The following is a 225,667-nucleotide window of genomic DNA, read 5'->3' on the forward strand; positions in this document are numbered from 1 at the left end:
CGAGGGAGGGCAGCGAGAGAGGCGGGTCGGCCGACTCGGCGGCGGACGGCTCCTGCTCGCTCGACACCACCTCGGTCAGTACGGTGTCCCGGCGCGCCCCGCGGTACTTGCCACCGAACCGCTCGGGCTTACCCGGACCGTTGGTGAGATTGTCTGACCCGATCGTCGTCATCCGTCTCGCCTACCTCGCTCGGTTGCGGGATCGGTGCGGCGGATCATCGACCAGCGCCGCTCCGACCGGTTCAACGAGACGGACCCGCTGTGGCGACGGGAATCCCGGCGGAACCTCGCGGCCGGCGCCCTTCACGGCACCCGCCCCGGGCACGGGAAGGCCCCCGCCCGGTCGGAACCGGACGGGGACCCACGTGATACTCGGTCAGTCCGAGCCGAACACACCACCTCTGGTGCCGGCGACGAAGGCGTGCCAGTCACCCGGGGCGAAGACCAGGGCCGGGCCGGCCTTGTCCTTCGAGTCCCGCACTCCGACCGCTCCGGTCACGTACGCCACCTCCACGCAGTTGTCACAGTTCGGCCCGCTCTTCGAGCTCTTGAACCACGTTGCCTGCGTCAGGTCCACGGGGAACCCCTTGGTCGCCATTTCCACAACGGCTCCTCTGCCAGTTTTGCGATGTGTGCGACGGACTCCTCCGGACGAATGGCCGCGGCGCGGATGTGATCGAAGATGAAGCTGTACTTCTGCAGTTCGTCGCTCTTCTCGAGGAAAAGCCCACCCGTGGCGTTCTCCGCGTACACAACATCCGGATCACCGGGCTCAGGGAAGCTGAGGATCGTGAAGGTCCCGTCCATGCCGGCGTGCGCCCCCACCTCGAAGGGGAGGATCTGGAGCGTCACGTTCGGCAACTCGGCCACCTCGACCAGCCTTTTCAGCTGGCCGCGCATCACCTCGTCCCCACCCACCGGCCGACTTACCACCGCCTCATCGAGCACCACCCACAGATCGACCGGATCGTCCTGGGTCAACAACGACTGACGGCCCAGACGGACACGCACCCTCTGGTGCACCTGATCGGCGGTGAAGTCCGGCCGGGCGGCGCGGATCATCGCCCCGGCGTACTCCTCGGTCTCCAGAAGACCCGGCACCACCTGCTGTTCGTACGCCCGGATCGAACTGGCCGCGGCCTCCAGCCCGACGTACGCGCCGACGAGCACCGTGCTGTACGGGTGCCACCAGCCCTTCTGCCGGGCCTCCCGGGCGATCTGCACGAGCTCGTCGCTCTCGGCGCCCACCACGCCGTAGATCCGGAGCATGTCCCGCACGTCGCGGGGCGTGGCCGTGGTGTGGCCGGTCTCGATCCGGGAGACCTTCGACGCGGAGCACTCCAACTGCTCGGCGACCACCTCGATGGTGATCCCGGCGGACTCCCTCTGGCGGCGCAGCTCGGCACCGAGCCGCCGCCGTCTGATGGTCGGACTGCGCCGCTCACTCATGGCGCGATCCAAGAAGTCAGTGGTCCCCGCCGCTGGCTGCTCGACCCCACTCGGGCTACCTCCGGTAACGCGCCACTGGGTGACACCCGCCGGGGGCGCGACCGTCGACCGGCGAACGCTCGCGGCGAGGGGGGTGGTGCCGGTCATCGGCCGGCCGCGACGGGCGAAACCGGCCCTCAGTGTGCCGTCCGGACACGGATGGCTTCAAGCGCCGCTTTGCGCGACACGCTCACGTATCGGCAAAAGTCGACGTGCAACTTGCATGAAGCACGTCCCTGATGCAGTCTGTCCGTATGGCACGGATCACTCAGCGTCTCCGTCCGCTCCCCCGGAGTGGTGACCCCACCGATCCGGGGCCGGACACGACGCGGATCCGGCCGGCGACACCGAGACCTGCCCCCGGGTGAAGACCCCGCCGCTGCAAGCCGGCAAGCTGCGGCGGCGGGCGCGGTTCCCGGAGAGCAGCCGGGTGATGGTCGGGTGGCGGCACGCCACCAGCGGGGTACGGCCCGACCACCACCATCGCACCACCGGTCCACGAGGCACGACCCCGTCACCGGCCGAGACTCTTCCCCCCGATCAGTCACCGCCGGCCCCACCGCCGGCCAACCCTCCCCAGGAGCCCATGTGCTTCCCCGCTCCGGTGACGTTCTGCACGTGACTCGCGCGGCGAGTGTCCAGTTCCTCAGGCCGATCATGTTCCGGGTCATCCGTGTGCTCGACTGGCCGACGTACGACGGTTGGCTCTGGCTCGACGGCTACGAGCTCAACGCCGCGGGCGACGCGGTCAACAGACGATCGATCTTCGTCCAGCGGGAAGGGTTGCAACAGGTGCAGGCCGCACCGGAACCCCGCCCGCACACCGTACGGACGCGGCGGCCCGTCTCCCGTACCCCGGTCCGGGTGGGCTGACCACCGCGATCCGCCGCGGTGGGCGTGCCGTCGCCATAGAATTGGTACGCCCACCCCGGCACGTTCCACCGCACGTTCCAGGGCCCTGAGCCTGGGATGGTTCATGGTCAATCAGCCCGCCCCGCGGCGGCACCACCGCTCCCGTATCGCCTACGCCCTCGGACTGCTCGCCCTGCTCGGGGCCGTGGCCACACTCGTGGTCCTGGCCCGCGACCCGGCGTCGTCCGCGACCCGGCTGACCACCCCGGTACCCGCACCGGAGATCACAGTGGTGGACGCCGACCCACACGTGCAGGACGACCCCGGCTGGATCGGTGCCGTCGCACCCACCCGGCACACCGAAGCGACAGACCCGACCGGGTCGGTCGCTGGTGGCGGCGCCGGGGGTCAGTCCGACGGACGGCAGGACCTCGCCGGGTCGGGCCCGGCCGGGCACACCGCCACGGACGTCCGCAGGTCCCTGTTCTGGTCGGGGATCTTCGGTCTCACCATCTCGCTCGCCGGCCTCGGCCTGGTCGGCACCCGCCGTCGGATGTGGTGAGCAGCGGTCACGGCGTGCTGGTCGCCGTCCTACCCGGTGTGGTCGGACCGCTCCCGGTCGAGGGGCGGGCCTGCGAGACGATCAGCAGGACGTCCTCGCCGTCCGACACCGTCGCCCCGGCCTCCGGCTCGGTGCCCACCACGGTCCCCGGCGGCAGCTCCGACGGGCGGTACACCACCCGGTAGGACAGGCCGAGCCGTTCCAGCAGCCCCTCGGCGGTGGCCTGCGGCAGGCCGGCGACCGGCGGCACGGGCACCTCGGCGGGCTCGCTCGACGGCGGCGGGCTGCTCGGCGACGCACTGCTCGGCGACGCGGACGTCGGAGCGGCGCTTGTCGGCACGGCGCTGGTGGCACTGCCCGGCGGCGGCGACGGGGTGGACCCCGGGTCGTCCCGGTCGTTGTCCCGGGCGTTGAGCACCACCCAGAGCGCGGCCCCGAGCAGACCTACCAGCACCAGCGCCAGTACACCCCAGAGGATCGGCAGCCACCACCGTCGCCCACTCTGCTCCTCGGCGTACCAGTCGCCGGCCGGCTCGGCCGGTCGCGGCGGTCGCACCTCCGCGCGCCCCGACCACGGCGCGGGGTTGGACCGCTCGACGGGCATCCGCGCCGTGCGGTCCGCCGGCTGCGACGGCCCGGACCTGTCGATGGGCATGGTCTGGTCGGAGGGCCCCGTCGCATCGGGCCCGCCCGGCGGCGCGGCCCGGTTCATCGGCGCGGTCTCATCCGGCGACGCGGCCCGGTTCATCGGCGCGGTCTCATCCGGCGACGCGGCCCGGTTCATCGGCGCGGTCTCATCGGGTGTGGCGGGCGGCGGCTCCGGCCGGTCGGCGGGAGGGAGCGGGCGGGTCCGGTCCTCGTCGGGCTCCCCGGCGGGCGGCTCCTGGCGGTCGTCGCTCATCGCACGTCCTTTCCCGAACCGGGGGCGGGCGGCACGGCCCTCGACCGTCAACCTAGCGGCCCGCACCGCCATCGGCGCGGATCAGCGGCCCCGGCGAGCCGGAAACGACGCCGGACCCCAGGGTCAGGAGGTGGGTTTCACGCTCGGCTGGTCGGCCGGGTTCGCACCGCACCAGATGCTCACCTGGTCGTTCCAGCGGGCCGAACCGTCCTCGGTCGGTTCCTGTCGGGTGACCTTTCCACTGCGCCCGCTGCGGTAGCTCGGGTAGAGCCCCTCCTCGACCAACTCGTCGGCGGCCCTGGCGCAGTCGTCACCGACCACATCCGGCACCTCCGCGGGCGGCGGCGGGCCGGCCACCTGGAGTTGCACAGTGGTGCCCCTGGTGACCTCGGTGCCCACGGAAGGCGAGGCGCTCTGCACCGTACGACCGGTGCCACCGCCGAAGACCAGTCGCCAGCCCAGCCGCTGCTTGCGCAGCATGTCCCGGGCCTCCTCGAAATCGGCGCCGACGACCGGCGGGACGGTCAGCCCGGCCCCCTTCGTCGCGCTGGCGGAGGTCCGGGGAGCCGAGGGCGTGGTCCGACCCGTGCTCGGTCGGGGTGTGACAGTCCGGGCGGTAGGCGTGCCGGTCACGCTCGCCACGGCGAGCGGCTCGTCAGGGGCGTCGTCCTCGCCGGCCAGCAGCCAGCCACCTGTCGCGCCCACCGCGGCGAGGAGCACCGCCACCAGCCCACCGCCGAGCAGGACGGTGGCCCGGCTCGCGCCGCCCCCGTCCCGACCGTCGGCCGGATCCTGCCGACCCGTGTTCGCGTCCGTCATACCGCACACCGCCTCATCACCGGCGACCGTACCGGTCACCGCCAAGCCCGTTCGCGCCTGCCGGCGCGTCATCGCGACTCGCCGCGTCGCCGACGGGACGTTACGCTGCCCGGCATGGCCAGACGGGGCTGGGGAGTATCGATCGCGACGGCGATCGGGGTCGCTGCCGGCGCGGGCGCCGCACAACTGGGCTTCGGCTACGGGCTCGGCGTCATCACCTGGACGCCCACCGACGCCGGCGCCGTCGACACGGCCTGGGCGGACGGCCTCGCCTGGGCGACCTGGTTGGCCGCCAGCTCAACGGTGCTGGGCGCGGTATGCGCGCAGCGGCTGCACCAGCGGCCGGCCGCAGTCGACGAGTCCCAGGTGTCCACCGATCACGGGCCGCCGGCGACCGACAGGCCCGGGACTCCGGCCGTGGCGGACGACCCACCCACAGCGGACCGGCGACGCACCGACGCCCCACCCGCTGAAGGCGGCAGCCTGCTGGGACGGGTGGCCATCGCCCTGGGCGCCGGGCTCGGCGGGCTGGTCACCGTACTCCTCGTCGCCGTACCCGCGCGGGTGGCGGAGGGCGCCGATACCGCGGCGCCGCAGCGCGTCGCCGCCGTCCACACGGCGCTGGGAATCGTCATCGGCGTCCTCGTCGCGCTCTGGGCACTGCGCTCCCGCGCCGCTGCCGTGAACGTGACGGCGACGGCCGCCTGGCTGTGGCTGCTCGCCGTGGTCTCGGTGATCGACGGGGTACGCGTCGGACGCGGTCTGGTCGGTGCCCAGCTCGGCACCTGGCAGCTCGACCCGGACCACAGCAGGTACTGGATCGGAGACCAGCTCTACTGGCCCGGTGCGCTGCTGGCGCTCCTCCCCGCACTCGTGATCGGGGCGCTGGCCGCCCGGAGGGCCACCCGATCGCCGGGGCACCGGGTGGGCGCGACGGCGTCGGGGGCGGCCGGCCCGCTGCTCGTCGCGCTCGCGTACCTGAGCACCGTGCCGCGCTGGTCGGCGCTGGGCCCGGAACAGCTGTCCACCCAGCTTGTCGCCCCGTACGCAGTGATCGCCGGAGTCGGTGGCTCGGTGCTCGTCGCCGTCCTCGCCGAACGCGCCGAGCGACACCGGGCCGCCAGTCCGGGTACGCCCGACACGAGCACACCGCCCGACCCGGCTGCTCAGCCCGACCCGGCTGCCCAGGCCGACCCGGAGGTTCAGGCCGACCCGGAGGTTCAGGCCGACCCGGAGGTTCAGGCCGACCCGGAGGTTCAGCCCGAGAAGACCGACGCAGCGGAGCCCGGCGCGTCGGCTGGTACCTCGACCGCCGCCTCCCCACGGCGGGGCCGAACCGACAGCGCAGCGGCGGGATCCCGGTCCGGCGACGCGAGCGCCGCACCCCGGATACCGGCACCACGTACCGAGCCGGACCTCCCCACCCCGGCCGACACGGCAACGCCGGGGCCGACCCCGGCCGGCCGCCGCGCCCGCAGACCCTCCCGCCCCTCCACCGACTGACCCGCCGGCCGCATCAGGGGATTACGGGAGCGGCCAGGTGTGGACCGGTTCGTTCGTGCGCTGGAGTTCCGCGTAGCGCTGGACCATGTGGTGCAGCGCCGCCGCCCGGTCCATGCCCTGGTGCCGCTCCGCTGCCCAGACCGTCTCCGTCTGCCAGACCGCGCCGTTGCGGCCGGTACGGCAGCGCTGCTCGATGATGCCGAGCAGCCGGTCCCGCTGTGCCGCGGTGACGCCGAAGCCGTCCAGTCCCGCGGCGGCGGTGGGCAGCAGCTCGTCCAGCACGAGCTTGGTGACCGGCACGTCGCCGAGCTGGGGCCAGTGCAGTACGGCCTCCAGACCGCGCCGGGCGGCGGCGTGGAAGTTCTCCTCGGCGGAGCTGAAGGTGAGCTGGCTCCAGATCGGCCGGTCCGACTCGGCGAGCCCACGGGCCAGGCCGAAGTAGAAGGCCGCGTTCGCCAGCATGTCCACCACCGTCGGGCCGGCCGGCAGCACGCGGTTCTCCACCCGCAGGTGCGGGCGGCCGTTCATGATGTCGTACACCGGGCGGTTCCACCGGTAGACAGTGCCGTTGTGCAGCCGCAGCTCACCGAGCTGGGGCACACCGCCGGTGTGCAGCACCTCCACCGGGTCCTCGTCCTCGCAGATCGGCAGGAGCGGCGGGAAGTAGCGGACGTTCTCCTCGAACAGGTCGAAGATCGAGGTGATCCACCGTTCACCGAACCACACCCGGGGTCGTACCCCCTGGGCCTTCAGCTCGTCCGGGCGGGTGTCGGTGGCCTGCTCGAACAGGGCGATCCGGGTTTCGGCCCAGAGTTGACGGCCGTACAGGAAGGGAGAGTTGGCCCCGACGGCCACCTGAACCCCGGCGATGGCCTGGGAGGCGTTCCAGTAGTCGGCGAAGCTGTCCGGCGCGACCTGGAGGTGGAACTGGAGGCTGGTGCAGGCGGCCTCGGGCGCGATTGAGTCGGTGTGCGTACGCAGCTGTTCGACGCCGCGGATGTCCAGCTCGATGTCCTCGCCGCGGGCACCGACGATCTGGTCGTTGAGCACCCGGTAGCGCTCGTTGGTGGACAGGTTGTCCTCGACCAGGTGCCCCTCGGTGAGGGTGGGGAGGATGCCGACCAGGACGATCTTCGCGTCGGACCTGGCCGCGCGCTCGTCGGCCCGGGCGAGACTGCCGCGCAGGTCGTCCTCGTAGTCGGCGAAGCCGGTGCCCTCGATCAGACGGGGTTCGGCGTTGAGTTCCAGGTTGAACTGCCCCAGCTCGGTCTGGAAGAGCGGGTCGGCGATGTCGGCGAGGATCTCCTCGTTGCGCATCGCGGGCTCGGCGGCCGAGTCGACGAGGTTGAGTTCGATCTCCAGGCCGGTCATCGGCCGGTCGGCGTCGAAGCCGAAGTCGTCGAGCATCAGGGCGAAGACGTCCAGGCATCGCCGGACCTTGTGCCGGTAGCGGACGCGGTCCTCCCGGGTGAAGGCGCCCTGCGAGACGTCCCTGCCCATGTGTCCTCCCGACGGACGGCGCGGTCGGGATTCTGCCGTCCCGGAAAGCGCATTGTGAACCATCCACGTTAAGAGCGCTCGCCTGGCCAGGGCCAGCGGCCGTTGCCGTGATCCGACGGCGTCCGCAGCGAGCGCGTTCGTGCTGCCACCTGTACCCCGTTCCGGAGGTGACCCATCCGGTGGCGGCGCTAACAACTCGTGACAATTCACACCGACGTCGGGAGACGGAGGCGGGCCCGCGTCGACGTACGACGCGGGCCCGGAGCGTGCCGGTGATCCGAGGATCAGGCCTGGCGGACGGCCTCGCCCTCGATCTCAATCTTGATCTTCTTGCCGACCAGCACGCCACCGGTCTCCAGGGTGACGTTCCAGGTCAGGCCGAACTCCTCGCGGTCGATCTCGGTGGTCGCGGAGAAGCCGAAGATGTCCTGGCCGAACGGGCTGCGGCCGACGCCCTCGAACTCGACCTGGAGCTCCACCGGACGGGTGACGTCCTTGATGGTCAGGTCGCCGGTGAGAACGAACTCGTTGCCGCTGCGGGACTTGACCCCGGTGCTGCGGAACTCGAGCGTCGGGTACTTCTCGACGTCGAGGAACTCGGCGCTGCGCAGGTGCGCGTCCCGGTCGCCCTGGGTGGTGTCGATGCTGGCGCCCTGGATGGTCGCGACGACCGACGACTGCAGCGGGTCCTCGGCGATGGTGATGGTGGCGGTCGCCTCGTTGAACTCGCCGCGGACCTTGCTCACCATCATGTGGCGGGCGACGAAGCCGACCCGCTTGTGGGCGGCGTCGAGCACGTAGGTGCCGGCCGCCGGGATGGTGAGGCCGTCCCAGTCGCGGGTAACCGCATCGGTGCTGCTGGTCATGCTGCTGTCCTCCAGGAGATTGTTTAGTAGCCCAACGACTGCCTTAGCAACTATAACCGCAACAACATTCCCCGTGTCAAGTACTGGTAGGATGAACGAGTGACCAACGTCTTCGACGATCCCCGGATCACCGCTGTCGGCCTTCTCTTCGAGGTGCACGCCGGGCTGTCGACCCGGTTCACCACTCAACTGGAGGAGCACGGCTTCTCCGCTGTCGAGTTCGAGGTCATCACTCGACTGGCCCGCTCGCCGGGCAACCAGCTCAGGATGACCGATCTCGCCGCGCAGACGTCGCTGTCCACAAGCGGGGTGACCAGGGTGGTCGACCGCATGGAACGCGACGGTCTGCTCACCCGCAGGGCATGCCCTAACGACCGCCGCAGCTCGTACGCGGTGGTCACCCCGAAGGGCATGCAGCAACTGGACGAGACGCTACCGGGGCACCTGCAGATGATCGAGCAGTGGTTCACCGGTCAGCTCGACCCGCAGGCCCTCGACGCGCTCCTCGACGGTCTGCGTCGGATCCGTGACGCCGTGCATCCCTGCGCCACCGCCGGCAGCACCGACGTGGCCCCGGAGCAGGAGACCGCCGCCGGAGGCACGCCCCGACACTGATCGGCGACGACGCCGACCATCCGGGAGATTGGTCCGGAAACGCCGACACCCACCGGCAGAAAGACCGGCAGAACTGACCTTGCTGCCCGGGCAAACAGGCATGAAATACGCCTTCCACCCGGGACGCGGTGGCAGGCTTCGACCACCGGGGATCCACCGGGGGGTGACGGCGCGGGCGAACAGCGAGGGGTAGCACAAAGGGGGCTTTTCGCCCGCGCCACTCCACCCCCGCCACCCCTGGCGGGGCCGGCCGCGCTACCGGGTCGCCGACCCACCACGAGTGGCAGTCAACGCGTAGAGCAGCCCCGACTCCTGCGGCAACAGGCGGATTCCGGTCTCCCGGCAGGCCCGGTCGAGCCGATCCAGGACCGCCGGGTCCCCGGTGCTCGCCGCCAACCCCACAAGCGCCTCCACCACGTCCCGCCGATCGTGACCGGCATCGGCGGCGGCGGCGAACCACTCGGCGGCCAGTTCGCGCTCGCCCCGGTGCAGCGCCAGGTTCCCCTCGATCAACGCGCAGATCCCCACCTCCGGGCCACCCCAGGAGAGAACGGTGTCGTCCGAACGCCGCCGTGGCGGGCCGGGTACCCGCGGCGCCGGTACGCCCACCGCCTCGGCGGCCCCCGCCCGCAACTCGGCGAGCACGTCGGTCGCCTCCCCGGCACGACCGTCGTGGGCGAGCGCCAGACCGACGGTGCCCAGCACCCGGCGGCGATGCCCCGGATCGCCCAGCTCGGACAACGCGGTCGCCGCGCGCCGCCCCTGGTCCACGGCATCGGCGTACCGGCCCTCCAGGCGGGCGACCTCGGCCCGGTTCGCCCAGGCCAGCACCCGCAACCGCTGCTCGCCACCCTCGGCGGCGAGCCGGTCCACGGCGGCCAGCCGGCGGCGCGCTGCCGCCAGGTCACCCACCCGGATCTCGTGCCAGGCGAGACTGTTCTGGGCCACCGCCAGATCCCGCGTCCGCCCGTGGCGGGCCGCCAGCCGCAGCGCCGCCTCGGCCTGCTCACGGGCTTCGTCATGCCCTCCGACAGTGATCAGCAGCGCGCCGAGCACCGTACGCGCCTCCAACTCCCCGGTCACGTCACCCGCCTGCCGGAACATCTCCAACGCGGTCCGCGCGGTCGCCAGCTCGTCGGCGCCGGCGCCGTGCTCGGCGGCGAGCCGGGCCACCCCCAGTGTCGCCCAGGCGCGCAGGACCGGATCGGCGTCGGCGGTCCTCGGGTCCGCCAGCAGCCGCCGCAACCACTGTCGACCGGCGACGTCCCGCCCACGGAACCGCCACCACCTGGTGAGGCTGGCCGCCAGGCCGAGCGCGGTCAGCGGATCGTCCGCCGCCGCATGGGACAGCGCCGAGCTGATGTCACTGCTCACCTCGTCCAGCCGGTGTATCGCGTCGGACAGCCGAGGGCCGGCCAGGTCGGTGGCCGTACGCGCCACCAGGCGGGCGACCACCTCGGCGTGCCGGCGGCGCAGGCAGCTCAACTCGCCGGCCCCGGCCGCCTGCTCGACGGCGAAGTCACGGACGGCGTCCAGCAGACGGAACCGGAACGAACCGGTACCCCGCACGCTGAGCAGGCCCAACTCGACGAGCCGGTGCAGCACCGGGAGGGGATCGATCGCCACGGTGCCGTCCCGGTCAGCCTCGTCGGCGAGCATCTCCTCGGCCTGCTCGACCGACCACCGGTTGCCGAACATGGCGAGGCGCCGCAGCGCCGCCCGTTCGTCAGGCGCGAGCAGCCGGTAGCTGGTCGCCACCGCGTCCCGCAGGGTGCCCACCGCAGCCGTGCGGGTGACGTCGACGCCGCCCGGCCGACCGCTCGCCGCCTCGGGTCCGTCCCAGCCCGGATGGGCCGGCGGGTCCGCGGGGGTGGCCAGGTCGAGCACCCGGTCGCCGTACCTGTCGAGCAGTTCGGTGAGGTTGAGGAGCCGACCCCGGGCAGCCATCAACTCGATGGCCAGCGGCAGTCCGCCCAGCCGGCGGACCAGCGCGGCCAGCGCCGGCAACTCGTCCGAGGTGGGCGGCTCCCGCCGGACCTGGGCGAGCCGTGCGGTGAACAGCGCCACCGCCGGCCACGACCCGAGCGCGGAGGGCCCGGCCTCGTCGGCGTCCGGCGGCGGTACGTCGAGAGGTGAGACCGGCCAGACCCGCTCGCCGGGCAGCCCGACGGGGTGCCGGCCGGTGACCAGCACCCGCAGGGAGGGCAGCACGCCGACCAGCCGGTGCAGCGTCTCGGCCACCGGGCCGGGCGCGCGCTCGACCGCGTCCATCACCAGCAGCGTCGGACGCCCGGAGAGGTGCGCGGCGAGTTCCGGCAGCCGGGCCGCACCGAGAACCCCCGTCGAGGCGGCGAGCACGTCCGGGCCGTCCGAGCCCTCACCGATCAGCACCCCGGCCACGCCACCCGGGTACGCCCCGGCGGCCGCGTGCGCCACGGACAGCGCCAACGCCGTCTTGCCGACACCTGTCAGCCCGACCAGGCTCACCAGGCGGGGACCCGGCTCGGTGGTCAACATTCCTGCCAACTCGGTGACGTCCCGGTCCCGGCCGATCAGCGCCACCGGCGGCGGGAGGGCGACAAGCGGATCCGGCCCGGCGGGGCGGGCGGGCGACGGGGTTTCCGACGGCGACGCCGGGGGCTCGTCCGGCGGGGCGGGCTCGCCCCTGGCGGGGCCTCGGGCGGCGGCCATGAACGCCGCCCGGGTCGCGCCTGTCAACTGCAACGCCTCGGCGAGCAGGCCGACCGTGGTGCGCTGCGGCCGGACGGACCGAGCACGCTCCAGGTCACGCACCGTCCGTACGCCCACGCCGGCCCGGGCCGCGAGTTCGGCCTGGGTCAGGCCGGCGGCCCGACGGTGGGCCCGGAGCAGTTCCGACAACCCGGTACGACCGGACGGGCCCCGTGACCCGTCATGATCCGGAGTCATGGGCAGGAAGAGTACGGATCGACTCCGACCATCGGCAGTCGAACGTCGGGCTGCCGACGGCCATTCGCCGAAACCCGACACCCGAACGGACAGTCCCGCCCGGGTCGGCCGGTTGAGCCGTCCCGGCTGACGCCCTTCGGGGGCAGGCGTCCCGACCGGTCGGTCCGCTCAGAGGCCCAGGTCGCGCGCGATGATCATGCGCTGCACCTCGCTGGTGCCCTCACCGATCTCCAGGATCTTGGAGTCCCGCCAGAAGCGGGCGACCGGGTACTCGTTCATGAAGCCGTAGCCGCCGTGGATCTGGGTGGCCTCCCGGGCGTTGTCCACGGCGATGGTGCTGGCGTGGAGTTTGGCGATGGCGGCCTGCCGCTTGAACGGCTCGCCGGCCAGCATCCGGGCGGCGGCGTCGTAGTAGGCCAGCCGTGCGGTGTGCGCCTTCAGCTCCATGTCGGCGATCTTGAACTGGATCGCCTGGTTGGCACCGATCGGCCGGCCGAAGGCCTGCCGCTCCTTCGCGTACTTGATCGACTCGTCGACGCAGCCCTGGGCGAGACCGACGGCAAGCGCGGCGATCGCGATCCGGCCCTCGTCGAGGATCCGCAGGAACTGGGCGAACCCACGACCCCGCTTGCCGAGCAGGTTGGCCGCCGGCACCCGGCAGTCGTCGAAGGTCAGCTCGTGGGTGTCCGAGGCCGTCCAACCCACCTTCGAGTAGCCGGGCGCCACGGTGAAGCCGGGCGTTCCGGTGGACACGATGATCGTCGACAGCTCCTTCGAGCCGTCCGGGTTCGTACCGGTGACCGCGGTGACGGTGACCATGGCCGTGATGTCGGTCCCCGAGTTCGTGATGAACGCCTTCGACCCGTTGATCACCCACTCGTCGCCGTCCAGCACCGCCCGCGTCTGGGTGCCTGCCGCGTCCGAACCGGTTCCCGGCTCGGTGAGCCCGAAACCGGCAAGCGCCTCCCCGCTGAGCAGCTTCGGCAGCCAGGTGGCCTTCTGCTCCTCGGTGCCGAACCGGTAGATCGGCATCGCGCCGAGCGAGACCGCCGCCTCGAGGGTGATCGCCACGCTGGAGTCGACCCGGGCCAACTCCTCCAGGGCCAGGCAGAGCGCGAAGTAGTCGCCACCCATGCCGCCGTGCTCCTCGCCGAAGGGCAGGCCGAACAGGCCCATCTTGCCCATCTGCCGGATCACCTCGTACGGGAAGGTGTGCTGCTCGTAGTGCTCGGCGATGACCGGCGCGACCACCTCGCGCGCGAAGTCCCGCACGCTGTCCCGCAGCGCCGTTTGGTCGTCGGTGAGCCGGAAGTCCATCTCATCCTCCTGTTAGGGACGGTGCCGCCTGGCGCTTGTGGCGCCGGGACGGTGGCGGTGCGGGACTGGTGGTCGGGTCAGACCGGGGTGACGCCGTGCCGGCGCCGAGAGAAGTGCCGATCCTTGGTACGCGCGGCGGCGAACCGGCGGACCAGCTCGCCGCGCAGGTCGTGGGGCTCGACGATGGCGTCCACCACCAGTTCGCTGGCGAGCCGGACGACGTCGATGTCCTGCTCGTACTCGGCCCGCTTGGCGGCCACGAACGCGGCCCGCTCGGACTCGTCCTCGATCGCCGCGATCTTGTTGGCGTAGACCGCGTTCACGGCGGCCTCGGCCCCCATCACCGCGATCTTTGCGGTGGGCAGCGCGATCGTGGCGTCCGGCTCGAACCCGGGGCCGGCCATCGCGTAGAGGCCCGCCCCGTACGCCTTGCGGACCACCACGCAGATCTTCGGGACCGTCGCCTCGGAGATCGCGGTGATCATCTTGGCGCCGTGCCGGATGATGCCCTGCTTCTCCACCGCGCTGCCGACCATGAAGCCGGGTACGTCGCTGAGGAAGAGCAGTGGCACGTTGAACGCGTCGCAGAGCTGCACGAACCGGGTCGCCTTGTCGGCCGAGTCGACGAAGAGCACGCCGCCCTTGAACATCGAGTTGTTGCCGAGCACACCGACGACCTGGCCGTCGAGGCGGCCGAAGCCGATCGTCAGCTCCTTGGCCCACAGCGCCTGGATCTCAAAGAACGAACCCTCGTCGAGCAGGCCCTTGACGTACCGCCGCATGTCGAACGCCTGCCGCTCGCTGGCCGGCACGAGCGCGGCCAGGTCGGCCTTCGCGGGCGCGGCGACGGCCGGTGCGGCAGGCGGCGCCTGCGTCCAGTTCGCCGGCAGGTACGACAGGTAGGTCCTCACCACGTCGAGCGCGTCGGCCTCGGTCTTGCACAGGAAGTGCCCGACCCCGGACTCGGCGGTGTGCACCTTCGCGCCGCCCATCGCCTCCAGGGTGGTCTTCTCCCCGGTGACCATCTCGACCATCCGGTCGGAGCCGAGGTACATGCTGGCGTTGCCGTCGACCATGGCCACCACGTCGCAGAACGCCGGAATGTACGCCCCACCGGCGGCACTCGGGCCGAACAGCGCGCACACCTGCGGGATGGAGCCGGAGGCGCGGACCTGGTTCCAGAAGATCTTGCCGGCGCCGCGTCGCCCGGGGAAGAGGTCGACCTGGTCGGTGATCCGTGCGCCGGCCGAGTCGACCAGGTAGACCATCGGCACGCCTCTGTCGTACGCCCGCTCGATGATTCGGATGATCTTCTCGACGGTGCGGGCACCCCAGCTGCCGGCCTTCACCGTGGAGTCATTGGCCATCAGGCAGACCTGCCGACCGTCGATGGTGGCGGTGCCGGTGACCACGCCGTCGGCGGGCAGCCCGTCGGCGAGCGCGTTGGCGTAGAGGCCGTCCTCGACGAACGAACCCTCGTCGACCAGGAGCGCGACCCGTTCGCGGGCGAACAGCTTGCCCTTGGCCGCGTTGGCCGCGTGGTACTTGTCCGCGCCGCCGGACCGGGCCCGCTTGCGCAGCTGCTCCAGCGCCTCACCGTCGAGCGTCACGCCGACCCCCTCGCCGCACCAACCTAAACGATCGTTAGGTTAGCGCATCCACGCGGCACTCGGCGACCCGATCGCTTCCCACTCAAACATTGAAATGTATTGATGCTCACCGTTAGGCTCCTGACACCCCTCCCAGATTGGAGTCAGCGATGACCTCACGACTCAATCGGCTCGCGGTCGCGATGCTCGCGACGGCACTCGCCACCCTCGGCGTCACGGTCGCCAACCCGTCGCCCGCGTCCGCCGCCATGACCATCTGCTACAACACCAGCCAGGCAGGGGCCTACGCCGGCACCGCCAACCAGGCCGCCTCGATCTGGAACAACGCCACAGTCAACTTGACGCTCTCCGCGAACTGCGGTTCCAACCTGCGGATCTACCAGATCACCGGCGGCGGCTCGTACGCCGTGCGGACCAGCCTCGGCAACGGCCGGGTCTACATCGACACCCAGCAGGCGGCGCAGTACAGCCCGCTGCGGATCATGACCCACGAGATCGGGCACATCCTCGGCCTGCCGGACAACTACAACGGCAACTGCTCGCTGCTGATGTCCGGCGGCAGCGCCGGCACGAGCTGCACCAACCCGTACCCGAGCAGCGCCGAGGCGAACCGGGTGAGCAACCTCTTCGCCGGTACCTTCAGCGCCACCGAGCGCAGCACCGACCGCAGCGCGGACATCTTCCGGGACAGCTGGCCGGCCGCGCTCGCTCCGGTGAGCTGACCGACCTGGTACGCGGGAGGGGCCGGCAGCGCCGGCCCCTCCGTCGCGTCACCGAACGGATCGCGCAGCTAACGGTCAGCTCGGCATCGGCGTCAGCCGGGTACGCGGCCCGGCCCGCAGCACGCCCGACGGGAGCTTCTTGCCGAGCAACTCCTCGGCCAGCTCCGCCGCCTCGATGAGGGCCGCCAGGTCGATCCCGGTGTCGATGCCCATGTCGTGCAGCATGTGCACGGCCTCCTCGGTGGCCAGGTTGCCGCTCGCGCCAGGCGCGTACGGACAGCCACCCAGGCCACCGACGCTGGCATCGAACTCGGTCACCCCCAGCTCCAGCGCGGTCAGCAGGTTGGCGAGCGCCGTACCCCGGGTGTTGTGGAAGTGCAGCAGCACCGGCACGTGCGCGTTGCGGTCGCGTACCGCGGTCACCAGCTCGCGGACCCGGCGCGGCGTCGCCATGCCCGTGGTGTCGCCGAACGCCACCCGGTCCGCGCCGTCGCGGACCACCCGGTCCACGATGCCCGCCACCCGCGCGGGGTCGACGTCCCCCTCGTAGGGGCATCCGAAGCTGGTGGCGACGATCACCTCGACCCGCGCGGACGCGCCGTGCAGCAGGTCGATCAGCTCGGCGATGTCGTCGAGCGACTCTTCGGTCGAGCGGTTGACGTTGCGCCGGTTGTGCGTGTCGCTGGCCGAGACCACCACCTCGATCTCGGTGAAGCCGGCGGCGAGGGCCCGCTGGGCGCCCCTGGTGTTCGGCACCAACGCCGAGTACCGCACCCCGTCGGCCTTCCGGGCCCGTTGCCACACCTCGTCGGCGTCGGCCATCTGCGGAATCGCCTTCGGATGCACGAACGACACGGCCTCGATCCGGCGTACGCCGGTGCCGGAGAGCGCGTCGAGCAGCCGCACCTTGGCGTCGGTCGGAATCGGGTCCTCGTTCTGCAACCCGTCGCGCGGCCCGACCTCACGAATCGAGACGGAATCTGGCAGATGGCTCATCGGTCACCTCGCTGTGACGTCGGATCGGGACCTGTGGCGTCGGGTCGGGTCGGGTTGTTCGGCCGCTTTGCTCTGCTTACCTGTACGCAACGGCCACCATCCCGTATCCGCACCACCGCTGTCGCCTCCAGGTAAGCAGAGCAAAGGGCGCGGGTACCAGTCCCGGACCGTCGGGGCTCGGCGGCGCGGCCGTCTGGGAGACCGGCCGACGACCTGGTCGGTCAGCGCATGCGGGAGACGATGCCTGTGTCGTAGGCGCCGGAACGGAACTCCTCGTTGTCAAGCAACTCGGTGAAGAAGGGGACGTTGTTCTTCGGGCCCTCGATCTGGAAGGCGGCGACCGCGGCCTTCGCCCGTTCCAGTACCTCGTCGCGGGTCGCGCCACTGATGATCAGCTTGGCCAGCAGGCTGTCGTAGAACGGGGTGACCGTGTTGCCCTCGGTGTAGCCGGAGTCCACCCGGACACCCTCGCCCGTGGGCTCCACCCAGGTCTTCACCACGCCGGGGCCGGGCAGGAAACGCTTCGGGTCCTCGGCGTTGATCCGCATCTCGACGGCGTGCCCACGCGGGGTCAACGCGTCCGGGTCGAAGGTCGGCGCCAGCCCGGACGCCACCCGCAACTGCTCCTCGACCAGGTCGATGCCGTAGACGTACTCGGTCACCGGGTGCTCCACCTGCAACCGCGTGTTCATCTCCAGGAAGAAGAACTCGTTCGTGGAAGGGTCGAGCAGGCACTCCACGGTCCCCGCGTTGCGGTAGGCGACCGCCTCACCGGCGCGCACCGCCGCCGCCAGGAAACGCTCCCGCAGCTCCGGCGAGACCGCCGGGGACGGGGACTCCTCGACCAGCTTCTGGTTGCGCCGCTGCACCGAGCACTCCCGCTCGCCGAGCGCCACCACCCGGCCGTCGGCCAGGCCGAGGATCTGCACCTCGACGTGGCGCACCCGGGGGAAGTACCGCTCGATCAGCACCGACCCGTCGCCGAACATCCGTTCCGCGAACGCCCGCACCTTGTCGTACTCGGTGCGCAAGGCGGCCTCGTCGACTGCGACGCCCATGCCCATACCGCCGCCCCCGGCGGCGGCCTTGACCATCACCGGGTAGCCGATCTCGGCGGCGGCCGCCACCGCCGCGTCCAGGTCGGCGGCCGGGTCGGTGGTCCCTGGCGCGACCGGAACGCCCGCCGCCGCCATCAGGTTCCGGGCGTTGATCTTGTCGCCCATCGCGGTGATCGCGTCCGCGCCGGGCCCGACCCAGATCAGGCCGCTCGACTCGACGGTACGGGCGAACTCGGCGTTCTCCGACAGGAAGCCGTACCCGGGGTGGATGGCCTGCGCGCCCGTCGACTTCGCGGCGGCGAGGATCGCCTCGGTGTTGCGGTAGCTCAGCGCCGGGTTGGGAGGGCCGATGAGGACCGCCTCGTCCGCCTCGGCGACGAACGGCAGGTCGGCGTCCGCCTCCGAGTACACAGCGATCGCGCGGATGCCGAGTCGCCTGGCGGTACGGATGATCCGGCGGGCGATCTCGCCCCGATTGGCGACCAGCAGTGACTCGATCATGTTTTCCTCCCGGCGTCCGGATGTTGGGACGGAGTCAGGAAACCATGACCGGTACGCCGGTGACGAGTCGACTCAGGCGAGCAGCGCGGCCAGGGCGGCGCCGCGCAGCAACTCGGCCCGGCGTCGCCGGTCCACCTCGCCACCGAGGAACGGCGTCGAGTTCATCAGGCCGAACGCGGCGTGGGCGAGCACGCGCGCCTCACCGTCGGGCATACCCGGGTGCAGCGCGGTGAGCACCGTCACCCACTCCTCGACGTACATCCGTTGCAGACGGCGGATCCGCCGCCGTGGCTCGTCGGGCAGGCGGTCCAACTCGTGCAGGTGCAGGGCGATGACCGCCGGGTTGGCAAGCGCGAACTCGACGTGGAAGTCGATAAGCGACTCCAGCACCTGGCGCGGGTCGTCCGGATGCCCGGCGGAGCGTTCGCGCCCGCCGGCCAGCAGCCCCTCGCTGACCGGGATCAGCGCGGCGGCAAGCATCGCCTCCTTGCCTGCGAAGTGGTGGTAGAGCGCCGGACCGGTGACTCCGGCGGCCGCGCCGATGTCGTCCATCGACACGCCGTGGTAGCCCCGGGCGGCGAACAGACCGACCGCGATCTCCAGGATCTCGTCCTTGCGGGACCGGCGCCGGCCCGCGCCCGCCGCCCCCCGTGCCTGCTGCTCCACCGTCACCGGGCAAGCGTAGACCGCGCACCGACCACGGTGGGTCGCCGGTCAGCGAGGGGTCGCGCACACCCCTGCCCGCTCAGTCGTCCGCGTCCAGGTCGTGCTCCGTCCGCAGGGCGGCCGCCTCGTCGGGCCGGTCCAGCAGGTCCAGGGCGCGGGCCAGCAGCCAGGCCGTCTGGCGGACCGGCCGCGAGTCGGCCGGGAGCCCACCGAGGACACGCCGCAGGAGCTGTTCCGCCTCGGCCGGCCGGTCCAGTCGCAGCAGCAGCTCACCGGTGAGAGTCTCCACCTGCGCCGCCTCGCCGAACGCCTCGATCGACCGCAACCGGTCCGGCACCCCGTCGAGCCGGGCCAGCGCCTCGTCCGGTCGGCCCTCGGCCGTCAGCACCCGCGCGCCCGCCTCGGCGGCCATCGCCAACTCGTACGTCACAGGTGGATCCGGCTGCCCGGCCAGCGTCGCCGCCAACCCGTCCACCTGCTCGACGGCACGGATCGCCGCCGACCGGTCGTCGGCCCAGAACCACGCGTACGCCTCCCGCCGGCGCGCCCGCAACTCGTCGAGCGGCAGGCCGCCGAGCCGGTACGCCGTGGCCGCCGCCGCGAACCGTTCGGCACCGGCGGCGTCCCGGTCCGCGTCGTACAGGATGCCGCCGGCCTCCTCCAGCACCTGCGCCCGGTGCGGGAGGTTGTCCGGGCCGTCCAGGTTGCCGGCCAACTGCTCCAGCAGGGCCAGCGCCGGGTCGATCTCGCCGAGCCCCGCGTACACGCCGGCCAGCAGGTGCCGGCACCGGTCCGCCTCGGCCTGGGCGCCCATCCGGTCGAGACCGAGCACGGCCTCCTCGGCGACCTCGGCGGCCTCGGCGAGCCGACCCACCATCCGGTACGCGTTCGCCAACTCCCAGCGCAGGAAGGAGTCCCCCTCGGCGCCCCGCTCCACGCAGAGCGTCACCGCCTCGACGAACTCGTCCACCGCCTCGGGGGCGCGGCCGGCGGAGAGCAGCGCGCGGGCGCGGGCGACGCGTACCGGCAACTCCGCGTCCGCAGGTGCCACCCGCAGGGCCTCGTCGCAGGCGTCCACCGCGTCCGCGGGATCGTCCACGGTACGGGCGTACGTCAGGCAGGAAGCCGTGACCAGTTCGCCGACGCCCAGCTCACGGCCGATCCGGCGGGCCTCGGCGGCGGCAGCGCGCGCCTCCTCGACCCGCTCGGACTGCTCCAGCAGGTGCGCGCGGTGCAGCGCGATCCGGGCCGCCAGGTGTGGATCGCCACCGGCGTCGGCGGGCACCAGGTCGAGGGCCGCGAGCGCCTCCGCCCAGCGTTCCCGGTGCAGCAGCGCCAACGCCACCCGGTCGTGGGCGGCGGACCGCTGCCGGGCGTCGCCGTCCCGGTCCAGTGCCTCGGCGGCCTCCCGGACCAACGTCAACCCCTCGTCGGCGTCGTCGTCGGAGCGGGTCAGCAGCACTCCGAGCCGTCCGGCGACCACGTGGGCGGTCACCGCCTCACCTGCCTCGCGGTACAGCTCAAGTGCAGCCCGGTTCATCTCGATCGCAGCCGGGATGTCGTCCTCGTCGCCGAGTTCGGCCGCCCGCATCGCCAGCCGGTGCGCTGCCGTACGCGGGGGGACTTCCTCGGAGCCGAACCGCTCGTCGTAGGCGGCCAGCGCCGCCCGGAACCTCGCCGGGTCGTGTCGACCCCAACTCTGCTCGGCGAGAGCCAGCAGCTCGTCCGGGCCGGCGTCGGCGGGCACGACAACCACCGGCGCCTCGGCCTGCCGCTCCGCGCCGGCACGCACCGGGGCCGGCTCCTGCCCGATCGGGCGCGGTGCGCGTCGGCGGACGCTCGCGGACAGCGGCAGATGCTGGCCGTCCGGCCGCACGGCGAGCCGGCGGGCGATCCACTCCGACTGGTGGGTGGTGCCGTTGCGGGAGTCGAAGCGTGCGGCCAACCCGGTCGCGGTCCGCGTCAACTCGTCGGCCAGCGCCAGTGCCGCCACCTCGCCGGCGGGCCGGCCCTCGGCGGCCCGCCGGTACACGGTCACCGCGCCGCTCTGGCCGGCCTGGCGCAACGCGGCAGCTGCCGTCGCCGCGAAGTGCATGGCGGCGGCAGGTGACGGTGCCCGGTCCAGCCAGTCCAGGTGCCGTTCGACGAGTTCCACCGCACGCGCCTCGTTGCCCGTCATCGTGCAGAACTCGATGTGGTCGCCGATGTCCCACAGGTTGGCGAGGTTGCCGCGCAGCCGGCGGTACGCCTCCCGGTGCGCGTCCCGCGCCGACTCACCGCGCCCGGTGCGCAGGTACGGCAGGAGCAGGGCCGTGAGGATCGACTGGGGCTGCTCGTTGCAGCTGAGCCGGCCGGCGAGCACCGGCTCGGCCAGTGCCACCGCCTCCGCATCCCGTCCGCTGTCAGCGAGGTAGCCCACCTGGCTCGTCGGATCACAGCCGGCGCAGTCGGAGAGGTCGTCGCGCGGTGTGGTCTGCCAGAGCCGGTACCAGTGCGCTGCCGCGTCGGCGTCCCCCACGTGGTCGGCGACCCGGAACCGGTGCTTGTGGACGGTCTGCAGGCTGTGCCCGCCGGCCCGGTAACGGCGCTCCATGTCGTCGAGCACGGCGTACGTGCGGTCCAGCGGCACCTCGGGGAAGTTCAGCAGACCGGAGATCATGTACTTGAAGTGCCAGAGCAGGTTGTGCAGGTGACGCTGGTGGTAGGGCTGCGGGTCGCGGTCGAACTCGGCCAGGCACCAGGAGAAGGTCACGAAGGACTTCGCCGGCTCCCCGCCGTAGATGTAGCCCACGGTGGACTGCATCCGGGTGACGAAGGCCAGGTGCCTGTCGTCGGCGGCGTCCACCCGGCGCAGCAACTGTTCCAGGGCGGCGATCTGCCCCGCCCCGTACGGCATGTCGGTGATGCCGCGCAACGCCCGCCACAGATCCTCGTCGCTCATGCTCACTCCCGTCCCGGCACGGCCCGGCCGAGCAGGCCGAGGAAGGAATCGTTGAGCAGCGCCGCGTCGGCCGCGCGGATCGGATGGTGACCGAGCAGCAACGCCTGCCCGTACAGCGCCTCGATGGCGAGCCCCACCAACTCCGGGTCGGCCAGCATGGTGACCCGGCGGACCAGCGGATTGCGGTGGTTGAGCACCAACTGTGGACGGTCCGGTGGGGCGGTGGCGGCGAGCGCGTCGAGGACGCCGCCCCACAGCTCGTCGGCCCGGTCCCGGCTGGCCGCGAGCTGTTCGTTGAACGCCGCCGACCGGCTCACCAGGTAGAGGGCGGGCAGCGACACCGGGTCGTACGCGCGGATCACCACCTCGCAGCCGGACCGTTCGACGGCCCGTTGCGCGGCGCTGAGGAACGGCCGCAGCGCCAGCTCCACCTGCGGGTCGAGGCCCTCGAAGCGGGTCGTGAGGTCGCTCGGTTCCAGCCGCTCGATCAGCACCGAGCGGTCCACCGCCGGCAGCCGCTCGATCAGCTCGGTGTCGTACGTGTAGCCGGCGTTGACCACCGCCAGGTCCTGCGCGGCGGCCACGGCGGCGAGCTGGCGGAACTCGTCCAGGCTCGCCGCGTAGCGCACGACGCCGTGGCGTTCCCGGAACTCGGCGAGGGTGAGCGTGCCGACGTTGGTGTCCATCGGCCACCACCTGTCGACCAGCCGCAGCATCTCGTCGTCGTGCAGCGCCAACGCCTTAACGCCGAGGTGGTGCACCTGGAGGAACTCGGCCAGCCGGTGCGGGTCGTGCCGGGCCAGCCGGACCAGCCAGCCGCGTACCTGGTCGCCGAGCGCCTCCCGGGTCGCGGCCAGCAGGGTGTCCTCGTAGAGGGCCTCGCGGCTCGCGGTGGGGCGCAGCTCGGTGGCGTCCACCACGCAGTGGGCGAAGAACGCCCAGTCCGGCAGCAGCCCGTCGGCGTGCTCGGTGAGCAGCATCCGCTTGAGGTAGACCCGGTGTCCCGCGCGGGCGGCCGGGTTCACCGGGGTGGGCAGGACGACTGCGACACCGGTCAGCCCGGCCTCCGCGACTGTCAACGGCAGCACGTCGAACGGGTCGACGCCGAGCGTCTCCCTCGCGTACGCGACGAGGGCCGCCCGGTCGACAGGTGCCCCCGGCGTGGTGGGCCACGGCGGCTCGCCAGTGGTGGTGACGACGTCACCGACCCGCACGGTGACCGGCAGCAGCGAACCGAAGAGGCGAGCCAGGTCGGTGACCGTCGGCGTGGTGAACCACTCGTCGGCGTCGGGGCGGGGCACCAGCGTGACTGTGGTGCCCGGTTCGGCGCGGGCGGCCTCCGGCGGTGCGACGCTCACCGCGTACCTGCCGTCGGCGTACCCGGTCCAGCGGACCGTGGGGTGTTCGCCGTTGCGGGTGAGCACCTGGATCTCGTCGGCGACCAGGAAGCAGGAGAGCAGGCCGATGCCGAACTGGCCGAGGAACTCGTGGCGGGAGAAGCCCAGCTCGTCCCGCTTGGAGCTGCGGCCGATGGTGGCCAGCAGCTCGTGCACCTGCGCCTCGGTGAGGCCGATGCCCGTGTCGTGTACCCGCAACGTGCCGTCGCCGGTCAGCTCGGGGGCTTCGATGCGGATCAGGGCGGGCGCGTCCGGTTCGGTCGAGCGCCGTGCGGTGATCGCGTCCACGGCGTTCTGCAACAGCTCGCGGACGTAGACCCGCGGGCTGCCGTAGAGGTGGTGACTGAGCAGGTCGACCACGCCACGGAGGTCGACCTGGAAGGTGTGGTCCACGCCTGTTTTCTCCCCCGGTCCCGAATACCGGCGCCCACCGTACCGATGATCACCGACGGGCGCGTCCCCCGTTCGCGGCGGCTTGACCCTCGACCCGGTCGAACCCGCACGGTCTCCGGCATGAGAGCTTCCGTTCTCGGTCGGGACTTCCGGCTGCTGTGGTGCGCCACCGTCTCGTCGCGGTTCGGGGACGCGCTTCGTACGCCGGCTCTGGCCCTGCTGGCGGCGGCGCTGACCCGCGACCCCCGGGTCATCGCCGCGGTCACACTGGTCGCGCAGGTGCCGCCACTGCTCTTCGGCCTGCTCGGCGGCGTGTACGCCGACCGTTGGGACCGCCGTCGGACGATGGCCCTGGTAGACGGGATACGCGCCGGGGTGGTGGCGGCGTTGGCGGTGGCTGTCGCCGTCGACCGGGCCGGCATCGCGGCCCTGCTGGTGGCGGCGTTCCTCCTTGCCGCGCTGGGCACGCTCTTCGACTCGGCCTCGTTCGCACTGCTTCCCGCGCTGGTGGCGCCGGCCGCGCTGCCCCGGGCCAACGGCCGCCTCCAGGCGGGTACGGCGGTGGCCGGCGGTTTCCTCGGTGCGCCCGCCGCCGGTGTCCTCTTCGCCGTCGCACCGGCCCTGCCGTTCGCTCTGGACGCCGTCACCTTCGCGGTGGCCGCCGTGCTGGCACTGGCCTTGGCCCCGGCGCCCGTGGCCGACCCGACCGCCGGATCCGCCGCGCCCCGCGGGTCGGTGTGGGGCGAGATCGTCGAGGGAGTGCGGTGGCTGCGTGGCCACCGGACACTGTGGCACGTCACAGTGCTCGCCGCCGGGTGCAACCTGGCGATCAGCGGCCTCATGGCGGTGCTGGTGCTGTACGCCTTGGACGTGCTGCGCGTGCCGCCGGCCGGGTACGGGCTGTTCGCCGCGTCGGCGATCGTCGGCGGCCTGGCCGGGGCACTGGGCGCGGGTCGGCTCGCCGCCCGGCTCGGCACGGTGCGGGCGCTGTGCGCGGTGCTCGCCGCGCAGACCGTGGCGTTGGGCGGGTTCGCGCTGGCCCGGCATCCGGTGCCGGGCGGGTTCGCGCTTGCCGTCTTCGCCGCCGGGACTGTGGTGTGGAACAGCCTGTGGGCGTCGTACGGGCAGCGGCACGTGCCGGCGGGGCTGCTGGGTCGGGTGGGTGCGGCCCAGCGGATGGTGGGTCTGCTCACCGCTCCGGTCGGCGCGGCACTCGCCGGACTGGTCGCCGCCGCATCGGGGACGGTGCCGGTGATGTGCGCCGCCGCGGCCACGTTCGCGCTGGTGAGCGTGGCGGCGTGGCGGACCCTTCGACGGGGTGCCGTCTAGTGCGTGGCCCGTTCCCGGTGGGACAACCCGGACAGGCGCAGCGCGATCCGCCGCCGGACCGGTGGCACGCCGCCGAGCAGCCGGAGCAGCACGTCGCGGGCCGGCCGGCGGGCCGGGGAGGTGGTGGCCAGCCGGGTCAGCCCGGAGGCGAAGCTCAGCACGTCCTCGGCCATCGGGCGCTGCCGGGCGTCGTACCCGTCCAGGACCGTCTCGGATCCGCCGTCCAGCACGTCGGCCAGCGCGGTACCGAGGGCCACCGCGTCGCAGATCCCCAGGTTCATACCCTGACCGCCGGCAGGGCTGTGCACGTGCGCGGCGTCCCCGGCGAGCAGCACCGGACCGGCGCGGAAGGTGTCGGCGATGCGGTGCCGCACCCGGAACCGGGAACCCCACAGCACAGCGGTCACCCGGTCCGGCCGCCGTCTCGGGCCGCGTTCGTCGAGCAGCGCCTGGAGGTACGCCGCGTCCGGTTCGGCGGGTGCCGTCGGTACCGCGGCGACGATCCGGACCACACCGTCCGGCAGCGGCGCCCAGACCAGCGGCCCGGGGCGGGCGAGGAACAGCGCCGCCTCGTCGCGGGGCAGCACGCTGTGCACGCGTACGTCGGCGAGCACGAAGGACTCCTCGTCGCTCGGGCCGGTGAAGCCGATGCCTGCCGCCTGCCGGACGGTGCTGTGCAGGCCGTCCGCACCGACCACGTACCTGGCGCGCAGCTCGGCGCCGTCGACCTGCGCGCGTACGCCGTCGGCGGTGTGGCTCAGGCCGGTCAGCCGGCACGGCCGCCGCACCCGCACGCCCAGGTCGGCCAACTGGTCGGTGAGCACCTTCTCGGTGACGGCCTGGGAGACCAGCAGCGCGTAGGGAAAGCGGGACGGCAACCCGTGGAACGGGACCGCCAGCAGCACCCGGTCGCGGTCGCGGACCGTGAAGCGCGGCGCTCGCACGCCCTGGGCGACGAGCGGAGCCGCGGCGCCGATCCGGTCCAGCACCTCCAGGGTGTACGCGTGCACGACCGCCGCCCGGGAGGTCACCGGCGCGGCGGCGACCTGGTCGAGGACTGTCACGTCGGCTCCGCGTCGGGCGAGTGTCAGCGCGGTGGCGAGGCCGGTGGGGCCCGCCCCCACCACCAGGACGTCGGTACTCGTGGGCAGCATTGCCACCTCCGGAACGACAGTTGCCAACACGCGTTGGCAAACATTTGTTGGCAACGGTAGAAGCCCGTCGATTGCGTGTCAACAGGTGTTGGCATACGGTCGTTGACATGACAGCTCCCGCCCGTCCCCGCCGCTCGGACGCCACCCGGGCGGCGATCCTGCGAGCCGCCCGGGAACGGTTCGCCGCAGACGGGTACGAACGCGCCACCATCCGGGCCATCGCCGCCGACGCCCGGATCGACCCGTCGATGGTCATGCGCTACTACGGCAGCAAGGAGGGGCTCTTCGCGGCGGCGGCCGAGTTCGACCTGCGCCTGCCCGACCTGACCGCCGTCCCTCCCGCGCAACTCGGCGAGGCGCTGATCCGGCACTTCCTCGCCCGCTGGGAGGGAGACGAGACGCTCGTCGCGCTGCTACGCGCCGCCAGCACCAACCCGGGCGCGGCCGAACGGATGCGCGGCATCTTCGCCGACCAGCTCGCCGCGGCCGTCGCCACGTTCGACACCGAGGCGCGGACGACCGGCCGACGCGCCGGCCTGGTGGCAAGTCAGATCCTCGGCCTCGCCTTCACCCGTTACATCGTCCGTCTTCCGCCCATGGTGGACGCCGCACCCGAGGACCTGGTCTCCTGGATCGGGCCGACTCTCCAGCGCTACCTGACCGGGCGGCCGGAGGACTGACCCAACCTTTTCCCTCTCCCCGTGCGTCTGCCAGGTGACGCGCGACGCGACGGCCGGAAGGGGGGGCGGATGGGATCGACGGCGAACGACGACGGCCGCGACGGCTACCTCGCCTTCGTGGAGACCCACCAGCACCGGCTGCTGCGCGCGGCCTATTTGATCTGCGGCAACCGGCACCAGGCCGAGGACCTCCTCCAGGACGCCCTGTTGAAGCTGGCGCTGCGCTGGTCGTCGGTACGCGACGGCGACCCCGCCGCGTACGTGCGGACGATCCTCTACCGCGACGCGGTGTCCTGGTGGCGTCGCCGTCGCCGCGAACGGCTCAGCGCCGCGCCGCCGGAACAGGTGGCCCCAGACCGGGACGGCGCGTTGCGGCTGACGCTGCACGACGCGCTGGGGCAACTGCCGCCGCGGCAGCGGGCCGTCCTGGTGCTGCGCTACTACGAGGACCTGACCGAGGTCGCCACCGCGGAGGCGCTGGGGGTGACCGTCGGCACCGTGAAGAGCCAGTGCCACGCCGCCCTGCGCCGGCTCCGCGAGGTGGCTCCGGACCTCACAGTGGACACCCGGCCGGCCCCGGGCGCGGCAGCCACAGGCCTGGAGGTGAACCCGTGAACGAGCAGGATCTCCGTCGACTTCTGACAGTCAGCGTCGAGGACGTGCTGCCCAGCCAACCCGCGACGGCAGGCTGGGACCGGGCGCGGCGCACCAGGCGTACCCGGCGGGCGGTCGGTGCGGTCGCCCTGGCCGTGGCACTGATCGGCGGCGGCACGGTGGCCGTGCTCCGACCACCTGCCGATCCTCCACCGGACCACCCGGTGGCCCCGACCCCGACCGTCGAACCCACCCACGCCGGTCCCGTGCAGCGGCCCCCCGCCGAGCTGACCTACCCACCCGACCCGCTGGCCCGGCTCGCCGACCCGCCGACCGTGCCGCTGTCCGAGCGGCCGGTCCGGCAGGCGCTGGCGCTGTACCAGCCCCTGGACGAGGAGGGACGTGCCGTCGGACCGGTCCGGGTCCTCGGCGACGACGGTGTCGTACGCGGTCTGGACGTGGTGACGCTGGCGCCCACCCGGGACGCGGGCGGCAACGAGGCCGCCGCCGTGAAACCGGGGGTACTGTCGCCGGACGGCCGATGGGCCGCGTTCGCGCAGACCAACGAGCTGATCATGGTCGACCTCACCAGAGCCGGTGTACGCCGGATCCCGCTCGACGGCTACCTGGAGCTGGTGGTCTGGGCGAGCGACCGGGTGCTTGTCGGCGGCGACAACCGGACGTACACGGTGGAGCGGGACACCGACGCGGCGAGCACCATCGACGTGTCCGCCTGGGACGTGGTGGCACCCGACCCGTCGGCCGGCCGCGAGGCCGCGCTGATCGAGATGATCGGCGAGCGGGGTGGCCTGACGCTGCGCAGCCGGACCGCCCGCGACGCCACGCTCCGCTCGGAACAGCGGATCACCGATGACGCGCTGCCCGCGCCGTACCAGGTGAACGAGTTCTACGGGCGGGGCTGGCTGCACGGTGGACGGATCGCCACCGGGGCGTGGATCGTCAGCGGCGAGATCGACGGCGCGGAGGGGGCGGCCGTGCTGGACGCGCGCACCGGTGCCGTGACCCACCTGCTCGACCTGGGCCGGGACCGCGCCAAGGGCTGCTGCCCCGTGCTGGGCTGGGACAACAGGGGCGCTGTGCTGCTCCGCCTGGACCCGGCCGGGTTGGCACGCTGGAACCCGGAGACCGGCGAGATCACCGGCATCGTCCGCGACCTGCGCGGCGTGGTCGCCCTCGCGGGCTGACCACCGGTCCCCGCGCGGCCGTCACGGTCACGCGGGGACGGTGGGGTCGCTCAGTTGGCGAGGCCGCCGGGCTGGTCACCCTTGACCACTGGTGCCCGGACCAGGTTGCCCCACTCGGTCCACGAACCGTCGTAGTTGCGCACCTGCGGGTAGCCCAGCAGGTGCCGCAGCACGAACCAGGTGTGGCTGGACCGTTCACCGATCCGGCAGTATGCGATCACGTCGTCGTCCGGACTCAATCCGAGCTGGTCGGCGTAGATCGCCTTCAGTTCGTCGGCGGACTTGAACGTGCCGTCCTCGTTGGCGGCGGACTTCCACGGCTTGCTCACCGCACCCGGGATGTGCCCGCCGCGCAGCGCGCCCTCCTGCGGATAGTGCGGCATGTGCAGCATCTCGCCCGTGTACTCACCCGGCGACCGGACGTCGACGAGCGGCCGACCGGCGGCGACGTGGGCCATGACCTGCTCGCGGTACGCCCGCAGCGGCGCGTCGTCGCGCAGCGGCACCGGATAGTCGGCGCGGGGACGGGCCGGCTTGTCGCGGGTCACCTCGCGACCCTCGGCGATCCACTTCTGCCGACCGCCGTCGAGCAGCCGTACGTCGGCGTGGCCGAAGAGCGAGAACACCCAGAGGGCGTACGCGGCCCACCAGTTGAAGTTGTCGCCGTAGAAGACGACCGTGTCGCCCCGGCCGATGCCCTTCGCGGCACACAGCTCGGCGAAGCTCTTCGCGTCCAGGTAGTCCCGGGTCACCTGGTCGTTCAGCTCCAGGTGCCAGTCGACCTTCACGGCGCCCGGGATGTGACCGGATTCGTAGAGCAGCACGTCCTCGTCGGACTCGACCACCACGAGGCCCTCGTCGCCCAGGTGCTCGGCCAGCCACTCGGTGGTGACCAGCCGCTGCGGGTCCGCGTACGACTGGAGGCGGGGATCAGGATCGTTGGGCACAGACATGATCCCCAAACTACGCCGCAACTCCGCCCGCCGACCGACCATCGGGTGCGACGCGGCCCACGTGGTGTCGGGTCAGGCCCGGCGGTGGGCGATCCGGCCGGCGACAACTGTCACCAGGCAGGCGTCGTCGGCGTCGTACACCGCGAGGTCGGCCCGCCCGCCCGGACGCAGGGTCACCGCCACGGGCGCGGGCAGCACGAGCAGGTCGTTCCGGTCGACGGCGGCCCGCAGCGCCGGATCGGCGAGTTGTTCCGCCAGCACCGCTGTGACTCCGTTCCGCAGCAGCGCGTGCACCCGCTCCCGCGGAGTGGGTGCCGCCGGCAGCGGACCGTCGTGCAGCCGCCCCGGCCCCAGCGTGCCCGGCCAACGGCGGAGCCGCACACCCTCGTACGCCTCGGTCAGCTCGGCCAACGGGCCGACGGCCCGGACGCGGTCGCCGTCGACGAGGACTGCGTGCTCCGGCACCGGTTCGCCGTCGGGCGTGTGCCGCAGCAGTGGCGCGGTGTGCAGGGTGCGCACCGTCAGTCGACGATCGGCCCGAGCAGCGGACGCTTGGCGGTCACCGTGTCGCCGGACGACCGGCCGGTGAGCCGCCGCTTGATCCACGGGGCGAGGTGCTGCCCGGCCCAGCGCAGGTCGGCGGCGCGGGCGGCCAGCCACGGCGACGGCGCCGGATGCGGCGGGACCATCAGCCACTCCTCGTCGCAGCCCACCCCGAGCGCGTTGAGCACCTGCGCGGCGACCCGTCGGTGCCCGGCCGCGGAGAGGTGCAGCCGGTCCGTGCTCCAGAGCATCGGGTTGAGGAAGGTGTCGTCGGCGTACAGGTCGACCATGATCGCGCCGTGCCGCTCGGCGGTCTCGCCGACCGCCTGGTTGAGCAACTGCACGCGGGGAGCGACGAGGCGCTGACCGGGCAGCCGGGCCATCACGTCGGCGAAACGGAAGAGCAGCACGTCAGCGCCGCCCGAGCGCAACTGCCGGACCACCTCGTCGAAGCGGGCGACAAGCGTGTCCGGGTCGAAGGTGCGACGCAGCACGTCGTTCCCGCCGGCCGCGAAACTGATCAGATCCGGCTTCATCGCCACGGCGGAGGGCACCTGCTCGGCCACCACGCTGGGGAAGAGCCGGCCCCGGATGGCGAGGTTCGCGTACCGGAAGTCGGGGCCCGCCTCGGCGGCGAGCCGGGTCGCGACCAGATCCGCCCAGCCCCGGTACGAGCCGTCCGGGTACGCGTCGTCCATGCCCTCGGTGAAGCTGTCCCCGACCGCGACAAAACTGCGCCAGCGCACCCGCGCCCCCCTCACGACACCCGTTGCCTGCGGCGACCAGTCTGTCACCGGGGACGCGGTGCGCGGTGCCCCGACCGGTCGACGTGGCGGAGGTCATCCGCGGGTGTCCTCCCGGTCGAGCCGCGTGCGCGCTCCGGACCCATGTCGATCATGGGCCCGGACGGAGTGCGCGCGGCGGGTCGCCACGGCTCGCTCGCAGACCCCACAATGGAGGGCCGGTCAGCGGGGCCAGGCAGCGGGGAGGCCGAGTTGAGTCAGGCAAGCGAGCCGAGCCCCGCCGGGCCGGCCACACCTACACGCAGCGCCCGCACCCGCCAGATCCGAGTCGTGGGACTTGTCGTCGCATTGGCCGTCCTGGCGGCGGCCCTGGTCCCGATCGTGCTCGCCGTGGGCCCCCCGACCCGCGATGAGCTGCTGGAGCAGGCCGGCATGAAGGGCAAGCAGCAACTGGTCATCGGGGTGAAGGACGACCAGCCGGGCATCTCCCAGCGGTTCTCGAACAACGTCTGGAAGGGCTTCGACGTCGACATCGCCTATATGATCGCCAGCTTCCTCGGGTTCGACCGCTCCCAGGTGCGGTTCCTGCCCATCGAGAGCGAGGACCGGGCCCGGCGGCAGGCCAGCGACGGGGACGGGTTCGTCACCGTCGACCTCGTCATCGCGTCGTACAGCATCAACAAGAAGCGTGAGGAGGAGGGCGCGGTCTTCTCCTCCGCCTACCTGCACACCGAGCAGTCGGTGGTCACCCTGCAGAGCTTCAAGGGGCCGGTGAGCAGTCTCCAGGATCTCGCCGGGCGGTCGGTCTGCTCGCTCACCACCTCGACCTCGATCGACCGTCTGACCGAGGCCGGCGCGAAGCCCAGGGGCCGGAACCGGATCAGCGAGTGCATCCAGGAGTTGTACGACGGCGAGGTGGAGGCCGTGACAACCGACGCCGCGATCCTCGCCGGCTTCGTCACCGCCGACCGGCCGGGCGACGACGGTCAACGCTTCCCGGTCACCCTCCGGAACACCAAGCCTCTGCGGCACTGGGACATCGGCTCCTCCCCCCAGGAGAGGTGGGGTGTCAACACCGGCCCCAACCAGGCGCTCCGCGACCTGGTCAACCTCGCGCTGTACACGTCGGCAAACGACGAGGAGAACGCGACCTGGGAGAACGCGTACAACGCCAACCTCCGCTGGCAGCAGCAGTACAACCCCGGCCAGCCGGTCGCGGAGCAGGAGCAACCCGAGGCTCGGAAGGTGGAGGTGCGGCAGTGGCCGTGGGAGAGGATCGCGCTGCCGGCGCCGGCGCACCCCGGATCGCCACCGACCTCGGTGACGGCAAACCGCGCCGGATGGCGGGGGCGCGGCAGGCGCAGCAGTGGCTGCTGACCCTCCTGCCCGCGTTCCCCGTCCTGCTCCTGGTTCTACGGCTGTGGCAGCTCAGTCGACAGGACATGTCGACGATGCTGCTTCTGGTGCAGTACGTCAGCCCTCTCGGCCTGCTGAGCGCCCTGCTGATCGCCCTGGTGTGGGCGTTCCCCGTGGTGGTGCTCGCGTTCGGCGTGCTCGGTCGGCTGCTCCGTCTCAGCGCCCCTGACCGCTTCGACCCGGAACGGTCGCTGCTGGCCTCGGGGACCGCGCGTACCCCCGGTTGGGTGATCAGCGCGGCCGTCGCGCTGGGGGCACTGACCTGGCAGCTCCGCTTCCTGCCGTCGCTGCTGATGCTCGGTCTCTGGCTGCTCGCCCTGCGGACCCGCTACCTGCACCCGGACCAGCCGACCCGGATCCTGGTGGTGACAGTGGCGCTGCCGGTGGCGGCGGCGGTGCTCGCGTACAGCGTCCTGGCTCCGGCGATCTGGACGGCGGTCCAGGAGGGCGAGTTGTCCACGGCGGCGCTGCTCGCGGTGCCGCCCGCCGCCACCCTGCTGCTCACCGGTCCGATCCCCGGCTGGATCGCCCCGGCGCTGACCCACGGGCTGGCGTTCACGGTCGCCGCCGTGCTCCCGGTGGTGATGGGAGCCGTCTTCCTCCGGGTGCCGCTGCTGCCCATCGCCGCGATCGAGGTCGATCCGAAGAAGGCCGCCGAGGCTCCCGTGAGCGACGCGGTTCCGTCGCCGCCCGACCGGGCCGGTCTGGAGGTGGTGCTCGGCTCGCTCATCACGGTCACCGACACGTCGACGATCGTGCTGGACCAGAGCGGCCGTGTGCGGTTCCTGCCGAACGGCCAGGTCGAGTCGCAGGTCCTCTGCCCGCAGGCGGCGCAGGTGCCGTACAGCCTGGTGTCGGTACGCGGCTGGCCGGTGGAGGAGACCGCCCTGGACTGGATGATGCCCCGGCGGCAGATGGTCGACCCGGACGTGCGCTGCGAGGGCCGGCTTCCCGGCGCGGGATGACAGTGCGGAGAGGACCGCGGCCAACACCCGGCCGGGTCGGACGCCGATGGTTGCCGTCGTGGGCGGGCTGGGACCGAAATGGATCGCTCACGCTGCCGCACCGGTCGTAGGCTGCGCGGATGCTGCTACGCATGTCGACCCTGTTGCTGCGGACCCTTCGCGAGGATCCGGCCGACGCGGAGGTGCCGAGTCACCGGCTGCTGCTGCGCGCCGGTTACATCCGCCGCGCCGCGCCGGGCGGCTACACGTGGCTGCCGCTGGGCAAGCTGGTGCTGGACCGGATCACCGAGATCGTCCGCACCGAACTGACCGCGATCGGCGACCAGGAGGTGCACTTCCCGGCGCTGCTGCCCGCCGAGCCGTACCGGACCAGCGGCCGGTGGACGGAGTACGGCGACGACATCTTCACCCTCGCCGACCGGCGCGGCGCCGAACACCTGTTGGCGCCCACCCACGAGGAGATGGCGGCGCTGCTGGTCAAGGACGTGTTCACCTCGTACCGGGATTTCCCTGTGACGCTGTTCCAGGTGCAGACGAAGTTCCGCGACGAGGCGCGACCCCGGGCCGGTGTGCTGCGCGGCCGGGAGTTCCTGATGAAGGACGCGTACTCGTTCGACCTGGACGATGCGGGGTTGCGGGACGCGTACGCGCGGCACCGGGTGGCGTACCAGCGGATCTTCGAGCGGCTGGGCCTTGAGCACACGGTCGTGCACGCGATGTCCGGTGCGATGGGCGGTTCGGCGTCGGAGGAGTTCCTGGCCGCGACGCCTGTCGGTGAGGACACTTTCGTCGGCTGCACCGCCTGCGACTACGCGGCGAACACCGAGGCGGTGGTCACCCGGGCGCCCGCTGGCGCAGACCCGGCCGCTCAGCCGGCCGTCGAGGTGCACGACACCCCGGAGACCGCGACCATCGCCAGCCTTGTCGAGCTGGCCAACGTCCGCCGGCTCGGTGGTCGGGACGGCTGGACCGCCGCCGAAACGTTGAAGAACGTCGTGTTGACCGTCCGCCAACCGGGGGCCGAGCGGGCCGAGCTGCTGGTGGTCGGGCTGCCCGGTGACCGGGAGGTCGACCTGAAGCGCCTGGGTGCCGCGCTGGAGCCGGCCCAGGTGGCCGTCTTCGACGACTGGGCCGCGCATCCGGAACTGGTACGCGGGTACATCGGCCCGCAGGTGCTGGACAAGCTGGGCATCCGCTACCTCGTCGATCCCCGGGTGGTGCCCGGCTCCTCGTGGCTGACCGGCGCGAACGAGCCCGGCCGGCACGCGACAGGGGTGGTCTGCGGGCGGGACTTCACGCCCGACGGGACGGTCGAGGCGGCCGAGGTGCGCGCCGGGGATCCCTGCCCCGCGTGCGGCGACGGCGAGCTGACCATCAGGCGGGGCATCGAGATCGGGCACATCTTCCAACTCGGACGCCGGTACACCGACGCGTTCGCTGTCGACGTGCTCGGTCCGGCCGGCAAACCGGTCCGGCCCACCATGGGTTGCTACGGCATCGGGATCTCCCGGGCGGTCGCGGCCATCGCCGAGCAGCACCACGACGACCGGGGGCTGATCTGGCCGGCAGCGGTCGCGCCGTGCGACGTACACCTGGTGGTGGCGGGCAAGGGGCGGCAGCTCGACGCGGCGCTGGAGTTCGGCGGGCGCCTCGCCGCCGCCGGCCTGCGCGTGCTCGTCGACGACCGGACGCACGTCTCGGCCGGGGTCAAGTTCACCGACGCCGAGCTGATCGGCATCCCGCGCGCCGTCGTGGTCGGCCGCCGTCTGGCCGAGGGGTACGTGGAGTTGCGCGAGCGGGCCGGTGACGGGCGCGTGGAGTTGCCGGTGGACGGTCTGGTCGAGCGGATCGTCGACGAGGTGCGTCGGGAGCGTGCAAACCTGGTGTAGCGGCAGCGTCACGGGGTAGTGCAGTTCGATCGGGTGCAAACGCTTCGGAGGCTTTCATGACCGGTTACCGGGTCAGCGACGTCATGACCAAGCAGGTCGTCTACCTGCCGGTGGAGACGACCCTGGACGAGGCGGCCAGGGTGATGAAGGAGGCGGACATCGGCGATGTGGTGGTCACCGACGGCGCCAGTCTCGCCGGCATGCTCACCGACCGGGACATCGTGGTGCGGGCCGTTGCGGAGAACAGCTCGCCGGCGGCCACCACGATCGGCTCGATCGTCACCCGTGAGGTAGTGATGATCGAGCAGCACTGCACGGCGGGCGAGGCGGCGGCGTTGATGCGCGACCGGGGGATCCGACGGGTGCTCGTCTGCGACAGCGACCGCAAGCTCGTCGGGATCGTCTCGCTCGGCGACCTGGCCATGCAGCTCGACCCGACGAGCGCGCTCAGCGAGATCAGCGAGCAGTCCCCGACGGTCTAGGAACGGCCGGCGGTAGCCTCGACGCATGGCTGACATGCCGGCCCGACTGGCCGAGATCGTCGACGAGTTCGCCGCCGCGCCGCGGGACCTGGTGCTGGAGATGCTGCTGGAATACTCCGACGCCATCCCCCCGCTGCCCGACGGCGCCGCCGACCGCGAGGGCATGGAGCAGGTGCCGGAGTGCCAGACGGCGTTCTTCCTGCGCGCCCGGGTGACGGCGCAGGGCACCGTCGAGACTCTCTTCGACTGCCCGCCCGAGGCGCCCACCACCCGGGCGTTCGCCGGCATTCTCGCCGAAGGGCTGGCCGGGGCGAGCGCCGAGGAGGTGCTTGCCGTGCCGGACGACCTCTACCAGCGGATGGGTCTGGCCCAGGCGATCAGTCCACTGCGGGTACGCGGCGGCACGGCGATCCTGGGCCGGCTCAAGCGGCAGGTCCGGGAACAACTCGGCTGACCTGGCAGTTGCCAGCGGTCATGGAGATCGAGATCTACGCGGACCTCGTCTGCCCCTGGTGCTACATCGGCAAGCACCGGCTGGAGCAGGCCCTCGCCAGCTACGGCGGCGAGGTGACGGTCCGCTACCGGCCGTTCCAGCTCGACCCGTCGCCGGTCGCGGAGCCCCTGCCGCTGGTGCGGGCGATGGCCGCCAAGTTCGGCGGGCCGGAGCGCGCCCGGCAGATGTTCGACCACGTGACAGCGGTCGCGGCGGGTGACGGACTGCGGCTGGACTTCGACCGCGCGGTGATCGCCAACACCTTCGACGCGCACCGGCTGGTCGCGTACGCCACCGACCACGGTCGGGCCGGCGAGATGGTGGAGGCGCTCTACCGGGCGCACTTCACCCAGGGCGTCGACCTCGGCTCGCGGGAGGCGCTGGCCGCCGTCGCCGGCGGGATCGGCCTGGACGCCGCCGACGCACGCCGGTTCCTCGACTCCGACGAGCGGACCGCCGACGTCACCGCCGGCCTGGCCACGGCACGGGAGCTGGGCATCACGGGCGTCCCGATGTTCGTACTGGCCGGGAAGTACGCGGTGTCCGGCGCGCAGGAGGCGCAGACGCTGCTCGCCGCACTCGCCGAGGTCGAGCAGCGCGAGGCCGCCGCCAACTGACCCATCGACCGTTGTGATGTTTCACGTGCAACGGTATCGACGCCGATGCCTGGTCAGGCCGGTCGGGCCAGCCCTTCCACCACCTGCGCACCGGGCAGTGCGCCAAGCGCCGGCCCCGGCAGGGCGATCTTGCTGTGGCGTACGCCGGATCCGATGATCACGTGCGGTGTGGCGATCACCCGCGAGTCCACAAGGATCGGCCACTGCGCCGGCAGCCCGATCGGGGTGATGCCGCCGTACTCCATGCCGGTCAGCGCCACCGCGTCGTCCATCGGGGCGAAGCTGGCCTTGCGGACGTCAAGCGCGCGGCGGGCCACCCCGTTCACGTCGGCCCGGGTGGTGGCCAGGACGACGCAGGCCGCGTAGCGGACCACGCCCTCACGCTTGCCCGCCACCACGACGCAGTTGGCCGACACGTCAAGCCCCACCTCGTACGCGGCACAGAACGCGGCGGTGTCGGCGAGCTCGGCGTCGATCGGCGCGACAAGCACGTCGTCGACGTCCACCGGCGCCTCGGCGGGCCACTGCGCGATGGCCTCCGCGACCGGAGGGGCGAGCAGGTCGAGGCGGGCGCGGGCGGGTTCGGTCTTCAGCGTTCCCATCACGGGTGCGATCCTCGCATCTGCCGCGACGGACCGCCCGGCGACTCCCGGGCCGCCCTCGGACGTCACCCCCGTACCGGGACTCAACTGCCCGCCAGGAACGCGTTGTCGCGCATGAAGGAACGGTCGCGGGCAGCCGCCAGCTCCTCTTCGCGCCGGGCCTTGGCCCGCTGTAGCTCCAGATCCTCGAGAGCGTGCCGGACACCCAACCGGATCACGCCGTAGAGGAAGACGAAGCCGAAGACGTAGAGGATCACCGTGGTGACGACAGCGAACATGCCGTCACGGTAAGACGAACGTGAACGGTCGCAGCTCTCATCTCCGCCCGGTTCCCCCGTACGTGTCGGCGGCCTCACCCCGAGCGCACCAGGTCCACGACTGTCAGCAGCGCGAAGAAACCGATGAGCACCTCGTCGACCACCCAGGAGTGCCCCTCGGCCCATTCCCGCATCCGGGCCAGCGACCGCACGGCGCGCGGCCCGAGGAGCAGCAGCGCCAGCAGCGGCAGGGCGAGGAGTGCGACCGTGACCAGCACGAACGGCAGCAGGTTCCACCAGGGCAGGTCGTGCCGGGCGACGCTCGCGCCCACCGCGGCCATGGTCAGGTCGTCGCTTGGCGTCACCACGAAGAGCAGCACGCAGAGTCGCGCCGCCCGGGCCGGCCCGGCGTGCCCGAGGTCCCCCAGCCACCGCGGCGGCCCGGCCCGGCGCCGCCGCAGCCACACCACAGCGGCGAGGGCGACCAGCAGGACGAGCACCACCACGTCGATGGCGGGACCCCTGTCGACCCGGCCGGCGAAGGCACCGGCGTCGCTGGCCACACCGCCCACCAGTCGGGTGAGCAACCAACTCGCGGTCACCCCGATGGTCACCACCAACCCGCCGCCGAGTAGGAAGCCCAGCGACGCGGCCCGCGGCCGATCCGACGAGGCGAGAAAGACGGCCACGACCACCTTGGTCCCGGCGACCATCACCACGGCCAGCGGCAGCACGGTCAGGAAACTCATCGCCCGCCATCCTCCCGGCCGCCAGACGTCGGACGGTGCCGAATCTGCGGATCACCAACTCCGCTACGCGCTCGCGCGCACCACGACCCGTCCCGCCAGCAGCGTGCCGAACAGCGCCAGGCCGGCGGCGACCGCCAACGTCGATGCGTAGCTGGCCGGGCCCGGCGCGCTGCCGGCGGCCAGCACCGCACCGGTGAGCGCCAGCACTGTCGCCGCGAAGAGCGAGTCGCCCAGTTGCAACGACGAGCTGTTGCGGCCCTGCTCGCCGGGAGCGGACAGCTCGAGGGTGAGCACCGACAACGACGGGTAGAGCAGCCCCATGCCGAGACCGGCGACCGCCCAGCCCAGCACGGCGACGGCCACCGGCAGCTCGGGCCGTACGGCGAGCGCCACCGTGGCGGTGCCGACGGTGATGCAGCTCAACCCGGCGCGGGGCAGGCTGGCACGGGAGGCCGGCACCGGAATCCTGCCCTGGATCCACGAACCCACCGACCAGGCCAGCGCGCCTACCGTGAGGACCAGCCCGGCGCCGGTCGGCGACAGGCCCCGCTCCCGGGAGAGCATCAACGGGATGACCACCTCGGCGCCGACGAACGCCGCCGAGGCCAACCCTCGCAGCCCGATCACCGTGGGCAGGCCGCGGGCCGCCCGGAGGAAGCCGGCCGGCAGCAGACGTGGGGCGCAGACCAGCAGGCCGGCCACCGCCACCGCGACAAGCACCAGGGCGGTGACGCCGCGCTGCTGTCCCCCGATGTGCAGCAGTGCGGCGCTCACCGCCGCCCCGCACGCCCAACCGATCCGCGCCGCCGCGCCCGCCGGCACCCCGGTCCGCACCGACTGACCGAGCGACCGCAGGCCGGGGTGGATCAGCAGGACCGCCGGCACGGCCACCGCCGGCACCGCCAGGAAGACCCACCGCCAGTTCAGGTGCTCGACGATCAGGCCGGCCACCGCCGGCCCGACAAGCGACGGTACGACCCACGCCGCCGCGAACGCGGCGAAGATCCGCCGGTGCAGGTCCTGCGGGTACGCGTGTCCGACGATCACGTAGAGCGCCACCGCGAGGAGCCCCGAGCCGAAGCCCTGCACCACCCGGCCGACGACAAGCGCGCCCATCACCGGCGCGGTACCGGCGATCAGAAGTCCGACAACGAACCAGGCGACGCCGTGCCACATCGGTCCCCGGGGTCCTCGGGCGTCGCACCAGATGCCGGACACCACCATGGCCAGCACGTTCGTGGCGAACGGTCCACCGAACGCGATCCCGTACAGAGCCAGCCCGTCCAGGCTGCGGGCGACAGTAGGCATCGCCGTGCCGACCGCCAGCGCCTCGAACGCGAGCAGCGAGATCAACGCGACGCTGCCCACTGTCATCGCCCGCAGCCGGGGTGCGAACAGACCGGGCGCGGCCGGTACGGCGACGGCTGTGGGACTCGGCATGCACCGAGCCTGCGACCTCAACCCGGATTCATGTCAACCCGGCGGTGACCCAGCTCTCGTCAGGCCTCCTTGAACGCCTCGCCGATGCCGCCGACGAGGCCGGAGAAGTGCTGGTCGGTGAGGAGATGCCCGGCGGTGATCGCCAGGGCGAGCGGCCACTCGATGACCTGGAGCGCGACGAGCACCCCGATTCCGGCGTAGTAGGCGATCCGGTCTGGCGGTGGCACCGCCATCTCGCCGAGCATCGGCAGGTCCATCCGTCGGCTGTACATTCTGACGTTCTCGCGCGGCCCGTTCAGGTGTCGGCTGAGTGCGCTCATTCCGGCCTCCCCATGTCCGGTGACAGTCGCCGAATTCCACAGCCCATCTCGTCCATGCACTGACTACGGCGGGAACTTCCACTGCTGCGAGGGCATAACGGACGGCAGGTCGGGAAGCCAGGCCGCCGGACGTGAGGGCGGTGGGAGGGCGAGATGGCCGAGGTCAGCACCAGCAGCACCAGGGAGCCGGGCCGGCGTCCGTCCAGCCGTACGCCTCGATGACGGCGGCGGGTCGCGCAGCGGGACGCATCCTGCCGTCCATCGGTGTGCCGCACCTGGTCGGCGAGGCGTCCCGGACCGTCGGGGCGGCGGCGACCCGGGTCGCCCGGCAGGTCGGGCTGACCCGGCGTCGGGTCTGGTCACGGCCGGGCCGCCACCACATCGAGGTGCACGGCGTCTGCCAGGACGGCGGCGACCAGCTCGCCCGTCAGGTGGAGGGCGCGCTGGAGCGGATGCCCGGGGTCGCCTGGGCGCGGGTGAACGCCCCGTCCGGCCGGGTGGTGGTCGCCGTGCAGTCTCCGCAGCCCAAGTTGCGGGACCTGATCGCCACGATCAGCCGTGTCGAACGCACCTGCGACCACGAGCCGGACCCGGAGATCCCGCCGCCGCACCCGCCGGAGGAGGGGCCGCACACCCCCCGCACCCTCGGTGCGCTCGCCTCGGACGCGCTGGGCCTGGGCCTCTGGGCGACCACCCGGATCCTGCCGTTCGCACCACTGCCCGGCGAGGTGGCCGGCCTGCTGGCGGCGGTCGACCTGCAACCCAAGCTCCACGCGTTGCTCGGCAAACCGCTGCGTTCGGATCCCCGCGCGGATGTCCTCTTCCCCTTGGCCGAGGCGGTGGTGCAGGGCCTGTCCGGCCGCTGGCCCGGTCTCATCCTCGACAGCGCCCAACGGCTTGTGCAGTGGGGCGAGGACCGGGCCCAACTCAGCGCCTGGGAGAAGGCCGAGCCACGGTTGACAGGCGACCCGGAGCGGGCCGTCGCCAGGTGGCCGGTGGCCGACCGTCCCCGCCCAAAGCCGCAGGGACTGGTCGAGCGGTACATCGACCGGGCGCTCGCCGCGGGTGCGGCGGCCGGAGCTGCGGCGATACCGTTCGCGGGTCCCAAGAGGGCGGCGGCGCTGGGCCTGTCCACACTGCCCAAGGCCCCGGGCAGCGGGCGAGAGGGGTACGCGGCGCAGCTCGGTCGGATCCTCGCCCGACGCGGGGTCATCGCCATGGACCGGGAGGTGCTGCGGGAGCTGGACCGGATCGACACCCTCGTGCTGGACGCCGCGGTGCTCGGCTCGGACCGGGGCGTACTGGCCGACCTGGCCCCGGCGAGGGGGGCGGACATCGACGAGGTGGCGACGTGGGCCTTCAAGCTGTTCGACCCGGACGAGCCAGCCGGCTCACGGTCGGCAGACGGCTGGCGACTCGAACCGCTGGACGACCCGCCGGCAGGTGACGTCCCCGACGGGGAACGGCTCCTCGCCGCAGGTGGTCAACTGCTCGGCCTGTCCCACGACGACCGGCTCTCCGCGCTGCTGCGGGTCGAGCCGGAGCCCGCCCCGGGCGTTGACGGCCTACCGGCTGCCGCCCGCCAGGCCGGCCTGCGGCTTGTGGTGGCCGGGGGCGACGAGCAGCGGCACGGCTTCGCCGACGCGATCCTGCCCGGCGGTGACCGGCTGTGCGGGTCGGTTCGCGCGTTGCAGCGCGACGGCGCGGTGGTCATGCTGGTGTCCGCGGACCGCAGGGCGCTCGGCGCGTCCGACTGCGGCCTGGGGTTCGCCCCGCCGGAGGCGTTGCCGCCGTGGGGCGCGCACCTGCTTGTCGGCGCCGACCTGCGGCTGGTCGCCCTGGTGATCGAGGCGACCGGGGTGGCCCGGCGGACCGCCCAGCAGAACATCAGGCTCGCCATGGCTGGCGCCGGTCTGGGGGCGCTCGGCGCGCTCACCGCACCGCCGGCCCAACTGCCCCAACGGTCGCTCGTGGCGAGCAGCGGAGCGGCCGGGTTGGCCTTCGCGAACGGCGTCTGGCAGGCCCGCCGACTGCACGACCGGTCGGAGGCCCCCGCGCCGGTGGCGACCGCTTGGCACCTGATGCCCGTCACCACGGTGCTCGACCACCTGCGGACCAGCCACGACGGTCTGTCCAGTGCCGAGGCGCAGAGCCGGTGCCACAGGTCGGGCGGGAACGGCGATTCCACGCCCGGACATGGTGGCCTGCTGCGCGCCTTCGTGGACGAGCTGTCCAACCCGCTTACCCCGGTGCTGGCCGCCGGGGCGGTGCTCTCCGCCTCGTTCGGCTCGCTTGTCGACGCCGCGCTCGTGGGTGGTGTGGTCGGCGGATCGGCTCTGATCGGGGCGGTGCACGAACGCAACACGGAACGGTCCCTGGCGGAACTGCTGTCCCGTTCGGCGGTGACCGCCCGGGTCCGCCGGGACGGTGGCGAGCGGATGGTCGCCGCCGAGGATCTGGTCCCGGGGGACATCATCGTGCTGGAGTCGGGCGACTCGGTGCCCGCCGACTGCCGGGTGCTCGAATCGGTGGGGTTGGAGGCGGACGAGTCGTCGCTGACCGGGGAGTCGCTTCCGGTAGCCAAGACCGACCGACCGGTGGTCGCCGCCGCCGTCGCCGACCGGCACTCGATGCTGTACGAGGGCACCACAGTCGCCGCCGGTCACGGCAGTGCCGTGGTCGTGGCGACCGGCGCGGACACCGAGGCCGGGCGCAGTCTGGCGCTGGTCCGGCAGGCACCCCCAACAAGTGGCGTGGAAGCCCGGCTCGGCTCTCTGACAAGCGCAGCCATCCCGCTGGCCGCCGGTTCGGCAGTGGCGGTGGCCGGCGCGGGCCTGCTTCGGGGCGTACCCCTTGCCGAAACGGCGGCGACCGCCGCGAACCTCGCCGTGGCGTCGGTGCCGGAGGGGCTGCCGTTCCTGGTGAGCGCTGCGCAACTGGCGGCGGCCCGGCGGCTCGCCGAGCACGGCGCGTTGGTCCGCAATCCGCGCACGATCGAGGCGCTGGGCCGGGTGGACGTGCTCTGCTTCGACAAGACCGGCACCCTCACCGAGGGCACGTTGCTGCTCGCCGGGGTCGGCGACAGCGTCGGCGACCGGTACGCCCCGGTGGACCGCCTCGACGACCGGCTGCGGTTGACGCTGGCGGCCGCGCTGCGGGCCACTCCCGCGGCGGCCGACCCGGAGCAGTTGGCGTTGCAGACGGACCGTGCCGTTCGCCGGGGCGCGGCCACCGCCGGGGTGGTGGAGCAGACCGGCGCGGCCGGTTGGCGGGCCGCCGGAGGACTGCCGTTCGAGCCGTCCCGTGGCTATCACGCGAGCATCGGGGAGACCGACGGTCGCCTGCTGTTGAGCGTCAAGGGTGCCCCGGAGACGGTGTTGCCGCGGTGCACGGCCCGGCGCACCGACGGCCGCCAGGAGCCGCTGGACGACGCGGGCCGCGCGGAACTGCAACGGACACTCGCCGAGCGGGCCGGGGCGGGGCACCGGATCCTGGCCGTCGCCGAGTGCCCGGTGAACGACCCGAAGGTGACCGACGGGGACGTGCGGGGTCTGACCTTCGTGGGTTTCCTGGCGCTCGCGGACGGGGTGCGGGAGAGCGCCGCGCCCGCGGTACGGCGGATCCGGCGGGCCGGCGTGCACACCATCATGATCACCGGGGACCATCCGGCGACGGCCGAGGCGATAGCGGCCACCATCAGCGAACACGACGAGCAGCGGGTGGTGACCGCCGGCGAGTTGGACCAACTGGACGACGAGACGCTCGCCGAGCGGCTGGCGGACACCGACGTGGTGGCCCGCTGCACACCGGCCCACAAGGTACGGATCATCCAGGCGTTGCAGAAGTGCGGGCGGACCGTGGCGATGACAGGTGACGGCGCCAACGACGCACCGGCGATCCGGCTGGCCGACGTCGGCATCGCCCTCGGCCAACGGGGCACCCCTGCGGCGCGCGCCGCCGCCGACCTGGTGGTCACCGACGACCGGTTGGAGACCATCATCGCCACGCTCGTCGAGGGGCGGGCGATGTGGTCGTCGGTGCGGCACGCGCTCAGCATCCTGGTCGGCGGCAACCTCGGCGAGATCGCGTTCAGTGTGCTCACTGCCGCGACGACCGGCCGTTCCGCGCTCACCGGTCGGCAGTTGCTCCTGGTCAACCTGCTCACCGACCTGGCGCCGGCACTCGCAATCGCCGTCCGGCCACCGGCGTCGGACCGCACCGATCGCCTGCTACTGGAGGGCCCGGACGTGTCCCTGGGCGAAACCCTCACCCGGGAGATCAGCCTGCGGGCGGCAGCGACCACGCTCGGGGCGACCACGGGCTGGACGCTGGCCCGCTACACCGGCCGGCGGCGGCGGGCCGGCACCGTCGCGCTGGTCTCCCTGGTCGGCACCCAGCTCGGCCAGACCATCCTGGCCGGCGGTACCAGCCCGGCCGTACTGGCATCCACGGCGGCGTCACTCGGCGTGCTGGTCGTCGTGGTGCAGACCCCGGGGGTCAGCCAGTTCTTCGGCTGCACACCGCTCGGGCCGGTCGGTTGGACCATCGGGGCGGGATCGGCGCTCGGTGCCACCTTTGCCAACGGCGCGCTCACGAGGCTGGTGGAGCACCTCCCGCAGGCACGGCCCGCCGCCGGCCGACCCGGGAACTGACGATCGTTCCTCCGCTTGGCCGGCGGCAGCCGGGGTACCGCTGCCAGAGGAGGTGACCACGATGGTTGAGCAACCACAGGTGACGTTCATCGGCACCGCGACGACAGTGCTGCGGATCGGCGGCTTCACCCTGCTGACCGACCCGAACTTCCTGCATCGCGGCCAACGGGCGTACCTCGGAAAGGGTCTGTGGTCGCGCCGACGCACGGACCCGGCGTTGTCGATCGCCCAACTCCCCGAACTGGACGCGGTGGTCCTCTCTCACCTGCACGGCGACCACTTCGACCGGGTCGCCCGCCGGGAACTGGACCGCGACCTGCCCATCGTCACCACGCCCGCCGCCGAACGCAAGCTGCGCCGCTGGGGCTTCCGGGCCGCCGAGGGGCTGCCGACCTGGTCGTCACGGGAGCTCCACCGCGACGGTACGACGGTACGGCTGACGTCGATGCCCGGCAAACACGGCCCCGGCGTGGTGGACCGGCTCCTGCCCGACGTCATGGGCACGATGATCGACGTCGAACGCGGCGGACAACGGGAGTTCCGGCTCTACGTCACAGGCGACACGCTGAACCTGCCGCTGCTCACCGCCATCCCCGAACGCTACCCGGACATCGACGCGATGCTGATCCACCTCGGCGGCACGAAGGTCGCCGGGATCCTGGTCACCATGGACGCCCGGCAGGGCGCCGACCTGGTGGAGCTGATCCGACCGAAGCTCACCGTGCCGATCCACTACGACGACTACCGCGTGTTCCGCTCCCCGCTGGCGCACTTCGTCGACGAGGCCCGCCGGCGTGGCTGGGTGAAGCAGGTACGCACCATCGCCCGCGGCGAAACACTCCCCCTCACGCCTCCCGAATGACCGATCGCCGCCGGCCGGCGAACCGGCGGCGGCGATCGACGAGGGGAACGTCGGTCAGTGGCGCTCGGAGATGGCCTCGATGAGGTCCCCGACCGGGCGGTCGGGCAGCGAACGGGCCACATCGGCCACCGCCACGATGCCCACCAGCTCGTGACCGTCGATCACCGGCAGCCGGCGGACCTTGTACTTGCCCATCGTGCGCAGGACCTCGGCGGCGTCGTCGTCCGCGCCGATGGTGACGGCCTCGCCCTGAGCCAGCTCGCCCGCCGTCACCTTTGCCGGGTCACGCCCCTCGGCCAGCACCTTCACCACGATGTCGCGGTCGGTGAGCATCCCCTTGAGCCGGTTGTCGTCACCGCAGATCGGCAGCGAACCAACCCCCAGCTCGGCCATCTGCCGGGCAGCTGACCTCAGGTCATCCTGCTCGCGGACACAGCTCACGTCATTCGTCATGATCTCGCGTGCGGTCGGCACTGGTCTGCACCTCACTTCCGGGGGGGGCGTCTTGCCCTGTCTCCTACCCCGGTGCCCGACGACCATGCTCAGAAGTCGTCGCGCGGTGGACCGGACTCCGCCCAGCATCGGCCGCCGCGGAACTCCACACCCGGTACGCCGTCGGCGACCCGGCTGATGTCCAGCACGCTCGCCAGCGACCCGACCAGGTCACTCCGTAACCCGGTGGTCGCCGTGTCGACGTCCTCCTCCTCAGTGGACCAGTCGATGTCCCCTGACTTCAGCGCCGCGACGGCATGCGCGATGACGGCCTCCGGATCGGTGACCAGGACGTCGATCCGGCAGTAGACGTGCAGCGTGACAGGTGTCCGGCTCTCATCCACCGGAGAAGCATGGCGAACACACGGAAGCCCAGAGGCAGCGGCCCCCGCCGCCGCTGACAGCGACAGCAGCCAGGTTGTCCTGCTCCAGCACGTCACTCAGCTTCCGAAGATGTGGCGATGCCCCTCTCGACTTGTCACCTTGAGCGTGGCAGGCGACCCGGCCGGGGCCGGCCAGATCTGCAACAGGTACTCGTCGACAACCTCGTGATAGTCCCTACTGCTCCTGGCGTCGTCCATGCCCCGGCAGTGGTAACGCATCCGGTATGAGCCGGCCCCTGCCGAAAGACGCGGCAGAGCGTCAGTCTTCTCTCCGGCCCATTGAATGAGCATCAACTCCGGCCGGGACGCCTCGAACGGCACCTCCACCACGTCTTCGAACCCCTCCAGGTCAGGCCCTGGGTCGCCGTCGTCGACGCTGACCGTGAACCCAACGGTGCCGGTATGGCGACCCGTGACGAGGAAAACCTCCCCTGGAGAGGTGGCGATGAGGCCGGTCGGGCGCCTGCCGAAGAAGACGTTAGCCCAGTCCGTCCGACCCCAGGATTGATCGTCGGCGACATCGAGGAAGCCGTAGTGCACTCCAATACGCGCGCGAAACTCGGCCACGCCGCGACGGTAATGCACGCCCTCAACGCGCTAGGGCTCCTTCGGCAGCCTCTCGCGCAGCGATCGGCTTTTGCTCGGCAGGGCGATCTCTCGGTAGAACTGGAGGTCTTCAAGGCCGTAGGTGGCTACGTCATGGCTGCTGTGCAGGCGCAGCCAGGCCGGACCGGCCTCCTGCCGACGCGGCCTCGTCAGGCTGTCTCGAATTGACCGGATTCTCGGCCAGAAGGGGACGGCACGCCCGACTTGGCTGTACTCGGGACCAAGATCAACCGGGGAAAGTGCTGGTGGAGCCCAGGGGACTCGAACCCCTAACCCCTGCCTTGCAAAGGCAGTGCTCTGCCAGTTGAGCTAGGGCCCCGTGGGGCGGCTGCGCGGCGCCGCCAACCGGTCGCGCTGAACCTCAGCGCAGGTCGGGCGCGGTGGTCGCCTCGTGCCACAGGGCGCGCTCGTCGTTCGAGGCCTTGACCTTGTTGTAGACGACGGCGGCCACGCCGACGACGCCGGCCAGAATCAGCAGCTTCTTGAACATGGGGCGACCCCTCGCGCTCGACTACCGTCGGACGACATGCGGTGGGGCTAGATGGAATCGAACCATCGACCTCAGAGTTATCAGCTCTGCGCTCTAACCGACTGAGCTATAGCCCCGCGTTGCGACGAGCAAGATTAACCCATCCGCTCGGCTGGCCCCAAATCGGGGTCCACGCCTGCGAGCCGGGCTCGTCGCCGCCTGCAAAACCTACCCGAGTACGGGACGCCGGGGCGACCGCTTTCCGCGGTGCCCCGGCGTCCCGGTCACTCAGTCCCGCTCGGCGAGGGTCAGCTCGATCCCGCCGACCAGGTCGGCGCAGACGTTGTAGACGAACGCTCCCAGCGTGGCCAGAGCGGTGAACAGCACCACGTTGACCAGGCCGATGAGGGCCGAGCTGAGGATGACGCCCTTGGCGGTGATCTGGAAGCCGCTGGTGCTCTGCCCACCGCCGGCGTTGACCAGGTCGCTCAGGCTGTCGTTGACGCTCTGGAACACGCCCATCGCGTCAAGCGCCAGGTAGAGCACCGACGTGGCTACCACCACGACGATGAACAGGACCACCGATACGGCGAACGCGAACTTCATCACGGACCAGGGGTCGATCCGCTTGAGGTTCAGCCGGGCCCGGCGCGGTCCACGGGACGCGGCGGAGCTGACCGAGGTACGCGCGGCGCGTACCGCGTCGCCGACCCTGGCCGCCCCGACGGCCGACGGGTTACCGATGCCCGGAGGCAGCCCACCGCCGCTGGCCGGCCGGCCGGCGGCGCCTGCACGACCCGAGTCGGGCTGGGTCATGCCGGGCGTGATCCGCGGCTGCGTGCCTGTGGTCCCCGGGGATGTGGCCTGACCCGGCCGGGTGGTGATCGGCTGTGTCGTTGTCGGTCGGGCCGGCGGCGCAGCCGCTGCCGGGGGCGCGGAGGCGGACGTCGGGGCCTCGGCACCGGCCGTCTCACCCTTGTCGCCCGACCCGCCGTCCTCGCCGGACTCCGGCGGAGGTGTCATGCCGGGAGCCCGGGTGAATTTCGGGGCAGGCGCGTCGGCGGGGACCGTTGCCCGGCCCACGGCCGCGCGGCCGGTCGCTGGTGTGCCGCCCTTGGCGGCCTCCTCGTCGACCGGGTTGGCCGAGGTCCCCGTGTTCCCCGACTTCGCCTGTGTCTCCGTCATTCAACTAGTCCTGTTCGTCAGGCTCGTCGGCATTGCGAGCAATCGCCACGATAGTCACGCCGTCCGGGAGGTCCATCAGCTTGACCCCCATTGTGTTCCGGTCACGCGTACGGCGTACAGGCTTCACCGGAGTCCGGATGACACCACCGTTGCTGGTGATCGCGAACAGCTCGTCGTCCGGGTCGATCACCACGGCGCCGACCAGACCACCGCGCCGTTCGGTGATCTTCGCAGTCAACACGCCCTTACCTCCCCGGCCCTGCACCGGGTATTCCTCGATCGGGGTACGTTTCGCGTATCCCCCGTTCGTCGCCACCAGAACGTCCAGGCCCTCCCGGACGACCTCCATGGCGAGCAGGACGTCGTCGTCCGTGAACCGCATACCGATCACGCCCGAGGTGGCCCGGCCCATCGGCCGCAACGCCTCGTCGGAGGCGTTGAACCGGATCGCCTGCGCCTTCTTGGAGACCAGCAGCAGGTCGTTCTCCGGTGCCACCAGGGCAGCACCGACCAGCTCGTCCTCATCGCGCAGGTTGATCGCGATGATGCCGCCGGAACGGTTGGAGTCGAACTCCTCGAGCCGCGTCTTCTTCACCAGGCCGTTCTTCGTGGCCAGTACCAGATAGTGGGCTACCTGGTAGTTCGGGATTTCGATGATCTGCGCGATCTGCTCGTCGGGTAGGAAGGCGAGCAGATTGGCCACGTGTTGGCCCTTGGCTACCCTACTGGCCTCCGGCAGCTCGTACGCCTTGGCCCGGTACACACGACCCTTGTTGGTGAAGAACAGGATCCAGTCGTGGGTCGAGCACACGAAGAAGTGGCTCACGATGTCGTCCTGCCGCAGCGTGGCGCCACTGACGCCCTTGCCGCCGCGCCGCTGCGACCGGTACAGATCGACCTTGGTCCGCTTGGCGTACCCGGTCCGGGTGATCGTGACGACCACGTCCTCGCGGGCGATGAGGTCCTCCATCGAGACCTCGCCGTCGAACGGGATGATCTGCGTACGCCGCTCGTCGCCCCACTTGGCGACGATCTCGCCCAGCTCCTCGGAGACGATCCGGCGCTGCCGCTCCGGCTTGGCGAGGATGTCCTTGAGGTCGGCGATCTCGATTTCCAGCTTGGCCAGGTCGTCGACGATCCGCTGCCGCTCCAGGGCGGCCAGGCGGCGCAGCTGCATGTCCAGGATCGCGGTCGCCTGGATCTCGTCGATCTCCAGCAGCCGGATCAGGCCCTGCCGGGCGTCGTCCACTGTCGGCGACCGCCGGATCAGGGCGATCACCTCGTCCAGCGCGTCCAGCGCCTTGGCCAGACCGCGCAGGATGTGCGCCCGCTCCTCGGCCTTGCGCAGCCGGAACGCCGTCCGCCGGCGGATCACGTCGATCTGGTGCTCGACGTAGTAGCGGATGAACTGGGCCAGGTTGAGCGTGCGCGGCACACCGTCGACCAGCGCCAGCATGTTGGCGCCGAAGGTCTCCTGGAGCTGCGTGTGCTTGTAGAGGTTGTTCAGCACCACCTTGGCGACCGCGTCGCGCTTGAGCACAAGCACGATCCGCATGCCGGTACGTCCGGAGGACTCGTCACGGATGTCGGCGATCCCGGCGAGCTTGCCCTCCTTGATCAGCTCGGCGATCCGCTCGGCGAGGTTGTCCGGGTTGACCTGGTAGGGCAGCTCGCTGACGACCAGGCAGGGCCGGCCCCGCTTGTCCTCCTCGACCTCCACCACTGCGCGCATCCGGATCGAGCCGCGACCCGTGCGGTACGCGTCCTGGATCGCGGTAGTGCCGACGATCAGGCCGTGGGTCGGGAAGTCCGGGCCCTTGACGATGCCGAGCAGGGCTTCGAGGGTGGTCGCCTCGTCCTCCTCCGGGTGCTCCAGGCACCACTGCACGGCCGCGCCGATCTCCCGCAGGTTGTGCGGCGGGATCTTGGTGGCCATGCCGACCGCGATGCCCTCGGAGCCGTTGACCAGCAGGTTGGGAATCCGCGACGGCAGGATCGTGGGCTCCTTGGCCCGGCCGTCGTAGTTGTCCTGCATATCGACGGTGTCCTCGTCGATATCCCGCATCATCTCCATGGCCAGCGGGTCGAGCTTGCACTCGGTGTAGCGCATGGCGGCAGCCGGGTCGTTACCCGGCGAGCCGAAGTTGCCGTTGCCGTCGACCAGCGGGTAGCGCAGCGACCAGGGCTGCGCCATCCGCACCAGCGCGTCGTAGATCGGCGAGTCGCCGTGCGGGTGGAACTGACCCATCACGTCGCCGACGACCCGCGAGCACTTCACGTAGCCGCGGTCCGGCCGGTAGCCGGAGTCGAACATGGCGTAGAGGATCTTGCGGTGGACCGGCTTGAGCCCGTCCCGGACGTCCGGCAGCGCGCGACCGACGATGACGCTCATCGCGTAGTCGAGGTAGGAGCGCTGCATCTCCACCTCGAGCCCGACCGGTTCGATCCGGTCGTGCGCGACCACCGCGGCGATGGCCTCGGCGGGTACCTCGGGCTCGTTCGGTGTGGATTCGGGGGAATCGGTCACTGTATACCCTTATCAGACTCAGAGTCGTTTTCGTGCTGTGGATAACGGCTGTGGATAGCCGCCAAGCTGTGGATAACTCTGTGGACCGGCGGGCCAGCCGGGGGAACCCGGGCCGGCCCGCTGACGTCCGTCAGATGTCCAGGAACCGCACGTCCTTGGCGTTGCGCTGGATGAACGACCGGCGGGCTTCGACGTCCTCACCCATCAGGACGCTGAACAACTCGTCTGCGGTTGCAGCGTCGTCGAGCGTGACCTGACGCAGGGTACGGGTGGCCGGGTTCATCGTGGTTTCCCACAGCTCGGGATAGTTCATCTCACCGAGACCCTTGAACCGCTGGATGTCGTCCGGCTTGGCGTTCGGCTTCTTCTGCTGGCGCAGCGCCACCAGCCCGTCGCGTTCCCGGTCCGAGTACGCGTACTGGGCGTCGTCGCCCTTCTTGTTCCACTTGATCTTGTAGAGCGGCGGGGCGGCCAGGTAGACGTGCCCCAGCTCGACCAGCGGACGCATGAAGCGGAACAGCAGGGTGAGCAGCAGCGTCTGGATGTGCTGGCCGTCGACGTCGGCGTCGGCCATCAACACGATCTTGTGGTACCGCAGCTTCTCGATGTCGAAGTCGTCGTGGATGCCGGTGCCGAGCGCGGTGATCAGCGCCTGCACCTCGTTGTTCTTGAGAACCCGGTCGATCCGGGCCTTCTCCACGTTGAGGATCTTGCCGCGGATGGGCAGGATCGCCTGGACGCGCGGGTCGCGACCCTGCTTCGCCGAGCCGCCGGCCGAGTCACCCTCGACGATGAAGACCTCGGACTCGCGCGGGTCGGTCGACTGGCAGTCGGCCAGCTTGCCGGGCATCGAGCCGGACTCCAGCAGCGACTTGCGCCGGGCCAGCTTGCGCGCCTGCTGTGCGGCGATCCGGGCACGGGCCGCCTGGGACGCCTTCGTGATGATCATCTTGGCTTCGGCCGGGTTGCGGTCGAACCAGTCGACCAACCACTCGTTGCAGACCCGCTGCACGAAGCTCTTCACCGGGGTGTTGCCGAGCTTGGTCTTGGTCTGGCCCTCGAACTGCGGGTTGGCCAGCTTGACCGAGATGATCGCCGCGAGCCCTTCCCGGATGTCCTCGCCGGAGAGCTTCTCGTCGCCCTTGAGCAGCTTCTTGTCGGTGCCGTACCGGTTGACCACGCTTGTCAGCGCGGACCGGAAGCCCTCCTCGTGCGTGCCGCCCTCGTGTGTGTTGATCGTGTTGGCGAAGGTGTAGACCGACTCGCCGTACGACTCGTTCCACTGCATGGCGATCTCGACCGACATGCCCTCCTCCTCGGCCCCGAACTCGACCACCGTCTTGTGGATCGGGTTCTTCGAGGCGTTGAGGTGTCGGACGAAGTCGGCGATGCCACCCTCGTAGTAGAAGGTGACCTCGCGCTGCCGGCCGTCCTCCTCCTCGGCCACCCGCTCGTCGAGCAGGTGGATGCGCAGCGCGCGGTTGAGGAAGGCCATCTCCTGGAGACGGCGGTAGATGGTCTGGAAGTCGAAGTCGACGGTCTCGAAGACGTCGGGATCGGGCCAGAAGGACACCGCCGAGCCGCTGCGGTCGGTGGTCTCACCCTTCTCCAGCGGGCTGGGCTTGGAGTTGGCGTACTGCTGCCGCCACACGAAGCCCGACTTGTGGATCTCCACGGCCATCCGGGTGGAGAGCGCGTTGACGACGGAGACGCCGACACCGTGCAGACCGCCGGAGACCGCGTACGCCTTGCCGTCGAACTTGCCGCCCGCGTGCAGCACCGTCAACGCGACCTCGACACCCGGCTTCTTGAGCTTCGGGTGCAGGTCGACGGGGAAACCACGGCCGTTGTCGGTGACCCGGACGCCGCCGTCGGCGAGCAGCACCACGTCGATGGTGTCGCAGTATCCGGCCAGCGCCTCGTCCACCGCGTTGTCGACGACCTCCCAGACGAGGTGGTGCAGACCACGCTCGCCGGTGGACCCGATGTACATACCGGGCCGCTTGCGGACCGCCTCCAGCCCTTCCAGAACGGTGATCGACTCCGCGCCGTACTCCTGCTTGTCCTGCGCTGCCACCCTCGGCCACTTTCTCGCGTCGTCCGCGCCGGATAGGGCGCGTCGGGCGCGGGTTCGGCGGACAGGACGCGACGTCGGCGCGCGGACCGGTGCCGGAGACCTCCGGACAGCGGGTCGAACGCGCCGGTCGCCGCGGTTGCCCGCGGATCGCGATCGGCTCGACCCGACGTGGAGAATTGATCCTGGGGCCACCGGCCCCGTCGCACGCTCCGCACCGGGTCTTCGTCTCACCGTCAATCCTACTGTGCGCGAAGGACAGAACCACCACTCGGCACCCTCAAAGAGGCGGCTGAGATGTCCATAGCCGGCAGAACCCCGCTGCCCACGACTCCCCCCACACGCCACGCTCCGATCGCACGCGCCGCCCCCGGACGGGTTGACCCGCGCCCGGGCGGGTCGGGGGTCGCGGCCGACCCGCCCGTGCCGTACGTTTGCGGCGCCCCGGAACCGCCCTTGATCTTTACCGGCCGGAACCGGGACGATCGACCCGATCGACCCGACACGTGCTCTCTAAGAGGTGACAGATGGGGCTGGACAACGTCGCGGTGCACTGGCCGCGGACCGGCCGCTTCTACGATCCGGTCGCGCCGGCCGAGTTCGTCGACTTCGGCGAGATCGTCGACGTACCCCGAATCTCCGCGCCGACGGCGGCGCTGGCCGAGCTGATCGCGAAGACCGGCACCGTCCGGGCGACCGCCTACACCGAGCTGGTTGATCTCCTGCTCGGGCTCGAAGGTGTGTTGTACGCCACAGATGCCGCAGCCGAGGACGAGGACCCGGTCATCGACCCGGACGGCTGCGCGTGGATCGCCGGCGGGATCGAGCGTTTCGTGGCCAGCCACCGGGAGTACGGCGACGCCGTCACCTTCGAGTCGGTGAGCGTCGTGCTGCGGGCGTTGCTCGGTGACGGCCGGTTGGCCGAACAGCAGCTGCGGTGGCTGGAGAGCCGACTGGACGCCCTGCGCGACGAGAGCGGCGATCCGCCGCAGTGGAACTTCACCTGTGCCGAGTTGGGCGTTCTGGCCGCCTTCTACCGGCGCTGCGCCGAGCGGGGCTTCGCGGTCTACGCGGACGCCTGACCGGCCCGCGGGGTGGGGTGGTCGTCGCCGGGGCGGTTGGCCGCGGCGATCACCTGGGTGAGAACGGCGTGCAGCTGTTGCAGGTCCTCGATCGGCAGCCCGAGCCGTTGGACGATCGCGGCCGGGATGCGTTCCGCCTGGGCACGGAGTGCCGCCCCGCTGGGGGTGAGGGTGACCGCGAGACTGCGTTCGTCCGCGGCGTCGCGCTCACGCCGCAGGTAGCCGGCCGCTTCGAGGCGCTTGAGCAGCGGTGACAGGGTGCCCGGGTCGAGTTGCAGGAGGCGGCTGAGGTCGCGGCCGGACAGCGGCGCGTGCTGCCACAGCGCCAGCATGACCAGGTACTGCGGATGGGTCAGCCCCATCGGCTCCAACAGCGGCCGGTAGACGGCCACGACGCTGCGCGCGGCCACCGACAGGGCGAAGCACACCTGCTGTTCCAGTGCCAGCGGGTCGGCGCCGACAGGTGGTTCGCTCATCTGTTGCCCTCCTGAAGCACGATGACTATCGTACCGATCATTGGTACACCAACTGTTGGCGTACCAATCGAGCGGCGGCAAGGGTGGAGGCCCAGATGAGCGAGGACGGCGCGGCCAAGAGTTCCCCGGGCGAGGGCGGCCGGTTCCTGCGGTGGGCGTACCGGTACCTCGCCGGGCCTGCCGAAGGCGTGCAGGGCGCGATCCAGGGCGGCTCCGCCGAGGCCCGCGAGGCCTGGAAACGCGACCTGGCCGAGCGCAAGCGCTACACCAGGGAACAGCGCGAACGCCGGCGCGCCGCCCGGCAGAACTGACCCGCCCGCTCAGCCGTAGGTGTCGCGCGGCCCACGGCCCCGAACCCGACGCGGCCCCTTCTGCCACGACGGCGCGGCCGGGCCGTGGATGTGCAGCTTGCGCACCACGTTGTGGCCGACCTCGCTGGCGATCTGCTTGAGCAGCGAACCGGCCAGCAGCCGCAGCTGCGTCGCCCAGGCGGTCGAGCGGGCCTCCACGGTCAGCTCGCCGTTCTCCAGCTTCACCGGCCGGCTGTGCTGGGCCACCTCCGCGCCCACCACCCGCTCCCACGCGCCGAACACCGTGGCCTCGGCCGCGGGCTGCTGCCAGCCGCGCGCCTTCACCAGCCGGTTCAGCACCGCGCCGAGCGGCTGCGGGTCGCGCGGGTCGGGGCCCGGGCCGGAATAGCCGCGCAGCCGCCGTCCCGAGCCGCCGGCACCGTCCCCACCGGAGCCACCGCCGGGGGTACGCCGCGCGCGGGCCGCCGCCTGCCGGCGGGACAACGCCGCGTCGAGCACCGCCCTGGCCAGCTCCGGACCGGTCGCGGCATCCGGCTGCACACCGCCGTCGGCACCCGCCGCTCCAGGCGTACCCGCCCCGGTGGTGTCGCCGGGCCGCCCGGCGTCGCCCCGGTTGGCGCGTGGTTCACTCGACACGGCGGACCGTCCCCTCGCCGACCTGGTAGCGGGTGCCGCGCAGGGCCGCCGGCACGTCGTCGTCGACCGCACACGTCACAAGCAGTTGACTCGCCCCGCCGACCAGCTCCGCCAGCCGCTCCCGACGGCCGGTGTCCAGTTCGGCGAAGACGTCGTCGAGCACCAGCACCGGCTCGATCCCGTCGGCGCGCAGCAGGTCGTAACCGGCCAGCCGCAGCGCTAGCGCGAACGACCAGGACTCGCCGTGGCTGGCGTACCCCTTGGCGGGCAGCGGACCGAGGGTAAGCGCCAACTCGTCGCGGTGCGGACCGACCAGGGTGGTGCCCCGCTCGATCTCGGCCGAACGGGACGCGGCCAGGGCCGCCGTCAGCGCCTCGGCCAACGTGGCCCGGTCGGTGGTGGGCTCGGCCAGCTCGATCGAGGGACGGTAGGCGATGCTCGCCGCGCCCCGCCCGGCGGCCACCGCGTCGTACGCCTTGGCGACGTGCGGGGTGAGCGCGGCGACCAGCTCCAACCGGCCGGCGAGCAACTCGGCGCCGTGCTGGGCCAGGTGGGTGTCCCAGACGGCGAGGGTGCCGAGGTCACCGCCGCGCGACCCGCCCGTCTTGCGGGCCAGGTACGCGGTACGCAGCAGGGCGTTGCGCTGCTTGACCACCCGCTCGTAGTCGGCCCGCACGCCCGCGTACCGGGGCTGGCGGTTGACCAGCAGGTCGTCGAGGTAGCGGCGACGCTCGGCCGGGTCCCCCCGGACCAGCTCCAGGTCCTCCGGGGCGAAGAGCACCAGCCGCAGCGCGCCGAGCACGTCCCTGGCCCGTCGCGCCGGGGAACGGCCCAGCCGGGCGCGGTTGGCCCGGCCCGGCACGATCTCCAGCTCGACCAGCAGCTCCCGGCCGTCGTGCACCACCGCGCAACGGATCACCGCCGAGGCGGCGCCCATCCGGACCAGTGGCGCGTCCGTGGCGACCCGGTGCGAGTCCAGGGTCGCCACGTAACCCAGCGCCTCGACGAGGTTCGTCTTGCCGACGCCGTTGGCGCCGATCAGGACGTTCGCACCCGGCTGGAGGTCGACGGCGACCCGCTCGTACGAGCGGAAGTCGACAAGTTCCAGCCGGTGGACGTACACAGGGTGTGGATACCGCTCAGCGCTTGTGCACGGCGTGGCCACCGAACTGCTGACGCAGCGCGGCGACGGCCTTCATGGCGGGTGAGTCGTCCTGCCGGGAAGCGAACCGGGCGAACAGCGAGGCAGTGATGACGTTCAGCGGCACGGCCAACCGGACCGCCTCGTCGACCGTCCACCGGCCCTCGCCGGTGTCCTCGGTGTAGCCGCTCAGCTCGGCCAGCTCCGGGTCCTCGTCGAGAGCCCGGTCCAGCAGGTCGAGCAGCCAGGAACGCACGACCGTGCCCTCGCGCCAGGACTTGAAGACGCCCGGCACGTTCGTCACCAGCTCGGAGGCGGTGAGCAGCTCGTAGCCCTCGGCGTAGGCGTGCATCAGGCCGTACTCGATGCCGTTGTGCACCATCTTCGAGTAGTGCCCGGCACCGACCGGCCCGGCGTGCACGAAACCGAACTCGCCCTCCGGCTTGAGCGCGTCGAAGATCGACATGAGCCTGTCGACGTGCTGCTGGGCGCCGCCGACCATCAGGCCGTAGCCGTTCTGCCGGCCCCAGACACCGCCGGAGACACCCACGTCGAGGTAGCCGATGCCGCGCTCGTTGAGCCGCTCGGCGCGAGGCGCGTCGTCGCTGAACCGCGAGTTGCCGCCGTCGATGATGATGTCGCCCTCGCCGAGCACCGCGGCGAGTTCGTCGATGGTGGCGTCGGTGACGCCGGCCGGCACCATGACCCACACCGCGCGCGGGGACTCGAGCTTGTCCGCCAGTTCCGCGAGGCTTGCCGCGTCGCTCAGCTGCGCGTTGTGGTCGAAACCGACCACCTCGTGACCGGCCGCCCGCAACCGCTCGCGCATGTTGCCGCCCATCCGGCCGAGTCCTACCAGGCCGAGCTGCATGTGTGTCTACCTCCGTGGATCTGGGTGTTGCTGGACGCGATCAGCGGGACACGCGGATCGGCATGATGAGGTACCGGTACCCCGGAATGACCTCGCCATCCTCGCCGGCAGGTGAGATCACCGCGGGCTTGAAAGCGTCGACGAACGAGAGCATCGCGGTCTGCGAGCCGAGGTTGGCCAGGCCGTCGATGAGGTACTGCGGGTTGAAGCCGATGGTCAGCGGATCCCCGGTGAAGGTCGCCTCCATCGCCTCGCTGGCCCGCGCCTCCTCGGAGCCACCGGCCTCGACGACCAGGCCGTCTGCGCTGAAGCTCAGCAGCACCGGAGTGGCCCGCTCGGCGACAAGCGCGACCCGCTTGACCACCTCGATCAGGGTGCTGACCGGCACCCGGGCCTCGGCGTTGTGGGTGGCCGGGAAGAGTGAGCGCACCGGCGGGTAGTTGGCGCCGTCCAGCAGCCGGCTGGTGGTACGCCGGGTGCCGCCGGCCAGGCCGACCATGCCCTCGCCCGCGGCGCCCTGAGCGAGCGCGAGGGTGACCTCGCCGCCCAGCGGGCCGAGCGCCTTGGCGGTGTCGTTCAGGGTGCGGGCCGGCACCAGGGCGTTGATGCTCACCTCGGGGTCGTCCGGCCGCCACTGGATCTCGCGCAGCGCCAGCCGGTAGCGGTCGGTCGCGAGCATCGACAGCGTGTCGCCGGCCAGCTCGACGCGGACCCCCGTCATCATCGGCAGCGTCTCGTCGCGGCCGGCGGCGACCGCCACCTGGGCCACGGCCGTGGCGAACGCGGCGGCGTCGACAGTGCCGGCGCTCTGCGGCATCTCGGGCAGTGCCGGGTAGTCCTCCACAGGCATCGTGGGCAGGGTGAACCGGGCGCTGCCGCAGACCAGCTCCAGGTGCGCGCCGACCGCGGCGATGTCCACCGGCTTGGCCGGCAGCGCCTTGGTGATCTCGGCGAGCAGGCGACCGGAGACCAGCGCGGCGCCGTCGGCGTCACCCTGCACCTCGACGGTGACCTGGCTGGAAACCTCGTAGTCGAACCCGGAGACCCGCAGGTTGCCGTCGGTGACCCGCAGCATCACCCCGGCGAGCACCGGTACGGATGGCCGGTTCGGCAGGCTCTTCGCGGTCCACGCCACGGCCTCGGCGAGCGCGTCTCGCTCCACTCGGAACTTCATCAATGCCTCCGCGTCGACGTCAGCGACAACTCTCTCATGCCGACCGCTGCCTACCGTCCCGCCCGACCGTGCGGGTACCCATCGCACCTTAGGGCGCGGGGGCATCGGCTGTGCGCCCGACCCCGTGGATCGTGTCGATGCCGACGTCTGCTTCCAGCAGCGTTCGGCACGATCCACAGAAAGCCCAACGGTGATGATTGGTTTTTGTTCTCTTAGAAGAGATAACCCATCGTCTTCATCGCACCTGTGCAAACTGTGGAGAACCCGCGTTCGCGCAGCTCAGACAGGTTATCTACAGGTGATTTAGCTGTGGAGAACCGGGGGTACAACCGGCTTGTGTGTCCACAGCCCGGGGTGGACGGCTGGTTGTCCACCGTTGTCCACCGGTTGTCCACCGGTAATCCACCGACTTTCTCCCCAAGCCTGTGGATCGCCGAGAAGATCACCATGACCGTCATCCCCAGAACCTTCAACAGCTCGTACACAGGGCCATGATCATCGGTGGACAACGCGACGGTTGTCCCCAGACGTCCACAGCGTCGTGCACAGGGTTTCTCCACAGCCTGTGGGTAACCGGCCACGAGCGGATCGTAGTTATCCACCGCCGGTGGACAACGAGCTGTGGACAACGAGTGGCAACCGAAGCGGACACGGCCCCGATGCTGTGGTCTGCACCATGTCGAGGGTCAAGCGGACGACCACCGGAACGGCGAAAAAGAACGCCCGGCCGGATCTCCGGCCGGGCGTGTCCCGGGACGATGGCGCCGCAGTCGCGACGAGCGCACTCCTCAGGTGTTCTGTTTGATCCGGTTGGTCAGCTCGGCGATCTGGTTGTACAGCGAGCGCCGCTCCGCCATCTGCTGCCGGATCTTGCGGTCCGCGTGCATGACAGTGGTGTGGTCCCGGCCGCCGAACGCCTGCCCGATCCGCGGCAGGGACAGCTCGGTCAGCTCCCGACACAGGTACATGGCCACCTGGCGGGCGTTGACAAGCACCCGGGAACGGGACTGGCCCCGCAGGTCCTCCAGGCTCACCCCGAAGTAGTCAGCCGTGGAGACCATGATCTGGTCCGCCGTGATCTCCGGGCCGGCGCCGTCCGGGATGAAGTCCCGTAGGACCTCCTCGGCCAGCGACAGCTCGACAGTCGACCGGGTCAGACTGGCGAACGCGGTCACCCGGATCAGCGCGCCCTCCAGCTCCCGGATCGAGTTCGACACCCGCGACGCGATGAACTCCAGCACGTCCGGCGGGGCGTAGAGCCGCTCCTGCGCCGCTTTCTTCTGCAGGATCGCGATCCGCGTCTCCAGGTCCGGCGGCTGGATGTCGGCGAGCAGCCCCCACTCGAAGCGGGTCCGCAGCCGGTCCTCCAGCGTCGCCAGTTGCTTCGGCGACCGGTCGGAGGTGATCACGATCTGCTTGTTGGCGTTGTGCAGCGTGTTGAAGGTGTGGAAGAACTCCTCCTGGGTGCGCTCGCGGTTCTCCAGGAACTGGATGTCGTCGATCAGGAGGATGTCGACGTCCCGGTAGCGCCGCTGGAACGCGCTGGTCTTGTCGTCCCGGAGCGAGTTGATGAAGTCGTTGGTGAACTCCTCGGTCGAGACGTACCGCACCGACCGGGCGTTGCCGAGCGTCGTGGCGTAGTGCCCGATCGCGTGCAGCAGGTGCGTCTTGCCCAGCCCCGAGCTGCCGTAGATGAACAGCGGGTTGTACGCCTTCGCCGGTGACTCCGCCACCGCGACGCTCGCCGCGTGCGCGAACCGGTTGGACGAGCCGATGACGAACGTCTCGAACATGTACTTCGGGTTGAGGCGGTTGCCGCCGGTGTCGGCGCCCGGCAGCCGGCGGTCGTCCCGCCCACCCGCCCGATGGTCGACGCCGCTGCGCCCCGGGCCGCTGTCCGTACCGCTGTCGCGGGGCAGTGCGCGGATCACGTGCTGATCCCGTGGCGACGCCGCCTCCTCGCGGTAGCGGGGCTCGTACGGCCGGGTGTCCGGGCCGGGCGGGTCCAGTCGGGCGGCCTGCTCGTCGTAGCCGCGCCGCTCCGGCCCGGCCCGTGGCGACCGCATCGGCTCCACGAACGACGCGCTGAACAGAGCCTCCTGACCGTCCCGGCTGGCCGGGATCAGCCCCGACCGGTGTCCCTCGGTCGTCGGCGCGGGAGGCGGACCGGCGGGCGCCGGCGGCGGGCCCGAGTCCGGGGCGTACGCGGCGCGCTGCTGGTCGGGGATTACCGCGTCCGCCGGCCGACCCGAATGCTCGTCGAGCGGGCCGGCGGGCGGACCGTCGACGTCACCCGGCTCGGGGGTGCTGCGGTAGACGGTGCCGGCCGGCCGGCCGGAGGCGTCCTCGGCCACCCGCACGGTGACCGCCACCTGGATCGGTCGGCCGAGCCGCCGGGTGAGCGCCTCGGTGATGGCCGGACGCAGTCGCGACTCGATCACGTCCCGCGTGAACGCGTCCGGAACGGAGAGCAGCGCGGTGTCCTCGACGATCGCCCGTAGTCGGGTCAGCCGGAGGTACGCACGCTGCTGGGCTGAGATGATCTCGTCGGCGAGCTCGTCGGTCGCCGCCAACCACACCGCGGCAAGGTCGGTCGTACCGGCCACCGTCGTGCCACCCCCTCGCCTCTGCTCCCGGCCGCCGCTGTCTGCAGCCGGCCATTCCGGGCCCGCCGCGTTCGCGGGTGGAACATCACCCACCCGGACGGTCGACCGGTGGTCGTCCACAGGTTATCCACAACCTGTGCGCAGACCGATGGCGGCCGTCCGTCGGACGCCTGTGGGACCTGCCCCCTGCCTGAACGGGCGCTGAAGCGGGTTCACCGTGCCGAACGATTCACTACCTTGTCCGGTCTTGCCTGCGACCGAAGCTTGAAGACGCTCACCGCAATCGGGCACGGTAACAGCGTTGTCCCTGCGCCATCAACCGGCGGCGCGGAGGCGGCCTTGTCGGCATCAGCGAAAACCGCCCCTTCGACCCCGGGCGAGTCCCGTCGTCCCGCCCGCGCTGAGGTGTTTGACGGTCATTGCCGCCCTGCGTAGGCTGGAGCGGCTGCTCTCTCGCCCTCTGCTAGGGTGATGGGTGCTTGCTGCCCGCGGTCGCATCCCCGCATCGCCGAGGTCCCGCTCCGCCGGGCAGCACCGATCGGTGGCCACCGTCGAGGTGGCCTGGACCACCCCACGACCCCGGCGATCCCGTCGCGCGGGGCGCGTACGAAAACGGAGAGCCTGACGTGAGCAAGCGCACCTACCAGCCGAACAACCGCCGGCGCGCGAAGACCCACGGCTTCCGGCTGCGCATGCGCACCCGTGCCGGCCGTGCCATCCTCTCGAGCCGCCGCGCCAAGGGTCGCACCACCCTGTCGGCCTGAGCCGACCGGGCCGGTCCGGGAAACGTGGGCAGTCGTGCTGGCCGCCGCACAGCGACTGCGGCGCAGCACTGACTTCGCCGCAGCGGTTCGCGGTGGCCGACGCGCCGGACGAGGCGCCGTCGTGGTCCATCTGACCGTGCCGGCGACCACCCACCCCAGCGCAGTGACCTCGCCGGAGCCGGCGCGGGACGCTGGCGCGGAGCAGCCCTCCGCGTCGACCCGCGCCGGCTTCGTCGTGTCCAAGGCGGTCGGCAACGCGGTGGTCCGCAACCGGGTGCGACGCCGGCTACGGGCGTTGACCCGGGAGCGGCTGGCCGCACTTCCGGCCGGCAGCACCCTCGTCGTACGGGCGCTTCCCGCAGCGGCCGAGGCGTCGTACCCCCGGCTGGCCGCCGACCTGGACGCCGCCCTCACGGTCGCGCGGTCACCCCGAGAGCGACGGTCCCGATGAGCGGCGATCCGGGCGCGCAGCCAACAGGTGCGGCCAGGGTGCTGATCGCGCCCATCATCGCGTACCGTCGGTGGATAAGTCCGGCACTGCCGGCCCGCTGTCGGTTCTACCCGTCGTGCAGTGCGTACGCGCAGGAGGCCGTCGCCCGCCACGGCGCGCTCCGGGGAGCCGCTCTGGCGGTCCGGCGACTGCTGCGCTGCCACCCCTTTCACCCTGGCGGACATGACCCGGTGCCGGAGCCGGGCGGCCGTCGTCGTGCTGATGTGACTGGAGCCCCGAATTGAGTCTGAGTCTCGACTGGATCTACTACGCGATTTCGTGGATCCTGCTGACCTGGCACTCGGCGTGGGACGCCATCGGGGTGCCCGTCGGGGCGGTGATCGGCACCAACTTCGCCTGGATCCTGTCCATCGTGTTCCTGGTGGTCACCGTCCGGGTGATCCTGTTCCCCGTCTTCGTCAAGCAGATCAAGTCGCAGCGGGCGATGCAGGCGCTCCAGCCCAAGGTCAAGGAGCTCCAGGAGAAGCACAAGGGTGACCGGGAGACGCTCCAGAAGGAGATGATGGAGCTCTATCGGAAGGAAAAGGCCAACCCGTTGATGGGCTGCCTTCCGATGTTCCTCCAGATCCCGGTCTTCCTCGGTCTCTTCCACGTGCTGCGCCGGCTCGACCCGGACAAGCAGAACAAGACCCTGTACGGCTGGACTGTCGACCAGTTCCAGAGCGCCTCGCAGGCGAAGCTCTTCACGGCCCCGATCGCCGGCAAGTTCGGCTCCACGGCCGACGAGCTCGCCAGCCTCGGCGCCAACGGCACCACCGTCAAGATCATTGCTGGTGTCCTGGTCCTCATCATGATCGGCACCACCTACCTGACCAGCCGTCAGATGATCCTCAAGACCGGCTGGGCGGAGGACCCGCAGCAGCGGATGATCCAGCGACTGATGCTCTACGGCATCCCCGCGTCGCTGCTGATCTCCGGCGCGATCTTCCCGATCGGTGTGATCATCTACTGGGTCACGAACAACCTCTTCACCCTCGGCCAGCAGCAGTGGGTGCTGCGGAAGTTCCCGCCGCCGGTCACCGCCAAGAAGGCCGCCGCCCCGGCCTCCAGCCGCAACCCGGTGCAGCCCGCCAAGTCCGCCGGTCTGTTCGGTCGCGGCAAGGCCGCCCCGCCGGCTCCGGTCAAGGCGACCGCGCCCAAGGTGGCAGGCCCGAAGCCGGGTGCCAAGCCCACCAACCCGAAGAAGAGCCGCCCCGCCAAGCGGCAGGGCTGACTCGTCCGGGCCGTCGTCGGGCAACCGGCGGCGGCCCGTTCCGCACCGCGCAGCCGCCGTACGGCCGGCGCCGGACGGAACCGACCGCGCACCGCGCGGCCACGGGCGACACTGCCCGTACAGACGTGCCCGTGGGCACCGGCGACCTCCAGCCGGCCCCGGGAAACCAGTCGGACCCGACGGTCCGGCCGAACGAGTACGGAGATGAGACCGTGACCGAGACCAGCATCCCCCGCGCCGAGCAGTCCCTGGACGAGGAGGAGACCGCACCGCTCGCGGTGGACGACGACACGGACGTCGAGTCCGACGACGACACCGAGTCGGACGACACCGGTGCCAGCGCCGGCGGCCGGGCGAAGAAGGCCACCGGCGAGGGCGACCTGTTCCGGCAGAGCGAGATCGCGGCCGACTATGTCGAAGGGCTTCTCGACATCCTCGACTACGACGGCGACATCGACGAGTTGGTGGCCGGCGGTCGCCCGGTGGTCGAGGTCGTCGGCGCGCGCCTGCAGAACCTGGTGGGCCAGCGCGGCGCCACCCTGGAGGCGCTCCAGGAGTTGACCCGGCTCGCCGTCTTCCGGCAGACCGGCACCCCGAGCCGCCTGCTGCTCGACGTCGGCGGCTACCGGGCGAACCGTCGCAAGGAACTCGCCGCGGTCGCCAAGAACGCCGTCGAGAAGGTCAAGGAGTACGGCGAGGCGGTGCGGCTGGAGCCGATGTCCGCGTTCGAGCGCAAGTGCGTGCACGACGTTGTCAACGCCATGTCCGGCGTGGAGAGCGAGTCCGAGGGTGTCGAGCCGAACCGGCGCATCGTCGTACGGCCGGCGGACTGACCGCGTTGACACACGACGACGCCACGGCCGACGCCGTGACCGGCCCGGGCGGCACGCCGCCCGGGCCGTCCGCTGTCCGGCCCGACACGACCGACACCGCTCCCTCGCCTGCCGACGCCGCGCTGCCGACCGCACTCGCCCCCGCGGCGCTGACCCTCTTCGGTGATCGGCTCGACCTGGCCGCCGCGTACGCCGAACTGCTGGCCACCGACGGCGTGGTACGCGGTCTGATCGGCCCCCGCGAGGCGCCCCGGATCTGGGACCGGCACCTGCTCAACTGCGCGGCGGTCACCGAGCGGATTCCGACCGCCGCGACCGTGCTCGACGTCGGCTCGGGCGCCGGCCTGCCGGGCCTGGTTCTCGCCATCGCGCGTCCCGACCTGACGGTCACCCTCATCGAGCCGCTCGCCCGGCGGACGTCGTTCCTCATCGAGGTCGTCGAGCGGCTGGGACTGGCCAGATCGGTACGGGTCTTCCGTGGTCGCGCCGACGAGGCGGCGAGCGGTTCCAGCGGTCGTGAGCCGATCAGCGGGGACGTGGTGACCTCCCGCGCGGTCGCACCCCTGGACCGCCTGGCGACCTGGAGCCTGCCGCTGACGGTCCGTGGCGGCCGCCTCCTGGCCCTCAAGGGGTCATCGGCTGCCGCGGAGATCGAGGAGCACGCCGACGTGGTCGCACGAGTCGGCGGCGGGGAGCCCACCGTTCACCTTTGCGGTGTCGGGGTCATCGACCCGCCCACCACCGTCGTGGAGATCGTGCGCGAGCGGATGGTCGGCCCGGCCCGCCCGGCGGCCAGCAAGCGGTCCCGGGGCGGTCGCGCCCGCCGTCGCTGACGCTTCGCGCCATCGGGCGTCCGGCCGGTCGGTTGCCTCGTTGTACCGGTACGGATGGAACGAGGGTATGAGAACCCGACGTGGACCGGCCACGCCCGTCCGCCGTAGGCTGACCGCGCGTCGATAGTGTGGAGCGGGCGGCGGACGTCGCGGGTCTCCCGACCGCTCCCGAGGAGCCGTACGCTCCGGGGTGCGGGCGTGGGTGCGGCCAAGTTGACCGGGGCGCGGACCGACCATCCGAAGCGGGCAGGGATGACAGGTGCATGACGACGGCAGGTACGACGATCCACGCGTGACCGGGTCAACCAACGACCCTGTTTCACGTGAAACCGACTACCAGGGCTGGACGCCCGGCGATTCTGGACCGTCGCCCCGACCAGCGGACAACGATCCGCCGGTGCCACGCGACGATTCACCGAGGCCGGTCCGTCCGGACGCCCCGGAACCGACGACCGCCCGGAGGCCCTCGGAGGGGCTCAGCCGGCCAGCCAACACCGTCGAGGTGCGACAGACGGTCGGTCGGCGGAACACCGCCGCGGCCGTCCGCTTCGAGCAGGCGGTGCCACACCAACCCACTGCGGCGGGCGCTCAGGACGCCGCACCGGTGACTCCCGACATACCTGTGGCATCGGCCGAGTCGCTGGCGGCAGTGGCGGCAGATCCCACGTACGTTTCACGTGAAACCCCGACGCGCGAAGAGGATGACCCACCGTTGGCTATGGAGGCGATGCGCGCCGTGCAGATCCTGAATCCCAGTGGCGAGGTGACCATGCCTCGACCGGACCGGACCCGGGTCATGTGCGTCGCCAACCAGAAGGGCGGCGTGGGCAAGACCACGACCACCGTCAACCTTGCGGTGGCACTCGCCCTGCACGGCAACCGGGTGCTCGTGGTCGACCTCGACCCTCAGGGCAACGCCTCCACCGGGCTCAACGTGCCGCACCACACCGGTATCCCGGACGTCTACGACTGCCTGATCAACAGCGTCCCGCTGTCCGAGGTCGCGCAGGCGGTCGAGGGCATCCCCAACCTCTGGTGCGTACCGGCGACCATCGACCTCGCCGGCGCGGAGATCGAGCTGGTGTCGGTGGTGGCACGGGAGTCCCGCCTCGACCGGGCCATCACCGCCTACCCCGGGCAGTTCGACTACGTCTTCATCGACTGCCCGCCCTCGCTCGGCCTGCTCACGGTCAACGCCCTGGTCGCCGCGCAGGAGGTGCTGATCCCGATCCAGTGCGAGTACTACGCACTGGAGGGGCTCAACCAGCTGATCAACAACATCAACCTGGTACGACAGCACCTCAACCCGAACCTCGACGTCTCCACGATCCTGCTGACCATGTACGACCGTCGTACCCGGCTGGCCGACGCGGTCGAGCAGGACGTCCGGAACCACTTCGGCGACAAGGTCCTCCAGGCGGTCATCCCCCGCAACGTGCGGGTCTCCGAGGCACCCAGCTACGGCCAGTCGGTGATGACCTACGATCCCGGTTCGCGGGGAGCCACGAGTTACTTCGAGGCCGCCCAGGAAATCGCCGAGCGGGGCGTCAAGGAGCCGGTGGGCCGGAATGCGTAGTGAGGAAGAGACGCTGGGAGGCGTGGCATGAAGAACCGTCCTCGGGGCGGTCTGGGTCGGGGCCTGGGGGCGCTCATCCCGACCGGGCCGGTCAACGGTGTGGGCACCGCGACGGCCGAGCCGGAGAACGAGTCCGTCGACGACGAGGGAACCCCGGCGTCAACGCCTGCGGCGGTCTTGGCACCTGCACGGCCGGAGCCGGAGGTGGCGCTCAGCCCGGTGCCCGGTGCCCGGTTCGCCGAGATCCCGGTCGACGCGATCGTGCCGAACCCCAAGCAGCCCCGCCAGGTCTTCGACGAGGATGCGCTGGAGGAGCTGAAGATCTCGATCCAGGAGGTCGGCTTCCTCCAGCCGATCGTCGTCCGGCAGCTCGACGACGAGAAGTACGAACTCGTCATGGGCGAGCGCCGCTGGCGGGCCGCTCAGGCGGTGGGGCGGGAGAACATCCCCGCGATCGTCCGGGACACCCGTGACGACGCCATGCTCCGCGACGCGCTGTTGGAGAACATCCACCGGGCCAACCTGAACCCGTTGGAAGAGGCAGCCGCCTACCAGCAACTGCTGGAGGAGTTCGGCGCCACCCACGAGGAACTCGCCCGCCGGATCGGGCGGAGCCGCCCGCAGATCTCCAACACGATTCGACTGCTCAACCTTCCGGCGCAGGTGCAGCGCCGGGTCGCCGCCGGGGTCCTCTCTGCGGGGCACGCCCGGGCCCTGCTGAGCCTCGACGAGTCCGCCGCCCAGGAACACCTGGCGATGCGGATCGTGGCCGAGGGACTCTCGGTCCGTGCGACCGAGGAGATCGTGGCCCTCACGCTCAACGACGGTCCGGCGAAGGGGGCCGCGAAGCGCCGGCCCAAGCCTCACGCGCCAGCCCTCTCCGACCTCGCCGATCGGCTGTCCGACCGGTTCGACACCCGGGTGAAGGTCGACATCGGGCGGAGCAAGGGCAAGATCACGATTGAGTTCGCCACTGTCGACGACCTGGAGCGGATCGTCGGCATCATCGGAGTTCAACAGCAGGAGCAGAGCGAGGACTGAGCCATCTCGCCAGCAGCGGCCGCGCTCCCCACGGGGGCGCGGCCGTTCTGTCTCTGACTCTCGGGGTTCCGTTTCACGTGAAACGGCGAGGCCGGCCAGGTTCCCTGGTTCGTCCGTTCGTTCGTTCGCTCCCGCTGTGGATGCCGATGAAGCGAGGCGCGGTCCCGCCATTGCCGTTTCACGTGAAACGGAGACGCGACGAGCGGTTGACCTCCAGCGACATCCGGAGAAGGGCCGCGCGCCCGCTGAGCGGCCTCCTCTGGGATTGTTGGCCACAGGAGAAGACAGCACCAGAGTGAGCCGAGTCGCGGCCTCTACGTCGCATCGTGGCCCCACGCGGGTGCTTGGGAAGCGGCGTGTGGTCCGGCGGTGCGGCGCCTGCGCGCGGCGAGCGCGGCCTTGGCCCAGATGCGGCTGAAGCTGCGGGACGCGCCGGTGACGACGGGCCGCCCTGGCCGCGATCATCGGGCTGGAGCCGTGGGCTGGGATCGCCGGGGCCGGGTACGCCGGATCGCGAGCGCCGGGTTGGGACCGGGTTCGCGAGCCCCGCACCGGGACCGCCGGGCGGATCGTTGGGGTCGCGAGGCCCGCACCGGGACCGCCGGGCGGACCGTTGGGGTCGCGAGCCCCGCACCGGGACCGGGCACGCCGGATCGCAGAACGCTGGATCGGGGCCGCCGGGCCGCAAAGCTACGAGCGCTGGGGGCGGGACTGGCGGGCGCGACTGGCGGCGGGACTGCCGGCCCGGGACTGGCGGGCCGGGACCATCGCGCAGGGAGCCGTCGGGCTGACGGTAGGGCCGCGAGCGCCGAGAGCGGGAGCGCCAGACCGACTGCAAGGGCTCTGCCGGCCTCAGACCTAACAACTCCCCCGCCTAGCGGCTTCACCGATAGGGCGAGGCGTTCTGGGTGAGACGGCCCGCAGCCGCTCCGGGACACCCCCGTACTGCTTGGCGCGGACGGGGAAACAGACGACGCCCGGCTGACCCGGCCCTCGGCTTGTGCTGCCGGGCGCCCGGCAGCGGTACCGCAGATCGCGCCAGAGCGGGTCGGTGGGGCTGGTGAGCGCACGGCCCGAGTTGCGCCTCGGCGCGACCCGGGTTGGGAGGACGCGCCGCGCTGCTGCCCCCGCGAGGCGCCTGTCCCGGGGGAGGCCCGTCGGCTGGCTGTCAGGCACCGGGAGGCAGTTCTGGCGACCCGAGCGGTGCAGGGGGCCGGCGCCCCAGCGGACACGGTCGGCTGCGGACTCTTCAGCCCCGGTTTCACCCACGACGCAGGGGGTCGAAGATCTCACCCCGACGATCGGCGCACAACGAACGAGAGCTCCAAAAGTTATCCACACCGGTTGTCCACAGGTACCCCCCGTTTCACGTGAAACCCCGCGTGAAAGCGGGTGCCAGCCTGTGGATGACGGCCCGTGTTCGGGGTCTCGGCAGCCTGTGGACATCACCGGACCGATCGACGACGAACGCTGACCTGACCGGTCGTCACCTGCCGATCGGGTAGGGACAGCCGCGCCGGACTCCGTTAGGGTCAGCGTCGTGCACCACACCCCTCCCTCAGTCCCGGACTTCACCCAGTGGCCCTCGTTTCCCTTCGAGGGGGACCTGCGCGTGAAGCAGCTCGACGACCCGGTCCCGGTCGAACCGCCACGCAAGGGCGAGGGCCTCCGGGAATGCACCGCCTGCAACGCCCCGGACGACGCCTACATCTGGGTGGGCGAGCGGTGGCGGGTCCGTGCCATGGACCGGCCCACGGGCCTGCCCATGGTGCTCATCCTCGAATCGCGCACTCATCTCGACCTGGGCGACCTGCCGAACCTGCTCGCCGCCGAGTTGGGTGTGATGACCGTACGTCTGGAACGGGCCATCCGGTCACTGGACGGCGTCGCCCGGGTGCACGTCAACCGATGGGGCGACGGCTCGGCGCACCTGCACATGTGGTTCCTGGCTCGACCGTACGGCCGGCTCCAACTGCGGGGCACGTTCCTGTCTCTGTGGGACTCGATCCTGCCGCCGATCTCCGAAGCGCAGTGGCGGGAAAATCTGGCGCTCGTCGCAGCTTGGCTGGCGGAGTTCGGCGGCCGGCCGCTGGCCGAGCCTCCCCGCATCCAGTGGCAGGCGCCGTCCAGTCTGCTGGCCCAGTCCGCCGCCGCGCACGCCGCCGCGGAGGCGGAGGCTGTCTCGGTGATCGAGGCGGCGGAGGAGATCCCGAAGCCGGAATCGGACCCGACGAGCGGCGCCGACGGCGACGGCGGCAGCAACGACGACGGTCAGGGCGCAACGACCACCGAGCCCTCAACGGCGGACGCCATCGTCCCGCCCTCCAACAAAGTCCCGCCCACCGACAAGGACGCGCTCCGCTCGCCCACCGACGGAGACGCCGCCAACTCGCCTATCGACGAAGTAACCCCCGGCAGCGCGGCGCAGGCCGGCGTCGCCGAACAGAACACGGGCCGGAACGGGAACGCCGAGGGCGTCGACGGCGGGCACGACAGCGCCGCACCGGGGGACGAGGGCACCACCCCGGCGGCCCCTACGGCGACGCCGGCATGACGGCGATCGCGGCCAAGCGGCTCGGTCGAGGCGTACCTCAGGACTGTCGCTGACGAACGAGGTTGGCGGTGGCACCTGACGGGCTGCCGCCAACCTCGACTCGCGGCGGGATGGTCAGGAAGCTGTGACGCGGGCGGCGGCGCGGGTGACGAGCGAGCCGATGAGCCGCCCGAAGTCCAGACCGGCGGCCTGCACGGCGAGGGGCAGCAGCGACGTCTCCGTCATACCCGGTGAGACGTTGACCTCCAGGACGTGCGGCTGGCCCGCGGCGTCCACGATCACGTCGACGCGGGACAGGTCGCGCAGGCCGAGCGCGGTGTGCGCGGCGAGCGCCACGTCCGCCACCGTGGCGGCGACCTCCGGGTCCAGTCGGGCCGGCGCGTGCCAGGTGGTCCGCCCGGCGGTGTAGCGGGCCGCGTAGTCGTACACGCCGTTGCGGGGAACGATCTCCACCGGCGGCAGTGCCTGCGGGCCGTCGCCGAGATCGACCACTGAGACCGCCACGTCCATTCCCTGCACGTACCGCTCGACCAGAGCTGTGGAGTCGTACGCAAAGCAGCCCACCATCGCGGCCGGCAGCGCTGCGGCGTCCCGCACCACCGCGCCACCCAGCCCCGAACCGCCCTGCGCCGGCTTGACCATCAGGGGAAGGCCGAGACGGTCGGCGATCCGATCCAGGACGGCGACCGCGCCGAGCTCGGAGAAGCGGTCGTGCGGCAGGGCCACCCAGTCGGGGGTGGGGATGCCTGCCTCGCGGAGCACCGCCTTGGCTGACGGCTTGTCCCAGGCGAGCCGCGAGGCGCGGGCGTCACAGCCGACGTACGGGATGTCGCACAGGTCCAGCACCCCGCGCAGCGAGCCGTCCTCGCCGGTGGCGCCGTGCAGGGCGATCACCACGGCGTCCGGCGGGTCCGCTGCGAGTGCCGGTAGCAACGCCACGTCGGCGTCGCGCAGTTCCGCCTCGACGCCTACGGCACGCAGCGCGTCGAGGACCCGCCGGCCGGAGCGCAGCGAGACATCCCGCTCGTAGGAGAGCCCGCCGGCGAGCACAAGCACCCGCAGGTCGGCCGAGACGGCGGGATCGGTCACGAGGAGGCGCTCGGCTGTCGTACCCATGCCGGCATCATGCCAAGTCGGGACCTGGCACGTCGGAGCCGGCCTGCCCGCGCCGACCCGCGGTGCCGCCGCCCACGGCGCCGAAGACCCGGCGCATCGCGATCTCCTGCTCCATCACGCCGGCAAGCCGGCGGACGCCCTCGCGGATCCGCTCCGGCGGCGGGAAGCTGAAGTTCAACCGCATGGTGCCGGTGCCGGTGCCGTCGGCGTAGAAGCCGGTGCCGGGCACGTACGCGACCCGGGCGGCGACCGCGCGCGGCATCATCGCCTTCGAGTCGAGCCCTTCGGGCAGGGTGGCCCAGACGAACAGGCCGCCGGCCGGTGTGGTCCAGCTGGTGCCCTCGGGCATGAGGTCGGCCATCGCGTCGAGCAGGGCGTCGCGACGTTCCCGGTAGACCTCGCGGTAGACCTTGAGCTGCTGCCGCCACGGCATCGTGCCGAGGTAGGTGGCCACCGCCGCCTGGGCGTAGCCGCTGGGGCAGAGGATCTGCGCCTCGCTGGCGATGACCAGCTTGTCGCGGACCGCGTGCGGCGCCAGGATCCAGCCGACCCGCAGACCCGGCGCGAAGGTCTTGGAGAAGGTGCTGAGGTAGAACACCCCGTCGCGGCGGCGGGCCCGCAGCGGCGCCGGCGCGTCACCCTCGAACCCCAACTGGCCGTACGGGTCGTCCTCGACGACGAGCAGGCCGGCGCGCTCGCAGATGTCGAGCACCCGTTCCCGGCGCTCCTCGCTGAGCGTCACGCCCGTCGGGTTCTGGTAGGTGGGGATCGTGTAGAGGAACTTCACCCGCCGCCCCGCGCGGGCCAGGTCGGCGATCGCCGCCTCCAGTGCCTCCGGGATCAGCCCGTCGGCGTCCATGGGTACGTGTGCGACCTGAGCCTGGGCAGCCTGGAACACCCCGAGCGCGCCGACATAGGTCGGCCCCTCGGCGAGCACCACGTCGCCCGGGTCGAGGAAGAGTCGGGCCACCAGGTCCAGAGCCTGCTGCCCACCGACGGTGACGACCACGTCCTCGGGGGAGGCGCCGCACCCGGCGTCGATCCCGGAGAGCGCCATCACCTCGCAGATCCGCTCGCGCAGCTCCAGGGTGCCCTGGCCGATGCCGTACTGGAGGGTGGTGACGCCGTGCTCGGAGCCGAGCCGGCCGAGCATCTCACCGACCGCGTCGAGCGGCAGGGCGGCGATGTACGGTGCTCCACCGGCGAGCGAGACGACCTCCGGCCTGCTGGCCACGGCGAAGAGTGCTCGGATCTCGGAGGCGGTCATCCCTCGTACCCGCCGGGCGTACCGGTCGGTGTAGTCGTCGAGTGTCGTGCCGGTCATGACCTCACCTCGATCGCTGCTCGGGTGGCTCCCGCCCCGGGTACCCCGCACGCACGTGACCATGGCGGCCGGGACACCGATTGTCGATCCTAGCCGCCTCTGGCCAGCGTGCCGGCCTGCCGAGACGGATCGTCCACATCCCGGACCCGTCCCCCGGTGCGGTGACGATGTGCGCGTCCCCTCCCGTACCGCCGATCTGCGGCGTACGATCGCTCGTCGGGGACAGGAAGGCGGCGCTGTCGTTGCGTGCCGGTCTCACCGCCGAGCCTATTGTGGGGATGCGCCATATGTCGCGACGTCTGGTCAGCCTGACCCTCGACACGCTGGAGGATCTTCCTCGCCCCTGCCGGCAGTGCGTCTACTGGGAGCTGGATCCGGTGTCCGCCGACCGGGCGTGCGCCGCTGGCGACCCGGGCCTGGAGAAGGAGGCGTGGGTTTCCCAGACCCTGCTGGAGTGGGGTTCGTGCGGCAAGCTCGCGTACGTCGACGGCATGCCGGCCGGCTTCGTGATGTACGCCCCGCCGGCCTACGTTCCCCGCTCGATGGCCTTCCCGACGTCGCCGGTCTCCGCCGACGCGGCGCTGTTGATGACCGCGAACGTGGTGGCCGCGTTCGCCGGTGGCGGGCTGGGTCGGATGCTCGTGCAGGGCGTCGCCCGGGACCTGACCAAGCGGGGGATCAAGGCGATCGAGGCGTTCGGCGACGCGAAGTTCGGGGACGCCGACGACCCGGCGGGCGGGTGCGTCGCGCCTGCCGACTTCTTCCTCTCCGTCGGCTTCAAGACCGTCCGGCCCCATCCCCGGTTCCCCCGACTGCGCCTTGAGCTGCGGACCGCCCTGAGCTGGAAGTCCGACGTCGAGTACGCGCTGGAGAAGCTCCTCGGCTCGATGAGCCCGGAGACCCTGCTCCGCCCTGTGCGGCCCGCCCCGGCGACCCGCTCCACCGGCGGCTGAGCATCCGTCGCGGCACCGCCGCTCAGCTGACCACCGTGGCGGCGTGCACCACCGCCCGCAGTTCGCTGACGTCGAGCGAGCCGGTCGGGACGTCCCGCTCGATCGGGTAGTACATGCGCTGCACCGCTGCCACGATCGCCTCCACCACCCGGTCGCGGAACCGGGGGTCGACCAGCCGGGTGCGGTCCGTCGGCGAGGTGAGGTAGCCGACCTCGACCCGGACGGCAGGCATCCGCGTCAACCGCAGCAGGTCCCAGGCCTTGGCATGGGTGCGGCAGTCCCGTAGCCCGGTCCGCGCGACGATCTCCCGCTGGACCAGCCCGGCCAGCCGTTCGCCGGTCGCCGAGGTCACGCCGTTGTCGGTGCCGTAGTGGTAGGTCGCCACGCCTTCGGCGTCCGGGTTGGCGTGCCCGTCGAGGTGCAGCGAGATGAACACGTCGGCGCCGAGCGAGTTGGCCAGCAGCGCCCGGTCGGTGTCCGGCAGGCAGCTGTCGGGCGCCGGACCCCTGGTCAGCTGCACCCGTACCCCGGACGCGGCGAGCCGCCCCTCCAGCCGGCTGGCCAGGTCGTGCACCAGGTCCGCCTCCGTCCAGCGCAGCGGCCCGTCGGGCACCACCATGCCCGGGTCGGTGCCGCCGTGCCCGGGGTCGATGACGACTGTCTTGCCGACGAGCGCCGGCCCGGACTGCCGGATGGCGTCGGACTCGCGCAGCCACTGGGGGCGGCCACCGACGACCTTGCGGCCGATGCGGCGCAGCGCGTTCATGGTGTGCGGGCCGCAGGAGCCGTCGGGGGTGAGCCCGACCTCGCGCTGGAACTGGGCCACCGCGCGGGAGGTGCGGATGCCGTAGATGGCGTCCGCGCGACCCACGTCGTACCCCATCTCCAGCAGCCGCTCCTGGAGCGACCGGACGTCCTCGCCGGTGAGCGGGTCGGGGACCGCGTGGTAGAGGGTGCGGGCGCCGAGCCTCCAGCGTGCGGCGTCCAGCGCCCCCCAGGTCTCCGACCCGACCCGGCCGTCGACGCTGAGCCCCCGGGACTGCTGAAACGCGCGGACCGCCCGTTCGGTGTCGAGGTCGAACTCGTCGGCGTTCGCACCGGCAGTGGACGCGAGCAGGTCGAGGCCGGTGAGGATGGTTCGGATCTCCGTGACCGCTGGTCCCCGGTCACCGGGTCGGATCGGACGCACGCTCGACCCCCTCTGCACAACGCTGGCTGGCCGGGCGCGGCCTCGGCTTGAGGCTATGCGTTCCGGGGCGGTGTGGGGGCTCGGGCCGAGAAAAACGGCCCCGGAAACAGCGAACCCCGCACCCCCTTGAGGGGTACGGGGTTCGGTGATGTTTCTGCTGGTCAGAGAGCCGATTCGATGAGCCGGACCAGCTCGCCCTTCGGCTTGGCACCCGCGATCGACTGCACCGGCTGGCCGTTCTTGAACACGGTGAGCGTCGGTACGGACATCACCCGGTAGGCGCGGGCGGTCTCCGGGTTCTCGTCGATGTTGAGCTTGACGATGCTGACCCGGTCGCCCATCTCGCCGGCGATCTCCTCGAGCAGCGGCGACACCTTGCGGCAGGGGCCGCACCACTCGGCCCAGAAGTCCACCAGAACCGGCTTGTCCGCCTGCAGCACGTCAGCGACGAAGCTCTTGTCCGTGACCGCCTTGGTATTTCCCACTGTGCCCCTCCTCCGGGATCTGTTCCTTGTTTCAGCTGAGCGTCGCGATGAACCGCTCGGCGTCGAGCGCGGCGGCACAGCCGGTGCCTGCCGCGGTGATCGCCTGACGGTAGGTGTGGTCGACCACGTCGCCGGCGGCGAAGACACCTGGCACGTTGGTGCGGGTGCTCGGGGCCTGGACCTTCACGTAGCCCTCGTCGTCCAGCTCGACCTGGCCCCGGAACAGCTCACTGCGCGGGTCGTGACCGATGGCCACGAAGACGCCCGTCACGTCGAAGACCTTGGTCTCGCCGGTGTGCACGTTGCGGAGCCGTACGCCGGTGACCTTGCCGTCGTCGCCCAGGATCTCCTCGACGGTGCTGTTCCACTCGACCTTGATCTTCTCGTTGCTCAGCGCCCGGTCGGCCATGATCTTGCTCGCCCGGAACGAGTCCCGCCTGTGGACGATGGTGACCGAGTCGGCGAAGCGGGTGAGGAAGCTGGCCTCCTCCATCGCCGAGTCGCCACCGCCGACGACCACGATGTGCTGGTTGCGGAAGAAGAAGCCGTCACAGGTCGCGCACGAGGAGACGCCGTGGCCCAGGTACTCCTGCTCGCCGGGCACGCCCAGCGGACGCCAGGCCGAGCCGGTGGAGAGGATGATCGAGCGGGCCCGGTACGCGGTCTCACCGACCCAGACGGTGCTGACCGCGCCGGAACCGGCGTCGCCGGTGTCCACGAGCTCGACCCGGGTCACGTCGTCGGTGAGGAACTCGGCGCCGAACCGCTCGGCCTGCTTGCGCATGTTGTCCATCAGCTCGGGGCCGAGGATGCCGTCGGCGAAGCCGGGGAAGTTTTCCACCTCGGTGGTGGTCATCAGCGCGCCACCGGACTGGACGCCCTCGATGATCAGCGGCTTCAGGTTGGCGCGTGCGGCGTAGACCGCCGCCGTGTAACCGGCCGGCCCGGAGCCGATGATGATCAGGTTGCGGACCTCGTCCACTGCCGTCTCCCGCGTTGTGTGTGTTCGGCGTCGGTGCGCACCGACGCCGATCCGAGTGCCGACGCCTGGGGGGTGCCGGCAGCTGACTTCCAGAACGTCATCGTACGAACCGGGGATTCCCGAGCCGGGCATCCGGTGGGTCAGGTCACGTAGAAGGTCATCGCACCGGTGACCGCTGATTCACCCTACCCGCGTCGAATACCGCGTGTCCGAGCCGGACCCTGGGACACCGCACTCCGGACCGCTCACCCAGGCCCAGCGGGCCCCGGTGGAGTCGGTGAACCTGATGACCAGCGCCTGCTCACCCTGGAACTCGGCGAAGTCGATCACCTCGACCACCAGCGGGGCGGAACCGTGCTCCGTCGCCACGTCGGCCAGGCAGGCGGTCAGCGCACTCTGGTCGGTGAGGCGCGCCAGCTGGTCCAGACCGTCCGGCGCGGGCCGTCGGCCTCCCTCGGCGTCCACCCCGGGCTGGTTGGCGGGGGCGTCGCCGGGAGCGCCGGACGGGGTGCGGGTGGGGATGTCGGTTGCCTGGTAGGGCGCCGGCCGGTCCGCGTCCCCGAGGGTCTGCGGGTCGTAGTCCGTACCGCTGCGCAGTGCCGGCCCGGTGGTGCGGACCGCTCCGGCCGTCGCGGCGCCCTCGGGCGCGCTGGCCGGCCGGTCCAGGGCGCTGGTGCCGGCGATGTCGGAGGCGTCCATCCACAGCTGGTTGAGGCCCAACGCGACCCCGACGACGGCGACCGCCGCGACGGCCACCGGTGCCCCACGCCGCACCCAGCGGCGCCGACGGCGGCCAGGGCCGGTGGCGGCCGTGCGATCGGGTTCGGCGGGCCGCCGACCCGCTCCACCCTGGGCCGGTACGACACCCGGGGAGACGGTGGTGTCGTCAGCGGCGGCGAGCGCCGCGAGGAGCCGGTCGGCGACCGCCGGCGGCATCTCCGGAGACGGGCCGGCCCACTCGGCCAGGTCGGCCTGCACCTGCGTCAGCGCGGAGTCCAGCCGGGCGTGCGCCTCGGCCCACGCCGGGTCCGAATCCACCAGACGGGCGACCTCCGCCTGCTGCGGCGTGCTGTCCAGCGCCCCGCCGAGGTAGTCAGCGAGCAGGTCGTCGTCGACCTCCCTGAACCCCTCGGTCGTCACGTGTCCTCCTGATTGGCGTCCCGCCGGTAACGGCCCGGCCCCGATCCGACGCCCTCCACCGGGCGGAGGTTCCCCGGGGTGACGCCCGGCACGTCCCCGGTTGCGTCCGACGGCTGCGGACGGGCCGGACGGAGGTGCCCGAGCGCCACCGCGAGCCGGGCTCTGCCCCGTGCGCAGCGGCTCTTCACCGTGCCCTCGGCGACACCGAGGATGCGAGCCACCTCGGCGACGGGGTAGCCCTGCACGTCCACCAGCACCAGGGCGGCGCGCTGTTCGACGGGCAGGGTGGCGAGTGCCTGGCGGACCACGAGCGCGGTGTCGTGGTCCTGTATCGGCGCGGCCGGCTCCACACCCCGGGTGCCGGAGCCGTCCCCGGCCGGGTCGCCGTCGGGCAGCGGCACCGTGGGATGCGCCTGGCGGCGTCGGATCCGGTCCAGGCAGGCGTTGACCACGATCCGGTGCAGCCAGGTGGTGACCGCGGAGTCACCGCGGAAACGGCCGGCCGCCCGGTGCGCGGACAGCAGCGCGTCCTGGAGGGCGTCCGCCGCCTCCTCGCGGTCGCCGAGCGTCCGCAGAGCCACCGCCCACAACCGGTCGCGGTGTCGGCGGAACAGCTCGGCGAACGCGTCCCGATCGCCTGCGACGTGGGCGCGCAGCAGCTCCAGGTCCGTCGCCGCGTCGCGCCCGTCCATCACCGCGTCCAGCGGATGCGGTGCCCGGACCGTGGTGCCCGGCTCACGACCCCTGGACCGTAATCTCCTGCACCCCCAGCTTGAACCCGCCCTCGGACGGCGGCAGCTGGGTGATCCAGAACAGCAGGTACCGGTACTTCGTGTCGGCGTCGAAGCCGTTGAACGTCATGGTTGTGCCGTCGTGATCCTCGAACGGCTGACCGATGAGGGTCTTGTAGCTCGCGACCAACTGCTTGTCACCGCTGGAGCTTGACGGCGGGCTGGTCGTACCGGCGAGGAGCTGGGCGGACGCGCCGGTGGCCGACAGCACCGCCTGGACCGACTTGACTGTGTGCGGCTCGCCGAGGTCGATCCAGACGCCCATACCCTTCTTCAGGTTGCCGAAGTTGGGTCGGTCGCGGTACGTCTCGGTCTCCCAGCCCTTGTCCTCGTCACCGTCGATGACCTTGTCGGCGCCGTCGACCTCGCTGCGGTCCTTGCTCTCCGGATCGATGATCCGGACGTTCTTCACGGTCAGCTTGCGGGCCGTGGCGGCGGCCGGGGTGGCCTCGCCGGCCGGGGCGCTGGAGGTGGGTGGGGCGACGGGGTTGGCCTGCTTGTCCTTGTCGCCGTCGCCACCGAGCGCGCTGATCCCGATCAGCAGGCCGACCAGGGCGACCGCCAGCAGGCCGGCGATGCCGATCGCGACCTTGCGGCCACCGGCAGCCGCCAGCGGGGACGGCTCCTCCTCGGTGTCGGCCGCGAACCGCAGCGGGCCACTGTTGTCGAGGTAGTGCTCATCCTCGGCCGGCACGTCCAGTCGCGCCAACTCGGCGGCGAGCACGTCCGACGAGGGCGGCGCGATCTCGGCGTCGAGCAGGTCCATCGTCAGGTCGTCCAGGTACGCGGGCACACCGGCCCGGACCTGCCGGGGTGCCGCGATGGCGCCTGTGGCGTCCCGGACACCGTCCGGAATGGCGGCGCGACCGTGGCCGGCGGTGGCGCCGTGCAGTGGCGCCTCGGCGTGCGGCCAGTGGCCGGTCAGGGCGAAGTAGAGGATGCCGCCGACAGCCCGGATGTCGTTCTCCTGGCTGTCGGCGCCGTCGGTGCGCGCGTCGGCAAGCACCACGCGGCCCTCGTCGCTGATCATGACGGTGCCGGGGTGGACGTTTCCGTGCACCATGCCTGTGGCGTGCACCGCGGCCAGCGCACTCGCGACGGCGTTGCCGATCGCGGTGGCCCGGGCCGGGTCCAGTGGGCCCTCGGTCGCCAGGTCGCGCAGGGACTGCCCGTCGACCCACTCACGGACCACGTACGCCCGCTCGGCCTCGTCGATCGCGTCGTAGACGCCGACCAGGTTGGGGTGGATGACCCGGCTGGCCGCGACAGCGGCCTGGAGCATCTCGGTGGCGGAGTCGCCACCCGGATAGCGCAGCACCACCGCGACGGGACGGCGCAGGATGACGTCGACCCCGCGCCAGACCAGCCGACCCGCGCTGTCGTTGTTGATGTGCTCGACCAGCTCGTAACGTTCGGCGAGGATTTCACCGGCCGTGGGAGCACCGAAGGTCATGACCGGCGGAGCGCTCTCGTCCGCCTCCTGACCCTCGCCGACCTGGGTCACCCGTCCTCCCTCGGTGATCGTGTCGATCGATGGACCCGAACTGCTGGGCATGTGGCTTCCCGCTCTGCCGTCGAAGGAACCGGCCGACCGGTGTCGACGCCCAGCGTCGGCGCCTGCCGTACCCGTCGAGAAGGACCTTACCCGGGTTGCCCGTCTCCCCGACATGTCATCTTCCCGCCGTACCCGGCGGGGTGCCGGGAGTCAGGGCAGTCGTCCGGTTACGACCGTTCTCAGCCACGTTGCTGGCACATGTACTAGCCAATCTACGGCTTCACCGCAAGTGACCGACGTTGGGGCTGACCCTGTCGTGGCGCCCTCGCCGACTGGCATGTTCCCACCGATCGGGCCGCCACGCTCATCCGTACGGTTGGTTGTCCACAGGCCGATCCGGTGGCTGACCGGCGAATCGCGGAGTTATCCACAGGTGCATCCCCAGCCTGGTGATCCGCGGTCACTTTCCGTACGGCCGCAACTTTTTGTGCCCGGAACCCTGCGGTCAGCGACCGAGTCGGCGTCGGACCATGCCGACCACCTCGGTGATCTCCCCGATCCGCAGCACAGTGGCCAGCCCGAGGTAGGTCCCGCCGATCACCGCCCCGCCGATCACGAGCTGGACGACCGCCTGCATCCAACTCGGCGTGTCGCCGCCGGGCAGCAGGCTCACCACGAGCAGGCCGACCAGCGCCGAACCCAACGCGGCGACCGCCACCCGGCCGAGGGTGCGCAGGATGGCGCCCATCCCGATCCGGCCGACCCGGGGTCGCAGCAGCCAGGCGGAGGCGAACGCCGCGGCCAGGTAGGACACGGCGTTGCCGATCATCATCCCGGCCGCCGCGAAGTGCGCGGCGAAGGCGACGTAGAGGACCACCTGGACGCCGATCCGCAGCGCCACCACCGGAATGTTGATGAGCGCCGGGGTGCGTGTGTCCGGCAGAGCGTAGAAGGCGAAGGTGAAGAGCTGGCTGATGGCGAACGGCACAAGCGCCAGCGCCGCCAGCAGCAGCACCAGTGACGTGTCGGCGGCGTTCTCGTCGGTGAACGCGCCGTAGCGGAACAGCGTCACCGCCAGCGGGGTCGCCAGCACCGCGTAGCAGACCGCGATCGGGGCGAGCACCGCCGAGACGGTCCGGGTGCCCCGGGACAGGTCGGCGGCGACATCGGCGTACCGCCCGTCGGCCGCCGCGGCGCTCATCCGGGGCATCAGCGCCGTGATGATCGAGACGGCGATGATGCCGTGCGCCATCATCAGCAGCAGGAACACGTTGTTGTAGATCAGTGGACCGGCGGCGTTCTCCTTACCGGCCCTGTTCAGCAGGTTGAACAGCACGATCAGCCCGACCTGGCTCACCGCGACGTAGCAGAACATCCAGCCGCCCAGGCGGCCCAGCTCGCGCAGACCCAGCGTGCGGAAGTCGAACCGCAGCTTCCAGCGGAAGCCGACCTTGCGCAACGCCGGCAGTAGTCCGGCGGCCTGGATGGCGACACCGAGCAGCGTGCCGCCACCGATCAGCAGGATCCGGCCGGTGGTCATGTCCTCCGGCTTGACGATCTTCGCGCCGAAGATCGCGATGTACAGACCCGCGGTCGCGATCACCACGATGTTGTTGAGGATCGGCGCCCACATCGGGGCGGCGAAGTGCCCCCGCGTGTTGAGCACGGCGCTGATCAGCGCGCTGAGGCCGGTGAAGAAGATCATCGGCAGCATCAGGTAGGACAGTGCCTTGACCAGGCTCCGGAAGTCGTCCCCGGTGTTGTCGCCGGCGTAGAGCTGGGTCAGCAGGCCCGCCGACAGGACGGCGAGCAGGGCCGCCCCCGCCAGCGTGAGCACCGCGAGGGTCAGGAGCCGCTGGGCGTACGCCTGACCGCCGTCGGAGTCGACCTTGCGGCGGCGGACCAGCACCGGGATCAGGACGCTGGTCAGGATGCCGCCGAGCAGGAACTCGTACACCATCCCTGGCAGGATCTGCGCGGTCGTGTACGCGTCACCGACAAGCGCGCCACCGAGCGCGGCGGTCAACGCCAACGTACGCAGGAAGCCAGTACCCCGGCTGACCAGGCTGCCGATGGCCATCACGGCGCTGTTCGTCGCCGCGCTCGCCTCACCGATCTGCTCCTGCGGCGGCGCGGTCGACTCCATGGCCGGCTGGTTCAGCGGCTCGGCGGAGATGAACGTGGCGCCGTCCCCGGGTCGCACGCCGGCTCCCGCACCGCCGTCCTGCGCGGCGTTCGCGCTGCGGTAGAGCCCGCCGCTCATCTCCAGCCTCCCAGGGGTACGTCGAGCCGGGCACCGACCCGCACGTCACAGACCATAGTCAACCCGTACCCGTTACCCGCGCCCGGCGGATCCGATCACACCCCGGCCCGATAGGCTGGCGATCCCATGTCCGAAGTCTCCGCTCCCCACGCCGCCGACCGCCGCGAACTCACCGCCGCGCAGCGCAACGCCGTCGCCGAACTGCTCAGGGTCTCCCCGGTCGCCGACGAGTTGGGCCGCCGGTTCGTGCGCGCCGGTCACGAGTTGCACCTGGTGGGTGGTTCGGTCCGGGACGCCCTGCTCGGCCGGCTCGGTGACGACCTGGACTTCTGCACCGACGCGCACCCCGACGAGACGCTGCGGATCCTCAAGGGCTGGGCCGAGTCGATCTGGGAGACCGGCCGGGAGTTCGGCACCATCGGGGCTCAGCGCGCCGGCCTCCGGCTGGAGATCACCACCTTCCGCGCCGAGTCGTACGACCAGGTGAGCCGCAACCCGGTGGTCGTGTACGGCACCAGCCTCGACGAGGACCTGAAGCGGCGCGACTTCACGATCAACGCGATGGCGGTAAGCCTGCCGGAGCACCGGTTCACCGATCCGCACGGCGGGTTGGACGACCTCTCGGCAAAGGTGATCCGTACCCCCAGCACCCCCCGCGAGTCGTTCGGCGACGACCCGCTGCGGATGCTGCGGGCGGCCCGGTTCGCCGCCCAGCTGGGCTTCACCGTCCACCCCGACGCGCACCGGGCGATGAGCGACATGTCGGCCGACCTGGACCGGATCACCGCCGAACGGATCCGCGACGAGTTCACCAAGCTGCTCTGCGGCGCGGACCCGATCACCGGGCTGCGGCTGCTCGTCGACACGGGGCTGGCCGAGCGGTTCCTGCCCGAGCTGACCGGTCTGAAGCTGGAGATCGACGAGCACGCCCAGCACAAGGACGTCTACGAGCACACGCTGACGGTCGTCGAGAACGCGGTCTCCTTCGAGGAGGAGGGCTGCGACTTCATCCTGCGGATGGCCGCCCTCATGCACGACGTGGGCAAGCCGGCGACGAAGGCGGTCGGGTCCGACGGCCGGGTCAGCTTCCACCACCACGAGGTGGTGGGCGCCAGGCTGACCAAGGCCCGGATGAAGGCGATGCGCTACCCCAAGGAGATCACCGCGAAGGTGACCGCGCTCGTCGCGCTGCACCTTCGCTTCTACGGGTACGGGCGGGGCGAGTGGACCGACTCGGCGGTGCGCCGCTACGTCGCCGACGCCGGTGACCTGCTGCCCCGGCTGCACAAGCTGACCCGCTCGGACTGCACGACCCGCAACCGTCGCAAGGCGGCGCAGCTTGCTGCGGACTACGACGCGTTGGAGGACCGGATCGCCCGGATCGCGGCCGAGGAGGACCTGGCACGGGTCCGCCCCGACCTCGACGGCAACGCGATCATGGAGTTGCTCGGCGTACCGCCGGGGCCTGTCGTCGGGCGGGCCTGGAAGCACCTCAAGGAGCAGCGCCTGGAGCAGGGGCCGCTGGACCGCGACGCCGCCGAGGCGGAACTCCTGCGCTGGGCCCGCGCCGAGGGCCTGATCAGCTAGCCCCGCCCGCCCGCCCGCCCCTCGCCCCCTCCCCGCGCCCCCGCCCCCTCCCCGCGATCTTGCAGTTGCTGCTGCGGCATAGAGGGCACTTCACCGATATCGACGACCGAAACTGCAAGATCGGCGCGAGGCGCGGGCGCGGGCGCGGGGCGCGGGCGCGGGGCGCGGGCGCGGGGCGCGGGGCAGCGTTAGCGCGCTTCTACTGCCTTTCCATCTGCGGCGCCGTTGCCGGTCGGAGCGGAGGCCGAGCCGAGCCGCGCCAGCAGACCGGGCAGGTCGATCCCGGTCAGGTCGCTGCCGAGCTGGAGGCCCTGGGCCACGTTGCCGGCCACCGACTTCGTCAGCGACGAGGCGCCGTCGGTGGAGATGACGGTCATCTTGTCGATCGCGCCGATCGGGGCGCTTGCCGCCTCGACGACCTGCGGCAGCACCTTGACCAGCAGGTCGAGGACGGCTGCCTCCCCGTACGCGGCGAACGCCTCGGCCTTGCGCGCCATCGCGTCCGCCTCGGCCTCACCCTTGGCCAGGATGGCCGCCGCCTCGGCCTGACCTTCGCGCTCCACGGCCTCGGCGATGGCGGAGCGCCGCCGCTGCTCGGCCTCACCCTCCTTGGCGCCCTCGATGGCGTTCGCCTCCGCGAGCGCGGCCCGTCGGGCGCGCTCACCCTCACCGGTGAGGCGGGCCTGTTCGGCGGAGGCCTGCGCGGCGGCGATGACCGACTGCCGCTGCGCGTCGGCGTGCAGCACCGCCGCGTTGCGGGACGCCTCGGCCTCCTGCTCCACCTTGTACCGGGCCGCGTCGGCCGGCTTGCGGACCTCGGTGTCGAGCTGGCGCTGCTTGAGTTCGGCGTTGCGTTCGGCGACCTTCTGCTGCTCGGAGAGGATCGCCTGGTCCCGTTCGGCCTGGGCGAGCGGTCCGGCCGCGGCGGACTTGGCCTTCGCCGCGTCGATCTCGGCCTGGATGCCGGCCTGCTTGAGGGCCAGGTTCCGGTTCGCCTCGGCGATGGCCTCCTCGGCGAGCAGCCGCTCCTGTTCGGCCTGCTGCCGGGCCCGCGCCTCGGCGATCGCCGCGTCCTTGAGCACCCGGGCGGCCTCGGGCCGGCCCAGGTCCTGCAGGTACGAGCCCTCGGCCAGGATGTCCTGGAGTTGGAACGTGTCAAGCACCAGGCCCTGGTTGGTCATCGAGTGCTCGGCCTCCTCGGCGACCGCGCTGGCGAACGCGGCCCGGTCCCGGATGACCTCCTCGACGGTGAGCCGGCCGACGATCGACCGCAGCGCACCGGCCAGCACCTCGCGGGTGAAGTTGTCGATCTCGTCCTGCTGGTGCAGGAACCGTTGGGCGGCGGCCCGGATCGCGTCCTCGGTGCCGCCTACCTTGACGATCGCCACGCCGTGCAGGTCGGCGCGGATGCCCTGCTTGCTCACCGCTCCCCGGATGCCGACGTCGATCCGGCGGCTGGACAGGTCGAGCGACTGGAGTTTCTGCACCACCGGCAGCACGAACACCGAGGCGCCCAGCACGACCTTCTGCCCGGAGTTGTCGGTCGACCTGGCGCCGTCGGCGGTCTGGGTGGTGCGGCCCTTGCGACCGGTGACGATGAACGCCTCGTTCGGCCCGGCCACCTTGATCCGGGAGAGCACGAACAACACCAGGATGAGTACGAGGAGGACCGCGCCGCCAGCGGCGATCAGCAGGGGCATGGATGAAGTCCCGTCTGTAGAGGAGGAGTCAGTAGGTCTCGACGTGCACGCTTGTCTCGCTGAGCGCCTGCACGACGAAGACCTGGGCGCCGATCGGGATCGGCTGGTCCGCGCGGGCGTTGAGCTTGACCGGTTGGCCGGCCACGCGTACCCGGATCTCGCCGTAGCCGTTGACCGGCACCGGCGTGACGACCAGGCCGAGCGCCCCCACCATGTCGTCGCGGGTGGGCGTGGGGTCGGTGCGCATGTTCCGGGCCGCCCGGCCGAACCGTGAGGCCAGCCAGCCGGTGGGCACGGCCGCGAGCAGGCCGCCGGCCGCCGCGCCAGCGATCATTCCCGGTGTACGCGCGCCGAGCAGTTCGTTGACGATGGCGCCGCCGAACCCGAACGCCCCGGCGAAGCCGGCGACCGTCTCGAGAGAGATCGGCCCGTCCACGTCAATGTGTCCGAAGTGGAGCAGCTCGGTGCCGAGCAACGCGAGAGCCAGCACAGCGACGCCCGCACCGCCGATGATCAGAAAGATGAGTGTCCCCGTGGCCACGACCTGCAAGGTATCGACACTCCGCAAGGTTCCGGGCCGGCCGTCGGGATGACAGAAGCACGACGACACGGGTGCGTACCGACCGAAAGGCCGAGGCGCTGGCCGATGGGATCGTCCATCATGACGGGACGCCCGGCGGCTGCGGCGTACATCGATGCGCCAGTGGGAGCGGCCGGGGCGGTTGGTCGCCCGCAGGGGGCGGTCAACGAAGACACGGGGAGATCTGTCTGTGAAACGTCGTGGCGTCATTCGCCGCTCGGCGGTGGCGGGCATCGCCATCGCCTCCGCAACCCTCATCGTCAGCGCCGGCACCGGTGGCGCCGCGCTGGCCAAACCAACTACTCCTTCGTCGGCCGAGCCCGCTCACAAGGTCGCGGGCGCGCACGGCGACTCCAAGCCCTCCAAGGGCAAGACCAGCGCCGTCGTGCCGGACAGCTACATCGTCGTCCTGAAGGGCAAGATGGCCACTCCGGGGCAGCGCAAGGCCGCCGCCACGGCGTTGACCAAGGGGAACGGCGGCACGGTCCGCCGAGTCTTCGAGAAGGCGCTCAACGGCTACTCCGCCACCATGACCCGCCAGCAGGCGGACCGGCTGGCCGCCAACTCGGACGTCGCCTACGTGGAGCCGGTCCGGACGATGTCGACGAGCGGGACGCAGACCTCGCCCCCTTCGTGGGGTCTTGATCGCGTCGACCAGGCCTCGCCCAAGTTGGACGGCTCGTACTCCTACCCGAACACCGGCGCCGGCGTCACCGCGTTCGTGATCGACACCGGCATCGACGTGGCCCACGAGGACTTCGGTGGCCGGGCCGTATCCGGGTACGACTTCGTCGACCAGGACGACGTCGCCGAGGACTGTGACGGCCACGGCACGCACGTCGCGGGCACCATCGGCGGCACCCGGTTCGGCGTGGCCAAGGACGTCAAGCTCGTGGGCCTTCGAGTCTTTCCGTGCGTGGGCGGGGCCCGCACCGACCACATCGTCGCCGCGATCGACTGGGCGACCACGCACAAGACCGGGCCCTCCGTGGTCAACATGAGCCTCGGGGGCTACGACGAGGGCAGCTACCAGGCCGTGACCAACGCGATCAACAACTCGATCGCCAACGGTCTGACCTACGCCGTCGCCGCCGGCAACGACTATGACGACGCCTGCTACTACTCGCCGGCGAACGTGTCGGCCGCGATCACCGTGGGCGCGACCGACATGGTCGACTACCGCTCCTGGTGGACCAACTACGGCAGCTGCATCGACATCTACGCGCCGGGCATGAGTATCGTCTCCGCCGCGGCCGGGACCGGCAACGGCTCGGTGTCCTTCAACGGCACGTCGATGGCCAGCCCGCACGTCGCGGGTGCCGCCGCGCTGCTGCTCGAGGCCAACCCGACCTGGAGCCCGGCGCAGGTCCGGGACACCATCGTCAGCACGGGCATCGCCGGTGCGGTGCACAACCCGTGGGGCGGCGTGGACCGGCTGCTGAACGTGGCGGCCGCGGTGTCTCCGGCACGCGACGCACACGGGTTGCGGGCTCGTTCCAACGGGAAGTTCGTCTCGGCCGACGGGGCGGGCAGCAAGCCGCTCGTCAACAACGGCCCGGCGTTCGGCGCCTGGGAAAGGTTTGACATCGTCGACGCCGGCAGCGGTCTTGTCGCGTTGCGGGCGAAGGTCAACGGGAAGTTCGTCTCGGCCGACGGGGCGGGCAGCAAGCCGCTGATCGCCAACGGGCCGGCGATCAGCACCTGGGAGAAGTTCCAGCTGATCAACAATGCGGACGGAACGGTGAGTCTCCGTGCGATTGTCAACAACAAGTTCGTGAGCGCACCGAACACCGGTGGCACGTTGATCGCCAACGCGCCGAGCGCGAGCACCTGGGAGAAGTTCTTCGTCGAGGCACCGAACCCGATCGTCACCATCAAGTCGGCCGCCAGCGGGTTGTACGTCTCCGCCGACGGTGCGGGTTCGAAGCCGCTGATCCCGCTGGCCTCCACGGCCAGCACGTGGGAGAAGTTCGAGATGGTCGACATCGGTTACGGCTACTTCGCGCTCCGCTCGCTGGCGAACGGCAAGTACGTCAGCGCCGAGGGTGCGGGCAGCAAGCCGCTCATCGCATCCGGACCGGCCGTCAGCGACTGGGAGATCTTCGACCTTCCCTGGTACCGGGGCGACGGGTCGATCTGGTTGCGGGCGGACATCGACCAGCAGGCGGTCAGCGCGGGCAGCGCCGGCACCAGTCAGCTCATTCCGAACAAGAACTTCAACGACGAGCTTGACGACTTCGGTCTGTCGGCCGGCGAGCGGTACTTCATCAACCCGGCCTGACCGGGTCTCCGCACCACCAGTTCATCCATCGGTGCCCGTCGGCGTCGCCCCTCAACGGGCGGGGTCGGCGGGCACCGCCCGTGTGGGCGGCGGCACATCGAGGGTGCCGAGCGGATCTGCCGGGCGACGGGCCGCCCGGTCCGACGACCGCGTCGGGGACAATGGCTTGATGCGCTGGACTGTGCTCGACTCGCCGATCGGCGAGTTCTCCGTGGCCAGCGACGGCGAGACCGTCTGCGGCGCGCACTTCGGTCGGGTGGAGCCGGCCGCCGACGAGCCCGCCGACACGGTGTCCCGGCAGGCCGTCGACGAACTGCGGGCGTACTTCGCCGGCGAGCTGACGGCGTTCACGGTTCCGGTGTCGGTTCCGCGCGGCTCGGATTTCGAGCGGGCCGTCTGGCGGGAGATGACTCTCATCCCGTACGGCGAGACGTTGACCTACGGCGAGGTCGCGCGCCGGGTCGGTGATCCCGGGGCGGCGCGGGCGGTCGGTGTGGCCTGCAACCGCAACCCGGTCCCGGTGCTCGTCCCGTGCCACCGGATCGTCGGTGCGGGAGGCAAGCTGGTCGGGTTCGGCGGCGGTTTGCCCCGCAAGGTGCACCTGCTGGAGCTGGAAACGCGGGTGGCCCTGCGGGACGCCTGGTACGGAGCCTGACACGGCGAGGGCCGGGTCCCAACGGACCCGGCCCTCGCCGGTGTTCGCGTGCTCAGCGGGTCAGCGCTCGACCTCACCGGCGATGAACTCCTCGACGGCCTGGTGGGCGTCGTGGTCGGCGTACTGCACCGGCGGGGACTTCATGAAGTACGACGAGGCCGACAGGATCGGGCCGCCGATCTTCCGGTCAAGCGCGATCTTCGCGGCGCGGACGGCGTCGATGATGACGCCTGCCGAGTTCGGCGAGTCCCACACCTCGAGCTTGAGCTCGGCGTTGAGCGGGGTGTCACCGAACGAGCGACCCTCCAGGCGGATGTACGCCCACTTGCGGTCGTCCAGCCACGGCACGTGGTCCGACGGGCCGATGTGCACATCGCTCTTGCTCATCTCGTGCGGGATCTGCGAGGTGACCGACTGGGTCTTCGAGATCTTCTTCGAGACGAGCCGCTTGCGCTCCAGCATGTTCATGAAGTCCATGTTGCCGCCGAAGTTGAGCTGGTACGTGCGCAGCAGTTCGACGCCGCGGTCCTCGAAGAGCTTCGCGAGGGCGCGGTGCACGATGGTGGCGCCGACCTGGCTCTTGATGTCGTCACCGACGATCGGCAGGCCAGCGTCGGTGAACTTCTGGGCCCACTCCGGGTCGGAGGCGATGAAGACCGGCAGGGCGTTGACGAACGCGCAGCCGGCGTCGATAGCGGCCTGGGCGTAGAACTTGGCGGCCTGCTCGGAGCCGACCGGGAGGTAGCAGACGACGACGTCGACCTGCGCGTCACGCAGCGCCTGCGCCACGTCGACGGGGGTGGCGTCGGACTCCTCGACGATCTCGCGGTAGTACTGGCCCAGACCGTCGAAGGTCGGACCGCGCTGCACGGACACGCCGGTCGGCGGCACGTCGCAGAGCTTGATGGTGTTGTTCTCGCTGGCGACGATCGCCTCCGCGAGGTCCATGCCCACCTTCTTGGCGTCCACGTCGAACGCCGCGACGAACTCCACGGAGTTGACGTGGTAGTCGCCGAAGGCGACGTGCATGAGACCCGGGACGCGGTCGTTCGGGTCGGCATTCCGGTAGTACTCGACGCCCTGAACCAGGGACGAGGCGCAGTTACCCACACCGACGATGGCGACGCGGACGGAGCCCATAGCGTCTGCCTCCTTCTTTTCTGTCACGGCCGCTCTTTCCTGGTCTCTCCAGGCGGAGGCGGGCTGTTGTCTTCTCGTCGGCCACCGGCCGTCCCCACCTGGGGGACCGTCGGGGCTCGGCCGGAGCGCTCGTTGGCGATGAGCTCCTCCAGCCAGCGGACCTCACGCTCACAGGCGTCAAGGCCGTGGCGCTGCAGTTCCAAGGTGTAAGCGTCGAGGCGCTCGGCTGCCCGGCCCAGCACGTCGCGAAGCCCTTCGCGACGCTCCTCGATCTTGCGGCGGCGACCCTCCAGGATGCGCAGGCGGGTCGCCTGGTCGGTCCGGGCGAAGAACGCGAAGTGCACCCCGAAGCCCGTGTCGTCGTACGTCTCGGGCCCCGCCTGTGCGATCAGCTGGGCGAAGCGTTCCTTGCCTTCCGCGGTGATTTTGTAGACCACCCGACCTCGTCGGCTGGTCAGCGCGGGAACCTCCTCGGCGGTGGCGGGCGTCTCGGCAGCTTCGGTGATCCATCCCGCCGCCTGCAACCTGCGTAGCGTCGGGTAGAGCGAGCCGTAGCTGATCGCCGCCCGGATCGCGCCGAGTTTGGCGGTCAGTTCCTTGCGCAGCTCGTAGCCGTGCATCGGAGACTCCTGGAGGAGGCCGAGGATGGCGAATTCGAGCACTGGCCACCCTCTCTTGTACCCTCCGGCGGGAGCGGTAACCGCCGCGATGTATCGGACCGATACATCGCACGTTAGCGGGTCGCGGGTGCCAGGGCAAACCCCCGTTCCGAGATGTTCCCGTCACGGATCGTGACCGTGGTCGCCTGGTCGGGCCGGACCGCGTACCCTTCTCCGCATGCGTACGCAGCGCCAGGTCGTCGACTACTCGCTTCAGAAGCGAGCAGTGCTGCGTGAGCTCCTGGCCGGCCGGGTCGGCACGTACGACGTGTGCGACGCGTCCCCGTACCTGAAGAACGCGGCTCGGTTCCACGGCGAGCCGACGGACCGGCGCTGCCCCATCTGTCGCAGCGAGAATCTGACGCTCGTCCACTACATTTACGGTGACGAACTCAAGCAGTCCGCCGGCCAGGCCCGGACACTTGCCGAGCTGCCCGTGCTGGCGATGACGCTGCGTGAGTTTCAGGTCTTCGTGGTGGAGGTGTGCCTCGGCTGTGACTGGAACCATCTCGTCGAGCAGTACCTGCTCGGCCGTGATGGTCTCACTGCCGAGGGCGACGGTGTCGCCGAGCAGGACATGGCGGGCGCCGAGGGCACGGGTCGGCGGAGGCGAGAGGCTCAACGGTGATCACAGCTGGTTCGACCGGCCCCGGGGCCGCAGACACGACCCGGGACGGCCGACCGCTCGTTGGTCTGAATAGCCCGATTGATACAGCAATGACTCTGGTGGACCGGCACCCCCGTGCCGGCGATCCGGGTGAAGCAACTCACGGCAACCCGGTGGCGGCGCAGTCGCGCCCCACCGCGACCGGCAGGGTGTGAGGAATGAACTCGTACGGCGATCCCAGTTCTGCGCGCGGACGGGCCCAGTATTCGGGCCCCGACGGTGACTCCGGGCCGGGCGCGAACGACGCGTACCGCCGACCGGGCGGTGACTCCGGCGGAGGTGGCTGGTCGGCATCGGAGGGCGCGGCGCCTCCGGGCCGTGCCTCGGTGACACCGCGGGCCGCTGGCGGCCGCGCGTCGGTCGGTGGCTCCGCCTCGGTGCCCCCGCGCGGCGGTGCGGCCGGGTCGGCCTCCGTGGGGTCGGCGTCGGTCGGGTCGGCGTCGGTCGGGTCGGCCACTCCGGGCCGCAGCGGCCGTGCCTCGGTGCCGGTGTCGGCGGCACCGGGTGTGGCCGCCGGTCGTGCCGGAGCGGGCCGTGCCTCGGTGCCCGTGTCCCCGGCACCCGGTGCGCCGGCGGGTCGAGCCACGGTCGGCACCGCCGCCGTCGGCGCCGCCTCGGCCGGTCGGGCCAGTGTGGGCTCCGCGTCGGTGGGTGGTCGTGCCGCGGTCGCCAGGGCGAGCGTCTCCCCGGTCTCCGGCGGCCCGGGTGGACCCGGCGGACCGAACGGTCCGGGGCGCGGCGGTCGTGGTGGTCGCGGCGCTGGTGACCCGGCCGGGGCGGCACGGGCCAAGAAGCGCAAGCGGATGAACCTGCTGATCGCCGGTTTCGCCGTCTTCATCATGCTCGCCGGCATCGGCGTGGTCGGGTTCACCTACTACTCGACGAACGTCGTCATGCCCAACGAGCTGCCGCTGCCGCTGTCCACAACCGTGTACGCGAAGGACGGCAAGACCCCGCTGGCGCGCCTCGGCAGCGAGAACCGCACCTTCGTCACCATCAACCAGATCCCGCAGCACGTGCAGGACGCGGTGGCGGCGGCCGAGGACCGGAACTTCTACAGGCACTCCGGCGTCGACTACAAGGGCATCGTGCGGGCCGCGTGGAACAACGTCTCCAACGGTGACAAGCAGGGCGCCTCCACGATCACCCAGCAGTACGCCCGAAACGCGTTCGAGAACCTCAAGGACGACACGTACGGCCGGAAGGTCAAGGAGGCAATCCTCGCCTCCAAGCTGAACGACACGTACAGCAAGCCGGAGATCATGCAGCACTACCTCAACGTGATCTACTTCGGGCGAGGCGCGTACGGCATCGAGGCGGCGGCGCAGACCTACTTCGCCAAGCCGGCGCTCAAGCTCACCCCCGCCGAGGGGGCCGTCCTGGCCGCGTTGATCAAGCAGCCGGTGGCGACCGGCAGCCACAAGGGATACGACCCGGCGGTCAACCCGACCGACGCGAAGACCCGGTGGGACTATGTGATCGACGGCATGAAGAAGGAGGGCTGGTTGGATTCTCCCAACCACCCGCCGGCGCCCACCGAGTACCCCAAGGTCCAGCCGCCGAAGAAGGACGGCAACGGCTTCGGTGTCGACAGCCCTCGAGGCAACGTCATCAACTACGTCCGCCAGGAGATGGACCAGATGGGTCTCTGCTCCGACAGTGGCGCGGACGGCAAGGTCAGTTGCGTCGACGCCCTGCGGGACGGCGGCTACCGGATCACCACCACCATCGACCCGAAGCTCCAGTCGGCCGCCGAGAACACGGCGATGCAGTCGAAGAAGGGCTCCGAGCTCAACGACCAGCCGAAGAACCTGATGGCGGCAGTCGTCTCGATCGACCCGAAGAAGGGTCGCGTGCTCGCCTACTACGGCGGTGACAGCGGCGCCGACTTCGACTACGCGGGCAAGAACACCGACAAGAACGGCGACCTCACCGGCGGCCACCAGCCCGGCTCGTCGATGAAGGTGTACACCCTGGCCGCCGCCATCGAGGCGGGCATCTCGGTGAAGTCGCACTGGGATCCGACACCGTACAAGCCCGAGGGCTCCAAGGTCCCGATCGGTAACGCCGGCCGCACCAACCTCAAGTGCGGCAAGTACTGCACCCTCGAAGAGTCGACGGTCCAGTCGTACAACGTGCCCTTCTACTGGGTCACCAAGGAGATCGGCGCCGAGAAGGTGGTCGACATGGCCCGCAAGGCCGGCGTGACCACCATGTGGGGCGTCGACCCGCCGCAGGCCTTCGACCTGTCGAAGAAGGGCCCGAACCCGTTCGACAACTACACCGGTTTCGGCAAGTACCCGCTCACGGTGTTCGACCACGCCAACGCCATGGCCACGTTCGCCAACGACGGCAAGTACATCAAGGCGCACTTCGTCATCAAGGTCGAGCAGCAGGACAAGGACACCGGCAAGTGGAAGGTCGTCGGCAGCGAGCGCATCAAGCCGGAGCAGCGGATCGACAAGAAGATCACCGATGAGGTCACAGGTGTCCTGAAGCAGATCCCGAAGCCCAACAACCTGACGCTCGAGGGCGGCCGCCAGGCCGCCGCCAAGACCGGCACCTGGGAGTACGACAGCAAGGACAACGCCCACGCGTGGACGGTCGGCTACACCCCGCAGATCGCCACAGCCGTCTGGGTGGGCAGCCGGGATCCGAAGAAGCCCCAGATCCGCCTCGCCAGCGGTAAGGCCATCGGCGGTTCGACGCTGCCCGGCCCGATCTGGGAGAAGTACATGAACACCGCCCTCAAGGGCCAGGACGAGATCTCCCTGCCCAGCGTCACCGGCGAGGGCGATACCACGAAGGGCAACGGCAAGGAGCCGGTCGTGCCGCCGACCGTCCCCGGTGGGCCCGGTGGGCCCGGTGGTCCGGGTGGTCCGGGCGGCGGGCAGCCCTGTGACCCGCTAACCAACCCGTTCTGCCCGCGTACCGACGGCAACAACGGCGGCAACGGTCCCGGCGGGCCAGGTGGTCCCGGCAACGGTGGAAACGGCGGGGCCGGTGGCGGACTGTTACCCGGTCTGACACCCAACACCCGGGACTGACCACCCGCACAGCCGCAACGCCGCAGCCGGCCGGACGACAGGTCCGACCGGCTGCGGCGTTTCCGTACCCCGGATCTGCGCGCCGGGACGGGACGCGCACCCCCGCCGTACGGCAGGATGCCTTTCCATGAGCACCCAGTCGACGCCCGGCATCGACGACGCCGGAACCACCGACCACCCGTCCCGCTCCGACGGGTTCGTCCGCGGCATCTCCGGGTTGATCGGCGGGCCGCTGGGCGACCACGCGACAGCCCTGGACCGGCCGGCCGGCGGGGAACGCCGCTTCTGGACGGCCGTACGGATCGTGCTGGCGCTTGCCTGCCTCACGCTCGCCCTGCACTGGGTGCAGAAGTCTCCCTGCCAGGACGGCGCCTGGCAGAACAACGTCCAGTACACGCGGTTCTGCTACACCGACGTGCTCGCCCTGTACTACGCCGAGGGGCTCAACGAGGGCAAGGTGCCCTACCGCGACCACCCGGTGGAGTACCCGGTGCTCACCGGCTACTTCATGGGGGCGCTGGGTCTGCCCGTGCACGCCCTGGGCGACGGCGACCCGAGCATCAACCAGGGGCAGTGGTTCTACAACCTCAACGCGCTGGTGCTTGGCGCCCTCGCGGTGGCCACGGTGGCGGTGATCCTGGCCCTGCGCCGCCGACGACCCTGGGACGCGGCGCTGTTCGCGCTCGCCCCTGCGCTGCTGCTCACCGCCACAGTCAACTGGGACCTGCTCGCCATCGGGTTGGCCGCGTTCGGCCTGCTGGCCTGGGCGCGCCGACGACCGGCGGTGGCCGGTGTCCTGCTCGGCCTCGCGGGCGCGGCGAAGCTGTGGCCGCTGTTCCTGCTCGGCCCGATCCTCGTCCTGGCGCTGCGCGCCGAGCGGGTCCGCGCCGCTCTCATCGCCATCGGTACGGCCATCGCGGCGGTGGTGCTCGTCAACCTGCCGGCGGCACGGGCGTACCCGGAGAACTGGGACCGGTTCTTCGAGTTGAACACCACGCGACCCATCGACTGGGGAACGCTCTGGTACATCGGGCGCTACCTGGACGGCAAGGTGGGTGATCCCTCCCGGCTCGGCCCGTTCGAGTGGCTGAACGTCAACATCAGCACGCTCAACACCATCTCGTACGCCCTGTTCGCGCTCGCCTGCCTCGGCGTGGCAGTGCTGGCGCTGCGGGCGCCGCGCCGGCCGCGGCTGGCGCAGCTCGCGTTCCTGGTGGTCGCCGCGTTCCTCATCTTCAGCAAGGTGTGGTCCCAGCAGTTCGTGCTGTGGCTGCTGCCGCTGGTGGTGCTGGCCCGGCCGAAGTGGGGTGCCTTTCTGGCGTGGCAGATCGCCGAGGTCTGCTACTTCGTCGCCTTCTACGGCGAGCTGCTCGGCGCGGCCACCAGCCGTCCGGTCTTCCCGGAGGGCGTGTTCGTGCTGGCCTCGACGTTGCGGCTGACCACTGTGGTGGTGCTCTGCGTGCTTGTCGTCCGGGAGATCCTGGACCCCGAGCGGGACGCGGTGCGGGCCAACTACCCGGACGACCCGGACGGCGGCGTCCTCGACGGCGCCCCGGACGCCCCCTGGCTCGACCGCTGGCGCCGACCGGCGACAACAAGCGAACCCCAGCCCGAGCCCGCCACCACCTGATCCCTGCAGACGGACGCGACCGGAGCACGTCAGGTTTCGGGGGAGCCCGCCCGGCGCAGGGATCAAGCCTGACCGCCCGGAGCCGGGTGGGCTCCCCCGAAACGGCCCCGGCGAGGGCAGGAGCGTCAGAGCCGATACACCACCGCGTCGCCCACGTCCTGGCGCGTGATGCCGAGCGACTCGACAGGCGCGTCGATGGTGATCTCCCATGGTGTGCCGGGCACCTGCCCACGCAGCAGCACCACCGTGCGGACACCTAGCGTCCGCAGGTAGTCCACGCTGGTCTGGTCGGGGAACGACTGGCTCACCCGGCGGACGTCGTCGAGCTGACGCGGCGTGAAACCGCTGCCGCCGTTCACCACGTCAGGGAAGCCGCTTGTCGACCAGAGCATCACGTGCTGGTCGAGGCTCTGGTTGCTGGGCAGCACCAGCAGCGGCCCCTGCGCCGAACGCAGCGCCGCCGGTTGGGTCGGCACCACCGGGTGGGGCGTGGTGTTCAGGCCCTCGACCGTAACCAGCAGCAACGGCAGCAGGGTGGCCAGCCGCAGCCACGGGCCCGGCCAGGACGGGATCCGCTGCGCGGCCAGCTCACGGACCCGGTCGGTGAGCGCGGTGACCGCACCGGCCGCGAGCAGCGCCAGCAACAGCGTGGTCCACAACATCAACCGCCCCGGGGTACGCATCGCGTTCCAACCCGGCGCGTGCTCGAACAGCGGCAGGTAGGTGAAGGTGCCGTCGAAGAAGCGGGTGCCCATCGCGAGGACCATGGTGACCAGCACGCCGGCGAGCAGCAGCAGCCGGTGCCGCAGCCGCCACACCGAGAAGAACAGCCCGCCGGCGGCCAACGCGTAGAGCACGAAGCCCGGCAGCAGCGTCATCTCCGGGTGCCAGGGCAGCGCCGCGCGGGCGCCCTCGTGCAGGTCACCCCAGATCCGTGACTCGGCGGGTGCCGTCACGAAACCGGAGGCCGGCGGCGAGAAGATGCTGATGTCGCCGATCGTCCGCTCGGCGTACGGGTGCAGCTCGGTCACCTTGAAATAGGGGTACGCCAGGAGCAGGCCCACCCCTGCGAAGAACACCCCGCCGAGCACGTCGGCGACGAGCAGCCGGCGACCGAACGGCAGCGCCTGACCTGTCCGGAGTCGGCGAACGAGGAACAGGACAGCGGCCACGAGCACCGCACCGGCGAGGAAGTACGCGAACGGCAGGCCGATGCCGAAACCGAGGCTGAGCTGCCAGGCGGCGACCAGCCAGCCGGCGTACACCCAGCCGTCGTGCCGGCGTTCGGGCCGGTAGCCGTACCGCAGCGACCAGCCGTGCCCGCGCGCCAGCATCGCCAGCGCCAGCGGGATCCCGCCGTTCGAGAGCACGTGCAGGTGACCGGCCTGGGCCAGCAGCCATGGCGCGTACGCGTACGCGACACCGGCCACGGCACCACCGATCCGGCCGGAGCCGAGCTGCCGCGCCAGCGCGTACGCCCCGAGCGTCGCGAGCGCGTGCGCCAGCACGAACATGATGTTGTAGCGCAGCACCGCGTCCTCGGGGCCGCTGCCGAGCATCCCCGCCGGGGCGTAGCCGAGCAGCGTGTCCGAGAACGCGAAGCTCCACAGCTCGGGGAAGAACGTGTTGGACTGCCACAGGCGGGCGGGATCGGACAGCAGGATGTGCCCGGACCAGGCCATCTGCCAGCTCTGCAGGCTTGGGTCCCAGTAGTCCTGCGGAAGCGTGTAGCGCGGGTAGCGCAGCGTCGGCCAGGTCATCAGCACGGCCAGCGCCAGCGCGCCGAGGCTCGCCAGCGTCCACTCGTGGATCAGGGACCGGCCGACGGCGCGTGCCCCCCGGGTGAGCCGGGAGGGCACCGGCTCGGGGGTGGAGGCCCACTTGTCCCAGCGATCGCCTCCCTCCGCCTTCGCCTGGTCGCCATCCTTTGTCGCATCGCTCCCAGGGGCGGCGTCCTTGGCCGTGGCGTCCTTGGCCGTGGCGGCGGCACCCTTGGGCGCGGCGTCCTTGGCGGCGGCGTCGTCGGCCGCGCTGTCCCCGGTGGCGGCATCCGTGGCGGCGTCGTGCTGGGCCGGGTCGCCCTTGGCGGCGTCCGTGGTGTCGTAGGCCTCGTCGTCCTTGGCCGCATCACCCATGGCGGTGCCACCACTGGTCGGCTCGTCCTTCAGGACGGCGGTCGTCGCGGACGTCGTCGTGGACGTCGGCTCGGGGCCGTCGCCCGAGGTGGCCTCCGTCGCGGGGCCGGTCGTCGTGCCGGCCGGGCGCGCGCCCGGGTCGTCGGGGGTGGGTCGGGCGTTCCCGGTCCCGGGTTGGCCGGTCGTCATGCCGCAGTGCTCCCGGTGCCGAGCTGCTGGCGCAGGAAGTCGATGTCGGCGGCCTGGCCGGAGACGCCGCCTGGGGTCTCGACGACCACAGGTGCTCCGGCTGCCCGGATCACCGCGACCACCAGCTCCGGGTCGATCGTCCCGCCGCCCAGGTTGTCGTGCCGGTCCTGGCCCGAGTTGAACGCGCCCTTGGAGTTGTTGGCGTGCACCAGGTCGATCCGTCCGGTGATCGCCTTGACCCGGTCGACCAGGCCGAGCAGCTCTTCACCGCCCGCGTACGCGTGGCAGGTGTCCAGGCAGAAGCCCACCTCGTGGTCGCCGACCGCGTCCCACAGTCGGGCGAGCGCGTCCAGGCGGCGGGCGCACGCGTTGTCGCCGCCGGCCGTGTTCTCGATGAGCACGGGGACGCCGAAGCCGCCGGAGTCCGCCGCGTACGCGAAGGTCTTGCGCCAGTTGTCGAAGCCGACGGCCAGGTCGTCCCCGGCGTTGACGTGCCCACCGTGGACGATCAGGCCCTTGGCGCCGATCGCGGCGGCGGCGGTGGCGTGCCCGAGCAGCAGTTTGCGGCTGGGGATCCGGATCCGGTTGTTGAGTGTCGCCACATTGATCACGTAGGGCGCGTGCACATACAGATCCACCTCGGCCGCGCGCAGCCGCTCGGCGTCCTCCCGAGGTTTGGGTGCCTTCCATCCCTGCGGGTCAGAGAGGAAGAACTGCACGGTGTCGGCGGACCGGGCGGCCGCCTCCGCCAGCGGGTCGGTCGAATCGACGTGAGCTCCGATACGCATGCGAGCGAGCCTACGTCGCGAGCCCGACAGGTGGGGTGACGGCCGGCGTGGCGTCGGCAGGGGGTCCGCGTCACCGGACGGACCGACGATCGTTGATGGATTTGGAGCCGGCGGCCAACGCCCGGTACCGCCGGACGGCGCGAGCGCCGGCACGGCAGCCGGCGGCCGACGGACCGACAACGAGGTCACCCCCGCCGCGCGGCCCGGCGAGGCGGGGGCGACCGACCTGGCAGACCCCAATTCCACCGAGGAACAATCTCGGAAGTTTGTGCCATTTCCCCCGAGAAGGCACAAGAGCCGTTGTATCGTCAGGTAACAACACGATAAAGCTCCGCGGGGCGTCTCCAGTCCAACCTCATCGGTGTGGTCGTTCCTCCCCAGGTCCCACCCAAGGAATGCGGACGGGACGCCCCGCGGCCTCGTTGACGGGGGTCCACCACTGACCAATGGCGGTCAGGCGGTGGACCCCCGTCGGCACGCCCCCGGGGCCCGACCCGACCACCCCGGGCATGATCGTCCGGACCGGGTATCCTGGTCAGGTTGTCCGCGTCCGGCCGGGTTCCCCCGGCACGTGCGGGCAGCGACGCACGACCTCCTGCCACGGAAGGACCGTGGCCGCTTAGCCCACAGGAGGTGAGCACGTCTTGCGTCATTACGAAGTCATGGTGATCCTCGACCCCAGCCTCGAGGAGCGCACCGTCGCCCCGTCTCTCGACACGTACCTGAACGTGATCCGGACCGCGGGTGGCTCGGTTGAGAAGACGGACGTGTGGGGCCGCAGGCGCCTCGCGTACGAGATCAACAAAAAGGCAGAGGGCATCTACGCCGTCGTCGACCTGCAGGCCACGCCTGCCGCTGTCGCCGAGCTGGACCGTCAGCTGCGACTCAACGAGTCCGTGCTGCGCACCAAGGTCATCCGACCGGAAATGCGCTAAGCCTTCAAACCCCCGGTTCGTCCGGATCAGCCTCCGCGACTCTGTCGGAGGGCTCTGCGAGCCTGTACGACGAGACGCTGAGTGCGCGAGGAGATGGTCATGGCAGGAGACACCACCATCACGGTCATCGGCAATCTGACCGATGACCCCGAGTTGCGGTTCACCCCCTCCGGGGCTGCGGTCGCCAAGTTCCGAGTCGCCTCGACGCCCCGCTTCATGGACAAGGCGTCGGGCGAGTGGAAGGACGGCGAGCCGCTGTTCCTCGCTTGCACCGTCTGGCGGCAGGCCGCCGAGCACGTCGCCGAGTCGCTGCAGCGTGGCGCCCGGGTGATCGTGTCGGGTCGGCTGCGCCAGCGGTCCTACGAGACCCGCGAGGGTGAGAAGCGCACAGTCATCGAGCTCGAGGTCGACGAGATCGGCCCGTCGCTGCGCTACGCCACGGCGAAGGTGCAGAAGATGTCCCGCTCCGGCGGCGGTGGCGGCGGCTTCGGTGGCGGCGGTGGTGGTGGCAACCAGGGTGGCGGCGGAGGCAACTTCGACGACCCCTGGGCTTCGGCCGCACCCTCTCCCGCGCGTGCCGGTTCGGGCGCCAATTTTGACGAGGAGCCACCGTTCTAATGGCGCCGAGCGCCCGCGATCGCAAACCAGGAGCACGTGCAATGGCCAAGGCTGCGGCACTTCGCAAGCCGAAGAAGAAGGTGAACCCGCTCGACAAGGACGGGATCACCTACATCGATTACAAGGACACCGCGCTGCTGCGGAAGTTCATCTCCGACCGCGGCAAGATCCGCGCTCGACGGGTGACCGGCGTGACCTCGCAGCAGCAGCGGCAGATCGCCCGCGCGGTCAAGAACGCCCGCGAGATGGCGCTCCTGCCGTACACGGCCACCACCCGCTGAGAGGAGGCACCGATATGAAGATCATCCTGACTCAGGAAGTGTCCGGCCTCGGTGCCCCGGGCGACATCGTCGAGGTCAAGGACGGCTACGGCCGTAACTACCTGCTGCCGCAGGGCTTCGCGATCGCCTGGACCAAGGGCGCGGAAAAGCAGGTCACGGTCATCAAGCGGGCCCGTTCGGCCCGTGAGATCCGCGACCTCGACCACGCGAACGAGGTCAAGGGTCAGCTCGAGGGGCTCAAGGTCAGCCTGAAGGCCCGCGCCGGTGACGGCGGTCGGCTCTTCGGCTCGGTCACCCCGGCCGAGATCGTCGACGCCGTCAAGGGCGCCGGCGGCCCGGTCCTGGACCGCCGCCGGCTGGAGGTGCCCGGTCACATCAAGTCGACAGGCAGCTACCCGGTGAAGATCAAGCTGCACCCCGAGGTGACCGCGTCGTTCAACCTGAACGTCGTTCAGGGCTGACGCCGGTAACAGCACCACGAGGGCCCGTACCGATCGCTCGGTACGGGCCCTCGTGCATGTCCGTGGGGAGCGGGCTCCGACCGGTCAACCGATCGGCTGCCCCGTCACCGCGCTGATCAGCACCGTGGAGAGGCCACCGCCCACCACAGCGGCGGCGAGAGCGATGGTCGCCGAACGCCACGTCGTACCGACCCGGCGCAGCAACGCCGCCACCACCAGACTGCTCACCAACGCCAGCCCGAATCGCGGCGAGCCGGCCAGCATCGACTCCAACGCCCGCGACCGGGGCGAGTCACACCCGCCCCCGCTGATGTCGGTGACACACCCGGCCGGCGGCAGACCGTCCAGAGTCAACAGCCAGACGAAGATCAGCACCGCCGGCACCAGATAACAGGCAGCGGTGTACAGCATCGGCCGGAAGGACCCACCCGGATCCGGGTCGAGCAGGTCGTCCTCCAGCCGCCGAGCCCAGCCGCCCGCCGCCACCGACTCCACCCGCTGGCGGACCGACGCCGTACCCACCGGAGGCTGGACCACCCGACCCCGGGTGCTCCCCTCCCGCCGCACTGGTGCGCTACGCGGACGCGGCGCGGTGTAGCCCACCACCGGCGACCTCGGCGCCGACGTCGACGGATCCATCCAGCGCGGGTCGTCACCGGCCAGCCGCGTACCCGACCAGAACCCGTCGTCGCGACTCGGCCACCCTTCCGCTGACGCCGGCCGGTCCGAGCGGGGCGGCAGCGTCCGGTCCCAACTGTCGTCCTCGACCGCCGACCGCTCCCACTGGCCGGTGCGGTCGGACCGCTCCCAACCCCCGACACCCTCCGCCTGCGCCCACTGCCCGCTCAGGTCCGTGCCGTCCGCGTCCCCGATCGGGGGCCACGCGTGCACACCCGAGGCGTCCCACGGGTCCACAGCCGGCGCGTACGACGGCTCGGGCTCGGCGGCCCGCTCCGACCCGCGCTCCCAGGGATCCACCGCCGGACGTGTCCACGACTCCTCCGCCGCGCGACGGCTGCGCCGGGTGGGCCGGCTCGCATCCCGGCGGGGTGCCGGTTCGGCAGGCGCGGCATCCAGATCACCACCGGACCAGATCACGTGAGGGCGACCCGCGGGCGCCCGACGGGGACGACGGTCCGCGACCGCGCCCGACACGGGCTCCTCCTCCGCCGCGTTGGCGCGCCGGCGGCCGGCGTACCCCTGCTCCTGCGGACGGTCGAGCGTCCACTCACGGGTGTGGTCCGACTCGGGCGCGGCACCGATCGCCGGACGCTCCCGCCAACTCGTCTCGCTGACCTGCCGCCTGGTGCTCGTCGTCTCGGTACGCCGCCAACCGGCACCGGAACTCGGGCGCTCGAACTGCGGATCGTCGTCGTCATCGGGCGCGGCGTGCCGGCCACCGCCGTCGGCGTGCCGAACACCCGACTCGAGCGCCCACCGGGGCAGGTACGCGTCGACCGGCTCGTCCTGCCCGCGATCCAACGCGCGCCGACGGCTGGAGGTGCGGTAACGCCCGTCCTCGTCGTACGGGTCGACCGGAGGGGACGGCGTGCGCTCACCCCACGAGGCTGTCGGCTGGCCCTCTCGCGGGCTGCCCTCCCCGCGTCCCCAGTCCCGGTAACTCACGGCCGGATTGTGACCCTTCTGAACCGAAAGCGTGATCCGCTGTCCAGGTGTAGCCGTTCGCTGGAGATAGTACGGGACGATCGTGTCCCAGTCCCGACCGAAATATTCCCCTCCACAGGCTGGGGACCACGAAACCGCAGGTCAGAAGCTTGTAGCCGAGAATTCCCCAACGGTTATCCACACCCTGTGCACACGCTGCGCACATGCTCGTCCACCGGCGTCCACAGGTTGTCCCGAGGCTCGTCCACCGGCCTTGTTGAGTCGCTGACCTCGGGGTCCGTATGGTTGGCCCTCGACCGCCGGCGCGATGGCCCCCGATCGACCGGCCCGGTCGGACGGAAGTGTCGTACCCCGGCGTGAAGCTGGGACTGATCCGGCGCAGTGGAGGGGGGACCCGTGTCGGTCACCGACGACATGCGGGCGGAGTCACGAGCCGGCGGAGGTCAACCACCCGCGCAGCGGGACGGCCAGTTCGACAAGACCCCACCTCAGGACGTCGCCGCCGAGCAGTGCGTCCTGGGCGGCATGCTGCTCTCCAAGGACGCCATCGCCGACGTCGTCGAGATCCTCAAGACCAACGACTTCTACCGGCCGGTGCACGCCACCATCTTCGACACCATCCTGGACATCTACGGAAGGGGCGAGCCGGCCGACCCGATCACCGTTGCCGCCGCCCTGACCGACTCGGGTGACCTGGCCCGCATCGGCGGCGCGCCCTACCTGCACACCCTCATCGCCAGCGTGCCCACGGCGGCGAACGCCGCCTACTACGCGCGGATCGTCAGCGAGCGGGCCGTGCTGCGCCGCCTCGTGGAGGCAGGCACCAAGATCGTGCAGCTGGGCTACGGCACCGCCAACGGCGGCAGCCGCGACGTCGACGACATCGTCGACCTAGCCCAGCAGGCCGTCTACGACGTCACCGAACGGCGGGTCAGCGAGGACTTCGCGGTCCTGGCCGACATGTTGCAGCCGACGCTCGACGAGATCGAGGCGGTGGGCGCGCAGGGCGGCGTCATGACAGGCGTACCCACCGGCTTCAGTGACCTGGACCGGCTGCTCAACGGCCTGCACGCCGGGCAGCTGATCATCGTGGCCGGCAGGCCTGGTCTGGGCAAGGCGCTGTCGCTCGACACCCCACTGCCGACGCCGGATGGCTGGACGACCATGGGCGCGATCCGGGTGGGCGATCAACTGTTGGCCGCGGACGGCAGGCCCACCACGGTCACGCACGCCTTCGACGTGATGCACGACCGTCCCTGTTACGAGGTCGAGTTCTCCGACGGCACCGTGATCGTGGCGGACGCGGAGCACCTGTGGAAGACGACGAGCCGGGCGAGTCGACGGCAGGGGCCGGCGCGGCAAAGGCGTCGCTGGTCCGAGTCGTCGCTGGCAAACGTACGTGCGGCACAGAAGCAGCTAGGTGCCGCACGAAACCGGCCGATCACTCTCTTCGACACGATCGAGCAGGTCGGGCCGGAGTTCCGGCATGTCCTGCACACCCTTGCCCGTGAGGTCGGGTCGATTGGCCGGATCGGCCGTCCCATTGTCCGCAACGGCAGGCCGCGGAACTGGACTGCGCCCGGGTATCCCGCCGGTCCCCTGCTGACCGCGCTCCTCGAACGGGCCGAGCGGGAGATCAACGCCAACAGCCGGGTCAACCACGACGGTGTCGTCACCACTGCTGAGATCGCAGCCAGCCTGCGTACGGACACCGCCGAGCGGCGGCTCAACCACGCCGTACGCAACAGTGCCCCCTTGCAGCTTCCGGATCGGGAGCTGGTGGTCCCGCCCTACACGCTGGGGGCGTGGCTCGGTGACGGTCACTCCGGCGCCAGCCGCTTCACCACCGCTGACCCGGAGATGGTCACGCAGGTCGAGGCGGACGGCTTCCTCGTTCGGCCGAGCGGACCGATGGTTTACACAATTCTGTTGCCGGCCACGCCCGTCGCCAGCGGGAACGGCGTCTGCGTGGGCTGCGGCGTATCCACCCGCGCGTTGCGCGAGAACCCGGCAACGAGGAAGTGCTCCGCCTGCCACAACCAGAACGGTTCCTTCCTCGGGCTGCTGCGTCAGATCGGGGTAGCGGGTAACAAGCACATCCCGGGTGTCTACCTGCGCGCCTCCGAGGCCCAACGCCGGGCTCTGCTGGCCGGGCTGATGGACACCGACGGCACCGTTGCCCCCGCGGGCAACCTGCAGTACACGTCGACGTCGAAGCGGTTGACGGAGGACGTGCGCGAACTCGTCGTCAGCCTGGGTTACCGCTGCACCGTCAACGCGAAGCCGGTGGGCGGTCGCACCGCTGATTCGTCCATCGCGTACACGGTGAACTTCTCCACGCCGGATGTCATTTTCCGACTCAAGCGCAAGCGGGATGCGCACGCCGAACGCCGCCGGACCGCCTCCGACGTCCGGACGACCTCGCGGTACATCGTCGACGTCCGCCCGGTGCCGAGCGTGCCGGTTCGATGCGTCACGGTGGACAATCCCGAGCATCTCTATCTGGCCAGCCGGGCGATGATTCCTACCCACAACAGCACGGCTAGCATGGACTTTGCCCGAAACGCGGCGATTCGTGCCAACCAGGCGGCGGCCATCTTCTCGCTCGAAATGAGCAAGGTCGAGATCGTCATGCGACTGCTCTCGGCCGAGGCGCGGGTGCCGCTGCACGTGCTGCGCAGCGGGCAACTCTCCGACGACGACTGGACCAAGCTGGCCCGGTGCATGGGCGAGATCAGCGAGGCGCCGCTGTTCGTCGACGACACGCCGAGCATGAACCTCATGGAGATCCGGGCCAAGGCCCGCCGGCTCAAGCAGCGACACGATCTCAAGATGATCGTCGTCGACTATCTCCAGCTGATGACGTCGCCGAAGCGCACCGAGAGCCGGCAGCAGGAGGTCGCGGACCTCTCCCGTGGCCTGAAGCTGCTGGCCAAGGAGGTCGAGTGCCCGGTGATCGCAGTCAGTCAGCTAAACCGTGGCCCCGAGCAGCGCACCGACAAGCGCCCCCAGCTGTCCGACTTGCGTGAATCAGGCTCAATTGAGCAGGATGCTGACGTCGTAATCCTTTTGCACCGCGACGACTACTACGACAAGGAGTCGCCGCGGGCGGGGGAGGCGGATTTCATAATTGCTAAGCATCGGAATGGCCCAACCGATACGGTAACGGTCGCGGCGCAATTGCATCTGTCGCGATTCGTGGACATGGCGATCGGGTGACAAGCACCGCTGCTCGGTTATCTCCGTCGCAAATAGAAGACGTTGTTCGACGCGCGGGAACGGGCGAGAGTCTTACTCGCATCGCTAGCTCGTACGGTGTCAGCAGGCAGGCAGTGCGTGGCCTGTTGCGACGGCGAGGAGTCCCGGCTCGTTCTGTTGCCAAGTTGACTGACCTAGAACGTGCGGAGGCTGTAAAGCAATATTCCGAAGGACTGTCCGTGACCGAGGTGGCGAAGAAATTCGGGCTGACCGAACCAGGCATGCGTGGCTTGCTGAGCCGCCGTGGCGTCGTTCTTCGAAGGACTATCCACACCCTTCGGCACGATGCGTTCGACCAAATGTCGCCGGAAACCTGCTACTGGATAGGGTTTCTCTTCGCTGACGGGTGTGTGACGTATCGGCCAAACCACCTGCCGCAGATCTCCGTGGGCCTCGCCCAACGGGACCGCGACCATCTCGCATCGCTACGCACGTTCCTCGGTTCGACTAGCAGCATCTCAGCACCTAGCCCCACGCACGGATCGTGCCAGTTCTCGGTACGCTCGGCACGTCTGGCAGAGCGGCTGGTCACTCTGGGGAGATACGACGGTCCGATCGGCGAAGGGCTGGACGAATCACGTGACTTTTGGCGCGGCGTCGTTGACGGAGACGGCTCAATCGGCACCTACCGCCGACCGAGTCCCAGTCAATCCACGTTCTCGCAATTCAGGTTGGTAGGCAGCAAGCGTCTACTTGAGTCGTTTGCGGCCTTCCTCCGAAGTCATAGTATCGATGGCCTCTCCGTGCGGCCGCATAAAACGATCTACACGATCGGAACGACATGCGGGCCTGCCGAGAAGATAGTGACTCTTCTGTACTCGGAAGCGACCGTCGCCTTGGCCCGCAAAGCCGAAGTTGCGAAGAAGATAATGGCGGTTGATCTTCTGAGGCAGGAGAAGGCGGCCAGCGAAGCTGACGCCAGAAATTACTCGATGTCAGCCGAGCAGCGGAAACCAGCCCGCTGACTCGCCCAGTTCCAGCCGGTCCCGGTCGGTGAGTGGCATCCGCCCGGTGGCCTTCAGCAGGAATTCGTGGTCGTCCCAGGCGGCCGGTCGGACGGTGTCGTCGCTCAACAGGCCGTCCATCGTGGCCACCGCGACGCGTACCGCGAGTGGGCCGGGTGCCGGCGCGTCGGGCAGTTCCGGCGTGAGGTCCAGGTGGTGCACGACGGCCTCGGTGGTCAGAGTGGCGAGGAAGTCGGGTACCCGCAGCACGTGCCCCTGCGTGGTCACGTACCCGGTCGGGTCGGCTGACGTGGCAGCGCGGACCGCGGCCGGCGCGGTCTCCGCCCACAGCCGGACGATCCCGGTGGGACTGTCGAACGCGGCGGCCGACCGGCGGACCCACCAGGCGTGCCGGGCCGCCTCGTCGTCGTTGCCGGGGAAGTCACGCCAGTAGCTCACGTCGTCGGTGTCGGCGGGGCCGTCGACGGGACTGGCCAGTGCCACCAGGGCGCGCTGGGCGTCACCGAGGACGTGCAGGAGCAGGTCCGCGACGAGCCACCCGTGACACCGGGTGGCGCGTTGCAGGGCGGCGTCGTCCAGGCCGTCGACAGTTGCGGTGATTCCGTCGTACGCCTGAGCCAGCGCCTGCTCCGCCCGGATCGGGGTCATGCGGTGCAGCCTCGCACGGGCGGCGGCACCCGCCAACAGTTCCCGGCCAACGAAGCGCCCGGGCCGACGCGCGGTTCGGCCCGGGCGGGGGTGGTGCCGGTCCGCTCAGCCGAACATCTCGTCGAGGAAGCCCTTGCGCTTCTTCTGCCGGTAGTGCCCGTGGTAGCCGTGGTGCTGCTGCTGGTGGCCGTACGCGGGCGCCGGCGGGTAGCCGTGGGCGGGCGGCGGGGGCGGCGGCGGGGGGACAGCACCGTAGCCGGGCTGGTGCTGGCCGGGCGGGTAACCACCGGGCTGCTGCATCGGCGCCGGTGGCGGGCCGCCGGCCTGCTGACGGCTCCAGTTGGCCTCCGCCTCGAACAGCTTCTCCAGCTCGCCGCGGTCCAGGAAGATGCCCCGGCACTCCCCGCACTGGTCGATGACGACTCCGCTGCGCTCGTACTGACGCATTTCTCCGTGGCACTTGGGACAGGTGAGACTCATCACCCGACGGTACCTGGTCCACCTATGCAGTTGCTGTGAGCGCCTCGGTGACCTCTTCGTCGGACACCTCGTGGAAGTCGTCGTAGTAGACGCTCACCGCGCCGAAGTCGGCGGGGCGTTGGGCGCAGACGACCTGGTCGGCCTCGGCGGCGAGCAGCTCGTACGCCTCCTGGGCGCCGACCGGGACGGCGACCACCACGCGGCGGGCGCCAAGCTGGCGGACGACCTCGACGGCGGCGCGTGCGGTCGCCCCGGTGGCCAGGCCGTCGTCGACGATGACCGCGATCCGTCCGGCGAGGGCCAGCGGGGGCCGCCCGGCGCGGTAGAGGCGTTCCCGGCGCTCCAACTCGGTCTGTTCGCGGTGTCTGACCTCGGCGATGTCGTCGCCGCTGAGTCGGCTGGCCACCGCGTCGTTGAGGACCTGCACGCCGCCCGGACCGAGTGCGCCGAAGGCGACCTCGCGGGCCCACGGCATGCCGAGCTTGCGGACCACGAGCACGTCGAGCGGTGCGCCGAGTCGTTCGGCGACGACACGCGCGACAGGTACGCCGCCGCGGACGAGGCCGAGGACGACGACGTCGGGGTCGCCGATGAGTGCGGTGAGTCGCTCGGCGAGCACCTGGCCCGCGTCGGCGCGGTCGCGGTACGTGGTCATGCCTTCAGGTCTACGCCCTGAGGTGGGATCGCGCCCGGCAGTTACGCCGAAGTGGCCCGACCGGACAGCTCACCGGGCGCGGGGACACCCGACGTGTCGGTGCGGCGGTGCAGGGCGGGTGCCCAGGCGAGTAGGGCGAGCGGGTACAGCAGGTAGCCGAACCGGGTCGAGGGCATCAGGGCGATGGCGGCGAGTAGTCCGTACCCGCAGATCAGCGCCGTGGCGACGGCCGTGCGGGGCGGTCGGCGGGCGAGCCGGACGGCGATGGCCAGGCCGACCGCGATCAGTAGGGCGGCGGCGATGATACGACCGGCGGGCAGCGCCGAGGCGATCAGGTGGCCGGGGAACGGGGACTGCGCCGGACTGGTCACCAGGCCGTGGCCGAGGGGGAAGCGCAGGACGTTCTCGACAAGTGCGTCGCGGTCGACAAGCAGGGCCGGGACCAGCGCGGCGACCGGCAGTCCGATCGCGCCGGCGGCGACCCGCGTGCCGGCCCGCCGGGTGAGGCCCCAGACGATCAGGACGAGGGCGACCGGCCAGGCGAACAGCTTGAGAGCGCCGGCCAGGCCGACCGCGATGCCGGCCGCGCCGGGCCGTTCGGCGGCGGCGAGCGCGAGGGCCAGCAGGCAGAGCGCGAGTACGGGGAGGTCGTCCCCGCCGGTGGCGAGGGTGAGGGCGCAGATCGGCAGGACGGTGGCGGCCTGCACGCCGCGCAGAAGCGCGGAGTCCCGGCGGTTTCCCGTGCCGGTCTTCCGGTTGGCTGCCGGTTTTCCGCGCAGGGCGAGCACCGCCAGGGCGAGCGCCAGCGCGGTACCCACCGCGAACCAGACGCGGGAGTCGGTCCACCACGTGTCGATCAGTGCTCTGGGCAGGCCGAACAGGGCCATGCCCGGTTGGTACGGGGTGTAGCCGAGCAGTTGTTCGCCGGGCGGGAGGGCGGCGATGGCGTCGGGCCCGAGGTAGGGGGTGCCGTGCTCCAGCAGGCGGGTGCCCGCGTGCTCCACGACCAGGACCTCCTCCTGGGCCCGGTCGGTGCGGCCGGCGGTGCGCTCGACGCTCTGCCAGATGACCGGCAGCAGTGCGGTGCTCACCCAGGTGAGGGCGGTGACCGTCCACCGGGCGGGGAGGCCGGCGAGCCGGGAGGTGGGGGTGCGCCGGCGTAGCAGGAGCTGGACGACCACCGCCAGTGCCGCGACCAGGTAGCCGACGGCTGCGACGGCCCCCCACGCGCGGTGCGGCAGCAGCGTCGAGGTGACGGCGGTGATCGCTGCGAAGAGGGCGGAGACGGCGTAGAGGCCGAGGTCGAGGGCGAGCCCGTCGGCGGCGGTGTCGAGTGCCCGCCAGTGCCAGCGGCGGGCGGTCGGGGCGTCGGCGGTCACGGGCGACAGTTTGGCAGACCAGGCTGCGCCCACCTCACTCCCGGAGGCCGGTGCCCGGTCAGGCGGGGAGGTGCGGGAGCCTGTTGCGCCCGGCCTGGCGGCGGGTCTGGTTCAGCCGGATCACCGCCCCGGCGTCGTGCAGCGGGGTGGCCAGGGCACCCGGTCGGCCGCCCGAGCCGCGTTGCAGGGCCGCCAGGAGAGTGCCGGCCGGCATCGGCCGCGCGAACAGGTGCCCCTGGCCGGCGACGCAGCCCAACTCCCAGAGGGCGCGGCGCTGCGGCTCGCTCTCCACCCCCTCGGCGACCACGTCCAGGTCGAGGCTGCGGCCCAGGTCGAGGGTGGAACGGATGACGGCGGCGGCCTCGGCCGAACTCTCCATGGTCGTGACGAAGCTGCGGTCGATCTTGAGCTCGTGCACGGGGATCCGGGAGAGCAGGGAGAGAGACGAGTAACCGGTGCCGAAGTCGTCCAACGCCAGCCGTACGCCCTCCTCGCGGAGCCGGCTCAGCACCCGGTCGACCACGTCGAGCTGGCTGAGCGTCAGCGTCTCGGTCAACTCCAGCACCAGCCGGTCCGGTGGAAGGTCGTGGGCGCGCAGGCGGGCCAGCACCGAACCTGGGAAACGCGCGTCGAGGAGGCTGCGCGGCGACACGTTTACCGCGACCGGTACGTCGAAGCCCGCGTCGCGCCAACTGCCCGCAGCTGTCAACGCCTGGTCGAGGATCGCCTCGGCGAACGCCGGCAGCAGCCCGGAGCGTTCCACCGCCTCCAGGAACCGCAGCGGGTCGATCATGCCGTGGGTGGGGTGGTGCCAGCGGGCCAGGGCCTCGGCGCTTGTCACCTCGCCGGTGCCCAGGTCGACGATCGGCTGGAAGTTGACGACGAACTCGTGGTCCTCGACCGCCCGCGGCAGGTCACCGCCGAGAGTGAGGCGGCCCAGGTCGGCGGTGTCCCGCGCCGGGGCGTACGTGGAGATCCGCAGCCCGGCGCGCTTCGCCTGGTACATCGCGACGTCGGCGCGGCGCAGCAGCTCGGGCATGCCGCCGCTGGTCGGCGCGACGGAGATTCCGCCGCTGGCCTCGACGCTGATCCGCATGCCGTCCAGCTCGAACGGCTCGTGCAGCGCGGCGAGCAGCGTCTCCGCGCGGTGTGCGGCCACCGCCGGGGCAGGCAGCCCGCGCAGGAGTACGGCGAACTCGTCGCCGCCGAGGCGCGCCACGAGATCGCTGGACTGGGCGGCTCCGCTCAACCGGTCGGCGACCTGCACCAGCACCTGGTCACCGGCGGCGTGCCCGAGAGTGTCGTTGACCTCCTTGAAGTGGTTGAGGTCGATCAACACCAGCGCGGTGACGCCGTCGGCGTGCCGCGCGCTCAACTGCTCGGTGCCCTGGTCGAGCAGATGCCTACGGTTCGCCAGGTCGGTGAGTGCGTCATGAGTGGCGGCGTACGCGTGCTCGTCGGCAACCCGGGCCAGTTCGGCGTACGCCTGGGCGTTGCGGACGGCGGTGCAGAGCGCGGACGCGAAGGTGCGCAGCGTGTACTGCTCCCGCTCGGAGAGCTGCACCGGTCCCCGGAAACGCAGCCGCAGCACGCCGACGTCGACGGAGCGGTCGTGGCCCTCCAGAGGGGTCGGGATGACTGTGGCGTTCACCTCGGCGGTTGCGCCGGTCGGGCCGTCGAAGGAGAGTCCGCCCGTGCCACCGCGTACGGTGCGGCCGCCGTCGTGCAGCTCGATCTCGACCTCGTCGGCGGAGAACAATTCGGCGGCCTGGGTGACGGCGGTGGTCAGGACGTCGTCCAGGTCGACCACGTTGAGCGCGTCGGTGGTGCGAGCGAGCCGTTGCCACGCCTGCTGTTCGGTGCGGCCCCGGATGCGCGCGGAGTAGGCGAGGTGCAGGCTCAGGACCAGGGGCGGGACGGCGAGGAGGAGGCGGGGCTCCGCCTGAAGGATGAGCAGGGTGATCGCGGCCACCACGAACCGGACCCCGTACCCGGCAAGCCGGAGGTCCAGGTTGCTCTTGAACTGCGATGAAATCTTGCTTCCGGACGCCAGGGCGATGACCGGGATTGCCAATGTCTCGTCCAGCAGAGCAGCCGAAAGGTACGCGAAAGCCAGGATTCCCACCAGCTGCGGGGCGTCCATCGTGGGCCAGGTCCAGTCGAGCACCGTGAACGTCAGGCCTGCACCAGCCGCGACAAGGATGTTCTTGCTGACGCCGAAGGTCAGCTTGATAGTCGGCAGGCGGACGGAGGCGAGCGTGATGCCCACGCAGGTACAGACGATCAACCAGGACATCGGCGCGATGGCAGCCGCTATGACGATTGCCGCTTCGCTCCAACTGATCAGATGCACGGTGGAGCGCACGCGGACACGTGCCTTGACGAACGCCCCGACGGTGATCATGAAAGTGAGGGTCACGAGAGTCGCGACGTCAGGTACCGCTTCCGGCCCGGAGGTCAAGATCACTCGCAGGGCGGCGAGCGTAACGACCGTGGCGGCAACGACGAGGAGACCGACGAGCGGCCGTAGCCGTCGCTCGGTCTCGCTCTCGCGCCGTCGTGAAGAGGTCACTCAACTCCCGGATGACCACGCCTATCGTGCTCGAACCATACCTCTGTGTGACGCGGAAGTCCCGCGTCGATGTCAGCCCCACTCGTTACCGCGCATTTCACCTACTCCTTTCTCTCGTTCGGCTACCCAACTTGTTGGGGAACCGGATCCATGAAGGGAGCTTAAGTGGAGTAGGCCCCGGTTAGGGCCGATAAATGTCGCTATCACCATTATTAGTCAATTCGGTGCCGATTAGTGACATTCTGTTCGCACTTCGGTGCGGAGAGCGTCCAACTGCTTTCGTAGGGCAGCTTCGCCGTCGCAGAATGTCGCTGGGTGATCGGTTGCCTGAGCCGCAACCACCAGTGTCGGTACTGGATCGTCGCACCTCATCCGCCGATTCGGTTAACCAGGCGCCGACTTCGGTCAGAGGCGCACCTCACCTCGGAGTGGGTTGGCGGTCCGCTCGCGGAAGTTCGTGGTGGTTATGGTGGGCCCGATGAGATCGCCCTCAAGGCTGGGGGGTCGATGGATGGTGGAGATTCGAGTACTTGGTGGCCTTTCGCTGCTCATCTCGGGCGAGCGGCAGGGGTTGGGGACCCCGAAGCAACGCAGTGTGCTTGCCATGTTCGCGCTGCATCCGGGTCGGCTCGTCACTCCCGACGAGCTGGTCGACGAGTTGTGGGGGACGAACCCGCCTCGATCGGCGCTCCCCAATATCCGCACCTACGCCGCCAGCCTGCGCCGTACGTTCGACGCGACTGACGAAGGGCGCGGCGCTCTGGTGAGAGAGGGCAGCGGTTATCGATTGGAGCTGCCGACCGAGACGATCGACTCTTTCCGTTTCATGGCAGATCATCACCATTCCCGGAAGCTCGTCGCGGAAGGTGAACTCGACCGGGCCGAGGCCGTTCTGGAACGTGCCATGTCGGAGTGGAGGGGATCGGTACTCGCAGGAATGACGCTCGGCCCCGTACTGGCGACTCAGCGTGTCGCGATAGAGGAGGAGCGGGCTCTCGCGGTTGAACTCCTCGCCGATCTTCAGTCGCAGCGCGGTCACGCAGGGCGGGCGGTGCCGTTACTGCGGCGGGTGATCGCCGAGCATCCGTTACGGGAATCCGCTCGGTTGCTCCTGATGCGAGTTCTTCAGCGGAACGGTGACACGGCCGGACTGGTCGAGGCGTACCACGAGGCGCGCCACGTGCTGCAAGATCAGCTCGGAGTTGAGCCTGGGGCGGAGATGCAGGCACTGTACGAGGCTGAACTGGGTCGGGTACGAAGGCCGAACCGGACTGGCGTGTCCAGCCACGACGAAGACCGTCTGCCGTCCGCGAGTGGCCCGGGGATCACTGGTGAGCGGGTCGCTGCTGACTGGCTTCCCAGAACGGTGATCGAGTTCGTCGGCCGGAAGGAGTGCGTCAGCCGTCTGCTCAGTCACGTCAGCCGGGTGGAGGGCCGTGCGTCCGCGGTACTTGTGGTTGACGGGATGGCGGGAAGCGGAAAAACGACAGTTGCTCTCCATGTGGCGCGCAAGCTCGCCCCGAAGTACCGCGACGCGCAACTCTTCATCGACCTACAGGGGCACGGGGACGAAGAGGCCATCGAGCCGTTCACGGCGCTCTTCACCCTGCTCCGACAGTTGGGTGTGCCAGGTGGCCGCATTCCTGCCGACTTGGATCATCGCGTCGAGTTGTGGCGTCGAGAACTGGCAGCCAGAAGAGTCGTCGTCGTCCTCGACAACGTTGCTGACAGCAGCCAGATACTCCCCCTGCTACCAACCGCACCGGGCGCCGCGGTCCTCGTGACGTCCCGTCGACGACTGGCTGACCTGGACGTCGGCCCGCCGGAGTCGCTGCCACTGATGACCCTCGCGGAAGGGATGGCGCTGCTGTCGCAGAGTGGCGGGATCGAGAGGGTGGCGTCGGAGCCGGATGCGGCCGCCGAGGTCGTCCGCCGTTGTGGGTATCTCCCGCTGGCGATTCGACTCGCCGGGTCCCGACTTGCGCATCGCCCCGCAAGGCGGGTCGCGGACCTCGCCGCGCTGCTGGCCGCGGAGCCACCGTCGGTCGACCAGTTCCACGTGGGCGACCGGACTCTCGCGCGAGCCTTCGCCGCGTCGTACGAGCCGATTCCGGAGCCGGCGAAGCGTGCCTTTCGTCTGTTGAGCATCCACGCGGGCCAGTACAGCGCGGAGATGGTCGCGGCTCTGCTCGATCTGCCTCGCGCCGCTGCCGTCGAACTGCTCGACGATCTGGTCGATCGGCACCTGGTCGAGGAGATCGAAGGGGGCCGGTACCGGCTGCACAACCTCCTACGTCAGTATTCGCGCGCGCAGCTGCTGGCGGCGGACGGACCAGAGGCCACCAGGACGGCTGTGCGGCGCTTACTGGACTTCGCCCTTCATGCCTCCCTCGAAGCCGCAAAGGAGCTACATCGCGCCGTCGATGTCCGTGGAGAGGTCGATCCCGGGCTGTTCTCGCGTCCGGATCTCACCAGCCCCGACATCATCGCTGGTGTCGAATGGCTCGAACGGGAGCGCCTGAACCTGGCGATGCTTGTGGGCCTCGGCGCGGCGTACGAGCTTCACCACCACGTATGGAAGCTGTCCCGGGTGCTCTGGCGCTTTTTGTACGTGCGCGGCTACTTCGACGACATCCTGTACACCCAGGAGCTGGGGCTTGCCTCGGCGAAGATCATCGGCCACCAACGGGCGATGGGCACAATGCACAACTACCTCGCATCGGCCTTGGCGAAGACCGGCTCCCACCGGTCAGCGTCCGACCACCTCCACGCGGCGATCGCGCTGTTCCAGGCGATAGACGACGTGCGGGAGTTGGCCAAGCTTCGCGCGAATCTGTGTGTCGTCAACTGGCTGAGCGGCAATCTCGAGGAGGCTGTGGCCCTGGGGCGGCAGAGCCTCGCCGGCGGACTCTACGACAACCGCGTACCACTGGCCCTGCCGAACCTGGGCCTCGCGTTGGCCTCGCTCGGTCGCTGGGACGAGGCCATGAGGGTCCACCGGCACCACCTGTTCCAGGCTCGGCTGAAACAGGACTACTACCACCTGGCGAACGCCCTGAGCCATCTCGCGGCGGTACGCGTACGGCTCGGACAGTTCAGGCGAGCTGTGATCTTGTTGAGTTCCTCGCTGGCGCTGTTTCGCCGTACCGGGCACCGGTACGGCGAAGCCGAGGCGCGGAACACACTTGGTACTGCCTATCGAGGGCTGGGACAGCTGGATCTGGCCAGGCGGCAGCACGAGGCCGCCTTCGAGTTGGCAAACGACTCCGGCGAGCGGCATGCACAGTGCGCCGCACTGAACGATCTGGGCATGACGCTGCTGGCGACGGGGGAGCTGGCCGCCGGATCGGATGCTCTCCGTGAAGGGCTTCGGCTTGCGGGGCGGATCTCCAACCCGTACGAGCAGGGCCGTGCGCTTGCCTGCCTGGCCGAGCACTTCGCCCGTACCGACCGGGCGGAGGCTCGCCGGCACTGGGAGCGGGCGCTGGCGATCTTCCGGCGGATGGGCGTGCCGGAGCGCTTCGAGGTCGAGCGTCGCCTCGCGGAGCTGGGCACGACCGCCGTGAACGCCCACTGACCTGCCCGTACGGTGCTTATCGATTTCTTATCGCCGCCCCCGGTAGCTTCTTCGGCCGTAGCGGCGAACGGGGGAGGTTCTGCCCGTGGGCAGAACCGGGTCGCCGACACGCGCCCGCAGCCGGGTCCCCCCAGCGACTTCGGCTGCGGGTGGTGAGGGAGGAGCGGTGCCTGCGTCCCTGCGCCGCAGCACCCGGCGTGGTTGGCGGTCGGGCGCCGCTCCTTTCCGAACAGGTGGACGTCGTACCGTCCCGATAGGCTCACGACCGTGACCGAACCCGCCCAGCTCAGCCACGTCGACCGCGCCGGCGCGGCCCGCATGGTCGACGTCTCCGCCAAGCCGGTGAGTGGCCGGATGGCCGTCGCGGGTGGCCGCCTGCGCACCACGCCCGAGGTCATCGACCTGCTGCACCGCGACGGGTTGCCCAAGGGTGACGCGCTGGCGGTGGGGCGGTTGGCCGGGATCATGGGCGCCAAGCGCACCCCCGATCTGATTCCGCTCTGCCATCCGATAGCCCTGCACGGCGTCACCGTCGACCTGCTGTTGACCGCCGACACCGTCGAGATCACGGCCACCGCGCGCACGGCCGACCGGACGGGCGTCGAGATGGAGGCGCTCACCGCCGTCGCCGTCGCCGGTCTCGCCCTGATCGACATGGTCAAGGCGGTCGATCCCGCGGCCTCCGTGGAGGCGGTCCGGGTGCTGCGCAAGGAGGGCGGCAAGACCGGCGAGTGGGTTCGACCGGAGGACCGGTCATGATCCGGGCCCGGGTCATCGTCGCGTCCAACCGGGCTTCGGCCGGTGTCTACGCCGACACCAGCGGGCCGCTGCTCATGGCCGGCCTGCGTGAGCTGGGGTGCGAGGTCGACGAGCCGGTGGTGGTGCCCGACGGCGAACCGGTCGGCGTGGCCCTGCGGGCGGCGGTCGCCGACGGCGTCGACGTGGTGCTGACAAGCGGCGGCACCGGCGTCACCCCGTCGGACCGGACGCCCGACGTGACCCGGGGTCTGCTCGACTACGAGATCCCCGGCATCGCCGAGGCCATCCGCGCCCACAGCCGGGACCGGGTGCCCACCTCGGTGCTGTCCCGAGGGCTGGCCGGGGTGGCCGGCCGGATGCTCGTGGTCAACCTGCCGGGCTCCACAGGTGGCGCGCGCGACGGGCTGGCCGTGCTCGGTCCGATCCTCGGGCACACGGTCGACCAGCTTCGCGGCGGCGACCACTGACGGGTCCGTGCCAGGCGCCGACGGGTGTCGGCGCGTCCCGATAGGCTCGGCCGGTGAGTACGGAAACGGCACCAACCACGGACCGGGTCGCAGCTCCCCCGCCGGCCGGCTGGGAGGAGGCGCGATCCCGGGTGTACGCCGTCGGCCTGGCCGCCGCGCTCCCCGTGGTCGCCCGACCGCTGGCCGACACCGACGGGTCGACCCTGGCAGAGCCGTTGACCACCCGCACCGACCTGCCCGCCTTCCCCACCTCGAGCGTTGACGGCTGGGCGGTGCGTGGCGCCGGCCCGTGGCGCGTCGTCGGTCGGGTGCTGGCCGGTCAGACCCCAGCGCCGCTCACCGAGGACGACACGACAGTCGAGATCGCCACCGGCGCCATGGTGCCCGAGGGCGCCACTGCGGTGCTGCGCGTGGAGGAGTCGACGGTCGTCGAGGGCCTCGTTCGCGGCACTCCCCGGTCGACGCCGGAGTGGCGGCAGCCGGGCGAGGAGGCGTACGCCGATGAGGAGCTGTTGCCGGTCGGCACGCCGATCGACCCGGCGGTGATCGGCCTGGCGGCTTCCTGCGGGCATGACGCGCTGCGGGTCCGGCGTGCGCCGCGCGCCGCGCTGCTGGTGTTCGGCGACGAGCTGCTCACGGCGGGGCCGCCCGCGGCCGGTCGGGTCCGGGACGCGCTTGGGCCGGCGGTGCCGGGGTGGCTGCGCCGGTACGGCTGCCAGGTGCGGGCGGCGGACGTGGTGGGCCCGGTGGCCGACACGCTGCCCGCGCACGTGGCGGCCCTGCGCGCCGCTCTGGCCAGCGCCGATCTGGTCTGCACCACGGGCGGCACGATGAACGGGCCGGTCGACCACCTGCACCCGACGTTGCAGGCGCTCGGCGCCGACTACGTGGTCAACACGGTGGCCGTGCGGCCGGGCTTCCCGATGCTGCTGGCCCGCCTCGTCGGTGACGACGGGCGGGTCCGGTTCGTGGCCGGGCTGCCGGGTAACCCGCAGTCCGCGATCGTCGCGTTGGTGTCGCTTGTCGCCCCGCTGCTCGCCGGCCTCCAGGGCCGCCCGATGCCGGTGCTGCCGCAGGTCACACTGGCCGAGGCGGTGCCCGGCCGCGGTGACCACACCCACCTGGCGTTGGTCCGTGTGGACCGGCTGGCCGGCACCGCGTTCCCGGTGCGGCACGTCGGCTCGGCGATGCTGCGGGGGCTGGCCGGCGCGGACGGGTTCGCCGTCATCAGACCGGGCACCAGTGCCGCCGCGGGCGACCGGGTGCCGATCGTGCCGTTGCCGCTGCTACCCGGGGAGCGTGCGTCGTGACCGCGCCGGCCATCACCTTCGGCGAGGTCACCGACCAGCCGCTCGACCTCGCCGCGCACGAGGCGGCCGTCGCCGACCGCCGGGCCGGCGCGGTCGTCTCCTTCCAGGGCGTGGTCCGCGACCACGACCACGGCCGACCCGTGGTGAGCCTGGAGTACGAGGGACATCCGAGCGCCGTGCAGGTGCTACGCGAGGTGGCCGCCGAGATCGCGGCCGACCCCGACGTCTACGCGGTGGCGGTGTCGCACCGCGTCGGGCCGCTGGCCATCGGTGACGTGGCGCTTGTCGCCGCGGTGAGCACCGCGCACCGCGCGGCGGCCTTCGCCGCGTGCGCCCGACTCGTCGACGAGGCCAAGGCCCGGCTGCCGATCTGGAAGCGGCAGGTCTTCGCCGACGGCACCGAGGAATGGGTCAACTGCCCCTGATCGTTCAGCGGCGGCCGTTGACAGTCACGGCCCGGGCCAGCCGGTCGCCGTAGAACGCCGGCTCGGCGCCCGGCCGCCACGGCAGCGCGGCGACAAGCACGATCAGCGCCAGCGCCAGCGAGTTCTCCATCAGCGCGCCGAACAGGCCGTCCTGGTAGTGCGACATCTCGGGCAGTTGGTGCTCGTACGGCCAGATCGGCGAGATCAGGAAGAGCAGGTAGAGCCCGATCGCGGCGACGCCGTGCCGCAGCCCGGTCAGTGTGGGATACCAGATCGGCGGGCGGAGCCCGTTGAGACCGGGGAACCCGCCGAACGCCGGGCCCTGACCGGAGCGCTGCGTCACCCCCCGGCTCGCCTCGCGGCGGCGTACGGCGGCGTCGGCCAGGACGATGATCGCGGGGATGACCCAGACCAGGTGGTGCGTCCAGGAGATCGGGCTGATCACGTTTGCGGTCAGGCCGACAAGCGTGAACGCGGTCAGCTCGTCACCGTCGGCGCGGGAACTGGCCGCCCGGGACAGGCCGAGCGCCAGGATCAGCACCGAGAAGGAGAACCACAGCAGCCCCGGGGTCTCGATCGAGTCGTACAGCCGGGCCAGCAGGCCGGCGAGTGACTGGTTCGGCGTCATGTCCGCCGCGCCGACCCGCTCGGTCTGCCAGAGCACGCTGCCGAAGTACGTCCGCGACTCGTCGCCGACGATCGCGACCGTGCCCAGGGTCACGCCGATCGTGGTGCCGATGGCGGTGGCCGCGACCCGCCACTGGCGGGTGATCAGCAGGTACGCGATGAACAGCGCCGGGGTGAGCTTGACGGCTGTGGCGAGACCGATGCCGGCGCCCGCCCAGGCGCCGCCGTAGACGAAGCGCAGCAGGGGGCCGTCCGTCGCGGCGTAGTGGGTGCCCCGGCGGGAACGCCAGCGGAGCCCGATCAGATCAGCCATGATCAACGCGAAGAGCAGGATGTTGACCTGGCCGTAGCCGAGGGTCTCCCGGCCCGGTTCGATGGCGACCGCGAGCGGCACCGCCAGGGCCACGGTGAACCACAGTGGCCAGGCCAGCCGGTCCACGATGGGCCGGAGAAGCCCGGCCAGCACCAGGGCCAGCGCGGCGATGCTCGCGAGGGCGTTCACCATGCCGGCGGCCTCGATCGGCAGTTGCGCCATCGGCAGCATCACCAGCCCGGCGAACGGGGGGTAGGTGAAACCGAGCGTTGTGCCGGGCGCGATGAACTCGTAGAGCTCGTGACCGCTCGCCCACCACACCACCGCGCCGTGGTAGATCTTCATATCGAAGAAGTTGTACGGACGCCCGAAGGTGCCGATGGCGAGCCATGCGGCATAGGCGACGGCAGCCACGATGGCGCCACGTACGACTTTCCTGCGATCGATCCTGCGCGTCACGCGTTGGATTGGGGCGAGGCGGTCCGCCCGTCTACCGACAGCCGTCGGCATGGCGTGGCCACCCCCGTACCAAGGTCGTCCTACCCGTCCAGGTCCTGCACGGAGCCTAGAACGGCGCCTCACGTCAGTGCCTCCCGCGTTATGCGACCGTGTCCGATCCCACACATGTTTTTGACATTTCCACCGCGTTAACGCCTACCGGGTGGTTCAGGTAATTCGCGGCCTTAGCGGGGGGTGGCGGCGGTGAGGGGGAGGATCGACGCAGGTCAGCCCGGGATGCGGCGGGCGGTGGCGGCGGATCGGACGGCGATCCGTGCCTCCCGCCTGGCCGTCCGGACGGCACGCTCCACGGAACGTCGAGAGTGGCCGATGCGGTGGCCGGTACGCCAACGCAGACCCGGCCTGCCCTCCGTGTCGGCGGCGGCGAGCAGCAGCCCACCGAGAAGCCCTATGTTCTTCAGGAAGTGGATCTTGTTTGTGTCGCGGGTCGCCTGGTCGTCTTCCTTGTTCCAGAAGGGATGCCCGGCGACGGTCGTCGGCACGATCGTGCCGGCGAGGACCAGGGCGGCCGGCCGGGTGAGCTTTCCGGTGGCGAGCATCAGCCCGGCACCGAGCTGCACCGCCGAGTTGAGTCGGATCAGCTGCTCGGTCTCGGTGGGGAAGCTGGGGTGCACCCTCCGCAGCAGCGGCGCCGCCCGGTCGGTCACCGGCGCGGCCTTCTGGGCCAGCCGCTGCGGCGCGCGCAGGTTGCGGTATCCGCTGACCACGAAGATGCCGCTCAGCATGGCGCGAGCGAGGGAGCGTACAGGCGTCATGGATCAGTCATACCCCGTCGCGGCGTTTCCTACCCCGGCAACCGCCGGATCCGAATCGGCGAGCGTGCACGCCGCCACGCCGATTCGAGCGACCATCGCTGATGGACGAGCCGTGGCGGGTAACGTCGCGCGGGTGACCACGCTGCGGCTACGCCCCGAGGACCCGGCCGACTCCGGGCCGGTACGTCGGGTGCTGGCCGCCGCCTTCGCCCGCCCCGACGTGCCGACGCCGCCCGAGGTGGTTCTCGTCGACGAGCTGCGCGGCACCGACGCCTGGGTACCGGAGCTGGCCATGGTCGCCGAGTACGGCGGCGAGGTGGTCGGGTACGCGCTGCTGAGCCGCGTCCGGGTCCGACCGGACCCGGGAGGCGCAGCGCCGGCGTTGGCGCTCGGCCCGGTGGCGGTGGCCCCGCACCGGCAGCGCGTCGGGCACGGGACGGCAGTCGTACAGGCCGCCCTGGACGCCGCCACCGAGCTGGGTGAGCGTCTCGTGGTGGTCCTCGGCGATCCGGCCTTCTACCGCCGGTTCGGCTTCGGACCGGCCGGCGACCTGGGGTTGACCAGCCCGTGGGCCGGCCTCGGTGAGCCCTGGCAGGCGTTGGTGCTGCCGCCGTCCACCAGTGAGGAGGGGGCGCCGCCCCGCGGCGAGGTGCTCTTTCCGGCCCCCTGGTCCCGGGTCTGACCGGGCCGGTCAGGCCGGCTGGGTGCGCAGGTACCGGCCGAAGTGGGGCACGGTGAACGCCACGGTGCCGCGTTCGCCGGAGTAGATCAGCCCCTTCTTGATCAGGGCGTCCCGGGCCGGTGACAGGCTCGCCGGCTTGCGGCCGAGGGCCCGTGCGATCTCCGCGGTCGGCACCGCGGCGTCCATGTCGTCGCGGACCACGCCGCCGGACTCGCCCTCCACCAGGGACAACGTCGCCATCGCCCGCATGTATTCGCGTTCGGCGGGGGTGGCCCGTTCGAACCGGGAGCCGAAGAAGCCGACAGCCAGCTCGGCCTCCGCCTCCGGCGCGGCGACCCGTACGTCGGCGGCGGTGATCGGTGAGCGGGGCGCGTGATCCCAGGTCGCCTTCCCGTACGCCTGGACGAAGTACGGGTAGCCGCCGGACTTCTCGTAGAGCAGGTCGAGAGCCTTCTGCTCGTACTCGACGTCCTCCCGATCGGCCGGCGCGCAGAGCGCCTGGTCGGCGGCGATCCGGTCGAGCCGGTCGATGCGCTGGTAGCGGAACAGCCGTTCGGAGTACGACTTGGCGGCGCTGAGCACTGCCGGCAGGTGCGGCAGGCCGGCGCCGACGACGATGAGTGGCGCGCCGAGCTGGGACAGCTCGTGGCAGGCGGCGCAGAGTGCCGACACGTCCTCCGGACCGAGGTCCTGCATCTCGTCGATGAAGATGGCGATGCCGGTGCCCACGTCGCTGGCCACGGCGGCGGCGTCGCTGAGCAGCTCGACCAGGTCGATCTCGATGTCACCGGAGTCGGCCCGGCCGCTGGCGGCGGGCACGTCGATGCCGGGCTGCCACCGGTCGCGGAGTTTGGTGGACGCGCCGGCCCGACCGGTCGGGGTGGACCGCTGGGCGAATGCCTTGAGGACGCCGAGGAAGGCGTCGATGCGGTCCGGTGCCCGGTGGCGGGGAGCCAGCTCCCGGACGGCCATGTGCAGCGCGGCGGCGACCGGCCGGCGCAGCGACTGGTCCGGTCGGGCCTCGATCTTGCCGCTGCCCCAGAGCCTGTTGATCGCCTGCGACCGGAGGGTGTTCAGCAGGACGGTCTTGCCGACGCCGCGCAGCCCGGTGAGCATCAGGCTGCGCTCGGGGCGGCCCCGGGCGATGCGCTCCAGCACGATGTCGAAGACGTCCAGCTCCCGCCCCCGCCCGGCGAGTTCGGGCGGGCGCTGACCGGCGCCAGGTGCGTACGGGTTGCGGACCGGATCCACGCATCGCAGAGTATCGGGCCATCTAGCTGGGGGGCTAGACATGGATAGATGCGGCTACCGCGTGTCGGGGATCGTCGACAACAAACTAGGGATTTCTAGCGTCCACGCTAGACAGCCCTAGTTTTGTCTACCGGTCACTGCTTCCACCCGGTCACCGCTTCTTCAGGCAGAGCACGTAGTCGAACAGGTCGATCGAGTTGTCGTGCACGTAGTTCGCTGTGGCCTGCGGCGCGAGCGTCTCGCAGCGGTCCCCGTCGGTGGTCGCCGGAATCCGCAGCAGAACCTGGTACGTGCCCGGAGCGCAGGACACCTTGCGCAGCTCCGCGTCGTCCTCGGTCCCGTCGTTCACCACGCAGTCACCCTTGGCGAACTCGTCCTCGTCCTCGCTCGGGCTCGGCGCGGCGCTGGGCAGCGCGGGCGGGACGATCGGGGCGCTCGTCCTCGTCGGCGGGGCGGACGACGTGTCGTCGCCCGCGTCGGCGGCCCTCCAGATCGCCCAGCCCGCCAGACCCAGACACGGGCACAGCAGGAGCACCACCACGAGGCCGATGATCAGGGCGATCTTCCCTCCCGACCTCTTCGCCGGTGGGCCGGGCGGCATCGGGTACCCGCCGGAAACCGGCGGACCCCACGCTCCGGGCACCGCTCCCGGCGTCGGGCCGGCCGGCGGAAACGGGCCGGGCGGCGGCGGGTAGCCCGCCCCCGACGTGGGCGGCGGGTAGCCAGGCCCCGATGTGGGCGGCGGGTAGCCAGGCCCCGACGTCGGCGGCGGGCCCCACAGGGGCGCGGTCGGCGGCTCCTCGCCGCTCGGCGGGGGACCCCACTGCTGCCGGGTCGGATCGTCGCCGGACGGTGGCGGACCCCACTGCGGCAGGGTCGGGTCGACCGGCGGCGGGCCGTCGGAGCCGGTCTGCGGGCGCTGGTACGGGTCGTCCGGCTGCCCGGAGCCCGGTGGGCCGTAGGTCGTCATGTCATCCCCAGGGTGGGTGGGCTCAGCGCTGCTTGAGGCAGAGGACGAAGTCGAGGGTGTCCAGTTCGCTGTCGAAGAAGTACCAGTTGGTGTAGCCCTCGACCTTGGCGCACTTGGCTTCGGCGTCACGCTCGCCGCTGGTCGCGCCGTCGATCCGGCTCAACACCTGGTACGACTTCGGTGCGCATTCGCTGATCAGCAGCTTGGGCTTGCCGCCTGCCGCGCCGTCGTTGCGGACACACTGGCCCACCTTGGCGAATCGCGGGTCGGCCGACGACTCCGGTGCCGCCGCGCTCGGTGCCGGCTCGGCGGCGTCCACACTCGGTGCGGTGTCCACTGCCGGAGCCGAGGCGGTCGGCGCGGCAACAGGTGCCGGGTCGTCCCGACCGCTGAAGAACCAGTACGCGCCGCCGCCGGCCACGAGTAGCAGCAGGACGACGAGCACCGCGAGCAACGGCCCGCGGCCCGAGCGATCCGGTGGCGGTTCGGGATCCCCGCCGTACTGACGGTCGTCGGGCCGGTACTGCTGCCCGCCGTACGGCGTCACGGGCTCGGCCGGCCGGTAGGACTCGCCGCCGTAGGGGGGCGCCCCACCGTAGGAGCCGTCACCGTAGGGACCGGGGCGGCCCGGTTGCGCAGGCGGGTACGGCTGGGGCACCGACGGGTACGGCTGCTGCGCCGGGCGACCGGGCGTCTCGTCGGGCCGCTGCCCACGCCATGCCCCTGGCACGCCGCCACCCGGTGGTCCGTAGCTCGTCATGCCGCCCTCCTGCACGAGTGGTGAGAGGCCGGCCACCAAAGCGGGACGCGGGCTCCGACGTCACCGTAGCGTGGTCCACCGATGAGCTCATCTCCGACGAGTGCCGCAGGCCGCCCCGGCCCCGCACCGACTCTGATCTGGACCGCGTTGATCGTGGTCTACGTCCTCTGGGGCTCCACCTATCTGGCCATCCGGATCGCCGTGGAGACGCTTCCCGCGTTGACGTCGGCGGCGATGCGGTTCGCCGCCGCCGGTCTGGTGCTCGCCGTGGTGCTACGGCTGCGTCGCGGGCCGGGCGCGCTGCGGGTGGACCGCCGGCAGCTCGCCTCCGCCGCGTTCGTCGGGGTGCTCCTGCTCGCCGGCGGCAATGGCCTGGTGGTGCTCGCCGAGTCCGGGCCGCCCGGGGTGGCGGTGCCCTCCGGCATCGCCGCGCTGCTGGTGGCGACCGTGCCGCTGCTCGTGGTGCTGCTGCGCTCCGGCACCGGGGACCGGCCACCGGCGTGGACGTTCGTCGGGGTCACCGTGGGCTTCGTCGGCCTGGTGCTGCTCGTGCTGCCGGCGGGAAGCACGAGCGTGGTGCCGCTGGTCGGGGCGTTGACAGTGGTCGCGGCGGCCGTCTCCTGGTCGGTCGGATCATTCCTGTCCGGACGTCTGCGGATGCCCGCCGACCCGTTCGTCGCAACGGTGTACGAGATGCTTGCCGGCGCGCTGGTGCTCGCCGTCATCGCCGCCGGCCGGGGCGAACTGCGCGACTTCCACCCCGCGTCGGTCAGTACCAGGTCCTGGGTCGCGCTGGTGTACCTCATGGTGGCCGGCTCGCTCGTGGCCTTCACCGCGTACGTGTGGCTGCTGCACAACGCACCCATCTCGCTGGTCTCGACGTACGCCTACGTCAATCCGGCGGTCGCGGTGGCGCTCGGCGCGCTGCTGGTGGCCGAGCCGGTCACCGCGCAGACCCTGCTCGGCGGCGCGGTGATTGTGGCCGGGGTGGCGGTGGTGGTGAGCACCGAACGGCCGCGCCGGGTCAGCGCGGAAACGCGTTCGGGGGCCGCGCCGGTGGGGGACCGCCGGTAACGTCCGGCCCATGTCGGCGGCCGCGCTGCTCGGGGTGGTGGTGCTCGGCGGGCTGGTCGGTCTTGTCGTACCCCCGTTGGCCTGGCACTTCACGGGGCCGCCCGTCCGGCGCGGCAGGTGGTTCCGGCTCGGGCCGGTGGTGGCGGCTGTGGTCTTCGGAGGGCTCGCCGTTTCCCGGGGTGACGATCCGGCGCTGCCGGTGTTCCTGGCGGTGGCGGCGGTCGGGCTGGTGCTGGCCCGGGTCGACCTGGTCTGCCTGCGGCTGCCCGACCCGCTCGTCCTCGCCGCGGGAGTGCTCGCCCTCGCCGGCCTGACCGGCGCTGCGGTGCTGGCCGACGACCCGGCGCGGCTGCTCGGCGCGCTGGCCGGCGCGACCGTCGCCGGGGCGGCCCACGTGCTGCTGGCTCTGCTCCCCGGGTCACGGCTGGGCTTCGGGGACGTGAAACTCGCAGCCGTCCTGGGCCTGCCGCTCGGTTGGCTGGGCCGCGACGCCCTGCTCACCGGCCTGCTCCTGCCGCATCTGCTGCACGGCGCCCTGGTGCTCACCCTGCTGGCCACCCGGAGAGCGAACCGGAAAACGCTGCTCCCCCTGGGCCCGGCCCTGCTAACCGGCACCTGGCTCGCGGTGCTCGTGACGTAACCCCCACCCTCCCCGGCGATCTTGCACTTTCTGTTGGGGCGAAAGGAGCGGATCAGAGCATCACGGCAACCGAGAGTGCAAGATCGCCGGGCTGGTCACGGTCAGATCAGGCGGAGCTGGCGGTCTTTGGGGCGGCGGGGCTCGGTTTCGCCGAACCGTTCGAACAGGCCAGGGTCGATCGTGTTCAGGAACGGCGACGGACTCCACTCGCGCTCCACACCGTGCCGGGTACGTCGGGCGGCGTGACTGACGTACAGGCGGTCCTGGGCCCGGGTCAGACCGACGAAGAAGAGACGGCGCTCCTCGGCGACCGCGTCCTCGTCCGGCGTCGAGCCCGGCCAGCGCAGCGGCAGCAGCCCGTCCTCGGCCCCGACCAGGAAGACCACCGGGAACTCCAGGCCCTTCGCGGCGTGCAGGGTGAGCAGGGTGACCGCCTCCGCGCGCGGGTCGAGCGCGTCCACCTCCGCGCCGGTGGCCAACTGCGACAGGAAGGCCTCCAGGTCGTCGCCGCAGCGACGGGCCAACGGGGTCAGCAGGTCCACCGCCGAGCGGACGTCCTCGGGGCGGACAGCCCCGCCGGCGCCGTCCAGGGTGGGCACCGCAAACCGCTCGGCGACCACCTGGCCGGCCAGGCGCACCCGGGCGGCCAGCGAGCCGGCCAACCCGTCGGCGTGCCGCAGCTCCCGTGCGATGGCCGCCACGCCCGGCCGGTCCCGCAGCCGGTCGTGTGAGCGCTTCTGCACCGGGATGTTGGCCCGGGCCAGGGCGTCCACGATCGGCGCGGCCTGCGCGTCGGTGCGGTACAGCACCGCGATGTCGGAGAACGACAAGGAGGTGGCCCGGCCGTCGATCCGGCCCGAGTCCAGTGAACGGTGGGACAGCCCGCCGACCAGTTCGTCGACCGTACGCACCACGAAGTCGGCCTCCTCGGCGACCGACGCCGCCGGATACCGGCCGACCAGCGGCGCCTCCGGGTCGAGGCGGGCCGGGTCCAGCCGCCGGCCCCGGACCAGCGAGGACGGGGCGATGGCCTGCACGGCGGCGGCCAGGATCGGGGCCGAGGAGCGGTAGTTGCGGTTGAGCCGGACCAGTCGGGCGTCGGTGAAGTCCTCCGAGAAGCGCAGGAAGTAGCCGACGTCGGCACCCCGGAACGAGTAGATCGCCTGGTCCGGGTCACCGATCGCGCACAGGTTGCCGTCGGCGGGGCTGAGGAGCCGCAGCAGCTCGTACTGCACCGCGTCGACGTCCTGGTACTCGTCGACGAAGATCCACCGCCAGCGGTCCCGGTACCGCTGGACCAGTTTCCGGTCGGCCCGCAGCAGCTCCACCGGCAGGCTCACCAGCTCGTCCAGGTCGACGAGGTCCTGCTTGCGCAGCAGCGCCGTGTAGGTGGCGGGGTCGTCGCCGGCCTCCGACCGGGCCGCCGCCCGCTCGGCGTCGTCGGCGATCCGGAATCCGACAGGCAGGCCCACCGCGTCGGCGTTCTCCCGCAGGATGGTCAACCCCAGCGCGTGGAACGTGCCCACTGTGACGTCCTCGGCGACCGGGCCGAGCAGACTGTCGAGGCGGTGCCGCAGCTCCTCCGCCGCGCGGCGGGTGAACGTGATGGCCAGGCAGTGCTCCGGGAAGACGTTCAGCTCGGCGCAGAGGTACGCGATCCGGTGGGTGAGCGTCCGCGTCTTGCCGGTGCCCGGACCGGCCACGATGAGCAGCGGCCCGCCGGGCGCGGACGCGGCCACCCGCTGCATCGCGTCCAGCCGGTCCAGCAGACCCGTGCCGACCTCCTCCATGCCGGAGAGCATCGGCTCGAAGGGTTCGTGTGGCGACGGTGGCGACGCGATCGGCGGGGCGGGCGGCGGCGCCGGGGCCTTGCGCTTCGGCTCCGCCCTGGGCGCCGCCTGGCGCTTGGCCGCGGCCCGGGGCGCCGGCTCCGCGGGGCGCCGCTGCGCGGGCACGGGTACGGGTACGTCGAACAGCGTCTCCTGCGTACCCAGCTCGGACGGGTCGAACAGGGTGATCACTCCGTACTCGCCGTCGTAGCCGGGCACCCGGCGGACGTCACCGCGCCGCAGCCGGCCGATGCCCTCCGCGAGTAGCTCGCCGCCGACCTGCGCGATGTCCGGCAACGGCGTCCCGGTCAGGATCTCCAGTTCGGGGCCCAGCGCGGCCAGCAGCTCGTTGAACCGCCCCTCGACCTTCTTCGAGCGGGCGCCCACCTTGTTGATCTCGCCGAGGATCTCGGCCAGCGGCACCAGGTGGGTGACCTCGCGGGCATGCGCCGGGCGGTGCCCCTCCGGACGGTCGGCCAGCTCCTCGATCCGGCTGAGCACGCCCACGGTGAGCGGCTTGCCGCACTCGGGGCAGCGTCCGCCCGCGGCCCGGGTGCGTTCCGGGGACCAGTTGACCCCGCACAGCCGGTGCCCGTCCGCGTGGTACTTGCCCTCCTCCGGGAAGAACTCGATGGTGCCGGCCAGCCCGTTGCCGGTGCGCAACGCCTCCCGGACGGCGAAGTAGTCCCGTTGGGCGGTCAGCACTGTCGCCTCCCGGCCAAGCGCGGGCGGAGAGTGCGCGTCCGAGTTGGACACCAGCTGGTAGCCGTCCAGGCTGCCGACCCGCCAGTTCATCGCCGGGTCGGAGGAGAGACCCGTCTCCACGGCGAAGATGTGCCCGGCCAGGTCGGCGTAGCAGTCCGCGATCGCGTCGAAGCCGGACTTCGAGCCCAGCGCGGAGAACCACGGCGTCCAGATGTGCGCCGGCACCAGGTACCCGTCCGGGCTCGCCTCCAGGGTGATCTCCAGCAGATCCCGCGAGTCGAGGCCGAGGATCGGCCGGCCGTCGGAGCCGAGATTGCCGATCCGCCCCAGCGCGGTGTTGAACCGGGCCACCGCCTCCAGATCGGGCAGGTAGATCAGGTGGTGCACCTTGCGGGTCCGGTCGTCCCGCTTGTAGATGGTGGAGATCTCCACGCTCAGCATGAACCGGACGGCGTCCGCGTCGGTCGTACGGGCGAGCCGGGGCGGCAGCCGGCGGGTGACGTCCCGCTCCGCCTCAGGGTCGAGCCGGTACAGTCCCGGCTCCGCCGGGCGCAGCGTCTCCACCAGGTGGTCGTACCAGGCGGGGTGGGTGAAGTCCCCCGTGCCGAGCACTGCGATTCCCTTGCGCCGCGCCCACCAGGCGAGGTTCGGCAGGGTGAGGTCCCGGCTGCACGCGCGCGAGTACTTCGAGTGGATGTGCAGGTCCGCGACGAATGGCGGAAGGCCACCGGAGGGTACGGCGCTGAACGGGGGCACGCCGCATCCTGTCACGCCCGCCGCGCGGGCCGCCCGCCGCCACGCGCGGACGTGACGTCCGCTATGCCGAGCGCAACTCGACCACACTGATCTGCGGCTCCGCGCCGACCCGCACCGGAGGGCCCCAGAAACCGGCGCCGTTGGTCACGTAGACCTTCGTGCCGTCGACCTCGCCGAGCCCGCTGACCACCGGCTGCTCCAGCCGCACGGCCAGGTTGAACGGCACCATCTGCCCGCCGTGGGTGTGCCCGGACAGTTGCAGGTCGACACCGAACTTCGCGGCGTCGACCGCGGCGATCGGTTGGTGCGCCAGCAGGATCACCGGCCGGCTCGGGTCGCGGTCGCCAAGAGCGGCGGCGAAGTCGGGCGGGGCGGCCAGCCCGGTGCCGGCGGCGGACACGTCGTTGACCCCGGCCAGGTCGAGCACGCCGCCCGGTGTCCGGATCTCCTGCCGCCGGTTCTGCAGGACCCGCAGGCCGAGCCGGTCGACCTCCTGGACCCACTCCTCGACGCCTGAGTAGTACTCGTGGTTGCCTGTGACGAAGAAGCTGCCGTACCGGGAGCGCAGGTCACGAAGCGGCGCGGCGGCCGAACCCAACTCGGCCACCGAGCCGTCGACCAGGTCACCGACGACAGCCACCAGGTCGGCGTCGAGCCGGTTGATGACGGCGACGATCCGCTCGGTGTGCGCGCGGCCGCGCAGCGGGCCGAGGTGGATGTCGGAGACGGTGGCGATGCGCAGGCCGTCCATGGATCGCGGGAGCTTGGCGAGCGGGATCTGCACCCGGTCCAGTCGCGGCGGGCCGAGAGCGGTGCGTACGCCGTACCCCGTGATGCCGGCGGCGGTGAGGCCGGCGAAGATGGCCGCCCCACGGGCGAGCAGCAGCCGACGGGCCGGGTCGTGGTCTGGCGTCGCGGTGGCGGCGGCGGCCGGCGGCTCGGCCGGCCCGGCGGCGCCGACGAGCACCGGCTCGGGCGCGGCGGTGGTGGGCTCGGCGGCCACCACCCGGCGACGCAGCACCAGCCGGGTGACGAGCATCGGCACTTCCAGCACGATGAGCACGACGAGCAGGTAGAGCATCAGCGCGAGCCACAGGTAACCGGGCCAGGCGAGCCAGTAGAGGCCGGCCTGCGTGCTGGTCAGGGTGACCGGCACGAGGAACGCCAGCACCAGCGCCGCGATCCCGCCGGCCCGCCGCCAGCGACCCGGTGTGGTGGTGTCCCGGACGAGCCGCTTCCACAGGTAGAGGTGGATGAGGCCGGTGACCAGCGCCAGGACAGTCACGAACCCCACAACCGCCAACATCTGTGCGCCTCCCTCAGCCGCCCGCGAACGGCGGCAGGACGTCGATCGTGGCCCCGCCCGGCAGGGGTGTCGCACGATCATGACAGGTGACGCCGTCCACGAGGAAACTCGCGACGCGCAGCACGGCGGCGAGACGGTCACCGTGCCGCTGGGCCAGATCGACGGTGAGGTCGTCGAGGGAACGGCCGGCCGGTACGACCTCCTCGGAGCGCCCCACTGCGGCGCGGGCACCCGCGAAGTAGCGGACGGTCATCGGTGCCTGGTCCACGGATCAGCCTCCGATCGCGGACATCGGGCGGGTCGGCTGGAGGAAGGTGGGGTCGTCGATGCCGTGCCCGGCACGTTTGCCCCACATGGCGGTGCGCCAGCGTCGGGCGAGCTCCTCGTCGTCCGCGCCGCCGCGAAGCGCGGCACGCAGGTCGGACTCCTCGGTGGCGAAGAGGCACGCGCGGACCTGGCCGTCGGCCGTCAGCCGGGTGCGGTCGCAGTCACCGCAGAAGGGACGGGTGACGCTGGCGATCACCCCCACCCGGGCCGGGCCGCCGTCGACCAGCCAGGTCTCCGCCGGGGCCGCGCCGCGTTCGGTCGGGTCGGGGCTGAGGTCGAATCGGGTACGCAACGACGCGAGGATCTCCTCGGCCGTGACCATCGTGTCGCGGTCCCAACCGTGCTGGGCGTCCAGCGGCATCTGCTCGATGATCCGCAGCTGGTAGCCGTGGTCGAGGGCGAAGCGGAGCAGCGCCGGCGCCTCGTCCTCGTTGACGCCGCGCATCAGCACCGAGTTGATCTTTACGGGGTCGAGACCGGCGGCGGCGGCCCCGGCGAGCCCGGCGAGCACCGCGTCCAGCCGGGGACGACGGGTGAGCTGGGTGAACCGGGCCGGATCGAGCGTGTCGAGGGAGACGTTCACCCGGTCCAGACCGGCCGTACGCAGCGCCGGGGCCAGCTTGTCCAGGCCGATGCCGTTGGTGGTGAGGGAGATCCGGGGGCGGGGCTCGACGGCGGCCACCGAGGCCACGATGTCCACCAGGCCGGCGCGGATCAGCGGCTCGCCACCGGTGAACCGCACCTCGGTCACGCCGAGCCGCTCGACGGCCAACCGGACCAGCCGGACGATCTCCGTGTCGGTGAGCAGCTCGGGGCCGGCCAGCCAGGGCAACCCCTCGGCAGGCATGCAGTAGGTGCAGCGCAGATTGCACTTGTCGGTCAGGGACACGCGCAGGTCCCGGGCGACGCGGCCGTACCGGTCGACGAGGACGCCGTCGGACCGCGGGGCGACGCTCACCTGTCGACCGTAGCGCGCCTGGCCCGGCCGAGGGCGGCACGGGCGTTCTCGACCACCGCATCGCGCCAGCCGCCGCCGAACAGCGCGGTGTGCACGAGCAGCAGGTGGAGCTGGTGCAGCGGAACCCGTTCGCGCCAGCCGGCCGACAGCGGCCAGCTCTCCCGATAGGCGGCCAGAACCGTGTCCAGGTGGGGGAGGCCGCCGAAGAGCGCCAGCTGGGCGAGATCGGTCTCCCGGTGCCCGCCGTGCGCCGCCGGGTCGACGAGCCAGACCCTGTCGTCCGCGCCCCACAGCACGTTGCCCGGCCACAGGTCGCCGTGGATGCGCGCCGGCGGCTCGTCGCCGCCGAACTCGCCCAATCGGCCCACCACCTGCTCGACAAGCGCGGCGTGCTCGAGCGTCAGAGAGCCCCGGTCGACCGAGCGGCGCAGGTGGGGGGCGAGTCGCCGTTCGGCGAACCACGTCGACCAGGGGCCGTCGTCGGCGGTGTTGTCCTGCTCGAGCGCCCCGATGAAGCCGGTCCAGGGAGCGCCGAAGGTGGGGGCGCCGGCCCGGTGCAGGTCGGCCAGCTCGCGGCCGAACCGCTCCGCCGCCTCCCGCGTCGGCTCGCCGGGCTCCACCCAGTCGAGCGCCAGCAGGTCGGGCAGCGCCACGAGCACCTCGGGTACGGCGACCGCGCCCGCCTCCCGCAGCCAGCGCAAGCCGGCCGCCTCGGTCTCGAAGAAACCCTCAGGCACCTGACGGTCGGCCTGTTCGGGCCAGGACTTGGCGAAGACGGAGTGCCCGTCGTCGAGGGTGAGCCGGGCCGCCGCGCAGATGTCCCCTCCGGCGACGGGTGTCTCCCGGATCCGTTGGTGGGTACGGAACGTCGGCAGGTGTGCCGGATGCGCGCGCAGGTACGCCAGGTCCATCAGCGCACGGTAACCGCTCCCCGTGACACATCTGTGTCGTGTGAGCACATCGGAACGCGTCCACCTGGACAAATACGCTCGGTAACTGTGGATAAGCCGCGTGTCGTCCACAGGGGCGGCGGGGACGGCTGGGCGGGTCGCAGGCTCCCGACATGACCTCGACCGACCGTACCCAGCTCGCCGTCCGCTCACCCGCCGACCTGATCGCCGCCGTGCCGTACCTGCTCGGCTTCCATCCCGCCGACAGCGTCGTCGCGGTGGCGCTGCGCGGCCGGCAGATCATCTTCGCCGCCCGCGCCGACCTGCCGGCCCCGTCCACCGACCCGGCCGAGCCGGCCCGGCACCTGGCCGGGGTGATCCTGCGCCAGGGCGCGGAGTCCGCCACCGTGGTCGGCTACGGGCCTCCCGAACGGGTGACACCGAGTGTGGACGCGGTGCGTCTCGCCCTCGCCGGTGTCGGGCTGGAGGTGCTCGACGCGCTGCGGGTCACCGGCGACCGCTGGTGGTCCTACCTCTGCGCCGAGGCCGACTGCTGCCCTCCCGAAGGCCGGCGCCACGACGCCTCGGCCAACCAGGTGACCGCCTCGGCGGTGTTCGCCGGCCAGGTCGCCCTGCCGGACCGGGCCGCCCTCGTGGCGCAGGTGGCACCGGTGTCCGACGACGCCTCGGCCGCGGCCCGCGCCGCCACCGCCCGCGCCCGGCTGAGGCTGACCGAGCTGGTCGGGCAGGCGCCCGCGAGCGATCTGCTCGGCGGTCGGGCCCTGCGTTCCGCAGGGGTGGCGGCGGTCCGCGAGGCGCAGCGCGCGCAGGGGCGGGGCGTACGACTCGACGACGACGAGGTGGCCTGGTTGAGCGTGCTGCTGACCCATCTGCCGATCCGTGACCACGCGTGGGAGCGCACCGATGGTCGGGATCGGGACATCGCTCTCTGGACCGACGTGCTGCGTCGGGCCGACCCGGAGTTGACCGCGGCGCCGGGCTCGTTGCTGGCGTTCGCCGCGTGGCGAGCCGGGCAGGGTGCGCTGGCGGCGGTGGCGCTGGAACGCACGCTGAGTCTGACTCCTGACTACTCGCTCGCCCTGCTCCTGGACGACCTGCTGCGGCGCGGTGTGCCCCCGTCGGAGCTGGACGGTTGGCCGTCGGTCGGCATGCCCGGGGTGGTCCGCCCGCGCAGGAGGCGTCGACGTGGCCGGGGCTGACCGGTGTCGCGCGGCCCTCGTGTGTCTGTCGCGTCACTCCGTCCGGCCTCCCGACCTACCGGTAGGTAGGGTGGCCGTCATGGCCACCGACCCCGCAATCGTCGTCAACGACCTGACGAAGTCCTACGGAGCCCGGAACGCACTGGATCAGCTCTCGCTGACGGTCGAACGTGGCAGCCGCACGGTGGTCCTCGGGCACAACGGGGCGGGAAAGTCCACCCTCCTGGAGATCATCGCGACGCTGCGCACCCCCACGTCCGGCACCGTGACCGTCGACGGACACGACACGGTCACCCAGGCTCGCGAAGCCCGACGGCTGATCGGCCTGACGCCGCAGGCCAACGCACTGGACCCGCTCGCCACCCCGACCGAGGTGCTCGACTTCCAGGGCGTCGCGCTCGGGCTCGGCCGACCGGCCGCCGCACGCCGTACCCGGGAACTTCTCGAACTCTTCGGCCTGGGGGAGCAGCGCAGGACACGGATCTCGAAGCTGTCCGGCGGAACGCGTCGGAAGGTCGACCTCGCCGTGGCCCTGGTCTCCGAACCCCCGGTCGTGATCCTCGACGAGCCGACCACCGGCCTCGATCCGCTCAGCCGCCTCGAGTTCTGGACCGAGCTGAGACGACTCAACCAGAACGACCGGACCTTCCTGATCTCCACCCAGGACCTCCACGAGGCCGATGTCCTCGCCACCGACATCGTGGTGCTGCGCGACGGCGCGGTCGCCGCGCAGGGTTCCCCCGAGTCGCTGAAACGGTGGGTCGGCGAGCGCACCCTGACCCTCGGGCTGACCGACGAGCCCACCGCACAGGAGTTCCTGTCCCGCGCGCGTGCCCTGTTCCGCGCCGAGCCCGGGGAGCCACGGACGGTGCGCCTCGCACTCTCCGGCGACCCGGACGCGCTGAGGACCGCGCTCGACGACATCGGTCGGTCCGCCGGCGGCATCGAGGAGATCCGCCTGACCGAACCCTCGCTCGACGACGTCTTCGTCGCTCTCGCCGCCCGCTGACGCGGGCCCGACCGGTAAGGACGCCACAACGTGACACTTCTCGCCGTCTCTCCCGCCCCCGCGCGCGGGGCCGCGGTCACCGTCGCCGCGACCAGGCGTTCCACCCGGGCGGTCCTGCGCTCCCCGGCCCTCCTGGTCGCCCCGGTCGCGCAGTCGCTCTTCTTCCTGCTCATCTACTCGGGGCAGCTCAGCACCGTCGGCAGCGGCTATCTCGCGGGCGGCAGCTTCATCTCGTTCCTGCTGCCGCTGATCCTGCTCACCGGTGTGGCCACCGGCGCCGGCACGGCGGGAACGCTCGTCCTGCGGGACGTCAGCAGCGGTTACCTCGACCGGCTCCGGCTGGCACACGGCACAGCCACCCCGTTCCTGGTCGGGGCCGTCGTCGCGGCGCTCGTCGCCGTCACCGTCGGGATGCTCACCACGATCGCCGGGGCGGTGCTCATCGGTTACCGGCCGCAGAGCTGGGCGGGGGTGACCGCCATGATCGTCCTGCTGCTCGCGCTCGGCCTGGGCATCGCGCTGCTCAGCGTCGCCGTCGCGATCCGGTCCGCCTCGGCGACGAGCACCAACCTCGTGACCCTCGCCGTGTTCGGGCTGTCGTTCTTCACGGGCGTGTTCGCTCCGGTGGACGAACTCGCCGGCTGGATGCGCACGGTCGCGGCCGTCAACCCGCTCAGCCACGTCGTGGACACGGCTCGCCAGCTCGAAGGGGGTGCCGTGCTCTCCGCGGCACCGGTGGCTCTCGTCGCCCTGGTTACGCTTGTGCTCGTCGGAGTCGCCGCCTGCGTTGTGGCCCTGAACCACGCTCGGAGGAGTCGATGACCGCAGTGGCGGACACCCGTTCACAGATCGTGGCCGCCTTCAGTGAGCAGTTGGCCGTCGTGGGCTACCAGGGGGTTTCGCTCGTCGGCGTCGCACGGACGGTCGGCATCCAGAAGCCGTCCATCTACCACCACTTCCCCGGTGGCAAGGAGGCGCTCTACTCGGCCGTGGCGCTGAGGTTCGTCGAGCAACTCCGTACCCGCATCGCGGCGGCGCTGGCGACCGAGGGGCCGTTGGAAGAGCGGCTGCGGGCTCTCGCAGTCGTCTCGGCGGAGCACCCCACCCGGGCCATCTCCTTCGAGCAACGTGTCTACGACGCGCTCGACCTCGTCTCCGAGGAGACGAGGACCGACGTGTCCGAGCGGTACGTGAGCGGCGTCCTCGATCCGGTCGTCGGGCTCTTCCGCGAAGCGGTCGAGGCAGGAGACGTCAGGGGCGATCCCTGGCTCCTCACGAACGCGTTCCTCCATCTCGCCCGCGCGCTCGACCTCATGAACGAACCCGAGGGCAGCGCCCAACTCGTCGCGCTCTTCCTCGACGGCGCTCGACCACGCTAGGCGGCTGCCCGGCACGCGCCGACGGCCCGTACGCCCCGGTGTGGTCCGTCGAAGGATGTAGTGGACGTTCGTCCCACGGGGCGAGTCATCAGGCGTGACGTCGCCGCAGAATCAGCAGATGCCCCCACCACGTGAACACCGCACATGAGTGTCGGACTGCTGCTGTCGCTCACCGGCCTGGCACTTGTCGACAGCACCAGCATCGGCACCCTCTTCATCCCGGTCTGGTTGCTGCTCGCGCCCGGGAGGATCAACGCCCGGCGGATCCTCGTCTACCTCGGCACGATCGTCGTCTTCTACTTCGGGCTCGGGCTGCTGCTTGTGGTGGGCGGCAGCCGGCTGGCCGACGTGCTCGGCGGGGCGCTGGACAACCGGCCGGTGCTCTGGGCGCAGCTCGCTCTCGGGGTCGGGCTGTTCGCGTTGAGCTTCCGCTACGACGGCAAACGACGTCCGCGCGGCGGCGGCGTGCTGCGGTGGCGGGACCGGGCGACCTCCGGAGACTCCTCGACGCGCTGGCTGGTGGGGCTGGCGCTGCTCGCCGCGCTCGCGGAGGTGGCGACGATGCTGCCGTACCTCGGCGCGGTCGGCCTGCTGACCACCTCCGGGCTCGGCGCGGCGCAGATCGTCGGGTTGCTCGCCGGCTACTGCCTGGTCATGGTGGTGCCGGCGGTGCTGCTGCTGGGGGCGCGGCTGGCGTGGCCGAGGCTTGTCGAGCCGGTGCTGGGCCGGCTCAACGCCTGGATCGTGCGGCACTCCGGCGGCATGCTCGGCTGGATCCTCGGCATCGCCGGGTTCCTGCTGGCCCGCGACGCCGTGCTCCGGCTGGGGCTGATGGACGAGCTGGTGATCAGACTGTGACCCGCTCGGGTCGGGCGTAGACGTTCATCGTGTTGCCACGCAGGAAGCCGACAAGCGTCATCCCGGCCTCCTCGGCCAGCTCGGCGGCGAGGGTGCTCGGCGCCGACACGGCGGCCAGCAGCGGCAGGCCTGCCATCCACGCCTTCTGGGTCAGCTCGAAGCTGGCCCGGCCGGAGACCAGCAGCAGGTGCCCGGCCAGGGGCAGCAGGCGTTCCCGCACCGCCCAGCCGATCACCTTGTCCACCGCGTTGTGCCGGCCCACGTCCTCGCGGAGCACCACGAGGTCGCCGGAGGGCGTGAACAGGCCCGCCGCGTGGAGCCCGCCGGTGCGGTCGAAGCCGCGTTGGGCGGCGCGCAGCCGGTCGGGCAGTTCGGCGAGGAGGGTGGCCGGCACGGTGAGCGGGTCCGCCGAGACCGGGAACAGCGACCGGGTACGGACCGCGTCGATGCTGGCCTTGCCGCAGACGCCGCAGGAGCTGGTCGTGTAGAAGTTCCGGGACGGGTCGGTGGTCGGTTCCGGTACGCCGGGGGCGAGCACCACGTCCACCACGTTGTACGTGTTGGGCGTCTCCGCGCCGGCACAGAGCTGGGCGGTCAGCACGTCGTCGGTCGACCGGATGAGCCCTTCGGTCAGCAGGAACCCGATGGCCAGGTCCAGGTCGTCGCCGGGCGTACGCATGGTGACGGCGAGGGGGCGGCGTCGGCCGGGGCCGGCGGCACCGACCCGGATTTCCAGCGGCTCCTCCACCGCGAGGGTGTCCGGCCGTCGGACGGCTCCGCGTCCGTCGGCCGCCGCGTCGAGGTCGATCCGGAGTACGCCCCGTCGGTCAGTCGCCCGTCCCATCCCGCCATCCTGCACCCGCAGCGGTACGTCCGCACACGCACAGGCATCGGTCACCGACCGGGGGCGGCACGGCTACCGTGACCGGATGGGGTCGTATGCCGCAGTGGTGCTCGCGGGTGGGGCCGCCCGCCGGATGGGTGGGGTGGACAAGCCCGCGCTTCCGGTCGGCGGCCGGTCGATGCGTGACCGGGTGCTGGCTGCCGTCGCCGATGCCGCGCCGCGCGTGCTGGTCGGCCCGGCCGAGGTCGTCCCGCCCGGCGTGCGGGTCACCCGGGAGGCCCCTGCCGGTGGGGGGCCGGTCGCTGCGGCGGCGGCGGGTCTGGCGCTGCTCGATCCCGACACGACGGTGGTCGCGTTGCTCGCCGCCGACCTGCCGCTGCTCACCCGGGCGGCGATCGGTGACCTGCTGACCCACCTCGACGAAGGGCGGCAGCTCGACGGGGTGTGCTTCGTGGACGCCGACGGTAGGCGGCAGTCGCTGTGCGGGGTGTGGCGGGTCGCCGCGCTGTGCGCGGGGCTGGACCGGCTGGCGGTGGAACGTCGCGGCGACCTGGCCGGGGCGTCCGTACGGGCGCTGCTGGGCGGCCTCCTCGTCGGGGAGGTGCCCTGGGCCGGTGCCGGCCCGCCGCCCTGGTTCGACTGCGACACTGACGAGGACGTACGCCGGGCGGAGGAGTGGGTGCGATGACGGTCATGGACGACTGGGTCACGGCGGCCTGCGCCGAGTTGGACCTGGACGCGACCCAGGTGCCCGTGCCGGCGGTGCTTGACGTCGCCCGCGACGTCGCCCACCAGGTGTTGCGGCCGGGTGCGCCGGTCAGCGCGTACCTGCTCGGTCTGGCGGTGGGTCGGGGCGCCGACCCGGCGGACGCCGCGGCCCGCCTCAGCGCCCTCGCGGCCACCTGGCCGGTGGAGCTGGGTGCCGACCGCCCCTCGATGTCCGATCCCGGTCCGGCCTGATTCGCCAGCCGCACGGCGTGGGTAGGGTGGCCGTGACGGACGGAGGCGATCATGACGGCTGACCACCCCTCGGCGCCGGACGGTGAGCTGCCTGGCGGAGCGGCGGATTCGATTCTGCTCGACGAACCCAGCAGCACCGACCTGCGGGCCAAGGTGACCGAGGCGTGGCAGGAGTTCGCCCGCGCCCTGGCCGTACGTCTGCCGGAGCTGCCCGCGGGCGCGCACCTTGAGCTGACCCTGGATCCGACCGCCTCCGGTACGGGGGACGCCGTCTACTCGATAAGCGTGGACGTGGACGAGGCCGGCGGCCTCTCCGCGCGGGCGGTCGGAAATGCCGCACTGCCTGCGGGCTACCGGCTGGACCGCGCCGCGGTGGCCGACATGATCGCGCTCGGCTGGTCGCCGCCGGGTGTGGTGACCGGTTCGGGCAACGCCTTCGGGCTGGACGGTACGACGGCGGAGGCACCCCGGATCGCCGCGCTGCTCGCCCGGACGTTGCGGGACGTCTACGGCGCACCGCACCCGGCGTTCCTCGTCTATCTGGTGCACGACGCCGAGGGCGAGCCGCTGGCGGTGGAGGCGTTGGGCACCGCGCGCAGCGAGTTCGGCCCGGACGCCGACGTCGAGGCCGACCTGGAGGAGGCGCTGGCCGAGGCCGCCGCCCAGGTGGAGCAGGACGACGTGCTCGACCTGGCCGAGCGGGTGCGTACGGTCGTGTCCACCATGCTCAAGTCGGACACCGACCGGTTGCAGATCGACTCGGACGGCGACATCACCATCCGCGCCGGCTCGGCGATGGTCTTCGTCCGGGTGCGCGACAACCCGCCGCTCGTGGATGTCTTCTCCCCGGTCCTGACCGAGGTGGAGCCGACCGAGCGGCTCTACGTCAAGCTCTCCGAGCTGACCAACCGGATGCCGATCGGGCGGCTGTACTGCGCCGACGACACGGTGTGGGCGTCGATCCCGGTGTTCGGCCGCAACTTCCAGGCGACGCATCTGATGCTGGCCGTGCAGGTGATGACGGGCCTCGCCGACGAGCTGGACGACCGCCTGCACGGAGAGTTCGGCGGCAAGCGGTTCTTCGGCGAGGGCGACAAGCCGGTCCGCCGCGACGAGTCGGACCACCGCACCGGCATGTACCTCTAGGAGACGTCCAACAGCGTCTTGCCGACCGTCGCGCGCGCCTCGATTGCGGCGTGCGCGTCGGCGGCGCGCTCCAGCGGGAAGCGTTGCCCGATCAGCGGTCGTAGCCGGCCGGCCGCCGCGTCGGCGAGGGCCTGCCAGGTGTACGCCCGCAGGCGCTCGGGCGGCACGTCCGGCCGGACCAGCGTGACCTGTCGTGCCGTGGCGGCCTCGGGCGGGATGGGGGACCAGGCTCCGCTGGCCAGCCCGAAGCTGACCATGCGGCCACCGGGTGCCAGCAGGTCGAACGCCGTCGCGGCGATGTCTCCACCGACGCCGTCGAACACCACGTCGACACCGCCCATCTCGTTCCGGACCCGCTCGGCCCAGCCCGGCCGGCGGTAGTCGACGGCCAGGTCGGCACCGAACGCGGGCAGCAGGTCCACCTTGCGGGGCCCGCCTGCGACGCCGATCACCCGGGCACCGGCCCGGGCGGCCAACTGCACCAGGAGACTGCCCACGCCGCCTGCCGCGGCCTCCACCAGCACCCGGTCGCCGGGGCGTACGCCGACGGCGTCGACGAGCATGGTGGCGGTACGCCCGTCGGCCAGCAGCGCCACCGCCTCGTCGAGCGGCAGGCCGGTGGGCACCTCGATCGGCGCTGCCGCGTCCACGACGGCGCGTTCGGCGTACCCGCCGGAGCCGCCGGTGGAGCTGACCACCCGCTTTCCGACAAGCGCCGGGTCGACGTCCGGCCCGACGGAGGTGATCACGCCGCCGACGCCGTTGCCGGGGATCAGCGGGGGTGTGACCCGGAACGGGCCGGGCCGGCCGGAGCGCTGCTGGGTCTCGACGAATGTGATGTTCGCGTGGGCGACGTTGATCGACACCTGGCCGGGGCCGGGCGTCGGGTCGGGTGCCGTGCTGGGCACCAGCACCTCCGGCCCACCGAACTCACGTAACCAGATCGCCCGCATGAAGTCCCCTCGCGTCGTGCCAGGCCGCCACGAGTCCAACACCTCAACGCGGCTTGAGGTCAAGCCCCGGTGGACGGGCCGACGCCCGGGGACTCGACAAGCCGGGACAGGACGATGGTGCTGCGGGTGGACGTCACGAAGGACTCCGCGCGCAGCCGCTCCAGGGCCGCCTCCAGGTGGGCGATGTCGGCGGCGCGCAGGTGCACCAGCGCGTCCGCCTCGCCGGAGACGGTGTACGCGCCCACCACCTCCGGGTGCCGACGGGCGGCCACGCCGATCTGCGCCGGGGTGGTCCGACCCGCGCAGAACAGCTCGACGAACGCCTCGGTCGTCCAGCCGACGGCGGCCGGGTCGACCACCGCCGTGAATCCCCTGATCACGCCCGTGGCCCGCAGCCGGTCGACGCGGCGCTTGACCGCTGGGGCGGAGAGTGACACCCGCGTGCCGATGTCGGCGTACGACGCACGGGCGTCGGCGACGAGCAACGCAATGATCCGCTGGTCTACCGCGTCTATCTGCAACGTTCCGCCTCTGGGAAGCAACGGTTGTGGCTGTTACCAAAGTTCCACGGTACCTACTCTTGGTGACCGTGAACCAGCAGCGAGTCTCGCGAAAGCGGACATATCTCATGTGCTCGCCCGAGCACTTCGCGGTCGATTACGCGATCAATCCGTGGATGGACGTGACCACCCCGGTGGACCGGGATCTGGCCGTCAAGCAGTGGGACCGGCTGCGCGAGACGCTTGTCGGCCTCGGCCACGACGTGCACCTGCTCACCCCCGAGCAGGGCCTGCCGGACATGGTCTACGCCGCCAACGGCGCGTTCATGGTGGACGGCAGCGTCTACGGCGCCCGCTTCAAGCACGAGCAGCGGGCCGCCGAGGCCGCCGCCCACCACGCCTTCTACGAGGCGCAGGGCCTGCGGTTCATCGCCCCGAGCGAGACCAACGAGGGCGAGGGTGACTTCGCGTACGTGCCGGAGGCGCACGGCGGCCTGATCCTGGCCGGTCACGGCTTCCGCACCGAGGCCCCGGCGCACGCCGAGGCGCAGGAGGCGCTGGGTCGGCCGGTGGTGTCGCTGCGCCTGATCGACCCGCGGTTCTACCACCTGGACGTGGCGCTCGCCGCCATCGACGACGCGAACGTCGTCTACTTCCCCGGAGCGTTCTCGGCGGCCAGCCAGCGGGTGCTGACCCAGCTCTTCCCGGACGCCGTGCTCGCGGACGACGAGGACGCCCTGGCCTTCGGGCTCAACCTGGTGAGCGACGGCGCGAACGTCGTGCTCAACAGCGAGGCCACCCGGCTGGCCGGCAAGCTCAAGGCCGCCGGCTACCACCCCGTCCCTGTCGAGTTGGGCGAGCTGAAGAAGGGCGGCGGCAGCGTGAAGTGCTGCATCGCCGAACTGCGGCACTGACCCGAACTCTGCCGCGTACTTCAGGGGCCGACCTCCCGACGGGAGGCCGGCCCCTGCTGCTGCGGGCGCGGGCGGTCAGCCCAGCGTGGCCAGCTCGTTGATCAGCACGTTCGACATGACCTGGCCGTCGCGCTGCACCTCTCGCAGGTACCACTTCTGCTGCGGGGTACGCGGCTGGTTGAACTGCCAGATCCCGCGCGGGCTGTCGATCTGGCCGATCTTGCCGAGCGCCAGGTTGACCTGCTGCGGCGTCGGCTTCCCGCCGGTCAGCTGAATGGCCTGGTCGAGCACCTGCGCCGCGTCGTACGACGCCATGGCGTAGGTGGTCGGGGTGACCTGGTACTTCTTGCGGTACGCCGACGCGAAGACCCGGTTGGACGTGTTGTTCAGGTCGGCCGAGTAGTTGAGCGCCGTCTGGATGCCCAGCGCGTTGTCCTTGAGGTTCTCCAGCACGGTGCCCTCGGTGAGGAAGCCGGGTGCGTAGACGGGGCCGGAGTACTCCTCGCGCAGCTGCTTGATGAACTCCACGGCCGCGTTGCCGGCGAAGAAGCAGAAGACCGCCGTCGGCTTCTTGGCCAGCGCCTTGTTGATGTCCACGGCGAACGCGGTCTTCCCCGGGTTGGGGTTGGCGGTGGTGTAGGTCACCGGGTCGGCGATCCGCGGGTCGGTGGCACCGAACTCCTGCCGGAAGCCGCGCACCACGTCAGGACTGCCGACGTTCTCCGGCATGATGATCGCGACGCGGCCGTTGGCCGGCAGTTGGTCGCGCAGGTAGCGGCCCAGCGCCCGGCCGGCCTCGTCCAGCACGTAGGACGTACGCCAGATGTAGAAGACGCTCTGGAGGCTGCTCGGCGAGGCGTTGGAGCCGATCAGGGGGACCCGGGCCTGCTCCACGGTGTCCCGGATGCCGACCATCACGGCCGAGTTGACGACCCCGGTGAGCGCCAGCACGCCCTGCTTGAGCAGGTCGTCGACGGCGGCCTTGCCGGTCTTGGCGCTGTCGCCCTCGTCGGCGGTCAGCAGGGTGACCGGGTGGCCGCCCAACCGCTGGTCGTGCATGTCCAGAAAGAGCTGGAAGCCGTTGGTGATGTCGTCACCGATGCTCTTGAAGCCGCCGGCCTGTGGCGTGATCAGACCGATCTTGATCGGGCTCCGGTCGGCGGCGGACTGGGCGTCGGTGTCGGAGCCGCAACCGGCGGCGAATCCGGTGGTACCGAGCGCGGCCAGGAGTTGGAGCGCCCGCCTGCGATTCATCTGCGACACCGAGTTCCTTCCAGGAGTGTTGCAGGGCAGAAGACACAGCCCCTCCGGCGTTCTACCTGCTCCGCGACGCTGCGTCAATGGCTATTGATCATCGTGCAGGGACCGCAACACGTCGACGATTCGGGGCCAGGCCGAGGACTGCGGGTCGATCAGTCCGAAATGCTCGTGTCCGGGCAGTTCAACAAGGGAAATATCGGATCCTGAGGCATGAGCCGCCGCGACGAAATCACGGCTCATCGCCACAGGAACCTGCTGATCCTCCGACCCATGAACGACTACTGTGCGTGTTCGCATCGGTACCAACATCCGTGGATCGGCCGCCGCGTACCGGTCCGGAACGTCCGCCGGGCCGCCCCCGAGCAGCGCCGCCACCGCGCCGGAGTCGAGATCCCGCCGGTACGCCTCGCCCAGATCGGCCACCGGGGCCAGGGCGAGCACTCCGGCCACCGTGCTCGGCGCGGTGGCCGCCACGTACAGCGCCAAATGGCCGCCGGCGGAGTGCCCGAGCAGGATCGGAGCCGCCCGGCTGACCCGGTCGGGCAGCACCTCGGCGGCCAGTGCGGGCAGCGCGCCGATGCCGGTGAGCGCGTCGGTCAGGGTGCCCGGCCAGCCGCCGCCTGGGTGCCCGGTGCGCCGGTACTCCAGCTGCGCCACCGGATACCCGCGTGCGGCGAGCGCGGCGGCCAGCGGACCTGTGTGCCGCCTGTCGTACTCGGCCCGCCAGAAGCCGCCGTGCACCACGACGACCAGCGGCCGCGCCGGTCCGGTGCCCGCCGGGGACCGCAGGTCGGCAACCTGGTCCGGGTGATCGCCGTACGCCACTGTGTGGTCGGGCTCCGGGGCGGGCCGGGTCAGCACGGCACGCGGGTCGGCAGGCATGGCGCGACGGTAGCGCGCCCCGCCCGGGTGGTTCGGCCCCGGGAGTCGGTCCCGGGAGGCATGGCTCGCGTCCGCTGGGTAAAGATGGACCCCATGACCGAAGCGCGCTCCGCTGGACACAACGACGAGCCCGGCCCCGACGACTCCGGCCAGTCCGGCACCGTGGTGGTGGTGGGCCCGGACGGCCGACCGATCGGCACCATGCAGACCGAGGAGGGCCAGGGTGAGGACCCGACCCGCCTGGTCGAGCAGCCGGCCAAGGTGATGCGGATCGGCAGCATGATCAAGCAGCTCCTGGAGGAGGTCAAGGCCGCCCCACTGGACGACGCCAGCCGCAACCGGATGCGGGAGATCCACGAACGGTCGATCGTCGAACTCAAGGAGGGCCTCGCGCCCGAGCTGCGCGACGAGCTGGAACGGATCTCGCTGCCGTTCACCGAGGACAAGGCCCCGAGCGAGGGTGAGCTGCGGATCGCGCACGCGCAGCTCGTCGGCTGGCTGGAGGGTCTGTTCCACGGCATCCAGGCGGCCCTGGTGGCCCAGCAGATGGCCGCCCGGGTCCAGTTGGAGCAGATGCGCGGTGGCCGGCAGGCGCTGCCCAGCGGCCCCGGCGGCGTCGTACCGGGGATGCCGGGCATCGGCCAGCCCGGTGGTGGCGAGGGTCACAACACCGGCCAGTACCTGTAGGCGCCCCGCTCAGCCCAACCCGAAGACCTTCTCCAGGTACGCCGCCACGCCGTCCTCGGTGTTCGCCGTCGTCACCTCGTCGGCGACCGCCAGGACGGCGCGGTGCGCGTTGGCCACGGCCACACCCCGCCCGGCCCAGGTCAGCATCGGTACGTCGTTGGGCATGTCGCCGAAGGCCAGCACGTCCTCGGCGGCGATCCCGAGCCGCTCGCAGTACCACGCCAGGCCGGCGGCCTTGGTCACCCCGGCGGCGGAGATCTCCACCAGGCCTGACGAGGACGAGTGCGTCGCCTCGGCCAGCCCTGCCACCGCCGCGGCGATCAGCTCGGCGAAGGCGTCCGGGTCCTGTTCGCCGGCGCGGGCCAGCAGCTTGACCGCAGGGACCGAGAGCAGTTCCTCGGGCGTCTCGACCGGTCTGATGCCGTCGGCGTCGGCGTCCCAGCGCAGCGGGTAGTGCGCCTCGTGCCGCATCTCCCGGCTGTCCAGGATCTCCACTGCGAAGCTGATCCCGGGCACCTCGGCGCGCAGCCGCCGGGCCACCTCCGCCAGGTGCTGGGGTGCGAGCGGATCGGCCCGCACCACCTCGTCGGCGAACGGGTCGTAGACCACGGCGCCGTTGGCGCAGACCGCCGGCAGTGGTTCGGCGAGCTGGTCGTACACCATCTTGAGCCAGCGGACCGGGCGGCCGGTGACCAGCACGACAGGCGTGCCCCGCGGGGAGATCCGCGCGATCAGGTCGGCGGTGCGCGGGCTGACTGTGTGGTCGTCGCGGATCAGCGTGCCGTCGATGTCGGTGGCGATCAGGCGGGGTGTCTCTCCCATCACCGGGACAGTAGCCGGTCCAGGTACACAGCCACTCCGTCGTCGTCGTTGCGAAGGGTCACCTCGTCGGCGACGGCGCGCAGGGCGGGGTGCGCGTTGGCGACAGCCACCCGGGACCACCCGGCCCACTCGAACATCGGCAGGTCGTTGGGCATGTCACCGAAGACCAGGACGTCGGCCGGGTCCACCCCGAGGCTCTGCGCCACCACTGTCAGTCCGGTCGCCTTGTCCACGTCAGGCGGGCAGATCTCCACGAAGCCGAGCCCGGCCTGGGTGAGCGTGGCCACCTGCGGCGGGATGATCCGGCGGGCCACCGCCAGCAACTCGTCCACGTGGTGGTCGGCGGTCCGGGCGAACGCCTTGATCACATCGCAGGAGAGGCACTCGTCGCGGGTGCGTGCCTCGAACCGGTCCTGGTAGGGCCAACTCTCGTGGTAGTCGCCCCAGAGCGGCGCGTCGTGCTCGTCGGACGCCTCGACCATCACCGTCAGCGGGCCGACCTGGGCCTCCAGGTCGGTGAGCAGGCGGGCCAGCACCTCGGCGGACAGCCGCTCGTCGCGCAGCACGACGGGTCCGGCCCGGTCGCTCTGGTCGACCACCCGGCCACCGCCGGCCATCACCAGGAAGTCGGCGGCCCGGATGTCGTTGCGGGTCAGTTCGGTCAACCGCGGGCCGCGTCCGGTCGCGCCGACCACCGGAATTCCGGCGGCCCGCACCCGGTCGAGCACCCCATGGGTGTACGCGGAGACTGTGTCATCGCTGCGGACAAGCGTCCCGTCGAGGTCTGTCGCGATCAGCTTGGGTAGTCCCGGGCGGGTCATCGTTCCTCCTTCGCCCGCCGCCGTCGCAGCCAGCCGTGCGGTCCTGGTGCAGAGACCCGGCGTGACGGCGGGCAGCAACCGTACCTCGCGAAACGGCCTCCAACCATGACTTCCCGGCGAATCGGACCCCAACGCCGGGTGCCTGTGGCATGTCCTCCGAACGCCCCGCGATCCTGCGGTTCTGGTTGCCGTTCGGTGGCTTTCTGCCGGCGCGGTAAGTGCAAGATCGGCGCGTACGGTCAGGGGTTCTGGGGGTTGGTGAACGGGGTCGTGGGGGTGACTGTCAGGTCGGCGGGGGCGCGCAGGCCCTCCTCGTCCTCGACCGGGTCCCGGTGGCGGCGGCGGGGCCAGAGGAGCCCTGGCCCGCCCATGGCCCGGTCGTCCTCCACGGATGCCGTCGGCGCCAGCCGCAGGGCCACCGCGAACAGGACGCACGCGACGAACGCCATCACCAGACCCCTGCCGTACTCGGCCCGGAAACCGTCCTGCGGCGAGTAGAAGAAGTTCCGCTGGCCGGGGTCGTTGAGCGTCGCCGTGGCCGCGGCGAGCAACGCCACAAGCGCGCCGGCCAGGGCGAGGCCCACCAACCGCGCGTTCGTCCGGACGGTCGCCGTGCCCCCCAGCGCCAGCGCCACGGTGCAGACCAGCAGGAGCAGCCCGACCAGATAACCGACGCCGAAGCCGCCGATCTCGTTCACGCCCGCCGGCACCTCGATCGAGCTGTTTCCCTCGGGGCCGCCGTTGGGCAGGGTCATGACCAGCCACTCACCCACCATCGACGCGACACCTGCGACCGCCCCGAGGCCGGCGGCCAGCAGCGGCAGCCGGGGATCCCTGGTGAGGCCCGCCAGGGACCTGCCGAACCGCCGGGGTGGGGCCGGATCGTCGTCGCCGCCCCACTCGATTACGGCCGGGCCGTCGGGCGGGTCGCCCTGCCGGGGGATCGGCAGCTCCTCGGACATCGGCCATCCCTCCGCCGGTCACGGGCCTGCGTCGAATCATGGCACAGTCAGCGGTTGGTGACCGGAATCGCAGGGTGGGCGTCGGTCCCGGTCGGTCGCTCGACGGTCACCTTTCCGCTAGCGTTCTGCTCATGCCAATCCGTACCGCTTCAGCACAATGGCAGGGCAACCTCACCGAGGGCTCCGGCACCGTCCGCACCGGTAAGGGCGGCCTGTCGGGCAACTACTCCTTCAAGTCGCGCTTCGAGGAGGGCGAGGGCACCAACCCCGAGGAGCTCATCGCCGCCGCGCACTCCGGCTGCTTCTCGATGGCGTTCTCCAAGGCTCTCGCCGACGCCGGCTCGACCCCCACCTCGGTCGAGACCACCGCCAAGGTCCACCTGGACAAGACCGATGCCGGGATGACCGTGACCCGGATCGAGTTGGAGACCGTCGGCCAGGTGCCGGGGATCGACGACGCGGAGTTCCAGAAGCTCGCCGAGAGCGCCAAGGCCAACTGCCCGATCTCCCGCCTGCTCTCGCCGGGCGCAGAGATCACCCTCACCGCGCGCCTGGCTTCCTGAGCCGGACGACCCGCACACCGCGCGTTCACGGGAAGGGGAGCTTCCGCCCGGCCAAGGGCGGCCGCTCTCCTCTCTCCGTGGACGTGCGGGCCCGGTCGTCCACCAGGGCCCGGGCCGGGTGCCTCCGCGTCGGGCACAATGGGCGAGGTGCCGGTGGAGATGAGCCGTGAGCGCTTCGAGGAGTTGGTCGGCGAAGCCCTCGACGAGGTGCCCGAAGAGCTGCTCGGCCTGATGAACAACGTCGTCATCCTGGTCGAGGACGACCCGCCGCCGGGCGAGTCCGAGCTGCTCGGCCTCTACGAGGGGCACGCGCTCACCGACCGCGGCTGGGACTACTCGGGCGTGCTGCCGGACCGGATCTTCATCTACCGCCACCCGATCCTGCGGATCTGTGACAACGACGAGGACGTCATCGACGAGGTGGCGGTGACAGTCGTGCACGAGATCGCCCACCACTTCGGCATCGACGACGCGCGTCTGCACGCGCTGGGCTGGGGCTGAACCCCGGGGCCGACCCGCCGCGCCGCTCGGTTGATGGCTTGCGGTTGCCGCTGTCGCCTACCGTCGGTGCAGCGAACGCGACCCTATTCAGGAGGCCCTTTCATGCGCAGCGAGCTGTTCTCCGCGGAGAATCTGGAGAAGGAGTCCGCGCAGCCCGGCATGCGGCTGCAGAACTCCAAGATGTTGAAGATCGAGCTCAACGGCGAGGCGATGGCCCGGGTCGGGTCGATGGTCGCCTACCAGGGCAACGTCCAGTTCCAGGCGCTGGGCTCGGGTGGGCTCGGCAAGTTCCTCAAGCAGAAGCTCACCGGCGAGGGCGTGCCGCTGATGAAGGTCTCCGGTCAGGGTGACGTCTTCCTCGCCGAACTGGCCAAGGACGTGCACATCATCGACCTGGAGCCGGGCGACGCGCTCTCGATCAACGGGTCAAGCGTGCTCGCCTTCGACTCCACCCTCCAGTACGACATCAGGATGGTCGGCGGGGCCGGGATGGCGTCCTCGTCCGGTCTGTTCAACTGCGTGTTCAGCGGGTACGGCCGGATCGCCATCACCACCAAGGGCACTCCTGTGGTGCTCAACGTGGACGCGCCCACGTACGTCGACCCGCAGGCAGCGGTCTGCTGGTCGGCGAACCTCCAGACCGGCTACCACCGCGCCGAGCAGCTCGGCCTCGGCACGCTGCTGGGCCGTCGTACCGGGGAGTCGTTCACGATGAGCTTCGCCGGTCAGGGCTTCGTGGTGGTTCAGCCGTCCGAGGAGCCGCCGGTCATGGGCAGCGGTCAGCAGCAGCAGGAGGGCGGTCTGCTCGGCGGTCTGCTGAGCTGAGCGCACCGCCGCGGGCGTTCCCTGGTGACCGGGGACGCCCGCGTTTGCGCGCCGTCAGGTCAACTCGCCGGTGCGCAGCCGGGCCAGCCAGGCCGCCGCGTCGGCATAGTCGGCGTCGGACAGACCGGCCGGGGCCGGCACCGGCCGTTCGGCAGCCGCCTGCGTCCAGCGGTGCCGGGGGTACGAGCCCAGGAAACGCACGTCGGCGCAGACCCGGCGCAGACCCTGCAACGCCTCGCCCAGCCGTACGTCGGCCACGTGCCCGGTGCAGTCGAGGAAGAAGACGTACCGGCCGAGGGCCTCACCTGTCGGCCGGGACTCGATCCGGGTCATGTTGACCCCCCGCACGGCCAACTCCATGAGCACCGACAGCAGAGCGCCGACCCGGTCGTGGGCGATGTAGACGGCGAGCGAGGTGAGGTCGTCGCCTGTCGGCGGCGGGGGTGGCCCGGGGCGCGACACCAGCGCGAACCGGGTCACCGCGTCCGGATGGTCGGCGATCTTGTCGGCGAGCACGGTGAGCCGGTGCCGGGTCGCCCCGATGGGCGCGCAGATGGCCGCGTCGTACTCGCCGGAACCGGCTCCGGCGGCCGCCGCACCGTTGGAGAGCACGTCCACCACCACCGCGTCGGGCAGGTGGTCGCGCAGCCAGCCCCGGCACTGGTTGGACGCCTGCGGATGGGCCGCGACGACGCGGACCGACGTCAGCGAGGTGCCCGGCCGGGCTCCGAGCACGAACTCCACGGGCAGGATCACCTCCCGGGTGATCACCAGTGGTGCGCCCTCGGCCATCTCGTCGAGGGTGACGCCCACCGCGCCGCCTATCGAGTTTTCCAGTGGCACCAGCGCGGCGTCGGCGTCCCCGGTCCGGACCTGGTCCAACGCCTCACCGACACTGCGGGCGGGCGTACGGGTGCCGCGTTCGGCGGCGGGGACGGTGCGCAGGGCCTGCTCGGCGAAGGTGCCCTCCGGACCGAGGTAGACGAAGCGCGTCGGTGGTGTTCCCGGCATGTCGACAAGCCTACGCACCAGGCCCGACGACCGGGCCGGCGTCGCAGGCGAGCGTCCGGATCCCGGTCGGCCCGGTGGCGCGTACCTCGATGGTGCACACGTCGGTGCCGGCGGTGACCAGCTCCGGCGCGGTCGGCCGGCCCCGGGTGACGATCTGGAGTTCCTCGTGCCCGGTCACCTCCAGCACGGTGTACTGCCAGTCGGCGGCGCAGAGCGGCCCGGTGCGGACCTGGACGCGCACGCTGGGTGGGAGCACGCCGGCCCGGCCGTGCACCAGTTGCACGATCCGCTGCCCGGTAGGCCCGTTCCGGCAGGGCGTGGCGACCAGCCCGGCGTCCGGGGTGGCCGACGGGGTGCGGAGGGGCGGGACGGACGGCACGGTGCTGGGCGTGGCGGCGGGGGTACGTGTCGGCGCTGCCGTCGGGGAGCCGGTCGTGCTGGGCTGCGCGTCCGGGGTCGCCAGTCCGGGTGGGGCGCCGCAGCCGGTCGACAGAGCGAGCAGCGCGAGCACCCACGGCAGGGTACGGGTCGTCGCCCGCGACGCGCGGGGGAGCGGGGTGAACGGCACGGGCCGATCCTCGGGACATCGGAGAACTCTTCGGCCGGGGTGGCCGAGCCCATCGTAGGGGGAGCGGCCGGTCGGGTGAAGCTCAGCCGAGGACGCGGTGCCCGGCGCGCTCCAGCGCGGCCCGGCCCTCGGCCAGCCGGACGGCCGGCACCAGCACGTAGTCGGTGTCGAACGTGGAGAAGGTGACCACGCTGACCCGGGCCTCGGCGAGCGGGTCGACGAGCGCGGCAAGGGTGCCGGTGCTGGGCAGGTCCGCCGGGCCGGCGACCCGTAGGCACCGCCACGCCGTTTCCACGACGGCCTGCGCGGGCACCCGGTCGGCGGGGCAGATCACCGAGATCCCGTCGGCGGTCCAGCTCACGGTGATGACGTCGGCGCGGCCCAGCCCGCTCGACAGTTGCTCCGGCAGGGCGGCGTCGGCTGCCAGGCGGCACACGGCGTACTCCCCCGGCAGCAGAGCGATATCGAGCATGAGGGCACCCTACGGTCTCGGTGCCGACCGGCCCCAGCATTGTCGCGTGCGGCGAACGACACACTCCGCCGCAGGTCAGACCTCGGAGAAGAAGGTGAGGGAGCCTGCCACCGCGCCGTGCGCGTGCACTGGCGTGGAGATCGCGTCGACTGTCGCGTCGGAGCTGTCCGCGGAGGCGGCCTGCACCCGGAGCAGACCGCGGGCGAGACGGCCGGAGGAGAGCGCCAGCAGAGGCGGAATCTTGTCGATCTCGGCCTCGGTCAGCTCGCCCCGGTTGGCGGTGAAGTCGAGTAGGCGCAGCCCGCCGTCGAGCAGCGGCCGCCCGATCAGGCCGTCCGGCTCGCCCAGGCAGAGCAGCTCGCAGCCGGCCGTGGAGATCGCCACCACCCGTGTGTCGGCGTCGATCAGCAGGCAGGGCTCGTCGGCCCGGCACACCGTCGAGGACCACTGGCCGAAGTTGCCGAGCTCCGCCTCTGTCGAGGCCCGCGCCGCTGGCACGAACACTTCGGAGAGCGAAAGTTCGACGTGGGCCACCGAGCCTCCTATGTACACCGACGGACTGTCCACGCTAGCGGGTCACCGACAGAACCACCGAGCGCACCGGGTCGCCGACCACCCGGACTGGGCCGGGGAGGCCGGTGACGGCGCGGGAGCCGGTGGGGTGAACGGGGGGACCGGAGCCGCGTGGCGTCGCCGGTGACGTTACCGGTGGTGCGCCGGCTTGTCAGCGGCCGTTCGGCCCTCCTCGTACCACCGGTAGTCGGCCGTTGGACGGTACGTGCCGTTCAGCCAGGTCCCGGGGTGCTGTGCGACCCGGGACAGCTTCTCGGCGGTGGCCGGGCTGATCCGGCTGCCGCCGGCCACGAGGAGCCGGTCCAGCTCCCGGTGGGTGGCCATCAGGCAGTCCTTCGGAAGGCCGTAGACGCTGATCACGCCCGAGCCGACGAAGGTCAGCACGGGCGTGACCGGAACCGGGAGCCCCACGGCGTCGGACAGGGCCTTGCTGGCGCGCTTGGCATCCCGGCGGGCTTCGGCCACGTACGGCGGCCGCTTGCCGTTGATCTGCACCACGTCGCCGGCGACGAGCACGCGGGCCCGGCCGTGGTCGGCGATCGTCACCGCGAACAGGCCGCTCGGCCCGATGGCGAGGAACCCGGCGCGCTCGTCCTGGGTGCGGTCGAGCAGGATGTCCGTCGCGTCGGTGCGGGGCCACTCGATGACGTGCCAGGCTGGCCCGAGATGGTCGAGTTGGCCCAGCGCCCGTGCGCCGGCCGCCTCCAACCGCCGGGCACCCCGCTCGGCGCGACGACGACGTGCCCATTCGAGCGGTGTCGGTCGGACCGGTGCGAGAGCCCCGGGCGACTCGACGCGGGGGTGGGGCACCGCGACGGGCGGCAGTGCCCGAGCGGACGGTACGGCTCGTCGTGCGGGAAAGACAGTCATCGTCGTCGACCTCCGGCAAAAGGTCCCTCGAAGTTATGTCCTCACTACCCTACGTTGCCACTCCCGGTGTTCGGCAAGCCGGAGCGCCGGAGTGAGTACGGATGAATGCCATATTCATCCACAGTTCTTTTCTCGGATGCCGCCAAACCCTGCCCTACGCTGCTCGAGTGACCCAATACGTCGACAGTGAAGTCGGCCGGCTCGGCACCGTACTGCTGCACCGGCCCGGCCCCGAACTGGCCCGGCTCACCCCCCGCAACAACGACTCGCTCCTGTTCGACGCGATCCCCTGGGTGGGACGCGCCCAGGAGGAGCACGACGCGTTCGCCGCCGCGCTTCGCGAACGCGGCGTCGAGGTGCTCTACCTGGCGACCCTGCTGACCGAGACACTGGCCGTGGCGGACGCCCGGGCCGAACTCACCGAGCAGGTGCTGCGCTCGCGGCGGCTCGGCGACACCCTGCGCGCCCGCGTCGCCGACCACCTCTCCTATCTGGACCCGGCGGCCCTGGCCGACGTGCTCATCGCCGGGCTGGCCCACGAGGAGCTGCGGATCAGCTCGGAACGGCCGGGCGGGTTGGTCTACACCCTGATGGACCGGCACGACTTCGTCATCGACCCGCTGCCCAACCTGTTGTTCACGAGGGACTCGTCGCTGTGGATCGGCGACCGGGTCGGCGTCACCAGCCTCGCCATGCCGGCCCGCCGCCGCGAGACCACACTCACCGAGGCCATCTACCGCCACCATCCGCGCTTCGCCGGCACCGAGTTCGTCTACCGGCCGAACCTGGAGCACCTGGAGGGCGGGGACGTCCTGCTGCTCGCGCCCGGGGTGCTGGCCGTGGGCGTGGGCGAACGGACCACCCCGGCCGGAGCGGAACGCCTCGGTCGGCAGGTCTTCGCGGCCGGGCTCGCCCACACCATCCTGGTGGTGCCGATCGCCCAGGAACGCGCCACCATGCACCTGGACACCGTGTGCACGATGGTCGACGCCGACGCCGTACTGATGTATCCCAACATCGCCAGCACGCTCTCCGCGTACACGGTGATCGCCGGCGCGGACGGCGAGGACCCCCGGGTGGACGGCCCGGCGCCGTTCCTGCGGGCCGCCGCCGACGCGATGGACCTGGACCAGCTCCGGGTCATCGACACCGGACTGGACCCGGTCACCGCCGAACGCGAGCAGTGGGACGACGGCAACAACACCCTCGCCCTGGCGCCCCGGCTCTGCGTCGGCTACGAACGCAACACCGAGACGAACGCCCAACTGGAGCGGGCCGGCATCGAGGTGATCCCGATCGCCGGATCGGAGTTGGGTTCGGGGCGGGGTGGCCCCCGCTGCATGTCCTGCCCGATCTCCCGCGATCCGCTGCCGGTGGCCGGGTGAGCGCGCTCAGCGCAGGGTGAGCTGGCGGCCGAGCAGCCCCTGCCGGGCCCGCCGGCCGGCGGCGTCAAGCGGGTCGGTGGCGGCCAGCGCCTCGGCGTACCGCTTGGCGAACTGCGCGACCGGGTCCTCCCAGTCGGTCGCCGGAGTCTCCTCCGGCAGGTCCCAGACCGGCACCAGTCGACCGTGCGCGCGGAACATGCCGGCGAACTTGGTCTGCTCGCCGAGCGTCAGCGTGCCGGCCGCGCCGAGGCGGGCAAGCGCGTCCAGGGCGGCGTCCTCGTCCTCCGGCAGCACCCAGCGCACGTGCGCCTTCTCCGGCACCTGGCACCAGTACGCGGCCTTCGCCGCGCTGAGCCGCACCGTCGGGTAGATGGCGGCGTTCGCCCGCTCCAGGGACGCCTGGACGGTCGGGTCGTCCGCCGCGCCGGGGTCGAGCCAGAACTCGAACCCCTCGTGCATGCTGATCTCCAGCGGGCCGTCCACCAAGATGTCCTGGAGGCGGGGGCCGGGGCCGGGCAGCGGAGGAACGGCCACCTCGTCACCCGGCTCGGTCCGCAACGCGCACAGCAGCGCCTCGGCCAGGTCCCGCGAGACGTCGCCGGACTGCTGGTGGCGTTGCAGACCGATCAGCACCCGGCCGTCCGGCTTGGTGATCGCCGGGGCGGCCATCGGCAGCACGGTGGCCACCGTGGCCGGCCGGTCCCCGAATTCGTCGATCAGGGCGGGCGTCAGCCGCAGCGGCGCCGACGCGGCGGGCACCAGCTCGCGCAGGGCGATCCACTCGGGCTCGTCGACCAGCCCATCGAACGGTCGCGGGACGAAGATGTCCCGCACCTTGTCCCGGCGGGGGGCGGTGTCGGCGCGCTGGCTCTTTCGACGCTTGCTCACGGCGTCACAGCCTAGAGGCCCAACCGGGCCGTCGTGGGCCGGACCCGTCTGAAGCGTCGTTCAGCCCGCCGCCACGAGGTCGGACCGGGTCGTTGGCGTCGGGTCGAACTCCGCCCAGACGCGCTGGCCCATGCCGTCGCGCTCCACGCCCCAGCGGGTGGCCAGGCCGGCCACGATGTGCAGGCCGCGCCCGTCCGCCGCCTCCAGGCTGGCCGTGCGCAGCCGCGGACCGCCGGCCGCGCCGCCGTCGGTCACCCGCAACTGGATCCGCGGACCCTCGAGCGAGGGCCGCAACCGCCAGGCCACCCGGACCACGCCGCCGGGCAGCGGCCGGGCGTGCCGCACCGCGTTGCCCACCAGCTCGGCGAGGACCGCGATCAGATCCGCGAGCAGAGCCGGGGGTACGACCTCACCCAGCTCGTCGGCGAGCCGGTGCCGGGCCAGCCGCGCCCCGGCGGGGTGGTGCGGGACCACCACACACCACGCCCGTTCCCTCGCTGCCGTCGCCACCGTCGCCTCCACGTCGCGCCACCGTCGGTCAACCGCGCGGTAGCCGCACCTCTGCGACCGTACCGCCGTCGGTCCTCGGACGTAGGGATACCCATCCATTCTGCTGTTCAACGATCCGGCGGACGAGATAGAGCCCGAGTCCGGCACCCGGGTAGCCGCGCCGGTCGCCGGACTCCCCCTGCCAGAACCTGTCGAAGGCCCGCTCCACGTGGTCGGGGCGGATGCCGATGCCCCGGTCGCTGACCCGGAACGCAACCAGCTGACCGTCCACCCCCGCGGTGATCTCGATCGGTGAGTCCGGGGGCGAGTACTTGCCAGCGTTCGTCGTCAGTTCGGTAAGCACGGTGGTCAGGCTGGCGCGGTGGCCCAGCGCCTTGGGCAGGCCGGAGGGGAGACGCAGCACCAACCGGCGGCGCAGCTCGGCCGGCAGGTCGCCGACCGCGACGCGCAGCGCCTCACCGAGGTCGAACGGGGTGGGCGGGTCGTCCCCGGGGCCCGCCTCGGCGGCCGAGGAGAGCAGCCTGTCGACGAGCCGGGCCAGCTCGTTGGCCCGCTGCCCGATCACCCGCGCCGCCTGTCGTCGGTCCGCGTCGGTGAGCGACTCCCAGTGGTCGGTGAGGGTGTCCGCGTACCCCTTGATCACGGTGACCGGCGTCCGCAGCTCGTGGCTGGTCACCGCGACGAACAGGTCGCGGTCGTGGTCCCGGCGCTGCTGGTCGGTGATGTCGCGGAAGGTCACCACCCGCAGGGCGCCGGGGCCGGGCAGCTCGCCGGAGGTGATCCGCAGCCAGCGCCCGTCCGGAAGCCGGTGGTCCCGGACCTGGCCGGACGGCGGCAGCGGGAACGGAAGCGGACGGCTCAGCGCCTGTTCGGCCTCCCGACCGGTGACCTGCGCGGCGGCCGGGTTCCAGAGGCGGACGTGACCGTCCCTGTCGACAACGGCAAGCCCGTCGGCGAGCGCCGCCACGACCGGCCCGTCGCCGTGCACCGGGAGCCCGCTCTGATCGCCGTACATGTGCGCGACGCAGGAGGCGAGGTAGGCGACCACCCCCTGCCGCTCGGCGTCCTGCTCGTCGTCGTCGGGGTAGAACGCGTGCAGGCTCCCGACGGTGTGCCCGCCGATCTCCGCCCGGGACACCACCATCCGGCGCAGGCCGTTGCCGGCCAGTTCGCCGCCCAGCTTGCCGCTGAGGTTCGCCACGCGGACCTGGCGTACCCGTGCGCCGGAGAGCAGGCAGACGGTGTCCGGGTCGTCGACGGTCAGCGGCCGGCCGAGGGTCCACTCCACCGTGCCGGTCGCGGCGATCACCCGGCCGCCGGTCGGGCCGAACTCGACGAAGGCCATCCCTGTCGCGCCGAGCGCCGGCTGGGCCACCCGGAGCAGCTGGGTGAGGACCGGCAGCCCGGCGTCACCAGAATTGATCATCTCGATGACTACTGTGTGGCCGGCGATGAGAGCGGGGAAGTCGATTCGCTCCGGCATGGGCCGAGTCTGCCCGGTCGGCAGGCGTTTGGGCACCCCCGCCGGTCGGTGCCGGTCACCGGTCCAGCCGGGCCAGGGCGTGCGCCGGCCGGTCGGTGATGATCCCGTCCACCCCGGCGGCCAGCACCAGCTCCAGGTCGGCAGGCTCGTTCACCGTCCAGACGTACACCTGGTTGCCGGCGGCGCGCAGCGCGGGCAGCAACTGCGGACGGGCCCGGACCAGGCCGATGCCCGGCCCCGCGATACGGGCGCCGAACGGCAGACGACCGGGCCGCACCAGACGCGGCAGCACCTCCAGCAACAGCACCGTGGGCAGCGTCGGGGCCAGCTCGCGGATCCGCCGGATCGCCAGCGGGGAGAACGACATCACTGTCACCTGGACCGGGTCGTCAGGCGCCGGGTCGGCCAGCCCGTACCGGCGTAGCAGGCCGACCAGGCGGCGCTCCACGGCCGAGCCGTAGCGGGACGGGTGCTTCGTCTCCACCAGCAGCCGGACCGGCCGGCCGGCGGCGAGCACCGCGTCCAGCAGTCGGGCCAGGGTCAGCAGTCGGGTGTGCGAATCGTCAGGCGGCAGGTCGCCGTCCGCCGCGCTGCCCGGATGCCAGGAGCCGAAGTCCAGTGCCTCCAACTCGGCGAGGGTACGCGCGCTGACGAGACCGCGACCGTTGCTGGTGCGATCCAGCCGCCGGTCGTGGACGCAGACCAGATGCCCGTCCCGGGTCAGCCGGACGTCGCACTCCAGGCCGTCGGCACCCTCGTCGAGGGCGCGCAGGTACGCGGCGAGGGTGTGCTCCGGAAGGTCGTACGAGGCGCCGCGGTGCGCGAAGACCAGAGGTCCGCCCATTCCGGCCGCCTCAGATGACCTGGCCGGGCTGCCCGTTCGCGTCGACCACCGGGCGGCCGACGGCGGCCCACTGGCGCATCCCGCCGTCGGCGTTCCGCACCTGCTCCCAGCCGTTGTTGACCAGGTAGGCGACGACCTGGGCGGACCGCCCGCCGGAACGGCAGATGACCGCCACGTCCCGGTCGGTGGGCACCTCGGCCAGTCGGGCCGGCAACTCCATCATCGGCAGGTGGTGGGCGGTGGGGGCATGGCCGGCCGCCCACTCGTCGTCCTCCCGCACGTCCAGCAGGTAGGTGTCGTCGGCGATCTCGGTCACGGGCACGGTGGGAACCTGGGGTCCGAACACAGGAAGCAACACTAGATCCTCGCCGGCCGGATCGGCACCGACCGGGCCGTCGACACCGTCACAACCGGGACACCCAGCGCGGGTTGGCCTGTGCCCAGGCGGGCACCCGTGTCCCGCGTACGGCCTCGAAGAGGCCGTTGCCGCCGTTGTCCAGCACCACGTACGACACCTCGTCGATGGTCTGCGGCGACGACGGCACCTGGACGCCGCGCAGCCCGTCGGGCGGCAGCGCGCGCAGCGCGAGGAGCAGGTCCTCCAGGGGTACGCCGTTGGTGTCGACTGTCAACGAGCCGCCCACGGCCCGCAGCACCTGGTCCAGTTTGATCGGGTTGCTGCGCAGGTCGGCCCTACCGGCGCTGTCCAGCATCGCCCGTAGGAGCTGCTGCTGGTGGTGCTGCCTGTCGTAGTCGCCGCCGGGCAGGTCGTAGCGCTGCCGTACGTAGTCCAGCGCCTGCGCGCCGTTCATCTGCTGGCAGCCGGTGGGGAAGACCCGGTTGGTGTGGATCGAACGGACCTCGGTGTCCACGCACATCCGTACCCCGCCGAGCAGGTCGATGACCTTCCGGAAGCCGTTGAAGTCGATCAGGGCGGCACCGTCGAACCGGATGCCGGTGAGCCGGTTCAGGGTGGTGGAGAGCAGTCTCGTGCCGGCCTCCCCGCCGCCGCCGTGCTCGTACGCTGCATTGATCTTGTCCGGTCCGCCTGCGAAGCCGTTCGCCGGTGGGATGGCGACCAGCAGGTCACGCGGGATGGAGACCAGGTACGCCTCCCGCTGCCCGGCGGGTACGTGCACGATGAGGATGGTGTCGGAGCGCTGGTCGGGCCCGCTGTCACCGGGGCGGCGGTCGGAGCCGACCAGCAGGTAGTTGAGCGGCCCGTCCAGGTCGGTCCGGCTGGTGCGGGCACCGGAGTCGAGCAGTTGCTCCTTGGTGACCGTGCGGTCGTACCTGTTGCTGAGTGTCTTGAGGCCGACCAGGGCGAGCCCGGCCAGCAGGACGAGGGCCAGGCCGATGCCGAGCAGGATCCGTGGGCCGCGGGCGCGACGGGACCGGGCGGGTACGGCCGAACCGGCCGGACCTGCCGCGTTGCGTCCGGACCTGGACGTGACCGCCTCCCCGCAGCCGATACGTGAAACCTGCTCACGTCAGACTACGGACGGTGACCGACCGGTCGCGGCGTTTCCGCGACTTCGACAGTCACTTGCGCGTGGAGATCACCTCGGGGTGGGTGAAGATGAACTCGGCCAGCTTGTCCTGCTTGATCGCCTGGAACATCTCCATGGTTTCCGGGCTCAACGCCTCGGCGCCCGCGCCGTTGCTGTTGAAGGTGCCGTTGTTGGTCTTCAACATGGTCAGCTCGTTCGCGGTCACACCGCGCATGGTGAAGATCAAATCCTCGATCTTGGCGCCGCCGGTGTCCAGCACGAACGCCTTGCCCGCCGCCTTGATCAGCTGGTTCATCTTCGCCGGGTTGGTGAGCGTGCCGCCGTCGGTGGCCTTGCGGGCCATCGCCTTGATCAGCTGCTGCTGGTTCTGCTGGCGGTCGTAGTCGCCACCGGGAAGACCGTAGCGCTGCCGGGCGTAGTCGAGCGCCGCCCAGCCCTCCATCTCCTGGCAGCCCTTCTTGTGCACCACGGGGGTCATCCGTTTGCCGGTCTTCTTGGCGTCGGCGTTCCACATCGGCTTGCCGTCGACGAACGACATGTGCTTGGACTTGACCTCGTGGCTCACGCAGATCTTCACGGTGCCGAGGGTGTCGATGACGTTCTTGAACCCGCCAAAGTTGATGATCGCCGCGCCGTCGAAGCTGACGCCTGTGAGTCGCTTGATGGTCTGCGCCATCAGCTGGGCGCCGCCCTCCCAGCCGCCGCCGTTGCGGGCGCCGGCCTGGAACGCTGCGTTGATCTTGTCGGTGCCGCCGGTGAAGCCGCTCGCCTTGAACGGAGGGATCTGCGCCTGCGTGTCCCGCGGGATGGAGATCAGGTACGCCTGGTCGTGCGAGGCCGGGATGTGCAGGATGATGATGCTGTCCGAGCGGACGTCGTCGGCGGCCCAGCGCTCGCGCGCGTCCACGCCGAGCAGCAGCATGTCGATCGGGCCGTCCAGGCTCGCCCCGCCCTCGGCGTCGGACTTGCCTGCCTCACCCAGCAGGTTGCGCTGGGCGATGTCGCCTGTCGCCTGCCCGATCAGCACCTTGCCGCCGACGATCGCCATGCCGCTGCTGAGCATCAGCACGGCACCGAAGATCACGGTCAGTCGGGCCCAGAGGGGATCCTTGCGTCGGGTCCGCTTCTTCGCCGGCCCGCTGCCGCCCGACCGGCCCGCGCCACCACCGTCACCGGGCGGCCGCCCGCCCGACCCGCCGCCTGAGCGGCCCGGCTGCACGGGGATGGACGCGGCGATCCGCCCGCTGGGGGCGGCGGACCCGGTGGACGAAGGGCGACGACTGGCCTGAACCGGCATTCGTGCTCCAGCTCGTGATCAGGAGGGGGCGGCACCACTGTACGTACATCGATTCGACTTGGCGAGTTCATCACTGGTCCATCCGGACGGCATTTTGCGCGATTCGGTCTATCGTCGCTATTCGATGGACCAGGCGGTGGGCGTCTGATTACCCGCCGTCGCTGCCCTTCGGCGGGTTGGCCTTGACCCAGTCCGCCATGGTGTCCGCCGCCATGGCCCGGTACATCGCCAACGCCTTCTCCCGATCGGAGACCACCACCGACTCGCCGTTGATCGTGTCGCTGCCCGAGTTCGGGCTGGTCACGAAGGTGAGGTTCTGGCCGCGCAGATTTCGGAACTGCAGCGCCATGTCTGTAACCGAGAAACCCTGGTCAACGGTTACGGCCTTGGTCACCGACTGGAGGAAGTCGTTGAGCTTCTTCGGGTTCGCCAGCGTGCCGGTGCTCGCCGCCTTGTCCATCAGGGCGCGGAGGAACTCCTGCTGGTGCCGCATGCGGGCGAAGTCGCCGTCCGGGAACTGCTTGCGCTGCCGGATCCAGTCGAGCGCCTCCGCGCCGTCCATGTGGTTGGTGCCCTTGGTGAACGTCCGGTACGGCTTGTGGATCGAGGTGATGGTCCGCTCCACCTTCAGGTCGACCCCGCCGAGAGCGTCGGTGACCTCCTTGAAGCCGCCGAAGTCGATAGCCATCACGTGGTCGATCCGGACGTCGGTGAAGCACTCCACGGTACGTACCGCAAGCGGCAGCCCACCGAACGCGAACGCGGCGTTGATCTTCGCGCGTTGGCCGGAGCCGCAGTCCGCGCCGGCGCTCTCCGGGATCGGGACGTACAGGTCACGCGGGATGGAGACCAGGTACGCCTCCTGGTGGTCGGCCGGAATGTGCATCACGATGACCGTGTCGGCACGCCACTGGCTCTTGCTGTCGACAGGGGCGTCCGGGTCCCGGGAGTCGCTGCCGACCAGCAGGATGTTCAGCGCGCCCTCGACGGGCTTGACCGGACGATCCCCGGTGATCTCCGCGAACGGGTCGGTGCGGGCCAGGTCGCCGTCGAGGTTGCGGGCGTACAGCCACGCGCCGAGGCCGCCGAGCAGCGCCAGGACCAGCACCGTCACGCCCGCCACCAGGCCGATCCGCCCCCAGCGTGGCCGGGGCCCGCGCCTACCCGACCCACCGGAGCCGCCGGTCCTGCCGGGCCCCTTCGGCCCACCGGGACCGCCGGGACCGGGCTGCGCATCCTCGGGCGACGGGTACCAGCGCGCCTCGGCCGGGCGGGCACGCCCGGAGGCGCCCCGGTCAGGGCCGGGCACCGAGGCGCGCCCGGCGCTGCGGTGCAGGTACGGGTGCGGAACGCCGGCAGACCATGTCGCTGACATGTAACTCAGGGTACGGAGTGGGAGCCACTGCCGCCTTCAGGCGACACTCAGCGGTCGGCCGAGCGGTTACCCTAGCCGCGCCCGGAAGTACTCGATCGTGCGTCGCAGGCCGTCTTCGGGTGCCACGGTCGGCTCGTATCCGAGCAGTTCCCGGGCGAGAGTCAGGTCCGGGCGGCGCATCTCCGGGTCGTCCGCGCTGCGGGTGATGTAGGTCACCTGCGAGCTGCTGCCGGAGAGCGACACGATCAACTCGGCGAGTTGCCGCATGGTCAACTCGTGCTCGGTGCCGCAGTTGACCGGGCCGGTCTCGGTCGAGTCGAGCAGCAGCAGGATGCCGCGCACCAGATCCTCGACGAAGCAGATGGACCGGGTCTGGTTGCCGGTGCCGTGCACGGTGAGCGGCTCGCCGCGCAGTGCCTGGGAGATGAAGGTGGGGATGGCCCGACCGTCGTCCGGGCGCATCCGCGGGCCGTACGTGTTGAAGATCCGGACGATGGCGGCGTCGAGCCCGCGATAGCGGTGGTACGCCATCGTGGCCGCCTCGGAGAAGCGCTTCGCCTCGTCGTAGACGCTGCGCACCCCGATCGGGTTGACGTTGCCCCAGTAGGTCTCGCGCTGCGGGTGCTCCTTCGGGTCCCCGTACGCCTCGGAGGTGGAGGCCATCAGGAACCGGGCGCCGTCGGCGACCGCGCGGTCCAGCAGGTGCAGGGTGCCCACCGAGCCGACCCGCAGGATCTCCACCGGAAGCTGGGCGAAGTCGGTGGGGCTGGCCGGCGAGGCCATGTGCAGGATCGCGTCGAACCGCTCGGCGAGCGCCGGGTGGTGGCTCGGCAGGCCATCGGAGATGTCCGCCTCGACAAGCGTGAAGGTGGGGCGGTCGAGCAGGTGGGCGACGTTCTCCTTGGAGCCGGTGACGAAGTTGTCCAGGGCCACCACCGTGCAACCGCGGGCGATCAGGGCGTCCACCAGGTGCGACGGGACGAAACCGGCGCCGCCGGTGACGAGGACGCGGTGACCGGGACCGAAGCGCTCAGCAACCTTCATGCCGGTCAGCCTACCGATCGCCGGATACGGGAACGGGCCCCCGCTGACGCGTGGCGTCGGCGGGGGCCCGTCGGGAGTGTCAGTGGGCGCCCGAACCGGTGAGGGCGCGCACCTCCAGCTCCGCGTACTTCGCCTCGTCGTTCTCCTTCGAGATCAACGTGCCGATCCATCCGCAGAGGAAGCCGAACGGGATGGAGAGGATGCCCGGGTTGGACAGCGGGAACCACTGCCAGTCGTGGTCCGGGAACATCGAGGTCGCCGCGCCCGAGACCACAGGCGAGAAGAACACCAGCAGTACGGCCGAGAGCAGACCACCGTAGATCGCCCACACCGCGCCTGAGGTGTTGAACCGCCGCCAGAACAGGCTGTAGAGGATCGCCGGCAGGTTGCCCGAGGCGGCCACCGCGAAGGCCAGCGCCACCAGGAACGCCACGTTCAGGTTCTGCGCGTAGATCGACAGCAGGATGGAGATCGCGCCGATGACCAGGGCGGAGATCCGGGCGACGCGTACCTCCTGACGCTCCGACGCCTCGCCCCTCTTCATGACGTTCGCGTAGAAGTCGTGCGCCAGGCTGGACGAGGAGGCAAGGGTCAACCCGGCGACCACCGCCAGGATGGTGGCGAAGGCGACCGCCGCGATGACCGCCAACAGGGCGGCACCGCCCAGGTCGCCGCCGAAGAAGTCGATACCGAGCGCCTCGGCCAGCTGCGGAGCCGCCGTGTTGCCGGCCTTGTCCTGCTCGGTGATCGCCTTGCTGCCCACCAGCGCCGCCGCACCGAAGCCGAGGGCCAGGGTGAGCAGGTAGAAGGTGCCGATGATGCCGATCGCCCAGAGCACGCTCTTGCGGGCCGCCTTGGCGGTCGGCACGGTGTAGAAGCGGATCAGGATGTGCGGCAGGCCGGCGGTGCCGAGCACCAGGGCGATGCCCAGTGACAGCAGGTCGACCTTGTTGTAGAAGGTCTGTGTCGCGTTGCCTGCCACTTCGACGCCGTAGCGCAACCCCGGTTCGAGGAAGGCGCTGCCCTTGCCGGACGAGGCGGCGGCGTCGCCGAGCAGCGACGACAGGTTGAACTTGTACTTCGCCAGCACCAGCAGGGTCATCAGCAGCGCGCCGCCCATGAGCAGGAACGCCTTGACGATCTGCACGTAGGTGGTGCCCTTCATGCCACCCACGGTCACGTAGATGATCATCAGGGCGCCGACCATGATGATGGTGGCCACCTTGGCGGTCGCCGCATCCATCCCGAGGAAGGTCGTCCCCGGCCTGATGCCGAGCAGCAGCGCGACGAGCGCGCCCGCGCCCACCATCTGGGCCAGCAGGTAGAAGATCGACACGGTGATGGTGGAGACGGCGGCCGCCGTACGCACCGGACGCTGGCGCATCCGGAAGGCGAGCACGTCGGCCATCGTGTACCGGCCGGAGTTGCGCAGCAGCTCCGCCACCAGCAGCAGGGCCACCAGCCAGGCGACCAGGAAGCCGATCGAGTAGAGGAAGCCGTCGTAGCCGTAGAGCGCGATGATGCCGGCGATGCCGAGGAACGAGGCGGCCGACATGTAGTCGCCGCCGATCGCCATGCCGTTCTGGAAGCCGGAGAACGACCGGCCACCCGCGTAGAAGTCGGTGGCCGTCTTCGTCTGCCGGCTGGCCCAGATGGTGATGGCCAGGGTGACCGCCACGAACACCAGGAACAGCGTGATGGTCAGGTTGCGGGCGGTGTGGTTGCCCGCCTCGGCAGCGAGGAGCAGATCAGCCGCGTGGACCGTTTTCATGGGTCACCTCCCCGATCTCCGCACGGATCCGGTCGGCGACCGGGTCGATCTTCCGGTCCGCGAACCGGGAGTACAGCCAGGCGATCAGGAACGTGGAGACGAACTGGAGCAGGCCGAAGACGAGCGCGACGTTGATGTTGCTGCCGAACAGCTTCGTGCCCATGAAGTCCCGGGCGTACGCGGAGAGAATGACGTAGAGCGCATACCACAGGAAGAACGCGACGGTCATCGGGAAGACGAAGCCGCGCAACGCTCGCCGCAGCCCGGCGAACTCGTCCGACCGTTGTACGGCCAGGTACTTGTCCGACTGGGAAGCGGCCGGAGCGGGTGTGTCCGTGGACATTTGTGGATCACCACCTTCACAGGCGTCAGGGGAGTTTCGCGCACCGTAGAGAGCGCACTCCTCGGCGGGGAAGGCTGAGATCGACACCGGTCGCCGAGTGCGCCGAACGGTTGCCTCACTGCGCCAAGTGACCCAGATCACCCCGGTGACCGGTCGATCCTTTAGGGGACTCAGCCCGGCAGCTCGTGGTAGCGACCCCTGTAGTGCAGCAGTGGAGACGTGTCCTCGGCCAGGTCGACCGCCTCGATGGTGGCCTCCACCAGCAACGCCCACCCGTACTCCCGGGCGCTGTCCAGCCGGCAACCCACCCAGCCGCCGGCGTCCCCCGGCACCGGCCCGTACGGCGTGTCGGTCCACGTCCCGGTGGCGAAGAGGCCGCCCGGGGAGGGGAACAGCCCGGCGAACCTGTCGGCGAGCTGCCGGTGCGGCGGGCCGAGCGGCGCGACAGCGAACCGTCCCGCGTCCTCGACGGTCGCCCACAGGTCGGATTCCGCGTCGATGAGGCCGAGCAGCCGGTCCGGCTCGCCCTCGGCGACAAGCGTGGACGAGACGGTGAGCCCCGCCGGACCCGGTGCCGTCCAGAGCGTGACGGGTGCGGCGAGACGACCGCGAAGCCGGCGTACCGGGGACCGCTGCCCGGTCGGCACCGCGAACGGATCGGTGTGGTGGATCTCGGCACCCGGCTCATGATTCACGTGAAACATTGTGCCGCCCCGGCCACGTGCCCAGCTCAGGAAGCGCTCGTGCAGGTCGGCGGGTCGCCCGTTGAGCCGGGCGAGCTGGTCACCGGCCTCCGCCATCAGAGCGCCCAGGTAGACGAGCAGCCCCACACGGTCGTGCCGGTACTCGGCGAGCAACGCCAGCCGCGCCGGCTGGCACGGCCAGAGGGCACCGCAACCCCGACACCGCCACAGCGGCCGCATCGGCAGGTGCGGCCGGCTCACCAGCGACCTCCGGCGCCTCATGCCAAGATCCGATCAACTTCCCGGATGTTGCTGCCTCCGACACGTGGGAGGCAGCAACAACCCTGATGTTGCGCGGATCTTGGCGAAGAACGGTTGGCGGGGGCGCTCACCACCGACCACCGTTCGCGCGCCAGGTCTGCGCCGGCGTGGGCCAACCCGCGCGGCCCGGTCGCGGCAGGGCCACCGTCGGCCCCGTCCGCCCACCCGCGCGGCCGAGCGGGCACGCCCGGCGACCTCTCCGCGCCCGGCACGGTCGCCGGCGCCGCCGGCTTCCTTCTCCGGTACGACCACCGCGCTGCGTTCCTGCCCCGGACGAACCCGAACATGGCTGATCTCCTTCCGGTCGACGAGGGCCGCCCCGATCGGGGGATGACCGGGGCGGCCCGACGCAGGACCCGGTCGCCGGGACGTCGCCTCCACCGGCCGGGCCGCGCGTCCTCCACCCTGGACGGGAGGGCCCGAAGAAGGGAGGATTCCAGGGCTTACTACGCAACGCGGTCACGTACTTACCGGAGAGGTAAGGATGAACGTCGAAATGTGGGTACGGGCGTTGAAGGCCGCCCGAGCCGGTGCCGACATGTCCCAGGAGGCGCTGGCGACGGCCACCCGGTGGAGTCCCTCCACGGTGGCGGCAATCGAAACCGGCCGCCGCCGGCCGACAATGGAATTCGCCGTCGCCGCCGACGAAGCCCTCGCCACCGGCGGCCTCCTCGCCGAACTGTTGAGGGCCGCCGATCGCCAGCGGCTGCCGACCTGGTTCGTGCCCTGGCGCGCCTATGAGGAGCAGGCGATCCGGCTCTGCGAATTCGAGCCGTGCCTCATTCCGGGGCTCCTGCAAACCGAGGACTATGCCCGAGCGGTCATTTCCGCCGGTGGCCTGAATCCGACCACTGTGGTCGACGAGTTGGTCGCGGTTCGGATGGATCGACAGCAGGTGTGGCAGCGGGCAGAGCCGCCGCAATGCGTCTTTGTCCTGGACGAGACCGCTCTACGCCGCCCGGTCGGCGGGCCGGCGGTACTGGATGCCCAGCTCGGTCGGCTGATGGAACTCGCAGCTCTGCCGAGCGTCAGACTGCACATCGTGGCACTCGATATCGGAGCCCATGTCGGACTGACCGGCGGGTTCCTCCTCGCCGAACTGCCGGACGGTGAACGCGTCACCTATGTCGAGGACGTTGCTCGCGGACACGTCATCGACGACCCGGAAGTCGTGCGTCTGATTGGTCGCAAATGGGATAGCCTGCTCGGCGAAGCGCTGTCCACGGGCGCCTCGCTGGATCTGATCCGGAAGCTGAAGGTGACGCCATGACCGTTGCTCAACCACGCTGGCGGACGTCGACCAGGTCCGGCGACACAGGCGGCGCCTGCGTCGAGGTGGCGGACAACCTGCCTGGCGTGGTGCTGGTCCGGGACAGCAAGGACCGCTCCGGTCCGGTCCTCGCCTTCGCTCCGAACGCGTGGCGTGGCTTCCTCGCCGACGCTGCCCGTACCCCCGGCCGGCGCGCCGGCTAGCTAGCGGCGCGGGGTGACAGTGGCCAGCAGCTCCGGCTGGCGTCGGTCCAGTACGTCGCCGGCCAGGTACGCGCCGAGCAGTGCCGCGCCCAGCCCGTACACGACGCCGACCGGCAGGGCCAACCAGAGCCAGGCACCGCCGAGCAGCGCGGCTGCCACCACCATCGGCACCGCCACGACCGCAGAAGTGACCATGGCGAGCAGGGTGAGCAGCCCTTTCGCGACACCGGCGCCGCTGTTCATCGCGAACGGGTTGCTCGTCTCCGGCAGCGAGTACGCCCCGAACACCGAGACGAAGCTGTTCACCGCGAGCCCCGCGCCGTAGGTGGCGATGAGGCTGCCGAGCGTGAGCCCGATCCAGCCCGGCCGGCCGAGCACAAGTGACAGGACCACGGCGACGACCGCAAGCATCGGCAGCACGTACAGCGAGAAGGCGGTCATGCGGGCGCGCAGCTCGACCCGGCCGGGTACGCCGGCCACCACGTTCGCGGCGTACGCGCTGCCGTCGAAGCCGAACTGGTTGGCCAGGGTGACCGAGGCGAGGACGCCGACGAAGAGCATCGAGAGTGTGACGAGCACCGGTGAGGTGTCGCTGGCGCTCGTCGTCAGGCCCTCCCCGCTCGCCAGCCCGCCGCCACCAAGATTGATCATCACGGGTACGAAGATGCCCACCACGGCGATCGTGATCAGGTTCGCCCGGCGGCGGGCGTCCCGCCACCAGTAGCGGGATTCCCGGGCGACGAGCGCACCGAACCGGTCCCGGCGCACCCAACCGGCGATCCGGGGGAACAGTTGGCCGACCGCGCCGCCGGTCGCACCGCGCCGCACCGGCGCCTTGCCGGCACTCGCCGCGCCCACCATCGCCGACTCCAGCGACCGCGACCACCAGAGCAGCAGGAGACCGATCGTCACCACCGTGATCAGCAGCTTGACCGGTGCGGCCCAGATCCGACCCTGCGCCACGTCGATGCCGGCGGTCCACGGCGCCCCGAACGGCGTCCAGCCGACGACCGTCGCCAACCCGGTCAGCCGGGCCCAGTCCGCCTCGCGGAGCGCCGCGATGCCGAACACCTGCAACGGCCCGAGCAACGCGGCGGCCACCGCCAGCAGCACCGCCGCCAGGTCGCGTACCCGACGCGAGCGCAGCATGGTGGCGAAGGCGCTCGTCACCGCCCGGCTCGCGGCCACGCAGAGCAGCAACCCACAGACCACCCCGACGACTGCCACCACCGCCGCCGACCAGCCGCCCAGCGCCCCGGCGGTGAGCACCAGCCCGAGCGACGCGACGAGCACCGCGAGCACCGGCACGCTGACCAGGGCGGCGGCGAACAGGCCGCTGACAAGCGTGCGTCGGGACAGCGGCAACAGCGCGAACCGGGCCGGGTCCAACGTCTCGTCGACCCCGAAGAAGACAAGCGGCAGGAGCAGCCAACCGAGCACCAGCAGACCACCGCCGGCCGCCGCGATCAGCACCGCGTACCGGCCGTTGCCCGAGATGCCGGGGGCGGCGAAGAGGAAGAACCCGCTGACGGCGAACCAGAGCCCCACAAGCGCGCCGCCGACGAACAGGGCAATACGCCAGCCCTGGCCCCGGAAGCTGTTGCCCATCACCCGCAACTTGAGCCGTACGAAGTGCCGGGCGGACACCTGCCGCTGCGGCGCTGCGCTCACCGGGAGAGCCACGACAGCTCCTCACCCGTCGCCGTACGCCCGCCGACCACCTCGACGAAGACCTGCTCCAGCGAACGCTCACCCCGCACCTCGGAGAGGGTGCCGACCCGCTTGATCGTGCCCCCGGCCAGGATCGCCACGTGTGAGCAGAGCCGCTCCACGACCTCCATCACGTGACTGGAGAAGACAACAGTGCCGCCGCCCGCCGCGTACCTGGTCAGGATGTCGCGGATCAGCGCGGCCGAGACCGGGTCGACCGCCTCGAACGGCTCGTCCAGTACGAGCAGCCGAGGGCCGTGCAGCAGCGCGCAGGCCAGGCCGATCTTCTTCTTCATGCCCGCCGAGTAGTCCACCACGAGCGTCCGGCCGGCGTCGCCGAGGGCCAGCACGTCCAGCAGCTCGGCGGCCCGCTGGTCGACCACCGCCGGGTCCATCCCCCGCAACAACCCGTGGTACGCCAGCAGCTCCGCACCGGTCAGCCTGTCGAACAGTCGTACCCCGTCGGGCATCACGCCGAGCAGCCGCTTGGCGGTAAGCGGGTCCTGCCACACGTCGTGCCCGAGCACCCAGGCCGAGCCCGCGTCCGGCCGCAGCAAGCCGACAGCCATCGACAGGGTGGTCGTCTTGCCGGCGCCGTTCGGGCCGAGCAGGCCGTAGAAGGAGCCGGCGGGGACGTCCAGGTCGACGCCCGCCACCGCGATCGTGCCGTCGAACCGTTTGGCCAGGCCACGCAGTGCGAGCGCGGGGTGCTCAACAGTCATGAGGCGACGTTATCCGCCGATCGCCAGTTCCGCCCTCCGGCGGCAGGTGGACGGGCCGTCATCCCCGGGAGGGACCAGAGCTTGTCCGCCCGCGAATGATGCAACCGGCCGTCTGCCTCGCGGGTGACAGAGGCAGGAACGACACGGGGAGGAACGTTGGACAAGGACGATGGCTTCGAGGAGTTCTACCGAGCCACCAGACACCGGGCGGTCACCGTGCTGTACGCGCTCGGGGGGGACATCCACGAGGCACAGGACGCCGCGCAGGAGGCGTACGTGCGTGCCTGGCAGCGCTGGCAGCGCATCAGCGAGTACGACGATCCGGAAGCTTGGGTGCACACAGTCGGATACCGCCTCCTCCAGAACCGCTGGCGGAAGATTCGCAACGGAATCGCCGCTCACCGGCGCAACGGGCCGCCAACCGCGGCCGGTCCGCCATCGGAAAACACGGTGGCGCTGGTCGCGGCGTTACGGCACTTGCCGAAGGACCAGCGCGAGGCGGTCGTCCTGCACCACCTCGCTGATCTCTCCGTCGCGGATATCGCGACCCGGACGGCCGTTCCGGTCGGCACCGTGAAGGCCCGGCTCGCCCGAGGACGCAGGGCCCTCGCCCCTCTGCTCGGCACCACCCTCCCCGAGGAGGTCAGCAATGCCTGATCAGCAGTTCGTCGACCTGTTCCGCGACACCGAGCACCTGACCTGGGCCCCGACCGACCAGGTACGGGAGCGCGGCAGGCGGCGTACCCGTCGGACGAGGATCGCGGCGACGCTCGCCGGCGCGGTCGCGGTGGCCCTGGTGGCCACCGGGGCGGTGGCGCTTGCCGGCGGCCGGGAGGGAGCGCCGACGCCGGTGCTGCCGGCCACCGGATCACCCACCCCGACACCCTCGTCGTCGTCCACCCCCTCGGCGAAGCCCTCGACCCCCAGCACCCCGAGCACGCCACCGTCGAGCCCGTCGACGACAAGCAGTCAACCGACGAAGGGCCCCGCCAACCCGGCCATTCCTCTGGAGGCGCTCCTGCGCGCGGCGGACCTGCCGTCCGGCTTCCGGGCGGCCGAAGATGATCTGGAAGGTGAATGGTCGTTCGGTTATGTTGCCAGCTTCGCCTGCGCGGACACGCCGGACCTGTCGGTGAAGGAACGCGCTGAGCGGCGTGCCGAGTTCAGAAAGCCCGGGGCGTCGTCGATCATCGAGCGGGTAGAGCGATATTCGATCGAGGACGCGAAGGCCACGATCGCCTGGGCGCGGACGGTGACGCAGTGCGAGCCGGGGGATGAGCAGTACTCGTTGAAGATTGTCGACTCGGGATTCGCCGGGGACGGTTCGCTCCTGATCAGAATCGACGGCCCAGGCTCGGTCGAATACATGCTCTTTGTCCGACAGGGTGATCTGGTCGCGGAGATCCGGATGAGCGACCGGACCGACGAAGCGGAGGCCCGACGGGTGGCACAACGGGCAGCCGACCGGTTGTGCGCCGGCACGAACGCCTGCTGACCTCGTCGGATCTGCTCACATCCGGAGGGCTTCCGGGGTGTGCAGGCGGAGCATGGTGGCCGCGACGTCGGCCGGGGCTCGTCTGCGGGTGGCCATCGACACGGCGACCATCACGGTGAAGGCCAGCGGTACCGTCCAGGCGGCCGGCTGCGCGATGAGCGTGGCCGGCCAGCCGGACAGCGGTGGGCCGACCACGGTGACCAGCACCGCACCGATGGCAGCGCCGCCGCCGACCACCACGCCGGCGGCGGCGCCCACGTCAGTGAGGCCGCGCCACCAGATGCCGAGCACCAGCAGCGGGCAGAAGCTCGACGCGGCGACCGCGAAGGCCAACCCGACCACCTGCGACACGTCCAGCCCGGAGACGTGCAACGCCAGCACCGTCGGCACGGCGCCGGCGATCACCGTGGCCAGCCGGAAGCCGCGTACCGAGCCGCGACCCAGCACGTCCGTGGAGATCACCCCGGCGACGCTTGTCAGCAGCCCGGACGAGGTGGAGAGGAAAGCGGCGAACGCGCCAGCCGCGATGAGCGCGGCGAGCAGTTGCCCGATCAGCCCGTCGCCGAGGACCGCGCCGGGCAGCAGCACCACCACCGCGTCCGTCTGCCCACTGAGCAGCAGTTGCGGCGTGTAGATCCGGCCGAGCACCCCGTACAGGGTGGGCAGCAGGTAGAAGACGCCGACCAGTGCCAGCACCACAAGCGTGGTCCGGCGGGCCGCCGCGCCGTCCGGGTTGGTGTAGAAGCGCACAAGCACGTGCGGCAACCCCATGGTGCCCAGGAAGGTGGCAAGGATCAGCGAGTACGTGCCGAACAGGCCCCGGTCGTCGTCACCGGCGGCGCTGGGCAGCAGCCAGTCGCCGGCCTCGGTGGCCACCCCTGACACGTCAGGCACCGGGTCACCCGCGGCGAAGGACAGTTCGTCGCCGGGGCGTACCTCCCGAACCTCACCGTCGGGAAGCGTGAGGGTCGCGCGGTGCTCGACCACGACTGTGGTCGCGGTCCGGAACGTCGGCCCGTCGGGCGGGGTCACCGCCGGGCGGCCGTCGGCCTGCCACTGCAACGCCAGGAAGATCACCGGTACGGCGAGAGCGGTCAGCTTCAGCCAGTACTGGAACGCCTGGACGAAGGTGATGGCCCGCATCCCGCCCAGCGCCACGTTCGCGGTGACCACGGCGGCCACCAGCAGGGCGCCGACCGGGTACGGGGAGCCGGCCACGGTGGCCAGGGTGAGACCGGCGCCCTGGAGCTGCGGCACCAGGTACAACCAACCGATGAAGATCACGAAGGCGGTGGCGAGGATGCGCAGCCGACGGGACCCCAGCCGCAGTTCGCAGAAGTCCGGCAGGGTGAACGCGCCGGAGCGCCGCAGCGGCGCCGCCACGAACAGCAGCAGGGCCAGGTAGCCGGCGGCGAACCCGACCGGATACCAGAGCACGTCCACGCCGTACTTGAGGACCAGCCCGGCGACGCCTAGGAAACTAGCCGCCGACAGGTACTCCCCGCCGATGGCGGCGGCGTTCCACGTCGGGCTGATCGCCCGCGACGCCACCAGGAAGTCGGAGGTGGTCCGGGCCAGCCGCAGCCCGTAGAAGCCGATCCCGACTGTCACCAGGGTGACCGCGACGATGGCCGGCACCACGTAGTCGTTGGCCACGTCAGCGCTCCGGCCGCTGCACCAGGTCGGTGAAGTCCTGCTCGTTACGTTCGGCCAACCGCACGTACGCCCAGCCCACGCCGATCAGGAACGGGAACGACGCCACCCCGAGCAGCAGCCACGGCAGGTTGACGCCGGCGACAGTGGTCCGGCCCAGCGACGGCGCGATGGCGAACAGCCAGGGCAGCCCGCCCAGCCCGATGGCCACCACCAGGGAGAGCCGCAGCGCCAACGCGAGCTGGGCCCGGACCAGGCCGCGGACCAGCGCCTCACCGACCTGGGTCTGCTGCGCCAACTCGGCGCGGGTCCGTTCGGCGCGGCTGTCCTGCCTGGTGATGTCGGCCAACACGATCCGGGCCCGCCGGGGTGGCGGGACCGCACCGCCCGACCCCACATCAGGGAGTTGCATCGCCACCCCGGCAGTCTTGCCCGCACGGCACGATTGTCAAGCGTTGCCACTCACCAGCGGCTCAGGCCGAGACAGCTCGGCACCCAACTGGCCCCCCGGATCTCGTCGAGGACCGGCCGGGCTCGTTCCCGGCCGATGTTCGTCGCCCAGAAGCCATCCCGGGGCAGCTCGAAGGCGGCCTTCCGCAGCGCGCACGTCCGCATCGGCTCGGGCAACCGGTCCAGAGCCGGTACGGCGTCCGCCGACAGACCGGATACGTAGTCGACGTCCAACCGGCCGGTCTCCAGGTACCTGTCGACGTTCCGGTCGGCGATCAGCCGGTCCGGGTTCAGCAGCGCCAACCCGAGCAGCGCCAGCACCGCCGTGCCGATCACCAGCCGGGGCAGCCAGCTCGCCCGCAGCCGCACCACGGCGACCCCGACGAGGACGAAGAGCAGCCCGAGCCACAACTCGGTGGTCGCCACGAGGAGTCGCAGCCGGGTCGCCCCGTACGCGTCGGCGTAGACCTGCATCCGGTAGAGCGCCGAGGCGACGATCACCAGGCTGAGAGCGGTGAGCGTGCCGAGCAGCACCCGGACCAACAGCCGGTCCGCCCGGCTGGCCTTCGGTGCCCGACGGGCGGCCATGGCGATCACCAGCAGCGTGAGCCCGGTGACGGCGAGCAGTTGCCAGAACCCGCCTCGGGCGTACTCGGCGTAGGTCAGCCCGGCCGTACGCAGCACGTGCCCGGCGCCGCCGAACAGCACGGTCAACTGGACAAGCACGAACACGGCGAACAGGGCGTCGAGCAGCACCAGCGGGATCGTCCACTCCAGCCGGTGTGCCGGTCGGCCCTGTTCCGGCCGCAGGCCCTCCAGGTCGGGCGGGCGACTCACCAGGTACGCGGCACCGAGCAGGCCTCCGCCGATGAGCGCCAGGCGGAACACCCAACCGATCATCCCGGGCGGCGAGATGTCGGGCAGCAGGCCGGTGACCAGGTCGGCGAACACCGCGTCGGCGGAGGAGAAGAGCAGCCCGAACAGCACAAGCAGGCCAGCGGAGATCGCCAGGCTGCTGACGACACGTCCGACCTCGATCCCCGACCCCGCCGTACGGCGGCTGCGCAGCCCGCGTGCCGCCCACGGGAGCGCCCGTACCGTCGCGGCCGGCGGCAGCGTCGCGGCGAGCAGCATCCCGAGTGGACTCCGCCCGCCGGTCACCGCGAGCGTCCCGGTCACCACGGCGCCGAGCAGGCAGAGGGCGAAGAGCCAGCCGGCGGCCCGGACGGTGCCGACGCCGACCAACGCGACAGTCGCGGCGGCCCAGGCGGCCTGCGCCACCCGCCCCGGTGCCCCCGTGGCATCGGGACGGGTAGCGGCGGTCGTTCCCGGTGCCCCCCCGGCATCGGGACGGTCGGTGGCCGCCGTGGCTGGGGACGCCGTCCCGGAACTGACGACGCCGGCGGTCACGAGGGCGGCGACGGCGGCCAGCGCGGCCGCCAGCCAGCCGAGGCCGGGACGGACCATCGTGAGCGTCGACGCGCCGACGACCGCCGCCGCCGTCAACGCCGCCAGGACCAGCGGACGGGCGGTCCCGGGCGGCCCCGGCCAGCGCCGCTCGATCAGCGACGGTGGCCTCGGCAGAGCCGGTGCGAGCGGCCCCGGGTACGGCGGGGCGGCGGCCGGCAGGGCGGCCGGATCCGGTCGGGCAGGCGGGGTGGCCTGCGGGCCGGTCGGCCCGGTGGCCGGGACAGGATTGCTGCCAGGGCTGGTCATGCGGCCTCTCTTCGGTGTGACGAGTCACCGGGGATGGTGACCTGGATGCGGCAGCCGGGCCGGTCGCCCCGGTGCGGCCCGGCGGGATCCAGGACAGCGATCCGACCGCCGTGCAACTCGACGACCCAGCGGGCGATGGCCAGGCCCAGCCCGGTTCCGCCGCCGGCCGCCCGGTCGCCGCGGGTGAACCGCTCGAACACGCGGGAACGCTCGGCCGGCGGGATGCCCTGGCCCTCGTCGCTCACCTCGAAGCGGAGCTGGTCGCCCTGCTCGTCGGCGCTGACCCGCACGGTGCCACCGGGTGGGCTGTGCCGCGCCGCGTTGTCGAGCAGGTTCGCGAAGACCTGGTGCAGCCGCCACGGGTCCGCGCGCACCGTCAGGGGCTCCGGCAGGTCACGGAGCTCGAAGCGCACGTCCAGGCCGGCGCCGGACGCGCTGGCTGTGGCGTGCTCCACCGCCTCGTCGAGAAAGTCCCCCACGTCGATGTGTACCCGTCGCAGCGGCACCACCCCGGCGTCGAGACGGGACAGGTCGAGCAGGTCGGCGACGAGATGCCCGAGTCGTTCGGTCTGGGACAGCGCCGCGCGCAGGGCGGCGGGCTCGGGTTCGGCCACCCCGTCCACCATGTTCTCCAGGACGCCCTGCAACGCCGTGATCGGCGTCCGCAGCTCGTGCGACACGTTCGCGATCAGTTCGCGTCGGCGCTGGTCGGCGGCGTGCAGATCCTCGGCCATCTTGTTGAACGCCTGGGCCAGTTCACCGACCTCGTCCCGGGACGTCGCGCGTACCCGACGGGTGTAGTCGCCCCGGGCCATCGCCCCGGCGGCGGCCGTCATCTCCCGCAGCGGCGAGGTCATCCCGTGGGCGAGCACCTGCGAGGTGACCAGCGCGATGCAGATGACCGTGATCGACGTGCCCGGCGGGAGCCAGCCGATGCCGTACCAGAAGTAGCCGATGGCCACGGCCCACGAGGCGACCAGCAGGACGCCGAGCTTCATCTTGATCGAGCGGACCGGGTCGAGTGGGCGGGGCAGCACCCGGTCCAGCCAGTCCGCCAGTTGGTGGATCACGCGGGCACCTCCAGGGCGTACCCGACGCCGTGAACGGTCCGGATCAGGTCGGCGCCGAGCTTGCGACGCAGCGCCTTGACGTGGCTGTCGACAGTGCGGGTGCCGGTGCCCTCGGCCCAACCCCACACGTCGGCGAGCAGCCGCTCCCGGGGCAGGACCGTGCGGGGCCGCCCGGCGAGGTGGAGCAGGAGGTCGAACTCCGTCGGGGTGAGGTGCACGTCCTCGCCGGACCGGCGGACCCGCCGCTCGGCTTCGTTGATCTCGATGTCGCCGAGGCGGATGGCGGGTGGGGCGGGGGCCGCGGCCCGTTCCATCCGGCGCAGCAGCACGTGTACGCGGGCGGCCAGCTCGCGCATCGAGAACGGCTTGGTGAGGTAGTCGTCCGCGCCGACCGCGAGCCCGACCAGCAGATCGTTCTCGTCGTCGCGGGCGGTCAGCATCAGCACCGGCACCGGCCGGACCGCCTGGATCCGCCGGCACACCTCCAGGCCGTCGAAGCCGGGCAGCATGACGTCCAGGACGACGAGATCCGGCTGCCCGGTCCGGAACCGCTCGACCGCGCTGGGGCCGTCCGTGGCGATCTCCACCACGAAACCCTCGGCGCGGAGTCGGGCGGCTACCGACTCGGCGATGGTGCGCTCGTCCTCGACGACCAGGACCCGGCGTTCCTTCATGGGGCCTGACTGTATTGAGCCGCCGTGGAGATCGGTGGGTGACGTTGTGAACAACCTGTGGAGAACAGTTCAAGCCTGTGGATAACGCCGGTGGACACGGTCGGGTCTTCGGCCACCCGACGAAGCGGGGCCGGTGGCAACTCCACCGGCCCCGCTCCATCACATCGTCAGCCGATCGGTACGACCAGGTCCACGGACATGCTGCCGCTGGCCGGGACGGTGAACCGCTCCAGCTTGCGGGTGCCGTCCGGCTGGGTCACCAGGTAGCGACCGTCGACCTGCTGGGCCTCGCTCAGGTACGCGTTGTAGGTGAAGAACACCCGCTGCGGTCCCTTGAGCCGGATCTCGAACTGCCCGTCGTTGATCGAGCCGCTGCCCGCGATGTCGCCGGTGTCGACGCTGCGGGCGATCGCGTACCCGCCGACGTACGGGGTGCCGTCGGGGGTACGGAACGTGCCGGTCAGCGTGACACCCTGGTCGAGTTGGGCGTCCTGGGTGGCTGCCGCTCCGGCGGTGACGGTCACCGGGGTGGCGGTGAAGCGGCTCGTCGCGTCGCCGGACCATTCGCTGGCCCACGGCTGCCCGGTGAAGACCAGCGGCCAGGCGTACGGGCCGAGCCGGTCGATTGTGTAGACGCCGCGCTTGTCGGTGCTGGCGTCCTGCACACCGATGCCGGGGTGACCGGTCAGCACCGAGATGTCGATGCTGCTCAGCGGCTTGCCCGTCGAGTCGGTGACGGTGCCGGTGACCGTGCCGGCCGGGTCCAGCCGAACGGTCGGGCCGGCCGTCACCTGGCCCACGGTGGCGACCACGTCGACGGCCTGGCGCTCGTCGCCGGTGCCACCCTCGGCGCCCACCCACTGGCGGCCGTAGGCGCCCTCCTGGGGCAGCGCGAAGAGCTTGTAGGTGCCGCCGACCAGCGGGCCGACCTGGATCCGGCCGTTGCCGTCGCTGCACTCGCCGTAGCCGTCGCGCAGTGACGCCTGCTTGGGCAGGTACGCGTCGAGGCACACGTCCCGCACCGGCGCGCCGGTCTGCTTGTCGACGATGGTGGAGGTGATGACCGCCCCCGGCCGCATCTTCACGGTGAGGGAGGTGGTGCCGTTCGCCGTCACGCGTACCCCGGTCACGTCGCGGGGGAAGTGCAGCTTGTCCGGGGCGTACAGGAAGAGGTCGTGACGGCCCTGGGGCAGGCCGGTGACGGTGACCGTGCCGCCGCTGCTGCACGCCGAGTCGACGCAGAAGTTGGCGACGGGCGCGCCGGTGACCGAGTCCACGGCGGTGATGGCGACCGAGCCGGTGCCGAGCAGGCTGTCCGCGATCGTCGTCTGCCGTCCGCCACCGACCTGGACCACTGTGGCCTCTTCGGCGGTCAGCTTGCCGCGGTAGTACTGCTGCCGCTCACCGGAGATCACACCGACCTTGTACGAGCCCTGGAGCACCTGGACGTCGAACTCGCCGTTCGCGTCGGTCTCCGTCCACGTCCCGCCGTACATGTTGGCGGTGGTGATGTCGACCGAGGCGTTGGTCAGCGGCGCTCCGGTGGCGGTGGTGAACCGCCCGGAGAGGCCGCCCACCGGCAGTACCGTCTCGTTGACCTCGACCGCCGAGTCCGCCGCGACCTGGAAGATGGTGGCCCTCTCCTCATCGAGGCTGCCCGGCACGTACTGCGTCTGGTAGGAGCCCTCGATCGGGTTGAAGTTCACCCGGTAGCGGCCGGGCAGCGCGCTGATGGTGAACCGGCCGTCCTCGTCGGTGAGACCACCCGCCCAGTTGTACGTGTCGACCTCGTGGGCGTTGATGAGCAGGTCCCGCACCGGCTGCCCGGCGTTGTCGACGATCCGGCCGCTGAGGGTGCCGGTGCCGAAGAGTTGCTCGTCGACGGTGGTGGTGCCACCGGCGGCGACGGTCACCGGGTCGGCGTCCCACATCATCGCCTTGCGGTGGTGGTACTGCTCGGGCTGCGTCCAGGGGAAGTAGCCGACCGTGTACGAGCCGGCGGGCAGCCCGGAGACCGTGTAGTTGCCGTCGGCGTCGGTGTTGGTCTGACCGACGCTCTCGTACCCGTCGGCCGGGTAGACCTGTACGAGAACCTCGGCGGCGGCGGTGCCGGCGTTGGTGGTCAGTCGTCCGCTGACCGCGCCCGTGTCGGCGGCCTGGGCCGGGGTGGCGCCGGGCAGCACGAGTGCCGCCACGACGCCACCGGCCAGCAGGGCGCGGCGGGCTGGGGATAGCTGCATCGATGTCCCAATGTGAGGGTGGTGGGGCGGCCTGAGCAGGCTCCGCCCGCACCGACCCTGCGCCCCGTACGGGACCGGCACACGGAGGATAGGTCACCGGCGATGCGTGTGGAACCGGCCGACCATCCGCTGTGGACTGACGATCAGTCCAGGCCGACGCGTTCCGGCCGGGCCGACGCGGAGCCCAGCCAGGTGTGCGGGTTGCCGTACCAGCACCAGCCGAGCTTCGGTGCGCCCTGACTGATCCAGAGTGCCGGCACCCGCTTGTCGCCGCACCGGGAGCCGACCAGCGAGAAGCACCTGTTGCTGGCAAGCGCGGCCGGGTGCAGCGTGATGAAGGCGATCCCCTCGTCGATGGTGAGCGGCAGCCGGTCCTGCGCTGTCATGCCCTCCATGGCCGTGGCCGGCGGCAGGTTGCGGAACTCCTCGCCCCGGTCGACGTCGAACAGCAGGTACGCCGGCCCCGCAGGCACCTCCAGCTCCTTGATCGGGTCGAAGCGCGGCAGGTCGTCCGCCGGGTAGTTCCGGTCGAGGACGCCCGGCTTGCGCTTGCCGGCAAGCGTGGTCAGCCCCAGTCGTTCCTGCACCCCGACCAGGTCACGGGTGATCACCAGCAGGAACGGCACCCGCGCATCGGTGGGCGCGGGCAGGTCGGCGGCACCCTGGACCGCCCTGGCGCGCAGCGGCGCGACCAGGTTGCGGAAGGCGGTCTCGGTCAGCCCGGCGAGGGCCGGGTAGCCCAACCGCACCAGCTGATCGAGCTGGCGGTCGAACTCGGTCGCGGCGTCGAAGGGGATTTCGGACACGGTGGCCTCCCGGTTGTCGTACGGATTAGCGTACAACGTACGACAGTGGTCGTGTCATTCCCGGCTCAACGGGTCCAGTCCTGTTTCGCGGCCCTGACCAGCTTGTCCTTCAGCTCCCGGGTGTGCCGGCGACTCACCGGCAGCTCGGTCGAGTCGATCACCACCACGTATCCGGAGTTCACCAGCCGCAACTCCGCGATCAACTTCAACTGCACCAGGTACGACCTGTGCACCCGGACGAAACCGGCGTCGGCCCACCGCTCCGCGAGCGTCGCCAGGGACACCCGCACCAGGTGCGAGCCCTCGGCGGTGTGCAGGCGTGCGTAGTCGCCCTGCGCCTCCACCCAGCGCACCGCCGAACGGGGCAGCATCCGGGTGGTGCCGGCCAACTCGATGGGGATTGTCGGGTCCTCCTCGGCCCGGGCCAGCGCCGCCGGATGCGACGACACCACCCGGGAGCCGATCACCCGGCGCAGCGACTCGGCAAGTCGGTCCGCGCGGACCGGCTTGCGGACGTAGTCCGTGGCGCCCAGGTCGAAGGCGTCCACCGCGCCGTCGTCGTACGCGGTGACGAACACGATCGCCGGTGGTCGCGCGAAGCGGCGCAGCACCCGGGCCAGTTCCATGCCGTCCAGGCCGGGCATTCGGATGTCCAGGAAGACCACGTCCACGTCGCCGTCGCGCAACAGCCGCAGCGCCTCGGTGGCGTCCCCGGCCGTGTGCAGCCGGGCCACCCGAGGGTCGGCACGCAGGTGGTACGCCAACTCGTCGAGCGCGGGCGGCTCGTCGTCCACCGCCAGCACGCGGAGGAACCCCGTGGTCACGAGCCCGCCCGCACACCGGGGTGGAACTTCGGCACCCGCATGCTCACCCTCGTACCCGATCCCAGCCCCGTCTCGACGACCAGGCCGAACCGGTCACCGAAGACCGACCGCAGCCGCTCGTCGACGTTCGAGAGGCCGACGTGCTGGCCCGTGTCGTCGCCCGGGTCACCGGCGCCGCGCGCCAGCTCGGCGATGCCGGCGGTCAACGTGGTCGGGTCCATTCCCACTCCGTCGTCCTCCACGGTGATGTGGCATTCGGCGCCCGCGTCCCGGGCCTCGATGCTCACCATGCCCGTGCCCGGCTTGCGGGACAACCCGTGCCGGACGGCGTTCTCCACGAGCGGCTGGAGGCACAGGAACGGCAGCGTCACCGGCAGCACCTCCGGGGCGATCTGCAACCGCACCTGCAACCGGTCACCGAACCGCGCGCGCTCGATCGTCAGGTACCTGTCGATCGACCGCAGCTCCTCGGCGAGAGTGGTGAACTCCCCGTGCGCCCGGAACGAGTACCGCGTGAACTCCGCGAACTCCAGGATCAACTCCCGGGCCCGCTCCGGGTCGGTGCGGACGAACGAGCCGATCGCGGTAAGCGCGTTGTAGATGAAGTGCGGGCTGATCTGGGCCCGCAACGCCCGGATCTCCGCCCTGGCCAGCCGCTCCCGCGACGAGTCCAGCTCGGCGAGGGCGAGCTGGTTACCTGCCCAGTGCGCCGTCTCCAGGGTGGCCTGCACCAGCCCCGGCGCCGGAGCGCTGTCGGCGATCGCCACAAGCGCGCCGACCACCCGGCCGTCCGCACCCTGCAACGGCGCCACCACGGCCCCCCGGATCGGACAGTCGACCCGGTCGCAGCGCAACTCGTGCTCACCGAGCACCGTCGAACGCCCCGACGCCACCGTCCGCCCGGCCGCCGCGAGCAGTTGCTCCCCGTGGTGGGTGCCGCGCCCGTCGAGGGCGAGCAGCCGGTCGGCGTCGGTGAGCGCCAGCCCGACCGCGCCCACCAGGGCCCGCAGATGGCGTACGGCCTTCGCCGCGCCCGCCTCGCTCAACCCGGCGCGCAGCGGCTCGGCGGCCAGGCCCGCGGTGTGCAGCACCTCGTAGGTGGCCCGCTGGGTGGCGGTGGCGATGCCCCGACGGGCGCGCAACCGCAGCACCGCCCACAGGGCCGCGGCCAACGCGGTGACAAGTGAGACGACGCCTACCACTGCCGAAAGGTTGCCACCCACGCAGCGATCCTCGCCGGTGCGGGCCTTCGCGCCAACCCCTAGTACGCGCCCTTGCGGGCGAGCACCACACCGACGGTGCGCCACAGGATGCTCAGGTCGTACGCGAGCGACCAGTTGTCGACGTAGTAGAGGTCCAGTCGCACCGACTCGTCCCAGGACAGGTCGGAGCGGCCGGAGACCTGCCACAGGCCGGTCATGCCGGGGCGGACCAGCAGGCGGCGGCGTACGTCGCCGAGGAAGTCACCGTCGTCGGCAGGCAGCGGGCGCGGCCCGACCAGCGACATCTCGCCCCACAGCACGTTGATCAACTGGGGCAGCTCGTCCAGCGACGAGGCCCGCAGGAAGCGGCCGACCGGGAAGACCCGCGGGTCCTGCTTCATCTTGAACAGCATGCCGTCGGTCTCGTTCCGGTCGACCAGGCTGGCCAGCCGGTCCTCGGCGTCGACGTACATGGTCCGGAACTTCCACACCCGGAACGTGCGCCCCTCGTGCCCCACCCGGGGCTGCCGGAAGAAGACCGGCCCCGGGTCGGAGATCCGGATCGCCACGCCGATGGCCAGGAAGAGCGGAATCAGCAGCAGCAGGCCCAGACCCGCCGCGACCCGGTCCATCAGGTTCTTGGCCAGCAGCGCCGGCCCGGAGAGCGTCGGCTCCTCCACGTGCAGCAGCGGCAGACCCTCGATCGGCCGGATGTGCACCCGGGGACCGGCGATGTCGGTCAGCTGCGGTGCGACCACCAGGTCGACGCCGGAACCCTCCAACTGCCAGGCCAACCGGCGCAGCTCGCCCGGCTCCGCGCTCGCCGAGCCGCAGACCGCGATGGTGTCCCCGCCGACCTCACGGACCAGGGCCAGGACGTCACGGCCCGCGTACACAGGCACCGGCGTCGGCATGCCCCGCGCCGCCGCGTACCCGTCGGTGATGTGGATGGCGACAGGCACCAGCCCGGCGGCCGGGCTGCGGGTGACCGCCGCGTACACCTCCAGACACTCCGGCAGGGTGCCGACCAGCACCATCCGGTGCGCGGCCTGGCCGGCCCGGCGGCGGATGTAGTGCAGCGCCCAGCGGGCCACGAACCGGCCCCACAGGATCAGCACCGTGGCGCCGACCAGCGCCGTGCCGACCGTGTACCGGGAAAGCTGGGTCACGGTGGCGAACGCGAGGAAGGAGACGCTCGCCGCGACCGTCACCGACGCCCGGATCACCCGCTTGAACTCGTCCGGGCCGAGCCCCAGGTAGCGCCTGTCGTACGCCCGGTTGCTCCAGAGGATGACCACCCAGCCCAGCGGGAGCAGCAGGTAGGAGATGGTGTGGAACCACGTCGGATCCTGCTTGGTGCCGGAGAAGCCGGAGGCGGCCTGGTCGAAGAGCTGGATCGCGATCCAGCTGGCGAACGCCGCCGCGCCGAAGTCGAGCACGAGCAGGATGGCGATGTAGGGGCGGTGCCAGCGGGAGACACGGCGACGCGCCCTGGCCCACGCCGACCGGGGGACGCCGTTGTGCGTCGGCGGCGTCGGCGGCTGGATCTCGAAGCTGTCGACGTGCCGCACGAGTCTGCTCCGGCCTTCGTTGGATACCGGGCGCTGGAGGCTTGCCGTCACCTCACCCATGTCCTCCCGCATGACACGTGCCGCTCACTCGCAGTGAGGGCCCGGGTCGCCCACCGTCCCAGTCTCCCACGCGGGCTCCGACCGGTCGCCGCCCCGAAGGAGATTGGCGACTGATGGTGCCGGCGGGATCTGGCCGGCTCCGCACCATTTCAGAAGCCGGGGACCGGGCCACTATACCGATGGATACGCCTGTGGCGAGAACGGTGGACCGGAGCTTCGGCTCAGTCGGGTCGATTCCGCTCTGTAGTCGGCACGTGTTGTCACTCACCGTACGAGTCGGGACAACCGTCGGTCAGCGAGCGGCTTGCCGCCGGTCTGACACGTCGGGCAGTACTGGAGGCTGGAGTCGGCGAACGACACCTCCCGCACCGTGTCCCCGCACACCGGGCAGGGCAGCCCGGTCCGGGCGTGCACCTTCAGCCCCGAGCGCTTCTCACCCTTCAGCTCCGCCGCCCGCTGACCGACGGACCGCTCCACGGCGTCGCCGAGGATCTGCCGGGTCGCCGCGTGCAGGGCCGCGAGCTGCCCGTCGGTGAGCCGGTCGGTGATCGCGAACGGCGACAGCTTCGCGGCGTGCAGGATCTCGTCCGAGTACGCGTTGCCCACCCCGGACAGCACCGACTGGTCGGTCAACACCCCCTTGACCTGCCCCCGCCGGCTGCGCAGCCGCTCCGCGAACGTCGGCAGGTCCGCGGCGAACGCGTCAGGCCCCAGCTTGGCTACCCCGGGCACCGCCGCCACGTCGCTGACCAGGTACGCGGCCAGCTTCTTCTGCGTACCGGCCTCGGTCAGGTCGAAGCCGGACCCGTCGTCGAGTCGTACGCGCAGCGCGATCGGCCCCTTACCGGGACGAAGTGGGGTGCCGGACGGGAAGGCCTCCCGGTAGTGCAGCCAGCCGGCACGAGCCAGGTGGACCACCAGGTGCAGGTCCCCCTCGAACACCACGTCCAGGAACTTGCCGTGCCGGCGGGCGTCGACCACCGCCCGACCCGCGACCTCGGTCGGTGCCGGGTCGTACGTCTTCAGGGCGCTGATCGCGGCGACCTCCAACCGGTCGACACGCCGGCCCACCGCGCGCTGGCGCAGGTAACCCGCGAGCGCCTCAACCTCCGGTAGTTCGGGCACGACACAACGGTAGCCTTCTTTGCCGTGAGCGTGAGGAATGAGCTTGCGAGTCCTGCAATCGCGAACGAGAGGCAAGCTGCGTGAGAATCGTGGTGGCGCACAACCGGTACCGGGAAGCCCAGCCCTCCGGCGAGAACACGATCGTCGACTCGGAGATCGCTCAGCTCACCGCCGCCGGCGTCGAGGTGCTGCCGTTCATCCGCAGCTCGGACGAGATCCCGTCGATGTCGAAGGCGGCCAAGGCGCTGCTGCCGATCTCCCCGATCTGGGCACCCCGCGCCCAGCACGACCTGAGCCGGCTCCTCACCGAGCACCGACCGGACGCCCTGCACCTGCACAACCCGTACCCCCTGCTGTCGCCCTGGGTGGTGCGGACCGCACACCGGCACGGCGTGCCGGTGGTGCAGACGGTGCACAACTACCGGCAGGTCTGCTCCTCCGGGATCTACTTCCGCGACGGCGTGATCTGCCAGGACTGCAAGGGCCGGGCGCTGGGCGTGCCGGCGATCAAGCACCGCTGCTACCGCGACTCGGCCGCGCAGAGCGCGCTGATGGCCACCACCCTGGCCGTACACCGGGGAACCTGGCGGTCGGTGGACCGGTACGTCGCGCTCACCACCGCGATCGCCGACCACCTCCGCGAGTACGGCATTCCGGACGACCGGATCGTCGTGAAGCCGAACGCCGTACCCGACCCCGGCCGGCCCGCGCCGCTCGGTGACGGTTTCCTCTACATGGCCCGGCTCTCCCCCGAGAAGGGCGCCGACCTGCTGCTGGACGCCTGGCGCCGGCACCCGGTGGGCACACTGGGCACCCTGCGGATCGCCGGCGACGGGGAGCTGCGCCCGCTGGTGGAGGCCGCGGCAGCCGAGCGGCCCGACGTGGTCTACCTCGGCCAGCTCGACCGGGCCGGAGTACGCGCCGCCGTGGAGGCGAGCGCCGTCGTGATCGCCGCCTCCATGTGGCACGACGTACTGCCAACCGTGATCATCGAGGCGCTGGCCAGCGGCCGGCCGGTCCTCGGCACCGCCCTGGGCGGCATCCCGTACCTCGTCGGAGCGGATGCCCCACACGAACCCGCCGGCACCGGCCCCGCCGAGACCGCCTCGGCCGTCGCCGGGCGTGACGGGCCGGCCATGCCCGCCGGCATCGGCTCCGGTGAAGCCGGTTGGGTGGTCGCCCCCGAACCCGCCGCGCTGGCCGCCGCCCTGCCGGTGGCCCGGGCCGGCGCGTCCGGGCTGAGCCTGGCCGCCCGCGCCCGCTACGAGCGGACCTTCCACCCCGACGTGGTCACCAAGCAGCTCATCGACATCTACGCCGGCATGGCCCGCACACCCAACCCCGCCTGACCTGCCGCCGTTCCTCTGGGCGTGGCCGTGCCGCCCTGGGGGTCGCGTCCCGAAGATCGCGCGGCGTCCCCTGCCGCCCGCCGGAGCGGCCAGCCCGGGCGTCGGTCGACAAGATCCGCACAACATCAGGGATGTTGTCGCCTCCGGCACCTCGGAGGCAGCAACTTCGGAGAAGTTGTGCGGATCTTGCGCGCGGTGGGGCGGCGCGCGGTGGGGCGGCGCGCGGTGGGGCGGCGCGCGGTGGGGGAGGTCAGCGCAGGGAGGCGCGGGCGGAGAAGGCGATGCTCGCGAGCAGGAAGCCGCCGTTGACGATCGTGAACGCGACAAGCACCCAGAGGACCAGCGCGGGGGCCACCGCGAGCACCACCGCGGCAACGAAGATCACGGCGCCGTAGTCGCGGACCAGCTTCACGAGGCGTACCGGCAGCGACGTCGAGGTGACCATGCTGGCGGCGTTGGGGCCGGACTGCATCACGGAGGTGACCAGGTTGACCATCCAGGTGCCGGCGAAGGTCGCCACCAGCCAGGTCGGGGTGGACGGCTCCTGCGCCACGGCGGTGGCGGCCAGCGCCGCCACCAGGGCGATCTGCGCGGCCACGTCGCAGAGGATGTCGATCCGCGCGCCCGCCGGGCTGCCCTGGCCGGTCACCCGGGCGAGCTGCCCGTCGGCGCAGTCCAGGGAGTACGCCACCTGCCAGCCGAGCAGGGCGAGCAGACCGACCACCCAGGCCGGTACGTCGCCGGCGGCGACGGGCCCGGCGAGCGCCACGACGCTGACCGAGGTGGCCAGGCCGAGCACCAGGTTGGTGAGGGTCAGCGCGGTCGGGCGCAGCCCGAGGCGTTGCGCGACCAGCGCGAAGACCGCGCCGAGCCACTGGCTGATGGACTCGCTGAACAGGCCTCCGCCCCGGTTCACCCGGTGGAAGTCGGCGACGGTGGGACGGGGGTCAGCCAAGCTGGTCGCGGATTGCACCGGCGTAGTCTGCCAGCCGCCCCCGCGTCTCGGTAGGCGACAGGTCGAGGTGTTCGAGGATGGTGTACCGGTCCGGTCGGGTACGCGGCGCGAACTGCACAGCCTCCACGAACTGGTCGTCGGTGAGCCCCACCTCGGCGGGGAGCCGGGGCAGTCCGTGTCGGGCGAGGCAGGCCGACATCTCCCCGAAGCGGCGCGGGTCTCCGCGCAGCCAGGTGCAGAACAGCGCGCCCAGTCCGGCCAACTCGCCGTGTGAGGCGGTGCCGGGGAAGAGCGAGTCGACGGCGTGCATGATCTCGTGGCAGCCGCCGCTGGACGGTCGGCTGGTGCCGCAGACCGCCATGGCCAGGCCGCTGGAGATCAGCGCCTCGGCGAGCACCGTGACGAACGCGTCGTCCGTCATGTCGCCGGGGTGGTTGAGCACCGCTTCGGCGCCGGCCCGGGCCAGCGACGCGGCCAGCCCGTCGATCGGCTCGCCGCGTACCTGCCGGGACAGTTCCCAGTCGGCGAGCGCGCTGATGTTGCTGATCACGTCGCCGATGCCGGCCCGGTTGTGCCGGTCCGGGCCGCTCTCCACGAAGTCCAGGTCGACGATCACCGCGATGGGGATGTGCACCCCGTAGGAGCCCTTGATCCCGTCGGTGATGAGGCTGGCCACCGGTGAGCCGATCCCGTCGTTGGCGAGGCTGGTGGCCACCGACACCATGGGGAGCCCTCGGCGGGTCGCCGCGTACTTGGCCACGTCGATGGTCTTGCCGCCGCCGATTCCGACCACCGCGTCGTACGAGCGGGCGCGGAGTTTGCCGCCCAGGTCGTCGGCGGCGTCCAGGGTCGCCCCGGCGACTGTGAAGACGTCGGCCGAGCGCAGGGACGGTCGGATCAGCTCGGCGATCTGGGCGCCCTGACCGGGGCCGACAACCACCGCGACGTCACCGCCGGCGGAGATCCGCCCGTCGGCCAGGATCGCGGCCAGGTCGGCGACCGCCCCCCGCCGTACGTCGATGTGCAGCGGGGTGAGGATGCTCCGCGCTAGTAGCGGCACGCGATCTCCCGGGCGCGGGCCAGGTCGGCGTGGTTGTCGACCTCCACCCAGGGGACGTCGCCGATCGGAGCTGCCCGCACCTCGCCACCCCGGTCGGCGAACTCCTGGTAGCCGTCCTCGTAGTAGAGGTTGGGGTCCCGCCGCCAGGTCGCCTCCAGGGCGTCGGCGAGCGCGTCGGCGACCTGCGGCTCGATCAGCGTGGCGCCGATGTACTCCCCGTACGCCTCGCCCGGATCCATGATCTTGGTGATGCGGGTGAGCTGGCCGGCGGCGTCGAAGGTGGTCTTCATCTCCTCCTCGGCGAGCGGCTTGAGGGTGTCCACCGCGAGCAGGATGCCCGGGCCGCGTTCGGCGAGCAGGGTCTTCTCGACACTCACCGGGTGCACGGTGTCCCCGTTGACCAGGAGCACCCCGCGGGCGAAGTACTCGCGGGCCAGCCAGAGGGAGTAGGCGTTGTTCCACTCCTCGGCCTTGTCGTTGTGCACCAGGGTGAGCGTGACCCCGTACTTCTTCTCCAGGTCGGCCTGCCGCTCGCGGACGGCGTCCGCCGCGTAGCCGACGACGATCACGATGTCGGTGAGCCCGACCTCGGCGAGGTTGCCAAGCGCGATGTCCAGGATCGTGGTGTCCCCGTCGACAGGCACCAGCGCCTTGGGCAGGGTGTCGGTGTACGGGCGCAGCCGGCGCCCCGCCCCGGCCGCAAGGACCATTCCGATCATCGCGACATCCTCCTTGATCCGACTCCCCGTCACCGCTGGAGGATAGCCCCGGGTGCCCGGGCGGCTCTGGCCAACCGGTCAGCCGGGCAGCGCGGCCAGGTCGGCGAGCATCGTCAGCCGCTCGTCGGCGCTGAGCACGGTGTACGGCCCGGCGGCCCGGCGGTCGGTCTCGAGCTCGATGGCGAGCCGTTCGGGGCCGACCGGCAGCGCGGCGACGGTCGACGCGGTGTGCCCGGCGGCGGTCCAGGCGGCGGCGTGCGCGTCGGCCCGGTAGTGGCGCAGCGCGCCCAGGCGGTTGAGCAGCAGCACGCCCGGCCCGGTGCCGTCCGGCTCGTACGGGGGTGCCAGCGCGGTGAAGGCCGAGCCGTCCGGGGTGCCCGACTCGTCGGCAAGCACCAGGGCGTACGCCAGCACCCGGCCGAGTGACGCCACCAACCGCGCCACCCGCTCGTCGTGGCCCGCCCACAGTTCCTCGGTGACCTCGGCGTGCACCTGGTACAGCTCGGCGAGGAAGGCGGCACCCCGTTCGGTGGCGGAGAGCGCGCCGTCCGGCCGGCGGTGGATCATGCCGTGCGCCACATGTTTGTCCATCGCGCGTCGGGCGCCGACCGGGTCGCCGTACCTGGTGATCGCCGCGAAACCCGGCCCGTCGACCGTGCCGCCGGATGCGGCGAGCCGGGTGCGCAGGTCCACCAGGAAGCCGGTCGCGGTGGGCCCGCCGTACCGCTGGCTCAGTTCGGCGCCGCCGCCGTCGCGGCCGGCAAGCATGCCGGCGCGGAACGTCCGGTCCACGGCCGGCGTGAGCAGGCCGGCGAACCGGTGCGGCGTCAGCTCGACGGTGTTCACAGACCGATCGACCGCAGGACGGCGAAGCCCTCCTCCGCGATCCGCCGGATCAGGCCGTCGTTCACGTCGCGGTTCTCGTCGAGCATTGTCACCTCGTGCTCGGCGAGCCAGCGGTACTCGGTGTGCTTGCCCGCCTCCAGCCTCGGGAGGCCGAGGTCGCCGTCGACGCGTACGAGGAAGTCGTGTTCGGTCCGGGCCAGCCCGTCGTCGCCGACGTAGTGGTACTCGCCCACCTGCCCGAGGACGTGGGAGAGGACCCAGCCGGTCTCCTCGGTGATCTCCCGGGCCAGCGCGTCGTCGATCTCCTCGCCCGGCTCCAGGTGCCCGCCGACGATGTCCCAGCAGTTGGGAAAGAGGCGCCGGTGTGGTGAGCGGCGCTGGAAGAAGATGCGGCCGTCGTGGTCGACGATCAGCGCGCCGGCACAGCGCAGGGGCTCGGTGGACACCGTTTGACAGTAGCGAGCGGTACGGCGTCGCGACGATGCCCGGTCTTGTCCCGGAAACATCCACAGACCACGATGTCGGTACCGAATGCCCACCGTCCCAAAGGGGTGATGTGTGATGCAGGTACGGGAAGCCATGTCCAGCCAGGTCCTCGTCGTCGGTCCGGAGCACACGCTCCGCCAGGCGGCCCGGATGATGTCGGCCCGCGGTGTCGGGTCGGCGGTCGTGATCGACCCGGATTCCGAGGGAGTCGGGATCATGACCGAACGCGACGTGTTGAAGGCCATCGGCGCCGGCCTGGACTGCGACGTGGAACGCACAGGCGCCCACCTGACCTGGGATGTGGTCTACGCCGGGCCGGACTGGACGGTGGCCGAGGCGGCCGCCGCGATGGCCCGGGGCGGCTTCCGGCACCTGGTGGTCCTGGACGGCCGTGAGGTCGCCGGGGTGATCTCGGTGCGGGACATCATGCGGGTGTGGGCGGAGGACCAGGCGGTCGCCACCGGCTGACCGGGTGGTGTGCCGGGGCGGATCGACGGGTAGGTATCCCTCACGGGCATGGAGATGCCGTGGCCCGTGGGGGAGGGTCCGATGCGTGACGCGGAGCGCCTGGTCGAACAGCAGTACGCCATGCTCCTGCACCGGGACGTGGCCCGACTGCCGGATCTCTACGCCCCGGAGGCGTTCTACTCGATGCCGGGCGTGACGGTGCGGCCGATCGAGCTGCCCGCGCTCCTGCGTACCTGGACCGGCGCCTTCGCGGACCTGCGGGTCGATCCGCTGGGTGCGGTGCGTACGGGTGGCGGCGCGGCTGTGGAGGTGCGGTGGAGCGGCACCCACACCGGCACGCTGCACTCGCCGTTCGGCACCGTCGCGCCCACCGGCCTTCAGGTGAGCTGGGAGGTGGCCGAGGTGGTGCGGGCCCGCCGGGGGCGGATCGTCTCCTGGCGGTCCTACTTCGACTGGAGCCAGCTCCTGGACGCGCTCGGCGTGCGGTTGGACGGGCTTTCCCGGGCTTCGCAGCACGACTCGCTCGCCCTTCCGGTCTGATCTGTCGCCGTCCGGCCAAGGCGGGTCACCCGACCCGGTGGCTCAGGATGCGGACATCGCCGTGCCGTCCGCGCGCCCCCCGCCGCCGCCCGTACGCTCAACATCCATGACCGCCGAGCAGCTGATCTCCTTCGCCCGTGGGGCTCCCTCGCTGGACATCGTCGATGTCGAGGGGCTCAAGGCCGCCGCCGTCCGCGCCTTCGACGCCGACCCCGCCGGCGTCACGGCGTACGGCACCTCCGTCGGCTACGTTCCGCTGCGCAGGTGGATCGCCGAGAAGCACGGCGTCGACGTCGACCAGGTGCTGGTGACAAACGGGTCACTCCAGGCCGACGCGTTCCTCTTCGACCACCTGGTCCGGCCGGGTGACGCGGTGGTGGTGGAACGCCCGACGTACGACCGGACGCTGCTCAACCTCCAGCGGATGGGCAGCGAGCTGCACGGCATCTCGGTCCAGCCCGACGGTCTGGACACGGCCGAGCTGCGCAAGTTGCTGGAGTCCGGGGTCCGTCCCCGGCTCGCGCACGTCATCCCGAACTACCAGAACCCGGCCGGCATGACGCTGTCGTTGGAGAAGCGGCGGGAGCTGCTCGACCTGGCCGCCGAGTACGAGTTCACGATCTTCGAGGACGACCCGTACGCGGACATCCGTTTCCGTGGCGAGGCGCTGCCGTCGATGCTCTCGCTGGACACCCGCAACGTGGTGGTGCACGCGTCGAGCTTCACCAAGACGGTCTGCCCGGGTGTGCGGGTCGGTTACCTGGTCGGCCCGGCCGATCTGATCGCCGACATCGCGAAGAACGCCACGAGCCTCTACATCTCGCCGGGCATGGTGTCCCAGGCGATCGTGCACCAGTTCTGTGTCTCGGGCGACATCGACAGGTCGATCGAGACCGTCCGGGCGGCGCTGGGCGAGCGTGCCCGGGTGCTCGCCGAGTCGCTGCGCCGGCACCTGCCGCAGGCCCGGTTCGTGGAGCCCGACGGTGGCTACTTCCTCTGGGTGGAGTTCCCGGAGGACGTCCTGGTCGACCGGCTCGCCCCGGCGGCGGCGGAGCGTGGCGTCGCGGTGGTGAAGGGCAGCGACTTCGTCCTGGACGGTGGGCGGCACGCGCTGCGGCTGGCGTTCTCGGCGGTGACCGCCGACCGGATCGACGAGGGTGTCCGTCGCCTCGCGGAAGCCGTCGAGGCGGTCCGTAGCTGAACTTCTGTCGGGTTCCCGACAGAACGACGATGCCGGCCGTCCCGGGACTCCCGCCCGGGCGGCCGGCGGCTCACAATGCTGCGAGCGTCACCGTCCGGCGCAGCGGAGGTCCGTCCGACCATTCCGCGCCAGGGTGACGCGTGCAGCACAACCCCCGCCCCCACGGGCGCCGGGTGGGCCGTGTCGTCCCCGCACCCCCCGATGCGGCCCGGCCCGCCCGGCGCCGCCCCGAGCGACGCCCGTCACACGGGCCTTCGGCCGCGAGCGGCGTAGCCTGCAAGCCGCAGTCGAGCGCGGGGAGGTGACACGATGACAGATCGGACCGGGCAGGGCCGGACCACACCGTCGCACACCGGTCGGGTCCTCCGACCCAGGGCGTGGCCGTCGCCGGTACGCGCGATGACCCGCATCCTCAACGCCGACGGTTCGCCACCCGTGCCCACCCCCGCCGGCAGCGGGCGCAGTGGCGTGGTCGACTGCGCGCTCTACATCGACGGCAAGCGGCAGCCCGGCGACTGGGGGTACGCGGACGCGCTGGAGGCGGCCCGCCGGGAGGAGCACGGCTTCGTCTGGATCGGCCTGCACCAGCCGGAGCTGGCCGAGATGACAGCCATCGCGGAGACGTACGGCCTGCACGAGCTGGCCGTCGAGGACGCGGTGAAGGCCGAGCAGCGGCCCAAGCTGGAGCGCTTCGGCGAGGTGAGCTTCCTGGTGCTGCGTACCGCCCGGTACTGCGAGCACACGGAGCTGACCGAGACCTCCGAGGTCGTGGAGACCGGCCAGGTGATGCTCTTCATCGGCCCGAACTTCCTGATCAGCGTCCGGCACGGGGACGCCTGCCGGCTCTCGCCCGTGCGCGCCGACCTGGAGACCAAGCAGGAGTTGCTGCTCCAGGGCCCGTGGGCGGTGGCGTACGGGGTGACCGACCGGGTGGTCGACCTCTACCTCGAGGTGGCCGAGCAGCTTGAGGACGACCTGGACCAGCTGGAGGCCGAGGTCTTCGACCGCAACAGCCACGGGCGCATCCAGCGGATCTACCAGATGAAGCGGGAGCTTGTGGAGTTCAAGCGGGCGGTGGTCCCGTTGCAGCGGCCGTTGATGAACGTGACCTCGCAGGTCAACCGGGACGTGCCGAAGGAGATCCGCAAGTACTTCCGGGACGTGCAGGACCACCTGAGCCGCACGGTCGAGCAGGTCAACTCGTACGACGATCTGCTGAACTCGATCCTCCAGGCGCGGCTGGCCCAGGTCACCGTCGACCAGAACAACGACATGCGCAAGATCGCCGCGTGGGCGGCCATCGCCGCGTTCTGGACGGGTGTCGCCGGCATCTACGGCATGAACTTCGAGAACATGCCCGAGCTGAAGATGACGTACGGCTATCCGGTGGTGCTGGCCCTGATGCTCGGCGTCTCGCTGGCGTTGTACCGCTGGTTCCGGCGCAACGGCTGGCTCTGACACGCGAAGGCGCCGGCGAGGCGGGAATCCCGCGTCGCCGGCGCTCGATGCGCTGCCGCTGAGGTCAGCCGCGACCGTTGGTGCGGGCCGTGTCCTTGCCCAGCGCCTTGGTGAGGTCGTCGGCCGGACGGCCGGAGACGTCCGTGGCGCCCTCGGCGACGGCCGGGACCTTGTCGGTGGGACGGACACCCGTCGGCTTGGCCGTGCCGGTGGTGCTGGCGCTGTCGCCGCCGGCGACCGCCGAGCTGCCGGCACCGGTCATCCCGGAGATGGCGGAACCGTCGCTGCCCTTGGCGGTGGACGGGGTGCGGACCTCGATGGAGTCCACCTCGTCGCGCATCGGCTCCAGGGTGCGGGTCGGGTCGTACTCGGCCCACTCCTGCTGCTCCCGGCGGCGACGCAGGGCGACCGCTCCGGCCAGGCCGGCGATGGCACCGGCGGCCAGCAGGCCCGTCATCATCGAGCCGCGACGGCGCGGCTGCTTCTTCTTACCAGTGATGCGCATGGTCTTCGACTTGGCCTTCCTGGTCAGCGGCCCTGCCTGCGCGGCGCCGTCACGGGCCGCCGCGGCCAGCGGTGCCAACGTGGTGAGTGTCGTCCCCCAGCCGGTCGACGCGCGGTCACGCACCTTCATCGCGGCCGGTCCGACGTAGCCCCGGGCCACCTGGACCCGCGGGCTGACGGTCGCGCCGGCGCCCTTCGCGGCGTGGTTGGCTGCCTGCATCAGGTGGCTGATGCTCTGGTTCAGCTCGGCCTTGGCCAGCTGCCCCTGGGACTTACGCCGCCCGAATCCAAACACGGTCCTACCTCCTGGGAGTTGTTCCTTCGTCATCCTCCACCTTCGGATGCCTCCGCGATGCCAGATCGGGCACATGGGAGGATCCGCATGGAACTGACCAACGAGTGAGGAGTACCCGTGGCCGAGGCTGTCTACGCCACCCTGCACACCAACGCTGGCCCGATCCGGCTGGAGCTCTTCCCGAACCACGCTCCGAAGACGGTCCGCAACTTCATCGACCTGGCCGAGGGCAACCGGGAGTACACCGACCCGCGCACCGGTCAGCCGGGCAGTGGGCCGTACTACGACGGCACCATCTCGCACCGCGTGATCAGCGGCTTCATGATTCAGATGGGCGACCCGACCGGCACCGGCCGGGGCGGGCCGGGCTACAAGTTCGCCGACGAGTTCCACCCGGAGCTGCGCTTCGACCGGCCGTACCTGCTGGCCATGGCGAACGCCGGACCGGGCACCAACGGTTCGCAGTTCTTCATCACCGTGTCGCCGACGCCACACCTGAACAACAGGCACACGATCTTCGGGCAGGTCGCCGACGAGCAGTCGGTGAAGGTCGTCGACTCGATCGCGAGCACCCCGACCGGCCCGAGCGACCGTCCGTTGCAGGACGTCGTCATCGAGCGGGTCGAGATCGAGCGATCTGCCTCCTGACCGACAGGCGAGGTACCTTTGCTCGCATGATTGAGCGCTCCGGAGCACGGCCGGTGCCGGTGGACCGCGCGGTGGCGGGCGGAGGGTCGGCCCGGTGAGTGAGTCCCCGCCGACCACCCCGGTCTGCTACCGGCACCCCGGTCGGGAGACCTACGTCAGGTGCACCCGCTGTGACCGGCCGATCTGTCCGGACTGCATGCGGGACGCGTCCGTCGGGCACCAGTGCCCGGAGTGCGTCAACGAGGGACGTCGCAGTGTGCGGCCGGCGCGTACCGCCTTCGGTGGCGGTACCGCCGGCCGGCACGGCTACGTCACCAAGACGCTCATCGCTCTGAACGTGTTGTTCTTCCTGATCTCCATCGCCTCCGCCAGAAGCGGGAGCGCGGTGGTGGGCGGGTCCGGCTTCGGCGGGCTGGCCGGCGACGAGACGCCGCTGACCCGTTGGGGTGGCGTGCTCGGCTACGCCTCGTACGTTGCCTTCGGTCCGGTGCACGGTGTCGCGGCCGGCGAGTGGTACCGCCTGGTCACTGCCATGTTCCTGCACTACGGCGTGATCCACCTACTGCTGAACATGTGGGCGCTGTGGGTGCTCGGCCGGGAGTTGGAGGGCGCACTCGGGCGGGTGCGGTTCCTCGCCCTCTACCTGATCGCGGGGATCGGGGGCAATGTCGCCGTCTTCCTGGTCAGTGCTCCCTACCAATCTCCGACTGTCGGCGCGTCGACGGCCACCTTCGGGCTCTTCGCCGCGATCTTCGTGATCATGCGCCGTCTTGGCCAGAACACCTCGGCGATCGTGCCGATTCTCGTCATCAACCTCGTCTTCACCTTCGCGGTGCCGGGCATCTCGATCCCCGGGCACCTCGGTGGCCTGGCGGTCGGCGGGGCGATGGCGGCGGTGCTCGCGTACGCGCCACGGGAGCGGCGCACGCTGGTGCAGGTCGTCGGCGGCGCGATCATCCTGCTGATCCTGCTCGCCCTGGTGATCTTCCGAACCGTGCAACTGCTCAACTGACCGGGCGGGCGGCGCGCAGCTCGGCGGCGACCTCTTCCGGGTTGGCACCCAGGTCGTACCTGCCGAACAGGTGCAGCGAGTCGCCGGCGTCGATCTCCAGGGTCTCGCTGGTGAGGCCGAACCGGGGTCGGCGGTCCACGGTGATCGCCTCGACCGCCGACCAGGGCAGCAGCCGCCGGCCGGCGAAGCCCCGGACGACCGTGAGGCCGTCGGGGCCCACGGCCAACCGGACCGGCGCGACCAGGTCGCGTACCGCCCAGCCGGCCACCGCGGCGGCGGCCAGGGCGGCCACCGCCACCCGCACCGGGTCGCCGTCGGCGAAGAGCAGACCGAGCGCGACGAGCAGGACCGCGCCGGCCAGCTTCGCCGCCGGCAGGCCTGCCGGCACCCGCCACTGACGGACCGTGGACATCTCCTCCATGCGCCAAGCATGCCCGGGTGCGGACGACCGGTCCACCGACGACGTAGGATCGGGGCACCCAAGTTACCGAGGGGTAAACATGAGTGACGCGGTAATCGTCGGCGCGGTACGCACCCCGATTGGGCGGCGCAAGGGCAGTCTCGCAGGCGTCCACCCGGTCGACCTCTCGGCGCACGTGCTGCGCGCCCTCGCCGAACGCACCGGGCTCGACCCGGCGCAGGTCGACGACGTCTTCTGGGGCTGTGTGTCCCAGGTGGGCGAGCAGTCCTGGAACATCGCCCGCAACGCGGTGCTCGCGGCCGGCTGGCCGGAGACCGTGCCCGGCACCACCCTGGACCGGCAGTGCGGCTCCAGCCAGCAGGCGCTGCACTTCGCCGCCGCCACAGTCCTCTCCGGCCAGGCCGACCTCGTGGTCGCCGGCGGCGTGGAGTCGATGACCCGGGTGCCGATGGGTTCCAGCGTGGCCGGCGGGATGCCGTTCAGCGACCAGATCCGCGACCGCTACCGGGGTGTGGAGGGCTTCGCCGACGACGCGCCGCTGCCGTTCAACCAGGGTGTCGGCGCCGAGCTGATCGCCCGCCGTTGGCGCTTCTCGCGTACCCAGCTGGACGAGTACGCGCTTGCCAGCCACGAGAAGGCCGCCGCCGCGCAGGACGCCGGCGCGTTCGACCCGGAGCTGGCACCGGTACCGCTCGGCGACGGCGGCAAGTTCGCCGCCGACGAGGGCATCCGTCGCGACACCTCGCTGGAGAAGCTCGGCGGGCTGGCCACCCCGTTCCGCGCCGACGGCGTGGTGACGGCCGGTTCGGCGTCCCAGATCTCCGACGGCGCCGCCGCCCTCGCGGTGACCACCTCCGAGTGGGCCAGCCGCCACGGCCTGCGCCCGCTGGCCCGCATCCACACCGCCGTGGTCGCCGCCGACGACCCGGTCACCATGCTCACCGCGCCCATCCCGGCCACCGCGAAGGCGCTGCGCCGCGCGGGGCTGGGCATCGAGGAGATCGGGGTGTACGAGGTGAACGAGGCGTTCGCCCCGGTGCCGCTGGCCTGGTTGGCGGAGACCGAGGCGGACCCGGAGCGGCTGAACCCGCGCGGCGGCGCCATCGCCCTCGGGCACCCGCTCGGCGGCTCCGGCGCCCGGATCATGACGACGATGCTCCAGCACATGCGCGACAACGAGATCCGCTACGGGCTCCAGACCATGTGCGAGGGCGGCGGCATGGCCAACGCCACGATCGTCGAGCTGGTCTGAGGAAAACGTCTCGCCGGACCCGGCCGGGCCGCCTAGGGTCCCCTGCGTGACGACGATCGATCGCGCCCCCGAGAGTTCCTGCGAGGAGTGGCGGACGCGGGCCCGGCTCTGGGTCGACGAGCAGCTGACCCGGGTCGGCCGGCGGGTGACCGGGCCTGTCGAACCCCGGGTACGCCCCTGGTCGCTGGTGTGGCGGGTGCCCACCGACGACGGCCCGGTCTGGTTCAAGGCGAACAATCCGGGGACGGTGCACGAGGCGTTCCTGATCTCGGCGCTCGCCGAGCTGACGCCCGACCGGGTGCTGACCCCGATCGCGGTGGACCCGGAGCAGGGCTGGTCACTGCTGCCCCACGGCGGGGAGTCGTTGCGTGACGTGCTGGCGCGCGACCCCGACCCGGCGCACTGGGAGCGGGTGCTGCCCGGGTACGCGGCACTGCAACTGGCCAGCGCGTCGCGCGCCGACGGACTGGTCGCCGGCGGCGTGCCGGACCACCGACCCGAGGTGTTGGCCGGGCTGTTCGCCGAACTGCTCGACGACCACGGGTCGCTGCTGATCGGAGCCGAGGGCGGGCTCACCCCCGACCAGCACGAGCGGCTGCGCGCGGAGGTGCCGTCGTACGCCGAGCGGTGCCGGCGGCTCGCCGACATCGGCATTCCGGCGACCGTGCAGCACGACGACCTGCACGACGGGAACGTCTTCGCCGGCGACGCCGGCTACCGCTTCTTCGACTGGGGTGACGCCTCGGTGGCGCACCCGTTCGGCACGCTGCTGGTGACCCTGCGTTCCATCCGGTACGCCAGCAGCCTGTCGGCCGACGGCGCCCAGTTGACGCGGCTGCGCGACGCGTACCTGGAGGCGTGGACCGACAGGTACGACCGCCGTACCCTGGTCGAGGCCGCAGACCTCGCGATCGGCCTGGCCCCGGTCAGCCGGTCGCTCTCCTGGCGGCGGGCATTGGCCACCGTGGACGAGTCCCGCACCGACTACGCCGACGCCGTGCCGGGATGGCTCGAGGAGTTGTTCGCGGACGATCCGCTCCGGTCCGACGCCTGACCATGATCTGTCCCGGTCGGAAGTCGGACAGCCAGTGCGACAGGCCGCGTGGAACTTCCAAAAAGTAGGCGTGACCCACGTCACCCCGCCGGGGGCGTCGTTGGGCAGGTCATGGACGTCTTCTCCCGAACGTTCCTCCCGGCCGCCGCCGAGGCCGGCCTGGCAGTGCAGACCCTCAGCCGGCACATGCCTGTCTTCCGCCGCTGCGTCGGCTCCGGTGACGCCACCATCCTGGTCACCAGGTGCAGCCGCCCCGACCGCCCGGTCACCGGCGACTATCTTCTGCTGCTCACCCACCGTCGGCTGGTGGTGACCCAGCAGACCCGCCTGCTGCACCGGCTGCGCCTGCACCTCAACACCGAGCTGCGCGAGCTGAGCAACGTCACCTGGAGCCCCGACCCGCGGCTGCACTCGGTCGAGCTGGCCGCCACCGCGATCGACGGGATCCGGGAACGGTTCCTGATCCGTACGGCCCACCCGAAGCGGGTGTGGCAGCTCGACGCGCTGCTGAACCACGCGTTCCGGACCCGCCTGCGGACACCCCGCGAGCGGGTCGTCGCGACGATCGGCGACACACCGGCGACCGCCCGAGCGGGCGTGTTCCGTCCCGCCGTGGCGCGCTGACGCCACACCGCGCGGGCCTTTACCAAACTCGAACACGTACCGATCGCGTCGACGCGACGGGTCGGCAATCATGGGCCGGTGACAGTCGACCCGCCGCACCGCGGGCTCGTCCTCGTGGTCGAGGACGAGCCGGCCATCGCCGACCTGGTCCGGCTGTACCTCACCAGGGACGGGTTCGGCGTACACCTGGAGCGTGACGGCGCTGCCGGCCTGTCCGCCGCCCGCCGGCTGCGCCCGGTGGCCTGCGTCCTGGACATCGCCCTGCCCGGCCTGCCCGGCACGGAGATCTGCCGGCGGCTGCGGGAGGCCGGCGACTGGACGCCTGTCATCTTCCTCACCGCCCGCGACGACGAGGTCGACCGGATCGTCGGCCTGGAGTTGGGCGCCGACGACTACGTGACCAAGCCGTTCAGCCCCCGTGAGCTGGTCGCCCGGGTGCGTGCGGTGCTGCGCCGCTCGGCCGGCGGCCCGGAGGGCGCGGACCGGCAGCGCGTCGTCGGCCCGGTGACCCTCGACCCGGCCCGCCGGACGGTCACCGCCGACGGCGCGCCGGTGCAGCTCACCTCCACCGAGTTCGACCTGCTGGCGCATCTGATGGCCCGGCCCGGGCGGGTCTTCACCCGTGAGGAACTGCTGGCCGGGGTGTGGGGTTACGCGGCGCACGCCGGCACCCGCACCGTCGACGTGCACGTCGCCCAGGTACGCGCGAAGCTCGGCCCGGCGAGTGTCATCCGGACCCATCGCGGCGTGGGGTACGCCGTCGATGCCTAACCACCAGGTACGCGTCGCCTCGCCGGCCCCTCTGCGCCGATCTTGCGCTTTCTGTCGCCCTCTCGCGAGGTTCATCCCTTTTGCACGGGCAGGAAGTGCAAGATCGGCGAGGTCTGCCGGGGCCGTGCCGCTCGGTGGGCCGGCCCCGGCTGGCCGCCGTTGCCGGTTTGGCCGGACACTTACCGCTCGCGCTGTACTTGTCACATGCGCTGTGGCGCTGGTGTCGGTGCTGGTCACCGCGACCGTGGCGGTGCCATTGGCGATCCGTGGCGCCGAGCGCCGCGACCAGGAGGCGCTCGCCGCGCAGGCCCGGCTCGCCGCCGAGGTGCTGCGGACCCGGCTCGACCGTGGTCGTACGGTCGACGAGGAGCGGCTCATCCAGCAACTCCGCAACCAGGGCATCGACGCGTACCTGATCCGGCGTGGGGCGGTCGACCGGCCGGGTCTGCCGCCCCGGCTGGTGCAGCGGATCGAGCAGGGACGCAACGTGTCGGCCCGCCGCGCGGTCAACGGCCGGCGTGCCCTGGTCGAGGGTCGGGCGCTGCCGGGCGGCAACGGAGTGGTGCTCTCCCGCTCGTCGGCGAACGGGCTGTGGGCACAGGTGCTGCGCAGCCTCTGGCTGCCGCTGCTGGCGGGACTGGCCGCCGGTGTGGTGGCCGGTCTGCTGCTGGCCCGCCGCCTGGCCCGGCCGATCCGCGTCGCGGCGACCGCCGCCGCCCGGCTGCGCGCCGGTGACCGCGCGGTGCGAGTGCCTGTCGAGCCGCCGGACGAGGTCGCCGACCTGGCCGAGGCGTTGAACGGCCTGGCCGCAGCCCTGGCCACCAGCGAGGGCCGGCAGCGGGAGTTCCTGCTCTCCGTCTCGCACGAGCTGCGGACCCCGCTGACCGCGATCCGGGGGTACGCGGAGGCGCTCTCCGACGGGGTGCTCGGCGCGGACGACACGGTCGACACCGGCCGGACGATGCTTGCCGAGGCGCAACACCTGGACCGGCTGATCGGTGACCTGCTGGCGCTGGCCCGGCTGGAGGCCGCCGACTTCCCCCTCGAACCGGTGTCGGTGGACCTGACCCGGCTGGCCGTGGACGCCGAGCCGACCTGGGCCGGTCGGTGCGCGGCGGTGGGCGTGGCGTTCCGGGTGGAGACGCCGGGTCAGCCGGTGCCCGCGTACACCGATCCGGGTCGGATCCGGCAGGTGGTGGACGGGCTGCTGGAGAACGCGCTGCGGGTCGTACCCCCTGGTGCGCCTGTGGTGCTCGCGGTCCGGCCGGCCGGTGCGGGCCCGGCCGCCGGCGGTGTGGTGGAGGTCCGCGACGGCGGACCCGGCTTCACCGACGACGACCTGGCGGTGGCGTTCGAGCGGGGCGCGCTGCACGAGCGGTACCGGGGGGTGCGCAAGGTGGGCAGCGGGCTCGGGTTGGCGCTGGCCGCCGGGTTGGTGCGTCGACTCGGCGGGGAGATCGTCGCCGGCCACGCCCCGGAGGGCGGCGCGGCCTTCACGGTCCGGCTGCCCGGTGGTCCTTACCTGGCCCGAACATCGGCCTGACGCTCCGCTCGTGGACCGAGGGAAGGCTGAGGACTCCACGGACGAGAGGAACAGTCATGCCACGTTGGGGTTTCGCCACCGGCACCACGGCCCTGCTCGCGGCGGTCGCGCTCGGCGTCAGCGGCTGCGGTGCGGCCGAGGTGGCCAGCCAGCCCGCCCGGGACGCCGCCGTCGACGTCGCCGCGGCGATGGGGGTGGAGGGTCAGGCGTTGGCCGCGATGGGTTTCGACGCCGACGAGCTTGACGTGCGGACCGTCGCCGCGCCGGCCACCCCGACGCCCGGCGCCTCCCCCACCGCGCAGGACAAGGCCAAGCAGAAGCGGGGCGAGGAGTGGCGCAAGCGCCGCCAGGCCCGCGTGCTGCTGCGCAGGAACACCCTGCACGGTGAGGCAGTGGTGAAGACGAAGGACGGCGGTACGCAGACCGTCGCCGTGCAGCGTGGTGAGGTGACCGCGATCGACGGCGACTCGATGACTGTCAAGTCCACCGACGGCTTCACCATGACCTGGACCTTCGGCGACGACCTGCGGGTCGTCGAGCATCGGGCCACCGTGCGGGCCAGCGACGTCAAGGTCGGTACGACGCTCGGCGTCGCCGGGGCGAAGGACGGCGACAAGGGCGCGGCCCGGCTCATCCTCATCCCCCGCGCCAAGTGAGAAAGGGGGGCACTGGCCGACGCCAGGGCCCCCCTTTTGGCGTCAGTAGACGCGCGAGCCGATGAAGTCGTCGTGACCGTAGCCGACCGGGTTGGCGGCGGTACGGGCCTCGAACGACCACTGCTGCCTGGTGCTGCTGGAGCATGCGGCCAACCGCAGCCGGGGACTGCCCGACGACGGGTTGTCGAACGCCACGCAGAGGGTGCTGGCGCTCACCGGCCTGAGCTGGTTGCCGGCGAAGGCGAACTGCTGGGCGGGGGTGCCGTTGCAGTCGTAGATGTTGACAGCCGTGCCTGCCGTCATCGATCCGCCGGCGACGTCGAGGCAGCGGTCGTGGGACAGTTCCGAGTGCAGTGAGCGCCTGGTCGAGTCGTACCAGAAGCCCTGGTTGCGTCCGCCGTGGCAGCCGTACGACTGTTGGGCGGTGCCGTTGCGTGAGTCGTAGCCATTACCGTCGACGCAGGTGTTGGTGGCCAGGTTGCGCACCTGCTTGAACTGCATCAGACCGGAGTAGAGCACGCCGGCGCCGGTGCTGGCCGGGTCGACGCAGGTGGCCTGCTGCTGTCCCGAGTTCCAGAACTGGGTGATGCACTGGGCGAACATGCCGTGGCCCCGGGCGTTGGGGTGGAACGACTGCCGTGCGGCGTTCTCGTTCCAGATCCCGATCTCGATGAAGAGGCCGCGGACCGAGGTGTTGTCGGTGCACACCTCGTGGCCGTGGAAGAGCCGGCTGGCGTCCAGGTAGCGGGTGCCGGTCTGGGCGGCCGCAGCGCGCAGCGCCGACTCGAACAGGGGCACCGCCTTGTTCCTGGCGAACGCGGCGTCGGCGAGGTAGAGCAGGCAGCCGCCCGAGTACCAGCCCGGGAAGTTCGGGTTGTCCTCCACGTCCGGGCTTGCCGGGCTCGGGTACGACATGAGCACCAGCTCGTAGTCGGTACGCAGGTAGCCGGCCCTGGTCATGGTCTGCCGGATGTCGGTGAGGGCGTCGGCAACCGCCCGGCGACTGCCGTCGGTGCGGATCGTCCACTGGTCGGTGTAGTCGGGGTAGCAGTTGCCCTGGAGGAAGACCCGGCTGATCGCGCAGTCGGTGGCGACCGGGCCGAACTGGATGGTGCCGTCGCCGTTCGCGCCGACGACGACCCAGATCAGCTTCACGTGCGTGTTGCGGGCCTTGATCCCCAGATAGTCGCCCTGGTTGAGTTCGTTGTGCTGGGTGGGGCCGCCGGCGATCAGGTTCCACGGTGTCGCGCCGGAGCATGCGATGTTGTAGCGCGCGTCCGACGGGATGCCGGTGCGGAACACCGCCTGGTCGTACGAACGGTCGCACCAGTTGCCGTCCTGGTGGGTGCCGGGCACGTAGTTGCCGACCCCCTCCCCGGAGATCTGGCTGTCGCCCATGGTGATCAGAGAGGTACGCCGTTGCTCGATCGGGCGGATCGCCGGGCTGCCGTAGAGGGCGGTGGCCTCGGCGGCCCGGATGGCTTCGAGGTTGGCGGGGAGTGGTTGGACGGCTGGTCGGTCGGCGGCGGCAGCGGGGGCTGCCGGTCCGGCGAGCATCGGCAGGACGAGAGCGGCGACGGCGACGGCGACGGTGATGGCCCGTCGTCTGGTCGCGCGTTCGGGCCTGGCGGGGGTAACAGGCATCGACGCACTCCTTTCGGCTCAATCGTGGGGCATCGATTGAGTTACCAGACGGTAACGTGCCAATCAACGGATGTGAATGCGCTTCGGATCCTTGCGCGCGGGATGCGGAACCGCCCGGATCAGACGATCCGGGCGGCGCGGCGGTGTCTTCCTGTCAGGTGCGGTCAGCGGCCGGGCGGCAGCGCATAGCCGACGTAGTCGCGGAACTCCAGCCGCCAGCCGGCCGGAACGAGCTTGACGCAGGCCGGCCTGCTGCCGGTGCAGACGATGGCGTCCACCGAGGCCGGGTCGGCCGGAGGTCGTTCCGGCAGCACCGACTGCAACGCCACCAGCTCCGGTGAGCCTCCGTCGGGCTGCCGCAGTAGCAGCCACCACGGGTACTCCCAGTTGTCGTTCTGCTGCACCAGCCCGATCCGGCGGGCGCCGCTGTCGCGTACCGACGCCGCGGCCCACCGGAACTCGTCGGCCCACTGTGGCCGGCGCAGGAACCGGGTGTCCCAGTCCGACGTGGTGAAGACCGAGCCGGCGCCCACGAGCCGACGCGGGAAGCCGTACGACAGGGCGAGCACCCCGGCCAGCGCCGAGGTGGCCAGCACGGTGACCGCCGCGAGCGTGGCGATCGAGCGTCGCGCCGCCACCCCGGCCGTCGCTGGGGCGTGCCGGCGAAGCAGCGCGTCCAGCCAGAGCCCGGCCAGCGGCAGGGCGAGCACGAGGGCGTAGAGGATCAGCCGGTTGCCCCACGGCTGCCACTTGATCATCGCGGTGTGCAGCAGGACCGTGGTAAGCGCCACCACCGCGTACGCGCGCAGCGGCCCGACCTGCCCGGAGTCGATCCGGCGGGGCCGGGCCAGCGCGACGGCCACGCCGATCAACGCCAGCGCCCCGGCGATCGGGAACGCCACCCGGTCCTCGTCCGGATACCAGGCGGGCTCGGGGAAGATCTCCCGACCGAAGGTGATCGCCCGGTCCTGCGGGTCGACGCCTATGGCGTCCGCGCCGCCGATGATCGCCTCCGCGGCGGCGCGGCGCAGCGGCGCCAACGGTGTGTCGAACGCCGTGTGCCCGATCCGCAGCGCGTTGACAAGCACCGACGCCGGATCGTGCCGTTCCATCGGGATGGACTCGCGCAACCGGGGCGGCCCCAGCGGGTGCCCGAACTCGGCGGTCACCCGGGCCAGGAACGGGCCGACGACCACCGCGGCGACAAGCAGGATCAGTACCGAACCGCCTACCGTACGGGCCACACCGCCGGCCCGCGCCGGTGCTCGGTCGGCCAGGACCAGGCGGAGCTGGGCCAGCCCCCAGAGGACCAGCAGCGGGCCCACCGCGATCAGGCCGCTTGTCTTCGTCACAGCTGTCAGACCGGTGGCGGCCCCGAGCGCGAGCAGCGTGCCCCAGCCGGTCCGTCGACGCAGGCCGTCAAGCACGAGGGTCGCCGCGCAGGCCACCCACGCCGCGCAGACCAGGTCGGTCTGCGTACTTGTCGCCTGGAGGGCCACCATCGGCGTGCTCGCCAGTACGAACGCGGTGAGCAGCTGGGCCCGCCGGCCACCGCCGAGCTGCGCGGTGATCCGCGCGACCACCAGCAGGCAGAGCACCCCGGCGGCCCACTGCACCAGGTTGTGCAGCGCGTCCCCACCGGTGAGCAGGCGCAGGTGCAGCAGCAGGTATTCGGCGCCCGGCGGGATGGTCACCTGCCGGTGGATGGCGGTGGGCCAGAAGTCCAGGTCACCCTGGGCGACCCAGTGCTCCACCTTCGGCAGGTGGTACGTCTGCGAGTCGAAGTTGTTCGGCTCGGCAAGCAGCGCGATAAGCAGCTCCACCAGGACCAGCCCGGCGACCGCGCCAGCGAGCAGCCGTTCGCCCCGGCCGGCCGTACGCCAGGTGTCGACCGCCACGGCGAGCAGCCCGGCGGGTGACCTGTCGGTCCGGGTCGGCGCGGGAGCGCCGTCGGCGACGACCGGGGCGGGTGCCCCGGGTCCACCGCCGGACGCCACGGCGCCGACCGGCACCGGCCGGGGTGCGGCGGCGGGTGGCGACGCGGATTCGTCAGCCCGGCGCCACCGCAATCCGGTGGCGGTCGCGGCGACCGCCAGGAAGAGCAGCCAGGCGATGGTGAACGCCGCCCTGTTCAACGCGTGCAGTGCGCCGAGCACCTCGACGACGAGCACCGCGTACGCTCCGGTGAGCAGGGCGGCGCGTACCACTGCCAGCCGCAGTGGGGCCACCGCACCGACCCCGCGCGGCCTCGTCGCGACGGTGAGCAGGAGCACCGAGGCGGCGGGAACCGCCGCGAGCAGGGAGCCGGCAGCCGACATGGCCGGAAGTAAACACCATCCGCCTGAGTCCGCCACGCCGACCGCCCGACGATGGCGGCCAGCGTCGAGCTGACCAGCCAGGCTAGGCTATGCCCGACGTGTTGTCGCCACCGTGGAGATTCCCGTGAAGCTCTCGATCCTCATGCCGGTCTACAACGAGGAAGAACGCATCGCGGATGCCCTCAAGCAGGCATTGGCGGTGGACTATCCCTGCGAGATCGAGCTGGTCGTTGTCGACGACGGCAGCCGGGACGGCACCGGTGAGATCCTCGGTCGCGCCGACGACGCTCGCCTGCGCGTCATCACCCACCAGCGCAACGCCGGCAAGGGCGCGGCCATCAAGACCGCGGTGGACAGCGCCGAGGGCGACTACATGGTCATCCTCGACGCCGACCTGGAGTACGACCCGCAGGACATCCCCAAACTGCTCGACCCGGTGCTCGACGGGCGCGCGACAGTGGTCTACGGAAATCGCACCTTCGGCAGCCACAGTGCCTACAGCTTCTGGTACGTGATGGGCAACAAGGGCGTCACGATGGCGGCCAATGTGCTGTTCAACTCGTACATCGGTGATCTGGAGACCTGCTTCAAGCTGATGCCTGTGGCGCTCTACCGGTCGCTGGGGGTGCGCTCGCGCGGCTTCGGCATGGAGGCCGAGGTGACAGGCAAGCTGCTGCGCCGCCGCATCCGCCCGTACGAGGTGCCGATCAGCTACCGGGCCCGTGGCCGCGAAGAGGGCAAGAAGATCACCTGGAAGGACGGCGTCGAGGCGATCTGGATCCTCGGTCGCGAACGCGCCCGCCGCCGTCCCGCCGTCTCATCGTCGAACTGATCCCAGGAACGCGTCGAGCGACCGCCGCAGCCCTTCGGCGTCCAGGCCGTGCCACCGGGCGTGGTCCGCGGGATCGCCGTACCGTCGCAGGTCGGTCCGGCCGACCCCGAGGGTGAGCAGCCGGTGCGGCACGTCCGCGAGCGCCCGGCCGACGACAGCGCTCGACGTCCCCGCGAGGTACGGCTCGACGAGCACCACCTCAGTCCCGGCGAGCGCGCGCAGCCCGGCCACGTCGAACGGGCGGGGTGTGTGGGTGTACGCCACTGTCACGTCGAGCCCCTCGGTCGCCGCCAGCGTGGGATCGAGCATCGGCCCGACGGCCACCACGAGCGGAGCGTCCACCCCGCCCCGCCGCAGCACCCGCAGTCGGTCGGCGTCCGGGTACGCCCGGGCGTTGCGCTGCTCGCCGAGCCGTAGGTAGACCGGGTCGTCGGTGGCCGTGGCGGCCCGGAGCAGCGGCGCCACCTCGTCCGGGTGACCGGGCACGCGTACCGTCCACGCGCCGCCGAGGGAGTCGAAGAGCGCCACGTCCCCGGGCGACTGGTGGGTCCGGCCCTCCCGCGACCCGTCGTACGACCCGCCGATGCTGACCAGCACCGCGCCGACGCCCTGGTGGTCCAGGTCCAGCTTGATCTGCTCGTACGCCCTGTCGACCAGGAACGTCGCGTACGAGTGCGCGATCGGGCGCAGCCCGGTCAGGGCGAGCCCGCCGGCCACGCCGATCATGAGTTGTTCCCGGATGCCGACGTTGAGGACCCGGTCCGGGTGCCGGGCACCGGCAGGCGCGAACTGGGTGGCCGAGATGTCCGCCAGCACGAGGGCGGTACGGGGGTCCTCGTCGAGCAGGGCTGTGGTGGTGTCGATGAAGGCGGCACGCATGGCTGTCATCCCCTGCTCTCGACGCGGGCGACCACGACGTGCGGCCGGCCGGGCCGGTGCCCGGTCAGCGCCACGTACAGGTCGGTGTGGTCCCGGCCGTCGACCGTGTCGGCGGTCCAGCCGTTCACGGTGAACCGGCTGGCGATCCCGCCCGCCCAACCGTGGGTGGTCGACGAGTTGTCGACGACTATCGCGGTGAGGTTGCCCAGGCCTGTCGCGCCGGCGTACGCGATTGCCTCGTGGTTGGAGCCCTCGTCCAGTTCGGCGTCGCCGAGCAGCACGTACACCCGGGGTTTGAGCAGGCCCTGGGCCCGCAGCCCGAGTGCGGTGCCGACGCCCAGGCCGAGACCGTGGCCCAGGGAGCCGGAGCCGATCTCGACCCCCGGCACGAGCGTCCGGTCCGGGTGGTGGCCCAGTCGGCTCCCCGGGCCGGCGAGGTCGTCGAGCCAGTCGTCCGGGATGAAGCCGTGTGCGGCGAGCACCGCGTAGTAGGCGACCGGTCCGTGGCCCTTGGAGAGCAGGAACCGGTCCCGCTCCGGATCGTCGGCGGTGTCCGGGGTGATCCGCAGAACCCGGTGGTAGAGGACCTGGAGCACGTCGACGGTCGAGTGGGCGCTTGGCGCGTGCTTCTCGTCGCCGGTCAGCCGGCGGATCAGCGCGGGGAGCGCGGCGGTGCTGTCGGTGGTGAGTGTGGTGGCCATGCCACTACTCTCTGACTTGAAGTGCGCTTCAACTCAAGGACCGGGTGATGACGGATTTGTTGACGATCGGCGAGTTGTCCGCCCGATCGGGCGTCGCGCCGTCCGCGCTGCGCTACTACGAGCGACTCGGGCTGATCCGCGCCGACCGCACCGGCGGGAACCAGCGCCGGTACGCCCGCGCCGAGCTGCGGCGGGTCGCCTTCATCCGGATCTCGCAGCAGGTCGGCGTCTCGCTCGACGAGATCCGTGCCGCGCTGGAATCACTGCCCGGGAGCCGTACGCCCAGCCCGCAGGACTGGGAACGGCTCTCGGCGAGCTGGCGGGGCCGGCTGGACGAGAGGATCCGGCTGCTCACCAAGCTCCGCGACGACCTGGACGGCTGCATCGGCTGCGGCTGCCTGTCCCTGCAACGCTGCACGCTCAACAACCCGGGGGACGCCCTGGCCGGCGAGGGGCCGGGCGCGCGCCTGATGCTGCCCCGGCCGGCGTCACCCGACGGTGAGTAGCACCTTGCCCACGTGATCGTTCGACTCGACAAGCTGGTGGGCCTGCGCCGCCTCGGCCATCGCCAGCCGCCGGTCCACCACCGGGCGGATCCTGCCGGCTTCGATCAACGGCCACACCTCGTCGCGTACGCCCCGGACGATCGCCGCCTTCTCGGCCAGCGGACGGGACCGCAACGCGGTAGCCGCGACGCACGCCCGTTTGGCCAGCAACGCGCTGAGATCCAGCTCGGCCTTGCGCCCACCCTGCATCCCGATCACCACGAGGCGGCCGCCGGTGGCCAGCGCGGCGACGTTGCGGCCCAGGTAGGAGGCACCCATGATGTCGAGGATCACGTCCGCGCCGTGGCCGTCGGTGGCCTGCCGGACCTCCTCGACGAAGTCCTGCTTGCGGTAGTCGATAGTCACCGCCGCGCCCAGCTCACGCAGCCGGGGATGCTTGGCCGCCCGCGCGGTCGCCAGGACCGTCGCGCCGAGCGCCGACCCGAACTGGATCGCGAACGTGCCGATCCCGCTGCCCCCGCCGTGCACCAGCAGCCGTTCACCCGAGCTGAGCCGGCCCACGCCCGCCACGTTCGACCAGACCGTGCAGGCCACCTCCGGCAGCGCCGCGGCGTCGGTGAGGTCGACGCCCGCAGGCACCGGCAGCAACTGCCCGACCGGCACGGCCACCTTCTCGGCGTACCCGCCACCGGCCAGCAGCGCACACACCTCCTGCCCAACTGACCATCCGGTCACGTCAGGCCCGACCGCGCTGATCACCCCGGAGCACTCCATCCCGGGATATTCCGACGCGCCGGGCGGTGGCGGGTAGTGCCCCTGCCGTTGCAGCAGGTCCGCGCGGTTGACCCCGGCCGCCCGTACGTCCACCACCACCTCGCCGGGGCCGGGCTCCGGATCGGGCACCTCCGCCCAGACCAGCGCGTCGGGACCACCGGGCTCGGGAATCGTGATGGCTCGCATGGGCTCAGTCTTACCCGATGCGGCCCTCCACCGCAGGCGCACCCCATGGCCCACTGTGGACCTGCCGGAGCGCCTGGTCGGCGCATCGGGGAGGGACGCCGGGCCGTCTGGAGCGGGCCGTGGCAGACTATGCGTGGTCGTACACCTACGGGTGGCGGCCCGGGAGGGTTCGCCTAGTGGCCGATGGCGCTGGTCTTGAAAACCGGTAAGGCAGCGATGTCTTCGTGGGTTCGAATCCCACACCCTCCGCACCTATGATCCGCGCATGATCAAGGCGATCTTCTTCGATGTCGGCGGGACGATCCTGGACGAGTCCCGCGAGTTCCAGACCTGGGCGGACTGGCTCGGAGTCCCACGGCACACGTTCTCGGCGGTCTTCGGTGCCGTGATCGCCCGGGGTCTGGACTATCGGGAGACGTTCCGGGCCTTCCGGCCCGATTTCGACCTGCCGACCGAGCTTGAGCGCCGGGCGGCCGCCGGCAAGCCGGAGTTGTTCGGCGAGGAGGACCTCTACCCGGACGCGCGGGCGTGCCTGACGGCCCTGAAGGACCAGGGTCTGTTCGTCGGCCTAGCCGGCAACCAGCCGGCCCGTGCCGAAGGCATCCTGCGCGACCTCGACCTCTCCGTGGACATGATCGGGACGTCGGACGGCTGGGGCGTGGCGAAGCCGGCACCTGCCTTCTTCGAGCGGGTCGTCCGCGAGGGCGGTGGCGACGCGTCGTCGATCCTGTACGTCGGCGACAGGCCCGACAACGACGCGCGCCCGGCCATGGAGGCCGGCATGAAGGCGTGCCTGATCCGGCGCGGTCCGTGGGGGCACATCCTCGACATGCCGGACGTGTCGCAGCGGTGCCTGTTCCGCATCGGCTCGCTCGACGAGCTGCCGGGCCTGGTCGCGACGCACAACGGGGCCGGGGGTTAGCTCAGTCCGTCTCGTCCCGCCGGTTCTCGCGGATCGTCTTGTCGGCCAGGCGTTCGACCGCGCGCCGGCGTTCCTCGGCGAGCGCCTGCTCGTCGGGCTTTCGCAGCGCGCTGAAGACGGCGACCAGGAAATCCCGCCAGACCCGTGCCAAAGAATTCCCCCCGTGGAACGTTGCAGGGTGACAACGATAGCGCTCCCGCGTGACTCCGGACACCCGGAACTTTCCGTCTCTCATCTGTCGTGAAGCGGGTATGAAGGGGCTGGTATCTCCGCACACCGGAAGGAACGAGTACCGATGACCCTGGAACGACCGATCGCCCCGGACCCGTACGAGTTGCTGCCGACGGTGCCCTCGTTCACGCTGACCAGCGACGACGTGCAGAACGGCGAGCCGATGGACGCCCGGCACGCGCACGGCAGCACCGGTGGTGAGAACGTCTCCCCGCAGTTGACCTGGTCAGACTTCCCCGCCGAGACCAGGAGCTTCACGGTCACCTGCTACGACCCCGACGCGCCGACCGGCAGCGGCTTCTGGCACTGGGTGCTGGTGAACGTGCCGGTGGACGTCACCCAGCTGCCCCGCGGCGCGGGCGGCGCGGCCGGCACCGACCTCGGTGGGGCCTTCTCGGTCCGCAACGACTACGGCGAGCAGGGGTACGGCGGCGCGGCGCCACCGCCCGGTGACCGCCCGCACCGGTACGTCTTCGCGGTGCACGCCCTGGACGTGGACCGTCTGGACCTGACCCCGGACGCGAGCCCCGCCTACGTCGGCTTCAACCTGACCTTCCACACCCTGGCGAGAGCGGTCATCCGCCCGACGTACCAGATCAAGGAGTGACAGGTACCCCGCGATCTTGCACCTCCTTCAACGAAGGCGAGTGCAAGATCGCGGGGGTGGGAGCTAGGCGGGCACTCGGGCCACGGCGAAGACGGATTGGCCGAACGGGGGGCGGACGACCTGCTCGGCGGCCTTGGTGGCGGGCAGGACGACTGTGTCGTACACCTTGACCATCGGGCCCTCCTTCGGCATCAGCCGGAAGACCTTGGTGGCCATGAAGTAGCCGATCAGGCCCAGGGCATTCGCGTAGTGGATCTTCTCCACCGTCAGGCCGGCCTCGGTCATCGCGGCCTGGAGGGTCTTCTTCGTGTATCTGCGGACGTGGCCGGTGGCGATGTCGGCAGGGCTCATCGCGAACTGGAACGCCGGCACGATGATGATCACGGCGCCGCCGGGGCGGACCAGATCGCGCATGCTGCGCAGCGCGCCCACGTGGTCCTCGATGTGCTCCAGCACGTTGTACGAGACCGCGGCGCTGTAGGTGCCCCGGGCGTCGTGCGGCAGCAGCATCTGCCGGACGTCGATGCTCGGCTGGTCGGCGAGGCGCTCCTTGAGTTGCACCAGCCGGTCCGGGTCGGCCTCGGTGGCGGTGAACCGGGGCAGCAGCTGTGACCATTCCAGCGCGTAGTCACCGAGACCGCTGCCGATCTCGATCGGGTCGTCGCCGAGGTACGGAACCGCCAGCTCGACGAACCAGCGGCGGTGGTTGACAGCTGTCGCCAGGCCCTCCAGCACCTCGGACTGGACGCGCTGATCCCCAGTGATTTCTGCCATGCGTCGATTCCTCACGATATGAACTCGACCCGTGCCTGGACCGACAGAGTGAATCATCCACTGGGACGGCAGAAGAATCGGGGCATCGGGGTAGCCGAATTGTGGTCGGGGGGTGGGCACGTGATCGGCGGTCGGCGAACCCGGCACATAGTACGGCAGTACCCCGAAACATGTCACGGCAGAGCCATACGCTGGCTACCCTACGAATTGTCATGACTACTCCTGAACCGGACGCGCCCGGCGGCGGCCCGGCCGTGCCCGGTGGGGAGTCGGCCGCGCCCGGCGACGGCGACACCTCGTTGCGCCGCAAGGGGAAGCGGACCGACGTGCTCGCGGTGCTGAGCTTCGTGGCGCTTGGCTTCTGGGTGACCGGGCGGCTGTGGTTGGACCCGGGCACCGGGGTGCGGGACAACCGCTCCGACCAGTCGCAGTTCGAATGGATGATGGCGCACGGTGCGCGGGTCGTGACGCATTTCGCCTATCCGTTCCATTCGGACCGGATGAACGTGCCGGACGGCGTGAACCTGATGGCGAATACGTCCGTATTATCCATTTCTCTGCCAATGACGCCTGTCACCCTGTTGCTCGGGCCGCGAGCGAGTTTCCTGGCCTTTCTGACAGTCGGAATGATTGCCACCGCCACCGCCTGGTACTTCCTGCTGTCCAGGGTCGTGATCGGCGCCCGAGGGCCGGCCTGGCTGGGCGCCGGCTTCTGCGCGTTCGCGCCGGCCATGGTGTCGCACGCCAACGGGCACCCGAACATCGTGTCCCAGTTCGTCGTCCCCTTGATCATTTGGCGCACGCTGCGTCTCGGCGAGCCGGGCCGCTGGCTCCGCAACGGCCTCCTGCTCGCGCTGGTGATCGTCTGGCAGGCGTTCATCAACCTGGAGATCCTGCTGATGGCCGCGATCGGTATCGGCGTGGTGGTCGGCGTCCTCGCCCTCGGTCGACCGGCGCTGCGGTCCCGGGCCCGGCCGTTCCTCGCCGGGCTGGCCGTCGCCGCCGTGGTCGCGGGCGTGCTGCTGGCGTACCCGCTGTACGTGCAGTTCTTCGGCCCGGGCGCGTACTCCGGGTTGTCCCGCCTGATCCGCGGCTACTCCAGCGACCTCGCCTCGTTCGTCGCGTACTCCCGGGAGTCCCTCGCCGGCAGCCCGCGTACGGCGGCGGGCCTGGCCAAGAACCCCACCGAGGAGAACAGCTTCTTCGGCTGGGCGCTGGTGGTGCTGGTGATCGCCCTGGTCTGGTGGATGCGCCGCTCGATCGTGGTGCTCGCGCTGGGCGCGCTCGGGCTGCTCTTCACTGTGCTGTCCCTGGGCCGGGAGGTCCGCTTCGACGGTCGGGGCACCGGAGTGCCGGCTCCCTGGGCGGTGCTGGAGAACCTGCCGATCCTGCACTCGGTGGTGCCGACCCGGTGGGCGTTGGCGATCACACCGATCGTCGGCGTGCTGCTCGCGTACGGCGCCGAGCGCGCCCGCGAACTGGCCCGCGCACATCCGGCGGCCCGGCCGCAGATCCGCTTCGCCACCGCCACGGTGCTCACGATGGCGCTGCTGCCGATCCTGCCCACCCCGCTGCCAGTGGTGGACCTGGACCCGGTCCCGGGCTTCGTGACGAGTGGGGCGTGGCGGCCGTACGTGGCGGGTGGACGCAGCGTGGTGACCCTGCCGCTGCCGGACACCAACTACGCGGAGCCGCTGCGCTGGTCAGCGGCGACCCGGCAGGACATGCCGTTGGCCCGTGGCTACTTCCTGGGCCCGGACACCCGACCGAACGCGGAGCCGGCGAAGGTCGCGCTGTTTGGTGCGCCGCCGCGCCCCACAAGCAGCTTCTTCGCCACCATCAGGCGCACCGGGGCGGTGCCACCGATCACCCCGCAGAGCAGGGTCAAGGCGGTCGACGACCTGCGCTACTGGCGGGCCGGAGTGGTCATCCTCGGGCCGCACGAGCACGAGGAGGCCTTGCGTCGGGGGATGACCGAGCTGACCGGGATCCAGCCGGTCTTCACCGGCGGCGTGTGGGTGTGGGACGTGCGGTCGTTTACCGACTGACCGACGGTCAGCCCTGACGGACGCAGCAGCCCTGGCACACCTTCGGGCTGGGCAGCGTGAACGCGAGGCAGCAGGTGCGTCGCTGCACGCTCGGCTCGCCTGTCGGCCCCGGCACCAGCTCGACCAGGTCGGCCAGGTCCAGTGCGCCGAGCAGCGTGTCGATGCTCTGCACCGTCGAGCCGGGCAGCCCGTCCGCCGCGCGCAGGATGCCGTGCGCGATGCCGGAGGCCACCGATCCGAGAAGCGTCCGGGTGCCGATCCGGACCTCCGCCTGGATCGCCGTGATCAGCGGGGCCAGGTGGGCGTCGAGCAGGGAGGCCCGCAACACGGCCAGCAGCTCGGCCTCGTCGGCGACGACGCGGACCTCGGGCAGGCCGGCGAGCGCCAGCGGGTCGCTCGGCAACACCGCGACTGTGGTGCCGCGGCGCAGGCCCAGAGTGAGCAACGGCCTGTGGTCCTCGAAGTGGATCAGCACGTCGGCCGGGTCGAGCAGGGGGACCCGGCGGGCCGAGGCCCAGCCGAGGACGACCGGGAGCGCGGTCCAGTAGCTGTACGACTTCCAGGCCAGCGCCGCACAGGCGTGCGCGGTGCCGCCCCAGCGGACGGCGGCGGCGCGCAGCAGCTCCGGCAGGCGGGTGCCGTCGATCAGGGTGGTTGCGGGCGCCCAGCCGAACTCGTCGTCGACCAGCAGGCCCCGGGCCAGCCCGGGGAGGTCGTCGGTACCGAACATCGAGCGCAGGGCCGCGGTGACGGGAGCGAGCGGCGTGGAGACCACGTCCCGCCTCGGCATCACCGCTGTCACCTGAGTCGTCCCCCGTCCGAGTGGCCGAGGGAGTGCCCCGGCGGACGACAAACTGCCGTCCTGAGCTAAGGCTAGCCTAACCATGCCCGCCGGTCTAAGGGAAGCCTCACCTCGGTCGGATCGGGAGGCGCGGGCCACGTTCCTGACCTGCCGCCACGGCGTACTACCCCTCATCGGCCCCGAAAAACTCAAGATGATCGACGTACGTAGGTGGATTGTCAAGCAGTGTGTCGACAAAGTGCCAGTTGCGTGTGCGCTTCGCCACGGAACGTGAAACTGATACTCCCGGCCACGAGGAAGCCGATGACGATCTCACCCCTCGATCGGGCTGCCGACTCCTTCGCGGCCGAACTTGCCCGACAGCGGACCGGGCGAGGGCTGTCCAAGAAGCAACTCGCCATCCTGATGGGGTTCGACCCGTCGTACGTGAGCCACGTCGAAGGACGCCGGCACCGCCCCACCGAGGACTTCGCCCGTCGCGCCGAGGCGGTCTTGGAGGCCGGCGGCGCGATCTGGCAGCGCTTCCGGGAGTACGACGACGTCAGGCACGCCCGTACCGGCCAACCGCCGCGCGAGTCGCACCTGCCCGGCCAGTGGCTGCCACCCGGCACCGGCCTCGTCGTGGAGCGGGAAACGGCCACCCTCACGCACACCGTCGACAGCTACCGGTGCGTCATCCGCCGCGAGCTGTACAACGCCGGCACCGAACCGGTCACCCGCTACCTCGTCCGCGTCGCCGTCGACAGGTACCCAAACGACCCCGGCCGCTCCAACCGGCACCACCGGGAACACCCCCTCACCTTCGCCGAGCTGCAACTACAGGCCCGGCGCGACGATGACGGCGGTGACCCGGAGCCGATGCACTGGCGGGCCAAACACGACAGGGACGCGTTCAAGGAGATCTGGCTGCTCTTCGAGAACGGTGACCGGCGTTTCCCGCTCTATCCGGGCGACCGGGCCACAATCGAGTACGCGTACAGCGTCGGGCAGGAGAAGTGGGGCCCCTGGTTCCAGCGGGCCGTCCGGCTGCCCACCCGGCACCTCGCCGTACGCCTGGACCTGCCGGCGGCGTTCGACCCGCAGGTCTGGGGCGTGGAGACCTCGCTCTCGGCGGAGGAGGGGCCGCTGCGTACCGCGCCGCAGCGACACGACGACGGCGACCGGGCGATCTTCGACTGGCAGACCGACCAGCCTCCGCTGAACGCGCGCTACCGGATGCAGTGGCGTTTCCGCGCCCGCCCCGACGCCGACCCGGACGTCGACACCGCAGGCGTACGGGTCCGGCCCAGCGACCGGATGCGCGGCATCGGCATCGTCCAGCGCGGCGCCGACCTACTCCGCCAACGGGCCCGCCCGTTCGACCTGCCCGCCGAGGAGCAGGCCGCCCGAGAGGTCGTCGACCGGCTCACCGCCGTCCTGGTCCGACTCGACGAGCTGCACCCGTTCAGCAAGGGGGTGGGTGTCGCCGCCCCGCAGCTCGGCGTCGGCCGGGCGGTGTCCGTGGTGCGGCCCCCGGACCGGTCGGCCGAGCCGGTGATACTGCTCAATCCCCGGGTCGTCGACACCGACCCGGACACCGACGAGCAGTACGAGGGCTGCCTCTCCTTCTTCGACCACAGGGGTCTGGTGCCCCGACCACTGCGCCTGGACGTGGAACACGCCCAGTGGGACGGCAGCCGGATCATCACCTCGTTCGAGTTCGGCATGGCCCGGCTCGTCGCGCACGAGATCGACCACCTGGAGGGCCGGCTCTACGTCGACCGGATGGCACCAGGCCTGCCGCTCGTGCCGGTCGAGGAATACCGGGAGACCGGGCGGCCCTGGCGGTACTGACAGACGAGGGGACCGGGGCGCGCGCCCCAGGGGGCAGGGGCACGCGCCCCGGTGTGGGGGGAGGAACGTTCAGAGGTCGCCGAAGGTGTCGTAGCGGATGTGCGGCGGCGGCACGTCGTCCGCGGCCAGCACCCGCAGCGTGGCGCGGACCATCCGGGCCGAGCCGGAGACATAGCAGTCGTGGGTGGTCCACGGGCCGTACCGGGCCACCACGTCCGGGATGTCACCCACCTCGCCGTCGAAGTCCGGGTCCTCGCTGCACGCCGCCGTCACCGACAACCACGGGTGTACGGCCACCAGCTCCTGCAACCCGGCCAGGCCGTACAGGTCCGCCGCCTGCCTGGCGCCGTAGAAGACGTGCACCCACCTGGTGCGGTTGTAGGTGGCCAACTCCTCCACCAACGCCTTGATCGGCGCGAGCCCCACCCCGCAGGCCACGCAGAGAATGTCCCGTTCCGACGACCGGTCCAGCGTCATCGACCCCATCGGCGCGGCGAGTCGCAGCAGGTCACCCGGCTGTACCCGGCGGACCAGCGCACCTGACACCCAGCCCGCGCCAGGCGTCCGCACGTGGAACTCCAGGACGTTGTCGTCGTTCGGGGCGTTCGCCACCGAGTACGTCCGCCACACCCGGGGGTGGTGCCGCGGCACCTCGACGCTCACGTACTGGCCGGCCTGCCAACGCAGCGGATGCTGCAACGCCCGGCAGGTCAGCACGGCCGTGTCCGGGCCGTACCGCTCGTGGGTCAGCACCTCGGCGTGCCAGAACGGCGGGTTGTCGTCCGCCGCCGCACCGGCCATCATCTTCGCCGAGATCGCCGCGTACGCGTCCCGCCACGCCTGGTCGTACTGCAGGTTCCAGCCGTCGCCGGCGGTGCTGCGCAGCGCGTCCAGCAGCGCGACGCCCATCGTCGCGTAGTGCCTGTCGTCGACGTGGTACTTGCGGTGGTCACGGCCCAACGCCCGGAGGAACTCGTCGAAGCTCTCCGGGTCGTCCACGGTGTGGATGGCCGTGATGATCGCTTCCAGCAGGCGGTCGCCCTGACCGGACATCTGCACCGGAAAGAGCTGACGCAGGGCGGGGTCGAGCAGGAACAGGCGGGCGTAGAAGTGCCCGCTCAGCCGGTCCCGGTCCTCCTCGACCAGGGTCCAGCTCTCCTTCAGCAGCCGCGCGACGTCATCCACGGGGTGCTCCTTCTCCAGACGGCAGCGGATCGGGCGCCCATAGAATCTCCACGGAGAGTGCCGACCGGTCGCACAGAATGTGCGATCGGTTCACGCCGGCCGGTCGGCCCTGCCAGCGGGGCACCCCGTCGGGCAGAGTGGTGCGGTGACCGTTGAGCTGACCCGCCCGGTGTCCCGCCGGCTGCTGGGGACCGAGACGCTGCTGGTCCTCGGCCTGTCCCTCGGGCAGTCCGCGGTCTACGCGGTGGTCTCGATCATCGCGAAGCTGACCGCCGAGGGGCCGCTCTCCAGGCAGACCGCCTCGTTGAACACGTCGGCGTCGGCCCGCCCGTGGCTGGACCTGACGTACCAGCTCCTGGGCATCGTGTTCGCGCTACTGCCGGTGCTGCTCGCCGTACACCTGCTCAGCCGTGACCCAGGCGACCCGGCGCGGACCCTCGGCCTGGACGCCCGGCGGCCCGGCCAGGACCTGGCCCGCGGCGCCGGCCTCGCCGCGCTCATCGGCCTGCCCGGGTTGGCGCTGTTCTTCGTCGCGGCCCAGCTCGGCCTCAACGCGACGCTGGTGCCGGCCGCGCTGCCGCAGGTCTGGTGGGCGGTGCCCGTGCTGATCCTCGCCGCCGTGCAGAACGCCGTGCTGGAGGAGGTGATCGTGGTCGGCTACCTGGTGACCCGCCTGCGTCAGCTGCACTGGCGGCTGGTCACTATCGTCGCGGCCAGCGCGCTGCTCCGCGGCTCGTACCACCTGTACCAGGGCTTCGGCGCGTTCGTCGGCAACGCCGTGATGGGCGTGGTCTTCAGCCTCTTCTACCTGCGTACCCGGCGGGTGATGCCGCTGGTCATCGCCCACACCCTGCTCGACGTGGTGGCCTTCGTCGGCTACGCGCTGCTGCCCCGCGAGTGGTTCGACTGGCTCTGACGCGGCCGGTAGGTGGCCACCGCCCGGGCCGCGAGACGGTCCGCCGCCGCCGCGTCGCCGAGAGCCGCCGCGAGCACCGCCGCGCCCGGCAGCAACCGGGCCGCCAGCCGCAACGCCACCCAGCCGCCAGCCTGCGCCGTGAGGGGCGCCGCCAGTCGCCACGCGGCCTCCGCCGCCCTCGGCCACGCCCCCTCGACCGGGTCGTCGGCCGCCCGGGCGGCGTCCAAGGCGGCACGCGCGCTCGCCGGATCCGGGTGCACCTGGGTGAGCACCAGCAGGTCGACGGCCCGGTCGGGATGCGCCGGGTCCCTGCCGTACGCCGCCGCCAGGTGCAGCACCAGGTTCGAGTGGGTCCAGAGCACCGAGGCCAACTCCGCCGCCGGCGCGAAGAACCCGGCGAGCGCCGCCGCCGCCCCTCCCGCGCCCGCCGACCGCACGAACCGCCGGCTCGCGAGCCGGGCCAGGCCGTCCGCCGAGGCGTCCGGGTAGCGGGCGCGCAGCCGCTCGGCCCAGTCGGCCGCCGCCGGGCCCAGCACCTCCACCGCCGACAACGCCAGCAGTTCCGGAGCGAAGCCCGGGTGGTCGAGCACGCGCGCGGTCACCGCGCGCAAATCAGATTCCGGGGTACGCGGCACAAGAGTCCCGCGGGCGGGGGGTGACACCGATTCCGGGCCGGGCTCCGGTGCGGGTTGCGAGGCTTGCGTCTTCGGCGCTGCGGCTCCGGATGCGGTGGCTCCGGGTGCCGTGACTTTGCGCGTGGTTGCTTTGCGCGGGCTGGTTGCTTTGCGCGGGATGGCCTTGGGAGGGGTGGCCTCGGGTGGGGTGGCGTCGGGCGTGGTGGCTTTGCGCGGGGTCGCGGTGCGCTTGCGGGGGCTCGGTGGGCTCTGGACCGGCTCCGGTGTGAGCGGCGTCGCATCCGTGGGCGGCGGCTGTGGTGTCGGTGCCGTGACGGCCACCGCCTCCGTGGTGGCTTTCCGGGCATGGGAAGCCCGTGCCCTCGCTGGCCGGGCCGCCGGTTCCGCCTCCGCGCCGGTGGGTGCCGCGCCCTCCGCGTCCGGGTCGGCTGGCGTGCTGTCCGGCTGTCGGGGCAGGACACGGTCCGGCTCCGGTGGCTGGAACAGCACAGCCGGTGCCGCCTTGGCCCGGCGCGGACGCGGGCTCGCCGGAACCGCCGGCGGGGACACCTCGTCGGCGGGCGGCTCGGCCGCCGTCGGAGGCGTGAACGTGGCCCGTGCCGAGCGCCGCCGCGCCCGGTCAGCAGGCTCTCGACGGGTCGGCTCGCTGGGCGGCTGCTCCTGCATATCGATGGAGCCTAGTCCCGATCACGTCACCGCACAGCCGCGAAACCCAGCGGCGCGCCACCCCGGTCCGCGTACCCCGGAAGTCGTTTTGCCCCCGGTGGGTGACGACCTGTATCCTCGGGCGCGGTGGTCTGCGGGCCACCAGGGAGACTTCGCCTAGTCTGGTCTATGGCGCCGCACTGCTAATGCGGTTGGGGTCTTAAAGCCCCTCCCGGGTTCGAATCCCGGAGTCTCCGCGCGAAAGCCGGGTGTGTACACTGGCTGAGCACGAGCGCCCGTAGCTCAATGGATAGAGCATCTGACTACGGATCAGAAGGTTAGGGGTTCGAGTCCCTTCGGGCGCACAGTAATAAAGGCCGCGACCTACGGAAACGTAGGTCGCGGCCTTGATCTTTCTCACGTCCGGCTCTGATTCCCAGCCGATCCAGGGCCGCCGTCATCTGGGCCGCGGACCGGTGACGAGCGGACGTGACCCGCCGCCTCAACCGGCGGGTGGTGACCAAGTCATGACGCTTGAGTAGTGTTACGCGCCATGTCTCATGCCAAAGTGATGTCTGCCGTTCTTGTCAGTGTTCTAGCGATGGGGAGCACGGCGTGCGGGGGTGGCGACACAGGGTCGGGCGATGCCGTCTGGCAGGCCCCTCCGGCTGCGCCGACGTCCGCGGCGCCGCAGGAGGGTAAGAAGGCAGGCACGGCGGCCGGCACCGACAAGGAACTCTGTGAGGCGGTGGATCGGGCTGACACCATCTTGACCGGGCAGATGGTCCAAGCCATGCAGGGCGGCGGCGAGGGTCCTTCCGCCTCCGATATCCAGCAAGGCCTCAAAGAGTTCGCCGAGGCGCTGCGCTCGGCGTCCGACGGTAGCGACTCCGAGGTGGCCAAGGCGATGCAGAAGGTGGCCGCCGATTCCCAGAAGATCGCGCAATCCGCTGACCCGGCAGTAGAGGCGGCTAAGCCGGCTTTCGAGGAGGCCAACACCATCCTGGAGAAGGCTTGCCAAGCGGCGGGAGTGAAGATCAAACTTTAAGCCCTTGCCTGTTCTGAGATCGACCACCGACTTCAGTGGGCCCACCGCAACCGGGTGGGTGCGGAAAACCGCACCCACCCGCGCGCTCCACCGGACCGGCGGTCCGCCCGCACCGCGCCAGCGCGGAAGGCGCTGAGCCGTAACGCCGTCAGCCGTTGAAGTCGGACACCGTCCTGGCCCTGTCGAACCTGCGCCCCGCCAGATCCTCGTTGTCCAGAATCCAGCCCACCATCGTGCCGTCGCGGCAGAAGCCCTCGCCCCCGAGGCGCTCGTCCACGAACAGGTAGCCCAGGAGCGTCTCCTCCTCGGGTGACTTCAGGCCGTGCTCACCTCCACCTGTGGCGCGATCGGTGTAGCCGCCGATGGTGGCCAGGGTGTCGTTGTCACCCGTCAGATACCACTTGATGTCGCTGAAGACCTCCTCGTCGTACCGACTCTCGCCGATGTCGATCGCGCTGTCCTCGCGGTCGAACGGGAGGTCCCATCCGCGTACGCCGTACAGCGGGAACCTCTCGCACTCCTTGTGGTACGAGTCCTCCTCGAGCTCCCGTTCGGTGACGGGCGTGCCCGCCGGCACGTAGATGACTTCCGCCTCGGGCGTGATGTCCGGCTCGGAGAAGAAGAGCAGGTGCCCGTCCGAGGGCAGGTTGATGTCGTGCGATCCGGCTGGGATCGCGGAGAGGTCGAGCTTGGCGAGGTACGTCATGCCCGCCGGCCAGTCAACCCCTTCGGGCAGGGCCGGCTTACCGCCGAAGTAGCCGACCACCGGACCCTCGCACCGGGTGTGCAACTCCAGGACAGGGCGGGCGAGCTGGAGCCACCACTCGATGGCGTCCTCCGGCACGGCACGTTTGCGGGCGGCCTCACGAAACTCATCACGAAGATCCACAGTGGGCATTGTGCACGGGACGACCGACAGGATCCGCAGCGGACGAGGCGGCCGCACAAGCCATCCATCGCG

Annotated in this window: 213 protein-coding genes and 5 tRNA genes (1 of these 218 only partly in view); 91 read left to right on the forward strand and 127 right to left on the reverse strand. The window is 71.4% G+C overall.

Going from position 1 to position 225,667, the window contains the following annotated elements; translation table 11 throughout:
- The 3 genes from ACFY1S_RS14380 to ACFY1S_RS14390 all read right to left on the reverse strand — a co-directional run.
- On the reverse strand, window positions 1-172 hold the beginning of the coding sequence (locus tag ACFY1S_RS14380) for a hypothetical protein (protein ID WP_387117098.1). The gene continues 215 nt to the left of window position 1, outside the view; 172 of the gene's 387 nt are visible here — the first part of the coding sequence; it begins with the start codon at window positions 170-172; its stop codon lies beyond the left edge, outside the window.
- Window positions 173-376: 204 nt separating this feature from the next.
- Window positions 377-598 carry a DUF397 domain-containing protein gene (locus tag ACFY1S_RS14385; protein ID WP_387117101.1) on the reverse strand — a complete coding sequence of 74 codons (222 nt, stop codon included), beginning with the start codon at window positions 596-598 and terminating at the stop codon, window positions 377-379.
- Window positions 568-1,449, reverse strand: a complete 882-nt coding sequence (locus ACFY1S_RS14390) for a helix-turn-helix transcriptional regulator (RefSeq protein WP_030487606.1) — start codon at window positions 1,447-1,449, stop codon at window positions 568-570. Before ACFY1S_RS14390 ends, ACFY1S_RS14385 begins: the two co-directional genes overlap by 31 nt.
- Window positions 1,450-2,076: 627 nt before the next feature.
- Between ACFY1S_RS14390 and ACFY1S_RS14395 the strand changes: the two genes are divergently transcribed.
- Both ACFY1S_RS14395 and ACFY1S_RS14400 read left to right on the forward strand, forming a co-directional pair.
- Window positions 2,077-2,361 (forward strand): hypothetical protein, encoded by a 285-nt coding sequence (locus ACFY1S_RS14395; protein ID WP_139586807.1) that lies wholly within the window; start codon window positions 2,077-2,079, stop codon window positions 2,359-2,361.
- A 103-nt stretch (window positions 2,362-2,464) separates the two neighbouring features.
- A complete protein-coding gene (locus tag ACFY1S_RS14400; protein ID WP_387117104.1) occupies window positions 2,465-2,902 on the forward strand; it encodes a hypothetical protein in 438 nt (145 codons plus the stop codon).
- A 7-nt stretch (window positions 2,903-2,909) separates the two neighbouring features.
- Here ACFY1S_RS14400 and ACFY1S_RS14405 read toward each other — a convergent pair whose 3' ends face one another.
- Both ACFY1S_RS14405 and ACFY1S_RS14410 read right to left on the reverse strand, forming a co-directional pair.
- Window positions 2,910-3,803 carry a PASTA domain-containing protein gene (locus ACFY1S_RS14405; protein WP_387117107.1) on the reverse strand — a complete coding sequence of 298 codons (894 nt, stop codon included), beginning with the start codon at window positions 3,801-3,803 and terminating at the stop codon, window positions 2,910-2,912.
- A 123-nt stretch (window positions 3,804-3,926) separates the two neighbouring features.
- Window positions 3,927-4,622: a PASTA domain-containing protein gene (locus tag ACFY1S_RS14410; protein ID WP_387117110.1), complete on the reverse strand. Its 696-nt coding sequence runs from the start codon at window positions 4,620-4,622 to the stop codon at window positions 3,927-3,929.
- Window positions 4,623-4,736: 114 nt separating this feature from the next.
- Between ACFY1S_RS14410 and ACFY1S_RS14415 the strand changes: the two genes are divergently transcribed.
- Window positions 4,737-6,125 carry a hypothetical protein gene (locus ACFY1S_RS14415; protein WP_387117113.1) on the forward strand — a complete coding sequence of 463 codons (1,389 nt, stop codon included), beginning with the start codon at window positions 4,737-4,739 and terminating at the stop codon, window positions 6,123-6,125.
- A gap of 21 nt (window positions 6,126-6,146) precedes the next feature.
- Here the strand turns inward: ACFY1S_RS14415 and ACFY1S_RS14420 are convergent, their stop codons facing one another.
- Window positions 6,147-7,625, reverse strand: coding sequence for a glutamate--cysteine ligase (locus ACFY1S_RS14420; protein WP_387117116.1), 1,479 nt, complete (start codon window positions 7,623-7,625; stop codon window positions 6,147-6,149).
- 284 nt (window positions 7,626-7,909) lie between these two features.
- Window positions 7,910-8,491, reverse strand: coding sequence for a YceI family protein (locus ACFY1S_RS14425; protein ID WP_139586897.1), 582 nt, complete (start codon window positions 8,489-8,491; stop codon window positions 7,910-7,912).
- 99 nt (window positions 8,492-8,590) lie between these two features.
- Here ACFY1S_RS14425 and ACFY1S_RS14430 point away from each other — a divergent pair, with 99 nt between their 5' ends.
- On the forward strand, window positions 8,591-9,106 hold the full coding sequence (locus ACFY1S_RS14430) for a MarR family winged helix-turn-helix transcriptional regulator (RefSeq protein WP_387117119.1): 516 nt from the start codon (window positions 8,591-8,593) through the stop codon (window positions 9,104-9,106).
- Between the two features lie 255 nt (window positions 9,107-9,361).
- Here the strand turns inward: ACFY1S_RS14430 and ACFY1S_RS14435 are convergent, their stop codons facing one another.
- The 3 genes from ACFY1S_RS14435 to ACFY1S_RS14445 all read right to left on the reverse strand — a co-directional run bounded on the left by ACFY1S_RS14435 (window position 9,362) and on the right by ACFY1S_RS14445 (window position 14,961).
- Complete coding sequence (locus tag ACFY1S_RS14435; protein WP_387117121.1) at window positions 9,362-12,034, reverse strand: ATP-binding protein; 2,673 nt, start codon at window positions 12,032-12,034, stop codon at window positions 9,362-9,364.
- 168 nt (window positions 12,035-12,202) lie between these two features.
- Window positions 12,203-13,351: an acyl-CoA dehydrogenase family protein gene (locus ACFY1S_RS14440; RefSeq protein ID WP_387117124.1), complete on the reverse strand. Its 1,149-nt coding sequence runs from the start codon at window positions 13,349-13,351 to the stop codon at window positions 12,203-12,205.
- Between the two features lie 77 nt (window positions 13,352-13,428).
- The gene (locus ACFY1S_RS14445) at window positions 13,429-14,961 is read right to left on the reverse strand and encodes an acyl-CoA carboxylase subunit beta (protein ID WP_387117127.1); all 1,533 of its coding nucleotides are present in this window, start codon (window positions 14,959-14,961) and stop codon (window positions 13,429-13,431) included.
- Window positions 14,962-15,110: 149 nt separating this feature from the next.
- Here ACFY1S_RS14445 and ACFY1S_RS14450 point away from each other — a divergent pair, with 149 nt between their 5' ends.
- Window positions 15,111-15,683, forward strand: a complete 573-nt coding sequence (locus ACFY1S_RS14450) for a snapalysin family zinc-dependent metalloprotease (protein ID WP_387117130.1) — start codon at window positions 15,111-15,113, stop codon at window positions 15,681-15,683.
- 75 nt (window positions 15,684-15,758) lie between these two features.
- Here the strand turns inward: ACFY1S_RS14450 and ACFY1S_RS14455 are convergent, their stop codons facing one another.
- The 5 genes from ACFY1S_RS14455 to ACFY1S_RS14475 all read right to left on the reverse strand — a co-directional run bounded on the left by ACFY1S_RS14455 (window position 15,759) and on the right by ACFY1S_RS14475 (window position 23,635).
- Window positions 15,759-16,670 carry a hydroxymethylglutaryl-CoA lyase gene (locus tag ACFY1S_RS14455; protein WP_387117675.1) on the reverse strand — a complete coding sequence of 304 codons (912 nt, stop codon included), beginning with the start codon at window positions 16,668-16,670 and terminating at the stop codon, window positions 15,759-15,761.
- 230 nt (window positions 16,671-16,900) lie between these two features.
- Window positions 16,901-18,238: an acetyl/propionyl/methylcrotonyl-CoA carboxylase subunit alpha gene (locus ACFY1S_RS14460; RefSeq protein ID WP_387117133.1), complete on the reverse strand. Its 1,338-nt coding sequence runs from the start codon at window positions 18,236-18,238 to the stop codon at window positions 16,901-16,903.
- 72 nt (window positions 18,239-18,310) lie between these two features.
- Window positions 18,311-18,910 (reverse strand): TetR/AcrR family transcriptional regulator, encoded by a 600-nt coding sequence (locus ACFY1S_RS14465; protein WP_387117135.1) that lies wholly within the window; start codon window positions 18,908-18,910, stop codon window positions 18,311-18,313.
- A 73-nt stretch (window positions 18,911-18,983) separates the two neighbouring features.
- On the reverse strand, window positions 18,984-21,845 hold the full coding sequence (locus ACFY1S_RS14470; RefSeq protein WP_387117137.1) for a hypothetical protein: 2,862 nt from the start codon (window positions 21,843-21,845) through the stop codon (window positions 18,984-18,986).
- 2 nt (window positions 21,846-21,847) lie between these two features.
- The gene (locus ACFY1S_RS14475; protein ID WP_387117140.1) at window positions 21,848-23,635 is read right to left on the reverse strand and encodes an HSP90 family protein; all 1,788 of its coding nucleotides are present in this window, start codon (window positions 23,633-23,635) and stop codon (window positions 21,848-21,850) included.
- Window positions 23,636-23,755: 120 nt separating this feature from the next.
- On the opposite strand from ACFY1S_RS14475, the gene ACFY1S_RS14480 reads away from it, so the two are divergent.
- Window positions 23,756-24,964 carry an MFS transporter gene (locus ACFY1S_RS14480; RefSeq protein ID WP_387117143.1) on the forward strand — a complete coding sequence of 403 codons (1,209 nt, stop codon included), beginning with the start codon at window positions 23,756-23,758 and terminating at the stop codon, window positions 24,962-24,964.
- On the opposite strand, the gene ACFY1S_RS14485 is transcribed toward ACFY1S_RS14480, so the two are convergent.
- Window positions 24,961-26,118 carry an FAD-dependent oxidoreductase gene (locus ACFY1S_RS14485; protein ID WP_387117146.1) on the reverse strand — a complete coding sequence of 386 codons (1,158 nt, stop codon included), beginning with the start codon at window positions 26,116-26,118 and terminating at the stop codon, window positions 24,961-24,963. The two genes, ACFY1S_RS14480 and ACFY1S_RS14485, sit on opposite strands and share 4 nt — an antisense overlap.
- Before the next feature lie 107 nt (window positions 26,119-26,225).
- Between ACFY1S_RS14485 and ACFY1S_RS14490 the strand changes: the two genes are divergently transcribed.
- The 3 genes from ACFY1S_RS14490 to ACFY1S_RS14500 all read left to right on the forward strand — a co-directional run bounded on the left by ACFY1S_RS14490 (window position 26,226) and on the right by ACFY1S_RS14500 (window position 28,597).
- Window positions 26,226-26,798, forward strand: a complete 573-nt coding sequence (locus ACFY1S_RS14490; RefSeq protein WP_387117149.1) for a TetR family transcriptional regulator — start codon at window positions 26,226-26,228, stop codon at window positions 26,796-26,798.
- Window positions 26,799-26,867: 69 nt separating this feature from the next.
- Complete coding sequence (locus tag ACFY1S_RS14495) at window positions 26,868-27,413, forward strand: SigE family RNA polymerase sigma factor (RefSeq protein WP_364370079.1); 546 nt, start codon at window positions 26,868-26,870, stop codon at window positions 27,411-27,413.
- Window positions 27,410-28,597, forward strand: coding sequence for a hypothetical protein (locus ACFY1S_RS14500; RefSeq protein ID WP_387117154.1), 1,188 nt, complete (start codon window positions 27,410-27,412; stop codon window positions 28,595-28,597). Before ACFY1S_RS14495 ends, ACFY1S_RS14500 begins: the two co-directional genes overlap by 4 nt.
- Before the next feature lie 50 nt (window positions 28,598-28,647).
- Here the strand turns inward: ACFY1S_RS14500 and ACFY1S_RS14505 are convergent, their stop codons facing one another.
- From ACFY1S_RS14505 to ACFY1S_RS14515, 3 genes are all read right to left on the reverse strand, one after another.
- The gene (locus ACFY1S_RS14505; RefSeq protein ID WP_387117157.1) at window positions 28,648-29,550 is read right to left on the reverse strand and encodes a sulfurtransferase; all 903 of its coding nucleotides are present in this window, start codon (window positions 29,548-29,550) and stop codon (window positions 28,648-28,650) included.
- Window positions 29,551-29,622: 72 nt separating this feature from the next.
- Window positions 29,623-30,069, reverse strand: a complete 447-nt coding sequence (locus ACFY1S_RS14510; protein WP_387117160.1) for a hypothetical protein — start codon at window positions 30,067-30,069, stop codon at window positions 29,623-29,625.
- 2 nt (window positions 30,070-30,071) lie between these two features.
- The gene (locus ACFY1S_RS14515; RefSeq protein ID WP_357992559.1) at window positions 30,072-30,839 is read right to left on the reverse strand and encodes an SGNH/GDSL hydrolase family protein; all 768 of its coding nucleotides are present in this window, start codon (window positions 30,837-30,839) and stop codon (window positions 30,072-30,074) included.
- A gap of 249 nt (window positions 30,840-31,088) precedes the next feature.
- Between ACFY1S_RS14515 and ACFY1S_RS14520 the strand changes: the two genes are divergently transcribed.
- The 6 genes from ACFY1S_RS14520 (at window position 31,089) to ACFY1S_RS14545 (ending at window position 36,698) form a co-directional block, all read left to right on the forward strand.
- Window positions 31,089-32,213 carry a transporter substrate-binding domain-containing protein gene (locus tag ACFY1S_RS14520; RefSeq protein ID WP_387117163.1) on the forward strand — a complete coding sequence of 375 codons (1,125 nt, stop codon included), beginning with the start codon at window positions 31,089-31,091 and terminating at the stop codon, window positions 32,211-32,213.
- Window positions 32,177-33,217, forward strand: a complete 1,041-nt coding sequence (locus ACFY1S_RS14525; protein ID WP_387117166.1) for a hypothetical protein — start codon at window positions 32,177-32,179, stop codon at window positions 33,215-33,217. Before ACFY1S_RS14520 ends, ACFY1S_RS14525 begins: the two co-directional genes overlap by 37 nt.
- Before the next feature lie 119 nt (window positions 33,218-33,336).
- Complete coding sequence (locus tag ACFY1S_RS14530) at window positions 33,337-35,106, forward strand: proline--tRNA ligase (RefSeq protein WP_387117169.1); 1,770 nt, start codon at window positions 33,337-33,339, stop codon at window positions 35,104-35,106.
- 56 nt (window positions 35,107-35,162) lie between these two features.
- Window positions 35,163-35,588 (forward strand): CBS domain-containing protein, encoded by a 426-nt coding sequence (locus ACFY1S_RS14535; RefSeq protein ID WP_354945799.1) that lies wholly within the window; start codon window positions 35,163-35,165, stop codon window positions 35,586-35,588.
- A gap of 25 nt (window positions 35,589-35,613) precedes the next feature.
- Entirely contained in the window at window positions 35,614-36,042 is a 429-nt protein-coding gene (locus tag ACFY1S_RS14540) for a SufE family protein (RefSeq protein ID WP_387117173.1), read from the forward strand.
- Window positions 36,043-36,062: 20 nt separating this feature from the next.
- Window positions 36,063-36,698: a DsbA family protein gene (locus tag ACFY1S_RS14545; protein WP_387117176.1), complete on the forward strand. Its 636-nt coding sequence runs from the start codon at window positions 36,063-36,065 to the stop codon at window positions 36,696-36,698.
- 53 nt (window positions 36,699-36,751) lie between these two features.
- Here ACFY1S_RS14545 and ACFY1S_RS14550 read toward each other — a convergent pair whose 3' ends face one another.
- From ACFY1S_RS14550 to ACFY1S_RS14570, 5 genes are all read right to left on the reverse strand, one after another.
- Window positions 36,752-37,300 carry a YbaK/EbsC family protein gene (locus ACFY1S_RS14550; protein WP_387117678.1) on the reverse strand — a complete coding sequence of 183 codons (549 nt, stop codon included), beginning with the start codon at window positions 37,298-37,300 and terminating at the stop codon, window positions 36,752-36,754.
- An 83-nt stretch (window positions 37,301-37,383) separates the two neighbouring features.
- Window positions 37,384-37,578, reverse strand: coding sequence for a hypothetical protein (locus tag ACFY1S_RS14555; protein WP_278136729.1), 195 nt, complete (start codon window positions 37,576-37,578; stop codon window positions 37,384-37,386).
- Window positions 37,579-37,652: 74 nt separating this feature from the next.
- On the reverse strand, window positions 37,653-38,306 hold the full coding sequence (locus ACFY1S_RS14560) for a GAP family protein (RefSeq protein WP_387117179.1): 654 nt from the start codon (window positions 38,304-38,306) through the stop codon (window positions 37,653-37,655).
- 63 nt (window positions 38,307-38,369) lie between these two features.
- A complete protein-coding gene (locus ACFY1S_RS14565; RefSeq protein WP_387117182.1) occupies window positions 38,370-39,746 on the reverse strand; it encodes an MFS transporter in 1,377 nt (458 codons plus the stop codon).
- Window positions 39,747-39,805: 59 nt separating this feature from the next.
- Window positions 39,806-40,066 (reverse strand): hypothetical protein, encoded by a 261-nt coding sequence (locus ACFY1S_RS14570; protein ID WP_387117185.1) that lies wholly within the window; start codon window positions 40,064-40,066, stop codon window positions 39,806-39,808.
- Between the two features lie 218 nt (window positions 40,067-40,284).
- On the opposite strand from ACFY1S_RS14570, the gene ACFY1S_RS14575 reads away from it, so the two are divergent.
- Both ACFY1S_RS14575 and ACFY1S_RS14580 read left to right on the forward strand, forming a co-directional pair.
- Window positions 40,285-44,718 (forward strand): HAD-IC family P-type ATPase, encoded by a 4,434-nt coding sequence (locus ACFY1S_RS14575; RefSeq protein ID WP_387117681.1) that lies wholly within the window; start codon window positions 40,285-40,287, stop codon window positions 44,716-44,718.
- A 61-nt stretch (window positions 44,719-44,779) separates the two neighbouring features.
- Window positions 44,780-45,580 (forward strand): MBL fold metallo-hydrolase, encoded by an 801-nt coding sequence (locus tag ACFY1S_RS14580; RefSeq protein ID WP_387117188.1) that lies wholly within the window; start codon window positions 44,780-44,782, stop codon window positions 45,578-45,580.
- Between the two features lie 54 nt (window positions 45,581-45,634).
- Here the strand turns inward: ACFY1S_RS14580 and ACFY1S_RS14585 are convergent, their stop codons facing one another.
- The 9 genes from ACFY1S_RS14585 to gyrB form a co-directional block, all read right to left on the reverse strand.
- A complete protein-coding gene (locus ACFY1S_RS14585) occupies window positions 45,635-46,054 on the reverse strand; it encodes a CBS domain-containing protein (RefSeq protein WP_387117191.1) in 420 nt (139 codons plus the stop codon).
- A 68-nt stretch (window positions 46,055-46,122) separates the two neighbouring features.
- Window positions 46,123-46,416 (reverse strand): hypothetical protein, encoded by a 294-nt coding sequence (locus tag ACFY1S_RS14590; RefSeq protein WP_387117194.1) that lies wholly within the window; start codon window positions 46,414-46,416, stop codon window positions 46,123-46,125.
- 96 nt (window positions 46,417-46,512) lie between these two features.
- Complete coding sequence (locus tag ACFY1S_RS14595) at window positions 46,513-47,022, reverse strand: hypothetical protein (protein WP_387117197.1); 510 nt, start codon at window positions 47,020-47,022, stop codon at window positions 46,513-46,515.
- 282 nt (window positions 47,023-47,304) lie between these two features.
- A tRNA-Ala gene (locus ACFY1S_RS14600) sits at window positions 47,305-47,380 on the reverse strand.
- 42 nt (window positions 47,381-47,422) lie between these two features.
- Window positions 47,423-47,551: a DLW-39 family protein gene (locus ACFY1S_RS14605; protein WP_225854086.1), complete on the reverse strand. Its 129-nt coding sequence runs from the start codon at window positions 47,549-47,551 to the stop codon at window positions 47,423-47,425.
- Between the two features lie 42 nt (window positions 47,552-47,593).
- A tRNA-Ile gene (locus ACFY1S_RS14610) sits at window positions 47,594-47,667 on the reverse strand.
- A gap of 151 nt (window positions 47,668-47,818) precedes the next feature.
- Window positions 47,819-48,715: a DUF3566 domain-containing protein gene (locus ACFY1S_RS14615; RefSeq protein ID WP_387117200.1), complete on the reverse strand. Its 897-nt coding sequence runs from the start codon at window positions 48,713-48,715 to the stop codon at window positions 47,819-47,821.
- 4 nt (window positions 48,716-48,719) lie between these two features.
- Entirely contained in the window at window positions 48,720-51,242 is a 2,523-nt protein-coding gene (gyrA, locus tag ACFY1S_RS14620) for a DNA gyrase subunit A (RefSeq protein ID WP_387117203.1), read from the reverse strand.
- Between the two features lie 130 nt (window positions 51,243-51,372).
- Entirely contained in the window at window positions 51,373-53,319 is a 1,947-nt protein-coding gene (gyrB, locus tag ACFY1S_RS14625; RefSeq protein ID WP_364370139.1) for a DNA topoisomerase (ATP-hydrolyzing) subunit B, read from the reverse strand.
- 524 nt (window positions 53,320-53,843) lie between these two features.
- On the opposite strand from gyrB, the gene ACFY1S_RS14630 reads away from it, so the two are divergent.
- Window positions 53,844-54,398, forward strand: coding sequence for a hypothetical protein (locus ACFY1S_RS14630; RefSeq protein ID WP_364370141.1), 555 nt, complete (start codon window positions 53,844-53,846; stop codon window positions 54,396-54,398).
- Here the strand turns inward: ACFY1S_RS14630 and ACFY1S_RS14635 are convergent.
- Window positions 54,383-54,874, reverse strand: a complete 492-nt coding sequence (locus ACFY1S_RS14635; protein ID WP_387117206.1) for a MarR family winged helix-turn-helix transcriptional regulator — start codon at window positions 54,872-54,874, stop codon at window positions 54,383-54,385. The two genes, ACFY1S_RS14630 and ACFY1S_RS14635, sit on opposite strands and share 16 nt — an antisense overlap.
- A gap of 95 nt (window positions 54,875-54,969) precedes the next feature.
- On the opposite strand from ACFY1S_RS14635, the gene ACFY1S_RS14640 reads away from it, so the two are divergent.
- Entirely contained in the window at window positions 54,970-55,185 is a 216-nt protein-coding gene (locus tag ACFY1S_RS14640) for a hypothetical protein (protein WP_139587413.1), read from the forward strand.
- A gap of 9 nt (window positions 55,186-55,194) precedes the next feature.
- Here ACFY1S_RS14640 and ACFY1S_RS14645 read toward each other — a convergent pair whose 3' ends face one another.
- The 6 genes from ACFY1S_RS14645 to dnaA all read right to left on the reverse strand — a co-directional run bounded on the left by ACFY1S_RS14645 (window position 55,195) and on the right by dnaA (window position 61,733).
- Window positions 55,195-55,821, reverse strand: coding sequence for a DUF721 domain-containing protein (locus ACFY1S_RS14645; protein ID WP_387117211.1), 627 nt, complete (start codon window positions 55,819-55,821; stop codon window positions 55,195-55,197).
- Window positions 55,811-56,944, reverse strand: a complete 1,134-nt coding sequence (gene recF / locus ACFY1S_RS14650; protein ID WP_387117214.1) for a DNA replication/repair protein RecF — start codon at window positions 56,942-56,944, stop codon at window positions 55,811-55,813. The genes ACFY1S_RS14645 and recF overlap by 11 nt, the downstream gene beginning before the upstream one ends.
- A gap of 16 nt (window positions 56,945-56,960) precedes the next feature.
- Window positions 56,961-57,833 (reverse strand): phosphogluconate dehydrogenase (NAD(+)-dependent, decarboxylating), encoded by an 873-nt coding sequence (gene gnd / locus ACFY1S_RS14655; RefSeq protein ID WP_387117217.1) that lies wholly within the window; start codon window positions 57,831-57,833, stop codon window positions 56,961-56,963.
- Between the two features lie 40 nt (window positions 57,834-57,873).
- Entirely contained in the window at window positions 57,874-59,007 is a 1,134-nt protein-coding gene (gene dnaN, locus ACFY1S_RS14660) for a DNA polymerase III subunit beta (RefSeq protein ID WP_387117219.1), read from the reverse strand.
- A 212-nt stretch (window positions 59,008-59,219) separates the two neighbouring features.
- Window positions 59,220-59,492, reverse strand: a complete 273-nt coding sequence (locus ACFY1S_RS14665; RefSeq protein ID WP_387117222.1) for a hypothetical protein — start codon at window positions 59,490-59,492, stop codon at window positions 59,220-59,222.
- Window positions 59,493-59,795: 303 nt separating this feature from the next.
- Complete coding sequence (dnaA, locus tag ACFY1S_RS14670) at window positions 59,796-61,733, reverse strand: chromosomal replication initiator protein DnaA (RefSeq protein ID WP_387117225.1); 1,938 nt, start codon at window positions 61,731-61,733, stop codon at window positions 59,796-59,798.
- Between the two features lie 506 nt (window positions 61,734-62,239).
- Between dnaA and rpmH the strand changes: the two genes are divergently transcribed.
- The 9 genes from rpmH (at window position 62,240) to ACFY1S_RS14715 (ending at window position 70,938) form a co-directional block, all read left to right on the forward strand.
- Window positions 62,240-62,377, forward strand: a complete 138-nt coding sequence (rpmH, locus tag ACFY1S_RS14675) for a 50S ribosomal protein L34 (protein WP_007453904.1) — start codon at window positions 62,240-62,242, stop codon at window positions 62,375-62,377.
- A 34-nt stretch (window positions 62,378-62,411) separates the two neighbouring features.
- On the forward strand, window positions 62,412-62,828 hold the full coding sequence (gene rnpA / locus ACFY1S_RS14680; RefSeq protein WP_387117228.1) for a ribonuclease P protein component: 417 nt from the start codon (window positions 62,412-62,414) through the stop codon (window positions 62,826-62,828).
- Window positions 62,825-63,112 carry a membrane protein insertion efficiency factor YidD gene (gene yidD / locus ACFY1S_RS14685; RefSeq protein ID WP_387117231.1) on the forward strand — a complete coding sequence of 96 codons (288 nt, stop codon included), beginning with the start codon at window positions 62,825-62,827 and terminating at the stop codon, window positions 63,110-63,112. The genes rnpA and yidD overlap by 4 nt, the downstream gene beginning before the upstream one ends.
- Window positions 63,113-63,114: 2 nt before the next feature.
- The gene (gene yidC, locus ACFY1S_RS14690; protein ID WP_357984843.1) at window positions 63,115-64,101 is read left to right on the forward strand and encodes a membrane protein insertase YidC; all 987 of its coding nucleotides are present in this window, start codon (window positions 63,115-63,117) and stop codon (window positions 64,099-64,101) included.
- Window positions 64,102-64,313: 212 nt separating this feature from the next.
- Window positions 64,314-64,934 carry a R3H domain-containing nucleic acid-binding protein gene (locus ACFY1S_RS14695; protein WP_139584729.1) on the forward strand — a complete coding sequence of 207 codons (621 nt, stop codon included), beginning with the start codon at window positions 64,314-64,316 and terminating at the stop codon, window positions 64,932-64,934.
- Window positions 64,935-65,056: 122 nt separating this feature from the next.
- Window positions 65,057-65,767 (forward strand): 16S rRNA (guanine(527)-N(7))-methyltransferase RsmG, encoded by a 711-nt coding sequence (gene rsmG, locus ACFY1S_RS14700; protein WP_387117684.1) that lies wholly within the window; start codon window positions 65,057-65,059, stop codon window positions 65,765-65,767.
- Window positions 65,768-66,371: 604 nt separating this feature from the next.
- Window positions 66,372-67,343 carry a ParA family protein gene (locus ACFY1S_RS14705; RefSeq protein ID WP_387117687.1) on the forward strand — a complete coding sequence of 324 codons (972 nt, stop codon included), beginning with the start codon at window positions 66,372-66,374 and terminating at the stop codon, window positions 67,341-67,343.
- A 27-nt stretch (window positions 67,344-67,370) separates the two neighbouring features.
- Entirely contained in the window at window positions 67,371-68,384 is a 1,014-nt protein-coding gene (locus ACFY1S_RS14710) for a ParB/RepB/Spo0J family partition protein (protein WP_387117234.1), read from the forward strand.
- Between the two features lie 1,540 nt (window positions 68,385-69,924).
- Window positions 69,925-70,938 carry a hypothetical protein gene (locus tag ACFY1S_RS14715; RefSeq protein WP_387117237.1) on the forward strand — a complete coding sequence of 338 codons (1,014 nt, stop codon included), beginning with the start codon at window positions 69,925-69,927 and terminating at the stop codon, window positions 70,936-70,938.
- A gap of 114 nt (window positions 70,939-71,052) precedes the next feature.
- On the opposite strand, the gene ACFY1S_RS14720 is transcribed toward ACFY1S_RS14715, so the two are convergent.
- Together ACFY1S_RS14720 and ACFY1S_RS14725 are read right to left on the reverse strand one after the other, a co-directional pair.
- Complete coding sequence (locus tag ACFY1S_RS14720; protein ID WP_387117240.1) at window positions 71,053-72,054, reverse strand: D-alanine--D-alanine ligase; 1,002 nt, start codon at window positions 72,052-72,054, stop codon at window positions 71,053-71,055.
- A gap of 7 nt (window positions 72,055-72,061) precedes the next feature.
- Entirely contained in the window at window positions 72,062-73,378 is a 1,317-nt protein-coding gene (locus tag ACFY1S_RS14725; RefSeq protein WP_387117244.1) for a PLP-dependent aminotransferase family protein, read from the reverse strand.
- Between the two features lie 287 nt (window positions 73,379-73,665).
- Between ACFY1S_RS14725 and ACFY1S_RS14730 the strand changes: the two genes are divergently transcribed.
- A complete protein-coding gene (locus tag ACFY1S_RS14730) occupies window positions 73,666-74,331 on the forward strand; it encodes a GNAT family N-acetyltransferase (RefSeq protein WP_074315552.1) in 666 nt (221 codons plus the stop codon).
- Window positions 74,332-74,353: 22 nt separating this feature from the next.
- On the opposite strand, the gene ACFY1S_RS14735 is transcribed toward ACFY1S_RS14730, so the two are convergent.
- From ACFY1S_RS14735 to murJ, 7 genes are all read right to left on the reverse strand, one after another.
- Window positions 74,354-75,520 carry an N-acetylmuramoyl-L-alanine amidase gene (locus ACFY1S_RS14735; protein WP_387117247.1) on the reverse strand — a complete coding sequence of 389 codons (1,167 nt, stop codon included), beginning with the start codon at window positions 75,518-75,520 and terminating at the stop codon, window positions 74,354-74,356.
- Between the two features lie 161 nt (window positions 75,521-75,681).
- Window positions 75,682-76,005, reverse strand: a complete 324-nt coding sequence (trxA, locus tag ACFY1S_RS14740) for a thioredoxin (protein ID WP_053651673.1) — start codon at window positions 76,003-76,005, stop codon at window positions 75,682-75,684.
- A gap of 31 nt (window positions 76,006-76,036) precedes the next feature.
- On the reverse strand, window positions 76,037-76,987 hold the full coding sequence (gene trxB, locus ACFY1S_RS14745; RefSeq protein ID WP_387117251.1) for a thioredoxin-disulfide reductase: 951 nt from the start codon (window positions 76,985-76,987) through the stop codon (window positions 76,037-76,039).
- Between the two features lie 180 nt (window positions 76,988-77,167).
- A complete protein-coding gene (locus tag ACFY1S_RS14750; protein ID WP_387117254.1) occupies window positions 77,168-78,127 on the reverse strand; it encodes a hypothetical protein in 960 nt (319 codons plus the stop codon).
- Window positions 78,124-78,819 carry an RNA polymerase sigma factor SigM gene (sigM, locus tag ACFY1S_RS14755; RefSeq protein ID WP_387117257.1) on the reverse strand — a complete coding sequence of 232 codons (696 nt, stop codon included), beginning with the start codon at window positions 78,817-78,819 and terminating at the stop codon, window positions 78,124-78,126. The genes ACFY1S_RS14750 and sigM overlap by 4 nt, the downstream gene beginning before the upstream one ends.
- 43 nt (window positions 78,820-78,862) lie before the next feature.
- Window positions 78,863-80,473, reverse strand: a complete 1,611-nt coding sequence (locus ACFY1S_RS14760; RefSeq protein ID WP_387117260.1) for a protein kinase family protein — start codon at window positions 80,471-80,473, stop codon at window positions 78,863-78,865.
- A 445-nt stretch (window positions 80,474-80,918) separates the two neighbouring features.
- Entirely contained in the window at window positions 80,919-82,676 is a 1,758-nt protein-coding gene (gene murJ, locus ACFY1S_RS14765; protein WP_364370204.1) for a murein biosynthesis integral membrane protein MurJ, read from the reverse strand.
- A 126-nt stretch (window positions 82,677-82,802) separates the two neighbouring features.
- On the opposite strand from murJ, the gene ACFY1S_RS14770 reads away from it, so the two are divergent.
- The gene (locus tag ACFY1S_RS14770; protein WP_387117263.1) at window positions 82,803-84,263 is read left to right on the forward strand and encodes a CCA tRNA nucleotidyltransferase; all 1,461 of its coding nucleotides are present in this window, start codon (window positions 82,803-82,805) and stop codon (window positions 84,261-84,263) included.
- A gap of 188 nt (window positions 84,264-84,451) precedes the next feature.
- Here the strand turns inward: ACFY1S_RS14770 and ACFY1S_RS14775 are convergent, their stop codons facing one another.
- Window positions 84,452-85,963 carry a flotillin family protein gene (locus tag ACFY1S_RS14775; RefSeq protein WP_387117266.1) on the reverse strand — a complete coding sequence of 504 codons (1,512 nt, stop codon included), beginning with the start codon at window positions 85,961-85,963 and terminating at the stop codon, window positions 84,452-84,454.
- 28 nt (window positions 85,964-85,991) lie between these two features.
- The gene (locus ACFY1S_RS14780; protein ID WP_387117269.1) at window positions 85,992-86,513 is read right to left on the reverse strand and encodes a hypothetical protein; all 522 of its coding nucleotides are present in this window, start codon (window positions 86,511-86,513) and stop codon (window positions 85,992-85,994) included.
- Window positions 86,514-86,733: 220 nt separating this feature from the next.
- On the opposite strand from ACFY1S_RS14780, the gene ACFY1S_RS14785 reads away from it, so the two are divergent.
- Together ACFY1S_RS14785 and ACFY1S_RS14790 are read left to right on the forward strand one after the other, a co-directional pair.
- Window positions 86,734-88,824 carry a S8 family serine peptidase gene (locus ACFY1S_RS14785; protein WP_387117272.1) on the forward strand — a complete coding sequence of 697 codons (2,091 nt, stop codon included), beginning with the start codon at window positions 86,734-86,736 and terminating at the stop codon, window positions 88,822-88,824.
- A 169-nt stretch (window positions 88,825-88,993) separates the two neighbouring features.
- Complete coding sequence (locus ACFY1S_RS14790; protein ID WP_387117275.1) at window positions 88,994-89,479, forward strand: methylated-DNA--[protein]-cysteine S-methyltransferase; 486 nt, start codon at window positions 88,994-88,996, stop codon at window positions 89,477-89,479.
- Between the two features lie 60 nt (window positions 89,480-89,539).
- On the opposite strand, the gene ACFY1S_RS14795 is transcribed toward ACFY1S_RS14790, so the two are convergent.
- Together ACFY1S_RS14795 and ACFY1S_RS14800 are read right to left on the reverse strand one after the other, a co-directional pair.
- On the reverse strand, window positions 89,540-90,619 hold the full coding sequence (locus ACFY1S_RS14795) for an inositol-3-phosphate synthase (protein ID WP_357984726.1): 1,080 nt from the start codon (window positions 90,617-90,619) through the stop codon (window positions 89,540-89,542).
- Between the two features lie 23 nt (window positions 90,620-90,642).
- The gene (locus tag ACFY1S_RS14800; RefSeq protein WP_139588080.1) at window positions 90,643-91,281 is read right to left on the reverse strand and encodes a PadR family transcriptional regulator; all 639 of its coding nucleotides are present in this window, start codon (window positions 91,279-91,281) and stop codon (window positions 90,643-90,645) included.
- Window positions 91,282-91,456: 175 nt separating this feature from the next.
- On the opposite strand from ACFY1S_RS14800, the gene ACFY1S_RS14805 reads away from it, so the two are divergent.
- From ACFY1S_RS14805 to ACFY1S_RS14815, 3 genes are all read left to right on the forward strand, one after another.
- Window positions 91,457-91,906, forward strand: a complete 450-nt coding sequence (locus tag ACFY1S_RS14805) for a DUF5318 domain-containing protein (RefSeq protein ID WP_387117278.1) — start codon at window positions 91,457-91,459, stop codon at window positions 91,904-91,906.
- 197 nt (window positions 91,907-92,103) lie between these two features.
- Complete coding sequence (locus tag ACFY1S_RS14810) at window positions 92,104-94,992, forward strand: transglycosylase domain-containing protein (RefSeq protein WP_387117281.1); 2,889 nt, start codon at window positions 92,104-92,106, stop codon at window positions 94,990-94,992.
- A gap of 127 nt (window positions 94,993-95,119) precedes the next feature.
- Window positions 95,120-96,622, forward strand: a complete 1,503-nt coding sequence (locus tag ACFY1S_RS14815) for a glycosyltransferase family 87 protein (protein ID WP_387117285.1) — start codon at window positions 95,120-95,122, stop codon at window positions 96,620-96,622.
- 125 nt (window positions 96,623-96,747) lie between these two features.
- Here ACFY1S_RS14815 and ACFY1S_RS14820 read toward each other — a convergent pair whose 3' ends face one another.
- Both ACFY1S_RS14820 and ACFY1S_RS14825 read right to left on the reverse strand, forming a co-directional pair.
- Entirely contained in the window at window positions 96,748-98,946 is a 2,199-nt protein-coding gene (locus ACFY1S_RS14820) for a hypothetical protein (RefSeq protein ID WP_387117288.1), read from the reverse strand.
- Complete coding sequence (locus ACFY1S_RS14825; protein ID WP_387117291.1) at window positions 98,943-99,734, reverse strand: deoxyribonuclease IV; 792 nt, start codon at window positions 99,732-99,734, stop codon at window positions 98,943-98,945. The genes ACFY1S_RS14820 and ACFY1S_RS14825 overlap by 4 nt, the downstream gene beginning before the upstream one ends.
- Window positions 99,735-100,378: 644 nt before the next feature.
- On the opposite strand from ACFY1S_RS14825, the gene rpsF reads away from it, so the two are divergent.
- The 4 genes from rpsF to rplI all read left to right on the forward strand — a co-directional run bounded on the left by rpsF (window position 100,379) and on the right by rplI (window position 102,029).
- A complete protein-coding gene (gene rpsF / locus ACFY1S_RS14830; protein WP_074315517.1) occupies window positions 100,379-100,669 on the forward strand; it encodes a 30S ribosomal protein S6 in 291 nt (96 codons plus the stop codon).
- Window positions 100,670-100,750: 81 nt separating this feature from the next.
- Window positions 100,751-101,287, forward strand: coding sequence for a single-stranded DNA-binding protein (locus ACFY1S_RS14835; protein WP_354815052.1), 537 nt, complete (start codon window positions 100,751-100,753; stop codon window positions 101,285-101,287).
- Window positions 101,288-101,328: 41 nt separating this feature from the next.
- A complete protein-coding gene (gene rpsR, locus ACFY1S_RS14840) occupies window positions 101,329-101,568 on the forward strand; it encodes a 30S ribosomal protein S18 (protein WP_013289355.1) in 240 nt (79 codons plus the stop codon).
- 14 nt (window positions 101,569-101,582) lie between these two features.
- On the forward strand, window positions 101,583-102,029 hold the full coding sequence (rplI, locus tag ACFY1S_RS14845; RefSeq protein WP_151487665.1) for a 50S ribosomal protein L9: 447 nt from the start codon (window positions 101,583-101,585) through the stop codon (window positions 102,027-102,029).
- Window positions 102,030-102,113: 84 nt separating this feature from the next.
- On the opposite strand, the gene ACFY1S_RS14850 is transcribed toward rplI, so the two are convergent.
- A complete protein-coding gene (locus ACFY1S_RS14850; protein WP_387117297.1) occupies window positions 102,114-103,655 on the reverse strand; it encodes a hypothetical protein in 1,542 nt (513 codons plus the stop codon).
- A 381-nt stretch (window positions 103,656-104,036) separates the two neighbouring features.
- Here ACFY1S_RS14850 and dnaB point away from each other — a divergent pair, with 381 nt between their 5' ends.
- Together dnaB and ACFY1S_RS14860 are read left to right on the forward strand one after the other, a co-directional pair.
- Window positions 104,037-106,874, forward strand: a complete 2,838-nt coding sequence (gene dnaB, locus ACFY1S_RS14855) for a replicative DNA helicase (RefSeq protein WP_387117300.1) — start codon at window positions 104,037-104,039, stop codon at window positions 106,872-106,874.
- Window positions 106,875-107,092: 218 nt separating this feature from the next.
- On the forward strand, window positions 107,093-107,878 hold the full coding sequence (locus ACFY1S_RS14860) for a hypothetical protein (protein WP_387117303.1): 786 nt from the start codon (window positions 107,093-107,095) through the stop codon (window positions 107,876-107,878).
- On the opposite strand, the gene ACFY1S_RS14865 is transcribed toward ACFY1S_RS14860, so the two are convergent.
- The 5 genes from ACFY1S_RS14865 to ACFY1S_RS14885 all read right to left on the reverse strand — a co-directional run bounded on the left by ACFY1S_RS14865 (window position 107,849) and on the right by ACFY1S_RS14885 (window position 113,612).
- A complete protein-coding gene (locus tag ACFY1S_RS14865) occupies window positions 107,849-108,526 on the reverse strand; it encodes a maleylpyruvate isomerase N-terminal domain-containing protein (RefSeq protein WP_387117306.1) in 678 nt (225 codons plus the stop codon). The genes ACFY1S_RS14860 and ACFY1S_RS14865 overlap by 30 nt on opposite strands.
- 105 nt (window positions 108,527-108,631) lie before the next feature.
- Window positions 108,632-109,009, reverse strand: a complete 378-nt coding sequence (locus ACFY1S_RS14870; RefSeq protein ID WP_357984693.1) for a zf-TFIIB domain-containing protein — start codon at window positions 109,007-109,009, stop codon at window positions 108,632-108,634.
- Window positions 109,010-109,028: 19 nt separating this feature from the next.
- Window positions 109,029-109,661, reverse strand: coding sequence for a phosphoribosyltransferase (locus tag ACFY1S_RS14875; protein ID WP_387117309.1), 633 nt, complete (start codon window positions 109,659-109,661; stop codon window positions 109,029-109,031).
- A 41-nt stretch (window positions 109,662-109,702) separates the two neighbouring features.
- A complete protein-coding gene (locus ACFY1S_RS14880; protein WP_387117312.1) occupies window positions 109,703-111,040 on the reverse strand; it encodes a glycosyltransferase 87 family protein in 1,338 nt (445 codons plus the stop codon).
- A 58-nt stretch (window positions 111,041-111,098) separates the two neighbouring features.
- The gene (locus ACFY1S_RS14885) at window positions 111,099-113,612 is read right to left on the reverse strand and encodes a putative bifunctional diguanylate cyclase/phosphodiesterase (protein WP_387117315.1); all 2,514 of its coding nucleotides are present in this window, start codon (window positions 113,610-113,612) and stop codon (window positions 111,099-111,101) included.
- Between the two features lie 511 nt (window positions 113,613-114,123).
- On the opposite strand from ACFY1S_RS14885, the gene ACFY1S_RS14890 reads away from it, so the two are divergent.
- From ACFY1S_RS14890 to ACFY1S_RS14910, 5 genes are all read left to right on the forward strand, one after another.
- Complete coding sequence (locus tag ACFY1S_RS14890; RefSeq protein WP_387117318.1) at window positions 114,124-117,189, forward strand: BTAD domain-containing putative transcriptional regulator; 3,066 nt, start codon at window positions 114,124-114,126, stop codon at window positions 117,187-117,189.
- 267 nt (window positions 117,190-117,456) lie between these two features.
- On the forward strand, window positions 117,457-117,948 hold the full coding sequence (gene moaC, locus ACFY1S_RS14895) for a cyclic pyranopterin monophosphate synthase MoaC (protein ID WP_139586429.1): 492 nt from the start codon (window positions 117,457-117,459) through the stop codon (window positions 117,946-117,948).
- A complete protein-coding gene (locus ACFY1S_RS14900) occupies window positions 117,945-118,415 on the forward strand; it encodes a molybdenum cofactor biosynthesis protein B (protein WP_387117323.1) in 471 nt (156 codons plus the stop codon). Before moaC ends, ACFY1S_RS14900 begins: the two co-directional genes overlap by 4 nt.
- A 53-nt stretch (window positions 118,416-118,468) precedes the next feature.
- Window positions 118,469-119,725, forward strand: a complete 1,257-nt coding sequence (locus ACFY1S_RS14905) for a molybdopterin molybdotransferase MoeA (RefSeq protein ID WP_387117326.1) — start codon at window positions 118,469-118,471, stop codon at window positions 119,723-119,725.
- Window positions 119,722-120,150: a molybdenum cofactor biosynthesis protein MoaE gene (locus ACFY1S_RS14910; RefSeq protein WP_139586432.1), complete on the forward strand. Its 429-nt coding sequence runs from the start codon at window positions 119,722-119,724 to the stop codon at window positions 120,148-120,150. The genes ACFY1S_RS14905 and ACFY1S_RS14910 overlap by 4 nt, the downstream gene beginning before the upstream one ends.
- A gap of 4 nt (window positions 120,151-120,154) precedes the next feature.
- Here ACFY1S_RS14910 and ACFY1S_RS14915 read toward each other — a convergent pair whose 3' ends face one another.
- Window positions 120,155-121,600 (reverse strand): glycosyltransferase 87 family protein, encoded by a 1,446-nt coding sequence (locus ACFY1S_RS14915; RefSeq protein WP_387117329.1) that lies wholly within the window; start codon window positions 121,598-121,600, stop codon window positions 120,155-120,157.
- A 215-nt stretch (window positions 121,601-121,815) separates the two neighbouring features.
- Complete coding sequence (locus tag ACFY1S_RS14920) at window positions 121,816-122,364, reverse strand: DoxX family protein (protein ID WP_387117332.1); 549 nt, start codon at window positions 122,362-122,364, stop codon at window positions 121,816-121,818.
- Between the two features lie 133 nt (window positions 122,365-122,497).
- On the opposite strand from ACFY1S_RS14920, the gene ACFY1S_RS14925 reads away from it, so the two are divergent.
- Window positions 122,498-123,046: a GNAT family N-acetyltransferase gene (locus ACFY1S_RS14925; protein ID WP_387117334.1), complete on the forward strand. Its 549-nt coding sequence runs from the start codon at window positions 122,498-122,500 to the stop codon at window positions 123,044-123,046.
- Between the two features lie 9 nt (window positions 123,047-123,055).
- Here ACFY1S_RS14925 and ACFY1S_RS14930 read toward each other — a convergent pair whose 3' ends face one another.
- From ACFY1S_RS14930 to ACFY1S_RS14940, 3 genes are all read right to left on the reverse strand, one after another.
- Window positions 123,056-124,297 (reverse strand): AAA family ATPase, encoded by a 1,242-nt coding sequence (locus tag ACFY1S_RS14930; protein ID WP_387117337.1) that lies wholly within the window; start codon window positions 124,295-124,297, stop codon window positions 123,056-123,058.
- Between the two features lie 151 nt (window positions 124,298-124,448).
- Complete coding sequence (locus ACFY1S_RS14935) at window positions 124,449-124,898, reverse strand: hypothetical protein (RefSeq protein ID WP_387117690.1); 450 nt, start codon at window positions 124,896-124,898, stop codon at window positions 124,449-124,451.
- Between the two features lie 391 nt (window positions 124,899-125,289).
- Window positions 125,290-125,814: a hypothetical protein gene (locus tag ACFY1S_RS14940; protein WP_387117693.1), complete on the reverse strand. Its 525-nt coding sequence runs from the start codon at window positions 125,812-125,814 to the stop codon at window positions 125,290-125,292.
- A gap of 294 nt (window positions 125,815-126,108) precedes the next feature.
- Here ACFY1S_RS14940 and ACFY1S_RS14945 point away from each other — a divergent pair, with 294 nt between their 5' ends.
- Both ACFY1S_RS14945 and ACFY1S_RS14950 read left to right on the forward strand, forming a co-directional pair.
- Entirely contained in the window at window positions 126,109-127,101 is a 993-nt protein-coding gene (locus ACFY1S_RS14945) for an EamA family transporter (RefSeq protein WP_387117340.1), read from the forward strand.
- Between the two features lie 10 nt (window positions 127,102-127,111).
- Complete coding sequence (locus ACFY1S_RS14950; RefSeq protein ID WP_387117343.1) at window positions 127,112-127,741, forward strand: prepilin peptidase; 630 nt, start codon at window positions 127,112-127,114, stop codon at window positions 127,739-127,741.
- 101 nt (window positions 127,742-127,842) lie between these two features.
- Here the strand turns inward: ACFY1S_RS14950 and ACFY1S_RS14955 are convergent, their stop codons facing one another.
- The 5 genes from ACFY1S_RS14955 to ACFY1S_RS14975 all read right to left on the reverse strand — a co-directional run bounded on the left by ACFY1S_RS14955 (window position 127,843) and on the right by ACFY1S_RS14975 (window position 134,533).
- A complete protein-coding gene (locus ACFY1S_RS14955) occupies window positions 127,843-131,031 on the reverse strand; it encodes a UvrD-helicase domain-containing protein (protein ID WP_387117346.1) in 3,189 nt (1,062 codons plus the stop codon).
- A 61-nt stretch (window positions 131,032-131,092) separates the two neighbouring features.
- On the reverse strand, window positions 131,093-132,337 hold the full coding sequence (locus ACFY1S_RS14960) for a metallophosphoesterase (protein WP_387117349.1): 1,245 nt from the start codon (window positions 132,335-132,337) through the stop codon (window positions 131,093-131,095).
- Window positions 132,338-132,350: 13 nt separating this feature from the next.
- Window positions 132,351-132,590 (reverse strand): MoaD/ThiS family protein, encoded by a 240-nt coding sequence (locus ACFY1S_RS14965; protein ID WP_387117696.1) that lies wholly within the window; start codon window positions 132,588-132,590, stop codon window positions 132,351-132,353.
- Window positions 132,591-132,608: 18 nt separating this feature from the next.
- Complete coding sequence (gene moaA / locus ACFY1S_RS14970) at window positions 132,609-133,622, reverse strand: GTP 3',8-cyclase MoaA (protein ID WP_387117352.1); 1,014 nt, start codon at window positions 133,620-133,622, stop codon at window positions 132,609-132,611.
- Window positions 133,619-134,533: a fructosamine kinase family protein gene (locus tag ACFY1S_RS14975; protein WP_387117355.1), complete on the reverse strand. Its 915-nt coding sequence runs from the start codon at window positions 134,531-134,533 to the stop codon at window positions 133,619-133,621. Before ACFY1S_RS14975 ends, moaA begins: the two co-directional genes overlap by 4 nt.
- A 152-nt stretch (window positions 134,534-134,685) precedes the next feature.
- Here ACFY1S_RS14975 and ACFY1S_RS14980 point away from each other — a divergent pair, with 152 nt between their 5' ends.
- The 5 genes from ACFY1S_RS14980 to ACFY1S_RS15000 all read left to right on the forward strand — a co-directional run bounded on the left by ACFY1S_RS14980 (window position 134,686) and on the right by ACFY1S_RS15000 (window position 138,978).
- Complete coding sequence (locus ACFY1S_RS14980; protein ID WP_387117357.1) at window positions 134,686-135,732, forward strand: DUF4192 domain-containing protein; 1,047 nt, start codon at window positions 134,686-134,688, stop codon at window positions 135,730-135,732.
- 79 nt (window positions 135,733-135,811) lie between these two features.
- The gene (locus ACFY1S_RS14985) at window positions 135,812-136,741 is read left to right on the forward strand and encodes an ATP-binding cassette domain-containing protein (RefSeq protein WP_387117360.1); all 930 of its coding nucleotides are present in this window, start codon (window positions 135,812-135,814) and stop codon (window positions 136,739-136,741) included.
- Window positions 136,742-136,771: 30 nt separating this feature from the next.
- Window positions 136,772-137,563 (forward strand): ABC transporter permease, encoded by a 792-nt coding sequence (locus ACFY1S_RS14990; RefSeq protein WP_387117363.1) that lies wholly within the window; start codon window positions 136,772-136,774, stop codon window positions 137,561-137,563.
- The gene (locus ACFY1S_RS14995; protein WP_387117366.1) at window positions 137,560-138,120 is read left to right on the forward strand and encodes a TetR/AcrR family transcriptional regulator; all 561 of its coding nucleotides are present in this window, start codon (window positions 137,560-137,562) and stop codon (window positions 138,118-138,120) included. The genes ACFY1S_RS14990 and ACFY1S_RS14995 overlap by 4 nt, the downstream gene beginning before the upstream one ends.
- Before the next feature lie 144 nt (window positions 138,121-138,264).
- Entirely contained in the window at window positions 138,265-138,978 is a 714-nt protein-coding gene (locus ACFY1S_RS15000; RefSeq protein ID WP_387117369.1) for a GAP family protein, read from the forward strand.
- Here the strand turns inward: ACFY1S_RS15000 and fdhD are convergent.
- Entirely contained in the window at window positions 138,968-139,822 is an 855-nt protein-coding gene (gene fdhD, locus ACFY1S_RS15005) for a formate dehydrogenase accessory sulfurtransferase FdhD (RefSeq protein ID WP_364370314.1), read from the reverse strand. The two genes, ACFY1S_RS15000 and fdhD, sit on opposite strands and share 11 nt — an antisense overlap.
- Window positions 139,823-139,907: 85 nt before the next feature.
- Between fdhD and ACFY1S_RS15010 the strand changes: the two genes are divergently transcribed.
- From ACFY1S_RS15010 to ACFY1S_RS15020, 3 genes are read left to right on the forward strand one after another with little or no spacing between them, the layout of a single operon-like run.
- A complete protein-coding gene (locus tag ACFY1S_RS15010) occupies window positions 139,908-140,510 on the forward strand; it encodes a molybdenum cofactor guanylyltransferase (protein ID WP_387117372.1) in 603 nt (200 codons plus the stop codon).
- Window positions 140,507-140,782 carry a DUF6457 domain-containing protein gene (locus ACFY1S_RS15015; RefSeq protein WP_387117376.1) on the forward strand — a complete coding sequence of 92 codons (276 nt, stop codon included), beginning with the start codon at window positions 140,507-140,509 and terminating at the stop codon, window positions 140,780-140,782. The genes ACFY1S_RS15010 and ACFY1S_RS15015 overlap by 4 nt, the downstream gene beginning before the upstream one ends.
- Window positions 140,783-140,833: 51 nt before the next feature.
- Complete coding sequence (locus tag ACFY1S_RS15020; RefSeq protein WP_387117379.1) at window positions 140,834-141,928, forward strand: hypothetical protein; 1,095 nt, start codon at window positions 140,834-140,836, stop codon at window positions 141,926-141,928.
- Here the strand turns inward: ACFY1S_RS15020 and ACFY1S_RS15025 are convergent.
- Together ACFY1S_RS15025 and ACFY1S_RS15030 are read right to left on the reverse strand one after the other, a co-directional pair.
- Entirely contained in the window at window positions 141,925-142,881 is a 957-nt protein-coding gene (locus tag ACFY1S_RS15025) for a zinc-binding dehydrogenase (RefSeq protein ID WP_387117382.1), read from the reverse strand. The genes ACFY1S_RS15020 and ACFY1S_RS15025 overlap by 4 nt on opposite strands.
- Window positions 142,882-142,940: 59 nt before the next feature.
- Window positions 142,941-143,402, reverse strand: a complete 462-nt coding sequence (locus tag ACFY1S_RS15030; RefSeq protein WP_354814963.1) for an Lrp/AsnC family transcriptional regulator — start codon at window positions 143,400-143,402, stop codon at window positions 142,941-142,943.
- 59 nt (window positions 143,403-143,461) lie between these two features.
- On the opposite strand from ACFY1S_RS15030, the gene ddaH reads away from it, so the two are divergent.
- Complete coding sequence (ddaH, locus tag ACFY1S_RS15035; RefSeq protein WP_387117386.1) at window positions 143,462-144,295, forward strand: dimethylargininase; 834 nt, start codon at window positions 143,462-143,464, stop codon at window positions 144,293-144,295.
- Between the two features lie 75 nt (window positions 144,296-144,370).
- Here the strand turns inward: ddaH and ACFY1S_RS15040 are convergent, their stop codons facing one another.
- On the reverse strand, window positions 144,371-145,558 hold the full coding sequence (locus ACFY1S_RS15040; protein WP_387117389.1) for an ABC transporter substrate-binding protein: 1,188 nt from the start codon (window positions 145,556-145,558) through the stop codon (window positions 144,371-144,373).
- Between the two features lie 81 nt (window positions 145,559-145,639).
- On the reverse strand, window positions 145,640-146,437 hold the full coding sequence (locus ACFY1S_RS15045; protein ID WP_387117392.1) for an alpha/beta hydrolase family protein: 798 nt from the start codon (window positions 146,435-146,437) through the stop codon (window positions 145,640-145,642).
- A gap of 84 nt (window positions 146,438-146,521) precedes the next feature.
- On the opposite strand from ACFY1S_RS15045, the gene ACFY1S_RS15050 reads away from it, so the two are divergent.
- On the forward strand, window positions 146,522-147,124 hold the full coding sequence (locus tag ACFY1S_RS15050) for a bacterial proteasome activator family protein (protein ID WP_357984605.1): 603 nt from the start codon (window positions 146,522-146,524) through the stop codon (window positions 147,122-147,124).
- A 9-nt stretch (window positions 147,125-147,133) separates the two neighbouring features.
- Here ACFY1S_RS15050 and ACFY1S_RS15055 read toward each other — a convergent pair whose 3' ends face one another.
- From ACFY1S_RS15055 to ACFY1S_RS15065, 3 genes are all read right to left on the reverse strand, one after another.
- Window positions 147,134-147,946, reverse strand: coding sequence for an HAD family hydrolase (locus ACFY1S_RS15055; protein WP_387117395.1), 813 nt, complete (start codon window positions 147,944-147,946; stop codon window positions 147,134-147,136).
- Window positions 147,946-148,767 (reverse strand): HAD family hydrolase, encoded by an 822-nt coding sequence (locus ACFY1S_RS15060; protein ID WP_387117398.1) that lies wholly within the window; start codon window positions 148,765-148,767, stop codon window positions 147,946-147,948. Before ACFY1S_RS15060 ends, ACFY1S_RS15055 begins: the two co-directional genes overlap by 1 nt.
- 239 nt (window positions 148,768-149,006) lie before the next feature.
- Window positions 149,007-149,729, reverse strand: coding sequence for a hypothetical protein (locus ACFY1S_RS15065; protein WP_387117400.1), 723 nt, complete (start codon window positions 149,727-149,729; stop codon window positions 149,007-149,009).
- 131 nt (window positions 149,730-149,860) lie between these two features.
- Here ACFY1S_RS15065 and ACFY1S_RS15070 point away from each other — a divergent pair, with 131 nt between their 5' ends.
- The 3 genes from ACFY1S_RS15070 to ACFY1S_RS15080 all read left to right on the forward strand — a co-directional run bounded on the left by ACFY1S_RS15070 (window position 149,861) and on the right by ACFY1S_RS15080 (window position 151,618).
- A complete protein-coding gene (locus ACFY1S_RS15070; RefSeq protein WP_364370347.1) occupies window positions 149,861-150,292 on the forward strand; it encodes an OsmC family protein in 432 nt (143 codons plus the stop codon).
- A 153-nt stretch (window positions 150,293-150,445) separates the two neighbouring features.
- Window positions 150,446-150,793, forward strand: coding sequence for a metallopeptidase family protein (locus ACFY1S_RS15075; RefSeq protein WP_387117699.1), 348 nt, complete (start codon window positions 150,446-150,448; stop codon window positions 150,791-150,793).
- Between the two features lie 102 nt (window positions 150,794-150,895).
- A complete protein-coding gene (locus ACFY1S_RS15080; protein WP_030487734.1) occupies window positions 150,896-151,618 on the forward strand; it encodes an AIM24 family protein in 723 nt (240 codons plus the stop codon).
- 54 nt (window positions 151,619-151,672) lie between these two features.
- Here the strand turns inward: ACFY1S_RS15080 and pheA are convergent, their stop codons facing one another.
- The 5 genes from pheA to ACFY1S_RS15105 all read right to left on the reverse strand — a co-directional run bounded on the left by pheA (window position 151,673) and on the right by ACFY1S_RS15105 (window position 155,112).
- A complete protein-coding gene (pheA, locus tag ACFY1S_RS15085; protein WP_387117404.1) occupies window positions 151,673-152,629 on the reverse strand; it encodes a prephenate dehydratase in 957 nt (318 codons plus the stop codon).
- A gap of 10 nt (window positions 152,630-152,639) precedes the next feature.
- Entirely contained in the window at window positions 152,640-153,197 is a 558-nt protein-coding gene (locus ACFY1S_RS15090; protein ID WP_387117407.1) for a hypothetical protein, read from the reverse strand.
- A gap of 82 nt (window positions 153,198-153,279) precedes the next feature.
- Window positions 153,280-153,669, reverse strand: coding sequence for an ACT domain-containing protein (locus ACFY1S_RS15095; protein WP_387117410.1), 390 nt, complete (start codon window positions 153,667-153,669; stop codon window positions 153,280-153,282).
- Window positions 153,670-153,744: 75 nt separating this feature from the next.
- Window positions 153,745-154,203 (reverse strand): hypothetical protein, encoded by a 459-nt coding sequence (locus ACFY1S_RS15100; RefSeq protein ID WP_387117413.1) that lies wholly within the window; start codon window positions 154,201-154,203, stop codon window positions 153,745-153,747.
- A gap of 168 nt (window positions 154,204-154,371) precedes the next feature.
- Window positions 154,372-155,112: a hypothetical protein gene (locus tag ACFY1S_RS15105; protein WP_364370358.1), complete on the reverse strand. Its 741-nt coding sequence runs from the start codon at window positions 155,110-155,112 to the stop codon at window positions 154,372-154,374.
- Between the two features lie 167 nt (window positions 155,113-155,279).
- Here ACFY1S_RS15105 and ACFY1S_RS15110 point away from each other — a divergent pair, with 167 nt between their 5' ends.
- A complete protein-coding gene (locus tag ACFY1S_RS15110; RefSeq protein WP_364370361.1) occupies window positions 155,280-156,497 on the forward strand; it encodes an arginine deiminase in 1,218 nt (405 codons plus the stop codon).
- A 6-nt stretch (window positions 156,498-156,503) separates the two neighbouring features.
- On the opposite strand, the gene ACFY1S_RS15115 is transcribed toward ACFY1S_RS15110, so the two are convergent.
- The 12 genes from ACFY1S_RS15115 to ACFY1S_RS15170 form a co-directional block, all read right to left on the reverse strand.
- Window positions 156,504-157,385: a DUF5926 family protein gene (locus tag ACFY1S_RS15115; protein WP_387117416.1), complete on the reverse strand. Its 882-nt coding sequence runs from the start codon at window positions 157,383-157,385 to the stop codon at window positions 156,504-156,506.
- 60 nt (window positions 157,386-157,445) lie between these two features.
- Window positions 157,446-157,862 (reverse strand): ATP-binding protein, encoded by a 417-nt coding sequence (locus ACFY1S_RS15120; protein WP_364370829.1) that lies wholly within the window; start codon window positions 157,860-157,862, stop codon window positions 157,446-157,448.
- Between the two features lie 61 nt (window positions 157,863-157,923).
- Window positions 157,924-159,378 (reverse strand): ATP-binding protein, encoded by a 1,455-nt coding sequence (locus ACFY1S_RS15125; RefSeq protein WP_387117419.1) that lies wholly within the window; start codon window positions 159,376-159,378, stop codon window positions 157,924-157,926.
- 55 nt (window positions 159,379-159,433) lie between these two features.
- Window positions 159,434-160,222, reverse strand: a complete 789-nt coding sequence (locus ACFY1S_RS15130) for a glycerophosphodiester phosphodiesterase (RefSeq protein WP_387117422.1) — start codon at window positions 160,220-160,222, stop codon at window positions 159,434-159,436.
- A 10-nt stretch (window positions 160,223-160,232) separates the two neighbouring features.
- Window positions 160,233-160,568: a rhodanese-like domain-containing protein gene (locus tag ACFY1S_RS15135; RefSeq protein ID WP_203174575.1), complete on the reverse strand. Its 336-nt coding sequence runs from the start codon at window positions 160,566-160,568 to the stop codon at window positions 160,233-160,235.
- Between the two features lie 58 nt (window positions 160,569-160,626).
- Window positions 160,627-161,562, reverse strand: a complete 936-nt coding sequence (locus tag ACFY1S_RS15140) for an LCP family protein (RefSeq protein WP_387117702.1) — start codon at window positions 161,560-161,562, stop codon at window positions 160,627-160,629.
- A 202-nt stretch (window positions 161,563-161,764) separates the two neighbouring features.
- Window positions 161,765-163,030: an LCP family protein gene (locus ACFY1S_RS15145; RefSeq protein ID WP_387117426.1), complete on the reverse strand. Its 1,266-nt coding sequence runs from the start codon at window positions 163,028-163,030 to the stop codon at window positions 161,765-161,767.
- A 148-nt stretch (window positions 163,031-163,178) separates the two neighbouring features.
- Window positions 163,179-164,405, reverse strand: coding sequence for an LCP family protein (locus ACFY1S_RS15150; RefSeq protein WP_387117429.1), 1,227 nt, complete (start codon window positions 164,403-164,405; stop codon window positions 163,179-163,181).
- Window positions 164,406-164,471: 66 nt separating this feature from the next.
- Complete coding sequence (locus ACFY1S_RS15155) at window positions 164,472-165,449, reverse strand: NAD-dependent epimerase/dehydratase family protein (protein WP_387117432.1); 978 nt, start codon at window positions 165,447-165,449, stop codon at window positions 164,472-164,474.
- Between the two features lie 79 nt (window positions 165,450-165,528).
- Window positions 165,529-167,220 (reverse strand): cation acetate symporter, encoded by a 1,692-nt coding sequence (locus ACFY1S_RS15160; RefSeq protein WP_387117435.1) that lies wholly within the window; start codon window positions 167,218-167,220, stop codon window positions 165,529-165,531.
- Window positions 167,198-167,563 (reverse strand): DUF485 domain-containing protein, encoded by a 366-nt coding sequence (locus ACFY1S_RS15165; protein ID WP_364370388.1) that lies wholly within the window; start codon window positions 167,561-167,563, stop codon window positions 167,198-167,200. The genes ACFY1S_RS15160 and ACFY1S_RS15165 overlap by 23 nt, the downstream gene beginning before the upstream one ends.
- A gap of 170 nt (window positions 167,564-167,733) precedes the next feature.
- Complete coding sequence (locus ACFY1S_RS15170) at window positions 167,734-168,486, reverse strand: flavin reductase family protein (RefSeq protein WP_387117705.1); 753 nt, start codon at window positions 168,484-168,486, stop codon at window positions 167,734-167,736.
- A gap of 565 nt (window positions 168,487-169,051) precedes the next feature.
- On the opposite strand from ACFY1S_RS15170, the gene ACFY1S_RS15175 reads away from it, so the two are divergent.
- Both ACFY1S_RS15175 and ACFY1S_RS15180 read left to right on the forward strand, forming a co-directional pair.
- Window positions 169,052-169,837: a Scr1 family TA system antitoxin-like transcriptional regulator gene (locus ACFY1S_RS15175; RefSeq protein WP_387117439.1), complete on the forward strand. Its 786-nt coding sequence runs from the start codon at window positions 169,052-169,054 to the stop codon at window positions 169,835-169,837.
- Window positions 169,834-170,040 carry a DUF397 domain-containing protein gene (locus tag ACFY1S_RS15180; RefSeq protein WP_387117442.1) on the forward strand — a complete coding sequence of 69 codons (207 nt, stop codon included), beginning with the start codon at window positions 169,834-169,836 and terminating at the stop codon, window positions 170,038-170,040. Before ACFY1S_RS15175 ends, ACFY1S_RS15180 begins: the two co-directional genes overlap by 4 nt.
- Here the strand turns inward: ACFY1S_RS15180 and ACFY1S_RS15185 are convergent, their stop codons facing one another.
- A complete protein-coding gene (locus tag ACFY1S_RS15185; protein WP_387117445.1) occupies window positions 170,041-171,723 on the reverse strand; it encodes an ABC transporter permease in 1,683 nt (560 codons plus the stop codon). It abuts the gene before it with no gap.
- Window positions 171,708-172,472 (reverse strand): ABC transporter ATP-binding protein, encoded by a 765-nt coding sequence (locus ACFY1S_RS15190; RefSeq protein ID WP_203174582.1) that lies wholly within the window; start codon window positions 172,470-172,472, stop codon window positions 171,708-171,710. The genes ACFY1S_RS15185 and ACFY1S_RS15190 overlap by 16 nt, the downstream gene beginning before the upstream one ends.
- 156 nt (window positions 172,473-172,628) lie before the next feature.
- Between ACFY1S_RS15190 and ACFY1S_RS15195 the strand changes: the two genes are divergently transcribed.
- Both ACFY1S_RS15195 and ACFY1S_RS15200 read left to right on the forward strand, forming a co-directional pair.
- Window positions 172,629-173,129: a SigE family RNA polymerase sigma factor gene (locus tag ACFY1S_RS15195; RefSeq protein WP_387117449.1), complete on the forward strand. Its 501-nt coding sequence runs from the start codon at window positions 172,629-172,631 to the stop codon at window positions 173,127-173,129.
- Window positions 173,122-173,967: a hypothetical protein gene (locus ACFY1S_RS15200; RefSeq protein WP_387117452.1), complete on the forward strand. Its 846-nt coding sequence runs from the start codon at window positions 173,122-173,124 to the stop codon at window positions 173,965-173,967. The genes ACFY1S_RS15195 and ACFY1S_RS15200 overlap by 8 nt, the downstream gene beginning before the upstream one ends.
- A 15-nt stretch (window positions 173,968-173,982) precedes the next feature.
- Here the strand turns inward: ACFY1S_RS15200 and ACFY1S_RS15205 are convergent, their stop codons facing one another.
- From ACFY1S_RS15205 to ACFY1S_RS15255, 11 genes are all read right to left on the reverse strand, one after another.
- Window positions 173,983-175,623, reverse strand: a complete 1,641-nt coding sequence (locus ACFY1S_RS15205; protein ID WP_387117455.1) for a cation acetate symporter — start codon at window positions 175,621-175,623, stop codon at window positions 173,983-173,985.
- 1 nt (window position 175,624) lies between these two features.
- The gene (locus tag ACFY1S_RS15210; RefSeq protein WP_357984810.1) at window positions 175,625-176,032 is read right to left on the reverse strand and encodes a hypothetical protein; all 408 of its coding nucleotides are present in this window, start codon (window positions 176,030-176,032) and stop codon (window positions 175,625-175,627) included.
- A 50-nt stretch (window positions 176,033-176,082) separates the two neighbouring features.
- The gene (locus ACFY1S_RS15215; RefSeq protein ID WP_387117458.1) at window positions 176,083-177,786 is read right to left on the reverse strand and encodes a DUF4153 domain-containing protein; all 1,704 of its coding nucleotides are present in this window, start codon (window positions 177,784-177,786) and stop codon (window positions 176,083-176,085) included.
- Window positions 177,783-178,856 carry an ATP-binding protein gene (locus tag ACFY1S_RS15220; protein WP_387117461.1) on the reverse strand — a complete coding sequence of 358 codons (1,074 nt, stop codon included), beginning with the start codon at window positions 178,854-178,856 and terminating at the stop codon, window positions 177,783-177,785. The genes ACFY1S_RS15215 and ACFY1S_RS15220 overlap by 4 nt, the downstream gene beginning before the upstream one ends.
- Window positions 178,853-179,530, reverse strand: coding sequence for a response regulator transcription factor (locus ACFY1S_RS15225; protein ID WP_387117464.1), 678 nt, complete (start codon window positions 179,528-179,530; stop codon window positions 178,853-178,855). Before ACFY1S_RS15225 ends, ACFY1S_RS15220 begins: the two co-directional genes overlap by 4 nt.
- 167 nt (window positions 179,531-179,697) lie before the next feature.
- The gene (locus ACFY1S_RS15230) at window positions 179,698-181,770 is read right to left on the reverse strand and encodes a carboxypeptidase regulatory-like domain-containing protein (RefSeq protein WP_387117467.1); all 2,073 of its coding nucleotides are present in this window, start codon (window positions 181,768-181,770) and stop codon (window positions 179,698-179,700) included.
- Window positions 181,771-181,913: 143 nt separating this feature from the next.
- Complete coding sequence (locus ACFY1S_RS15235) at window positions 181,914-182,576, reverse strand: DUF5701 family protein (protein WP_387117470.1); 663 nt, start codon at window positions 182,574-182,576, stop codon at window positions 181,914-181,916.
- A gap of 65 nt (window positions 182,577-182,641) precedes the next feature.
- On the reverse strand, window positions 182,642-183,400 hold the full coding sequence (locus ACFY1S_RS15240; RefSeq protein WP_387117473.1) for a LytR/AlgR family response regulator transcription factor: 759 nt from the start codon (window positions 183,398-183,400) through the stop codon (window positions 182,642-182,644).
- Window positions 183,397-184,623 (reverse strand): histidine kinase, encoded by a 1,227-nt coding sequence (locus ACFY1S_RS15245; protein WP_364370427.1) that lies wholly within the window; start codon window positions 184,621-184,623, stop codon window positions 183,397-183,399. The genes ACFY1S_RS15240 and ACFY1S_RS15245 overlap by 4 nt, the downstream gene beginning before the upstream one ends.
- 38 nt (window positions 184,624-184,661) lie before the next feature.
- A complete protein-coding gene (locus ACFY1S_RS15250) occupies window positions 184,662-186,233 on the reverse strand; it encodes a sugar transferase (protein ID WP_387117708.1) in 1,572 nt (523 codons plus the stop codon).
- 264 nt (window positions 186,234-186,497) lie between these two features.
- Complete coding sequence (locus ACFY1S_RS15255) at window positions 186,498-187,358, reverse strand: Fpg/Nei family DNA glycosylase (RefSeq protein ID WP_387117477.1); 861 nt, start codon at window positions 187,356-187,358, stop codon at window positions 186,498-186,500.
- Between the two features lie 80 nt (window positions 187,359-187,438).
- Here ACFY1S_RS15255 and ACFY1S_RS15260 point away from each other — a divergent pair, with 80 nt between their 5' ends.
- Window positions 187,439-188,707, forward strand: a complete 1,269-nt coding sequence (locus ACFY1S_RS15260) for a glycosyltransferase (protein ID WP_364370433.1) — start codon at window positions 187,439-187,441, stop codon at window positions 188,705-188,707.
- Window positions 188,708-188,957: 250 nt separating this feature from the next.
- Here the strand turns inward: ACFY1S_RS15260 and ACFY1S_RS15265 are convergent, their stop codons facing one another.
- The 5 genes from ACFY1S_RS15265 to ACFY1S_RS15285 form a co-directional block, all read right to left on the reverse strand.
- On the reverse strand, window positions 188,958-189,680 hold the full coding sequence (locus tag ACFY1S_RS15265) for a CDP-alcohol phosphatidyltransferase family protein (RefSeq protein ID WP_387117480.1): 723 nt from the start codon (window positions 189,678-189,680) through the stop codon (window positions 188,958-188,960).
- The gene (locus ACFY1S_RS15270) at window positions 189,655-190,722 is read right to left on the reverse strand and encodes an iron-containing alcohol dehydrogenase family protein (RefSeq protein ID WP_387117483.1); all 1,068 of its coding nucleotides are present in this window, start codon (window positions 190,720-190,722) and stop codon (window positions 189,655-189,657) included. Before ACFY1S_RS15270 ends, ACFY1S_RS15265 begins: the two co-directional genes overlap by 26 nt.
- Window positions 190,710-191,441: a sugar phosphate nucleotidyltransferase gene (locus ACFY1S_RS15275; protein ID WP_387117711.1), complete on the reverse strand. Its 732-nt coding sequence runs from the start codon at window positions 191,439-191,441 to the stop codon at window positions 190,710-190,712. The genes ACFY1S_RS15270 and ACFY1S_RS15275 overlap by 13 nt, the downstream gene beginning before the upstream one ends.
- A 78-nt stretch (window positions 191,442-191,519) precedes the next feature.
- On the reverse strand, window positions 191,520-192,287 hold the full coding sequence (locus tag ACFY1S_RS15280) for a hypothetical protein (RefSeq protein WP_387117486.1): 768 nt from the start codon (window positions 192,285-192,287) through the stop codon (window positions 191,520-191,522).
- On the reverse strand, window positions 192,284-192,733 hold the full coding sequence (locus tag ACFY1S_RS15285; RefSeq protein WP_387117488.1) for an NUDIX domain-containing protein: 450 nt from the start codon (window positions 192,731-192,733) through the stop codon (window positions 192,284-192,286). Before ACFY1S_RS15285 ends, ACFY1S_RS15280 begins: the two co-directional genes overlap by 4 nt.
- A gap of 115 nt (window positions 192,734-192,848) precedes the next feature.
- Between ACFY1S_RS15285 and ACFY1S_RS15290 the strand changes: the two genes are divergently transcribed.
- From ACFY1S_RS15290 to corA, 4 genes are all read left to right on the forward strand, one after another.
- A complete protein-coding gene (locus ACFY1S_RS15290; protein ID WP_364370448.1) occupies window positions 192,849-193,241 on the forward strand; it encodes a CBS domain-containing protein in 393 nt (130 codons plus the stop codon).
- Between the two features lie 81 nt (window positions 193,242-193,322).
- Window positions 193,323-193,781, forward strand: a complete 459-nt coding sequence (locus ACFY1S_RS15295) for an ester cyclase (RefSeq protein ID WP_387117491.1) — start codon at window positions 193,323-193,325, stop codon at window positions 193,779-193,781.
- A gap of 106 nt (window positions 193,782-193,887) precedes the next feature.
- Window positions 193,888-194,982, forward strand: a complete 1,095-nt coding sequence (locus tag ACFY1S_RS15300; protein ID WP_387117494.1) for a PLP-dependent aminotransferase family protein — start codon at window positions 193,888-193,890, stop codon at window positions 194,980-194,982.
- 309 nt (window positions 194,983-195,291) lie between these two features.
- Window positions 195,292-196,440, forward strand: a complete 1,149-nt coding sequence (corA, locus tag ACFY1S_RS15305; RefSeq protein ID WP_364370458.1) for a magnesium/cobalt transporter CorA — start codon at window positions 195,292-195,294, stop codon at window positions 196,438-196,440.
- Window positions 196,441-196,504: 64 nt separating this feature from the next.
- Here the strand turns inward: corA and ACFY1S_RS15310 are convergent, their stop codons facing one another.
- Window positions 196,505-197,272, reverse strand: coding sequence for a hypothetical protein (locus ACFY1S_RS15310; RefSeq protein ID WP_387117498.1), 768 nt, complete (start codon window positions 197,270-197,272; stop codon window positions 196,505-196,507).
- Between the two features lie 84 nt (window positions 197,273-197,356).
- Here ACFY1S_RS15310 and ACFY1S_RS15315 point away from each other — a divergent pair, with 84 nt between their 5' ends.
- Together ACFY1S_RS15315 and ACFY1S_RS15320 are read left to right on the forward strand one after the other, a co-directional pair.
- Window positions 197,357-197,887, forward strand: coding sequence for a peptidylprolyl isomerase (locus ACFY1S_RS15315; RefSeq protein ID WP_364370464.1), 531 nt, complete (start codon window positions 197,357-197,359; stop codon window positions 197,885-197,887).
- A 94-nt stretch (window positions 197,888-197,981) separates the two neighbouring features.
- Window positions 197,982-198,899, forward strand: a complete 918-nt coding sequence (locus tag ACFY1S_RS15320) for a rhomboid family intramembrane serine protease (RefSeq protein ID WP_387117501.1) — start codon at window positions 197,982-197,984, stop codon at window positions 198,897-198,899.
- Here the strand turns inward: ACFY1S_RS15320 and ACFY1S_RS15325 are convergent.
- Window positions 198,892-199,320 (reverse strand): PH domain-containing protein, encoded by a 429-nt coding sequence (locus tag ACFY1S_RS15325; protein WP_387117504.1) that lies wholly within the window; start codon window positions 199,318-199,320, stop codon window positions 198,892-198,894. The two genes, ACFY1S_RS15320 and ACFY1S_RS15325, sit on opposite strands and share 8 nt — an antisense overlap.
- A 79-nt stretch (window positions 199,321-199,399) precedes the next feature.
- Here ACFY1S_RS15325 and ACFY1S_RS15330 point away from each other — a divergent pair, with 79 nt between their 5' ends.
- From ACFY1S_RS15330 to ACFY1S_RS15355, 6 genes are all read left to right on the forward strand, one after another.
- Window positions 199,400-200,572, forward strand: coding sequence for a thiolase family protein (locus ACFY1S_RS15330; protein WP_387117507.1), 1,173 nt, complete (start codon window positions 199,400-199,402; stop codon window positions 200,570-200,572).
- Window positions 200,573-200,618: 46 nt separating this feature from the next.
- Complete coding sequence (locus ACFY1S_RS15335) at window positions 200,619-201,626, forward strand: phosphotransferase (protein ID WP_387117510.1); 1,008 nt, start codon at window positions 200,619-200,621, stop codon at window positions 201,624-201,626.
- Between the two features lie 111 nt (window positions 201,627-201,737).
- Window positions 201,738-202,250 (forward strand): hypothetical protein, encoded by a 513-nt coding sequence (locus ACFY1S_RS15340; protein WP_387117513.1) that lies wholly within the window; start codon window positions 201,738-201,740, stop codon window positions 202,248-202,250.
- 78 nt (window positions 202,251-202,328) lie between these two features.
- A complete protein-coding gene (locus tag ACFY1S_RS15345) occupies window positions 202,329-203,021 on the forward strand; it encodes a response regulator transcription factor (RefSeq protein WP_364370479.1) in 693 nt (230 codons plus the stop codon).
- 124 nt (window positions 203,022-203,145) lie between these two features.
- Window positions 203,146-204,564: a sensor histidine kinase gene (locus ACFY1S_RS15350; protein WP_387117516.1), complete on the forward strand. Its 1,419-nt coding sequence runs from the start codon at window positions 203,146-203,148 to the stop codon at window positions 204,562-204,564.
- A gap of 56 nt (window positions 204,565-204,620) precedes the next feature.
- Complete coding sequence (locus ACFY1S_RS15355; protein ID WP_354814787.1) at window positions 204,621-205,220, forward strand: hypothetical protein; 600 nt, start codon at window positions 204,621-204,623, stop codon at window positions 205,218-205,220.
- Between the two features lie 42 nt (window positions 205,221-205,262).
- Here the strand turns inward: ACFY1S_RS15355 and ACFY1S_RS15360 are convergent, their stop codons facing one another.
- The gene (locus ACFY1S_RS15360) at window positions 205,263-206,864 is read right to left on the reverse strand and encodes a ricin-type beta-trefoil lectin domain protein (protein WP_387117519.1); all 1,602 of its coding nucleotides are present in this window, start codon (window positions 206,862-206,864) and stop codon (window positions 205,263-205,265) included.
- A gap of 164 nt (window positions 206,865-207,028) precedes the next feature.
- Window positions 207,029-209,182 carry a glycosyltransferase family 39 protein gene (locus ACFY1S_RS15365; protein WP_387117522.1) on the reverse strand — a complete coding sequence of 718 codons (2,154 nt, stop codon included), beginning with the start codon at window positions 209,180-209,182 and terminating at the stop codon, window positions 207,029-207,031.
- Between the two features lie 124 nt (window positions 209,183-209,306).
- Between ACFY1S_RS15365 and ACFY1S_RS15370 the strand changes: the two genes are divergently transcribed.
- Window positions 209,307-210,014 carry a glycosyltransferase family 2 protein gene (locus tag ACFY1S_RS15370; protein ID WP_139587811.1) on the forward strand — a complete coding sequence of 236 codons (708 nt, stop codon included), beginning with the start codon at window positions 209,307-209,309 and terminating at the stop codon, window positions 210,012-210,014.
- Here ACFY1S_RS15370 and ACFY1S_RS15375 read toward each other — a convergent pair.
- Window positions 210,000-210,893 carry a transketolase family protein gene (locus ACFY1S_RS15375; RefSeq protein WP_387117714.1) on the reverse strand — a complete coding sequence of 298 codons (894 nt, stop codon included), beginning with the start codon at window positions 210,891-210,893 and terminating at the stop codon, window positions 210,000-210,002. The genes ACFY1S_RS15370 and ACFY1S_RS15375 overlap by 15 nt on opposite strands.
- 5 nt (window positions 210,894-210,898) lie before the next feature.
- Window positions 210,899-211,594: a transketolase gene (locus tag ACFY1S_RS15380; RefSeq protein ID WP_387117525.1), complete on the reverse strand. Its 696-nt coding sequence runs from the start codon at window positions 211,592-211,594 to the stop codon at window positions 210,899-210,901.
- Between the two features lie 47 nt (window positions 211,595-211,641).
- On the opposite strand from ACFY1S_RS15380, the gene soxR reads away from it, so the two are divergent.
- On the forward strand, window positions 211,642-212,100 hold the full coding sequence (soxR, locus tag ACFY1S_RS15385; protein ID WP_387117528.1) for a redox-sensitive transcriptional activator SoxR: 459 nt from the start codon (window positions 211,642-211,644) through the stop codon (window positions 212,098-212,100).
- Here the strand turns inward: soxR and ACFY1S_RS15390 are convergent.
- On the reverse strand, window positions 212,083-213,060 hold the full coding sequence (locus tag ACFY1S_RS15390; protein WP_387117531.1) for an NAD(P)H-quinone oxidoreductase: 978 nt from the start codon (window positions 213,058-213,060) through the stop codon (window positions 212,083-212,085). The genes soxR and ACFY1S_RS15390 overlap by 18 nt on opposite strands.
- A 162-nt stretch (window positions 213,061-213,222) precedes the next feature.
- Here ACFY1S_RS15390 and ACFY1S_RS15395 point away from each other — a divergent pair.
- Together ACFY1S_RS15395 and ACFY1S_RS15400 are read left to right on the forward strand one after the other, a co-directional pair.
- Window positions 213,223-213,309, forward strand: a tRNA-Ser gene (locus ACFY1S_RS15395).
- Window positions 213,310-213,325: 16 nt separating this feature from the next.
- Window positions 213,326-213,982 (forward strand): HAD family hydrolase, encoded by a 657-nt coding sequence (locus tag ACFY1S_RS15400; protein ID WP_387117534.1) that lies wholly within the window; start codon window positions 213,326-213,328, stop codon window positions 213,980-213,982.
- A gap of 1 nt (window position 213,983) precedes the next feature.
- Here the strand turns inward: ACFY1S_RS15400 and ACFY1S_RS15405 are convergent, their stop codons facing one another.
- Window positions 213,984-214,133 carry a hypothetical protein gene (locus ACFY1S_RS15405; protein ID WP_364370504.1) on the reverse strand — a complete coding sequence of 50 codons (150 nt, stop codon included), beginning with the start codon at window positions 214,131-214,133 and terminating at the stop codon, window positions 213,984-213,986.
- A gap of 144 nt (window positions 214,134-214,277) precedes the next feature.
- Here ACFY1S_RS15405 and ACFY1S_RS15410 point away from each other — a divergent pair, with 144 nt between their 5' ends.
- Window positions 214,278-214,820 carry a YbhB/YbcL family Raf kinase inhibitor-like protein gene (locus tag ACFY1S_RS15410; protein ID WP_387117538.1) on the forward strand — a complete coding sequence of 181 codons (543 nt, stop codon included), beginning with the start codon at window positions 214,278-214,280 and terminating at the stop codon, window positions 214,818-214,820.
- Window positions 214,821-214,883: 63 nt separating this feature from the next.
- Here ACFY1S_RS15410 and ACFY1S_RS15415 read toward each other — a convergent pair whose 3' ends face one another.
- Window positions 214,884-215,594: a class I SAM-dependent methyltransferase gene (locus tag ACFY1S_RS15415; RefSeq protein WP_387117541.1), complete on the reverse strand. Its 711-nt coding sequence runs from the start codon at window positions 215,592-215,594 to the stop codon at window positions 214,884-214,886.
- A 212-nt stretch (window positions 215,595-215,806) separates the two neighbouring features.
- Between ACFY1S_RS15415 and ACFY1S_RS15420 the strand changes: the two genes are divergently transcribed.
- The gene (locus ACFY1S_RS15420; protein WP_387117544.1) at window positions 215,807-217,642 is read left to right on the forward strand and encodes a hypothetical protein; all 1,836 of its coding nucleotides are present in this window, start codon (window positions 215,807-215,809) and stop codon (window positions 217,640-217,642) included.
- A gap of 7 nt (window positions 217,643-217,649) precedes the next feature.
- On the opposite strand, the gene ACFY1S_RS15425 is transcribed toward ACFY1S_RS15420, so the two are convergent.
- Entirely contained in the window at window positions 217,650-218,432 is a 783-nt protein-coding gene (locus ACFY1S_RS15425; protein ID WP_387117717.1) for an IucA/IucC family C-terminal-domain containing protein, read from the reverse strand.
- A gap of 315 nt (window positions 218,433-218,747) precedes the next feature.
- Between ACFY1S_RS15425 and ACFY1S_RS15430 the strand changes: the two genes are divergently transcribed.
- The gene (locus ACFY1S_RS15430) at window positions 218,748-220,277 is read left to right on the forward strand and encodes a peptide deformylase (RefSeq protein WP_387117547.1); all 1,530 of its coding nucleotides are present in this window, start codon (window positions 218,748-218,750) and stop codon (window positions 220,275-220,277) included.
- Window positions 220,278-220,346: 69 nt separating this feature from the next.
- On the opposite strand, the gene ACFY1S_RS15435 is transcribed toward ACFY1S_RS15430, so the two are convergent.
- Complete coding sequence (locus tag ACFY1S_RS15435; RefSeq protein ID WP_387117550.1) at window positions 220,347-221,462, reverse strand: globin domain-containing protein; 1,116 nt, start codon at window positions 221,460-221,462, stop codon at window positions 220,347-220,349.
- A 145-nt stretch (window positions 221,463-221,607) separates the two neighbouring features.
- On the opposite strand from ACFY1S_RS15435, the gene ACFY1S_RS15440 reads away from it, so the two are divergent.
- A complete protein-coding gene (locus ACFY1S_RS15440; protein WP_357987744.1) occupies window positions 221,608-222,378 on the forward strand; it encodes a CPBP family intramembrane glutamic endopeptidase in 771 nt (256 codons plus the stop codon).
- On the opposite strand, the gene ACFY1S_RS15445 is transcribed toward ACFY1S_RS15440, so the two are convergent.
- Window positions 222,339-222,980: a hypothetical protein gene (locus ACFY1S_RS15445; protein ID WP_387117553.1), complete on the reverse strand. Its 642-nt coding sequence runs from the start codon at window positions 222,978-222,980 to the stop codon at window positions 222,339-222,341. The genes ACFY1S_RS15440 and ACFY1S_RS15445 overlap by 40 nt on opposite strands.
- An 844-nt stretch (window positions 222,981-223,824) precedes the next feature.
- On the opposite strand from ACFY1S_RS15445, the gene ACFY1S_RS15450 reads away from it, so the two are divergent.
- The 3 genes from ACFY1S_RS15450 to ACFY1S_RS15460 all read left to right on the forward strand — a co-directional run bounded on the left by ACFY1S_RS15450 (window position 223,825) and on the right by ACFY1S_RS15460 (window position 224,706).
- Window positions 223,825-223,915, forward strand: a tRNA-Ser gene (locus ACFY1S_RS15450).
- Window positions 223,916-223,950: 35 nt separating this feature from the next.
- Window positions 223,951-224,023: transfer RNA gene (locus ACFY1S_RS15455), tRNA-Arg, on the forward strand.
- A 236-nt stretch (window positions 224,024-224,259) separates the two neighbouring features.
- Window positions 224,260-224,706 (forward strand): hypothetical protein, encoded by a 447-nt coding sequence (locus tag ACFY1S_RS15460; RefSeq protein ID WP_387117556.1) that lies wholly within the window; start codon window positions 224,260-224,262, stop codon window positions 224,704-224,706.
- A 148-nt stretch (window positions 224,707-224,854) separates the two neighbouring features.
- On the opposite strand, the gene ACFY1S_RS15465 is transcribed toward ACFY1S_RS15460, so the two are convergent.
- A complete protein-coding gene (locus tag ACFY1S_RS15465; RefSeq protein ID WP_387117559.1) occupies window positions 224,855-225,595 on the reverse strand; it encodes a DUF1963 domain-containing protein in 741 nt (246 codons plus the stop codon).
- Window positions 225,596-225,667: the final 72 nt, after the last annotated feature.

The organism is Micromonospora sp. NPDC000663, assembly GCF_042898105.1.
Classification (GTDB): Bacteria; Actinomycetota; Actinomycetes; order Mycobacteriales; family Micromonosporaceae; genus Micromonospora.

What these genes read in the sequence shown, in the direction of transcription:
- murJ (WP_364370204.1), bottom strand. Translation starts at nt 82,676, where the DNA reads ATGAGCGGCGGGCTCTACCGCAGCGCGAACGCCGCGCAGGACGGCGGT.
- ACFY1S_RS15200 (WP_387117452.1), top strand. Translation starts at nt 173,122, where the DNA reads ATGCCTGATCAGCAGTTCGTCGACCTGTTCCGCGACACCGAGCACCTG.
- ACFY1S_RS15045 (WP_387117392.1), bottom strand. Translation starts at nt 146,437, where the DNA reads ATGCCTGCCGACCCGCGTGCCGTGCTGACCCGGCCCGCCCCGGAGCCC.
- ACFY1S_RS15145 (WP_387117426.1), bottom strand. Translation starts at nt 163,030, where the DNA reads ATGCCGGTTCAGGCCAGTCGTCGCCCTTCGTCCACCGGGTCCGCCGCC.
- ACFY1S_RS15165 (WP_364370388.1), bottom strand. Translation starts at nt 167,563, where the DNA reads ATGTCCACGGACACACCCGCTCCGGCCGCTTCCCAGTCGGACAAGTAC.
- ACFY1S_RS14525 (WP_387117166.1), top strand. Translation starts at nt 32,177, where the DNA reads ATGGCGGGGGCGCGGCAGGCGCAGCAGTGGCTGCTGACCCTCCTGCCC.
- ACFY1S_RS14470 (WP_387117137.1), bottom strand. Translation starts at nt 21,845, where the DNA reads ATGAGCGACGAGGATCTGTGGCGGGCGTTGCGCGGCATCACCGACATG.
- ACFY1S_RS14460 (WP_387117133.1), bottom strand. Translation starts at nt 18,238, where the DNA reads ATGATCGAGTCACTGCTGGTCGCCAATCGGGGCGAGATCGCCCGCCGG.
- ACFY1S_RS15400 (WP_387117534.1), top strand. Translation starts at nt 213,326, where the DNA reads ATGATCAAGGCGATCTTCTTCGATGTCGGCGGGACGATCCTGGACGAG.
- ACFY1S_RS14440 (WP_387117124.1), bottom strand. Translation starts at nt 13,351, where the DNA reads ATGGACTTCCGGCTCACCGACGACCAAACGGCGCTGCGGGACAGCGTG.
- ACFY1S_RS15230 (WP_387117467.1), bottom strand. Translation starts at nt 181,770, where the DNA reads ATGCAGCTATCCCCAGCCCGCCGCGCCCTGCTGGCCGGTGGCGTCGTG.
- ACFY1S_RS14555 (WP_278136729.1), bottom strand. Translation starts at nt 37,578, where the DNA reads ATGTTCGCTGTCGTCACCACGGTGATCCTCTACGTCTTCGGCTTCGTC.
- ACFY1S_RS14635 (WP_387117206.1), bottom strand. Translation starts at nt 54,874, where the DNA reads ATGAGCGAACCACCTGTCGGCGCCGACCCGCTGGCACTGGAACAGCAG.
- ACFY1S_RS14390 (WP_030487606.1), bottom strand. Translation starts at nt 1,449, where the DNA reads ATGAGTGAGCGGCGCAGTCCGACCATCAGACGGCGGCGGCTCGGTGCC.
- ACFY1S_RS14480 (WP_387117143.1), top strand. Translation starts at nt 23,756, where the DNA reads ATGAGAGCTTCCGTTCTCGGTCGGGACTTCCGGCTGCTGTGGTGCGCC.
- ACFY1S_RS15325 (WP_387117504.1), bottom strand. Translation starts at nt 199,320, where the DNA reads ATGGAGGAGATGTCCACGGTCCGTCAGTGGCGGGTGCCGGCAGGCCTG.
- ACFY1S_RS14385 (WP_387117101.1), bottom strand. Translation starts at nt 598, where the DNA reads ATGGCGACCAAGGGGTTCCCCGTGGACCTGACGCAGGCAACGTGGTTC.
- ACFY1S_RS14410 (WP_387117110.1), bottom strand. Translation starts at nt 4,622, where the DNA reads ATGACGGACGCGAACACGGGTCGGCAGGATCCGGCCGACGGTCGGGAC.
- ACFY1S_RS15175 (WP_387117439.1), top strand. Translation starts at nt 169,052, where the DNA reads ATGAACGTCGAAATGTGGGTACGGGCGTTGAAGGCCGCCCGAGCCGGT.
- ACFY1S_RS15020 (WP_387117379.1), top strand. Translation starts at nt 140,834, where the DNA reads ATGACGGCTGACCACCCCTCGGCGCCGGACGGTGAGCTGCCTGGCGGA.
- ACFY1S_RS15355 (WP_354814787.1), top strand. Translation starts at nt 204,621, where the DNA reads ATGCCACGTTGGGGTTTCGCCACCGGCACCACGGCCCTGCTCGCGGCG.
- ACFY1S_RS15190 (WP_203174582.1), bottom strand. Translation starts at nt 172,472, where the DNA reads ATGACTGTTGAGCACCCCGCGCTCGCACTGCGTGGCCTGGCCAAACGG.
- ACFY1S_RS14630 (WP_364370141.1), top strand. Translation starts at nt 53,844, where the DNA reads ATGGGGCTGGACAACGTCGCGGTGCACTGGCCGCGGACCGGCCGCTTC.
- ACFY1S_RS14795 (WP_357984726.1), bottom strand. Translation starts at nt 90,619, where the DNA reads ATGGGCTCCGTCCGCGTCGCCATCGTCGGTGTGGGTAACTGCGCCTCG.
- rpsR (WP_013289355.1), top strand. Translation starts at nt 101,329, where the DNA reads ATGGCCAAGGCTGCGGCACTTCGCAAGCCGAAGAAGAAGGTGAACCCG.
- ACFY1S_RS15460 (WP_387117556.1), top strand. Translation starts at nt 224,260, where the DNA reads ATGGGGAGCACGGCGTGCGGGGGTGGCGACACAGGGTCGGGCGATGCC.
- ACFY1S_RS15000 (WP_387117369.1), top strand. Translation starts at nt 138,265, where the DNA reads ATGAGTGTCGGACTGCTGCTGTCGCTCACCGGCCTGGCACTTGTCGAC.
- ACFY1S_RS14825 (WP_387117291.1), bottom strand. Translation starts at nt 99,734, where the DNA reads ATGCGTATCGGAGCTCACGTCGATTCGACCGACCCGCTGGCGGAGGCG.
- ACFY1S_RS14560 (WP_387117179.1), bottom strand. Translation starts at nt 38,306, where the DNA reads ATGAGTTTCCTGACCGTGCTGCCGCTGGCCGTGGTGATGGTCGCCGGG.
- ACFY1S_RS14770 (WP_387117263.1), top strand. Translation starts at nt 82,803, where the DNA reads ATGTCCGAAGTCTCCGCTCCCCACGCCGCCGACCGCCGCGAACTCACC.
- rplI (WP_151487665.1), top strand. Translation starts at nt 101,583, where the DNA reads ATGAAGATCATCCTGACTCAGGAAGTGTCCGGCCTCGGTGCCCCGGGC.
- ACFY1S_RS14965 (WP_387117696.1), bottom strand. Translation starts at nt 132,590, where the DNA reads ATGACCGTCCGCTACTTCGCGGGTGCCCGCGCCGCAGTGGGGCGCTCC.
- ACFY1S_RS14420 (WP_387117116.1), bottom strand. Translation starts at nt 7,625, where the DNA reads ATGGGCAGGGACGTCTCGCAGGGCGCCTTCACCCGGGAGGACCGCGTC.
- ACFY1S_RS15290 (WP_364370448.1), top strand. Translation starts at nt 192,849, where the DNA reads ATGCAGGTACGGGAAGCCATGTCCAGCCAGGTCCTCGTCGTCGGTCCG.
- ACFY1S_RS14415 (WP_387117113.1), top strand. Translation starts at nt 4,737, where the DNA reads ATGGCCAGACGGGGCTGGGGAGTATCGATCGCGACGGCGATCGGGGTC.
- ACFY1S_RS15215 (WP_387117458.1), bottom strand. Translation starts at nt 177,786, where the DNA reads ATGACCAGCCCTGGCAGCAATCCTGTCCCGGCCACCGGGCCGACCGGC.
- ACFY1S_RS14725 (WP_387117244.1), bottom strand. Translation starts at nt 73,378, where the DNA reads ATGACCGGCACGACACTCGACGACTACACCGACCGGTACGCCCGGCGG.
- sigM (WP_387117257.1), bottom strand. Translation starts at nt 78,819, where the DNA reads ATGGACGGGCGCGACGCGGCGACGGACCTGGAGCTGCTGCGCGCCCAC.
- ACFY1S_RS15310 (WP_387117498.1), bottom strand. Translation starts at nt 197,272, where the DNA reads ATGACGAAGGAACAACTCCCAGGAGGTAGGACCGTGTTTGGATTCGGG.
- dnaN (WP_387117219.1), bottom strand. Translation starts at nt 59,007, where the DNA reads ATGAAGTTCCGAGTGGAGCGAGACGCGCTCGCCGAGGCCGTGGCGTGG.
- ACFY1S_RS14640 (WP_139587413.1), top strand. Translation starts at nt 54,970, where the DNA reads ATGAGCGAGGACGGCGCGGCCAAGAGTTCCCCGGGCGAGGGCGGCCGG.
- ACFY1S_RS14730 (WP_074315552.1), top strand. Translation starts at nt 73,666, where the DNA reads ATGTCGCGACGTCTGGTCAGCCTGACCCTCGACACGCTGGAGGATCTT.
- ACFY1S_RS15225 (WP_387117464.1), bottom strand. Translation starts at nt 179,530, where the DNA reads ATGAAGGAACGCCGGGTCCTGGTCGTCGAGGACGAGCGCACCATCGCC.
- ACFY1S_RS14540 (WP_387117173.1), top strand. Translation starts at nt 35,614, where the DNA reads ATGGCTGACATGCCGGCCCGACTGGCCGAGATCGTCGACGAGTTCGCC.
- soxR (WP_387117528.1), top strand. Translation starts at nt 211,642, where the DNA reads ATGACGGATTTGTTGACGATCGGCGAGTTGTCCGCCCGATCGGGCGTC.
- ACFY1S_RS14820 (WP_387117288.1), bottom strand. Translation starts at nt 98,946, where the DNA reads ATGACGACCGGCCAACCCGGGACCGGGAACGCCCGACCCACCCCCGAC.
- ACFY1S_RS15070 (WP_364370347.1), top strand. Translation starts at nt 149,861, where the DNA reads ATGCCAATCCGTACCGCTTCAGCACAATGGCAGGGCAACCTCACCGAG.
- ACFY1S_RS14615 (WP_387117200.1), bottom strand. Translation starts at nt 48,715, where the DNA reads ATGACGGAGACACAGGCGAAGTCGGGGAACACGGGGACCTCGGCCAAC.
- ACFY1S_RS14890 (WP_387117318.1), top strand. Translation starts at nt 114,124, where the DNA reads ATGGTGGAGATTCGAGTACTTGGTGGCCTTTCGCTGCTCATCTCGGGC.
- ACFY1S_RS14495 (WP_364370079.1), top strand. Translation starts at nt 26,868, where the DNA reads ATGGGATCGACGGCGAACGACGACGGCCGCGACGGCTACCTCGCCTTC.
- ACFY1S_RS15130 (WP_387117422.1), bottom strand. Translation starts at nt 160,222, where the DNA reads ATGGGCGGACCTCTGGTCTTCGCGCACCGCGGCGCCTCGTACGACCTT.
- ACFY1S_RS15050 (WP_357984605.1), top strand. Translation starts at nt 146,522, where the DNA reads ATGGACCCCATGACCGAAGCGCGCTCCGCTGGACACAACGACGAGCCC.
- corA (WP_364370458.1), top strand. Translation starts at nt 195,292, where the DNA reads ATGACAGATCGGACCGGGCAGGGCCGGACCACACCGTCGCACACCGGT.
- ACFY1S_RS14865 (WP_387117306.1), bottom strand. Translation starts at nt 108,526, where the DNA reads ATGACCCCGATCCGGGCGGAGCAGGCGCTGGCTCAGGCGTACGACGGA.
- ACFY1S_RS14450 (WP_387117130.1), top strand. Translation starts at nt 15,111, where the DNA reads ATGACCTCACGACTCAATCGGCTCGCGGTCGCGATGCTCGCGACGGCA.
- ACFY1S_RS14995 (WP_387117366.1), top strand. Translation starts at nt 137,560, where the DNA reads ATGACCGCAGTGGCGGACACCCGTTCACAGATCGTGGCCGCCTTCAGT.
- ACFY1S_RS15250 (WP_387117708.1), bottom strand. Translation starts at nt 186,233, where the DNA reads ATGGGTGAGGTGACGGCAAGCCTCCAGCGCCCGGTATCCAACGAAGGC.
- ACFY1S_RS15025 (WP_387117382.1), bottom strand. Translation starts at nt 142,881, where the DNA reads ATGCGGGCGATCTGGTTACGTGAGTTCGGTGGGCCGGAGGTGCTGGTG.
- yidD (WP_387117231.1), top strand. Translation starts at nt 62,825, where the DNA reads ATGAGCGGCGATCCGGGCGCGCAGCCAACAGGTGCGGCCAGGGTGCTG.
- ACFY1S_RS14545 (WP_387117176.1), top strand. Translation starts at nt 36,063, where the DNA reads ATGGAGATCGAGATCTACGCGGACCTCGTCTGCCCCTGGTGCTACATC.
- ACFY1S_RS14405 (WP_387117107.1), bottom strand. Translation starts at nt 3,803, where the DNA reads ATGAGCGACGACCGCCAGGAGCCGCCCGCCGGGGAGCCCGACGAGGAC.
- ACFY1S_RS14815 (WP_387117285.1), top strand. Translation starts at nt 95,120, where the DNA reads ATGAGCACCCAGTCGACGCCCGGCATCGACGACGCCGGAACCACCGAC.
- ACFY1S_RS14790 (WP_387117275.1), top strand. Translation starts at nt 88,994, where the DNA reads ATGCGCTGGACTGTGCTCGACTCGCCGATCGGCGAGTTCTCCGTGGCC.
- ACFY1S_RS15080 (WP_030487734.1), top strand. Translation starts at nt 150,896, where the DNA reads ATGCGCAGCGAGCTGTTCTCCGCGGAGAATCTGGAGAAGGAGTCCGCG.
- ACFY1S_RS15340 (WP_387117513.1), top strand. Translation starts at nt 201,738, where the DNA reads ATGGACGTCTTCTCCCGAACGTTCCTCCCGGCCGCCGCCGAGGCCGGC.
- ACFY1S_RS15380 (WP_387117525.1), bottom strand. Translation starts at nt 211,594, where the DNA reads ATGGCCACCACACTCACCACCGACAGCACCGCCGCGCTCCCCGCGCTG.
- ACFY1S_RS15210 (WP_357984810.1), bottom strand. Translation starts at nt 176,032, where the DNA reads ATGCAACTCCCTGATGTGGGGTCGGGCGGTGCGGTCCCGCCACCCCGG.
- ACFY1S_RS14980 (WP_387117357.1), top strand. Translation starts at nt 134,686, where the DNA reads ATGACCTCGACCGACCGTACCCAGCTCGCCGTCCGCTCACCCGCCGAC.
- ACFY1S_RS15160 (WP_387117435.1), bottom strand. Translation starts at nt 167,220, where the DNA reads ATGAAAACGGTCCACGCGGCTGATCTGCTCCTCGCTGCCGAGGCGGGC.
- ACFY1S_RS15055 (WP_387117395.1), bottom strand. Translation starts at nt 147,946, where the DNA reads ATGGGAGAGACACCCCGCCTGATCGCCACCGACATCGACGGCACGCTG.
- ACFY1S_RS15360 (WP_387117519.1), bottom strand. Translation starts at nt 206,864, where the DNA reads ATGCCTGTTACCCCCGCCAGGCCCGAACGCGCGACCAGACGACGGGCC.
- ACFY1S_RS14805 (WP_387117278.1), top strand. Translation starts at nt 91,457, where the DNA reads ATGCGTACGCAGCGCCAGGTCGTCGACTACTCGCTTCAGAAGCGAGCA.
- ACFY1S_RS14920 (WP_387117332.1), bottom strand. Translation starts at nt 122,364, where the DNA reads ATGACGCCTGTACGCTCCCTCGCTCGCGCCATGCTGAGCGGCATCTTC.
- ACFY1S_RS14580 (WP_387117188.1), top strand. Translation starts at nt 44,780, where the DNA reads ATGGTTGAGCAACCACAGGTGACGTTCATCGGCACCGCGACGACAGTG.
- pheA (WP_387117404.1), bottom strand. Translation starts at nt 152,629, where the DNA reads ATGCCGGGAACACCACCGACGCGCTTCGTCTACCTCGGTCCGGAGGGC.
- ACFY1S_RS15065 (WP_387117400.1), bottom strand. Translation starts at nt 149,729, where the DNA reads ATGTCCGAGGAGCTGCCGATCCCCCGGCAGGGCGACCCGCCCGACGGC.
- ACFY1S_RS15295 (WP_387117491.1), top strand. Translation starts at nt 193,323, where the DNA reads ATGCGTGACGCGGAGCGCCTGGTCGAACAGCAGTACGCCATGCTCCTG.
- ACFY1S_RS15180 (WP_387117442.1), top strand. Translation starts at nt 169,834, where the DNA reads ATGACCGTTGCTCAACCACGCTGGCGGACGTCGACCAGGTCCGGCGAC.
- ACFY1S_RS14935 (WP_387117690.1), bottom strand. Translation starts at nt 124,898, where the DNA reads ATGCCGCCCGGCCCACCGGCGAAGAGGTCGGGAGGGAAGATCGCCCTG.
- ACFY1S_RS14960 (WP_387117349.1), bottom strand. Translation starts at nt 132,337, where the DNA reads ATGTTGGCGGTTGTGGGGTTCGTGACTGTCCTGGCGCTGGTCACCGGC.
- ACFY1S_RS15415 (WP_387117541.1), bottom strand. Translation starts at nt 215,594, where the DNA reads ATGGCAGAAATCACTGGGGATCAGCGCGTCCAGTCCGAGGTGCTGGAG.
- ACFY1S_RS14400 (WP_387117104.1), top strand. Translation starts at nt 2,465, where the DNA reads ATGGTCAATCAGCCCGCCCCGCGGCGGCACCACCGCTCCCGTATCGCC.
- ACFY1S_RS15410 (WP_387117538.1), top strand. Translation starts at nt 214,278, where the DNA reads ATGACCCTGGAACGACCGATCGCCCCGGACCCGTACGAGTTGCTGCCG.
- ACFY1S_RS14575 (WP_387117681.1), top strand. Translation starts at nt 40,285, where the DNA reads ATGACGGCGGCGGGTCGCGCAGCGGGACGCATCCTGCCGTCCATCGGT.
- ACFY1S_RS14535 (WP_354945799.1), top strand. Translation starts at nt 35,163, where the DNA reads ATGACCGGTTACCGGGTCAGCGACGTCATGACCAAGCAGGTCGTCTAC.
- fdhD (WP_364370314.1), bottom strand. Translation starts at nt 139,822, where the DNA reads ATGGGACGGGCGACTGACCGACGGGGCGTACTCCGGATCGACCTCGAC.
- ACFY1S_RS15010 (WP_387117372.1), top strand. Translation starts at nt 139,908, where the DNA reads ATGGGGTCGTATGCCGCAGTGGTGCTCGCGGGTGGGGCCGCCCGCCGG.
- ACFY1S_RS14760 (WP_387117260.1), bottom strand. Translation starts at nt 80,473, where the DNA reads ATGCCCAGCAGTTCGGGTCCATCGATCGACACGATCACCGAGGGAGGA.
- ACFY1S_RS15170 (WP_387117705.1), bottom strand. Translation starts at nt 168,486, where the DNA reads ATGCGGCCGCTGTGGCGGTGTCGGGGTTGCGGTGCCCTCTGGCCGTGC.
- ACFY1S_RS14605 (WP_225854086.1), bottom strand. Translation starts at nt 47,551, where the DNA reads ATGTTCAAGAAGCTGCTGATTCTGGCCGGCGTCGTCGGCGTGGCCGCC.
- ACFY1S_RS15375 (WP_387117714.1), bottom strand. Translation starts at nt 210,893, where the DNA reads ATGCGTGCCGCCTTCATCGACACCACCACAGCCCTGCTCGACGAGGAC.
- ACFY1S_RS14425 (WP_139586897.1), bottom strand. Translation starts at nt 8,491, where the DNA reads ATGACCAGCAGCACCGATGCGGTTACCCGCGACTGGGACGGCCTCACC.
- ACFY1S_RS14710 (WP_387117234.1), top strand. Translation starts at nt 67,371, where the DNA reads ATGAAGAACCGTCCTCGGGGCGGTCTGGGTCGGGGCCTGGGGGCGCTC.
- ACFY1S_RS14985 (WP_387117360.1), top strand. Translation starts at nt 135,812, where the DNA reads ATGGCCACCGACCCCGCAATCGTCGTCAACGACCTGACGAAGTCCTAC.
- ACFY1S_RS15155 (WP_387117432.1), bottom strand. Translation starts at nt 165,449, where the DNA reads ATGAAGGTTGCTGAGCGCTTCGGTCCCGGTCACCGCGTCCTCGTCACC.
- ACFY1S_RS14945 (WP_387117340.1), top strand. Translation starts at nt 126,109, where the DNA reads ATGAGCTCATCTCCGACGAGTGCCGCAGGCCGCCCCGGCCCCGCACCG.
- ACFY1S_RS14975 (WP_387117355.1), bottom strand. Translation starts at nt 134,533, where the DNA reads ATGGACCTGGCGTACCTGCGCGCGCATCCGGCACACCTGCCGACGTTC.
- ACFY1S_RS15105 (WP_364370358.1), bottom strand. Translation starts at nt 155,112, where the DNA reads ATGACTGTCTTTCCCGCACGACGAGCCGTACCGTCCGCTCGGGCACTG.
- ACFY1S_RS14810 (WP_387117281.1), top strand. Translation starts at nt 92,104, where the DNA reads ATGAACTCGTACGGCGATCCCAGTTCTGCGCGCGGACGGGCCCAGTAT.
- ACFY1S_RS15365 (WP_387117522.1), bottom strand. Translation starts at nt 209,182, where the DNA reads ATGTCGGCTGCCGGCTCCCTGCTCGCGGCGGTTCCCGCCGCCTCGGTG.
- ACFY1S_RS15095 (WP_387117410.1), bottom strand. Translation starts at nt 153,669, where the DNA reads ATGCTCGATATCGCTCTGCTGCCGGGGGAGTACGCCGTGTGCCGCCTG.
- ACFY1S_RS15430 (WP_387117547.1), top strand. Translation starts at nt 218,748, where the DNA reads ATGACGATCTCACCCCTCGATCGGGCTGCCGACTCCTTCGCGGCCGAA.
- ACFY1S_RS15330 (WP_387117507.1), top strand. Translation starts at nt 199,400, where the DNA reads ATGAGTGACGCGGTAATCGTCGGCGCGGTACGCACCCCGATTGGGCGG.
- ACFY1S_RS14485 (WP_387117146.1), bottom strand. Translation starts at nt 26,118, where the DNA reads ATGCTGCCCACGAGTACCGACGTCCTGGTGGTGGGGGCGGGCCCCACC.
- ACFY1S_RS15125 (WP_387117419.1), bottom strand. Translation starts at nt 159,378, where the DNA reads ATGCCGGAGCGAATCGACTTCCCCGCTCTCATCGCCGGCCACACAGTA.
- ACFY1S_RS15300 (WP_387117494.1), top strand. Translation starts at nt 193,888, where the DNA reads ATGACCGCCGAGCAGCTGATCTCCTTCGCCCGTGGGGCTCCCTCGCTG.
- ACFY1S_RS14720 (WP_387117240.1), bottom strand. Translation starts at nt 72,054, where the DNA reads ATGGGTACGACAGCCGAGCGCCTCCTCGTGACCGATCCCGCCGTCTCG.
- ACFY1S_RS15420 (WP_387117544.1), top strand. Translation starts at nt 215,807, where the DNA reads ATGACTACTCCTGAACCGGACGCGCCCGGCGGCGGCCCGGCCGTGCCC.
- ACFY1S_RS14875 (WP_387117309.1), bottom strand. Translation starts at nt 109,661, where the DNA reads ATGACCACGTACCGCGACCGCGCCGACGCGGGCCAGGTGCTCGCCGAG.
- ACFY1S_RS15060 (WP_387117398.1), bottom strand. Translation starts at nt 148,767, where the DNA reads ATGACCCGCCCGGGACTACCCAAGCTGATCGCGACAGACCTCGACGGG.
- ACFY1S_RS14570 (WP_387117185.1), bottom strand. Translation starts at nt 40,066, where the DNA reads ATGAGCGCACTCAGCCGACACCTGAACGGGCCGCGCGAGAACGTCAGA.
- ACFY1S_RS14565 (WP_387117182.1), bottom strand. Translation starts at nt 39,746, where the DNA reads ATGCCGAGTCCCACAGCCGTCGCCGTACCGGCCGCGCCCGGTCTGTTC.
- ACFY1S_RS15275 (WP_387117711.1), bottom strand. Translation starts at nt 191,441, where the DNA reads ATGATCGGAATGGTCCTTGCGGCCGGGGCGGGGCGCCGGCTGCGCCCG.
- ACFY1S_RS14915 (WP_387117329.1), bottom strand. Translation starts at nt 121,600, where the DNA reads ATGCCGACGGCTGTCGGTAGACGGGCGGACCGCCTCGCCCCAATCCAA.
- ACFY1S_RS14950 (WP_387117343.1), top strand. Translation starts at nt 127,112, where the DNA reads ATGTCGGCGGCCGCGCTGCTCGGGGTGGTGGTGCTCGGCGGGCTGGTC.
- gnd (WP_387117217.1), bottom strand. Translation starts at nt 57,833, where the DNA reads ATGCAGCTCGGCCTGGTAGGACTCGGCCGGATGGGCGGCAACATGCGC.
- ACFY1S_RS15425 (WP_387117717.1), bottom strand. Translation starts at nt 218,432, where the DNA reads ATGCCGAGGCGGGACGTGGTCTCCACGCCGCTCGCTCCCGTCACCGCG.
- ACFY1S_RS14530 (WP_387117169.1), top strand. Translation starts at nt 33,337, where the DNA reads ATGCTGCTACGCATGTCGACCCTGTTGCTGCGGACCCTTCGCGAGGAT.
- ACFY1S_RS14490 (WP_387117149.1), top strand. Translation starts at nt 26,226, where the DNA reads ATGACAGCTCCCGCCCGTCCCCGCCGCTCGGACGCCACCCGGGCGGCG.
- ACFY1S_RS14435 (WP_387117121.1), bottom strand. Translation starts at nt 12,034, where the DNA reads ATGACTCCGGATCATGACGGGTCACGGGGCCCGTCCGGTCGTACCGGG.
- ACFY1S_RS14505 (WP_387117157.1), bottom strand. Translation starts at nt 29,550, where the DNA reads ATGTCTGTGCCCAACGATCCTGATCCCCGCCTCCAGTCGTACGCGGAC.
- ACFY1S_RS15390 (WP_387117531.1), bottom strand. Translation starts at nt 213,060, where the DNA reads ATGCGAGCCATCACGATTCCCGAGCCCGGTGGTCCCGACGCGCTGGTC.
- ACFY1S_RS14775 (WP_387117266.1), bottom strand. Translation starts at nt 85,963, where the DNA reads ATGCCCCTGCTGATCGCCGCTGGCGGCGCGGTCCTCCTCGTACTCATC.
- ACFY1S_RS15150 (WP_387117429.1), bottom strand. Translation starts at nt 164,405, where the DNA reads ATGTCAGCGACATGGTCTGCCGGCGTTCCGCACCCGTACCTGCACCGC.
- ACFY1S_RS14900 (WP_387117323.1), top strand. Translation starts at nt 117,945, where the DNA reads ATGATCCGGGCCCGGGTCATCGTCGCGTCCAACCGGGCTTCGGCCGGT.
- ACFY1S_RS15015 (WP_387117376.1), top strand. Translation starts at nt 140,507, where the DNA reads ATGACGGTCATGGACGACTGGGTCACGGCGGCCTGCGCCGAGTTGGAC.
- ACFY1S_RS14550 (WP_387117678.1), bottom strand. Translation starts at nt 37,300, where the DNA reads ATGGGAACGCTGAAGACCGAACCCGCCCGCGCCCGCCTCGACCTGCTC.